The organism is Blastopirellula sp. SH421 (assembly GCF_057808535.1).
This window is the reverse complement of sequence record NZ_CM173712.1, coordinates 461,374-692,059: the sequence shown is the minus strand read 5'-3', so window position 1 is coordinate 692,059 and position 230,686 is coordinate 461,374. Positions and strand designations below refer to the sequence as shown.

The window sequence follows — 230,686 nt, the reverse complement described above, 5'->3', positions numbered from 1 at the left end:
GACGCACAAGCGTCCTCCGGCAAATCCAATCCTTGCTCTACGGCGCTGATAATTTTTGGGCCGCCGGGATGCACGGCCCAACCGCCGATCTGTTCCAACGCATAGTCAAATTGATGGAGCCAGGCCGACAGCCAATTTCGGACATGGGCTTGAATCAACCCAGGCACACGGCCGGTCAAACGCATTTCAAACCCATGGTCGCCGATCATCCACGACATTTCGTCGCGTGATTCTGGCAGCACGCAAGAGCCGGTTCCGCGGATTGTCCAATTGGCTCGCTCTTGCGCAGCGCCGCCAATCACCAGCGACGCAGAGCCATCCGCAAATAACGCATTCCCCTTGACCCCTTCGGCGTCCCAATTCAATCGATAGTGCAGACTGCATATCTCGACGGCGCAAAGCAAAACGACCGCATTGGGATCTGCGTCGGCAAACGCCTGAGCTACTCGCAGTCCATTAATCGCCGCATGGCACCCCATGTAACCAACATGCACGCGTTGAACCGTCGGACGCAGCGAGAGGGACTCAAACAAACTGAGGTCAACGCCCGGCGCCGAAAAACCAGTACATGACACCGTCACCAAATGCGTAATCCGCCGCGCATCGATCCCTGCATCCTGCAGTGCGTTGCGGGCTGACGCTTCTGCAAGTGGAGGAGCAAATTGGTGGTAGAGCGCCATTCGCTCGCCGGTACTGGGACCACCGTGGTCTTGATCCTGATGGGAGTCCTGCTTCCACTGATAGCCAACGCGCCAGGGCAAGACGGTATGACGCTGCTCGACTCCGCTGCTGCGAAATAGAACTTTCAGATAACGGGCCTGACTCTCATCGCGGCATACCAAGTCTGCGGTCATCTGCAGCGCCTCGGCTTGTTGCACAATTTCAGACGGCGCCGCGGTACCGACGCCCCAAATTCGATTGGTCATCCTGCAATCCTTCTATTGACCATGCCGGCGACTGCACGCCCCATAGCAGGAAATTGAGCGGTAACAGCGATCGCTGTTCGTACAAGTAGCGGCCGGCGCAAGAGCTGACTCAATCCGCGACAAATCCATTGTCGCTGCGTTACCAGGGCGTTTTGTTCATGATTCCAGCGTTCTCCTAACTCCGCTGTCCAACCTGTTAGGGCCGCTTGCTGGACGAAGGGAACAACCGCAATTCCGCTCCGGATCGCGGCCGCCATTCCTTCTCCGGTGAACGGTTCTACGTAACCGACTGCATCACCAACGACGAACAATCTTTCGGCAGTTGCACGTCGCGACCGCGTCAATGCAACCGTCCCTTGCCAATTGTGATTTGTCGCATGCTCCGGCCAGAGGAGATCGCAAGATTCTAAAATGCGCCGACAGACGTTGGCGGCGCCAGACTCGCGGAGACCGGACAGTTGGACCGCCGCAGCGATGTTCAAACGATCGCCTTCTAGTCGCGTGACGCCAACATATCCTTCGCGACCGACCGCCATGTAGATGGTGCCTGGCGCATATGCGGATGAGGTGTCGGAAAATGCGGTTTGTACGCCCACTTTTGAACCAGTTGCGATTTTAAAATCGCAGCCGAGATCACCCGACATCGGCTCACTGGCCAGCCCTGTAGCCACCACGACAATCGCCGCTTGAACGGTTTCTGTTCCCTGCGGATGACGACAGGTCAATCGTCGGATTGGGGTCGCCGCCTGTTGCGGTTCGATGCGCACGTCGACCCCGGGCAAGAAGCAAACCCCTGCCGAGATTGCCACTTGCAACAGAGAGTTGTCCAGCAAAGAGCGAGAAGTCGCTAGTCCGCCGGGCAAGTCGATCTCGGCATGTCCAGAGCCTGAGCATAGCCGCAAATTGCGCAGCGGTCTGGCGCCGATCGCCTCTAATTGAGTCTGCAGTCCCAACTGTTGCAAGTTGGCGACTGCTTCCGCGTTGAGACATCCGCCGCAGACTTTCTCGCGCGGAAAGTGCTTGCGTTCCAGCAGCAAAACTCGTACGCCGCGACGCGCCAATTCTAAAGAAGCCACAATTCCGGCCAAGCCGGCCCCGACCACAACAACCGGCCAGGTAACTTGGCTGGCGGCGGTCCCATCCATTGTTGCTTGACTCATGGCTTGCTCCATTGAAGCAAAAATCTCTGGGGCCATTGATACGAAATCTGGCTCCCCTCAAGTCCCGCTTGACGAGCCAGATTTTGGGCTTCGGCCGGCGTGAACGCGGCCGAGACCGAGAGCGGACCATCCACATGACAGATAGGAGATCGTGATAGCAGACGAATCCCTACCCACGCCAAAAGGTAGCCCAACCGATTGCGGCTCAAGTCACTGACCAAGACCATTCGGCGCGCTGATTCACGCATCGAACGTAATACGCTTATCGCCTGATCTTCACTCAGGTGATGTAGAAACAGGGAGCAACAAATCACGTCATAGTCATCCGGCAGCGCAGAATCGACGACATCCGCATTAAAAAAATCGACCTCGCACCCTGCCATTTTTGCTGCGGCTTGGGCGTGAGAGATTGCGGTGGGACTGCGATCGCAGCCTGCCATCTGGAGCGGAATCTTGGCATGAGCCGCTTTTCTCGCCAAAGCTATCGCCGTATCTCCTCCGCCACAAGCAAGATCTAACACACGCAGCGGTTGCGAGCGAACATTGGCGGCCAACGGTCGAATCCGATTCCACAATGTCGCCGCATTTCGACTAAGGAGATTAACGCGGGCTAACCCGCGCAAAGCCTGCGCATGAAGCTTTGGATCAAGTCCCGGTTGATCCATTAATTCTGGTTCGAGACGGCGTTGGGCGAGTGTCATGCGATCTATGTTAGTGCATTTTCGCCGCAGCCTGGTTTTCGGAGCACAAATAAACCAAAGGGGATGACCCCTGTGCGAGAGGCGTACAAAACCCGAAACAAAGGGACCGTCCAAACTCGATTGCTGGTCGATCGATTCAATAAAACTTGCACATATAGCGGGGTCGCGCACAAATCTTCGCGGCAAATCGGCGGTGCTTGCCCGCTACAAATAAGTCTGCCTTGGGTTGAATACTTTGGCCCCTCATTCCGGCCGCTTTCGCATTCACAAGCAAATGCCGATCCGGCTTTGTGTAAGCTATCTCACCAAGTTAGCGGAGAGAGCCATTAGAAACATTTGATATTAGGCAAATACTGAAGATTTAACGGGATCGCCAACCGCCGTCGCTTCCGGATCTTGCGATCGGCTGCGAAGGCAGACGTTTAACGATATCGCGGCCTGCTTTTGGCGCGATTAATTTCCTACAGGGTTTTCCAACACTTCATCGATTGGCAAAGTTTTATCTGCTGGCGGCGCCTCGATCTCTTCCGCATTAGAAGGTTCAGGAGGTGCTTCCTGCACGGCAGGCGGTCTCGTCAGATATGGCGACGGCCAGCCGCCCCCCAGCGATCGATAGATAGAGACCACGCCTTGGGCGACATTGCCTTTGGCGACGGCGGCGGCGACTTCCTGTTGCGTCTTGGTATTTTGCACGTTGAACACACGATTGAAGTCAATTTCCTCCCCTTCCTTAAACTGCATCGTGATTAGCTTATTGGTTCTGTCGGCGGCCTCGGCGGCTTCCAACTGCAAGCGAAGTTGCTCTTGGGCTTTAAGAAATTGAACAATCGCGTTCTCCGCTTCCAGATTGGCGGTGAGGACCGATTGCTGATAGATCGCCAACAACTCCTGAAACCGCGCGTCTTGGAAGCGGACGTTTCCAACAATGCGTCCGTAATTCAAAATATTCCATTGAAATGTCGGCCCTACCGATCCAAACCCCGATCCGGTGCGGAACAGATCCTTGAACTGATTCGCACTTCTACCAACCGTTCCGACCAGTGAAATGTGTGGATATAACTCGGATTCAGCCACTCCGATCACCGCGCTTTGTGACGCTAGATTTCGTTCTGCGCGGCGGACGTCAGGACGCTGCAACAAGGTTGCCGCCGGAATCCCCAGTGCGATCTCCGGTTCTACATTGGGGATTTTTCCGGGGCCCAACATATCTACGATCGCTTCAGGCGGCGCCCCCAACAATACGCACAATAGGTTCTGCGATTGCCGTAGTGAGATCTCCAATCCCGGCACTAGCGCTTCGGTTTGCACCAGACTTGATTTTGCCTGTTGCACGTCAACATCGCTCGATTCGCCGTTCAGCAAGCGAATCTCCGTCAGCTCATAGGTCTTCCGTTGATTCAAAACATTCAATTGGACAAGTTCCAACCGCGTTTGAAGCGTGCGGATGTCGATGTACGTCTGGGCGACATCGGCTACCAATGTGACCACCACGTCCCCATAGTCGTAGACCGAAGCCTCCAGGTCGGCGTCAGCAGATTCGATTGCGCGCCGATAACGGCCCCAAAAGTCAACTTCCCAGGCCAGCCCAAACGACCCTTGCCAACTACTGAAGTGTCGATCAAAGCCGGGGGCGCCTGGGCGAAGATTATGCGAGTACGATGCCGAAAGATCTTGCTGCTGTGGGAACAAGCTGCCCACGGCAATTTCGCGCAGCGCTCGTGCCTGCATGATTCGCGCCCCGGCCTGTTGCACCGTCAGATTTTGCGAGTAGGCCTCGGTAACCAGTTGATTCAAAACCGGATCATTGAAGGAGGTCGACCACCAAGCCACCGCATCAACAGGGTCCTCGACCACGCGTTTGTCGTCAGCGTCGATCCAGTCCTGCGACACCTCGACTGCCGGAGTACGATAGCTGGGGCCTACTTTAAAGCCGTTCGCCACCCAGTCGCGCGGACTGGTGCAGCCCAAGCCTACCAATCCAATCCAAGCCAACCACAGCACCATTCCCAGCCGGAATGGGTGAATTGCTCGGTTCGCAGCTGGATTCGACGAAAAACGCATCAAAAATCTCTAAAAATCCGCAAGACCAGAACAGACGCTCTCTACCCTACAATCGATGAATCCAGTGAGACCGGTACAGCCTTTTCTCTGTCGCCCGAAAAGGTTCACACAAACCCTTAATTGCCGGAGTCAAAGCCGTCCTGATCGCTATAATCGGTAAGCTTGCGAAGCTCTCGCATAAATCCAGCCGCACCGAATCCGAGCACGAGCGTCCCACCAACTGCTATCACTCCCCCTTACTCTGGGCAGTAAGCCTAAGCCAAGCAGCCCTCCTGTCCCGTTGCCGACTGGTTTTCGTCGCAACGATGCATGTCAACAATCAGCCGCTTCTTCCCTCACTCGATATTCCAACTATCGTTAGTAAACGTGGTTTCAACGCATGGCAAAGACTTCAATAACAACTTCGATTCTGGCGGGGCACTTGCTCAGGCTGGCGATCCCATGCGCGATTCTTGCCGCAGGCTGGTTCGGCTTTCAACGACTGGCCATTCAAATAGAGCGGCCTCCTCGACCAATCCCCAAAAAGGTCTTGTTGCGATCTCGCGTCGTCGACCTTGAAGTGGTCGACTACCCGGTCGTGGTGAAGACACACGCCGTCGTCCAGGCTCACAACCAAGTGACGCTGACCGCCCAGGTCTCTGGAGTAGTCCTAAAAATCAGTCCTGCCTTTGAAGTTGGCGCCTACTTCAAACAGGGTGAAATTCTCGTCGAGATCGATCCCAGCGACTACAAAACGGCGATCGCGATCGCTGAGTCAGAATTGGCCTCGACCAAGTCAGAACTCAAGCTCGCGAAACTGGTTGAAGAACGGAAGCTGAGACTGGTTGAATCAAATGCCGTTTCTCAAGGAGAGGTTGACGCAGCATCCGCGAGCCGCGAGCAGGCGGAAGCCAACGTTGCATTGGCCGAAACAAGAGTCGAGCAAGCGAACCTCGATCTTCGCCGCACCAAGATCGTCGCCCCGTTCGATGGCCGAGTCATGTCCAAGCTGATCGGCGAAGGACAATTGGCAGGAGCAAATTCTCCCCTGGGAGAAGTTTTCGCCATCGACTACGTCGAGGCGCGCCTGCCGATCTCGGGTGAGCTGCGAGAATTTTTGCAGTTGCCCGAGTTTGCTGACGATCCGCCAATCCCTGTAGAACTCCGCGATGGCATCCGAGCTTCCAACGAAACGGTCTGGCGCGGGAAGATTATTCGTACCGAAGGGGAACTAGACGAGAATTCTCGCGACCTGTTCGCTATCGCGAGAATTGACGATCCCTTCGGCGCCGAGTCAGGCGTTCCCCCGCTGCGAATCGGCCAGCCGGTCATCGCTTCGATCGAGGGGAAAGTACTGCGAGATGTCATCGCTTTGCCTCGCGGCGCTGTGCGCCAGCTCGATAAGATCGTCTTGGTCAACAGCTCAGACCAAACGCTGCTTCCCGTCTCGGTAAAGCCGCTGTGGTCCGACGCCGAAAAGGTGATCGTCGACTCCTCGACAATCCCCAAGGGGATGTGGTTGGCGACAACTCCGATGCCTTTTACGCCCAAGGGCGCCAAGATCGAAATCATCCCGCCTGCGGATACGGCGATCTCGATCGCAGATTCCGCATCGAAAGAGACCGAAAAAAACCCCACCAACTGACAATAGCCCATGATTCGCTGGTTTACTACAAACGGAATCGCTGCGAACTTCATGATGCTGGCGATCTTGGTCGGGGGAGTCTATACGGCCCTCTACAAAATCCCGCTTGAAGTCTCTCCAGAGCGCAGCTTTGAATCGATCTTCGTCAGCATGGATTACCGCGGAGGGACTGCAAAGGACGTCGAGCAAGCCATCCTGATCCCGATTGAAGAGTCGCTGGAAGGGGTTGAGGGTATTCGCGACATCATCTCTGAAGGTCGCCAAGGTCAGGCGAGAATCATGATCGACGCCGAGCCAGGCACCGATCTGCGGGCGCTGATGGACGATGTTTCGAGTCGCATCAACACGATCACAAGCTTTCCGGATGAAACGGAACTCCCGCAGATCGCCATCCCCGATTCTTCAAACTGGTGGGAAGTGCTCAGCATCGCTGTCACAGGCCATCTGAATCCACACGAGTTACGAGAGATTGCGCGCAAAGTCCAGGAAGACATTATTGCGCTGCCGGGGATCAGCCGAGCGCAAGTGCAAGGAGACCGAGAGTACGAAATCAGCGTCGAGGTCAACACGACAAAGCTGCTGGCTTACGGCTTAAGCTTGCAAGATCTGTCGCAAGCCATCCAACAATTTTCGGTCGACTTGCCGGCCGGAACCATCGAAAGCGCTAGCGGCACTTTCATTATTCGGACCCGGGGGCAAGCGTACTCAGAGCAAGAATTCGCCAAGACCCCGATCCTCGCCGCCAACGGCTCTTCCGTACTACTGGGCGAGGTCGCGACTATCAACGACGGCTTTGAAGAAGGGGAAAAGATCGTTGAATTCAACGGCAGTCCCTCGCTGTTTGTTGAAGTGATGCGCACCGGCAGAGAGAACGCGATCGATATCTCGGATAAGGTGCACCAATACGTCGAAAATTCACGCAGTCGATTTCCCGAAGGGATAGAGCTGTTCATCTGGGATGATGAATCGGTCGAGATTCGTGGCCGCATGACAACGCTCGTCACATCGCTACTGCAAGGCAGCCTGCTGGTCATGTTGCTCTTGGGGCTCTTCCTGCGTCCCGGGCTCGCGTTTTGGATCGTGGCCGGCATCCCGGTTGGTTTTGCCGGGGGAGTCATGATGATGCCGTTGTTTGGGGTCACGGCAAACGTAATGAGCCTATTCGGGTTCATCATCGTCGTCGGGATCGTCGTTGATGACGCCATCGTGACCGGTGAAAACGTCTATTTGAAAATGAAGGAAGGGATGTCTCCTCTGGAAGCAGCCATCGAAGGGACCCATGAAGTCGCGACGCCGGTCACATTTGGCGCGCTGACAACCATGGTGGCGTTTATACCGCTCCTCTTTTTTGAGGGGAGTTGGGGCGATTTTGCGTCGCAGGTGCCGCCGGTCGTTGCGCCAGTGCTTCTTTTTTCGCTGATCGAATCCAAGTTAATCCTGCCGGCTCACTTGAAGCATCTCCGGCCAGTCCCTCGTAATAACCCGTTTACGCGATTTCAAACATCGATCGCCAACGGTCTCGAATATTTCATTGAGCGGTTTTACCAGCCATCCCTTGAATTCGCGGTGCATCATCGCGCCTCGGTATTGGCCTGCTTCGCTACGGCAATCCTACTGATGGCCGGCTATTGCTTAAGTGGTCGCATGGAGTTCGTCGCCTACCCGACCATCGAACAACAACGGATCTCGGCCGAATTAGATATGCCGGATGATACTTCACTGGAGACGACCGCTCGGTATATGGCCAGGATCGAAGCTGGATTGCTCCAGCTTCAAAAGGAGTTCATCGATCCCGAGAGTGGTGAGTCGCTGGTCCGAAATATCTCGAAGCTGGTCGGGGCCGCTCGGATCCATCGAGACTTTGATAAGTCGCGCGGAGCGATTTCTTTCGAGGTCTTGGCCCCGTCGTTGCGTAGTTCGGACGGGCCCAAGAACAGCGACCTGGCTGCTCGCTGGAACGAGATCATCGGCCCCATCCCCGAAGCGACCGAATTCCGCATCCGTGCTGATTCCAGCATTAACCGTGACCGGGATGTTGATAATGAGAACCTGAATATCGAACTACGCGGACCGATGTCGCCCGAGAAGGCCGAAGTCGCGCGACAGATCAAAAGCTTGCTAGAAGAGTACAAAGTGTTCAGTTCGGCTTGGGCCAACATCAACTACGGCCAGGATGAATTGGAATTGCGACTTAAACCGCTTGCTGCTGAACTGGATGTGACGCAGCAGCTGCTGGCGCAGCAGATCCGCCAATCATTCTTTGGCGAAGAAGCCCAACGCGTCCAACGCGGGACCGATGATATTCGCGTCATGGTTCGCTTGCCTCGCGCGCAGCGAGAAGCTCTCCATACGCTCGACCGCATGCGAATTCGTACGCCGCGCGGTGTAAGCGTACCGCTCTCGACGGTTGCTGAAGTCTCCTTTACTCAAGCCCCCTCCTCCGTAGACCGAAAAAATGGCGCCGAGGTTCTGCGCTGCGGCGCTCAACCGGTGGACGAGACCGTTGATATCCTGGGAATTGCCGACGAACTCTCCCCCAAAATCGCAGAGCTGTGCCAGCCGCACAACTTAACCTTCCAGTATGTCGGCTATGTCGCAGAGGCGGCCGACGCACAGAAGAAAACGATTCTTGGAACGTGTCTCTTGGCTTTCGTCTTGTATGGATTGCTTGCGGTCGCCTTAAAGTCACTAGGCCAGCCCTTTTTCGTAATGCTGGCCATCCCGTTCGCGATTATCGGCGCGTTGCTAGGGCACATTGCAATGGACATTACTCCTTCCTACCTTTCCATATTCGGCATGCTGGCCCTCGCAGGCGTCGCCGTCAATGACACGCTTGTGATGGTTGACTACGTCAATCATCGCCGCGCCGCAGGAGCCACCCTGCAAGAGGCGGCGCTCCAGGCCGGCGCTAGACGTTTCCGCCCGATCATGCTGACTTCGGTCACCACGTTTGTCGGCCTCGTCCCGCTGCTTATGGACAAGTCGCTCCAAGCCCAATTCTTGATCCCAATGGCGGCGTCCCTTGCTTTTGGAGTGATGTTCGCCACGATTGTGACGTTGTTCTTGATACCCTGTGCGCTGCTCGCCTCCGAGGATGTCGGCAGATGGTTAACAGCGATCACGCAGTGGTACTTCCGCCCCTTCCGCGCTGACGATCACCACGCCGCCAACAACGATTCACCTTAACGCGCTGCGATCGCTGGTGACGCCGTCAGCAAGCGACTTATGAGCTCGGCCCCTGGTCGGCGGTGGATTCCCGTAGTACCCCGGTCAGGTCAGCTCAAGAATAACCAGACGTTCTCTCCAATTATCCTGACTGGGCGGCTCCCCGCGGGGCGACGACAATTCTTTTTGCCTGTGGAATTATTTAGGGAGCCAGCTGAAACATCGGATTTCCCCTGGGCTGCCGCATTTATCGCCAGCAAAGCCAAGAATCCCCCCCGAATCTTACTATTCTGTTTTCCAGGTTGACCTTGACCCAAGCCCCGCTTTTCGAGACATTCCGAGAAAATTCTCAAGCAAGGATGTTTCGAGCATGGGCTGGCCTCACAGGATGATTTTGACATACATGGTGGTGACCATCATGCATGTTCCATTTCCTGTGTTGGATGGCGACAATCTCCGCAGCGGAGAGGCTCGTCCCGCACTGGCCCTAGCGGCCAGCGACGCCTTTGACGTCGATTTCATCCTGCTCGGCTGTGATCCGCCCGATGACTCGGATGATGGCCCTGTTGATGATGACCCTGAAAATGGATCGAGCTCTAGCTTTGGACCGGCGTTTTCGTCTCCAAAATCCCCTAGTCAGCTTATTTTTCAATGCGTGTATCACCAGCATGAACTCGCTACAACCAGCGATCTGCTGCTCTGCCAGAAGCCGGCGGTTGATCTGCCTGCCGAAATTAGCTTTCGGGACATCTCATTCGGAAGACTGTGTCAAAGCGGATCCGCCCATCTGCGGCGCTGAGCAGGCGATTTAGTCCGCTTCGCTTGTCACATTCCTTCACTATGCACTTTTGGCAGCCTGAAAAATTAGCTGCTCTAGAATGAGAAATCCGATGGGAATTCATCCGACCGCTTACATTCACCCGGATGCGGAAGTTCATCCTTCGTGCGAAATTGGGCCGCATGTCATCATTGATGGTCCTGTAAAGATTGGTTCCAACTGTCATCTTGGGCCTTCGGCGATTGTCATGGGACGCACCGTGATCGGCGCTGACTGCTCGATTCATTCGCACGCCGTCATCGGCGATATTCCGCAAGATCATAAGTACGCAGGCGCCGCTAGTTACTGTCGGATTGGGGATGGCTGCGTTGTCCGAGAGGGCGTCACGATCCATCGTGCTTGCGTAGAAGAAGCAACCACCATTGTCGGCGATCGATGTTATCTCATGACCAATTCGCACGTCGCTCACGACTGCGTGCTGGCCGAGGAAGTGACCTTGGTCAGCGGAGCCTTGTTGGGCGGACATGTCCAGGTTGGCCGCCGAGTGATTATTTCTGGCAACACCGGCATCCATCAGTTTGTGCGGATCGGAGAACTTGCGATGGTCGGCGGCGTGGCCATGATCAGCCAAGATGTTCCCCCGTTCGTCATGACCAATCACGACGGCGAGATCGTGGGCCTCAACGCAATTGGCCTGATGCGTGCGGGCGTCTCTTTGGAAGAGCGGCAAGAAATAAAAGCGTTGTTTAAGCTTGTTTATCGGTCTGGAATGTCTCTGGATCAATCGACTGAATTGGCGTCTGAAATCGCTGTAACCAGCGCCGGTCGCCGATTCGCAGCCTTTTTTGATGTCGGATCACGCCGTGGAATTCGCAGATCCACCCTGACTCGCAGAGCTGCCGCCTAATGGCATGCAAGCGGGTGCGAGCGAGGTAAAGCTCGGACAACACAATCCATCTGGCAAGCTCAAAAATGTGGCTGTAAAGATGATTAAATCAGAGATGACTTGAAAACAAGCGGTGGCCATCTCTTGGCGACGCGGGAGATTCGCCGAGTTGTTTTATTGCGAATTTCCGCAACTCAACCACCGCGATCGTCGCGTTGCATAGGCTCAGCCAAGTCGCTCCCGACTTCGCGCCTGGATCAGCAAGTTCTGTTGCAGAGCGAAGCGCGTACGAGAAGCGACTACTCTTTCGCCTGCGGAAAACCTGCGGCAATTAGTTCTTTGTAGCCCGGTTGGACTGCCTGAACGGTGTAGCCATACTTCTCAAGCAGGCCTCCTGCGGTGACGGCTCGTTTGCCGACGACGCAATGCGTGTAAAGTGGTTTGTCTTTGGGCAATCGCTTCAGATCCGCTTCGGTCATGCCATTTTGAAGCTTGCTTAACGGCAGAAAGATCGCTCCCGCGACATGCCCTTGATCCCACTCTCGTTTCTCTCGAACGTCTACGAGAACTGCTTTCTCGTCGTCAATTTTTCGCTTAATTTTCGCGAGCGACTCCTCCGAGATTTCTGCCGCAGAGACAAGGCTAGAAAGCACACCAAGTATGATAATCGCAAAGAGAAAGTAGCGTTGGAGTTGCATGAGGAAGAGTCCTGTAAATTGAATGGACAAGCGAGAAGCCTGGCTTTTTGGAATTAGGCATTCTATCACGAGCCCAGTAATGCCTGAACCGGAAGTCATTTTTCGACCGACTCGGCATCGATCCCCTTGCTGCTGATTCGTTTGTCCAGCGACCAACTTCCGGCCCCAACGATTAACAGGTAAATCGATCCCAGGAGCATCGAGAAATCGGTGCGCGCGTCGTGCGCCATCTGCCAAAAACCTTTCTCCATCAAAATCGGAAACTTGGTACTGACGATGGCGACCAACATGATGGTGATCGTCGGCAGGACGGCCAGTCGCGTCAACAATCCGAGCACGATAAAGACGCCGCAGACGATCTCGAAGCTGGCGACAAAGTAGGCCAGAAACTCCGGTTCCGGCAGGCCGATCTTGATAAATCGCCCGACCCCATTCGCAGCGGGATACAAGACCTTCTGAATTCCTTCCGAGAGAAAAACGAGCCCCACCATCAGCCGAATCAGCACGATGGATGCAGATGCATGCGTCACAACAATTTTGCGTAACCAAGTCATTGAGATATTTCCTTTGTCGAGTCCGGGCTATCAAGAAGTCTGGTGAGAACATGCGGCGGAACGCCCATTGAAAAACCACTCCGCCAACAAAAAATCACCAATCCGATTCCCCCCATGTACGGCCCTGCCTAAAACGCCAATGATCCGCAGGCAATGAGTCCGAGCCAAGGACTGATTCTAGGGTACTCAATCTTGAACTGGTTGTTCAGATTACTACTGTTCTCGCGGCCAATCTGCGTCTGAAGAGAAATTGATGCAAGACACTGCGGATTGGGTAGGAATTTGTGGGCGGAGATAAGGCTTGCCGAAAGCCTTATGGCACGCGTCCCCTTCTTCCCGAACCCCTTCGATTCGACGCCTTGCTTCCTGAAGCGCGGATCCTGGCACGGCAGTGCCGAGAAGCACTCTGACGTAAGTGATGATCACGCGTCAACTCCTGACACCTAGTAACAAAAGAGGCGACGGATGACGCCGATGCCCAAAGTGGACGCGGTGGGCGGCAAAGACGGGCCAAAAATCGTCGTTGTAACGTGCGACTATCCAGACACTTACGAAGAGCGACATTTTCGTTGATTTGGCGGTGAACTGCCAAGGTAATTCAACGATTCCAGGCTCAGCTTTCGCATTGCAGGCGATATCCCACGCCCTGCTCCGTCAAAAAATACTCCGGGCGACTCGGGTTTCGCTCTAACTTCTTGCGCAGGTTGGCCATAAAGACACGGACATAGTGCGGCTCGTCCGCGGCGTGCGGGCCCCAGACTTCTTTCAGCAGGTAACGATGCGTGAGGACTTTGCCGCGATTACGGATCAGGAGCGAAAGCAGATCGAATTCCAGTTTGGTTAGCTTCACTTCCTCGTCCTCGACAAAGACTTGTCGTTGAGCCAGATCGCAGCGGATCGGGCCGAAGGTGACGATCGTCGATTCTTTCTCTCCGTCCGCTAGCGCCGAGGCATGTCGCAACGCGACACGTATCCGGGCCAGTAGCTCGCCAACTCCAAATGGTTTCGTAAGGTAGTCATCGGCCCCTGCATCCAGCGCCATAATCTTGCTCTTCTCTTCGCCGCGAGCAGACAGGACGATGATAGGAAGCGAAGACCATTCCCGCACATTCTGAATGAGTGTAATCCCATCCGCATCGGGTAATCCCAAGTCAAGCAAAATCAACGCAGGACGCTCTTGCGTGACCAGTCGGAGTCCTTCCTTGACCGTACCGGCCGCCGCGATTCTAAAACCTTCGGCGCCGAGAGAAGCCTGGAGAAATCGCTGAATCGGCATCTCGTCTTCGATGATCGCGATTAAGGGAGCGCTGGAGTAAGTCATTGAGTCTGCTCGTGAACGTCCAAAGTCATGCTCGGGGGAACTTCTTGCTGCGGAATGGTAAAGCGAACGACGGCGCCTCCACCTTCCCGATTGTGCGCCTCGATCTCCCCCTGATGAGCATGGACGATCGCACTGCAAATAGCCAATCCTAATCCTGTACCGCGTCGATCCGACTTAGCGTCCGATCCACGATAGAACTTCTCGAAAATCCTTTTTTCGTCTCCCAACAGCAGACCGCGACCACGGTCAGCCACTTCCACCGCGACTCCCTCATTAGTCTTCTGGCCACGTATTTCAATCGGCGACGCATCGGGAGAATATTTGATGGCGTTTTCGATCAGATTCACCAAGATCGTCTCCATCAAAACTTCGTCGACATGAGCCAACAGCATCTCATCCGCCAGGTCGACAATGACTTGACGGTCTCCTAGCTGACGTTCCAGTCGATTCAGCGCAGAGCCAATCACCTCTTCCAGCGGTTGCCACTGACGATTGATCATAACGCGACCGCTGGAAAGCCGCGTCATGTTGAGCAAGTTTTCAACTAACCGGGCCAAACGCTGCGACTCTTCCTGAATCGTACTCAATAGTTCTTGTTTGGTCGCGTCGTCTAACCGATCGGGCGTTTCGACAAGACTGCTGGCCGCTCCAGCGATCGCCGCCAGCGGCGTACGGAGGTCATGCGATACGGCGCTGAGCAGCGAACTCCGCAGTTTCTCCGCTTCAAATTCGAGTTCCGCTTTCTGCGAACGATCGGAAAGGCGGTTCCGCTCCAAAGCAAACGCAATCTGGGTCGCGTAAGTATCGAGCAATTGCCGTGCGTCGAGCGACAGTTGCTGCTTCGGTTCGTTGGGCTGCACCGCCATCACTCCCACAACACGGTCAGGCGTCGCCAGGGGAACGTAAAGCGCCTCGGCGCTAGGGAGAGTATTGGTGCCGGCGCCAGCCGCTTCGTTGTGATCAAGAACCCATTGAGCGGCCGCAAATTCGGTGGCGCTGGCGGCAAAGCTGGCCGTATGTCCGAGGATTGGCCGGATCTTCTCCTCCTCATCTGGCAGGAATAATACCGCATGTGCATCAAAGATTTCCGAGATGATCTTTTCCGTCTCTTGGATAAGGCTTCCGTTGTTCGCCGTCGCGGTAAGACGGCGGCTCAATCGGTAAAGAGCTTCTGCTCGCCGCTCATTTTTTCGAGCGACATCGGCCTGATATCGAACCCGAGCCGTTAACGAACTCGCCAGTAGGCCGACCAACAACATCACGGCGAAGGTCACCAAATATTCCGTATCTTTGACCGTGATCCAAAAATAGGGCTGTGTGTATAAAACGTCAAATATAAGAACGGCCAGAAACGAAGTTACAACGGATTGGACCACGCCGAACCGGGCCGCCACCGCGACAACCGCTAGCAGAAAGACCATCACCAGATTAGCTTCCGAAAAACCGAGGCTGGCCATTCCCAACGTGACGCCTGTCGACGCCGCCAGCGCAATCGCCGTCCCCAACCATGGCAGAAAACCAGCCTGTTTGCTGGGGGGCTCTGACATCAAGCTGCTGGATGCTGGCTCGTCAATTCCGCGCACGACGACCACGTCAATGTTGCCGCTGTCGCGCAGCATACGATCAACAAGGGACGTCGATCGATTCCACCAAGCGCGATTTGCGGTATCGGTCTTACCGACGATAATCTTGGTGACGTTACGGCTATCTGCATATCGCAGCAGTTCGCTGCTGACGTGTTCGCCTGAAACTTGCACTACTTCGGCCCCCAGGCTTTCGGCCAACTTCAAGTTTTGATGCAGACGTTGTCGACTCGCGTCATCCAGATGCGACGAGTCCGCGGTTTCGACATGCAGAGCGACCCAAGGAGCGTCAATGCGATCGGCCAATCGTTTCGCCGCGCGAACCACTTTCGCTGAAGTGGGGCTGGGGCCAACGCAGACCAGCAGCCGTTCATTCGTCGGCCAGGGACGCTTCGCGGCCGAACCGAGACGGGCGGTTTCGACTTCTTCGTGAACCCGATCGGCCGTTTGGCGGAGAGCGATCTCTCGCAGCGCGACCAGGTTGTTTTTGCGAAAGAATTGCTCCAATGCAAAAGCCGCTTGCCGCGGGATATAGATCTTTCCCTGACGCAAGCGTTCCAACAATTCATCCGGAGGCAGGTCGATCAGCGCGATCTCATCCGCTCGCTCGAAGACTTCATCAGGAACCGTCTCTCGAACCTGGACTCCGCTGATCTCCGTAACGATGTTGTTCAGCGACTCAACATGCTGCACATTGACCGTGGAGAAGACGTTAATTCCCGCCGCCAAGAGTTCTTCGACGTCTTGCCAACGCTTGGCGTGCCGCATACCGGGAGCATTCGTATGAGCGAGCTCATCGACGAGAATCGTGTCAGGCTGGCGAGCCAGCGCCGCGTCGAGATCAAATTCCGGCATCTTCGTTCCGCGGTAGGAAACTGCGAGCGGAGGAATTGAATCGAGCCCCTCGGTCAGGGCCTGGGTCTCGGGACGAGCATGAGGTTCGACATACCCGATGACAATTTCCTTCCCCTCTCGCTTGAGCGATTGAGCGGCTTGAAGCATTGCGTAGGTCTTCCCCACTCCGGCCGCGTAGCCGAAAAATAGTCTCAGCCTTCCACGCTTGGTCGCATGGTCGGCGGCATTTCCTTCCGCTTTGACGCGGGCCAACATCTGCTCTGGAGTGGGGCGTTCGTCCGTCATTTTTACTCTGTAGCGGTCAGAGGAAACTTGTCATCAAGCAGCAGATTGAATTCCAGGACATTGATCAGTCCAGGAGCAGCAAAGAAATCGCCCCCCGCCGAAGCGGACTCTTCAACAATCAATTGCTGAAGTTCATCCTCCGAAATCCCACGCGCATTGGCTACCCTGCCTGCTTGAAACGACGCCGCTGCTTGCGTGATATGCGGATCCAGGCCCGCCCCCGACGCCAAAACAAGCTCGGTCGGGACTTCTTGCCCTTCCTGTGGCGCGTATTTGGCGATGATTTTATCAGCTCGGGCTCTTATCGCGGGATTAGCCGGAGATAAGTTGCTGCCGCCTGCGCCAGCTGCATCGTAGTCGACCGCTGACGGACGAGGCCAGAGGTATTCGGGCCGCGTGAACGCCTGGGCGACTAGCCGTGAACCAATTATCTTGCCGGCATCATTGAGGATCAACGACGCCATTCGTTTTTCGGGCGATGTGATCGCCGCTATCACCAATATCAAGACCGCATATCCGACGACGCAGATGGCAATCGAGCCGATGGTCAAACGGACGGAATTCAAAAGCTCTTTTAACATCGCAAAATTCCTTCAACAGTTTGTAAGACTAAGAGTCTCTCCGGAAACTTGCTTTGCGGCTGGGATCAGCGATTTTTCGTGCTCGGCAAGGCGACCGAAGCAGGCGAATCCTCTAGATTCGTCGATGCAGGTCAACGCAGCCGCGTGCGGAAAATCGCTGATCCCAGTTCAAATTGAAGTTTCCAGATAGGCTCTAAGCCCAACCGAGCGACAACAGCAGCAAGTCGATCAACTTGATACCCACAAACGGCACGACCAGTCCCCCCAGGCCAAAAATCAACAGGTTACGAGCAAGCAGCGCATCTGCACCAATCGCCCGATACTTGACACCTTTGATCGCGATCGGAATCAACAGCGGAATAATGATCGCGTTAAAGATCACTGCGGACAGGATAGCGCTGCGGGGAGTCGCAAGTTCCATGATGTTGAGCGGCGCCAGCTGCGGCATTGCGGTCATAAACACAGCCGGGATAATCGCAAAGTATTTGGCGACGTCGTTGGAGATGCTGAACGTGGTCAACGCTCCGCGGGTCATCAGCATTTGTTTGCCGGTGGAAACGATGTCGATCAGTTTTGTGGGGTTGGAATCTAGGTCCACCATATTTCCAGCCTCCTTGGCGGCCTGAGTACCGGTGTTCATAGCGACCGCCACGTCGGCTTGAGCCAACGCTGGCGCGTCATTGGTTCCATCTCCGGTCATCGCCACCATGTGACCCTCTCTCTGATATTGTCGGATCAGTTCTAGCTTCGCTTCAGGCGTCGCTTCTGCGAGATAGTCATCCACGCCGGCCTCAGCTGCGATCGCCGCAGCAGTTAGCGGATTGTCGCCGGTGATCATCACCGTTTTGATCCCCATTCTCCGCAGTTCGGCGAAACGCTCTTTAATGCCTCCTTTGACGATGTCTTTCAAATAGACGACGCCCAGCACTTCGCGATCTTCGACAACAACAAGCGGCGTCCCCCCTTCCCGCGCGACGCGTTGAGCATCCTTTTTCACTTCTTTGGGCAGCGAACCTCCCAAAGCGCTGACGAAATTCTCGACGGCGTCCAAAGCGCCTTTACGAATTTGCCGCCCATCGACATTGAGTCCGCTCATCCTGGTGCGAGCGCTGAACGAAACGACTTCGGCTTGGATCTCTTCGAGCGACTGACCGCGCAGATTGAACTTGTTCTTGGCCAGCACCACAATACTCCGCCCTTCAGCCGTTTCATCCGCCAGCGAGGCCAACTGGGCGACCGTGGCGAGTCGCTTCTCGTCAACGCCGGGCGCTGGCAAAAATTGATCCGCTTGCCGATTTCCAAGCGTGATCGTACCAGTCTTATCCAGCAAGAGCACGTCAACATCGCCGGCCGCTTCAACAGCGCGTCCCGACATGGCCATCACATTTGCCTGGCTAAGTCGAGCGATACCTGCGATGCCGATCGCCGCCAACAGTGCGCCGATGGTGGTAGGAATCAGACAAACAAGCAATGCTACAAGCGTCGGTACGTCAATGGTAACGCCGAAGTAAGTTGCGATTGGATAGAGCGTCACGCAGACCATTAGGAAGACCATCGTAAAGCCAGCCAAGAGAATGGTCAGGGCGATCTCATTGGGCGTCTTGCTGCGATTGGCTCCTTCAACCATCGCAATCATCCGATCCAAAAAGCTTTCGCCCGGCTTGGCGGTGACGCGAATATAGAGATGATCGGAAACGACCTTCGTTCCGCCGGTGACGGCGCTGCGATCTCCGCCGCTTTCGCGGATTACCGGAGCGCTTTCACCGGTTACAGCGCTCTCATCCACCAAAGCAATCCCTTGCACGACGTCGCCATCGGCGGGGATGAACTCCTCAGGGCGAACAAACACCAGGTCGCCCACCTTTAACGTCGAGGCCTGAACCTCATCAAATTGCGTCGCACCCAGCTCGCTTACTTTGCGAGCAACAACGTCTTTACGCGCCGAACGCAAACTCGCGGCTTGTGCTCGACCACGGGCTTCGGCGACCGCTTCGGCGAAATTAGCAAAGACTACGGTCAACCATAAGATGACCGTCAGTCCCAGAAAATAGTTGCTGGCCTCGCTTCCGGTGAAATAGGCCTGAACCGTGATCAACGTCGTCAAACCCGCCCCAATCTCAGCGATAAACATCACCGGATTTTTCGCCATGCGGATTGGATTAAGCATCTCCAGCGCCCGCAGAAGCGACGGACCGAGCATGCTCCAGCTAAAGAGTTCTGGCCGCGGGCGATGCGGTTGAGGCCCGCGCTGCGAAGATGTCGAGTTTATCGTAGCAGTAGACATGTTAGTGCTCTATTGAAATGAACCAGGATTTTCGCTTAACGAACTACGCTCAGGTATTCCGCCATCGGCCCTAAGATCGCGAGCGGCAGAAACAACAACGCGCCGACAATGAGGATCGTTCCCAGCAGAATGACGCCAAACATCCAAGAGTCGGTTCGAAATGTCCCGGCTCCTTCAGGCGTAGCGCGTTTCGCCGCCAGTGAACCGGCGATCGCCAGCGGCGCGATGATGGGAATGAACCGACCTAGCAGCATCACCAGCGCCGTCGCGATATTCCAAGGCATCGTATTGTCACCCAATCCCTCAAACCCAGAGCCGTTGTTGGCTGCGGCAGAGCTGAACTCGTAGATAATCTCCGATAAACCATGACTTCCGGGGTTATTCAGCGTATCTCGTCCCCAGGCAGTCGCAGCGAATAGCGCGGTGCCTCCGAGGATGAACAGCGGATGAGCCAGAATGGTGAGCAACGCAAGCTTCATCTCTCTGGCTTCGATCTTTCGCCTCAAATACTCAGGCGTTCGACCGACCATCATGCCTGCGAGAAACACGGCGACGATCACAAACAAAAACATGTTGATCATCCCAACTCCCACACCCCCAAAGACGACGTTCAGCCACATGCCAGTCATCGGAGCGGCGCCCGTCAATGGATTCAGACTGTCATGCATCGCATTGACCGAACCATTGGAAGTCGCCGTCGTAGAGACCGCCCAGGTGGGTCCGGCTGACAGCCCAAAGCGCAGCTCTTTTCCCTCCAGATTTCCTTGCTCCGTCACCGGCAAGTCGGCCAATGCAGCGGCCGGCTGTTGCTCGTTGTAGCCTGCGTACCCGACTAGTCCAACGAACATAAGCAGCATCACCAGAAAGATCACCTTGGCGTGCGCCATCCTCTCGGTGATCCGCCCAAACATCCAGACCGAGGCCATCGGGATCAAAAGAATGGCGACATTGCTGATGACGTTGGTCCAAAACGTCGGATTCTCTAGCGGATGAGCGCTGTTCGGACCAAAAAATCCGCCGCCGTTTGTCCCCAGCTGTTTGATCGCCACGAACGCGGCGACCGGACCGCGCGCAATTGTCTGCGGCAGGCCCTCGAGAGTGATTGCTTCGGCCGCGCCGGCGAAGGTCATCGGACACCCGCTTACGGCCAGGAAAGTCGCGACGATGATCGCCAAGGGGAGCAACACGAGGAACGCGGCTCGGGCGACATCTTGATAAAAATTGCCCATCGACTCCTCGCCGGCCATTCCCCGGGCCAACGCGGTGAGTGCTGCAATCCCCGTCGCGGCCGAGACAAATTGCAACCACATCAGCGTCATCTGCGAGAGATAGCTGAGCGAAACCTCGCCTGAGTAGTGCTGAAGGTTCGTATTGGTCACGAACGAAATGGCCGTGTTCAGCGCCAGCGTCGGCTCTAAACCTTGCTTACCATCAGGATTGAGCGGCAGAAGGTTCTGAAACGAAAGTACGAGGAACACCAATACAAACATGCAAAAGTTAAACGCCAGCATCGATCGGCAATAACCGGCCCAAGTAACCAGTTCCTGATCGTCGCGTCCGACGATGCGATGGATGGCGATCTCCCACCAGCGAAATTCCAACGATTCGCGACGCGGATGCATCACGCAACGCATGTACCACCCCAGCGGCCAAGCCAAAGCGATCGTGACGCCCAAAATGAGTAACGGGAGAGTCCAGCTAAACATCGAAATACTCCTTCAAACCTAGAAGCGCTCCGGACAGAGCATCACATAGGTGAGATAGACAAAGGAAAGCCCAGTTACCAATACGACAATCACATTCACGAAGCACCTCCCTTGAAGTGGTCGATCAGTTCGACCAAACCCCACAACAGACCGAAGCCAATCGCGGCTATCAAAAACATAAATCCAGCAAGCATGGCGAACTCCTTTAATGTCATTAACGAAATGAATTATCGCAGGTTCCGCCTCAAACCAGCGTCAAGATAAGACCTGCCCATATCAAAGTTTTGTCAAGAATCGATCTGAAGTCAGAGAACCTCAAGCGGCTATTAAAATCGATCGCCATAACATCAAGAATTTATCAAGATCCAAGGTTTGCACGCCCTGTTTTGCTAAGTTACGCCAAGCGTGGGCAGCACAAAAACCGAATCGATTTAGCCTGATTATTTTTTTGAATTTCATCGAGAACGCGTGAATTTTCGACTCATTGCGAAATACTTGGGGATCGTCTGCTTCATGCTGTCGATCTCCTTTTTAGCGAGCGTTCCTTGGGCCATTCCCGGGATTGGAGATACGCCCGAAGTCGAATGGTCGTCGTTGACAGGTCTACTGGGGACCATGACCCTTTCGTCGGCAATCGGCGCAGCACTTTACTACTGGGGACACAACGCGCCTGCTCATCTCTATCGCCGCGAGAGTCTGGCGATCGTCGGACTGAGTTGGTGCCTAGCGAGCTTACTTGGGGCTTTGCCATTTTTGATTAGCGGAACGGCCCGAGGCGTAACGCATGACGTTGAAGGGCGACCCGTCGTCGTACTGATGACGATCGCCGACGCGGTCTTCGAGTCCGCATCGGGGTTTACCGGCTGTGGAGCGACCGTCATTGCCGATCTGGAAAACCCCGAACTCGTTCCCCGCGCGATTTTGTTCTGGAGATCAGAAACGCACTTTCTTGGCGGCCTTGGAATCATGGTCCTCTTCGTCGCAATCTTGGGCCAGGGGTCCACTGGCAAAGCGATCATGCGAGCCGAAGTGCCAGGCCCCCATGATCAACCTACCCATGCCCGCATGCAGCATGCGGCGTTCGCTTTTACCGGCGTTTACCTAGGCTTGAACGTCATTCTGACGGCCCTGCTAATGCTGGAGGGCATGAACCTGTATGACGCGATTTGTCATTCCTTTGGCACTATCGCCACCGGCGGCTATAGCACCTACAACACAAGCGTCGCCCATTTCCATAGTCTCGCTATCGAGATGACGATCGCGGTTTTCATGGCCATTGCCTGCATCAATTTTGCGTTGCTCTACTTCGCGTCTTTAGGGAACTTTCGCCGCCTATGGAAAGATTTGGAAGTTCGCACCTACCTTTCAATCTTGCTAGGTAGCACGGCGTTGATCGCGATTTTTGGATTAGGGCATCACGACTTTTCTTCCCCCCCCGAGGCGATCCGATACTCGATCTTCCAAGTCGCATCGATCCAGACCAACACCGGCTTTGCCACTCACGACTTTGATCAGTGGAACCAGTTCGGTCGTGGCCTTCTTTTTCTGCTGATGTTCGTCGGCGGTTGTGCCGGCAGTACGAGCTGCGCCATTAAGGTCATCCGCTTTGTTCTGCTCGGAAAAATTCTGAGCAGAGAGTTGCAAAGAGCGTACCGCCCCTCCGTCATCCGGCCCATTCGACTTGGCAATGATTGCCTTGACGATGGCATCGCAAGCCAAGTCTTGTTCTACTTCGGGATCGTGGCCGCGGCCTTCGTCTTCGGCTGGCTAGGCCTCGTCATCATCGAACCAGACGCCGCCTGGACCAACGCCGGCTTTACGATTCAAGAAAAACTAACCGACTGCGCCAGTGCCGTCGCAGCGACGCTCAACGGCGTGGGCCCCGGACTAGGAGTCGTCGGAGCCACAAAGAACTACGCCCACTTCCACTGGGCGAGCAAGTATCTTCTGACTTTGCTCATGCTGCTCGGACGATTGGAAATGATCCCGATCCTCGCCCTACTCCTCCCCGACTTCTGGCGGAAACGCTAGTCTGATTCGCGAACGGCGGAACTTCAAAGGCAGTTTTCCATGACATCCAAAGTCGAAAAAGACATGCACAATGACTTACAAGCGGTGTTTTGAGTCTGCCGCAGCACGGCTTGTTCAAGCATTTAGCTGCCCATCAAGCAACTCCCACAACTTGGGCTGCGCCATGTAGTGGACGATCCCTGCACGCGGATGATCGCCGCGAACATCGCGCAAGACGTTTGCATCTTGATAGCGTCGGCGTTCTTTCAAGCGACGATGATCCCAACCGTGTGGCGGATAGTTCCAGGTAGTTTCTTCCCGAATCTGTTCGGCTCGCCCTGTCTTATGCAGCGCCCACAGCAGGCAGCCTTGATCGTGCCAAGAGACGAGCTCTCGCACCTCCGGCCGGCTGGTCGCCTGCTGGACGGCATACTTCCACCAGTAAATTAAGTCACTGTCGCGTTCTTTGCGGAATCCCAGCACGCCAGAGTTTTGATGCTTCGTCGTTACTTGAGGAACCGGGAGAATTTCGTAAAGTCGTGGATCGTTGGGCGTCGCCGCAGGGCAGTTTGCGTCGCGGAACGAAACAATCCCTTCTTCAATCAGCGGGAACAGCTCGGACAGCGGTCGAGTGACCACGCAGTCCGCATCGATCCATAACGTATCGGTAAAAGGACTGGCGGAAACAAGCCATGGTTTGACCCACAGGTGATGGCTCTTTTTAACCCGGTCTGCGTATCTTGAGTTGTCCTTAAACGCATTCAGATCAACTTTCGGCAGTTCGATCAGTTGCAGCGCCGCTTGCCGGCACCACTGCCGTTGTTCTTCGGTCAAGCCGAGATCGACGCAGCGAAACGGGGTTGGTTCTGTCTCTTGAATTGAGCGGAACAGCAGCTTGACGCCTGCAAAATAGCCGGCGTCGGCCGCCGTCACAACACCGCGCGCAAGCGGATCCAGCCGGCCATAGCCTTCAGGATTCACCATCCCCTGGGCCGTATTGATTAAGTGCTGCATCTTTTTCTGGCTGATCAATTTGTCTTTCTCGGGATAGTGAGCGACGCGCAGGTCATTGTCGTGCTTGATGACCGACATCAGTTCTCCAGGATAGAAGATCGCTCTGCCTACGGCTTCGCTCCGCTGATAGATATCCACATCTTCCGAGCCCCAGCCATCCATGATTTCGCGATAGCCGCGAACTGCATGAAACGTTTCGGCACGCACCGCCCAGGTGCCGATCTTCGACCAGTTTTCCTGGCAGTACTTGACCCGCATCAGCATCACCTCGGGCTGGATGTTGAAGCCTTTGCAGATCGCCGGTAGAAAATCTTTATCCGGCGTGATGTCGGCGTCCATAAAGACCAGCACCTTTCCGGTCGCCGCCATCGCGCCGACGTTGCGGGCATGGCAAACATTGAAGTAGGGAGATCGCAGCGCCGCAGGGCGAACGACCGTCACGCGGTCGCCGAACTTCTCCTGAGCCCAGACGCCGCTGTGATCCGGATCTTCATAGTCGATCAGCAGGTACTCTCCTGCACCCATCTCCAACTGGGCCGCAATCGTCTGTTTCAGATGATCCAGTCGACCTTTGCAGGTGACGATCATCGAGCAATCGCCAGGCGAAACTTCATGACGCTGGCCTGGACCGGATGGGTTGGGCAGGGAGCGATTATGAATTTGGGGAACGATCTTCATGGAGTCTCTCTTTAAGAAGAATGCAAGGCGAGAAGGGCCTAACCAAGAGTGGTCGCCGACGGTGTTCTTGTATCTAGGTTTCTATGCGCAAAGAAGCTGGCGATTGGCGCTAGAAATACGCCGAATGCAAAAGAGGCGGAAAAGGAGAGAAATTGTTGAAGCAAACTCGCCCTAGGATTCTTAAACCGCGAACGCCAATCTTGCTGCAGGAAAGCACTTACGAAAATGCTAAATTCACCCGATCAGAGCGTTTGAGTACGCGACGTCCTTTCCAGCCATAGTTTACTACATCAAGAAGACTTTTCCTGAGTCTGTCCAGATGACTGTCAGAGATCGCCGCTCGGACCGCTTGCCATTCGTGGCTCCGTTCTGTGATTTCGATAAATCGGTTCACAACGGTCGTGCAAAGAATTGGATCTGGTTCGTTATAAAGACAGCCCGCCACTAAATCAGGAAGAATGACCAAGAAATCTTCGTTGCTCATCATGGGCAACGCACTGCCGTCAGCCCCAACGGACTCAATCGAAAAAGAACGCCTTTGCGAGGAGGTCTGCACTTCATTCAAAAATGCAAACACAGTTGGGAACTCTGAGAGCCGGAACCGTGATGGACCTGCATAGCCCAACGCTGCGCAGACCAACGAATGGTATTCATCCAAGACTTTTTCAGTGAAACAATCTTTAGGCTCCATTCAGTCCTCCGAATTTTTGCTGTTGATGTCCAGGCCTGGGCGCCATGGCCACGGCCTTGGTCGCATCGAGGAATTTCATCGTCAATGCTGCTTGAAAGGAAGGCGATGGTTGCACCTGAAATAGCTCGGGATGAATCAAAGCCCCACGCCCCCTTTGATTGCTCTCGGCCATTAGACTCTCATTGCACATGGACCAGTTTTTGGGGAGCACGCCAGTCATGAAGACACGATCGTGGCGCCAGTGCAAAAAGACCGCCTGCAGAGGATGCAGGCGGTCTAAAGGTTGCGACTGATTTGATGCAGTATCCAGGAGTTCTTTCTTGGTCGACCGCACGGAACTGCTTCAATATAGGGCGCATTCATGAGATTTTCTTGGATCTGGAAATCCTTACCGGCGCTGGTTGCCACCCAGCTGTTCGACTGCAAGAGGCGGATTTTTTTGCCAGAATTACGGAACTGCAAATTGATGAGCGGAAATCGTTTTTCCCGAATGCAGGCAATATATGATATTGCTGTCCGAGACGATTGAGTCTTCGATTCCAATGGATGCTTGAGCCCGAGAAACAATATCTCCACTTCGACAATCAATAGCAAGCAGTGATCCATCTTGACACTGAGCTACAAGAAACTGTGAATTCAGAAGGTGCATTTCAGCGTAAACTAAGTCCGTGACAGTGACTTCCCACCGAAGCTTGCCCGACTTAAAGTCGACGCAGCAAATTCGGTCCGGGGTTGCGAAGGCAAGGTTGCCTTTCCCGCAAAAAACTATCCCGGAGGTTATCTCGCGACTCCCCTCGAAGACTACTTTCAGATCTCCGCTGCCGATGTCGACCCGCGCTATGTCAGCGTGGTGCGGCGTAAGTATGACGTCATCTCGAATGAGCCATTCCCCGTACGAGAACATCGGTAGTTGACGATTCCATACAGTTTCTCCAGTTTCGAGGGAGATCATAAACATCTCCTCTTCTTCATTCCGACAGGCCAGCCGCTCTTCTTTCAGAAAGACGATCTCGGAAACTCGGCTCGAAATACAGCCAACCTTACGAAGATTTGTCGAGTCTGTTTCCAAGATATAGATGTTCCCGATTGCGTCTCCAATCGCGAGGCGTGAATCGGAGGATATCCGAAGAATAGTCGGCATAGCTTCGAGAGAGAATGTGGCGACGAGTGTTCCGTCACTACTTCGCACAAGGGCAAGGGATTGATCGCTGGTCCCTGCGGCGACAATGTCGCCATGCGCCACAAGATTAGTCAAGATTCCCGCTCCCTCGATATCCCAAATTGTGTGACCATCTTTATAGGAGATTAATTTGAGCGTTCCTCTTAGATGGTTTTCCTCCTCATGATGTTTCCTCGTAGAATTCCCATGTCGTATCTTGGTTCCTGCGACAACTCCGTGGAAATTCAATGCAAAAGAACTAACGATTGGAGACAACTCTATGCTCCATAAGTGTGAAAAGAACTTCAACATCATCTCACCTTAGAAAACACGGCGATGTAGTCCATCGGCAGTTAGAATCGAGCCAGCCACGCACATGGTTGCACCGATTAGAATCATGCCGCCAGTGGCAACACGGCGATTGCACCACAAATCACGTCCCCAGCAATACCTCCAGCAAGCAGGCTTCGTTCCGGCCAGCTTTTAGCCTGAGTGGGAGCGATTATTTTTAGTGGGCGAGGGACGTGTCGCTAGGGTTCATTGAAGTCATCCCTTGTCTGATTCTTATTGACAAAGTAGCTCCAGATCAGCACGGCGAACGTAAAGATCAGCGTGTTCAATCCGATCTGGACCAGAGAGAGCGGCTCTTGCAGAAGGTAGCATCCAAGTGCGTAAGCGGCGGATGCCGCTATTCCGCAGGTTAGTGATTTTATCATGGTTTAGTTCTTGTTGTGGGGGAAGGGTTTAGAGGCTTGGAGAACTCGCGTCGCATCCCCCCCCATGCACAATAGCTACAGTCGACGATCGAGGATCCAGTCGAAACGTTCATTGCATCTGTTTCGACATTTGATGTTCTTCAGCAGACTCAAGCAAATCATTCGTTCGCAATGCAGCTGCAATCGCCTTGCGAGGAATTGGTCCATTTGTCTCGTAGTAATTTCTCAGGATTTCTGCGTTCATCGCCAGCTATCGATCCTGTAATTCTTGGTTTGTCCACGAAGGCCAGAGCAGTTACTTAGGGGCACTGACAAATCTCATAGCGAAGCCGGATGGGCCGAAAAAGTAGCCCCTTTTTTTTGAAGTGCGGATTTAGAATAGGTCGCTCACGGGAACATGTCGAATCGATCCATCAGGCAGCAAGACGGTTGCGTCTTGGATGCCATTTTCCGAAAATAACCGCTGCATCGTTTTCGCCAGGCAAACCATCCACTCGCTCTCGGGCAATTGCCGATCACAGTCCCATGGCCTGGAGGCTACTTTTCTGCCTGGAAGGCCTGCGGGAACCATGACGACAAGGGGTAATGCTTGGCTGAGTTTCTCGCCTGCGATGAAACCTTCAGTAAGCACAAAGGGAGCAAATAACAGATCGTGATATTCGTCGCCATCGTGCCAGCGAACGGCGACGCGGTGCTTGGCCCGAAACGCCGCATCATTCAAATCCAATTGGGCCGCTGAAGGCCCGATCAAAAGGTCAGGCATCTCTGCCTTTGTTTTTAAGGAATCAAGCTCCGTGCGAATCACCTGCAACGAGTTCGCTAGTTGCTCACGAGCGCCCGAGTTATAAGCGACCTGTGGCTTGCCGACGAGCATTGCCATAAAAATCGAGAGTATCGCAAAAATGGCTGCTGCGCCTTTCAGGCTAAACGTCGGTCGCGAGTTCATTGCAACGGCATTTCTGAATAGCGTGTGTCGATCAAAGTCGTTGAATGGCGGATGCTTATTTTAGCAGTAAAAGCCCCGGTGGTTGCTGAAGCTTCAGTCGCCATGGGCAGGCCAGGGTTCAATCTATATCGAATCCGTTTCCGCGAATTGACACCCTATCCCAATCCAGGGATTTCATCTCATGGAGAAGGTCTAGCGATCGCTTCGTAATCTCCGTCCGCGAGAGGTCTAAGACTCGAAGGTGCTCGAGCTCGATAAGAAAGGCAACACCCTCATCGGTAACTGCAGTAGATCCCAAGTGAAGTTCTCTCAAAGTATCTCGCTGACTGAGCTGCCTTAGATCTTCGTCATTTATATTTGTATTGGAGAGATGCAGGGCTTCTAGATTAGGCAGACCAGCGATCGTTGCCGCCAAACCCTGTGGCAGCATGGCGCCATCTAGTCGCAAAAATCTTAATTGCTGGAGCCTCGAAATTCCCGCTAATGCATCCGAATCGATTTCACAGTAGGTTAGAGAGAGGGATTCTAGTTGCGTCGTCGCCCAGACATACTCCAGTTCTGATGTATCTAGTTTCGATTGCTGCAATGTCAGGATGCTTAAGTTTCTAAAATGACGCGAGCCTGACAGCTGCTTCAAAGGATGATCGCCAACCTTGACAAGCGCCAATTCTCGAAGGTATTGCAGCTGGAATAATTCTCTAAGAGAATCTCTTGGCATATTTGCATTCAGTATCTTGACCGATCTTATCTTCGGCATTTGAGAAAAAGATGGCCCTCGTACTTCAATAGTGCAGTCTTGAATACGCATGCCCCTGAGGCCCTCTAATTCACTCATTGCACTCCAAGTAGAATCATGAATTGTCTTCCCGCTGATAAAAATATCGCTGATTGGGAAATAGAGTCGCCCACGCCAAAGCTCGTCCCAGACGGGAAATGGATTGGGAGTAAATTCTTCCTCCCAGCCCCAGTTGGGATCTCCATGGAGACTGGCGTCGCACTCACGAATAAGAAGCTCTGCAGCCTCACTCTCTTGCATGTAGGAAGCCCTTTGCTGAAACAGCCAAGCACAAATGCAACTTAGTATGAAAATTAGTGCAAAGATGCTGCGGAGCGAATATCTTATAAATAGCTTCATTCTCTATTCCTTGCTTCCGCGCCCCATGGCGATCGCACCATAAATCACGTCCCCAGCAATACTTCCAGCAAGCAGGCGTCGCTCCGGCCAGCTTTTAGCCCGGGCGCCCGTGCCAGCTATGGCCCGCGCAACTCGATTACGCGGGGGTGCTCCATCAGAGGGTCAGTCAGGAGAACCGTTTTCCAGTTGAGGGTCGGTATCCTTTCCAGTTTCGCGATTGACTTCTCCGAAATCTCCGTCCCGTTCAAATTTAACCACTCCAGTTTCAAGCCGACGATCGCGTCAACCGCTGCATCGTCGATCGGGGTGTCGCAGATGGCGAGCCCCTTCAGGTTTTTCATGCCGGCGACGCACTGCATCATCTCGTTGGTGATCGACGCGTCGGCCAGTACCAGCGATTCTAAATGTGGCAGTGCCGCGATGCTTTGCATGGTTTCCGGCGTTACTTGCGTGTCATCGATGTAGAGCTTGCGAAGTTCCTTGAGTTGTCCGATGTTCTTCAACACCCCTGGACTCACCTCGCACTCGGTGATTCTGAGCGATCTTAGCTGGCCGCGCTTCGTCAGCTTCAGGAAATCCTCGCTGGGGATTGCCAGCTGATGAATGACCAGTTCGGTAACATGGTTCAGTCCGACTGACTCGCCCAAATTCTGAAACGGGCGCCCGCCTATCGTCGCCAGGTCCAGGGTTGTCAGGCGTGGGAGTGCAAAAATCTCTCGCAGCTGAGCGTCACGAAGCGGCACTTCATGAACCGAAAGCGCCAAGAGTTCTGGGAATCGCTGGAACGTTTTCTCTTCGCTCGTAATTTTGCAGTCGTATAGGCGGAGGCTCTTGACTGAGCGAAGACGCCGCAGCAACCGCCAGGCTTCTTCGTCAAGTTGGTCTTCCCAGGAGAAACTCACTTCATCCAGGGGGACAAACAGTTGACCTTGATAGAGATTTTCCGTTGTTGGAAACTCGGTCGAAGCTTGATCGAATTGTGGAAGAAGCAATTCTGATTCGTCGTCAGGATTGAACAAAGTGTTTTTGGCGTGCGGGCTCGAGATGTATCGCTGGTCCAGAATGTAACCCGTGTGTCGATCTTGGTAATACCAACTTCTTTCATAGACGAACCAAGATAGCGCTACGCAAGTAAGCGTGATCGCCGCAATGGCCGATTTTAGGGAAAATCTTATTCGCATGTGAAACTCGCTTGATGCGGAGGTGAAGTCGGTCTAGCCGTGAACAATTCCGCTATTTCGACTTTGGAGTTTCATCGAGCAGTTTAAATCGGCCAGTTTTTTTGTTGCAGTCATATTTCAAATTCAAGCTGCACAAGTTCTTCGTTTCTGCTTCCTCAGGATCAAACACGACGGTACCTTTTGGGCCGATTCCCTGAGCCAGGAGTTTTCGCATTGCGTCATCGCAAGTTACAGTCAGCCGTATGCTATCGCAACGCTGGAGTTTATCTCCGCAACGGTAACTCTCGTCGTTGCCATCGTCTTTGAATTGTTTTCGATTTCTGCATAGGCTTTTTGCGAGTTCTTTCGCTTGTGCAATGGCAATATCCAGATTTGGCCTGACTTGATCTGCAAAAAGCGCCTCTCCGTCTTTCCCGACTGGGAATCCCGGGATTTTCGCTTTATCTGGGAGAATGTCCTTATATTTTCCACTGAAGCAAGTGAGTGCGCCGACATAACGTCCGCATCCGTTGCCCGAAGTTATTGTAGGCGAACTGGACGTCGTCGACAGTTTGGGCTGCAATACAAAAAAAGCCCGCCTGCAGGAAACAGGCGGTCTGAAGATTGCGAATCTATTGATGCGGCATTCAAGTATCTTTTTTGGCCGTCAGTGCCTGCGGATTTGGTCGACCGGAATGAACTGATTAACCCAAGGCCGCATCAAGATGTATTTGTAAAAGACGAAATCATTGCCGGCATTGGGTGAATCCCTTGGCGACGCCCAGCCCTATCCGCTAATCGCACTCTGGCAAGCTTCCTCTCAATCGGTCTGTGTTGAGCTGGTCATCATGTTCTATCTTTAGCAGTTTGGCGGTCAGTTTGGCGAATTGAAGCAGTTGCTGCGATGGATCTGTGGGAGGAAACGTAACGGTGAGTAGAACGATATCGGACCGCAGGAAGCCGTCTCGGCGAATCACCACTTCGTAAAGAGGATTGTGCCGATGCTCTCCGTCGTGATCGCTCACTCTAACCTGGACGAGATCCTGATCTCGAATAAGTTGCCGGAACAAGGGGATGGGCAGGATCTTCAGCAGCACATATCCAGTTCGCACGGATCGCCTGCCGACGTCGATGACTGTACGAGGAAAGAAGCCAGCGACAAAACTTGCCATGATTGCTGTGCATGCCACGAGAGCCTTGCTCCACGGCGAACCGACGCCCCCGCTGGCAAGCGCATACACGGGGACGCCAATCATCAAGATGGCGATCGCAATTCTGAAAAAGATGTTTAACTGAGTCGTGTGATACTGAATAGAATAGAGATCTTCCCCTTCCGGCACGAGCATATGACACGGTAAAAGTTCAAACGAAACTTCCTGTGCAGAAAGCAGTATCATGTTCCGTACCGTTGCAGGTTTGGCTGTCGCCCAGGACAAGATCTTATATTTTACGAGACAGGCCTTTGAAGCCCCTGGTCAAGCCCAGCGCTTCGTGCCTGACTTGAAAATATCTGTTGCTGCAAAAAATATAGCCAGGGCATCACCGGGTGATCGGATCGAAAACAATCGTGACTGGGATTGGCATAACAATGAAATGCAGTTTGAGCCGCAATTGAGTCAGCTACTGGCAAAGTCTAGTTGCCGCAGAGTGCAATGACCAGCGGCTTTGAAAGCGAATAATCCCATTCAGTTCCTGGCGGCGATTGCGCGCCGTTACAGAGGAGTGACCGCGCACATTCGTCGTCATGAAGACACGATCGTGGCGCCCGTGCAAAAAGACCGCCTGCAGAGGATGCAGGCGGCCTGAATGACCGCATGGAGTTCCTTCGCCGCAGAACGCATCAAGGCCTGGGCGCCATGGCCACAGCCTTGGTCGCATCGAGGAATTTCATCGTCAATGCTGCTTGAAAGGAAGGCTGTGGTTACACCGGAAAGAACTCGGGATGAATCAAAGCCCCCCGCCCCCTTTGATGGCTCTCGGCCTTTTAGACTCTCACTGCACATGGACCAGGATATCGGGAGCACGCCACTTTGTCCGTTCACTCGGATTCTTCAATTCGACGGTTAAGATCTAGCGCCATTTTGTTTGGACTGAGGGTCAGGTTAGAGCACTCAAAGTAATAATGATTGTCCACCACTTTGGTCCAGACAGCGGAGTCTCGCTGCAAGTCGCTAGGGTCCTTAATGTCAAATATCAAATACGCAGGGACAGTATCGGGGTATGACCACGTGGAAACCTTTTCAATATTTTTATAGTCGATCGTGACATTTCGAGACGGCATTGCGATGTGAGTAAGTGTTACAGATCCCTGCTTCATGACAAGCACTGGTTTTTGGAGTGACATCACTATACATGAAGTCCAGACGCAACCAGCAATTAACGCCGCCAAGCACAGGCACGATAGCGCCGGTGCTTGTTCGAACCATCCGATTGTAACAAGTGAAAACCTGTCTAAAAGGAATGCAGCTAAAAAGACAGCAAAGCCAATAAGCAGTCCTACGAAAGCAATTGAATTGCGAAACACAGACGACTCTTGTATTAATGAGGTATTCATGCAGTTTCCTGTCCAGATATGCTTAAGCCAGAAGCTGTCCCGCGCAGGATGACGAAGTAAGTGTTTCCTTGAAGTAGCCGGATGCCTGCCACGGCGATTGCGCCATGATGGGCAACCTGCGATAATCCGGCAAGAGCGTCTCGGCGAATTTGCGATAGTTCAGTCGCGGCCAGACGTTTGCTTTGCAGCGGGTCTCTGGCATGTCGTCTTCTTCGGCCGCTTCGGTTGGATGCTCCTGCACCAGAGCTTCAATGCTTGCTTGGCACTTGCTCCATCTGTTTCTACGAGCATCATTTATTTCGTCAGGCGCATCGTTTATCCAGGGGGCTTCCAGGTCGGTGTTCGTCTCTTGCCATTCCTGCCATGCTCTTGCCTTTCCCCAGGGGGCATCTTCAAGGAAGCATTGCCGCAGTCGAACCGTCCACTTAAGAAGTTTTGCCTGTAGAGTTCTTCGCCATTGTGTTCGGCTGTGGTTCCGCTCTTGTTGAGGAGCACAATTTTCTGACCAATTGTAGAAAGGACATCGACCACTGGCTCAAATTCGATGCCTTTCGACGTCGGCAAGCAAGAGTTCAGCGACGCACCCATGACTTCAATACCCGTACTGCACTTTGGGGGAAGTGGACGTGTTCACGGCGCCGTCGTGTGCCTGGTAGTCTGCGATCCGTTACCCGAAGTTATTGTAGGTGAATTGGACGTCGTTGAGAGTTGGCCTGCATTGCGAAAAAAAGACCGCCTTCAGGAAACAGGTGGTCTGAGGATTGAGAATCTATTGATGCGGCGTCCAGGTAAACTCTCCTGATCATCGGTTCCTGCTGTTTTGTTTGACCGTATTGAACAGCCAGGCCGCCATCGCATCGAGACTTTTCTGCACTGCGAAAATCGTTACTAGCGTTCGGCGTCATCCCGCGGATCGTCCATCGCCTTCCAAAACTCCGCCAGAAGTGGACTGCATTGCCCTTTCAATCCCTCCGCGCCTTCCCAGGAAATGGTCCAACTATTCTGATGATGGAACTGAAACGTTAAGCGAACCTCGGTCTGATTCACCTGTACGAAAAACTTTGTCAGGTTGCTGTGAATTGGAAAGATTGAGTGATAGTGGTAGAGCACTGCTGAGAACACTTCGGGGGGCGGAGAGGGCCATGGGTGTCGAGTTCCATCCACCAATTCCGCGACCTCATGTTTGCCCTGGCGCTCTCGGAATTCAATTTCCGAGGCGCCATGATGAATCGCCGCTATGATTAGTTGCAGCGAAAAATTGGGAATCCGCTGCTCTGCCTTGATTTGCTCGGACGCTACCGCCGAGCAAAGTGGGCGAATCTCGATCATTGTTGCTATTCCGGAAGCTGGCCATAATTCGGCGGACGCACGGGAAGCTTCTCGCCGCCATTCGAGAGCCGTCGGCATTCGTTAATATAGTCATTGGCCATCTTGTCGATCGTCCTTGGCGCCTGCCAAATCGGCCAGGGTCCATTTCGTCTCGGGCTGTGTGCAGTCGGCGACGACGAAACCTTGGCCGAAAGGAGCGGCCACGGACTGCGCGGAACCCCCTTTGCCAATATACGAATAGTCGACCAGATGCGTTACGCCGTCATTGTCAACGATCGATGCGACCCGGCAAGCGGCGTCGTCCATTCCGCTGGCAGTACCGTAGGCATAAGCCAGCATGCGCCCGTTGGGATAGGTCATGCTGATCGGCCGAATCGTATTCGCCGAACCGTCCGCATAGCCATACTGCACTTTGGGTGTGGTGGACGTGCTCACGGCGCCGTCGTGTGCCCGGTAGTCTGCGATCAGTTGCCCGAAGTTATTGTAAGTGAACTGGATGTCGTTGCGAGCTTGACCTGCATTACGCAAGAAGACCGCCTGCAAAGGATGCAGGCGGTTTCGTTAGCGCTCGATTATTCGATGTTTGATGCGGCATCTAGCGATCCATTGTCGGAAGCCGTGGCCATGTCACCCGTGCTCACCCACTGTCCGAAAGTCGTGGACTATCGCACCTACTGCAAACAGTCAATGGTTTACTTGGCTCGGAATCACGATTAATCCAACAAAAATCAGTTCAACCAGAGCAAGTACAAGGCATAATGCAATAAAAATACACCGTCTATATGCAGTTGATAATGAGCTATTCCTTAAGTTGTGGATTCCTGTGACATAGAGGGCCACACCAGCTGCGCAACCCATCAATGCCGCGGGAAGCGGACTAGATGTGGCAACAGTCCCAACTAAGGAGGCAGCCAATAGCACGAATATTAACATCTCAAAGATCGTAAACTGCATTCGCTTGCCCCTACTTTGGAGTGTTTACGCCCTGTTCCCCAAGGCGATTGCACCATGAATCACATCCTCAGCAATACCTCCAGCAAGCAGGCTCCGTTCTGGCCAGCTTTTAGCCTGAGTGGGAGCGATTATTTTTGGTGGGCGAGGGACGCGTCGCTAGGGTTCATTGAAGCTATCCCTTGCCTGATTCTTATTGACAAAGTAGCTCCAGATCAGCACGGCGAACGTAAAGATCAGCGAGTTCAATCCGATCTGGACCAGAGATAGCGGCTCTTGTAGAAGGTAGCATCCAAGTGCGTAAGCGGCGGATGCCGCTATTCCGCAGGTTATTGATTTTATCATGGTTTAGTTTAGCTGGGGAAAGAAAAGGTGCCAGGACTGAATGACACCTTTTCTGCGACCATTTTCTTCAGTGGCTCCGCCGTTGATTTATTTGATAATCGGATTTTCCAGCGTCACCACAACTGAAGCACTTTCTTGACCAGTCCTGGGATAACCATCGCCTAAATTGCTCGCGACTGTGGGAGGCAACACCAAATAAGGCGTCTCCGAATGTGCATCGAGCGTTTCCAGTATTTTCTTGCAATGGGCATCGCCAACAGGAAGATCTATGAGCATCGCGCGAAAAATCGATCCACCCTCGCTTATGCTTGTCGGCTGCTGAATACCCGGCCTCCTATTCTTTATTGTGATCCCACTGTAGTAAATAACGCCGGGCGACTTTTCAATCACGATAAGCAACTCTAGTTCTCCTTTTTGCTTGCCGTAAAACAAGTAACCCGTCGCAACGATGTCAGGCTGGCCAGGGCAAATAACCTCTACGTCTGCTGGATGAGAAAGAGCTCGCCTGACCGAATCCTCGGGTTTTAAAGCTGCTTCCTTATCGGCTAGTAGCAAATACGGAAAGAAAGGCACAGTTACCAATGCCAAAAGAATCGAGATTATGGTATTGCGTTTGCAGGAGGTTTCTGGCCTGCCGTATCTTTTATACATGGTTTATCCTTCTGCATGCCCGGACGCTGAGAAATTTGAAAAGGAGTACCGAACTCAGAGATGAATGGCACCTTTTCTCCCACTAATGCAAAAGCCACGAAACGTCCTCCGGGCCGAAATCGCTAAAGGATGCACCTGAAGCGACTTACGTTTGACAGTGCCATTCGCCCCTGACCCCTTTGCCTTTGACACCCTGCCGTTCTGTCTCGTCTTGCCACGCCGGACGTTCTACTTGCGAAGAGAGATGATTCGCGGGTGCTTCATAAGCTCTTCCGGCAACAGGACTGTCGTCCAATTCAGCGACGGCATTTCTTCGAGGGAGTCAATTGATTTTTCCGTAACTTTGGTTCCGTGAAGATTCAGCCACTCAAGTTTCAATCCTTTGATATAGTTGATTCCTTCGTCATCAATGGGGGCGTTGCACAACGCTAGGCCTTTAAGGTTTCTTAAGCGAGCGACATGTCGTAAGGTGTCGTTGGTCGCGGAGGTGCCATCAAGACATAACGTCTCCAAATGTGAAAGTTTTGAGATCTGCTTCATGCTCTCGTCTCGTACAACGCATTCGCTCAACGATAGAAAGCGTAGGTTTTCCAGTCGAGCTATATCTTGCAGCGAAGCCGAAGGGAGGTCGCACGTGCGTATATCAAGTGAAGTTAACTCAGTACGCTGAAAAAGCTTTCGTAAATCCTCGGCTGGAATGGACATCGAATTCAGGCGGAGTTCCTTGAGACTAGCAAGTCCCTTAGATTCGCTCAGGCGATGAAGGGGGCGCTCGCCCACGTTGGATAGGCCAAGGACTTTCAGATGGGGCAATGCAAATATCTCTTGCATCCGCTCGTCCGACAGCGGCGTATCAGCTATCTCTAGTTCCTCAAGTTCAGGGAACCTTGCGAATGTTGGTCCATGTGCTTGGATGCCCAGTTCAACCAGCCTCAACGATCGGACGTGCCGAAGGTGTCGCAACATCTGCCAGCCTTCGTCGTCAAAACTTGACTCGAAAGAAACGCCAACTCTGTCCAGTGGAACGAATAGTTCACCGTTTCGCAACTTGGCGCTGGTTGGAAATTCCGTTAACTCTCGGTCACCGTCAGGTAGGAGCAATTGCTCCGCTTCGTCTGGTGAGTAGGACGTCAAATTAACGCCGCGATTTCCCAGGTGGATAATGTAGTGACGAGACAACCGATAGCCTGTGCGTCGGTCTTGGTAGTACCAGCTTCTTTCATGGACAAACCACGCCAAAACAATGCAAGTGAGCGTAATGGTCGCGATGATCGCACGAAGGGAATAGCGGAGTCGCATGGATTGCTGCCTCGAGTATCGAAATTGGATGCGTTGAGTGCGTCGCCAAGCGGTAAAACAGCAGAGAATTCTCATATTCATTCGCCCAGCACCTTCGCCGATCCATCTCCCATGCAAACAAATGTTTCGTCCAAGTCGCACTTGTATTTAGACTTTTTTCCCGGATTGAAGACTTTGGTGCCAAGAGGGCCAATTCCTTCTCCCATAAGTTTTTGCATGACGGCATCGCATTTCACGAATACACGAACGCTATCGCACCGCTGGAATTTGTTTCCACACTGGTAACTCGCGTCACTTCCCGTGTCTTGAAACTTTTTTCGGTTTCTGCAAAGTATGTGTGCAAGGCTCTTGGCAGCTTCTATTGCTGTTTTCATAGCCGCGACTGCGTCTTCGGCGGCCAAGAGGCATTTTCCCATGTCGGGAAATCCGGGAATTTTTTGATGGTCGGGGATTGTCCCCTGATAGTCTCCATTGAAGCACGTAACTGCACCGATATAGTTGCCCCCGCCGTTTACGATATCTGTGGGTTTCATTTGATCTTCTATGAATTGTGCAGCTTCTTTGCCGTAGTGACCAGCGAATATGCCAATAGAGCATTGCCCGGTTATATCTGCTAAGCCTGATGGGTCAACGAAATCGATCGGAGCACTATTGACAAATTGAAACAAGTTAACACTTTGCCCCAGGTAGCCAATTGGATCACGGCGAATCCAATTGCCAATTTCGTAGTGAAGATATCGCATTCGACTTATCTGGAGCCCAGTCGTCACGTCTAATTCGCGCCCAGTGAATCGAACCCTCCATGTAAGATTTGTCGCTGAATTAGTGACAAAGGCGGAATCTAACTCAAGGCTCTTTCCATACGGCTGATAAGCGAAGCGCTCCCAAATACTTCCTGACTCGTTGGTCAACGCCGTCACGTTCCAATTAGCGTCCTGCATCGCGTAAAGCCGTTCCTCCAGCGATCCATTTCCATCCGTATCGCGGTCTCGCAGGACGAGGTCGTCGACATACCGCAGCCCCCAGACATATTGCAATTGCGGGGTGCTCGATGAATCGACTCGCTCTTCAATCGCTTGCCACTTGGCTGGATTGGTGAAGTAGACGTGTCGGGTTTCATCAAGGCTGCCGGAGGCGTACGACTTGACGACTGCGCGCCTCTTCGCCGCGTCATAAACGTATTCCGCAACGGTGTTCGCCCCGTCAACCAGTTTCACCAACCGGTTCCAGGCGTCGTAGGTCGCCGCATACGAACTCGTCAAGTCATTCGGTTGCGGGATCGTCGTCATGTTGCCGGCGCGGTTGTAGGCCGGCGTCGCCCACGATGCTCCGGCGGTTTCCGAAATGTCCGAAATCTCGTTAACCAGATTCGCCATGCGGGCTTGATCCAGATCCCATGCTCCATCGCCGTTGTAATCTTCCAAGAATTTCTTCCAATTGCCGGTGTCGTCGAGCGACCAGCACTGGGCGAAGGAGTCGCTGGTGACCGCATCCTTGTTCCCATTAAGCGTCCCGCGCGACATGTCTTTGAGGCGATGGACGCCGTCGTAGCTATAGAGTTCGTCGAACGGTTCATTGAGTGCGTTGGCCACGACATTTTGCCGCCAAATGCGATTCGAGGCCCGATCGTAACCGTATTTGATTCGATCGGTATCGGCCGAGCTGCCGTAATCGTACCAGCGGTTGTCCTTCACCCGCCCGAAGCGATCAAGGCCCGAATAGATGTCGCCGTTGTCGGCGTCATTGGCGCCAGACAAATCGGCCAATGTCCATTTTGTCTCAGGCTGCATGTAGTCGGCGACGACGAAGCCTTGCCCGAAGGGAGCGTCTACGGACTGCGCGGATCCGCCCATTCCCAGATACGCGTAGTCGACCAGGTGCGTGACGCCGTCATCGTCGATGATCGACGCTATCCGACTGGCGACGTCGTCAATTTCGCTGGCGGTTCCATAGTCGTACATGATCACGCGTCCGTTGGGATACGTCAGGCTGATAGGTCGAACCGTATTCGCCGAGCCATCGGCGTACCCGTACTGCACCTTGGGAGTCGTGGATGTGCTGACGACGCCGTCGTGCGACTGATAGTCCTTCGTCAGCATTCCGAAGTTATTGTACGTGAACTGGACGTCTTTGACAGTTTGGGCTGCGTCACGAAAAAGACCACCTGCAAGGGATGCAGGCGGTCTGAGGATTGCGACTGCTTTAAAGCGGCACCGAAGAATCCTTTCATGGTCGTCGGTGCATACGGTTTTGGTCGACCTCATTCATTGCCACGCAAGGCCTTGACCGGGGGCTTCCTATAGGCGGCGCCCAGGCCTCTTTGTCATCGGAGTCTCCTCGGCCGAAATCGGCCTTTAGGCTCTCATTGCATGTGGGCCAGAATTTCGTGAGCACGCCACCTTGTCCGTTCACTCGGATTCTTCAATTCGACGGTTAAGATCTAGCGCCATTTTGTTTGGACTGAGGGTCAGGTTAGAGCACTCAAAGTAATAATGATTGTCCACCACTTTGGTCCAGACAGCGGAGTCTCGCTGCAAGTCGCTAGGGTCCTTAATGTCAAATATCAAATACGCAGGGACAGTATCGGGGTATGACCACGTGGAAACCTTTTCAATATTTTTATAGTCGATCGTGACATTTCGAGACGGCATTGCGATGTGAGTAAGTGTTACAGATCCCTGCTTCATGACAAGCACTGGTTTTTGGAGTGACATCACTATGCATGAAGTCCAGACGCAACCAGCAATTAACGCCGCCAAGCACAGGTACGATAGCGCCGGTGCTTGTTCGAACCATCCGATTGTGACAAGTGAAAACCTGTCTAAAAGGAATGCAGCTAAAAAGACAGCAATGCCAATAAGCAGTCCTACGAAAGCGATTGGATTGCGAAACACAGACGACTCTTGTATTAATGAGGTATTCATGTAGTTTCCTGTCCAGATATGCTTAAGCCAGAAGCTGTCCCGCGCAGGATGACGAAGTAAGTGTTTCCTTGAAGTAGCCGGATGAGAAAGAAAAGGTGTCAGGACTGAATGGCACGAGCTTAAAGCCTCCGCCCCAGCATGCGGCAACGGGCGAAAGTTGCTATCGCAAGATCTTGCGATAGCATGTCGTGGGCTTTGCAACTTAGCGAGCTAATTTGAAAAGACGGCGGAGCTTCGCTGAATTGGTGGTGTAACAATCGCCGCTTCAGGAGGCCCCGCCGTGTCCGATCAGTTTAACGCTTCGCCGCAGGAAGTACAAAGCAAGTTCCGTAACGTTTCGATCTTCGTCAGCGAGTTGCTGCTGCCCAGCGGCGTTGTCGCCGTGATCTGTCAAGAGATCGGCTTCTCGTTTCGACAGCGGATCTATTTGCCGATCGTCGTTGTGTGGATGTTCGTGATGCAGACGCTGTCAGCCGATCCTATGGCAAGCGGAGTTGCATATCCGAAGCTTGAAAACGCAAATGCAAATGGATCACCTCCGCTGCAAAAGTCCGGCGATGGTTCAGAAGGAACTCCACTGCCACATGATCGGCTACAATCTGGTGCGGGCCGCGATGCTGGCAACGGCGCTGAAATTTCGGCTTCCTCCTTGGCGACTCAGCTTTACCGGCGCGCTGCAAGCGATCGAAGAGTTCGCCGCCGCGCTCCGCTGGAACACGAAGCAACAAGAGTTCCAGTGGGAAAACGTTCTGCAAACGATCCGCCAACTGGAAGTCGGCGCCCGGCCCGACCGCAACGAACCGCGAGAAATCAAGCGAAGACCAAAAGCGTATAAACTAATGCAAACGCCCCGAAATCGTTACGCAACAGCGGCTTAGAGTTAAGCTCGTGCCATTCTCACATGACACCTTTTCTCACACTTTGGGTGTGGTGGACGTGTTCACGGCGCCGTCGTGTGCTTGGTTGGGCGCGGACTGCGTCTGCACATACCTCGGCATGTGACGTTTTCAGAATATGCAACCATCAGGCATGCCGCCCCGAATTAGCTGTCCGCAAAACGATGTGCCAGATACAATCGAGCGAAGTTTGCGATCGATAAAGACGAGGTGAGGAGGTCATGGCATGGTGAAGGGGTTCGTGTTCTTCGTGGCGTTGTCGTACGTCGGTGCGGTGGTGTCCCTGGTGCTTTGGCCTGTGGTTTTTACATGCCAGATTTGCCAAGCTTTCCTTATGGTTTTTACGCTGGTTGCTGCTGCATTGTTGACGAGTTCCGAGAGCAGGCTTCGCAGTGTGGTTTCTGTCTTCTTGGTGGTGTGTACCCTTCACTCCGCCGCAGCGGTTTTCATGTTCACGCAGCCCAATTTGGGAGGCGTTTTTCCCACGACGTGGCTATTTGAATTGTTGGTTGAACGTACGGGAGGGGGCTCAACTTCCTTTTACGCGAATCCGCGCGTGGATGATGGTCTGATTGCGTCTCTGTTGCAGCCGGCGGAAGATCGCGAATTCTTGTATCTCGTAGCGGCAGGCATTTTTTCCGTTTTGTTGGGGGCCCTGTCCGCATTTTTGTCGCTGTTGCGTAAGCGTCGCTGGCTTGACGGCGCCTGCGAGAACTTAGTGGGCGCTTCGAGTTTGGTGGCGTCAAGCACAGATTGTTCCGCTTGGTTGCCGAAGGTCGTCGCGGCGGAAGCGTCACTCTTCTTAATCATTCTTGTCATAAGCATGAGCGTTTCCGGCTACCGTCTTTTACTTTTTTGGCGGATGTCGCTAGTTGTTGCGCTGTTAACAGGGCTCGTTGCGGCTTGTATGAAGCGAAGGGAAATAGCGTACATTTGTCTCACGTTTGTTTCCGCTGCAGCTCTCTATGCGTTTAATTCCATATTTCTTGGAAACTACTCGCAGACGCCAGCGTTTCTGAGCGATTTTGTGCTGCTGCATTTCGCTCAGCATCTTCACTTTTCCGAAACGGCGATGACTATGGCGGACGTCAGTTTATCCAATAGCGTCGCCGCAGGAGAAAGCTTTGAGCTTGGTCAGTTGGTCACGGCGTTAGGGGTTGGCGCGGTCATGGCAACAATTGCATTCGCGTATCGACGAAACGTCGTCATGATTGATCGAGAGGGGTCAGATCTGCTCGAGAGAATCTACGAAGAGAGTCCACCTTCGGCAGCCAGTAGAGTCCAGTTTAGCTTAAAGATGTTAATGCTTTCGGTGGTCGCGGCTTCCGGAGTAATGGGAGTTGTCGTCAATCTTACGAGTATTCCCATCCTTGTGTGCATCTACTTATACGGAGCCATGGCGTTAGTAAGCTTGATCGCAGTTCACGTCGTCAGGCAAGATATTCGGTATGGACTTTTGGCGGCACTCTCTGTTGCAATTGTCTTGCCGTTTCTGGATATTTTTTTGTTCGATGACTTTTACCACCTTGAAGGAAGCCCTGTAACATTTTCCCTTGGTTGCGTCTTTCGATGGTTGCATTTGGAGCGAGGCGTAGGTTCGGATACCCCATTGATGGACGACGAGCCGAAGTATGCATTGTACTTCTCGAGGTTCGTCTCTTCCGGCACGATACTCTTTTACCTTGCTCTGTCTGCATCCAGCGGCGTATTTGTATTTCTATTCAGAGAGCGGGCCCTTGGGAACCGTTCCCAGGAAAGTGGGGACGCTTGTTCGCGTGTGGATCGACGCCAAATCGCAAAGCTCGCCGCAATGTCGTTTTGTTGCACCGCAGTATTTTTGCCGATCGCAGTTCTCATCTTTTTCTGGTCTGGGGAGGGGACGTGTTTGATAGTTCGCGCAATCTTCCTGGTGATGGTTGGGATTGCGCTGCCGCTTGGTTTCCTGTCAAATGAGGCGTATCAACGGGCGGCGATTGCGCTTGTCGCCGTTTCTTGCACGTATCTTTGGTTGACAATTGGCGTTTTTTCGGCGGGCAACATGCCAGAGTATACGCTTAGCTCGCTGTTTCTTCTGTACGCATGGTACTTCGTTAGCCGCTTTCCCGCCTGGCCAAAGTGGGAAGCTTCCGGCGATCTGGTCCAACTCTTCGGTGAAGAGATTGGCGGAGTTATAGGGACGGGCGAATGTCTGCTGGCAATTCTGTTTGGCTTGATTGCGATGAATTTGGTGGTACGGAACGCTATGAACAATGGCGATGCTGACGCTCCAAATCGTTGCGTATCGGAAGAGACGATTCGCTAAGGTCGATTTCCTCGAACTGGCGTCGATTTCAGTAGCGGCAAAGCTCTTTAGCGACGCGTTTGGCGTCCCAACCGCGTGTAGATAGATTTTTTTCCATTCGCTATAGCGTACGGCTGCTTATGAGGTTTGACGTTGTCAACCAGATGCGAGGTGAACTCCTGCGGGACGCTCCAATAAAGAAAAGTCGCCATGACGCTTCGCTTCTTTCGCGCCATGGCTCTTTTTTCGTCAATGTCCTATTTAGGAAGTGCGACCTTTTGGGCGTGATGTACACATCCTATTTCATCTGGGCTTCTCGAATCTTTTGACGAATAGCGTCGTAAACTGCCTGGCCTCCTCCGCAATGAGCAACGAAATTCATGCCGATCGTCGCAGGATCTGGCCGAAAGTTGGACTTTTCTGGTTCGTCGTGATTTTTCGTGCAATTGTGCCCCAATTCATGGACTAGCGTAGCGAGAAATTTTTGGGCATCCCTGATCCAAGCTACGGTATCGGTGGCGCCCAGCGGAGGCTTGGGAACGTCACTAGGTTTAAGTGTGATGTAGCTCTGCTCTAGCAGTTCCGCGCTGCAGGCGTTACAGCTGGCATCGCCGGGAATTTTTGACTTGTCACCCAGTTTATACTTCGTAAAGCTAGAGCCATTCGCTTTCGACCATGTGCATGGTCCGTTCGTCGCGGCATTGTGCCCTGCTTGCGGTGTGCCACACTTTATCGTGATATTTGATTTCATCGTGTCCTTATAACACTGGGTAAGTTCGTCTCTGCACTTCTGGCACTTTCGGTCTTCAGAGGGTTTGGGGGTTTTCTGAAAACATCGGTTTTCTTGCCCTTTAATCCGCTCTCCTATGAACGACATGAAAAAGTCAATCGCCTCTTTTTGTACGTCGCTGCACTTTGAGTCCTCGGTTGCAACTCTGTACCAGCCCGTAGCGTCTACGTTGTTTACTCCGGCGAATCCAGAATAGACGTTGGTGCCGTCACTGTAGTGCTGCTGATCTCTCGATATCCATGCACCAAGTTGCATGTGCAAGTACCGATTTCGACCAATCTGTAGTCCAGAATTCGGATCAAAATCTTGTCCGGCGAATCGAATGGTCCAGTCGAAGTCACCGCCAGAATAGATTGTGAAGTTGGAGGAAAGGCCTTTGCTTTCTCCGTATGGCAGGTAGACGAATCGTTCTTGAATTGTTCCACTTGCATTTGCCAACGCCGTCACGCACCAATTGGCGTCCTGAAGGGCGTATTGACGTTCACTAAGTGTGCCGTCTCCCGTTGCATCACGGTCGCGCAATACGAGGTCATCAACGTATCGCAGGCCCCACACGTATTGTCGTTCGGGACTGCTTAACGCATCGATACGCTTTTCCAAGACCTGCCATTTTGAGGGAATGCTGAAATATGAGTGCCGAGTCTCAGCAAGGATCCCGGTTGAAAACGATTTCGTGATGATCCTTCGATTGAAAGCATCGTATTGGTATTCGGCGATCAGGCTGGAGCCAACCGAAAGCGTCGCCAAGCGATTCCAGGCGTCGTATGTCGCGGCATATGTACTCGCGAGATCACTTGGCTGCGGGATCGCCGTCATGTTGCCCGCGCGATTGTAGGAGGGAGTTGCCCAGGATGTGCCAGTAGTTTCGGAAATGTCGGCGATTTCATTGACGCTATTTGCCGTACGAGATTGGTTTAGGTCCCAAACGCCATCTCCGTCTGTATCCGAAAGATACGCTTTCCAGTTTCCGCATTGGTCCAGCGACCAAACTTGGGCGAAACACTGATTGGACAGCGCGTCATGGCCGCTGTTCAGTACTCCGCGCGTCATGTTTTTTAGGCGGTAAACGCCGTCGTACTGGAACACTTCGTCAAACGGTTCGTTGAGTGAAGCGGCTACGACGTTCCTCCGCCATGTGCGCATTCCAACACGGTTATACCCATACTCAATACGATCGGCATCGACGGAATCGCCGTAGTCGTACCAGCGGCTGTCCTTGACGCGGCCAAAGCCGTCTAGTCCTGAATAGATATCGCCGGTGTCGGGATCATTCGCGTTCGAGGAATCGGCTAGCGTCCATCGCATTTCCGGCTGAGTCAAGTCGGCAACCACAAAGCCTTTTCCAAGCGGCGAATTGATTGATTGTGCCGAGCGTCCCTTGCCCAAATATGAATATTCTACTAGACGCGTAATGCCGTCATTGTCGACAATTGACGCCACACGTCCTACGGAGTCGTCAATTCCCCCAGTGATACCATAGTCGTACGTCAGAACGCGTCCGTTAGGATAGGTCATGCTCGTCAGACGCGTCGTGTTAGCTAAACCATCGGAATATCCGTATTGCACTTTAGGCGTGGTCGCGGCATTCACAGCACCGTCATGAGCTTGATAATCTCTTATCAGTTGCCCGATATCGTTGTAGGCGAACTCGACTTCGTTCACCACGTTTCCGCTGCTGACAGTTGAATTGTCGTAGGAAGTGAGCGAATGGCGCATGCCGTGCACTTCATAGGTGGTGGCGATTCGCCGAATGGAGCCATCGACGCCAGTGCCCAGAGTCGTGACCCGATCCTGAGTCACTCGGCCGAGTTGGTCGTAGTCGTAGACGTGAACCGTTCCATTTTGGTCGGTCACGCTCGTCGGCTGCTGTTGTCGGTTGTAGGTGAAAAAGATCGCGTCAGAGGTATCCACTGAATCGGGATAGATTTCCCTCCTTTTCAAGAGGCTGCTGGCAATGTCCGAATCGCTGAGGGTCGCGCCGTAGACATACTCGGTCACCTGATCGCCAGTCGTACTGTTCTCGGCGGTGATCGATGCGACATTGCCATCTGCGTTGTAAGTGGTCCGGACGGTAACGTTTATCTCATCCGAAGTCTCGTTGTACGAAGCTACATAGTTTTCGACAACCGTTGTCGGTCGACCCGCTGCGTTATATTCAGTTTTCGAAACTCTCGCCTCGGGATCCGTTACCGTTTCCAGATTTCCGGCGTCGTCGTAGCTGAGTGAGGTGATCAGTCTGACCTCGGATCGAGTGGGAATCGTAGCTGGACGCGCCAAATTCGATCCGCCATTCGTGCCGAAGTCAACATCGGCCTGTTCTCGCCCTAGGGGATCAGGGTAGGACGCGAAATAGGATACCCGGGCCTTTGGTGTTGTTGTCGGATCGTACAATTCACCCGTTTGCGATGCCACGGCATCGTGGTACCGCTGGCGCACCGTCACTTGGATAAGATTAAAAGCGGTGTCATATGCAGTTTCTGACTGGTTCAAAATAGTGTCGCCGCTCACGTTTGTCGCTTCGGCGTAGGTCGACTCATTGAGGTCGTAGCCTTGGAATTCTTTCACCCGGCGTCCCAGACCGTCGTAGATCGATTTGGTGAAGAGCTGCGAGCCGGCAGGGAACGACTTAATCACATTGCCGGCGGCGTCGTACCAACTGTTGCTGGTTAGCGCGTTGCCGACGGTCCCCGTGGTCGGATCGACGCCGTGTTGAATCGTCTGGTAGACCTGACCTCGGTCGTCGTACTTCGTTTCGCTGCGCGCGATCAGGTTCCCGGAGCTGGTCGTGTCGTAGCGTTCGACTTTGACGGCTTGGTTGAGATTGTTGTAGGTCGTCTTCTGGTAGAAGTCGATTTCCCCGTCGATGATCGTCTGGCGGTTCCGCCAATCGTAACCGAACTCGGTGACGCGAGTCGTGCTGCCATCGACATGCTGCGTCGACTGAGTGAGCAGGCCGTCTCCTCCGGCCAGGCCGGCGTCATATTTCTGTTCGCTGATCACAACCATGTTGTTGTCGAGGGACGATCCGCCGGTCGGATCGCTGTCGGTGGCGTCGGTATCGTCGGTACCGACAAATAGTTTCACTGCCTGACCACGGACATCGTAGACGGTGCGGGTGATCGTGCCACCAGGCGTGCGCGTCCGGTTTTGGCGCTCCATGCCATCGTAGCCGAAGGTGGTTTCGTCGTAGTTTGTCCCGGCTGCTCCTTCGCCGCTGGCGGGGATCGTGTGATAGACGCGTCGCGCCGTGAGCTTGCCGTCTCCTTCGTAGTGGTTGGTCGTCCAGCGGACATAGGTTGACTGTGGGAAGCTGTCGCTGGCGGAGAGCTTGCCGCTGGCGGTGGCCCGCGTCGCTTGGATTTGCTCGGTCGCTTTCCCCTCCTGGTCGAACTTCGAGATCGAAACCGGGTTGATCAGCGTGAACGTGTCGAAGCTGGCGCCGGTGGCGTAGCCTTGGGCGGTCCAGACTTCGCGAGTTGCGTCTTGGTAGACCGTCCAGGCGGCGGTGCGGATGGTGGTGGCGACACCCGCGATGTCGATTTCGTGCTCGGGGCCGAGCATTTGCACCATACGCCCGCGATCGTCGTTCGTGTAGTCGGTCACGATGTGCAAGCCGCCGTTGGCTGGCGTGTTCCAGCCTGCGGGAAGAGCCAACTCGGTGTCGTCGACATCTTCAATCCGCCGTGTGACGGCGCTGGTCACGGCGTCGAACTGCTGATGACGAATGAAGCCGCGGGGGCCTTGTTGCCAGATGAGATTGCCGTTGACGTCGAACCGCTCGATCTGCGTAGCGGCTGTGCCCGAGCCGTTTTGTGAAGTCGGAACGGCCGGCAGGGTGGTGGTTCGCTGCTGCACTTGGGCAGAGCCGGTGTGATAGACGTAGGCGAACGACGTTTCGATCGCGCCGGTTTCGTCCTCGTTGCGATAGGTGATGATCTTGGTCTGCGGGCGAACGACGTATTCGTTGGCTAGGCCAGCGTTGAGGGTGTGCGAGCCGTACTCGAACTTGCGGAGCGTCGCGACCTGGCCGCTGGCGCCTTGGCGGATTTTTTCGGCCGAGCGATAGCCGGCCGCGGCGGTCGCGGAGTCGGACGTGTAGTACTCGTACAGATGAACAACCCCTTCCGCCGTCTTTAGCGTGACGTCAAGATCGGCGGCGCTGTCGTTGTAGTTGGCGATGGCCGACGGTTGAGCATGCAGGATCAACTGACCATCTTCGTTGAACTGCTGCACTTCGACCCAGGTGTTGAGTTCGTAGCTAAATTCTTTGAGCAGCACCTGGCCGAGGTGGTTGGTGTAGACGACGTTGCGGCTGTTGTCGGGACGGACCTCGGTCGTCTTGGTTTGCCAGTGGTTGTAGCCGACGGCGTTTCCGCTGTGCTCGAAGCTGAACTCGAAGGTTCGCTCGCCCCCGTCCACTTTTTCGAGCGTGACGCGTTGCTGGCCGTCATACTCGAAGTAGTAGTCGGCGTAGGCTGCGACTTCGGCGTTGGTGGCGGTCAGCGGATCGGAGATTTCGGGATCGGCGGCCAGGCGGCGATAGCTTTCGGGCTGCAAGACGTATTTTAGGCCATGCACGAAGCCGGAGGACTCGCCCAGCTTGTAGTAGCGGTAGTAGTGCGTCCCTTGATCGGTCCAACCACCCAAGCCGTTGGGCAGTTGCGTCGTCGCGGTGCGGAGGTCGCCGGGTGAACCGAACAGGTCCATGCCGTCGTGATAGGTGTAGGTAGCGCGGATGATTTCGTTCCAGGGATCGGCGCCTTCGCGACGGCGGAGGGTCACCGTCTGCAGCATGCCGGCGTTGACTCCTTCTTCCAAGTATTCATAGACGAACGATTCGACCGTCGACGTGCCGCGCTGCACCTCGGTCACTTGGCTCCCTTCGTAGGAGACCACTTCGACCACTTCGCCGCTGCGAGGAACGAAGCGTTTGAGCTTGCCGGCGGGGTGTGCCCATTGTTCAAAGTCATAGAACTCCCAGATGCGTCCCTCGGGATCGGTTACCTGGTAGATGCCGCTTTGCTTGATCAGCTTGTGCTTTGATCCATAGCGGGCGACATAGCCGCCGCCGACCGCGTCAAACCACAGGACGTGGTTGTTGTCCCACACGACGGCGCAGGAGTCGCCCAGCATCCCTTCGACCATATAGGCCCATTGCCAAGTCATCCAGTTGTGGCCGTTGGCCTGGTAACCGTCGGCCGAGGTCCAGGGGCCAGAGCCGCCGACTTCGCCGTGATCAGAGTTACCGCGGAGGCGATTGTTGTATTGGCGGGTATGGCCCCAGTTTTCGCCAAATCCGCGAGCGGCGATGTCGGTGACTTTGAGCTGGAGCTCACCGTTTTGGTAACGGACTGGGTGGTCGCTAACGGCGCTGATTCCTTCGGAGCAAGTTTCGCAGCACTCGTCGCACGGATTGCAATCGCAGCCGGGACGGCAGTCGGGGGTTGGGCCTTCGGCGTCGCAATAGTACGGCTCGTACTCGACCTGCAATTCCATGTAGCCGTTGTAGCTGTAGTGGGATTGGAAGGTGAAGTTGCCAGGCGCGCCTCCTTGCAAGAGTTCGCCTTCGGCAGAGACCGAGCCGGACCAGTACTGCAATTGGTAGCCAGTCTCGATCAACCGCCAAGAGACGTTATGTCGCAGCGGATCGGCGACGCCGGTTTGTTGAAAGTATTGCGACAGGTCTTCGGTTTGATGGCCGCCGTTGGTGACAAAGCTGTGGATGGTTTCCCATTGAGACATGATAGATCGCTTTCTTGTATGGTTGGTTTGTTTTGAGCAATTAGTTAGAGAGATTGCGAATGAACTTCGAGCGATGTGGAGACCAGCGTGTAGGCGCCGTGCCACAACTCGCGGTTTTCAAATCCTGCGTGATTGATTTGGGGGAACACGATACGATCGCCGCACAAGCTGGGCTTGTAGACGGGCCGCGTGGCCCAGACTTCCTGGGTGGTTTCGGTCTTCAGGTGGAAGAGCAACGTACGCGGTTGCTCTTGATCGTCTTTTCCGGTGATCAAAAGACGGTCGATGTCGTCGGCCTGATAGCTGACGCGATACAACCGCTGAAAGGGAGTGACCAGTCGACGTCGCAAGCCGGTAAACCGGTCCTCGACGATCAGCTGGTCGCGCGGAGCGTGGCAGCGGTAGCGCGGGCCGATAAAGCCGACGCGCGTTGGCTCGTCCGAGATGCACTTGGCCGGCTCCATGTCGGCCAGACTGGCTCCAGAAGCGAGGTAAAGCCGCGACTCAAAATCGTGCTGACCTGGGACGACTCCGACAAAGCTGACATGCCACATGCCTCGCTCGCGAAAGATCGCCGGACTGCATTCAACGGCCGAAGCAGGCAAGCCGGTGGCGATCGGTTGCGGCTGGCGGTGAAGCCAATCGCAGTAGTGCAGTTTCCAGGGATAATACGAGACGTTGCGAACGGGACGACTTGGCAATCCCAGCCGCCGCCAGCCGGAGCCGCGGCAAGCGAACGGTTGCTCGTGCGGCGTGGAAGCGGTGCAGAACAGCAATGTCTCGCCGTTAGTGAACGGCATATGCGTTCGCGTTCTGAGCCCTGGAAAAACCGGCTGTAGCATGAGAACTCCTGATGCTGAGAGGATCGCCGCAAGAACAATTTTTGTTTCAAAATCTCTATGCCTGCTGGCGACGAACTTTTGCAGCAGAACAACGAAAAAAATAAAAGAGTGAGGCAAGCGAATGCATGCCTCGAATGCGCAGAGGCATCCCGCGATCAAGCTTGATCGCGGGATGCAACCGTGGCGCTATCACCGTCCAAGAGCGACCGTGAATCGCGGTCGAGACAGACCGCAAAGAAAGAATGAGCTTTCGTCATTCAGCCAAGGTATTAAGCACCAGTTGGATGCGTGTTTGCGCATCACGAAAACAAGTACCTTCCCAGGTATTGTCGTCTGCACGCGTCAGCTTGGCGGTGGGACGGCCATCCCCGCCACACAAGATCAGGGTTTCTCCTTCCAGCCACCAAAAAAATGTGGTCGGGCTGGATCCGAGCACTACATCGCCTTCTGCATTGAACTGCATCGGTCGGCGACTATGGCCGAGACGAAGGTACTGGAATGGAACGCCTGACAGTTGCTGCATGCTGCGCCAATCGTTAAGAGTTGCGGCTCGGGCGAGTTGCGTAATTGGGCGCCAATGCCAGCGGAGTTCTTCGACGAATTGAAAGCATGCTTCCTCATGGACAAAGCCGGGAATTTGGCGATTGCCGGACAGCGACCATTTGTCATGCACGCGATGTTGAAACAGTCGTCGTCCCGTGAAATCGTGTTGGCACAATGTGTGAGGAATTCGCTGAATGTCATAGGACGGCATCGCGAAACGGCTATCCAATCGATGCCAGGCGAAGCGAAACGTATCTTTGTCGCCGTGGATGTAGCGGTAGTAGAAGTCAGAACGCTCGTTGTAGGCGTTGCACAGATTTAGTTCTCGCCAGCAGCGACGTTTGTCGACTAAAACCTGGCCGCTTTCCTGTTCTGGTTCATCCCGATAATCAATGCCGAAGATCTGCCAACGCATGCTGGTTGGCTTGGTTTGCAGCAAGTCGGGCCAGAAGATCGCTCCGGTCTGACGGTACTCGTCTGCATCAAAGAGGTACGTCGGGTCAAGAACCGGAGCATTGTCCGCATCGAGCAGCAGCACTTCGGCGAACGAGCAGTGCAGCATCGCGAACGATTTTAGTTCCCAACCGCCGCGTGGCGTGACCGCGTTCGGGATTGTTTCCGCATCGATGCACTGGACGCTCCAAGGCTCTACCATGGAAGCCCACTGCGGGTCTTTTTCGGCGTCGCCGCAGCACCAAACTTGAATCGGTAACTGACACCCTAGGCGCCGCAGCAAGCGAATCGTTACCCACGCATTGGTGAGATATTTGACTCCGCCAGCACAGATCACAATTCCCCTCCCGGCGAAGTTGTCGGGATAGTCCGGAATGCTCTGCAGATAACGCTCCGCCCATTGATCGGCATTGTGCGGCGTCAGTCGCTGAACCTCTGCGCGATTTGCCTGAAGGGTTGTTGTCGCCGCTTCGCTTGACGGGGCGTCCGCAGGAATATTGAGTTGAGAGCAGCGCATCATTGGGGAACTCCGAGCAGAGCGTGAAGAATCGAACTAGCGATAAGCTCTATGCCCTGAGCGACGCTAGCTTTGCATGAATTCTGCTCGGAAAAATCTGGAGAATATGCGGTAATAGGAGCTTTGCAATTTTAAGGGGAGACGCCACACTGAAAGTAACAGCCGAATGGCTATACAGCCGTCGCGCAGAAAGTAGGAAAGCCGTGAGGATGGAGAAAACCATGCAGACCGAAGAGAGTCTCGCTCCGGACGTCGATCGACAACTCTTAGCGGCCCTGGTTCGCAAGGAACTATCAGAGGATCAGGCGCGCTCTGTGTATGAGCTGATCCACCGGTTTGCAAGTTGGAACCAGGCGCACAGTGAAATGATCGTCGAGGAGTTTTGTCGAACAAAAGGCCAGACTCGTCCGTGATCCGCAACTAGCGGTCGATCAATCTGCCGAGTTGCTCCAGACCTCGCCGATAAATACGCCGTGTTTTCCAATAGCTGTAACCGATCGACTTTGCGATCTCTTGCAGGCTCCAATTCTTCGTTGTCAGAACCATGATGGTCCGATGTGGTTCAGGCAGCCGATCAAGCATCAGGCTAAGATCGATCTTTTCATCCAGCGTCAATCCCATTGGTGGATTTGACTCACTCCCTTCAGGCTCACGCGACTCACGGTGTAGTCGTCGCATCCGCCGCAGCGCCTCGCGGCATTGGTGACGGATGATCGTTCCGAGCCAACCTGCGAAGTGCTCCTCAGCGCGTTGGCGGTCAATATGCAGGTCTGGGGCTCGTCGCAGTTTTCTGGCCAACAGCAGCATGGCGTCCTGCTTGATATCTTCCAGCCATTCGCTAGGAGCGCGGCCTCGACGCAACTCCTGCTGCGCGCACATTTCAAGTTGATCTTGATACCACGGGTGTTCGACCAGAAGTCGCCAGGTGTCGACCCAGTCGCTAACGTTATGCTTATCGATTTGGTGAAGAAACTGGCGTTTCAAAACTTCGTGGTCATTGGTCATAGGAGGCGTCTGCATGAGTCGTGATCCCTCGGCGAGTTGGGATATCCACCGAAATCCATCTCGTGTGGCTTGTGATTTGATTGTCATGCGCAGCATGAAATTGACGCGTTATTGGGATGATTCGCCCGGTGGGTTCAGCGGCGCGAATCATTCGTTTGGTAGCGGCGGTGTAAAGATGCCTAACTAGGCGATTTTGCCGCAGTCAAGTCACGCCCTTAGGAGGCGACCATCAGGCCCGGCGCGCAAGGGATGCTGAAAGAGCAAACGGATGGGATCACCTACTTTGCCGATTCGTGGGAGCGCCGCAAAATCTTGTTGCAACCGAATCATCTCTCACCTCCTCTAGGGCTCGAGAGGGTCCGAGGCAATGACCGCTGCCGCATCGGGGTTCCAGGACTTAGAAGTCCCTTAGGTGCACGAATAGTATAATCGAAATACTGTACAAATGTCAACGCCAAAATGCCCCGCTGCAGCGGCTGCCGCCGCCTCGTAATTCGCGGGACCAAGTCGCTTTTTGCTTGGTTTTCTCCGCTGGAATTCGCGTCTCTTTTCAAGAATTTCTTTTTGCTGTTTTTTGTGCAAATCGCTGTCGAGATCCGCCGTAGAAACTTGTGACGATTTCTAGTCTTTCATGATTTGACGAAGCGACATCGCTATCGACGTTGAAAGTTGAATTCCCATGCGCCATGAAATATTCAGCAAGGTCCTTAAAGCGAAATCACAGGGGCTAATCGAACTTCCCAGTAACTTCTCGCATCTGGAATCGAACGAGCAATTGGAGATGGCTAAAAGCGCACTCAATGATATGGTCCAGCGGCAGGATGAAGAGTCGCAGAAGTTTTGTCGCCGATATGGCATCACCCTACCTGACCTAATTCCCGACAAGATAAGCGCCGCCGTCCAGCCCCGCGCCGTGATTGTTGCTGAGGACATGGCCCGAGGAGGCGCTCAGCGAGTGACTCGCGACATCATCGACGGCTTAACGGATACTGGTTGGAACTGCTCGCTGGTCGTGGAGGAGCAGCCGCGTCTACGGAACTGGTTGCACGAAACGCGGGCTCAAGAAGTGTTGCGCATGCGCGACGGCGACGATCTGATCCGCATTTGCGAGGGCGCAGACGCTTTGCTGATTAATCTCTCGTCGGTTGCATATCAGGAGATTGTGCGGTTGGCCCATGAATGCCCGGATATGCAAAGAATCGCGATCGTACATGACGAGAACTCGATAAATCCCGCGTTCCTCAAAGCGTTTCCATACCTGCACAAAATCATCGCCGTCAGCAAGCGGCTCACCCAATTTTTGCTGGAGATGGGCGTTCCCAAGTCAAAAATTTCCTGTCAGCGCTGGGGTGTAAACATCGACCAGTTTTGTCCTAATCCGGAAGCACGGGAGCGAGAGCGGAATAACCTGGGAATCGCCGCCGAAGAACGGCTCGTGTTATGGGTAGCTCGCTTGGCTCAAGGGAAGCGACCATCCTTGGCGGTTGAGATCCTACGACATTTGCCCGCTTGCTTCAAACTCGCCTTTGTGGGGGAAGGGGGAGAATTGTTGGTGATTCAACAGCTGATCCTGCGGTATGGACTGCAGCGGAGGGCCATCGTTTTGGGAAGCGTCAGCGACGAGCGTCTACCGGGTCTCTACAACGCGGCCGACGTTTCGTTGCTGACCTCGGAAATGGAGGCTTGTCCGCTTGTGCTACAGGAGTCTATGGCGTGCGGAACGCCGGTTGTCGCCTCCGATATTGGTGCGATTGGAGAGCTGGTATCGCCAGAATGTGGTGAATTAGTAGCCTCCGCTGACCCTCAAGACTATGCCCGAGCATTGGAGCGAGTGATGAGCGAACTCCGCGCTGGTTGTCGCGAATCGCTGTTGCGAAAACTGAAATCTGAGTGCGCTTGCTATGAAGCAAGCTTTTGCCGGTGCGGCGTTTCCAGCATTGCGAAAGCATGTCGATCTCGCGTCGAAAGAGACTTTGACCTACGGAAAGTGAAGCGGGAAACGGCGGCTATATTCACAGTACCACCGCAGCCGGTCGCCGGCGTGGTAAGCGCCGCAAGTCGGGAACAGTTTCCCCATGTCAAGCTATTGATTGAGTCTCTGCAAGCAACCAATTCCGACTTGCCGATCTTGATCGTAGCGCATCGCCTGGACGAATCACAATGTAGAGAGTTGCGACGACTAGGGGTTAGCGTCTTGGAACGAAAGGAGCTGCGGGATCTGCCGATGGATGTCATGCAAAGATATCCCGATCCGGAACTCTGCATGTGGCTGAAGCCCTGGTGTTTGTCGTCTTCGCCGTTCGATCGCACCATCTGGCTTGATGCAGACACGGTCGCTCTGCGATCCTTGCAACCGTTGCTCAAAGCAGCCGACGATTCGTTGGTCCTGACGCCGGATGATCATGCGACGCGACATCCCGCATGGTATGGACCGGAGATCAATTCCGGGGTGTTGGTGATGGATCGCCAGCGTGAATCCTTCTTGCTACAAGCTTGGAAGACAACCATTCGCGAAGTCGCTGCATTACCCCGGCGTCCCCAAGGAATGGTTCATCACGACCAGGCCGCGCTTCGCTTGGTGATCAGCCACGGTGAAATTGCCTATCAGATCATCCAGGGGTGGAATGAACCTCCCAATGGCCTGATTGACCAAGCGATCAAGCATCGTCGGCGTTATCCGCACGAGGACTGGCTAACCCATATCCAAACGGATCATCCTCACGCCGGCGTCGTGCATTGGGCAAATCGTCCCAAACTGCCTGACTTGCTAAACGCCTAAAGCTCACGCAGGGCTGAGCTCGACTTCTCTCTCACCGCTCCCTTCGACCAAATCACCGGGGAATAAGTTTGTCAGATCACGACGTTTGCCTAAACCGGCAAGCTGCGTTTAGTGGATTCGACGGGCGGCAAAATTTGGCCGAAATACTTTGTTGCAAGGCGAGCTGAGGAAGACACTTACGAGAAGAGGCAATTTCGCAAATTTGGTTCAAAACAGCCAAGATCAGACACGACATCAGACATATCAGACACGGCCAAATTTCGTGGTACGCGATCTGCACGAGGACGAGATCGCTGATTGTCGTAAGTCATTAAAAGCTGTCCCCCGCGTTGCACGAGAATCGACTTCACCGCTTTGTCGCGCTGGCTCGTATTGTCCTCTTAGTCTGACGTGTCGTTCAGCTTTCGTCAGTAACGGTCATTTGCGGTTGTTCGATATCCTCGATGGGAATTGCCAAGACTTGCTTGCGGAATAACGCTACATAAGCTTCGAATCGATATCGCCGGTTTCGCTTTTGCCCAGTAATTTCGCGGACAATTCCCAAAGCTTCGAACTCTTCCATTAGTTTGGCCGCCGTTCTGTAGACACATCCCAAATGGGCTTCGGCCTGCTTGATAGACAATACCGGATATTCAAATAGACGATCCAGTAATTTAAAGCCATATCCGGCATTCACTGAACTACTGAGCTTCTGTTGAAGCGTTTCGCGGAGTATGACGATCTCTCTCGCGGTGTCGGCCGCAGCATTGCTAACCTCCAGCACTCCCTTCAAAAAGAATTTAAGCCAATTCTCCCAATCTCCTTCCGTGCGAATCGCAGTCAGGCGATCGTAATATTGTGAGCGGTGAGCCTTCAAGTAATAGCTGAGGTAGAGCAAAGGACGTCTGATTACCCCTCGTTCGACTAGAATCAGAGTGATTAGCAATCGGCCGATGCGACCGTTGCCGTCTAGAAACGGGTGAATCGTTTCAAACTGAGCGTGGGCCAATCCGCATTGGATCAACTTGGGGAGCTTCTCTTTCACATGAAGAAACTTTTGAAAGTCATCCAACGATTTGTTCATTTCGTACGGCGGAGGAGGAACGAAGTCGGCCGTGTTGAGGTCGCACCCGGCCGAGCCTATCCAATTTTGACTCGTGCGAAATTCTCCCGGATTCCTCTCTTGTCCGCGAACGCCCTTTAATAGTTCACCATGGATCTCGCGAATTAGCCGCAATGAGATCGGCAATTCGGAAAGACGCTGAAGCCCACACTTCATGGCATGGACATAATTGATGACCTCCTCTACGTCTTCCGGCTGATCGTCCGTTCTTCTACCTTCGGCTTCATATTCCAGGACGTCTTCGAGCGTGGCTTGAGTCCCCTCAATTTCGGAACTTAGAACCGCTTCGTGCTTCACATACATCCCCACGAAAAGATCGGGATTGGGAAGCACTGACGCTACGCCGTCGAGTCGACCGAGGGCCGTACCGGCATCTTCGATAAGCCGGTTCATTTCATCATCCATTACCAGGGGGGGATTCGGCGGAAGCGGTTGGGGGACGAAAGCCCGATACCCTTTGGCTTGCTTGATATAACGTCCTGCCCGGAACTTGTTTTCGCTCATTTTCGCCGTTTCTCTTGTTGTCTCATCGTAAAATAGCGGTTACCGGCCGCCGATCTTATTTTACAAAACAGCCAATTCGTACAATAGCCTTCGCCGATGCCTTGCCTTATTTCCCTGCAATGCAATAACCTGACTCGGCATCTTGCCCCCCGCCGAATAAAGCCCTGCGATCGCCAAAATTGACAGAATCAGACGAATTGTCCTTGCTAGCATGCGTACGAAACGAGGAATCAGATCGGAAATCAGACCTGGCAAATTTCTGGAAAAATGCCTGCCTGAGTGGCGTCTTGTCTTTAAGCGGTAAAGGCATCGTCTCTTGTCGGACGCACCGCGCCAGCAACCAAGTCGCCATTGGGGCATTGTCCCGACATGTCGCATAGTTGCTAGATTGGTACGCAGACGCATCAGCATCTATGTAATGCAAGCAGACGGCTTCGGAAGCGTCTATCAACAAGCGATCGCTCCCGCCACGGCGACAGTTCAATTCTCGAAAGCCCTGAGTCGCTCAATCACAGGATCGATCAACGATTTCGTGTTCGCCGCCAAAATCTATCTCACGGAGACCGATCTCACTCCGCTCGAAACGTCATTGATGCTAAACGAGACGCCGATGTCTGCGATTCAGTATGCGAACCCGAGAAAGTCAATGTCGGCGCTTGGAAGCAAGTCTCAAATAGCCTAGCGACAAAGACGCCAGGTCAGAAAACCAATTCGACGCGTTGACAGACCCAATAGTGCAAGGAGTCGGCGATGACGACTCGCCCCAGGTATTCAAAAAGTGCTTTTTAGAATCCTGCTCACCTCGAAAAAATCAGACACACGAGCACTACGTGCCAGATTCGACGTGCAGCACGCTTCTGCAACTCAAAAGAAAAGGCTCCTTACCGGTATCGGAAAGAGGTGTTTCATAGAGGCGGCGGGGGGCAAAATTTGGCCGAAAAACGTTGTTGCAAGGTGAGCTAAGGAGGACACTTACGAGAAGAGGCAGTCTTGAGACTTTCGCCCAAAACGGCCAAAGATCAGACAGCCCAGACACGCTGCCTATCCGCGTCCGCGAGATGCAATCAGCGACCGAGGCAATCGCCGGAAGTTCTTATTTGACTTGTTGAATTGCGAAAAGCGGCTTATCCTTTAAGTATCTGTACACCTCCGGTCTGGATTTGTCATGCGACGTTTGGTTTCCATCCTGCTGATCTTTTTGCTCTTAGGGCAGTCGCTTGCGGCGATGCCTCATCGGCATGGAGAGCAATCGGGATGTGACGCTCAGGAACATGCTGCTCGGCCCCATGTCCACCTGCACGGGGAGAGAGATCACCACCATGATCATGCTCCGCAGGCCCCACAGCCGGAACCAGCGGATCATGACAGTGACGCCATTTTTTGGGTGAGCGTCGATGCGGTAAATGACAGCGTCTCGACTGCGGTCCCCAAATTGACTCTATCTTGGCTGGCCATCTGCCCCGTTCCAGCCAGTGCTGACCAGGCCGTTTTCGAAACGCAAATCCGAGATTGCCTTGGTTCGGCCGGGCTCTTGCGCCCATGGTGCGCGCGCTACGAGCAGCTGCTCTCGATCCGCTGCTAGATCTTTCTTAGGCGTGTTTGATATCGGTCAGATCCGGTACGCACGTTTTCTCTAAACGCCGTTGCGTTGGCCGAATTTGCCGGCCTCCCCATCGCAGAGTGTCTTCTGCGTTCGCCTGGAGTTGGAATCGATGCATATCCCACAACATATTCGCTACTCGTTCGCTGCCTTGGTCGTGCTGGGCATAGCGATCGGCGCGTATTTCACCCAAGACCTTTGGACGCCGCTGCTTTCTCGCCAGGATGTCATCGATGAAAAAGCTGATGCCATCGCGCCCGTTGAAGAAGCGACAGTCCTGAAGCTTTCGTCGCAAGCTCGCAAGAACCTCAACTTGATCGTCAAGCCAGCACGGCCGCAAACTTACTGGCGAACGATTCAAATTCCCGGGATTCTCGCTGATCGACCTGGCGAAACGGATCGAGGCGTGACTTCGCCTGCCGTCGGCGTCATCGCCGAGATTCATGCCTATCCAGGACAGACGGTTCATCCTGGTGAGACTCTCTTCACGCTGAGGCTTTCCAGCGAGTACCTGCAAAACACGCAAAAAGAGCTCTATACAGCCAACAAAGAACAGCAAATTGTTCGCGAGCAACTTGATCGGCTGCGTCCTCTGGCCGAAAGCGGTGCGGTGCCTGGCGTTCGTATTATCGAGCTGGAAAGCCAGAGATTGCGGCAAGACGCGCTGATCCAAAGCCATCGCCAGGACTTACTCACGCGCGGTCTTACGCCGCAACAAGTCGACGAAGTCGCCGCTGGCGAATTCATCCATGAAATCACCATCACCGCTCCTCCGGTTCGATCGGCGAACGGTTCGAGAACCAGCGGCGTCGTTGACTCCAATGACCGCGACAAAGCCGCGTACGAAGTCCAGCAACTTCAAGTTTCGCTTGGGCAGCAAGTGCAAGCTGGCGACCTGTTAGCCACGCTTTCCAATCATCGCCGGCTGTATATCGAGGGACATGCATTTAAGCGGGAAGCTCCTTATTTGGAGGATGCAGCCCAGAACCGCTGGAAGATAACTGTCGAATTTGCAGAGGACTCGCCCGATCATTGGCCAGAACTGAAACAGGACTTCGAGATCGAATATTTGTCGAATGCAGTCGACGCCGAGAATCGCACATTCGATTTCTATATTCCCCTGAAGAATCAATCGCGTCTGTATGAGAAGAATCGCGAAACGTTCGTCGTGTGGCGATTTCGACCAGGGCAGCGTGTTCGGCTCCATGTACCAGTAGAAGAATTGCACGATGTGCTGGTGCTGCCCAGCGCCGGCGTTGTGCGGGATGGTCCTGACGCCTACGTGTTTCAACAAAACGGCGACTTGTTCAATCGTATTCCGGTCCAAGTGCTGCATGAGGATCGCTTGAATGTGATTTTGGCGGATGACGGAAGCATCACACCCGGGTTGTATCTCGCTCAGAACGCGGCAGCTTCACTCAATCGAGTGCTCAAAGCCCAGGCCGCCAGCGGCGTGCGTGCAGACGTGCACGTTCACGCGGATGGAACCGTACACGCCTCTCACTAATCGGATTTATTCATGCTCAACGCCATCATTCGATTCTCACTGCAATATCGCCTGCTGATCTTGTTGATCAGCGTGGCGATGCTGGTCTATGGTTCGTATCTCGCGACGCAGATGCCGATCGACGTCTTCCCCGATCTCGATCGGCCGCGGGTGATCATCCTTACCGAGTGCGGAGGCTTAGCGACCGAAGAGGTGGAAACGCTGGTAACGCACCCAATTGAGATCGCGCTGTTGGGAGCGAGCGGCGTGCAGGCCGTTCGTAGCCAATCGACGGCCGGGCTAGCCGTCATCTATATCGAATTCGATTGGAATACAGAAATCAAATCGGCTCGCCAAACCGTACAAGAGCGACTCGCCTCGCTGGAAGGCGTCCTGCCCAGTGGAGTCACCCCGATGATGACTCCTCCCTCATCGATCATGGGGCAAATCGTCGTCGCAGGCATCTATCGTCAGCAGGGACCGCGCGGCGGAGAATTGTATCCGATCGACAAGACGTCGTTGATGGCCGAGATCGCGAGAGATGATCAGGGGCAAGATTCCCTGCAAGTCTGGCGTCCAGTGATTCGAGATCAGGTTGACGGTTGGCGACCGGTCGACGCAGAGATCGTCCAATGGGATAAATCGCCAGCCGACAGCGCTTCCAGTATTCCGGGAACGCCGTCCGCTACGCTGAGAATCGACGGGAAGAGCTACGATGTCGAGTTTCCTTCGGAATTAACTCGTCAACTTGCCTTACGCACCATTTGCGATTGGGTAATTCGTCCCCGAATTCTGAAGGTAACCGGCGTGGCCGAAGTCTTCATTCTGGGTGGAGAACGCAAGCAGTACCAAGTTCGCATCGACCCTACGGCTCTTTTGGAATACGGCGTTACCTTACAAGAAGTCGAACAGGCGATTCAGGAAAGTAACATTAACACGAGCGGCGGTTTCGCCGTGAAGGGAGAAACGGAACGCCCCATCCGAATACTCGGCCGAGTCGGCCCCGGTTCCGAACGCACGCTTTACGACTTGTCGCAGGTACCGGTGAAACTGACCGGTGAACGTCCGGTCTTACTCCAACAAGTCGCCCGGATTGTCGAGGGAGCGGAGTTCAAACGAGGCGATGGAAGCGTCAACGGCCGGCCGGGCGTCGTCTTCACGATCGTCAAGCAACCCCATGTCGATACGCGCGGCTTGACCGATCGCCTGGAAGCGGCGTTTGCGGCGTCCGAAGAATCGCTGCCAGCCGATATCGTGATCAATCCCCAACTATTTCAACTTCGCAATTTCATTGACCGTGGGATCTTCAACGTTGGCGAGGCGCTGATCATTGGGGCGACGCTGGTCATTTTTATCTTGTTTCTGTTTTTGCTGAACTTCCGCACCACGTTCATCACATTAACGGCGATTCCTCTCTCTTTGGTGATCACCATCTTCATCTTTCGGTTGATTGGGCTGGTTACCGGATCGGAACTCTCGATCAACGTCATGACCTTAGGGGGCATCGCCGTCGCAATGGGAGAATTGGTCGACGACGCGATCGTTGACGTCGAGAACATCTTCCGCCGACTTAAAGAAAACAATGCGCTGGAGCATCCTCGACCCGCTGTTCAAGTGGTTTACGAAGCGAGCAAAGAAATTCGGAGTGCGATTGTGTTTGGTACCGCGGTGGTGATCCTAGTCTTCCTTCCACTGTTCGCATTGTCAGGGGTCGAAGGGCGCTTGTTCGCTCCGTTGGGTATGGCCTATATCGTTTCGATTCTCGCGTCGCTATTGGTTTCGCTGACGGTCACGCCGGTGCTGTCCTACTACTTGCTGCCTCAGTCCAGTGCAGCGCATGCAGAACACGACGGCTGGCTGCTTCGCTCGCTCAAATGGCTCGCCAGCTACCTGATTCGCTTTAGCATGAAAGCCCCTTTGCTGCTGCTGGCGGTTACTTGGATCGGAGTCGCTTTCGCCGGCTGGCAGTTGGCGAACTTGGGCAAAAACTTCCTGCCGGAGTTTGACGAAGGGAGCGTGCAGATCAATGTGACGTTGCCGCCGGGATCGTCGCTCGACGCCTCGAACACGATGTCGGCGCTGATTGACGGTAAACTTCGCGAAATGCAAAAGAACGCACGGAATCCTGACGGAGCCATTTTGTATTTCGTCCGCCGTACCGGCCGAGCCGAAATGGATGAGCACGCATCACCCGTCAATGCAGGCGAATATATCCTGAGCATGAACCCTGAGAGCCAACACGAGCGAGATGAGATCATCCAGCAACTCTTAGAGGAGCTAAGCGACGAAGTGCCTGGCGTCTCGATCGAAGTGGAGCAACCGCTCGCGCACTTGATTAGCCACATGGTCTCTGGCGTCTACGCAGAAATTGCGATCAAGATTTTTGGCGATGATATCGACAAATTGCGAGAGCTATCGGAAAAAGTCAAAGGAACCATTCAACAAATCGACGGGATCACGCCTCCGGTCATCGAGCCGATTCAACAGACCGAGGAACTCCACATCAACTTGCGAACCGATGATCTCGCCTTTTACGGGATGACGCGGGGGTACGTGGCCAATGTGCTGCAAACGGCGCTTCAGGGAAGCGTCGTTTCGGAAGTATTGGAGGGACAACGGCGATTTGACTTGCTGGTACGTCTGGAGGAAGAATACCGTACCGACTATGCCAACCTGGGGCGGCTACGAATTGACTTGCCAAATAATCAAGGCCAAATCGAACTCCGCGAGATCGCCGATGTCGGTCTAGGCGTTGGCCCCAATGCGGTGAATCGAGAGAACTCTCGACGGCGAATGGTCATTCGCTGCAACACGCAAGATCGCGACCTGGCCAGTGCGGTGGCCGCCATTCAAAGCAGTGTCGACCGCCATGTCAAATTGCCGGAAGGTTACTTCATTGAATATGGCGGGCAGTTCGAGAGCCAACAACGAGCGACGCGGACGATCGCAATTCTGGCGGCAGTTTCGGTCGTCGGCATGTTCGTCGTGCTGATGGTATTATTTCCTTCCGTTCGCGTCGTTCTCCAGATTCTCAACGCCTTGCCGACTGCGTTCATCGGCGGCGTGCTGGCGCTGGTGATCACGCAACAAACGCTCACGGTCGCCAGTCTCGTCGGCTTCATCTCTCTCGGCGGGATCGCGGTTCGCAACGGCATTCTCCTCGTGACCCACTACTTTCATTTGATGAAGGAAGAAGGAGAGGAATTCTCCCAGGCGATGATCCTCCGCGGCAGCCTCGAACGACTGGCTCCCGTGCTGATGACCGCGCTCACCGCAGGCATCGGCTTGTTGCCTTTGGTCATCGGCGGCCAAGAACCTGGACGCGAAATCCTGTACCCGGTGGCCACCGTCATCCTCGGTGGACTCGTTACTTCCACCTTTTGCGAATTCCTCATCCATCCTGGCATCTTTTGGAGGTTAAGCGGCAAGGATGCAGTTCGTCTGACCCGCACCGAACAGTCGGGTGAGGAAATCATTCCCTAAATTCAGAATTCAATTTCACCCCTTGCAAGGAACGATTTCGTGACACGCAACATTTACTATTCCATGTTATTTGCTGCCCTATTTGCAGCTACCAGCTTGCTAGGTTGCAAGAACGACAAGTCAGCGCCGGAGAATCCGGCCTCCGGCGCAAACGCCGAATCCGACCACGGCCATTCTCACGGGCCAGACGGTGAAAGCCATGATCATAGTGATGAGGGACACGGACATGCGCCGGGCCCACACGACGGTGTCTTGACGGACTGGGGCGGTGGAGCCTATCACGTCGAGTTCACTGTCGATCACGACAAGCAGCAGGCGACCGTCTACATCCTAGGGGGAGACGAAAAAACTGCGGAGCCAATCGTCGCCGAATCGGTCTTGCTGACCATCAAAGATCCGAAGCTGCAAGTCGACCTGACGCCGCAGCCACAGGACGGAGACCCCAAAGGCAAGTCATCCCGCTTTGTCGGCAAGCACGAAGGCCTCGCGACGGTCAAGGAGTACGAAGGCACGCTGAGCGCCGCCGTCGATGGAACTCCCTATGCCGGCAATTTCACTGAAGAAGCACATGGACATGAGCACGGCCATACCCACAGTGGAGACGATGCTCTGGTCTGGGAAGGGGAACCGAAAGAACATGCCGGAATGATCATCAAGCTGGGGCATCACGGTTCGCATCTGCATGCCGGCGAAGAAGTCGAGCCGGCTGTTTCGATCACCAAAGATGGCAAACCGGTCGACAACGTCAAGGTCTTCAATGCGCTGGTAAGCAAGGATGGCAGCAAGGTTTTAGCCAAAGAAGTCGCCACGGCTTACGAGCCGGAGTCTTCCGCCGAACCTGCTCACTATGCTCAGGGGGGCCTTAAGATCCCGGCTGACGCGAAGAACATCGCAATCCGCTTTCGGATCGTGCCGGGTGTCGGCGAGCCCGTAACCTACGACGTGCCGATTTCGGTTGAATAGTCGTCAAACGTTCCCGCTGGTCCGCAGCAACCTTTGCTGCGGGCCTGGAAAACAACTCGCAAAGGTTCCCCCTATGTTGTTCCGGGCCATCATCGCCGGCCTAGTCGTCGCCGCCGTCTCACAAATCGCCGACCGTTTTCCGCGGCTAGGCGCGCTGCTGCTGACTCTCCCCATCATTAGCGTCGTCGCGTTCGTAGCGGTCTGGTGGAAAGATCAAGACTTAACCACCATCTCAAAATTGGCGCGAGAAACGCTCATTCTCGTCCCGTTGGGGCTCCCCTTTTTTATTCCTCTCGCGTTCTCGGAACGGATCGGACTTGGATTCTGGGGAGCAATGCTGCTGGGCCTAGCCCTGGCCTCCGCAACCATCGGGCTCTGGTTCGCATTCGGGCCGAAGCTGGACGGCTAAACGCAAAACGTCGGGAGCAAGCCTTATCTTGGCCGATTCCGAGTCTTAATAAGTGATGCTTTGATCGCTTTAAAGGTGAATCAGATCAGACAACTTACACTTGGCGGCCAAAACCGCTGACACCTTGGAGCTGTAACCCCAATGAAAAACGCACCTTGCCGAAACCGGCAAAGTGCGTTTAGTGGAGGCGGCGGGATTTGAACCCGCGTCCCGCGACATTTTCATGTAAGCATCTACGTGTGTAGTCGACTATTTGATTTTCGCAGGCGACGTCTCCAATCGACGAGATGCGTCACCCACTATCAAAGAACTTTATTTAGTCTTCAGCGTGCTTTGCGTGACTGAAGACGAGTCGGAATTGGCGACCGGTTTTCAGATCTCTCCGACAAAGACCTTCAACCGGCAAGCTAACCTATTTAACTAGGCAGCAAGGACGAGAGTATTATTCTCGGCAATTATAGTTGTAGTCAGCTTTTTACGAGGCCCACTGACCAACCTCGACACGCCACTTACACTGCAGGCTATCCGGTCGATTCCAATTCGCCCCCTGAAGTGTAATGGTTGCTGCCGCACTTCTCGGGCGACAGCTTCCTCATTTTCGACATTCGGACCGGTTAACTTGAACCGGGCCGCCTGACGAACCTCTGCATTCTACGTCACTCAGCAGAAAAATGTTCCGACTTGGCGGCGTAAAGTGTTATGATAACTCGCTTTCGATCCGAAAGAAAGCGGCCCCACCGCCAAGACACTTCGCTTCCCATGCAAAAAACGTTGTTCGACCTTGACGCTAAACCGCGCGAAAACTTCTATTTTGACCGCGGGCTCTTCCTCTTGCCGGGGCATATGGGGGTCGATGTCCGTCGCCGGCAGCAGTTTGGCTTTATCTCCCATGCTCACATGGACCATGCCGCGCGGCACGAAACAATCTTTTGCACGCCAGAGACCGCCGCGCTGGTCCGGCGCCGGATCGGTGAAACCCAATATCGCATCATGCCGCTGGGCGAAACGCTTGAGTTTCGCGAGTCGCGGCTTACCCCCTTCTCGGCTGGGCACGTCCTCGGCTCGGCGATGCTACTGGCCGAAACCGACGAAGGCTCGATGCTTTACACCGGCGACTATCGCCTAGGCGAGTCGTACACCGCCGGCCAGGCCCAGCTGCCGCATGCCGATGTGCTGGTGATGGAATGCACTTTTGGCGAGCCGTTTTATCGACTGCCGCCGCGGGCCGAAACCATCGCCAAGTTTCTCGATCAAATCGAACAAGCTTTTCACCGCGGAGCGACGCCGATCGTGCATGCCTACGTCCTCGGCAAGTCGCAGGAAGTGACCAAAATTCTGACGCACCACGGCTTTCGCGTGCAGCAACAACAAGACGTCTTTGCGATCAGCCAAGTCTATGAAGCGTGCGGCTGCGATCTGGGCGAATACGAACTGTACGATGGTCGCCCCAAACAGCGACATGTCATCGTCTCACCTCCTCGCTCGCAGCGGGGCAGCGACGTGCATGGAGTTGTCCTGGCCGAACATTTCGCAATGACCGGCTGGGGATGGAATCCGGCATTCGCGGCCCGCTATCGCTGCGATCATGTCGTGCCGCTCTCCGACCACGCCGACTATACCGAACTACTAGAAACAATCGAACAAGTCGCGCCACAGCGCATCTACTGCACGCACGGCCCTAAACGATTTGTCGACGACCTTCGCAAACGCGGCCATGAAGCCTATTGGTTGGGATAGTCGCAATCGATCCTGCTAACGCACAATCTTCGACCGGACCGCCACGTTTTTTTCTTCGTAGCCCGCTGCGCGAACGAGGGAAATGCGGCATCTATTCAGTAAATGTCGAATGTCTAAATCCAAATGTCTAATCGCATGCCGAAGCTCGAATGCCAAAATTCTCGTTCGTGCTGCATTCCCCCATCTCCGGCTTACCACTCGCTATTAGACAAGTAGACAGGACAAAAACACGCGGAGGGAATCCACCCGACTACTCGTCTACTAGCTCCAAAAATGCTCCGCCACAGCGCGCACAACCGGGTGGTCCAACCAGTCTGTTCAAGATTGTTTGATTGCTTCAGCAACAAGAGGCCCGTACCATGCGGCCACAAACCCAGCTACATCGAAACTTCAAACTTAACCCGCAGTCGACCAAAATTCCCAGCGATTTAGCAAGAGACAAAATCCAGAGGCCGGGGCCAATGCCCTGCGGCTGATGGAAGATGACAGAAGCAACTACTTCACCGGCTCGATCTCAGTTGGTTGCCATTGTTTGGTGAAGAATGGCTCCAACGGGCTGTAGAGACGGAGAATGGTGAACCAGCCTTTGTTTGGCATGGTCTGGATCCAATTGCCGCGCTGCACGCCTTCAGGCTGCTGGGGGGCGAAGTAGATGGTGGTCGAACCATCGGCATTCGCGATCGCGGCCGGCGAAGGATAGCTCTGACTGCCGGCACGCGGATACTTTTGCGGCGTGGCGAGCATCGACCGTGACTGGTTGTCATACACGGTGAACGACCAGAACGCGGCGGCCGGAATGCCCTTGGGCAACGTGACCTTGTAGGTCTGTCCACCATCGAATGGCGTCCCCTGCGAATCCAAGAAGGCCATCAGATACTGCGAGCCAACGCCCGGCAGACGCATGATCATGCCGGGGGAGTCGAGGGTATAGCCGAAGTAAAACGCGGTGCGAGAATCGAGCGTCCGCGCGCCGGTCGGCGGGTTCGGCTTGAAGTAGCCCTCTTTGGTGATCATCGGCGGCGGCGTTTCAAAGTCGTAGCCCCCCTCCCAAAGCATGTTGCCCCAGTTGGAATCGTCGTAGTAGTTCCAGTCAGGGTGCATCGCCGCATAACGCCAGTTGAGCACGCGACCGGTGGCGTTGCCAAACTTGGCGGCATCAGTCAGGATCTGCTTGGTCTTTGCGTCTGGATTGAAAGGCTTGCCTTTGACGATGCCGATCGCGGCCAACTGGCCTGCAAGCTCGACGTCGTAACTGGTCGCCGGTTCGTTCTGGACGTTCTCGTTGATCATTTCAAAGAAACCGAAGTCGCTGGGCGGAACCGTATTGAATGCTTTACCGCTGACTTCGACAAATTTGGTAGCAGCAACCGGCGGATTCTTGCCGAGCCGAACGCCCCCTTCCAAAGCAGTTGCGATACTGGTGCCGTATCCGCCGGGGGTGAACGGATAGATCTTCATGTGCTGCTTGATCAGCTCAACCGCAGGCTTCGGGTCGTTGTCGACCAGATAGGCGCGAGACGCATAGAGAACTCGATTAGTTTTGGAATGAGCGACATGGAATCCGCTATCAGGAAGCGAACCGGTATAGCCGGGAGGAATGATCAGGTATTTGCCCCCTTCGCCGCGGTCGGGACCTGGAAAGCCGATGTCGATGATCCAGGAGAACCACATGTCATTGATCGTGCCAACACCTTTGGGCGGCTGCTCGATCACCATCGGCCCTTGGCTAAGGTCAACTACCGATAGATAGTAAACTGTGTCCGCGTTAGCCGTCAGAAAGATCGAGGCCGAGTCCATCAAGTCGGGAAAGATGATGACGTCATTGAACGCGGCTCCGATGCTGGCGAACCCCTTTTGAATGCCTAACGCAGAAGCTCCGCGGAAGCTGTTGTTGTAAACATTCAGACCGTTGGTAAAAGTCAAAACGTCAGCAACTGCCTGGGCGGTCTCGGCGGTCGGCGCGCCATCCTTGAAGGTAAGCTCTCCGAGATTGGTTTTGACTACGTCAGGAGTCAAGATTGACGCCGGAATCGCCGAGTCCTCTTGGCCATAGGCGTTGAGTGTCATCGCGATCATAGCGATTGCAGCGAGGGTGAGCGTACGCATTTGCATCTACTTGCTAGGCTGTTGGGGGAACTGGGCACCAGATTATAGGTTTTATTCCTCGTACTGAAAAACGAAATCTGGGGCGCGCCGCTTTCCGCCGACGGCCGGCGGCAAGCTGCGATTGGGGGGGGCCCGTCTTAGCAAGATCGACTTTGACGAGCAGGGCAAGCGTCAGCCCAAACGCTGCCGCCGCAGGCAAACACCAGTTGAAGACAAATAGCACGCAACCGAGTGCGTGCTATTTGGTGGATGCTTGGCTGTTCGCGCGAAAGCTTATAGCGGAATCGCCGCTTTGCCTTTGGAGGTGCTGGGCATTGCCGGCGTGTAGTCGGTTTGAATGTCGTAGTTAAAAACGTTGTTGCCGCCTGCTACGACTTCAAACTCTAGCTTGCTTTCTTTGTTGAACTCGGGAGGTACGACATCGACCGTCACTTCGTTTCCGAATTGAATTGTGTTGTCGGCAATTTTGCCTGTCGATTTGTCATAATCGACCGTTGCAAAAATTCGGACGATGTACTTGCCCGGCATGACTCCATCGTAACCGGTGAGCAGAAATCTTCCTTCTTTGATCTGACCTCGGCCCCCTGCCCCTTCGTTGTCGGCAGAACTGAAGGTGATCCCGGCCATTCCGCTGAGAGGACTTCCGTTCAGCGTAATTCTACCGCTTACATTCTGCCGGCCGTCGGGATTCGGCGGGGTTTCGCAACCGGCGAATAGGATTGCAAAACCAAGAGCGATGATCGGCGTCCAAAAAACTTGGCCAGCGCCTGAATGAATCTGATTGGGTGTCATATTTCGTACATCCCTCTAATTGACCGATGAAACGGAATGAATGATAGATCCGCGAAACTCACGGCAGATTGATTGGATTCAGGCTGCCGTGAGTGGATCGTGAAGATTGAAAGCTTGACTCGCCAAGCCGAGCAACATTTACCATGTGCAATCGCTTGGCTTGGGGACTAATTAAAATTATAGACTTCGGCGCCGCGGGAAGTGCCAAAAGCACGCCACACAGGTCTGGCGATGGTGTCGCTAAAAAACCCAACGCTGCCATCTCCGCGGGTGACGTTCACGCCGCCGGTGTGATAGCTTCGAGCTGAGATCCGGATTGCATAACCACCGGGGGCATTTTCAGCAATGCAAGGCGCTCCTTTGGTGACGTCTACGCCAGGCTTGTGACAGTAGGAGGCGACCATCATTTCGTCAGGGTTTCTGGAATTGGGCTCATAGTAGGTCGAAAAGAAAGCGTTCTCACCTCGGTAGGGAGCACCCCGAAAGTCACTATAGCTACTGCTATGCGACGTATCACTGGCAGTCTGAATGACTTCAGAAAACATCGCCGTATTGGAAAGTCCGTCCACACAAGAAGCCATGGTCTCTCCCTTGGCTTTCTGCATTTCGTCATTGCGTCCTGCAGCGGTGCTTGGCAGCGCAACTTTTAATCCGTTTCCAAATAGTGCGCCCGCTTCTAAGACAACGTCCGAAGAGTCGCCGCCGATTCGCTTGAGGCCGTAATAGTTAGAGATTCGCCAGTTGGTTCCTCCGGCGATCGATGTGCCTGTCCGAGTTTGGGCATCTCCAATTGCAGTTTGTCCGGCACAAGCGACGTAATTGATCTTGGGCCAGATGCGCGAACCGGTTGTACCGCCGGTATAGAAGTTCTCTTCGGAGCTGCTAGGACAACGATAGTTTGTCACGCCTCCCTGCCAGGCTCGTACATTTTGCAAGCGGTCATACCGCCCCCCTTCGGTAGAGTCGCTGGGATCATGGACCCAACCGCCGGTTCCTGTGGTAGCGCCGTTGGCTACGTACGAAACGCTCATCTGATCGTAGCGGTTCCCCTCTTCCATGAACGGAAGGATAAAGGTTACCCAGCTCATGAAGTTGTAATCGCGACACCCGGCCGGCAAATATCCGCCGCTGGTATCTGCGAAGTTGTGGACCGCCAATCCCATCTGCCGCATGTTGTTTGAACACTGCATTCGACGAGCCGCTTCACGGGCTTGCTGCACGGCAGGCAGTAGAAGCCCAATCAAAACGCCGATGATGGCGATCACCACAAGTAACTCGACCAACGTAAACGCGTGGGGAGCGCGAGATCGCGACATAGAATCCTCCAATGGTCAGATGAGTGCGTTACAGTGCGTCGCAAGGACCTGCCGTCAAGCGGGTCTCTCTCGCCAACGCTTATAGGCGTTATTGTAGAAGTGCGATGTCCACTTTACATCTGGAAATTTCCGCTAGTTTCGTGAAGTCTTTGCGTAATTCGAACGAAACTATTCTGTTTTGCGCAATAGAAACTCGCTATTGCGCAGCTCCCGATATGGGGCGCAAGAGATGACCTATTTCGGACTCTACGAGAGCGACCTCGGCATGGCTAGAACTGGAAAATCGCAGCAGCCGCCTCTCCCTGGTGAACAGCAGACGACGTCGCGTTTCAATTGCTGCAACGCAATCACGATGGGGAGTGCCCAGATTCTCAAAGAAGAGGCCCCGGCTGCTTGCTTGCCAGGCGCCGCGATTTGGCGCCTGGCGAAAGCTGCAGACCTGCAGCGGTTGGGGCAATAAGGTAAGCCCCAACGAACGGCTGGCAGGCGTTTCGATTCCTTCGCCTCTAGAGAATATCTGCGGCTACTTCTGCTTCTTCTTCTTCGCCGTTTTCGCTGCTAGCTCGATGGTCTCATTCAGCTGTTGAGTCCAGAGCTTCTCTAGCTCTTTTACCTTCTCCGGCTGTTGCTTCGCAAAGTTGTTCGCTTCGGCGCGATCGGTGCTCAGGTCGTACAGTTCCCATGGGTCGCCTTCAGCGGCGACCAGCTTCCAATTGCCGGCGCGGATCGCGCGGTTGCCTTCATGCAGCCACCAGAGAAAGTCGCGGTCGATCGTCACGTCCTGTGCGAAGGCCGGAACCAGGCTTTTGCCAGGCGCCGCGGGAAGTGGTTCGCCTTCCCACTGGGTTGGCTTTTCGACTCCAATCACATCCAGAATCGTGGGCACAATATCAACGACATGTCCTGGCGTTTGGCGCATTTCACCATGGGTTTTGATTCCGGCTGGCCAATGGACGATCAGCGGCGTGCTGATTCCCCCTTCGTGGACCCAGGTTTTGTGGCGGCGGAACGGCGTGTTGGCGGCGCTGGAGAAACCAGGGCCAAGACACAGATACGATGCGGCGCTGCCGGGCGCAGCATTCGGATCGTGTCCGCCGTGACGGACCATGATCTCGGCGCTGGCGCCGTTGTCCGAAGCGAAGAAGATCAGCGTGTTTTCATACTCGCCCATCGCTTTCAATTGCTCGATCAGCCGGCCAATCTCTTGATCCATGCGATCGACCATCGCGGCATGTATCGCCATCTTGGTCGCTTGAAAACGACGTTGTTCGTCAGTCAAATCCGTCCAAGGGAGCGGGCGATTGATTTCGCCGGGGCCCAGCTTTTTGATCGCCTCTGGAAAGTCATAGGGAGGACCAACTTCGGGTTCCAATGCCGAGAGCGTGGTCTCAAGCAAACCAAGCTGCTGCTGCCGGGCGAAGCGTTCTTCGCGTACTTTGTCCCAGCCTTTCAGATAATTGTCGCGATACTTGGCGATATCTTCCGGCAAAGCGTGCAGCGGAAAGTGAGGCGCGATGAACGCGACGTAGTGGAAGAATGGTTGATCGGCGTATTTGTCGGCATGCTCTTGCAGGCAATCGATCGCATGATCGACCACGGCGATTGTTGCGTAGTAACCAGACTCGTCGGCGGCCGGGACGACGGGTTTGTCATCTTCAAAGTTTCCCTTGGCCGAAAAGTAGTTCCCTTGGTTCCGCAGATCAAGCGAACGATCAAAGCCAGCCGCTAACACCTGACCGTCGATGTGCCATTTGCCGCTGTGATAGCTACGATAGCCATGCGGACGAAGATAGTCGGGCAACAGTCTCGCCCACTTCTGTCGCGATGCTTGACCGCCGCCTCCCAAGCCGGGCAATCCGTCGCGATGCACCTGTTGCGCGTAGTAGCCTGACAGCAACGCAGCACGAGTCGGCCAGCAGCGGGCCGTGTTGTAGAAGTTGGTAAACTTCAAACCGCCCGCTGCTAGATTGTCGAGACTCGGCGTTTCGATATCGCCGCCGTAGCAGCCGAGATCGGAGTAGCCCATGTCATCGGCGAGGATAAAAATAACGTTGGGCTGTTTGGCGTCGGCTGCTTCTACTGCGGTCGCAGCGAAGAGGATGTGCAGCGCAAAGGCTGCCAGCAGAAAAGAATAGCGTCGCATGATGGGTCCTTACGTTGGGCGGGATCCCTTCTATCTTAACCAAGACCCAGCAGGATTTCGACCAATGAAAGAATCGAGCGCAGCAAGGTTGCGGCTGAAGAACGAAAAGCCACGGCACAAGGTGACTTTGCACCCGCTTAGTGGGGGCGCATTACAGCCCCCACTGCGTCGTCGCTGCCCAAAGCGCGTGACGAGGCCAGAAACGTTACGCGAGGATCTCATGGACGACGCTACCGTGGACGTCCGTCAGGCGAAAATCTCGGCCACTATGTCGGAAGGTATGCCGCTCGTGATCGAGCCCCAGCAAGTGCAGGATTGTTGCGTGAAGGTCATGGACGTGAACGCCATCTTTGGCGACGCGGATTCCGTGCTCGTCGGTTTCTCCGTAGACAATGCCCGGCTTGACGCCTCCGCCGGCCAGCCAAGACGAGAAAGCCCAGTTGTGGTGTTCGCGTCCTGGGGCATCGGCCGAATTGTTAAACGGCGTGCGGCCAAACTCGGTGGTCCAGACGACAAGAGTATCCTCTAACAGACCACGACGTTTGAGGTCGGCCAGCAAGCCGGCGATGGGTTGATCAACATTCTTTGCCAACGGAGCATGCGTCAGCATGTCGCCGTGGGCGTCCCAATTGTTGGACGAGCCGACATCGATCAGCTCGACAAAACGGACGCCCCGTTCGATCAAGCGTCGCGCTACCAGGCATTGCCAACCGAATCCGGCGACCTGGCCAGGCTGCAGACCATACAGGTCGAGCGTCTCGGTCGTCTCTTGACTTAGGTCAAAGATCTCAGGCATCTCCATCTGCATGCCAAACGCAGTTTCAAAACTGCGCATGCGGGCCGCGAGCTCCTGATCGCCTCCTTGCGATTGCAAGTGCCGCTGATTGATGCTCGCTATCGCTTCTAGCTCTAACTCTTGGCGACGCTGCGTGGGAACACGGCGCGTTAGATTGGGGATCGCTTCAGCGCCGGGGACAATGCGCGTCCCCTGGTGAGCCGGGGGAAGAAAGTCGGCGCCCCATGCCTGAGTTCCGGCATACGGCGTCTTCGGGGCCAGAACCACGAACGAGGGCAAGTTACGGTTTTCACTTCCGAGTCCGTAACTAACCCACGATCCGATGCTGGGCCGCGAAACGGTAAACGAGCCGGTATGGATGCCAAGCGTCGCGTTGTAGTGATTGGAGTGGCCTGTATGCATCGAGCGAATAAGGGCCATGTCATCAACGCAGTTGGCCATGTGCGGAAACAACTCGCTGACCATCGCTCCAGACTGGCCTCGCGGCTTGAATTCCCATTGGGGACGCTTCAGATAGATGTTCTCGTAGCCGGGCCGGTTTTTGGTTTCGGGATGATCCAGCGTGACCTGCTTACCGTGATCCTGAAAAAGCCGCGGCTTGTAGTCGAAGCTGTCGACATGCGACACGCCGCCGCTCATGTAAAGAAAGATTACATTCTTGGCCCGCGCGGCGTGATGTGGCGGCTTGACGGCAAGCGGGTCGAGCGCAGCTCCGCCGCCCGTTGACTCTGCGACCAGGTCTTGCACGATGCTCGGCCAGAGCAACGATCCAGCCACAAGCGAACGCAGGCAATCACGACGAGTTCCAGCAGATTGTTGCGTCATGTTCGTTACTCTACGTAAAAGAATCGATTGGAGCTTAAGAGGACCCGAGCATAAGCTCGTTGCAGTTCGAGCTGCTGCTGATCCGGTGGAAGCTGTTGCAGTTGACCGGCGTAAGCCTCAAAAAAATGCTGGGCATCTTGATGATCGGCTGCGGTAGCCGGAGCGGCGTATAGCAAGCGACAGGCCAAGTCAGTCCGCTCGCGTTGATCATCCGAGTGACTCCGCAGTCGATCCGCTAACGCAGCGGCAGTCTCATGCAAAAGCTCTGAGTTTAAAAAGAACAGCGCCTGGGGCGGAACGGTCGCGTTGCTGCGACGAGGGGTCGATTGATTGGGATCGGCGCCGTTGAACAGATCCAAAAACGGATGCTGTTGGTTACGCTGCACCATCAGATAGACGCTGCGACGATTGGTCGGATAGTTGGCGGTAAACGGCCCGTGCTGCGAAAAGTTCCATTGCTCGATCGGCGGAAACGGATGACCTGCGGCTGGGGTCAAATCCAGCCGCCCACTGACTGCGAGGATCCCATCACGAATCTGCTCGGCGTCGAGTCGCTGACGCTCAAAATGCCATAAGAGCCGGTTCTCGGGATCGGTCTGACTTCCCTGGGGCGTATCTTCTGAACTGCGTTGATAAGCGGCCGATGTCATCATCACGCGGTGCATCTGTTTGACGCTCCAGCCAGAGCGAATGAACTCGGCGGCCAACCAATCGAGCAACTGCGGATGCGAAGGCTCGTCGCCGCGTAGTCCAAAATCATTCGGCGTGCGGACAAGTCCCTGCCCAAAGTGATATTGCCAAATGCGATTGACGGCGACGCGCGCGACCAGCGGGTTCTCAGGATCGGTCAACCATTGGGCGAGTTGACGACGGCCGCTGCCGGTTTCTTCGGCAGGCACCTGGGGACTGCCGAACAGAGCAAGAAACTTGCGGGGGACTTCGTCACCCAGCCGGGTTGGTTCGCCGCGGATCTGTATCCGCGCGTTTGCGGTTTCCCCTTCGCAGACGGCATAGGCCTGATCGATGTTGAGCGTGGGATTGGCGAGTTGCGCCACTTGGGCGTTGGCGATATCGAGGAGGCGTTTCGCTTGGCGCAGATCGTCTAGCCGCGCGGCGGGATCTTTGTAATGGTGAAGCGTCCAGCCAACTCCATCTCCGCCGGTTGCATCGGCGTCGGCCACGCGAATGCGGAGCGAGACTTGACCTGCGAGCGGACTGGTCCAGGTCGCGGCGACTCCCCCTTCGGGACCGGGATGCAACGTTAGCTGGCGCGGTGGAATCGTCACCGTAATGAAATGCATTTCCTGGTCGAGCGGGTTGATCGCCAGGCTGGGAAGATCGGCCGCGCCATGCCAGACGTGCAAGTCATGGGTCTGATGCGCATTCTCGATCAAAATGGTGAAGGGATCGGGACCATTGTGCAGTCCAAAGCTATTCCACGGCCCTGATCCAGAATTTTCGCGATAACCGGCGAGCATGTCGGCGGCAAAGCTCCACCGGCGGCGCTCGCCGTCAACTTCGGTGACTTCCCATTCAATGAGAGTCGAGTCAGCGCCGTGGTTGGCTTGCGGTAAGATTGTCAGCTGCAGGATGTCGCCGGGCTTGACGCTCCACGTCGCGGCGGGCTCGATCCATTGCTCGCCGCCGTTGGGGATCGCACCCTGCAGATCGGCAACAGTAGGAGCGGTGGCCAACTGCTGCAAGTGAGTGCGAAGCTGTTGGTATTCGGCCTCAAGCTGAGGGACTTGGGCCGCAGCCTGCTCTGCTTTCTCCTGCATCGCCACTTGTTGCCGCAGCAGTTCGGCGGGGGGGAGCAGCGAGACAAGATCACTGGGGCGGTTAACCTTTTCACAACCGGGGAAGGCGAACTTCGTGCTTTGGAAGATGCCGTAGAGACCGTAATAGTCGGCGGTCGGAATCGGATCGTATTTATGATCATGGCAACGCGCACAGGCAATTGTGAGCCCCAGCATCGATTTGCCAAACGTATCAATCGTATCTTCCAGCGTCAGATAGTGATCCGCGCGAGCATCAAATCCGAAGCGACGCGAGATGGCCAGATAGCCGGTCGCGGTGATCAGTTCAGCATATTTCTCGTTAGATATTTTGTCGGCGGCGTCCGCAGCCAGGATGTCGCCGGCCAGCTGCTCTTGCAGGAACTGATCGTACGGCTTGTCTTGGTTGAAGGAATCAATGACATAGTTGCGATAGCGCCAAGCGTGCGGCGTCGGGAAGTCGCCTGTTTCACCAGCCGTATCGGCATAGCGGACCACGTCTAACCAATGCCGGCCCCAGCGCTCGCCGTAATGAGGCGAAGCGAGCAAACGCTCAATCAGATCGACATAGGCGGTGGGAGCTTCGTCAGCAACGAACGCGGCAACTTCTTCCGGCGTCGGGGGGAGCCCCAGTAAATCCCAAGTCGCACGGCGAATCAAGACGCGACGATTAGCCGCATCTACCGGCGTCAGCCCTGCTTGTTGTAACTGCGGGCGCAGGAAGGCGTCGATCGGATGTTCTACTGCGTCACCAGAAGCCGCGGCAGGGGGTGTTGTCTTGGCTAATTCCTGGAAGGACCAATGATCTTGCGCAGACTGTTCGCGATTGCTCTCCGGCATTTCCGCCGTACGAGGATCGACCGCGCCGTCGGCGATCCAACGCTCGAAATCGGCGATGACAGCTGCGGGAAGCTGTTTCTCAGGCGGCATCTCCAAAGTCTCATGCCGAATCGCATCCAAGATCAAACTGGCCTGCGGCGAATCTAAATCGATCACCGATCCACGATCTCCCCCGCTGAGCAGGAACGAACGCGCGTCGAGCCGTAACCCGCCATGCTGCTTTTTCGCGCCATGGCACTCTACGCACTCCTGAAGCAAGATCGGCCGAATCTTACGCTCGAAGAATTCGAGCTTGTCGGCATGCCCGTTGGGATCCTGGGCTTGTGCGATCGTTCCTAGCAAGCCAAGTAAGACCAACGCGCTGCCGATCATGCGGCGAAATCGGTTTTGCGAAGTTGTCGTCAGTCGCGTCATGAGGATCGACTCGCGAGATTAAATTGCGGTGTTCTTACACTTCCTGCAGCGGTTCGGTCGCGTCGCCGAACGAATCGACCGGCAACCCGACTTTGTCGAGCATCGACATGTACAACCGGCACATCTGACGATTTGGCTGGTCTTGATAGTCCAGGACGCGACCCCCTTGGATTTTTCCGCCCCCTCCGCCGAGCAAGATGACCGGCAGCTTGGTTGCGTCGTGGTTGCCGTTGAGCATGCTGGAGCAAAACAGAATCATCGAGTTATCCAACAGCGTCCGATCGCCCTCTTGGATCGAATCGAGCTTCTGCGCGAAGTAGGCGACTTGCTGCAGGAAGAACTGATTCACCTTTAACCAATCGGCCGAGTCGGAATGCGACAGCAAGTGGTGGATCATGTAGTCGATGCCCAAGTTGGGAAAGCGGAGCGAACTATGATCGTTGTTCAATTTCAGCGTACCGACGCGTGTCGCATCGGTCTGAAAACCAATCGCCAAGATGTCGCACATCAGCCGCATATGTTCGGCCAGATCTTGGGGTATGCCGTCGGCAGGGCGTTGGATCGTCGGCTTGTCGAGCGTGGGGCGCCAACCTTGCATCTCGCCGCGATTGCCGGCATTTTCGATCCGCACTTCCAACTCACGTACGGAGTCAAGATACTCGTCCAGCTTGCGGCGATCGGACTCGCTGATTTCATGACGGAAGCTTTTGGCGTCTGCTAACACGGCGTCCAAGACGCTTTCGTCCCCTTTTTGCACCTCATTCTTGAACAGCCGATCAAAGGCCAACGCCGGATACAGCTCTAGCGGCGTTGGCGCGTGGGGCGAAGTCCAAGAGATATGCGAGCTATAGAGCATCGAGTAGTTTTTGTGAACCGAGGGGTTCGACTTTTCGCAGCCGAGCACCAGACTGGGCACCTTGGTCGAGCGGCCATGCCGCTGGGCGACATATTGATCGATGCTGGTGCCGGAAGAAATTTCGCCGCCGGATGCTAGGGGAGCGCCAGAGAGCAGATTGCCTGTTTGGGAACTATGGATATTTCCCTTGAGCGCCTCGGCGTTGTAGAGCCCTTTGATAAAGAGCATCTTCTCTTTGAGCGGCTCTACCGGTGCGAGGACGGCGCCCAGTTTCAGTTCGTCTCCCGCCTGCTTGGCCCACCACTCTTGACTGTGGAAACCATTGCCGGAGAACATCACCGCCATCCGCACCGGCGCGGCGCTGGCATCCCGGCGAGAAGCGGCTTCATCTCCCCAGACCGGCAGCGATTCCATCCACGGCAGCGCCATGGTGACGCCGATGCCGCGCAGAAAAGTACGACGAGCAAATCGGTACGTCTTCATCTTGAATCTCCCTGACATGAGGATGGGGAAGCGATGGATGGGGTTAGGGTGACGCTAGAGCGCCCTGGTCTCGGCCACGAATCTGCTGAAACTGGCGGCTCGCCAAGATCGACTCGATCGCAACTGAGAACCGATAGTCATGATCCGCAAGTTGCTGTTGCATCTGCGTTAGCAACGGTTCGTCTGAAATTTGAATGGACCGCCCTAGTGCGTAGCCCAGCAGCTTGCGGCAGAACTGGCGGAGAACGGCGTCACGTCGCTCTGTGAGCAAATATTGACGCAAGCCTTCGGCGCCGTCGAACTGGGAACCATCAACCAGCGAGGCCTGGGTATTGAATGGTTTGCCGGCAAGGTCGGTCTGCCGATAGCGGCCGATGGCGTCAAAATTTTCGAGGGCAAAGCCCAACGGATCGACGCGCCGGTGGCAATTGGCGCAGGCCGGATCCTTGGTGTGCAGTTCGGTGATTTCACGCACGCTCAGCCCCTGGGCCGCAGAACTATCGGTCGGCAACGGCGGCACGCCGGCTGGTGGATTCGGTAGTTTTTCACCCAACAAAGTTTCACTCACCCAGATGCCTCGCAAAATGGGGCTGCTGCGTGATGCGCCTGAGTGCTTGGCCAATGTTGCTCCCAGCCCTAGGATCCCGCCGCGACCTTGCGGGCGGACGTTTTCTACTCGGCGCCAAGTATCGGCAGCAGCATTGTCGTCGCTCGTGATTTCATAGAAGTTCGCTAAACGCTGGTTCACAAAGGCATGGTCCGCATCCAAAATTTCCAACACCGATGCGTCGCTTTGAAACAGGTCGGTGAAGAAGAGGATTGCTTCATGATGCATGTCCGCGCGTAACTCGAGGAACTCTGGAAACGCTTCGTTACTTTTTTCGTCGAGCGTATCGAACTGATAAATCTGCAGCCACTGGCACGCGAACTCTTGAGCCAAGCGTTCGATTTTCGGCGAAGCCATCATTCTCTTGGCTTGACCGGAGAGGACCTTGGGATCACTCAGATTTCCCCCAGCGGCCGCTCGGCGGAGTTCTTCGTCGGGCAACGAGGACCACAAAAAATAGCTCAGGCGCGTGGCCAGTTCCCAATCTGAGATTGGGGCCGCTTTCGTCCCGGCCGGAGCCGCTTCTAAGCGATACAAAAATGCGGGCGCAACAAAGATCCGAGCCAACAAAAACCGAAACGCTTCGTCATGGGTGAGACCATCCTGGAGTAACTTGCGGTACAGCGCCTGATATTGCTCGGTTTCGCCTGCATTTAACGGACGGCGATAGGCGCTGGCGGCAAATTGAAGCAAAGCGTCGATTTGAGGCGACTGTGCGGCGAGCAACTCTTGACGAAACTGAACAGCGCGATTGTTGATTGGCTCGCGGAGCGGATCAAAGACGCTGGGATCGCCATCTTGCGAAGCGTATTCTAGCAACTGCTCAAACGCGTCGACCAGCGTCAGCGCATCGTGACTGATAAAGTGCAGCTCGCGCCAGAGCCGATCAAGTTCCTGCTGCTGCGTCTCGTCCAGCATCAACCGCCGTAGAGGTTCATCTTCACGGTAATAAAGCGTCAGCGTGACCACTTCGTCGACCGGCACAATCTGCGTATAGCACAGCGCGGCGGGGAAGAGCTGACGGAAGTCATGAAACGCTTGTTTGAAGCGGGCTTTCGCAGGCCCTTTGGCTTCAACAATCACCGGAGTCGAGACCAGCGTGCGGTCTTGGCCCGAAGTCCAAGCGCCTGCCGTTTTCATGTCGGTGGCTGGCGGAGGGATCAGCCCGTTCGATGCTTCAGGCTTGCTGTTCGAGATTTGAAACTGCACGCTCCCCTCCCCTTGCGAAGAGGCATGCAGCAGACCGGTTGTGACAAACTCGGCGCCGGCAACCAGATCGGCCGGCAGACGCACTTCCAAAACCTGGGGAGCATGCACGCAGAGACTGTCTGGATCGAGCGGAGCGTCACTTGGATGCTGGCCAAATCGGAGGCTGCTCAAAGCGGACTCTTCGTCCGAAACCTCCGCCGCTAGTTCGTCTGCAGAGAACGAGAACGGGCCCCCTTCGTACGCGGTTAGCTGGCGATAAAGGATCGCGTCGGGATGACTGCGGTCGGCCGGCGGGCCTTCGCGCAGCAGCGCTGCAATCGCGTTGACCAATTGGCGTCGCTCGTCTGCGTGCGCGGTCGATTGCCAACGATCGATCAGTGAGCCCGGCGGAACATCGATTGAAGCTTGCAGATTGGGCTGGACTGGCTCTTGATAAAAGTGCCAGACCGCTTCATTCTTCCACGAATCGGCATGGGGATTGGTGCTGATCCGATCGTGCGATACATCTTCTGTCACGCTCCAACGCTGCGTCGCATCGCCTTGTTGCGTTAAGACGAACTCAATGTCAGTCAAATCACACGAATGATTCCCGTCACGCGGACTTACCACCAGCGAGATCAAATCGCCGGGACGAACCGCCACGTTTTCTAAAGGCTGCATCGGCACAGGCGCTGCCCCTTGAGCGAACCCGCTGGCCAATTGCTGCCGATTGGCGCCGCGTCGGCGCTGTAACGACCAAGCGACGCCGTTGCCGCATTCGGGATGTGCGTGGGTGATTTGAGCTTCGATACGAACCGAGCCAGTCAGCGGACTTCGCCAACCCACCGCGACGCTCAGCGCCGGCGCCGGATGCACTACCACGCCATGCGGTTTCATGTTTCCGGGAATGCGAACGTGTTGATCGGATGAGCTGGCATAGACGTTGGGCGTTTCCGCAGCGCCCCAGCCTTGTACAAAATCATAGTTGCCGGCGCTGGTCAGGCGGTTGGTGAGATAATCGAGCTGCGGCGACGAGGCGGGCTCGATCGCGAGATAGTCGAGCCAAGCGTTTAACAATTGCGGCTCGATCTCGTAGGACTTCGCCAGATCGGCGACGTTAACGGGTTGCTCTAACTTGCTTGTCGCAGCGGCCGCAGCGAACGCTTTTTCGAGCGAGCCAATTAACTGCTCTCGGCGGCGCTGTTGCGAAGCTTGAACTTTGGGAATGTCCTTCAGCAGCAGATCCGCTCGCCCAGCGGCGACGATGCGCGGTCGCTCCCAGATCGCAAAGTCATGCTCACTACCATCGCCGGCATCCCCGGCCACCAGATAGAGGACGATTTCTGCTGCGTCTGGCTTTTCAGGCAGCGCAATCCGCAGCTCTTGCCGCGTCGCGAGTGGAGTGATCGGCTCTTGCCAGGCCTGGGGGCCATTCTTTTTGCCGATATGCCCAACGCTGGAGAAGCGGAAGAGCGAGCGTTGCCAAAGCTCAATCTCTTGCGTTAAAGCGGTGACATCCTCTTCACTAGCAGTTCGCCAACGTTGTTGCAAATGCCGGAGCAACAGAGAAGGTTGCTGTTGATGCAGCGCATCCCAGACGATCCCCAAGTATTTGGCATTTACCTTACGATCGCGTGCAACTTCGGCGATGGTGCGTGTCCCGTTAGTCAGTGCTTCGCGCTGGGCGATCGTCGCCGCTAAATAGGGCTCGACCTGGAGCCAACCATCGGCATTGGTTTTGAACTGAATCCCTTGTAAGTTGACGCTGGTCCCCTGGCCGCCGACGGCGAATTGATGATAGAAGTCGCGAATCTCCGTGAGCGCCTCGTTGGACCAACTGGCGCGAGTCGCCGCCTCAGAAAAGCGGAACCCGGTTGGCAAGAGAACCGCATGACTGGCGATCTCTTTGCCAGCGTCCAAGTATTTGGCCAATAGCGGAGAGGACATCACCAGCGCGTTGCCTGTGTTGGTGAATCCTTCGCCGGCAGCGCCATCGGCCGGAAACTCGCGGGCCGGATTCAGCGCCACCTTGGTCAAGTCGCGAATGGTGTAGGTATACTCGGCATTGTTCAACCGGCGCAGCATCACGGGTCCGGGATCGCCGGCATTGGCTAGCGCTTCGGCATGCAGATAGGCTTGGATCCAAGTTTGCAGTTGCTGACGCTGGGCCTCGGTCGGTTGCTTGTCAGCATCCGACGGGGGCATCTCGCCGCTTTCGAGCGCTTCGGCAACTTTCACCCAAACGGCTGGATCATGGCGAACGCTCTGAAAGGTTGACCGCTTTTCTAGATCGAGCTCTCCCTGGTGGTCCTGTGTTGAATGGCAGGTCACGCAATACTGCTGAAGCAGCGGGCGCATCTGCACGGTGAATTGATTTTCCAGTGCTGGCAGATCTTGCAGAGCAGGCTCTGCTGCTTGTAAATGCAGCGTCCCCTGCCCGGTTAGGCCCCAGAGAATCAATGCGGCAAACAGAAATCGATTTCGGTTCTGGCCAGCAAGCATGCTGAACTCCGCGCGATAGGATAAGGAGGGAAGGAATGAAGGCGAGATGGAAAACAGGTTATCGGAACGAGGAAGTGCTCTATGGATTGACGTCTTTGGTCTTAGGCTTGGAGACTTCGGACCGTTCAATCCATTGCAGATGACTTTGAATATGAGCGCGGACTTCAGCATCTGCGGCGGCAATCTCGCCATCCCGCAGAGCGTCCAGGATCCGTTGGTGCGACTCGATGCCGGGGCCCCATTCGGCCTGGCGCACGCTCTTGCGAAAGCGGATAAAGAAGATGGTCAGGAAGTCAGAGAAGGCCAATAGCGGCGTGAGCCCGCTGGCTTCGATCAGCCCTCGATGCAGCGCAACATCCAACTCAATAAACCGCTCTAGATCTTTGGTTTGGCTCAGCTGTTGATTGATCTTGGTCAGACGTTCATAGATCGCCGGGTCTTGCTGCATCTGAGCGGCGACCGCCGGCAAGACTCCGGCCTCGATGATGGTTCGGGTGTCGATCAACACCTTGGGAGCGACATTATGCAGCGCCGTGTGAAACCCGAGATACTCGGTCACACGATCCATATCAAGCTGCCCAACGGTCAGCCCACGCCCCGGCTTGGCGTCAATGATCCCCAAAAATCCGAGCGATTTTGTCGCCTCACGTAGACTCAAGCGGCTGACGCCAAACATTTCGGCCAGTTCGGTCTCGGTCGGCAACTGATCGCCGGGCCGAAGATCCTCAGCGACGATATACCCCTTCACGCGATCGGCGATTACATCCCGTAGCTTTGGGCGTTTAATGTTTTGCTGCATTCGAGGATCGCTTGTGAGGGGGAGAAGGCTCATAATATCACCCTTGGCAAGCTGTATCGCCTGCCAGCCAATTGTTTATCAGATAATCTGACATGAGTCAATAATTCGCGATTTGCATCCGCTATTCCTGCTGTCTAACGACCTCGGCTATGCCCCTATCCCCCCTGATTTTTGCGAAAGAATGCTTCGCTCTCGATCCCGGAGGCGTTTTGAAATCTGTGAAAAATTTGCGCCACGCCCGTTAAACCGAGGCGAAAACCGGAAATGAAAGTGGAGCCGCACTGCATGCGAATGAGCGATACCGATCCAAATGCGAGATTCGTCCACGAATTCGCGCGTCATGAGACGGCGATCCGCGCTTACGTGCGCCGTCTGGTTCCCTCGCGCAGTGATGCGGACGACATTTTTCAGGAAGTAGCGATCGTGCTATGGAAGAGGTTTCACGAGTTTCGCCCAGACAGCGACTTTCGCGCCTGGGCTTTTGGCGTCGCCCGGTTCAAGGTGCTCGCTTGGCTGCGTGACAACGGACGACGAAGACTGGTGCTGGCGAGTGATGTGGTTGAACTGATCGCGGCAGAGGCGCTCGACGAAGAGCCCTACCTGGAACAGCAACGACTTGCCTTTGAAGCTTGTATGGAGCAACTTCCCAGCCACCACAAGTCGCTGCTGGTCGACGCCTATCGCCGGGATGTGAAGATGCAGGATGTGGCGACTGCAAGCGGGCGATCAACGGCTGGATTCTATCAATGGCTCTACCGGATGCGGCAGAGTTTGCTGACGTGCGCGCAGCGTAAACTCGCCCAAGAGGCAACCTCATGAACAATGATCATCACTTTCATAATCTGGTCCAAGCTTACATCGAAGGTCAAGCGACTGCCAAGCAAGTCGAGCAGCTGAATCAGATCCTCCGCGCTGATCCGATGGCACGTCAATTGTTCAGGGAATTGCTCAATATTGATTCGGCCTTGATGACCGCGTCCCGAAAGTCGCAGGCAGCAGCCGAAGCGTGCACAGCTCCTTCACTTACCGAAACCACGAGATTTGTACAAGTCGACGAACAGCATAAAGCGATCGTTCAATCAAGTCATCCACCGCGGCGTCACTGGCCAAGCGTCGTCCTGGTCAGCGCCGCCAGTCTGCTGCTTGTGCTCTGTTGCTGGATCGGTTGGAACGAACCGGCTGAGTTTGCCACGATCGAAGACGTCGCAGGCGTCGCTGGGCTCTCGGCGGGAATGAAGTTAGGCCCCGAAACCTATCGCATGGAAGCCGGCACTGCGGAGTTGGTGACACGCTACGGTGCGCGCATCGTGATTGAAGCTCCGGCGCTGTTTCACTTTGAATCGGCCCAGCGACTGCGGCTAGAGCATGGTCGCTTGGCGGCGGATGTTCCGCCTGAGGCGCATGGATTTACGGTGATTACGCCAACCGGTCAAGCGATTGACCTAGGCACGAAGTTCGGCGTCGACATGCCCAAACAGGGAGAGGCCGAAATCCACGTCTTTCAAGGCGAAGTCGTCGCCCAATCGACCAGCGGAGGCAAGCTCCGCAATCTTCGTGATGGAGAAGCGTTTCGTCTGCAGTCGGCGGCCGGAGCGCTGCGCAGCTTTCGTTCGGCCGCATTTATTCAGCCCGGCGAAGTGAATTTGCTGCACGCCGCGCTGCAAGCAGGTCAGCCAGCACGTGCTCGCCTAGTGACCGAGAAGCTACGCAGCGATCCCATGTTGATCGCGATGCTCGACTTTGAAGCTCCCCAGCCAGCGCCCGATGGGTATCGCATGGTGCAAGGGCGTTGGCCCGGCTCGCATGCAGCCGAGTTTGTGAATGTTGGCGATCACATGAAACTTGATGTTGGGGGAGAACGTTTGTGGCCGCAACTGACGATGGCCGCGTGGGTTCGGCTGGACCATCTGGGAGAACCATATCACTCGCTGCTGCATACCGATGGCTGGGAAAGCGAGAAGTCAGGGCAGGTTCACTGGATGGTGACGCAGCAGATGACCATGCGATTGGCGCTGCGAAACAATACGCTTGCTTCGGAAGAGCGCCCGGAAGCAGGCTTTCCTGATTCGCAGACCAGCGTCCAGCCTCAGCAAGGGCGGTGGGTTCATTTGGCGGCGGTCTATGATTCAGACAATAAGACGGTTCGCTTTTACTTCAATGGAAAGTTCGACAACGAAACCAAGTTGGATGTAGCGCATCCAGCTCGACTAGGGCCAGCTCAGATTGGGAACTGGAACACCAATGATCGAACGCTGAGCGGTCGCATTGACGAGCTGCTGATTCTGGGGCGGACCATGTCCGACGCAGAACTGGAAGCGTTATTTGCGGCCGGCAATCCTTATCACTAACAAAATAAGTCAATCTCACGCGTTAAAAACGTGGTAGAAAGGAAAACTTCTAGGGAAGCGACAACGATCCTGGGGAAGTTTTAGCGAGATCAAACCTATGCGATGGACTCTGTTCGCAATTTGCCTGACTTGGCTCTCCATGGCAGAGATTACTACCGGGATTGCAGCAGAGCCAAACAACACAGAGCCTGTCGATTTTGTCCGCGATGTGCGTCCACTGCTTCAGAAGTATTGCTACGAGTGTCATGCCGGCGAGGCCCACAAGAGCGGGCTGCGACTCGATATTCGTTCTGAGGCGCTGAAAGGGGGCGAAATCTATGGCCCAGCGATCATCGCCGGTCATGCCGAGGAAAGCCCGCTCTGGCAGTTTCTCGCCGACGATGCAGACCTGAAGATGCCGCCGGAAACAGCCGGGCCATCCGTTGCCGAAACGGCCCTGCTTCGTCATTGGATTAATGCCGGCGCCAATTGGCCTGCCGGCGTGGATACCGCCAAAATAGAAGATCCACGCGACCATTGGTCTTTCCAGCCGATCCACCGCCCTGCACTACCAAAAATCCTCAATGAAGCTTGGCCGAAGAACGCGATCGACCATTTCATCCTAGCTCGGCTTGAACAGAAGGGACTCTCGCCGTCGGAACCGGCAACGCGCGCCGATTGGATTCGCCGCGTTACTTTTGACCTGATTGGACTTCCTCCCACGCCTGAAGAAGTTCGCACGTTTGTCGAGGATCAGAACCAAGACGCTTACGAACGCGTCGTCGATCGCTTGCTCCGTTCACCCCGCTATGGTGAACGCTGGGCTCAACATTGGCTGGATGTCGTGCGCTATGCCGATACGCACGGCTTTGAAGTGAATACCGAACGCCCTCACGCGTGGCCCTATCGCGACTACGTGATCGAGGCGCTAAATCAAGATCTTCCCTACGATCAATTTATCCGCCAGCAAATCGCCGGCGATGCGCTGAACGCCGATGCCGCGACGGGTTTTCTTGTGACGGCGTCGGTGCTGTTGCCTGGGCAAATTGGCAAAGACGCCGCTTCGATTCGACTTGCGCGTCAGGATTCGCTGGATGAAATTGTCACCAACGTCGGTACCACGTTTCTGGGACTGACGGTCCATTGCGCGCGCTGCCACAACCATAAGTTCGATCCGATTTCGCAACGTGACTATTACGAAATGCAGGCCTTTGTCGCCGGAGTCGAATACCAAGATCGCGAGTTCGAGATTCCGCTAGGCGAAATGCAGCGCGATCAATTACAACACTGGACCCAGCAAAAACGCGAACTGGACCTGCAAGTCGCCCAGCTATCACCCCTGGCAAACTCTGCCGCGCAGCGCACGATGGTGAACTCGTTCGAGAACATCGATCGCTTTGCTCCGGTTCGCACGAAGCAGATCCGCTTCCACATCAAGCAAACCAACCTCTATGAGCCGTGCATTGATGAGCTGGAAGTCTTCAACGCCGACGGCGTCAACGTGGCGCTTGCCGAACAGGGGGCCAGCGTTACTTCCTCTGGCGATAACATTTCGCCCAATCGACATGAATTGCGATTAATCAACGATGGAAATTACGGCAACTCCAGCAGTTGGATGGCGAGCGAGGTCAGCGGCGGCTGGGTCGCGGTTGAGTTTGCCGAGCCCCAGCTGATTCAGCTCGTCGTTTGGGGGCGTGACCGACAAGGGAAGTTCTTTGATCGCTTGGCGATTGAATATTCGCTAGAAATCCTGGACGAAAAGGGCCAATGGATCTGCGTCGCCGATTCGCAAGATCGCGCAGCGTTTGATCCCAAACAAAACTCGCACACTCCACTCGACTTCAATGCAATTGAGAAACCGCAACAAGAGCTTGCGCAAAAATTGTTAGCACAGCAAAAATCAGTCGCCCAGCAGCTGACGCAGTTAGACAAGCCTCAGACAGTGTTTGCCGGCAAGTTTCGTCAGCCTGACGAGATCCGCGTCTTAAGTCGCGGCAGCCCTGAAATGCCAAAAGAGCTGGTCTCGCCTGCCGTACTGAACATTCTGGGTGAAGTCACTTTGCCGCAAGAGACCGGCGAGCAGCAGCGGCGACTAGCTTTGGCCGATTCGATTATCACCGCCGAGAATCCACTTACAGCGCGTGTGATGGCCAATCGAATTTGGCAAGGGCATTTTGGAACCGGATTGGTCGATACGGCGAACGACTTTGGCCATAATGGCAGCGTTGCTTCGCATCCCGAGCTGCTTGATTGGCTAAGCGCCAAGTTTGTGAGCGGCGGCTGGTCGATCAAGCGGATGCATCGCCTGATCGTCCTTTCGGCGACCTATCGTCAAAGCAGCACCTTTAATCCGGCAGCGGCGGAACTTGACGCGGACGATCGTCTACTTTGGAGATATCCTCGTCAGCGGCTGATGGGCGAAGTGATCCGCGATTCGATCTTGGCCATCAACGGAAATCTAAATCTAGAAATGGGAGGCCCCGGTTTTAGTCTGTTCGACAAACGGGGCGGGCTGACTGGCTTTTCACCCATCGAATCGTTCGACAAAAACGGACTTCGCCGCATGATCTATTCACACCGCGTACGACGAGAACGTGACGCCGTGTACGGAGCTTTCGATTGCCCCGACTATGGGCAGAGTACAGCGGGGCGGCGTGAATCGACCACTTCGATTCAAGCATTGAATCTGTTCAATAGTCGATTTGTCATCGATCAATCCCAAGCCCTCGCAGATCGTATCGCCGCCCAACATCCAGAGACCCAACCTCAAATCGAAGCCGCGTATCAACAAGTATTACTGCGCAAGCCGAGCACTGACGAGCAAGCCGAAGCTGCCCTGCTGGTCACTCAATACGGGCTCGACTCTCTCTGTCGCGTCTTGCTGAACAGCAACGAATTTTTGTATGTCCGTTGAAAGCCGATCGATGTCTCGACCTGACCAAGCTACGACTGCTCCACTCCACTGGCTTGATCGCCGTCGTTTTTTGACGGAAGCGGCAAGCGGATTGGGCGCGATTGCACTGACCAGTCTGCTGGGACAGGATGGCCTGCTGGCGGCGGAAACGGCGGCGATTGATCCTTCACGTCCCTACCAACCGCGACCCTCTCACTATCCCGGTCAAGCCAAGAATGTGATCGTGATCTTTTGCGCCGGAGGAGTGAGTCATCTCGATACGTGGGACTACAAGCCCGAGCTAGAAAAACGAGATGGCAAGCCGCTTGTGAATGGTCCGCCGGTCACGTTTCAAGGCCCTGCCGGAAATCTCGCGCGGCCGCAGTACACATTTCGCCCCCGCGGCGAGACCGGCAAAATGGTTTCGGACATGTTGCCCCATTTGGCGGAACTGACTGATGACCTAACGTTTATCCATTCGCTAACCAGCAAAAGCAATACGCACGGGCCTGCCGAAAATTTTCTTTCGACGGGATCGGTGCTGGATGGCTTTCCTAGCCTTGGGTCGTGGGTCACCTACGCGCTCGGCTGTGAAACGCAGGAACTGCCGGCTTATGTAGCGATCCCCGATCCGCGCGGCGTTCCGCAAAACGGGTCGAATAATTGGGGGCCCGGCTTTTTGCCAGCCGCCTACCAAGGAACGCCGTTTAGTGCGACGCGACCGATCCGGCATTTGCAGCCGTTTGAGATCTCGACTGAGAAAGATCTGGCGACGCGGCGTTTCCTTTCGCAGATGAATCAGCGTCACTTTGAGGAAAACCGAAATGACTCGAAATTAGCCGCTCGAATCGCGAGCTACGAACTGGCGGCCAGGATGCAATTGAGCATTCCGAATGTGATGAACCTGGAGAACGAGCCCCCGCATATCCTCAAACTGTACGGCGCCGATTCGCCTGATACGACAAAAGCAGCGTTCGCTCGAAACTGCATCTTGGCTCGCCGGCTTGTCGAAAGCGGCGTTCGCTTTGTCCAACTCTTCAACGGCGCCTACGCCAGCGGTGGAGATTTGAACTGGGATGGTCATAACGAACTGAAGAAGCAATACGACAAGCACGCTCACATTCTCGATCAGCCTGCAGCCGGTCTAATACGCGATCTCAAGCAACGCGGACTGCTAGAAGATACGCTGGTCGTCTGGTGTACCGAATTCGGTCGCATGCCGATGTTTCAAAAAGGCTCTCAGGGCCGCGATCACAACCCCGATGGTTTTACCTGCTGGCTAACCGGAGCAGGCGTCAAACCAGGCGTGAGTCACGGCAGCACCGATGAGTTTGGGATGCAAGCGGTCGAAAACGTCCATCCACTCTACGACTTCAACGCAACCATCTTGCATCTGCTAGGACTGAATCACGAGCAGCTAACCTTCCGCCATAATGGAATTGATCAACGCCTGACCAATGTCGAAGGGGACGTGATTACCGAAATCTTGGCCTAAGCTACGCCTTTGCAGAGTGCCGGCGATACTCGCCTGGGGTCTGTCCCGTCTCCTGGCGGAAGACGGTCGCCAAGTATTGAACAGAACCAAAGCCGGCTTGTTGGGCAATCACTCCTAGCGTGTCATCGGTGGTCGCCAGCAGATCTTTGATTCGCGCCAAGCGCACGCGCTCGATCTCGTCATGGACAGTCCGGCCAAGGATCTGCTTAAACCGATTGTCGAGCGTCGAACGGGACAAGTCGACCCTTTTCGCCACATCCTGCACCTGCACGCCGCTGCTGATTTCAGCGCGGATATATTCAACCGCTCTGGCGACCTCTGGATCGGCAATTGCAATTGTATTGGTCGATTCGCGGGTCACTACGCCGATCGGTTCAATCTTCAAAGCTCGCCGTCGCGACGCGATGCGTCTGCCGACCATTAGGTTATCTAGCAAGTGGGCCGCCGAGTAACCAATCTGATCGGTCCCCAAGGCAATGCTCGAGAGAGCCGGGTTCGCGAGATCACACATTAGCTCATCATTGTCTACGCCCAAGATCGCCACATCTTGGGGAATTCGCAGCCCGACGCGGCGACATCCTTCGAGGACGTGTCGCGCTCGCGCATCGTTACACGCGAAGATCGCGACCGGCAGCGGCAGCGGCTTCAGCCAGTTGCAAATCTCGGTTTGAACCGCTTCCCATTGCCGCGCACTGCTATGGCGTCCATAAAATTCAGAGCAAGCGAAACCTCGGTCATGAATCGCCTGGGTGAAGACTTTGCCCCGGATTTTCGACCATGGATTGAACAGCGTTTGTCGAATCCCACAATAGCCAAAACTACGAAACCCTTGATTCACCAAATGCTCGGCCGCTAGTCGCGCGACGGCAGGGTTGTCAGAAGTCACGTACGGAGCGTCGTTGCGCCACGCTGGGCTCAGCACGCCGCCCCCGATATTTACCAGCGGAATCTTAATACCATCCACTGCTTCTAGGACTTGCGGATCATCCATGTCGGCGATGATCCCTTGTCCTTTCCAGCGCCGCAAGTTGGGGATCTTCGCGAGCGGTTCATCTTCGACATAGAGCCGCCAACCGCCGTGAGTGCGCGTAAAGCGAGCGATCCCGGCGACCACTTTGCGGCCATACGGTTTGTTAATGTTCAGGATCAATGCGACTTCGCGTTTGGACATTTGCGGCTCTAACAGGGCAAGTGCGGCTTCGCAAGCCGGGATGCCAGGTTCCAATATATTGTAAACAGTTTCCAATATTCCAGAATAGAGAACGTGCCGGGTTCTGGTAGAGTGGAACTATTGTCGTGTGCGATGTTGCCCCCACAACTGCGATTTGCGCAGCTTACAATTTCCTGCCTATTGGAATCCCCATCATGCTCGCTCCCACGATCCGATCATTCCTTGTATTGTCATTGCTCTGCGCTGCTTCCAGCGCGCACGCCGCTGAGGGCGAGTGGACATCTCTTTTTAACGGCAAAGACCTCTCGGGCTGGACGCAGCGAAACGGTACAGCGACTTACCGTGTCGAAGGAGACTGCATTGTCGGCAAGACCAACGAGGGAAGTCCCAATTCGTTTCTTTGTACGGACAAACTGTATGGCGACTTTGAACTGCAGTTTGAAGTGAAGGTCGATCCGCAATTGAACTCTGGCGTGCAGATTCGTTCGCAATGCGAAGGAGGAACCGCCACGGGACGCGTCAACGGTCCGCAAGTCGAAATCTCCCTCGACAAAATGGCTGGCTATATCTATGGCGAATCGGCTGGCGGTTGGATGACGCCGGATGCTGACCGCAAGCCGCACGATCAGTTCATCGATGGCGAGTGGAATAAGTATCGCGTAGTCGCGGTGGGGGATCACATTCAAACTTGGATCAATGGCCACATGATCTCTGACCTAACGCATGTCGAGCGTTTCAAGTCGCACCCGTCAGGCTTCATCGGACTTCAAGTGCACGGCATAGGCGCTGGCCAGGGACCGTATGAAGTCCGTTGGCGTAATCTGAAACTTCGCGACTTATCGAAGTTCACTTCGCTTTTCAACGGCAAAGACCTTAGCGGTTGGAAGACGACCGGCAACTGGATTCCGCAGGAGGATGGATCCCTCCTGATTCAGCCGCGTGAAGGAGAAAAAGGGTGGACGCGTTACGACGCGTATCTATGGTCCGAGAAGAAGTACAAAGATTTTGTGATCGACTTTGAGTACGCCTATCCGGCCGGCGGCAACAGCGGGTTTTACTTCCGCGTCGCCGATATGAAGGATCCGGTTGGCAAAGGGGTTGAAGTGCAAATTTTGGATTCATCGAAGAAGGAAGGAGCGCTCAGCTCTCACGATCACGGCGGCATTGTCAGCACCAGCGCTGCGGCAAGCAAAAACATGTCGCGCCCGCCGGGCGAGTGGAATCGGATGGTGGTGACCAACATCGGCAATCAGTGCCAGGTCGAACTGAATGGCGAGCAGATCATCGATGTCGATTTGAGCCAGACGCCGGTCAAAGATCGTCCTTTGGAAGGCTACATCGGCTTTCAGGATCATGGTCAGCCAAACGATATCAAGTTCCGCAATATTCGGATCCGCGACCTGTCGGCCGAGTAGTTCGCAGCCTCACTGATCCGTTCTAGAAAGACCAATATGCGCCCGATTGTGCAAATCTCGCTCGACCTCACCAATATCGACGAAGCGCTCGAAACAGCGCACCTAGCTCTAGCGGCAGGCGTCGACTGGCTAGAAGCAGGCACTCCGTTAATTTTGGCAGAAGGATTGCACGGCGTCCGTGCACTTCGCGCGACGTTTCCCGACACCCCAATCGTGGCCGATCTGAAGACGATGGACGGCGGCTATTTAGAAGCCGAAATGATGGCCAAAGCAGGTGCAACGCACGTCGTCGTAATGGCTCGCGCCCATGCCGAGACCATCCGCTGCGTGGTTAAAGCCGGCGCCGACTTTGGCTGCCAAGTGATGGGAGACAACATGGTGTGTGAAGACATGGTCGCAGGCGCTAAATGGCTCGAAGATTTGGGCTGCGATTATGTCATTCATCACATTGGCTACGACGAGCGGCGCGGCATTGCGGCTCGCGGCAAGAGAATGCCGAGCCCGCTAGACCAACTGCGCGAAGTGGTCGGTGCGGTCAAAATTCCGGTGCAAGCTGTCGGCGGGCTCACGCTCGAACAGGCAATCGCGTGTCCTCAATATGGCGCTCCGCTGGTCGTGCTGGGTGCTCCGCTGACGATCGATGCAGATGCGTTTAAGACCGCGGACGGAGATCTGGCTGCATCACTGCGGTTGATCTGTGACGCGATTCATTCTCAGGAAGTCGGATAGGATCGACCACCATGCATTCAGCCGCTGTTGTTAACTTTGCTCCTGAAAAAGGGGCCGTCGAAATTCGCGAAATCGAAAAACCGGAAATCGGCGTGAACGATGTCTTGCTGGAGGTCGCCAACGTCGGCGTCTGCGGTAGTGACCTGCATCAATGGACGGCGGATCACTCTTGGCCGGTCAATTATCCGGTCGTGCTAGGACATGAATTTGGCGGGCATATCGTCGAAGTCGGTTCCGCAGTCGAAGGCTGGCAAGTCGGCGACCGCGTTGTCAGCGAAACCGCTGCGATCATCGACGAGCGAAATCCGATGTCGCGCTGCGGCAAGTATAATTTGGATCCGACTCGCAAGGGCTTTGGCTACGGCGTCAACGGCGCGATGACAAAATATGTTCGGGCGCCCTCCCGCATCTTGCATACGGTTCCGGATTCGCTGCCGTTTGAACACGCGTGTCTAACCGAACCTTGCTGCGTCGCTTTTAACGCCGTCGTGCGTAACGCGCGAATCGAACCTGGCGATCGCGTCGTGGTGCTAGGGCCCGGCACGATCGGCATTTTGTGCGCCGCGATGGCGCGATTATGCGGCGCCCAAGTTGCTTTGGTGGGGCTCGAAGCAGATCGGCAGCGTTTAAAAATCGCAGTCGATAACTACGGGTGCGAAAGCATCGTCGGCGACCCCCGTGATTGGGCGCGTCAGCGCGACGGCTTGGGCTGCGATGGAGTGATTGATGCCGCTGGAGCCAGTGCAACCCTCAAGATTGCGATCGACATTGTGCGGCCAGCCGGCTGGATTAGCAAAGTTGGTTGGGGCCCGCAACCGCTGGGCTTTAATCTGGATCCGCTTGTGCAAAAGAACATCACCCTGCAAGGGAGCTTTAGCCACAACTGGCCCATCTGGGAACGAGTGCTGGCGCTGCTTTCTAGCGGACAGTTGAATGTCCAACCGATCATTGGTGGAGTCTGGCCGCTTGACCAGTGGCATGAAGCCTTCGAGAAGATGCACCACGGCGAAGTGGTGAAGTCCGTGCTGAAACCGATATAAGGCAACAACATGCGTCTTCCCCGTAAAGTCATCCTCATCACTGGCGGTTGCACCGGGATCGGCAAAGCGATTGCGCTGCGCTGCGTAGAAGAAGGAGCAGCGGTCGTCCTAAGCGGCCTAGAACAAGACCAAGGTGAAGCACTGGTGACTCAGCTTGGCGACGCTCAAGCCACGCTGCATATCGAAGACCTTACCCAAGAGGGCTGCCCCCAGCGTTTGGTTGATCTGGCAGTTGCCAAGTTTGGCAAACTGGACGCGGTGGTCAACAACGCGGCGTTGATCGCGAGCGGCGACATTCATACGACCAGCGTTGACTTCTTCCGGCAGCTGCTCGAAGTCAATACGTTGGCGCCGTTTCGTCTGATCCAAGCCGCTTTGCCGCAACTTCGAAAGACGCACGGCTGCGTGCTTAACATCGGCAGCGTCAACGCTTACTGCGGCGAACCCAATCTGATGCCGTACAGTGTTTCTAAAGGAGCGCTAATGACTATGACGCGTAACCTGGGCGATACCCTAATGCGCGAAGAGGGAGTCCGCGTCAACCAAATCAATCCGGGTTGGACGTTGACCGAAGCCGAGCAGCAGCGAAAACTGGCTGCAGGCCTGAGCGAGGACTGGTACGCTCAGCTGCCTAGCGTGTATGCACCAGCCGGCAGAATTTTGTGGCCTGCCGAAATCGCGGCGGCCGCCATCTATTGGCTGGCCGACGAAAGCGGACCGATCAGCGGACAAGTACTCGACCTAGAGCAGCATCCGTTTATCGGTCGTAACCCGCCGAAAAACGCTGCGACCATCTCCACCTAAGCAGATGCACTTACTGCCGCTTCACTTTCACCCCGATCAAGCCCATGCCCCAGCTCGCCGCCTTTCCCAAAGCGTACATGCAGGCCCTTGTCAAAGATGGCACGATGACGCTGTCGGAGTGGTTTGCACTCGCGAAGACGCTCGACATTGACGGCCTAGAATTTTATGCCGGCTTTATCGAAGTCGCCAACGCCGAAAATTGGCCGGTGCTGCGGCGCCAGGTTGAAGAGCTAGGCATGACGATCCCGATGCTATGTTGCTCGCCCGACTTCACCCATCCCAGCGCCGCATTTCGAGCAACCGAAATCGCCAAGCAAAAGCGTTGGATTGATATGACTTATGCTCTGGGCGGCAGTTATTGCCGCGTCCTCAGCGGTCAACGGCGTCCAGAGCTGACGATGGACGAAGGAGTCAAGCTGGCGGCAGACAGCATTTATGCCTGCTTGCCGTATGCGGCGGAACGTAACATCACGTTGATCCTTGAGAATCATTACAAGGATGATTTCTGGGAGTATCCCGAGTTCGCCCAGTCGATGGAGGTCTTCTGCGATTTGGTCGCGGCAATCGATCACCCCAACTTCGGCGTCAACTACGATCCCAGCAACGCGTTTTTAGCCGGCGATGATCCAATAGAACTGCTGAAACGGGTTTCGCATCGCGTCGTTACGATGCACGCTAGCGATCGCTATTTGCTGCAAGGAACGCTGGAGGATCTACGGCGCGAAGAAGGAGGTTCGGTCGGTTACGCCAAGCGACTCGCGCACGGCGAGATCGGGAAAGGTCTGAATGATTACGACGCGATCTTCCGCGAACTGAAAAGCCAAGGCTTTGACAGCTGGATCAGCATCGAGGATGGAGTCGACGGCATCGACCAACTTCGCCGCAGCGCCGATTTCCTCCGCAAAAAGATCGCGGAACATTGGGCATAGCAACCAAGCACAGCATGATTTTTGGCGTAACTCACGCTGGACCTTGCGAGCGAATTGTTGGGGTTCGCTCCGCTGCACCCAACCTACAATATCTGAGGGTTGCATAAAAATAACGCCGCGAGATAACCCGCGGCGTTGCGTTTTGCACCAGGATGTCGCTAGCGACGGTTAGTCGGCGACTTCTTTAATCGCCGCGGGCAATTTTTCGTCAACCAGTCCTAACACGCCGCGGCCGCCGCTCAGGCGATCATTGACGTCCAACTGGAGAAACTCAGGGAGCGAGTCCCAGTATTTGACCATTTCGGCCTTTGGCAATTCGGTCAGCGGGCGAATCAAACGGAAGCCGACACAGGTCGCCGGGTACTCGGTAAACCACCACGGGCTCAGCGGAATGTTAGGATCTGAGGCTTTCCAATCGTCATCGTGAGAGCCCAACTTCGAGGTTACTTTGCAGTTCTCGGCGTCGTCATCCCAGGATCCACCTTTGGTGCACAGCGGGAACGGCTCGGTCGGCCACTGAATCGCTTCGGCGACGGTGACGGTCTTGCCGGCCAGCGCCTCAGGGGCCGTTTCGGTGTAGGCGTCCAACACCCATTCCCACACGTTGCCGTGCATGTCATGCAAGCCGTACGGGTTGGGCTTCTTCTCGCCCACCTTCTGTTGAGCTCCATCCGAGTTCTCGACATACCAAGCGTAGTCGTCGATCTTATCAACTTCGCCAAAGGAGTAGGGTCCTTTGACGCCGCCAGCGGCCGCATGTTCCCATTCGGCTTCGCTCGGCAAACGGTATTGATTGCCGGTGACGCCGCTCATCCATTTGCTGTACTGCATCGCCGAGTACTGCGTCATGGTGACCGCCGCTTGATTGGGGTCTTCGCCGTTCTCATAGGTGAAGCTCGGTTCGTATAGTGGAGTCGGAATCGTCACCGCGTCGACTTTGTTGTCGTCGGTCACTAAACGAACACCGTTGCCTTCGATCTTCTTGAAAATGTCATACAACTGCATGAACTCTTTGTAGTGAGCCCAGCTCGTTTCGGTCTTTGACATCCAGAACGGATCAATCTTGACCGTATAGGCGGCGGCCCCTTCACCCATGACGCGTGTCCCGCCAGGCACAGGAACCATCGACAACTTGACAGCCGTGCCGGGAACATCGATTTCGTAAGGAACCATAAAGCCGCCATCGATTTCGACAAACGGGCCCTCGGCTGGTTTTGTCTTAGAAATGCCAAGCTTTTCGGCAGCCGTCGCAGTCGAAACAGCCAACAGCAGGACAATCAAACAGGCAGACGCAATTCGCATGAATCTCAGTTCCGGTTGAGAGTAACAACTTGCAAACAGTGCATAGCGACGACCGTCAACAGTCGCCCAAGCACTCTATCTTACACTAGGTCCCGATCAGAGACGACTGACGCGTTGCCGCAAGAACGGCTGTTTTTTGCAACCTAGGCGGCTATTTCGCGCGATCTTGGCAAATTATTGCGCCCCCGCCCAAAAAGTCCCTGCAAGGACGCCGTAAGAACATCCCGCTCAGAGCAACGGACGATAGACAAGATCCACTAATCAGGATTGCTGGTTTCGAGATCGATTTCAATAACGTTGTGATTTGCGGCCACGATGCGCCAGTCCGTAACAATCACTCCCACGGACGGGAAAAACATGTCACAGGTAAGCCAGGTCGGAGCCGCAGCGATCTTGCCGCGAAAGACAAGTCCATCGCCGACATTGAGCTTGCGAACCAACGAAAACGGAATCTCGTGACCGATTCGCAGACCGACCGGCTGTACGAACCAATTTCGGCGATCCATCGGTTCATAAACCCGGGTCTCGTTGGTGCCGTACAGCGGTGGATAATCGTGCTTCATTGCGATTAAAGTGCGGCCAGCCCATGACACGTTGATCATCACCTCGTCGCAATCAAAGTTGCGTACGCCGGCGGTGAACTCCACTTCGCGGCCAACCAACGAATCAGCGATGGCCTGCAATTTGACTGCTTCGTCATCGTACAGATATGGATTGGGGCGATAGGTCGCTAACGTCGCGGCCAACTGTCCAAACTCATAAAGTTCGTCCATGTCGACAATTTCGACTTCATCCACGGGCGGAGCCGCCAATAGCGGAGCAGCGGCCAATCCCCAGACGATCAAAGCGGCAAGTAACGCAAAGCGGGACATGGTTTTATTTTCCGAGGTAGCTAAAACGCGCAAGTTCCCCGAGGTGGGTCCTCTATTTTAGGTTACGACTTGTTGTTGTGGCAAAAAATCACCGCTCCTCGCTTTGTCGAACAACCCGACAGAGGTGTCGATTCCGTCGACAACCAATACTCACAGCCGAAACCAAGGTACAAATAATAGGTAACCGTGCAGCGACCTCGCCACTTTATGACGATTATTCAGCCTGGCGCGGCAATTGCTATTTAGGCCAAAACTCACGCATCGCTCCCCTGCTCTGCATTCCCAATGGAGAATCGTATGTTGCTGAACCCCACTGTCGCTCGCAAGTATCTCAGCGGCGTGCTGCCGTTGTTGGCCATCACTTTAGCGCTGGGCGCCTTCGGCAGCGTCTCGGCTGCGGATGCCGACTATGACACGGTGGTCGCCCAAGGAGTGAAGTTCCTCAGCGCTAACCAGGCGGAAGATGGCTCGTATAGTTCCCAGGTTGGTATCGGTCCCACAGCGCTAGCGACGTTGGCTCTGTTAGAACATGGCCGCAGCGCCACCGATCCGCAAGTCGCCAAAAGCCTCGACTATCTTGAAAAAGCGGTTCGGGATGACGGCGGCATCTACGCGGCCAATGGGCGGCTAAAGAACTACGAAACTTGCATCGCGCTAATCTGCTTTAACAAAGCGAACGCTTCGGGCAAGTACGACACGATCGTCAAAAACGCCGAACAGTATGTCCGCGGAGTGCAGATCACTGACACCGACGGCGTGGGCGAAGAAGACGTCAACTACGGCGGCTCAGGCTACAGCGGCAAAACCCGGCCAGACCTGTCGAACACCGCCTTTCTGATGGATGCGCTGGTTTCGAGCGGCGCGGATAAAGATGACGAAGCGATTCAAAAGGCGCTGATCTTTGTTAGTCGCTGCCAAAATTTGGAGAGCGAGCATAACACCACCAAGTTTGCCGGCAAAGTCAACGACGGCGGTTTCTATTACACGCCTGCGGTTAGCGGCGATCAAGGAGATCGAGGTACGCCAGACGGCGGACTCCGCAGCTATGGATCCATGGGATACGCCGGGCTCAAAAGCATGATCTATGCAGGCGTCGACAAAGATGACCCGCGGGTCAAAGCAGTGCTGGCGTACGTCCAAAAAAACTTTGACGTCACCGCCAATCCCGGCATGGGTCAAGCCGGCGTTTACTATTACTACCAAACCTTCGCCAAGTCGCTCGACGCGCTGGGACAACCGACCATCACCGACGCTTCGGGCGTCGCTCATGATTGGCGCAAAGAACTAATCTCTGAAGTGGCGAAACGCCAAAAAGAAGATGGCTCGTGGGCCAATAGTAACACGCAATGGCTCGAAGGAGACGCGAACCTAGCGACCTCCTTCGCCTTGCTGGCCTTGGCCGAATGCCGAGAGAAAAAATAGGCTTTGCTGTGGGGACCAACGTTGGACAGGGATTCCAAAGCTCGCTTCGTAGCCTGCTGCGCAAGTTTTTAGGTGCGCGATTTCGAACCGCTTGAACAATTGTCCGCAGCGCCGGCGAGGGAATACGTTTGGAGATGCTAACCCGGCTTGAAGTGGTGAACCGTATTCCCTCGCTGGCGCTGCGGGCTAGTGTGGACGTTTTCGATTTAATTCCTGCCGCGATTTTCCGCTCTCCCTCCGTGGTTTAGCCGCATTCCATTCTTTTTCTTCGTGAATAACCCAACACCAATAATGGCGAATCGGGCTTAGAACAAAAAGGGTTGCATCAAGCCCTCGATGCAACCCTTCTCTAACAACGCTCATCGCAATGAGCGATAGTCCCTTGCTTGGTATTTCTTAATCGCCGCCAACCGGCGATTCGGCTTTCACAAACGGGCGTAAACCAAATGTTTCGATCACCACGGCATACAAGGCCGGAATGACAAATAACGTCAGCAGCGTCGCGACCATCAGGCCATAAATCATTAGCCAGGCCATCCCTTCCCACAGCGGACCGCCTGCCATCGCCAGCGGTAACAAACCGCCCACCGTGGTTGCGGTGGTCAAAAAGATCGGCATCAGACGCTGCCGGCCGGCCTCAACCAACGCATCATGAAACTGATTTTTGGACAATCCCAGGATCGGACCGCCGGTCGCTTTTTCAGCGCGCTCGCGAATCACAATGTCGGCGAACTCCATGAAAATAATCCCTGCGTTCAGCACAATGCCAAACAGCGACAGCACGCCAAGCTGCGGCATAAAGCCGAGCGGATTAGAGGTAAGCCACAAACCAAAGATCGACCCAATCATCGCAAGCGGCAAGGTGCCAACGATCACCAGCATCTTGGACAAGCTGTTGAACTGAATGATCAGCAGCAGCACGATAACGACAAACGACAGCCCAAAAGATTTAAGCATCTTCCCTTGGGCTTTCATCGATTCTTCCATGGCGCCGCCGATCTCAACCCGAAAGCCAGGCGGCAACTGCGATACCAATTTGGTCATCTCGGGCGAGTTCATCACGCGCATCGTGATGTCATTGCCAGAGGCGCCTGTCTCGACGCGAGAGCGAATTTCGATTGTCCGGTTCATGTCGCGACGTTCAATGATCGCCGGTTCCCACGAGGCCGAGACGCTGGCGACTGCCGAGAGCGGAATCTTGCCGGCGTCTCCTTCGACGTAGGCCGATTCTAAGTCGGCGATGGAACGTCGGCCTTCGGGACGCAATCGAAAGTAGACCGGAACCTGATGGTCCCCTTCGCGGAAGGTGGTCAGCAATCGTCCCGAGTAGTAGGCGTTTAGCGTCTCTGCGATTTGTGAGTTACCAACCCGCGACAAGCTGGCTTTATCAGGATCGACGTTGACCGCCAATTGATATCCTTCGACACCCCACGAGTCGTTCACATCCCAAGTTTCTGGCTGCGCTTCGACCATCGCTTTCACTTGGTCAGACGCTTGATGCAGGCGTTTCCTATCAGCAAAACCATCCCCCACCACACGCAATACGACGGGGTCGGCCGGCGGCCCCAAAAACAGCTCAATCGGCACCACACGAGCGCCCACAATTGGCTGCAAACCAAGCTGCTGATCTCCGCGCTGCGCGACGGCGCGCAGCCTCTCGGCAAACTCGTGCGTTAACTTTCCGCTGGTCGTGTGAATCAAGATCTCGGCATAGTTTGGCTTGGGCGGCTCTGGTTCCCACGAGAGATACCAGCGCGATCCGCCTCCCCCGACCAAAGTGCGCATCCCATCCAAGCGCTGCTGCTCTTTACCATCTGCGTCGACATACGGCGACAGCTTGCGAATCATCGTTTCGACTTCTTTCGCGACGGTGTCGGTCTGATCGATCGTAGCGATTTCTGGCAACCAGATCTCGACGACAAACTGATCACGCTCGGTCAGCGGAAAGAACTCGCTGCCCACCGGCAAACGCATCGCCAGGACCAGCATCAACACCGCCAGCCCGATCGTCACAAACTTGAACCGCATCGCAATCCGCCCGAGCAAGACATAGGTTTCGTAAACGATCCCCTGCCCTTCGCTGTGCGGATGTCCCTGTTTGCGAAATCGCTTGGCGCACCAAACCATCAGCCATGGAATCGGTGCGGATGGTTTCGATGGATCCTTAGGGGCGCGGATAAACGCCGCCGCCAAAATCACGCAGAAGGTCATCGCCAAGATCCAACTGATCGCCAGCATCACTGACAGCGTCACCGGCAAGCCATAGATAAACTCTCGATTGGCGCCATCCAACGCAATCAGCATCGGCACGAAAGCGGCGATCGTGGTCAACGTCCCGTTCAGCATCGATGCGCCTAACATCTGGGCGCCCGATACAGCTGCTGCGGTGGGCGACATGCCGGCGATTTGATTGGTGCGGGCCTGATCGCAAATTTGCACGGCATTGTCGACTAACAGCCCCAGCGCGATGATCATCGAGGCTAGCGACATCTGCTCTAACTGCACGTCAAACAACGTGATCACGCCGATCGAGGCCAGTACGACAAACGGAATGTTCGCCGCCATCACGGCGGCGGTGCGAAAACCGACCACCAGATAAACGAGCACGATGACGATCAAGATCGCTTCGATGATATTGATGATCACATCTCGGATGCGCCCTTTCACACTGTCCGATTGATCCGAAATGATCGTCACGCCCAAGTCCGGGGGCAAAACGCCAGAGACATTTTGCATGTGGTCGACTTTGGCTTTGGCCGAGTCACAAATCTCAATGATATTAGAGCCCGACTTCATCGTTACCGCGACAACTACCGCGGATTGCTCTAGCTCGCTATCGCCGTAACGACAGAGCAGCGGCGGCGGATCAAGATAAGCGCGGCGGACGCTAAGCCCCAGACTATCAAGATAGACATGGTTGGCGGCGCTAGCGGAGGGGGAAAGCGCGGCGATGATTGAATCAAGTTCCTGCACCGCGTCGAGTTCACCGCCAGGTTTCACGTAGAACCGCCCATCGTCGGCGTCGATGGTTCCACCGGGCGCCACAATATTGCGCGCCTCGACCAGTTGCTTCAATTGGGTGGAGGTCAGTTGCAGCTTGGACCAGGTCCCGGCGTCGGTTTCGATATAGATCGCTTCATTCAGCACCCCAAATCGATCGACTTTGGCGACACCTGGCAATAGCCGCAGTTCGTCTCGAATTTGCTCTGAGAACAGATCTAAATCACGCGGCGAGTAGGCGGACGCCGGATCAATCTTGTCAGCGCCGGCCAGCGGCTTTTGATGCACGGCGAATAAGATAATGTTGGTATCGGTGAACTCGTCATTGACGTACGGCGTGATGTTCGGCTCGGGCATCTGAACATTACGGACGCGGGCACGGACCTTGTCCCAGATGTCGTCGACTTTGTTTCCCGGCAGCGCATCTTCGAGCTCGACGAAAATCGTTGACAGTCCGTTGCTCGAAGTCGAACGGAGCAGCTTGACTTCTTCTAAGCCGTCGATCGCTTCTTCCAACGGATCGGTGATCAGCTCTTCGACCTTTTGAGCCGATGCGCCGGTCCACCGCGTGGCGACGACGCAAACCTTGATCGTAAAGTCGGGATCTTCACGCCGCGGCATCGTCATAAAGCTGACAATGCCCCAGACGACGGTCATCAGCACAATCGAAACGACCACCGTCGGCCGTTTGATGGCGAATTCAGGTAGAAATTTCACTCGGCGGCTCCCGGCTTTTTGATCAACACAATCTCATCTCCATCGACCAGATAGTGCGTTCCTTCTACAATCAGCTGAGCGCCGGAGACCAGCGCGCCCGGCTCGACCGGTTCGATCCGCTGGAGGGCGGCGTCTTGCCGCAGCGCCGCATCAGCAGTTGCGATATTGACCAACACTTCTCTGGCGACCGGGCGTTGGGGCGTCGAGCGATCAACCACAAAGACCGACGCCTGACCGCTGGCGTGCCGCAGCGCTTTCATCGGCACATACAACCCACTGCTGGCCGACTCTTGCGAAAGTTCGACACGCACCAAATCGCCGGGTCGCAGCAGCCAACCGCCGCGATCGTACAGCAACTTGTCGCCGTTCCAGTCATCCACGCTTTGACCTTCGACAATCATCTTGCCGGCGATCAGATCGCGCTGGGGATCAAAGTTTTGATCGCTTTGAATCGTGACCGGCACAAAGTTCCAGTTCCCCAAAAACGGCACGCTGACCGCCTGGGCGTCGACGCGAATCTTTTCCACGGTCAAGACGCGGTTTTTGTTCTCCGCAATTTCTCCCATGTGTCGATTGGTCGCCTTCCATACGAACGCGCCTTGCGAATCACGATGGATTGATTCTGCTTCGACAAACAGCCGCTCGTCGCCGCTGAGAATTGGACCGATGTTTAAAGGCCAAAGATCGACGGTCCGCGCTACTGGAGATCCCTCTAACTCGGTCGGCGGCGTCATTTGCACCTGATCGTTGCGAACCAGCAGTTTGACAGTAAAGGTTCGCGTTTGCGGATCGGCGACTGCGTCGGTCAGATAGACAAAGCCGCACAGCTCTTGGCGCGGACTGCTAGGATTAATCGTATAAATCCGCAAAGAGTCGCCATGCTGAAAATTGCGTGACGCCGCCGCCGATAGCTCAAACTCGATCGAGACAGGATCCATCAACTGCACCGTCACGACCGGATCGCCTGCTTTGACATAACTGCCAGGTAGCACAAGCGTCTCAGCAACTTGTCCGCGAAACGAACTATAGAGGACGACATCTTCCAGATCTCGCTTTGCGTCGGCCAACTGTTGCTCGGCTTGCAGCGCTTGCGCTTCGCTCGAACGGAGCTCGGCGCGCCGCGCCGAAAGCTCGGCTTTGGCCCGCGCCACATTCGCGTCGGCGGTCGCCATCGTGGTCTTGGCTTGATCCAGCGCCGCCTGGGTGCTGGCCGATTTTTCATACAATTTTTGCGTGCGGTCCAACTCAATTACCGCTAATTGCTTTTCGGCTTCGGCTGCCGCGATGCTGGCCGGGATACGTTCTTCAATATCGACTTGCACCGCTTCGATTTGTCGCCGAGCCACTTCGACGGCTGCTTGGGCGGATTGCACCGCAATACGGAATCGCTCGTCATCCAGGCGAGCCAGCGGCGTGCCAGCTGATAGAAGCTGTGATTTTCCGTTCTGAGCAATCAGGCGACCTTCGATCTGCTCATTGGGTTCGATCACCTGACGAACGCGTCCATCGACCTCAAACCCGATTTGCTCCGTCTTCCAAGAAACTACCGAGCCGGTTACCTCCGAATCGACTCCAGGACGCGTCGTAGTCAGGGTGATGGCCGAAACAGGTCGCGGCGGTTTGCGAATTTCGGCTTTTTTCTCTGGGGGTGAGCAACCGCCCAGCCCCCCTATCAAGAGACCAACCACCAAGACGTAAGCCGATAAATGCGTTAAAATACGGGTAAAGGCCATTTAACTGCCTTAGTTTGCAAGCGAATTTGCCAAAAAGTAAACCGTCGGGTATAGTTTAAGCGACGCCCCAAAAAAGTAAACCCCAAGGTGCAAGTTTGCCTGTCGAGCTCCCCGCTGAGACCCGTCTGACCGATCGAAAGCGCGCGGCGATCCTGGCCGCTGCGGTAAAAGAGTTTGAAGCCTGCGGCTTTGACAACACCAGCATGAACCGCATCGCCGAGACTGCCGCAGTGAGCAAACGTACGGTCTACAACCACTTTGAGAGCAAAGACGCGTTGTTTTTGGCGATCGTGCAAGAGCTGCTAGAAACAACCGAATCGCTTCCCGACTTCCCTTATGAGCAAGACCGCGATCTGGCCGACCAAATGGTGGCCAATGCTCGGCACGTGGTCGAGCTGTTCACTTCGGACAGCTTTCAGGGACTAGTCCGCGTCACCCTCTCTCGGTTCCTGATGTCCCCCCAACTGGCCCAGCAGACGATCGGTGATCAGAAGCGATTTCGTGTGCGGTTGGTGCGGTGGCTCGAACAGGCGACCGCGGCCGGCCGACTCAAAATCGGAGACGCCGAATATGCCGCCGCTCAATTTTGCGGACTGTTGCAAGCATTTGCCTTTTGGCCCCAAGCGATGGGGCTTGAACCAATGCCCGGAGCGGCGGAGAAGGAGCGAATTATTCAATCCTCGGTCGAGATGTTTTTAAGCCAATACGCCGTGTAGTCAGCAGGCCTAGGCAAGTGCTACGATGTCGACAGTATTACCAGGCTGTCGACTCCTCCAAGGATCTATCCGTTGTCTGAACCGAGCACTTACTTTTTGATGGTCGAGCTAAAACCGACTGCTGACAGCGCCTTTGATCCGGCCGAAGTCGCCGGTATTTTTACGCACTGCTTTGTCCCGACCGGCAACTTCTATGAAGCGGTTGGCCTGTTTGAAGCGTCGATCGCCGAGCAGAAGCTGGAACTGGTCAACATCGAATGGTGCATCTTGTTCGACACGTTCGACTGGACCCCCGAAGATATCGCCTTCCATGCGCCGCTGCGTGAAAAATCGCTGCAAACCAGCGAAGTCTGCTTCGGCGACATGATCACTTGGGGCGAAGACGAAGCAGAAGACTAATTGGAAAAATGACGAATGGCTAAATCCTAATGTCTAATGAAAAAACACCGTATTAGACATTGGGATTTAGCCATTCGTCATTCGTTTGCGTTAGCGGGGCAGTGCGTTATCCAATCTTGGTCCGAACAGCGTACCCTATGGGCTAACTGCTGACTCCTTTGGCGATTCGATCGCCGATCGTCTTGTCGATGTTGCGCCAGTATTGCAATACGCGCGACAGCACCGGCTCGGCGACTCCTTCTTTGATGTGCCCTACGACGTTGGAGACCAAGCGATCTCGCGCGGCGTCATCCATCACGTCACGCACCAAAGTGCCGGCTTGGCCCCAGTCGTCATCTTCTTTGTGCAGCGAATAAGCGGCATGCACAAACTCGCCATCTGCGCTCCAAACTTCGGTGGCCGGATATCGCTCGGGATCGGCAGCAGGGCCTCCTTTGGAGTTGGGCGCATAGACCGGGTCAGTGACGTTATCGACCCGCATCGCGCCATCTTTGCTGTAGCTATGCACCGGACACTGGGGACGATTGACCGGGACCTGCTTGTAGTTGACTCCCATCCGCGCACGATGTGCATCGGCATAGGCGAACATACGACCTAGCAACATTTTATCAGGACTGACGCCGATCCCCGGGACCAGATTATTGGGTTCAAACGCCGCTTGTTCGATCTCGGTATGAAAGTCGGTCGGGTTGCGATTGAGCGTCAGCTTGCCAACTTCCTGCAGCGGATAGTCGCCGTGCGGCCAAACTTTCGTCAAGTCAAAGGGATTAAAGCGATAGGTTTTCGCCTCTTCAAACGGCATGATCTGCATATGCAGCGTCCAACTGGGATGGTCCCCCCGCTTGATCGCGTCAAACAGATCGCGGCGATGGAAGTCCGCATCCTCGCCGGCGATGCGAACCGCTTCGTCCTGGGTCAAAAACTCAATGCCCTGATCGGTGTGGAAGTGGTACTTCACCCAAAATCGCTCGCCGGCCGCATTGACCCACATGTATGTATGACTCGAATAGCCGTTCATGTTGCGCCAAGTTTTGGGAATCCCGCGATCTCCCATCAGCCAGGTCACTTGGTGAGCCGACTCTGGAGACAGAGACCAGAAATCCCACTGCATGTCATGGTCACGCAGCCCGTTGTCGGCACGCCGTTTTTGCGAGCGGATGAAATGCTGGAATTTCATCGGATCGCGAATAAAGAAGACCGGCGTGTTATTCCCCACCATGTCGTAGTTGCCTTCGGTGGTATAGAACTTCAGCGCAAAACCGCGAGGGTCGCGCCATGTGTCGGGGCTTCCTCGCTCTCCGGCCACCGTCGAAAACCGAATCAGCGTATCGGTCTTCACGCCCGGCTGAAAGACGGCCGCTTTGGTATAAGCGCTGACATCCTGGGTCACTTCAAAGTGCCCGAACGCGCCAGAGCCTTTGGCGTGCGGCTGTCGCTCGACAATCCGCTCTCGATTGAAGTTCGCCATCTGTTCGATCAGATAGTGATCATGCAGCACAATCGGGCCATTTGGGCCCACGGTCAGCGAGTGCTCATCACTAGCAACCGGAATCCCAGCATCGGTGGTTGTCGGTTTCGGTTTCTCGTTGGTCATCTCTGGTACCTCGCTGACACCCGGTGGCTGGATGTGCATGGGATGGTGCTGAACAATGCATTTGTACGCACAAGAGATGCGCGTCAATCGCCCAGCCTAATAGGCGTTATTGTAGGACTTCGGCGAAGTGATTCCAACAGAGGAGTTGGACTGCTGAGAAACTGGCCCGGCGCGAAGGTATCGAAGTTGCGTCTCCGGCTGCTGTTTCGCTTCACGAATATTTTCTTATGGCCGCAATGCGTTAGGACGAGGCCTGACCTACACCATGCCCCATTTTTTTCGCAAATACCATTCGCCACCTAGTAAGCTGACGACCATAATCAAATTCAGCCAAGCGTCGCGGGCCGATTCGGGCCAGGTCCATTTGGTTTGAACTTCGACCTCGGTCTCTGGCGGCGACTTCTTCACCATTTCGATTAGTTCTGGCAATTGCTCCGCTGCCCACGCCTTGCCGCCGGCGCTGGCGGTGATCGCAGCTAGGCTGGCCATTTGCGATGGCTTGGCCGAAGGGTCAGCCAACTCCAAATCTTGATCGGCGACAAAGAATCGCCCATTGCCGACGCCGAGTGATTTTCCGTCGCGCAGCGCTGTAACCTCCAGCATGTAGTCCCCGGCCGTATCGCCAGTCTCGACTGTGCCGACCACTCCTTCATCGCCGGGCGCCAAACGGACGTTGGTTTTTGTTCCGTCGGGTGCGATGAGCGACGCCTGAAACGTTGCGTCGGCGATCACATCGCCAGCGGCGTCGCGTGCTCCGGCGTTGAAGGTAAATTGCGATTGCGGCGGAAAGCGGCGCTGCGGCAGTTCGACAAACACATCGCGGCGTTCGAGCTCTTCCTTCTTCGCCAACCACAAGATCGACTGCCGCCAAAATCGTTTGTGCAGATCCCCCTTGCCGAACAAGGCCCATCGCCAAGTATCATCGACCGCCAAGGCCAACACGCGGCCTAGTCCATACTCGCCGGCCACCAAGATCGGTTGGCTATTGGTCGATTCAACCAAGACTTGAGCCCGCGGTTTGATCCCTTCAAAATGGTTGGCGCCGCGCTGCGTTGGCAACGCTTGCCAGGCATTTTCGTTTTCGGTTAAGACGGCGATTATCGTTAAATAATGGGGCTTGGCGGGACGCAACGTCAGCGGACCAGCAACGTGCAGGTCTTCGCGAATTGGCGCATCAAAGTCTTGACCTTCAAAGCGGTTGATCGTGATCGGCAATACATCCGCAAGCGGCGTGTTCTGATAACGTCCAGCGCCAAACGTGTGAAAGCCGCCCTGCATCATCAGCCCCTTCCCCTCTTCGACTTGCTTCGCCAAGAGCGCTAGCGTCGCTTCGGACAGCGCCGAAGAATCAAGATCGCCGATCAGAAAGACGTCGTACTTGCCCTCTTCGATTTGTTTGGTCAGATCGATCGGCCATTCTTTGCGGCGGCGTTGATCAATCCACTGAAAATCGATCTGCATATCGGCCGAAGTCGCAACCGCGCGGCGCAGGAACTTTTGTTCTGGTCGCCCGATGACGCGGCCTTCGAGATACAGCACCTTCAAACCGCCTGACAGCACGTTCAAATAAGCGTCCAGGCGATTGTTTTTGCTGATCAATTCGCCTTCCTGCGGCTCGACCGCGACGGTTAGCTTAAATTGTCCCGGCGTTTGCGGCGTGTAGCGAAAACCAACGTCCAGCGTCTCTTGATCTTTGGTCGATTGAATTCGCTTGGTATCAATGACCGTCACTTCACCTTGGGCATTTTCTAGGATCAGCTGAACCGGTACTGGGCGATTCGCCATCCCCTGAACGTGGATCGCCGCCTGGACGGTCATTTCGTTTTTGACAAAGACGGTGAACTGGTCGGCCAACGTTTTGACCGCCACATCGCGTGCCTGCGAGGGATCGATCGCCTGACCAAAGGTCAGCGTATGCAGTGGGACATCCAACCGCGCCAAATCACGCGCCGCTCGCTGCAGCTCGACGCGTGGAGTAAAGACCCGCTGCGCGCCATCGGACAGCAGCACTACGCCGGCCAGTTTTTTACCGGCCATCTGCCGGACCACATCATCCAGGGACGAACCAATATCGGTAAAGCGACCGGCGGCATCGTCGGGAAACGCGATCTTGCCGTTCTCAAACTCGACCCGTTCGGCTTGCGAATCAAACGAGTAGACGGCGACCTCAATGTTCTCCCCTAGCGAAGCCAGATCGGACTGCACCCCTTGCAGTGCACTTTTCACTGCGTCATAGCGAGTTTCTCCGGCCGAAGAATCGGGGATCGACATACTTTGACTGACGTCGTACATCACCACCAAAGTCGCCGTTTGCGGCCGCGTGGTGGTGGTTAGCCAAGTAGGCCGCAACATTGTTAGCACCAACAGCGCAATCGCGCCAAATCGCAGCAGCGCAATCAGCCCTCGGCGGCGCTCGGTCGTCGAAGCAAACGAAGGAGCGATCACTAACAGCGCGACCAGCACCAGGGCCGTGATAAAGACGACGGCCAAGCTGTCAAACGTCGGTTGCAGGTACCAGCCAGACATGCGTGCGCTACGCCTCCTGCCGATAAAAACGTTGCGACAGGGCGAACTCCATCGCCAGCATCAGCGCGACCAATAGCAGCAACGGCGAGAAGAACTCGCGACCGACGCGGGCTTTGCCTTGTTCACGTTCGATCTCGCTCTGCTCTTTGGCGATCTGATAACGATCGGCGCCAAAGATGCCGTCTAATTCTTCCGCCGCTAGCGGACGAAGCTGCGTCGCATACGGGGGCAGGTTCACGCTGAAGCCGAGCGCGGGACCGCCGCCGAGCGGTCGCAGCCGATAAGAACCGATTTGATCGGTGAACGGGATGATGATCAAACCCCGATCGGGGATCACCTCTTGCGGATCGCCGCCGCGCGGGGTGAATAACAGATGCGTTTCCTCCGCTTGCTGCGGACCGGTCAGCAGCGACGCACGTTCGCCAACCACATAATTCAGCCGTTCTTCACCGCTGCGAACTAGATATTTCGCCAACTGATTGGTCAAGATAAAGAAGGGCCAAGAGTCGAACCCCGTAAAAAGCGTGTTCCATTGCGGCGCCTCGTCTGATGCAATCGAAGTGGCGAACGTCAGCACCAGGCCGTCGCCGATGCGCTGTTCGATCAGTGCAGGCATATTGTTTGGGCTGCTAAACGGAATGACAACATCTGCGTCCGGCGCCAATTCGTCAAACGACCAATGCCGCTCGATCGGAAAATTGCGCCATGGGACGTTGTCACCAATCTCGCGAAACGGAGCCAATAGTTGGTGCTGATAATCCTTGGGCTCTAAATACCAGATACGATCGCCGGCTCTCCATTGCCGCGACAGCTTGCCCGGCAATAGCTTTTGCGGCTCTTCCCCGTTCATTACTGCTAACGACGCGGATGGCCCCAAAAAGATCGCCAAGCCGCCGCCGCGCTGCACGTAGAGATCCAGCTTGCGCCACGCACTGTTGGAATAGGCGCCTGGATCAATCAACACGACGCCGCGATAGGCGTCTAGCTCTTGCCGCTCTAGTGCGTCCGGCGCGATCACATCCACCTGAAATGGCGCTCGGCCCGAGTCTTGAAACGCCGGCGGCGCGATGGCGTTGATTAAATCGCGACTTGCGCCGGGCGTCGTTTCAACAATCAACAACGGCCACGGCTCGCGAACCTCAAAAGTAAACCAACGCTTATCATCCGCGGCCAAACCGTCCGCAGCGGCCAGATTGACCCAGCCATGATGCACGCCGACCGGCAAGTCAGACAGGCGAAACTGGACCGCTTGCGATTCGCCGTCGGCCAGTTGCAAATTGCGACGATCGCGGCGATCGGCCTTCGGCAAAATCAGCTTTCCATCTTCGACAATCGGCAACGCGTTATCGAGCTGCTCCAGATAAAGCTCCAACGTTTGCGAGGTCTCGGGGCCATCCTGAGCGACTTCGACCTGTACCAGCACGTCACTATTCTTTGAGACGCTATCGGCCGAAAGCTGGAGATTGGCGACCGATGCGTTACGCACGTCGACAGCGCCTACATCGATCAAATACAACGGGTAATCCGGATGCTGGGCGAGCTTGCTTTTCAGATCGCTCAACTGCGCCCCCTCCCATGCAGGCTGACTGAGATCGGTAAAGACGTAGATTTCTTTCCGTTTCTTCTCGCTAGATTCGGCAAGATCGACCGCCTGAGAGACGATCCGATCCATGCTCTCGCCACCGGGCGAAACTTCGAGCCGCTGAATCGCTTGCCGCGCGGCGCCAATATCGGCGGCAAAGATCGCAGCGCCGGTGCGACGATCCGCGATCGCCACTTCGCTCTCCGGAGGCAACTGGCCGGTCAGCCAAATCGCGATCTCTTGCGCTTTTTCTAGGCGCGTTTGGTTTTCATGCTGATACAGCAATCGCGGCGAACTGTCGAACACAAAGACTGCAGCGACCGGGGCTTCTTGATCGCCCAGCGAACTTCCCCCGCCGGCCGATAAGGCCATCGGGGTCACGATGCCGACGCCGATCAATAGCGAGATCGCTAAGATGGTCATGCCGATCGCCAGCCCGCGACTTGCGCCAACTATCCAAGTGGCGCCTGCGATGATGCCGGCGATCGCCGCGCCAAACGCGAACAGCCCGACCAATACCCAACTGCTGACAGCGGCCGAACTGACGCTCGGTCGCGCCAGCGCCAACACCAGCAATAAAATCGCCGCACAGCGCAGAAATAGCAGAATCCAATGCTTCAGCTCTAGCCGACGCTGATTTTGCACGTTGCGCGCACGGACAAATCGCAAAGCGGGAAACAGAATCCGCTTTGGTTGCTGCCGCATCACCAAATGCAGCACGATCGGAACGCCGATTAACAGGCCGCCGATCAGCAGGCTGAGGTTGGCCAATTGCATGGCTTAAAACCTCGTACGGCGGTTAATCAAATACTCAGTCAATGCTTTGTCAAAGGGCATGCTGGTGTCTAGCTCGACGTAATCGACGCCGGCCTTCGAGCAGTCGCGGCGATACCGTTCGCGAAACGCTTCGACCTCTTTGCGATAGTCGGACCGATAGCTGCCGGCATCTAACTTGACAACCTCTTTTGACTCAGGGTCTTCTAGTTCGACCATTCCGTCAAACGGAAACGTCACTTCCGCTTCATCCAAAATATGAAACAAGATCACGTCATGCTGGCGATGCCGTAATTGATACAACGCTTTGAAAACCTCGTCTGGGTCTGACAGCAAATCACTGAAGATCATGACCACGCTGCGATGCTTGAGCATCGCCGCAAGTTGCGACAAGCTGTGGGCGATATCGGTCTCGCCGGTCGGCTGCAAATTGGTGAGCAGTGAGAGGACGTCCCCCAAATGTTTGCGCTTGGACTTGGGTGGCAGACTTTGGCGGATCTTGGTATCGAATGTGACCACTCCGACCGGATCTTGCTGATGAATCATCAAGTAGCAGAGCGCCGCGGCCAACGAAATCGCGTAATCAAACTTGGTCATCTCCTGCCGATAGGTGTAGCCCATCGACTTCGAGAGATCCATCGCGATATAGCCGGTGATGTTGGTTTCGGCTTCAAACTTTTTGATGTAATAGCGATCGGTCTTGGCGTAGACCAGCCAGTCGATGTCTTTGGGATCGTCCCCCTGTTCGTAACGTCGATGCTCACTAAATTCGACGGAAAAACCGTGATACGGACTCGCGTGCAAGCCTTGAAAGAACCCCCGCACGACAAACTGAGCGCGTAAGTCGAGCCGCGAGATCTGGCGGATCACTTCCGGCTTTAAGTAGCTCTCAACAGTCGACATAGGAGTTGTTTTCGTAGGACAGACCGTGGTCGATCGCGTGTTGTAGGGCAGGCAGTGCCTGCCGATCCGTAAACTTCACACTAGCCCGCAGCGCCAGCGAGGGAATGCGGCTGGCTTCTTCAATCCGGCTTGGCGTGGCCAAGCGGATTCCCTCGCTGGCGCTGCGGGCTAGTGTTTGGGTTGGATTCACAGGATGGTCGGCAGGCATGGCCTGCCCTATTTTTCGAACTTTTCGATTTCGGGTTCGGGGATTTCTTTGAGTAGTTTGCGAATAACGTCTTCGTTGGTCATCCCTTCGGCTTGGGCTTGGAAGTTGGTGCTGATGCGATGACGCAGCACCGGGATGGCGATCTTTTTGACATCTTCAATTGCGACGGAGAAGCGCCCTTCCATGGCGGCGATCGCTTTGCCGCCGTTGATCAGGTTTTGTCCGGCACGCGGACCAGCGCCCCAGTCGACCAGCTCTTTGATGAACTTGGGGGTCTCTGGATCTTTGGGTCGAGTCGCGCGGACGAGTCGCGCGACATACTTGATCACGTATTCGCTGACGGCGACCGATTGCACCAGCTTTTGGATGTTGAGGATCGCGCGGGCCGAAAAGATCTTGCGAACTTCGACCTTCTCTTGTCGCGTCGTGCTCGAAAGAATCTTCTCTTCTTCGCTGAGCGTGGGGTAACCGATGATGATGTTAAACATGAAACGGTCCAACTGCGCTTCGGGCAGCGGGTAGGTGCCTTCTTGCTCGATCGGGTTTTGCGTCGCTATCGTGAAAAAGGGATCGGGCAAGTCGTAGGTCTCACGCCCGACGGTTACTTCCCGTTCTTGCATTGCTTGCAGCAGGGACGCTTGCGTCTTGGGAGGCGTCCGGTTAATCTCGTCCGCCAACAGAATGTTGGTAAAGACCGGCCCTTCGACAAAGCGGAAGTTGCGCCGGCCATTCTCGTCTTCTTCCAGCACGTTGGTGCCGGTAATGTCAGACGGCATCAAGTCCGGCGTGAACTGGACGCGTTTGAACTGCATGTCCAACACGCGGGCCAAGGTGCTGACCATCAAAGTTTTGGCCAGTCCCGGCACTCCTTCTAACAAACAGTGCCCGCGAGTAAAGATCGCAGCGAACAATTGTTCGATGACTTCTTCTTGACCGACGATGACCTTCTGCAGCTCTTGCTGCATCACCAGCTTTTGCTGCTTGAACTCTTGTAGTACTTCGCCTAGGTTGCGGGTTTTTGCCACGTAGCGATCCTCAATGGGCTGAAATCGTTGGCCGGCTTGTGGTTGTTGGGAACAAACCGTTTCGTGTCTGGGCAAACCAAATTAACAATTTTATCGCCCAAAAGCGCCGAATGGCCCTAAAATAGGTGGAAGCGTTCAGACAGCGGTGATTTTAGAAGTCACAGCCGTCGACGGCAACGTGTACGGACACTTCTGCATCGGCGTTAACTATTGAAAAGTTAGATATTTATGTCGACCATCCATCGCTACGCAGCTACTCCGGTTACGGTTCCTAAGAAGCTTACGCAGCTTGCCTATGCAACCCTGGCGAGCTTAGCAATTGCAGCGAGTTTGTCGATTAATCCGGCGATCGCGATCGCCCAAAACCCTCAACGTGGCGGAAATCCCGTCACGCCGCAACTTGTCAACGAATCAATCGCGCGCGGCATCAACTTTTTACGCAAGCAGCAACAACCCGATGGCGGCTGGGCCGAATACCCCGGCCAGCCGGGCGGCGTGACCAGCCTAGTGATGCTGGCGTTAATTGAAAGCGGAGTCGACGAGGACGATCCGGTGCTGACCAAAGGGTTGCAATATCTAGAGACAAAAATTGGCCAGCCAGAGCACACCTATGCGCTCAGTCTGCAAATCATGGCCTATAGCATGACCGATCCGATCGGGCGCAAAGCCAGCATTGTCGCCAACACGCAAAAACTGTCCGACATGCAAATCCGCGGAGGTGAACGGAGCGGCATGTGGACTTACGCTGATCCGCGCGGCGGCGGCGGCGGTGATAACTCCAATACGCAATTCGCAATTCTAGCGCTGGACGAAGCGGTCCATACCGGCGCGAATGTTGACGACCCGATCTGGCAAATCTCACACGACTATTGGGAAAAAGCCCAAAACCCCAACGGATCGTGGGGCTATTTGCCAAACTCGCCGGGTCGCGGCAGCATGACCGCGGCCGGAATCTCATCGATGATTATCACCACCAAACGACTGGCCGAGGGTGACGCAACGGTCAACGGCGAAAGCATCGCCTGCTGCGGAAAGCAAACGCCCAACACGGCGATTGAAGATGGCTATGCCTGGCTTGGGCGCAACTTCACGGTCTATACCAACCCGGCTGACGGGGGCGATTCGCTGAACCTGCTTTACTATTTGTATGCGGTCGAACGAGTTGGACGCTTGGGCGGGCGGCGTTTTATCGGCGAGCATGATTGGTATCGCGAAGGCGCCGAGATGCTGGTCAACAACCAAGATGCACTGAACGGATCGTGGCGCGGCACCGGCAATGCCGAAGTGACGCATCCGGCGGTTTCCACTTCCCTGGCGCTGCTGTTTCTGGCCAAAGGTCGACGCCCGGTCTTGGTCGCGAAGTACAAACACGACGCGGCGACCGGCCCACGCAACGCCGTCAGTCATGACTGGAATCGCCATCGTAGCGACATCGCCAATCTGACCAACTTTATTGAACCGCGGTGGGGTAACCAGCGGATGACTTGGCAAGTGATCGACGCGGCGCATGCGACGACCGAAGACTTGCTGCAAACGCCGGTGCTGTGGATCAGCGGCAGAGACGCATTGAAGCTGACGCCGGAGCAGGAAAAAAGCCTGAAGCTATATATAGAGCAAGGCGGTTTTGTGTTTGCTGAAGCTGCGTGCGGGGGCGCCAAGTTTGACACAGACTTTCGGGCGTTGATGAAACGGATCTTCCCCGACGCGCCGCTGCGGCTTTTACCGCCGGATCATCCAATCTGGTTCGCCGAAGCTCCGATCGAAGCGCAATTTGCCAAACCGCTGCTGGGAATCGACGCTTGTTGCCGCACCAGCGTTGTCTATTGCCCCGAAGACCTTGGCTGCTTTTGGGAACTAAACCGTAGCGAAGCGGTCGCCAAGTATCCGCCGAAAGTGCGTGCCCAGATCGAAGCAGTCAATTTGATGGGCGCCAACGTGTTAGCCTATGCGACAGGTCGCAAGCTGAAAGACAAGTTAGAAGATATCGAGATCGACGAATCGCTGGGCGTCGACGATGGACAGTTGCGCAACACGCTGGTCGTCGGCAAGTTACAACATACCGGCGGCGCCGATGATGCGCCGGCGGCGCTAACCAATATGGTCAAAGTGGCGGGCCGGCAGCTTGATTTTCGCTTTGACGCTTCTCCTCGGTTGATTCCGGCCAGCTATGACAAGCTGTACGAGTACCCGATCCTCTTCATGCATGGCCGCCGTGACCTGCGTTTCTCTCCCCAAGAGCGAACCATCTTGGCCGAGCATCTGTCGCGCGGCGGATTTTTATTCGCCGATTCGATCTGCGCCAGCGGCCCGTTCACCACCGCGTTTCGACGCGAGATGAAGATGATGTTCCCCGACGCCGAGCTAAAAGAGATTCCGCTCGATCACCCTATTTTTTCCGACGCCTTCAACGGCTTTGACATTACCACCGTAACCGTCAATGATCCGCAAGAGCGGCAAGACGGCGAAGGGCTGCAAGCGACGCAATCACGTCAGGCGCCCAAACTAGAAGGGCTATGGCTCGACGAGCGGCTGGTGGTTGTCTTCTCGCCGTTGGATCTCAGCTGCGCGATGGAGAATGGTTCTTCACTGCAATGCAAAGGGTATGTGCGGGAAGACGCGGCGAGAATCGCGGCGAATATCTTGCTGTTTGCGATGCAGCAGTAGCTGAGGGTCTAGCTCCAATGAAGAGAATGCGTCATTGATTTCTCCGCCTACTGCGAAAGCCCAACTTTGGCTTCACCTCGCTACGTGCTAGATTACAGGGGAACCTAAGATCTAGCAGCTGGAGCGATATTAAGCATCATGTATCAAGAGTCGGAAAGCAGTCGCAAGACGATGGGGGATGTGGACGTCGTGTTTCACGATGGAGTCTATCACCTGTTTCACCTCGTCCTACCGAATCACGACTTTATCGCACATGCGGTCAGTGACGATGGCTTGGCCTGGCATCGGGTCGAGAATGCAATATTCATCGGGCATCCCGGCGCTTGGGACGATTCGATGCTGTGGACGATGCATGTCTCGCCCAATCCGTTTAAGCCCGGCTCGTGGCGCATGTTCTATACCGGGCTCGCGCAGCACGATAACGGACTGGTCCAGCGGCTCGGGATGGCGACCAGCGATGACTTATTTCAATGGGTCAAAACGCCGGTCCACTGGGTCAGCCAATGCAAACGTTGCCGCGTGACGAATGCGCCAGCGAGCAACATCAATGCCCATTATGACGAGACGAGTCATTTTCCGCTGGAGTCGCCGACGCCTTACTACGAGAGCAAATTATCCGAGGGGCGCAGCTGGATCAGCTGGCGCGATCCGTTCTACTATCGCGACGAAAATCAAGGCTGGCTCCTAGCGGCTGCCCGAGTTCCGGATGGTCCCGTATGCCGGCGCGGCTGCGTTGCGCTGCTGGAAGAAACGGCCGAAAACCAGTTTGAAGCCAATCCCTGTCTATTTCATCCCGGACTTTACGACGATATCGAGGTTCCTAATCTGATAAAGCTGCGCGGCGAACGTTATTTGGTCGGCAGCATTCGAGAAGACGCGAAAATTCGATACTGGCACGCCGCCGATCTCGAACAACCGTGGGCCAACTTTTTCGACAACGTGCTATTGCCGCGGGGCAACTACGCCGGGCGAATCTGTTTTGACGACCATGGCCCGATGATCTGGAACTTTTATTCACACGACATCAACCGGCGGACCGTAAAAAACTTGCTCCCCCCGCCTAAGCGACTTCGGCAACTGCCGGATGGTCAATTGCAAGTCGCGTCGTTTGAAGGTTTTGACAAACGGATCAAAGCGGATGTGACGAGCGAGGTTTTTAAGATCTCAAAAATGCTCGCTGACAAAGATGGCTCGGCCGAAGTCACTCAAGAAACCGGTTCAATTCGCTTGCAAAACAATGCCGGGTTTCAGGCATTTTTGCTTGGCTCGACGGTCAATTGTTTTCGCTTCCGCGCGCGCCTTGATATGCAAGGGAACGGTAAGTGCGGGCTCGTCTTTCGAATCAATCCCGAGACGCAAGATGGGTATTTTCTCTCTCTCGACATGTATCGCGGCGTCGCCCAATTGCGCGCGTGGGGTACCGATCACACGGCGACCGGCGAGCACATGATGCAATTTACGACGCTGCAAGCCGGCTACTGGAGAAGCCGTTTGGACCGCCCTTGCGAGATTCGCCTGGTCGCATACGGCAGCTACATTGAGTTTTCGATCGATGATCGGATCGTGATTTCGCTGGCCGACCAGACCTTTTCCGAGGGAAAATTGGGGATCTATATCGAAAGCGCTTGCCTGGATGTCGATCAGATTCACTTAGAGCAGATGCACCGTCCTGTGACGGCCGATGAGAATTTGGCGCAGTAATCGACTACGATCTGGCTGCCCCCACCTTTCGTGGTGATTTGACAAAGTTTCACGCAAACCCCGCTGATGGACCTGTCGCAACTAGACTAATCGATACGTAAGGGAGTAAACTGTCGCTAGCCGGGAATTACTCTTGAGGAGGGGGGGCGGAAGATCCGCTAGTCTCTAAACATACATGACGCAGATTCTTGTCGTAGACGATGACCGAGCCGTAGCTCGCCTTGTCCAGCGTTGCTTTGAAGGCAGCTCTGTAGAAGTGTTGACCACCCAGCGTGCCGCGGATGTCATTCCGCTAATTGAAAACCACGCAGTCGACGTGCTACTGCTGGATATTATGTTGCCGGAGATCAGCGGGCTTGATATTGCCCGCCAGATCCGGAAGATCGATTCTAAATTACCAATCATCTTTGTCACCGGTCGTGACGACAGCGAAACGACCATCGAAGCGATGAAGTTGGGCGCATATGACTATTTGGTCAAACCGCTCGACATCGGTATGGTGCAGGAATTAGTGGAGCGTGCGATCGAGAATCGCCGCTTGATGCACGAACCGGTCGTTTTGACGCCGCAGCAAGAGAACGAAAACGAGGCCGGCGACCTGCTTGTCGGTCGCAGCCCGCAAATGTTGGCGGTCTACAAAGAAGTGGGACGCGTCGCGGCTCAAAACGTCAACGTCCTGGTGCGCGGCGAAAGCGGCAGCGGCAAAGAGCTAATCGCCAGAGCGATCTACCAGCACAGTAACCGCAATGATCAGCCATTTTTGGCGGTCAACTGCGCTGCACTCAGCGAAACCTTGCTTGAGAGCGAACTGTTCGGCCATGAAAAAGGCGCCTTTACTGGCGCCGATTCGCGTCGCATTGGTAAGTTTGAACAATGCAACGGCGGCACGATTTTCCTGGATGAAGTGGGGGATATGTCCCTGACGATTCAGGCCAAAGTCCTCCGGCTCCTGCAAGATCAGCGTTTCGAGCGTCTCGGCGGCACCGAAACTATCTCCACCGATGTCCGTATCATCTCGGCCACCAATCGTGACTTGGAAGAGATGATCGCCGATGGCGACTTCCGCTTGGACCTGTATCATCGCTTGAAGTCGTTTGAAATTGGGATTCCGCCGCTCCGTGATCGTGACGGCGATCTCGAGCAACTTGTGCAATACTTCCTCAAGCAGTTCAACAAGCAACTCGGCAAAGAGATCACCGGACTTTCAGCCGAATCGTTATCGCGACTGAAATCCTACAATTGGCCCGGTAACATCCGCGAGTTGCAAGGCGTACTCCGCAAATCGATGTTAATGGCCACATCCACAGTCCTGGCGCCGGAATGGCTGCCGCCAGAACTATTTGGCGCGCCTGCTCCGTCAAGGAACGACTCAACCGGCAGCCAAGATGACGCGTTTGACGTCTTTTTGGGGCAGCTCGAAAAACGTGGCTCCGAAGATATGTACGCCGAATCCTTGGAGTGGATGGAGCATCGCCTGCTGTCCTTCGTGCTCGACAAAACAGGCGGCAATCAATCGAAAGCGGCCGCTCTCCTCGGTATCACCCGCGGCAGCCTGCGTCATAAAATGCGGGCACTTAGCATAACCGTCGAACAGGTCGTCAAAGGGGACGAGTAACCCTCGTCCTGCTTCCTCGCTCTTGCAAATCCGCCTTGCGCAATCACAGCCCAAGGCACCAGTCTTGAAATTGCGGTGATTTACAACTGCTCAAGATGGAACCCGGTTGCACGGAGAGATTGATCGCCCATGCAGAGTTTGTGTTCCTAAAATATCAATGGACTCACGCTGCATGATGGGGTCGACTCTCCTCCGTTAGATCCCAGCCTGACGCGATGAGATCTGGCGAATCGGTCGGTGCGGCGTAGTAACGTATCGCAACTGCATCGGCTGCACGCAGCGCGTGTTCGGCCTGCGCTAGTTGCTCGGGATCTCCTCGCACCACCACCCCTTGTCGATCTTTCAGCAGTGCAACGATCTCGGCTTCTTGACTGCGAGGAACTCCCCAACCAGACATCGCTCCCAGCAATGCGCCGACGATCGCGCCGGTAACTGCGATCCCCAGCGGTGCGCTAGTGGCCGACAGTTCTCCTGCCATCGCAAAGACAGCAAACACCGATCCCACTGCCCCCAAAAAGCCGCCGATTGCAGCCCCCCAAAGAAGTCGCGGCTTGGCTTGATCCGACTGCAACGCAATATGCGGCGCAAGCGCACGCACATCATGCTCATCGCGGAGCAGCTTGAAATTTTTCGGGGTCAGCCCCCGCAGTTCCATTTCGCGCTGGGCGGTCTCCCAATCTGCGGACGAATCAAACGTGCCGATTAGACAATCTTGGCTCATGACTATTCTCCTTGTCCAAAAAAAGAACGCGGCTGCAATTGCAGCCGCGTTCCCTCCCATCACCCAACTTCTTCCGATCGCCTGCCGGAAGGTCCGGTCGTTCTATTGCAGCTTTTGTTCGCAAAACTCGCGGATTTGATCGCGGCCTTGGTTCACTGCAACGAACTGTTCGTTCAAAACGGCATTTAAAGGGCTGCCGGCCGTCTTAGGTAATAACTTTTTATATTCATCGACCAAGTAATTCTCCATCCGTTGCATGTCAGCCAGAATAAATTCCAACTTGCCGCCTGAGACGGAAGAGCGGATCGCCATCCAAATCTTTTGCGCTTCTCCCGTTAACGTGCCGGAAGAAGGAGTTTTATGGTCGTTTAGTTGCAAGTATTGACGTAATTCATGTTCAAGCTGAGCACGTCGCGTCGCCAGTTCATAAAAGAGCCGCGCCGTTTGCGGACACTCTACCTTAGCGGCAGAGTCGGTCAGCGCTGTCTGGCTATCATGCAAAACTCGTGTTAACTCACTGAGTGCCGCAAGCGTCTCTTCGTCCAATTGGTAGATGGTGTTCATATGCGACATGACGGCCCCTGAATGAAAAGAACGGAATGACTCGAGAAATTCTTCTCCGCATGACGCTTGCCGTCGTTGATTAACCCGGGCCGGGCGACGTTACGCCCGGCGTTTTCAACGAGAGTCGGCGCCTAGGCGACAGGGCGACGAACCAGGCCACCCAACAGACTCACGACAAACAGGACCAAAAAGACAAAGAACAAAATCTTCGCGATACCGGCTGCGGCGCCAGCAACACCACCAAAACCAAGTCCGGCAGCAATCAACGCGATAATGAAAAACATCAGGGCCCATGACAACATGGCAGTCTCCTTTGTAAAGCTCAGGTTCGTTGGATGATCTCGCGTTCCAGGGATGGATGCGAGATGTTGTGTTCTTAATGATTCACTAATGCAGCTGGTATGCCAAACGCAACAAAAGCGGCAAAAAGAACCCACAACTGCAACCTGTGTAACGAGTTAGAATTCTCGCTACGTCTAGAAAGTCATTAGTTGACCAACGGCTGGTGACTTGAACGGCGTCGCTCTGGAAGTGCGGCGACCAGCAACAGGTCCTTTAACGGCGAAATGGTTCCAAGGCTTTCGCCAGCCGCTCAAATTCGCGCAGCATCGTAGCGACCATTCCCTGGGCTTGCTCAACTTTGCCGGTCCGAGCAGCTTCTTCTACTTCGCTGGCCGCTTTTGCCGCCGCTTCTCCACCGACGTTGCCGGCCAAGCCTTTGAGACTATGCGAAATCATTTCGATGCGCCGTGCATCGCCCGCATCGGCCGCTTCGACGAGCTCGCTCAACAGTTGTTGCGAATCTTCGTCGTAAAAAACAACAAAATCACGGTACAACTCAAGATCACCTCCCAGACGCTCCAGAGTCGCTTCTAGCTGCAAAGGCTCCCCTGGTGGGCGGATCTTGATCGGGTTTGATTCACTTTCGCCGTTCATGTTGCTGTTAAAATCGTTGGCCAGGCTTTCGAGGGTAGCAAGCAGATCGTCAATATCGATCGGCTTCGAGATATACGCATCCATTCCGGCGCCGAGGCATTTCTCGCGATCCCCGTGCATCGCATGAGCGGTCATCGCGATAATCGGCGTCGGCTCATAACCTTCTTCCCGTTCGATCTGACGGATCGCTGCGGTCGTTTGCAGACCGTCCATAATCGGCATCTGCACGTCCATTAAAATAACATCAAACTCGTCATCGCGAAACTTCTCGAGCGATTCTCGTCCGTTGTGCGCCTCGACGACGATGTGCCCTCGTTTTTTTAGCAGACTGGTGACCAACTTGCGATTGGCGGCCGTGTCTTCGACCAGCATCACGCGCAGCGCGTGATGGCTCGACAAAACTTCAACCGAGCGAGATCGTTGACTCTCGGGAGCGGCGAGCGACATCGCTTCGATAAGGGCATCATGCAAACTTGATGCGGTGATCGGTTTCGCCAACGTCGAGCGGATCGGCAAGTCTGCTTCTCGCTCACGAAAATGATGCCGGTCACTGGGCGCCGCCATCAAAATGATCGGCGGAGTCTTACCGGCGACCTCTTTCAGGCGTTTGCACAAGTCATAACCATCGATGCCCGGCATCAATGCGTCAATCAGAACCAAATCAAAGGGATCGCCCACTTTTTGTTTTTCGTGAAACAAACGAACCGCCTCTTCGGCGTCGGGCGTAGTGAACGCGTCCAGTTCCCAGGCTCGTAAGAGCTCTCGCAATATTTTTCGATTCGTCTCGTTGTCGTCCACGACCAAGACTTGCATTCCGGCAAATTCTGGCGGCAGGACCGCGGTTCGCAGGCGAGTTTCGGCGGAGCGCGTCAGAGGAAAGAGAAGCGCAAACGAAAACCGACTGCCGACCCCAGGCTCACTTTTCAGTTCAAGACGCCCCCCCATCAGCTCCAACAATTCGTGACAAATCGTCAGCCCTAAGCCGCTACCGCCAAAATTGCGTGTCGAAGAACTGTCGACTTGCGTAAACGGCTCAAAGATTCGATGTTGATCCGCATGCGTGATGCCGACCCCGGTATCACTAATGGTAAAGCGAATGCGCACTTCTCGCGGAAATCGTCGCAGCAGTTTGACCGACAGGAGAACCTCTCCGCTTTCAGTAAACTTCACCGCATTAGAAACCAGATTGGTGATGATTTGTCTCAGCCGAATCGCATCGCCGATCAACTCTTCAGGGATGCGCGAATCGTAATCAATCGCAACTTCCAAACCCTTCGAGAACGCTCGCTCCGAGAGCGTCCTCATCGTCTCATCAATCGTCTGCCGCAAATTGAATTCGGATCGATCAATGGTGAACTTGCCGGACTCGATTTTGGAAAAGTCGAGAATGTCATTCAACAAACTCAACAACGTATGAGCCGAGGAATTCGCCGTTTCCACATATTCCCGCACCGCATCCGGCAGATTTTCACCCAAAGTTAACTTGGTCATGCCGATAATCGCGTTCATCGGCGTACGAATCTCATGACTGACATTGGCTAGAAATTCGCTCCGCGCCCGATTGGCTCGTTCGGCGGAAGCCTGAGCTTTTCGCAGCTCTCGCTCGGCGAATTTCCGTTCTGAAATGTCGCGTTCAATCGTCGAGATCCCAACGATTCGCTCACCGGCGTCGCGCAGCGGAGAGACCGTGATCGAAACCGAAATGATGCGACCATCTCGGCGACGGCGCTCTGTTTCAAATTGCGTTAATCGGTTGCCATTCAACCGAGCAGCTTTGATTTCCGGCTCTTCCTCATGCTGGGTCGGGGGAAACAAAACCGACACAGGTTGCCCGATTGCTTCGGCGGCTTGGTAGCCATACACCGCTTCGGCGCCTGCGTTCCAACTGGTGATTACGTCATCCATGTTGGTGCTGATAATCGCGTCGTAAGACGAATCAACAATCTGCGCCAGACGCTGGTACGACTGATCGCGACACCAACACGCGGCCAATACAGACAACCCTCGCATGGCGTCAGCGAGCTTCGATTCGATCCGTTCTAGCTTCAGGTTCTCGGTCTCACCAAACAGCTCTATCGCTAAGACGGGCTTGTCTTCCAAGAAAATCGGCAGCACCAAAATCGATAAGGATTGATCCCCGCCGATCGTAGAGTCGAGCGGCTCGATCAACGCTTGTCGCTCTTGAAAGGCGCGCAAGACGACTTCACCTGCTTCGGCAGTCGCCGCCTCCGAATAACGCTGGCGCAGGCGTTTGGCTACCTCATCACACTCAATCAGATCTTCTGGATGCCAGAGCTGTGCGGCGAGAGTACGCGGGCTCACCGAATCGTCAGGAATGCTGACACATCCGAAACGGCAGTCAAACTCAGCAACTAACCAGGGAAAGATACGCCTTACAGAGTCCGGTAGCGAGTCGCCCACGGCGAACGCCTCCATCAGTCGGAGAAATAATTTCTTCGGCGGATCAGCGGCGTTCACTTATCCCACCCCCACAACAGCGCAAAGCTCTCGTCCTTAAACGAATTGCTTTAACAATCGACCGCACTCTGGCGCACCGATTGCCTTGCTGGATCGTTCGAAAAGACTTGCCCATTTCATCTGAGATAGCGATCGCCATGATTCTTTGATCGAATTTCTATTCTTGCTACTCGTTGCTGGTGTTCACGGATAGTTGACCTATCGCTGGCTACTCCCCAAGGGGGCGGTTGAGCTGAGTCGCATTTGGGTTTATCGGCGAGCTGTTGCGTGCACGGATATTGCGATTGATCAGGATCCGTGAATTTTTCGTGATCCATCGGTAAAGCCACACTGCCGATTGTCTGACCCGTGATTGACGGCGCGATCTTCGCTGCACTCCTGGCTCTAGTGAGTGGTAGAGCACGCTACGGCGAGTGACCATCAACCGTCCCGCAGTTTGTGAAAACTTTATCAAATGCGCTTAGTATGCAAATTGCCGACCGTTAAAGCTTAGGTCGCGATAATTTCTTGGAATCTGGTCCAAATCGGTCAAATCTGCGGCAACCACACACGCTTGCGCAAATTTAAACAACCTTATTCCTCTCAGAACTGCGTGCGTGGCGCAATCAGCCTGGTCGCTGGACAGCCAACATCAAGGAAGTCCGATGCCTGGGCCAGAACGCTGCAACCCTCGTCTATCAAACGAGTTAGAAACTTTCGCGATCAATTGGCCCATGAAATGCCTTAGAAGTGATTCGACGGAAGTCATCCCAACTTTCCTTCCCATCCACCTTAGGAGTACAAGCATGAACCATTTGAATGAACGTCGTGGAAATTCGATCGTCGGCGTATTAGCGACAATCGCATTAATAATCGTGATCGCGTGCGGAGTCATCTATGCGATGGGCTACGCCAAGGTCGAAAGCACCAACGATACGACCACGATCGAAGTCAACACGCAACAAATCAAAGATGACGCCGGTCAGGCAGTCGATTCTGGCAAAAAGATGCTAGATGACGCTGGCGAATCGATCGAAGAGGGAGCCGAAGAAGTTCAGGAGAACGTCAGCGGTGAGCCAGATTCCGACGTTGAAGTCGAAGTCGAACGAAACCCACAGCCTTTGAATCCCCCCGTTACCGAAAGCAATTAGGCCGCACCAGAGAGCTGGCCTGATTCCCCCTGCTCCAATGGCTCGCTTTGTTCACAAGACAGCGAGCCATTCTTTGTTTTCTCCATTCAACTCTCAGAGGAGTGCTGCTCATGTTTCGCCGCATCGATCCCTTTGATTTGTACCACTTCGGACTGGGTGCGATCTGCATCGCCGCGTTCACGCTCGGCTGTACGCCTCCGAATCAAACGCCGGATGATGCAGCTCCGCCGGCCACTATCGATTCGACAACCGATTCAGCAACATTGGAAACAGAGCGCAAGCCGAAAGTGGACATCGATATCGGCGGGGGGAATGGAGTTGATATCGACGTCGAAGGACGACGAGCTGAGAACCCTGTCGATTAATCACAGCGTAACAACCAAAGGATCAAAGATGGAAACGGCCTGCGCGCCGGAGAATTTGAGCGACGTCTTAGACCAGTTGGTGAACAATACCACCGGAGAGAGCGCTACGCTGGGTGACGTCTTAGAGGCCCTCAACAGTCGTAGCTTTGGCCCGGTGCTGTTAGTACCCGCTGTGCTTGCCGTCTCTCCGCTAGGCGCTGTGCCGGGCGCCTCAATCTTTACCGGCGTTTTAATTTTTATCATTGCAGCTCAGATGTTGATTGCGCGATCGCACATCTGGATGCCAAAGCGATTACTCTCGTTTTCATTTTCTCGCGACAAGCTGGTGAATGCGGTCGACAAGACGCGTCCATGGGCTCAATGGATCGAGCCGTGGGTTCATAACCGCTATGCAATGTTCATCGAAGCCCCGTTTCGTCCAGCGATCGCTTTGCTAGTGATGATCCTGGCGACCTTGTTTATCCCGCTCGCATTTCTTCCGTTTGCGGTCGCGGTTCCGGGGATCGCCATCTCGCTGATAGCCTTGGGGATGACCGCCAAAGATGGAGCGTTGGTCGTCGCTGGTTGCGTCGCGAGCCTGGCTGCGATCGGATTAGCCGTCGCTTTCTGGCCTTTTTGAGTAGCGGCGAGCAGCTAATAAAAATTTATTTGCTTCGACGCAATTGGCGACCTAGATTAAAAGTGTTCGGCTGATGGGCCCTTTCGGTCTATCTGGCTCCAGATGACCGCAGTCGAACAGGGACGCTACACGGAGCGTTAGGTAACTGACCCGTAGCGTGAACCCGACGCGCGTTGACACCTAGCAATCGCGCGCCGGGCTTTTTTATTTCTTGCTTGCGAACTCTCTCGCATCGCTCCTGCCTATTCTTGCAACAACATATTTGGGCGCATTCATCCGCGCGCACAGCAGCGCCCGCGAATGAAACGTCTCTTTCGCACATGTCTGGTTACGCAAGCTTGGCAATTGGAAGCTGATAGTTCAGGCTGGTCGCCGCGCCGGCGCCGCCCTGGTTGCGTTTTGGCAAAACCCTCGGGAAAACCACCTTTTGCTCAAGCGGCACGGACTTTGCTTCTCTATCTAGCAACAAAACAATCCCGCGTTTGCAAAAAACGCGAGGCGGACTGATGAACTTGACGAAGGAGACCACACGATGACAAAGACCACTTGGAGTTGGCTGGGCTTGTTGGGCATTTGCGCCTTAGCGTTGCCAGTTGCCGCTCAGGATGCAAATCTGACCGAAGCAATCGAAGGCCCGGCCAATGCCGGCGTCGATGTGGATGTAGACGTCCCCCAAGCAGATGCGCCCCCGGCTGTCACCCCGCCAAAAGTTCAACCCGACACGGCGTTGCCTGTGCCAGCTGCTCAAGGCGACGCAGCCGTTGATGTCGACGTCGAAGCAGATCGCTCCCCGCGACTCGATTCGCAATTGCAGGGCAAAGCGAACATGAAAGCCGATGTCGATGTCGACGTTGATCCAGCGGCGCCCGTCAATCCGAATCCCGGTGTGGATGTCGATGCGACCACCGACATTGATGCCCGCAATCGTGCCAACATGAATCGCGACCGCGACAACAATCGCGACCGTGACCAAGCGAACAACCAAGATCGCAACGCCAAATGGCGTTACAAGCAGCACAACGGCGAATGGTGGTATTGGACTCCTGCTGGTAATTGGATGTACCACCGCGGCGGCAACTGGGTGTCGTACGATCGCGCCACCTATAGCCGTCCGAACCACTATCGCCCGCAATCCAATTACGGATACGGCGGTAACTACGGTGGCCAAGCGTACTACAACAATGGTTACTACAACGGCCCTAACCGAACGTACTATCGTGGTGGCTATAACGGCTACAACAATGGGTACAACCGATATGACCGCGGATTCAACAACGGGTACGGCTACGGCCCCGGATATGGCAACGGCTACTACCGCGGCGATCGCGGCGCCCAACGAGGCGCTAACATCGGCGCCGGAATCGGCGGAGCGATCGGTGGTCAAGGTGGCGCCAACATTGGCGCCGGAATCGGAGCCGCCATCGGTAGCGACTAACTTGTCCAGTTAGAACCATTTACATAGCTGAAGCTCAGCAAAGGCGTCGTACCCACTTGGGTACGGCGTTTTTTTTGTTTTGTGCCAAGTCTGAACCTAGGTAAGCCGCTTCAGCAAACCCAAATCTCGTCTACAATTCACCCTAGATCTGGCAACCTTGGACTGAAAGGCGTTTTCGCATGAAATGGTCGTTAAGGATTGGTACGCTGTTTGGCATCGGCGTTTACGTCCACTTCACCTTCCTGATTATCTTGATCTGGTTCGCCGCGCTCCACTGGACGCGGGGAAACGATATCAGTGATGCGCTGCTGGGCCTAGCGATGGTTGTCGCCATCTTCACGATCGTCGTGCTGCACGAACTGGGACACGCGTTGGCGGCCCGGCGTTATGGGATTGGGACCAAGGATATCACGCTGCTGCCAATCGGCGGCGTCGCGCGATTAGAACGAATGCCCGACGATCCCAAACAAGAGCTGGTTGTCGCAATAGCCGGCCCCATGGTCAATGTGGTGCTGGCGGTCCTCTTTCTGGCGCTGACCGTCTTGCTTGGTAGTCTGGCGCCTGACCGCAGCATGGCCCTGGAGTATCTCAGTTCGGTCGTTTCCGAAAACGCTTCCATCTCCACGATGACCGATCATTCCGTCTGGGAGCAGGCGGCCTCGATCTGCTTCGTGCTGTTTGGCTTCAACGTCATCATGGTGCTGTTCAACATGCTGCCAGCCTTTCCGATGGACGGGGGACGCGTCCTACGGGCAATCTTGGCGATGAACATGGACTACGTCACAGCAACGCAAGTCGCCGCCGGCATCGGCCAGATGATGGCGTTTCTCTTCGGTTTTGTCGGGCTCTTCTACAATCCGTTTTTGGTTTTCATCGCCCTGTTTGTCTGGATGGGCGCCACCGCCGAAGCGGCGATGGTGACACGCCGATTTGCATTGACCGGCATTCCAATCCGCAGCGCGATGATCACTCATTTTCAGTCGGTCCAGCCCCACGAAACGCTCGGCGCCGCGGCTGCGCATGTGTTGGCCGGGTTTCAGCAAGACTTCCCCGTGGTGGAGGGTGGTCACGTTGTCGGAATGCTGACCAAGCATGACCTGCTAAAGGCGCTGGCCGAAAATGGCAATGCGGCGGCGGTTAGCACCGTGATGCGGACTGATTTTCAAGTTGCGACCCCCGGCGAGATGCTGCAAACCGCGTACGAGCGTCTCCAACAGGGAGCGTGTAACTCGATGCCGATCGTCGCCAATGGCCAGCTTGTCGGCGTGATCGATCTCGAAAATGTCGGTGAGTTTATCGCGATCCGGTCGGCGCTGCAGCAGAGCAGCCATTAGAATAGCCTGTTTGAAACTTTCGCCTCAGGAACGCTCCGTTGTTTGATCAGACCGCTAATCAAAATCTGGGTCGCGCTATTTACGCCGGCGATGCGGCGCTTGTCCAACAGATCCTCGCCGCCGATCCTTCACTCGTCCGCGATTTTGTCACCACCGAAGACCTGAAACGATCTTGGCTCAACTTAGCGGTCAAAGCGGGCGATGCATCGGTCGTCGCGGTGATGTTGGACGCTGGCTACAAAATCGACGTGCAATTAATTCCGACCGGCGAGACCCCGCTGCAGACAGCAATCCTGCACGAAAAGGATCAAGTGGTCGAACTGCTGATCGAGCGCGGCGCCAATCCCAATCTCGATCGCGCGCTGGTCTCGGCCCTCAATTGGAAACTCACGCCCGAGCGCCGCCTGCGTTATGTCACGCTGCTAGTCCAAGCCGGCGCCGACTTGAACCGGCTTTACGAACTGTACGGCGATCCCGGTTGCCAATTGGCGGCGCTCGACTGGACCAATGATCCGGCGGTGATCGATCTGTTGCGCAGCCATGGCGCAAAGACCGCGTATGAACTTCAGGCCGAATGCTGATTTCGACGCCAAGCTGCTCAAGTTGCATCGCTGCGCGGCGTCGACTATTCTCGCGGGTACCACCCATGCGCCCCTTCCAAAGGTTTCTACCGATGAAAACCATGCTTGCCGCCGTCTTGCTTACGCTCGCCGCTTCACCTGCTTTGGCCGACAACGTTGAGCTAACGCTGTGGCCTACCGGTCAGGTTCCTGGCCAAGCCCCCAGCGTCAAAGAAGAAATCGTCGAAGAGATCGACCAGCGAATCGGCAGTAAAGTGACCAAGGTCACCAAGCCGCGGATCACCGTCTATCAACCTGCCGCCGACAAAAACAATGGCGCCGCTGTCATCGTCTGCCCCGGCGGCGGTTACAACATTTTAGCGTATGACCTAGAAGGGACCGAAGTCGCCAAATGGTTGAATGACATCGGCGTCACCGCGGTGCTGCTCGCCTATCGCGTGCCGCGCGCCAAGGGAGATTTCCAAACCGGCCCGCTGCAAGATGCCCAGCGGGCGATTCGGCTTACCCGTCAGCATGCCGCCGAGTGGGGCATCGATCCCAATCGCATTGGGCTACTCGGCTTTTCGGCCGGCGGCAACCTAACCGCGATCACCGGCGTGGGCGCTGACCTAAAAACGTACGATCCTATCGACGAAGCGGACAAGCTTCGCTGCCGGCCTGACTTTTTGGTGTTGGTCTATCCCGCTTATCTGACGACCGAACCGGATAGCGTGGTCCTCAATGACCGAGCCGAAGTCAACGCCAATACGCCGCCGGCAATCATGATTCACGCTGCCAACGATCCGATTCCGTGCAACAACAGCATTGCGTTCTTCCTGGGCTTGAAGCGTCTCAAGATCCCGGCCGAATTGCACATTTACCCCACCGGCGGACATGGCTACGGCCTTCGCCCGACCGAGGACGAAGTCACGCACTGGCCCACGGTCGTCACCACCTTCCTGCAAAAGCAAGGTTTGCTAACCACAAAGAAGTAGTCGCACCGCTCGATCTTCAAGAAATAAAACAGGGGCCCATGCTGGCCCCTGCTTTATTGTAGGTTACTGCCGTTTGATTAGAAGGCATCCGAAGGAACCACCGCCCCATCGTTGCGATTCGCCAGGTTGCGATAGATCTGGATATCGATCGTTTCCACAATCAGATGGACCGAACCATCACAAAATGCGAAGTTAGTTCCGGCCGGGTGACGGCTGCGGAAATCTTCGGGATGGTTGTCATCGTCATTTGGCGGATGGGCGTCAACGATCCCCAAAATTCGCTCGATCGCGTACTCGGACTCGCTCACCGATCCTACCCAGGTCGACGGCGCTTCTTCGGTAAACGTTCGCTCACCACAGTAGAACGTGTTCGACGTACCATCGGTGATGTCGGCAAATCGGGTTCTGCTGTTGTGATGTAACACACCGTTGCCTCCGCACTTGGATCCAGCGGTGAAAGACTCACAATCTTCGATCGTCGTCGCTCCATTATCGGTCGAGCCAAATACGCCCACATAACTGGCCGAAGCCAGCTCAATATCATCAGCTCCGCCGCCACCGCCGCCGTGGCCATGATCTTCGCCATGCACTTCAAACGTAAACGGCGCTCGGTCCGAAGGACAGTGATATCCCTGTACATGATGCGTGCGAACCGCCTCATGGGCCGAGTCGCGAATCGATAGTCGGAAATCGATCAGGCTATCGACCACATTTTGCTGTTCCAACATCGGCAGCAACTGTGCTCCCCAGCCCCAACCGGGTTCACCATGCGCAAACGGCGTGCTGGTTCCTTCGACCGTCGCAATCCAGCCCGACGGAAACGACTTGAAAGTGTCGTGATAGTTATGGCTCGCCAGGGCGATTTGTTTCAGATTGTTGGTGCACGACATCCGCCGCGCCGCTTCGCGGGCTTGCTGCACCGCCGGCAACAACAGAGCGATCAAAATGCCAATGATCGCAATCACAACCAATAGCTCAACCAACGTAAATGCGTCGCGCTTAGGCACGTTTTGCTCTCCAGTAAAGATACATATCCTTGAGTCGCCTGACGATCGAAAGCATCCGACAGGCCGATCACAGCAGACAAACTGCGATCCCAAACAGGTCATAAGCAGCAGGGCAATCGCGCAGCAAAACTGCGCCTCGCCCTACACGACCGGCGGAGCTCGAGGAGAAGCTGGAGAGAAAATCGCCAGTTGCGGCGCAGCAGGCAAAGTTGGTTCGGGTGAACGAGCAACCTCTTGGGCGACATCCGTAGCGGTCGCCGCAGAGTAAGTTAGATTCTGTTGCAAAAAGTGGCAGATGGCGCAGTGATGCAGGTCGTGCGACTCGCTGCGCAGGACGATCTCGCCCACCACCGCATTCTGCCGCGCTGTTCGCGGCGTCTGCACCTCATGTGCGTGATGATGATGGTGGTGATCGTGGTCGCCATGCGTATGTACATGAGCGTGAACCACCGCTCCGTGCCCGTGCGCATGTCCGTGCGTACAACCTGACAGCCCGTGCAGTCCTTGAGCCAATGTCACCGAAGCGACATAAGCGAGGAACACAATTTTGGCCGTCAAATTCTGCATCGAGAGACTTTTTTTTCTGCAATCAGGACCAGACTTGCAATCGAATTGCACTCTTGCAATTCCAATCCTATCCACATTGCCCCTAAAATCAACCGCAATCGTCAATTCTTCTGGCGCCTTCTCCCCAAAAACCTGACCGCCGGGGGGTGCAAAAGCAGGAAAACCGTCAGAAAGTCAGTTAGATTAAGGGCTCCCCCAGATCATGCCTTTTCCGCTGGAGTCTTCTGATGCGCTGCCTGATTGCACTCGTTTCGCTCCCAATGCTGCTGTTGCTATCGACGCTGGCGATCGCCGATACGCCTCAAATACCGGCCATCTCGGCGGCAATGCAAAAATTCGCCGCCGAGGGAAAAATCTCCGGGGCGGTCACCTTGGTCGCCCAAAAGGGCCAAGTCATTCATCATGCGGCCGACGGCCAAGCCGATCTCGAACACGCGCGCCCGATGACGACCGACACGATGTTTGCGATCGCATCAATGACCAAACCAGTCACCGCAACCGCGGTGATGATGCTGGTCGACGAAGGCAAACTCTCGCTCGACCAGCCGATCTCAAAATACTTACCAGCCTTCGCTGACGTCCAACTGAAAACCGGCGAAGCTCTCGCGCGGCCGATCACGCTGCGCGATTGCCTAACCCACACCGCCGGCTTTCAAGGAAGCCAATCGTTTGAAACTTCGCTGGCCGACGCCGCCCAAGATATCTCGACCCGTTCGCTGCTGTTTCAGCCCGGCTCCAAATGGTCGTACAGCCCCGGCATCACCGTCGCTGGTCGCATCGTCGAAATCGTCAGCGAGATGCCGCTAGAGAAGTTTCTAGAAACGCGCCTATTCCAACCGCTCGGCATGCACGACACCACCTTCTTCCCTAGCGCCGCCCAACAGGCACGCACCGCCAAGATTTACTCCCCCGGCGATCAGCCCGGCACGCTCAAGTTCTCTGGCAATCCGTACTCGGACCCTAGCAAAGTCACCGGCCCCAATCCCAGCGCCGGTTTGGTGACAACGGCGACCGACTTGCTGAAGTTCTATCAAATGATGCTCAACGGCGGTGAAGCCAGCGGCACGCGTTACGTTTCGCAGTCGTCGGTCGCCGAGATGACCAAGCTGCAAACCGGCGACCTAGAAACCGGGTTCACCCCCGGCTGCGGCTGGGGACTTGGCTTCTACTTGGTCCGCGATCCGCAAGGGGTCACCGCGATGCTCAGCCCCGGAACGTTCGGCCACGGCGGCGCCTTCGGCACGCAAGGCTGGATCGATCCCGACAAGCAAATGATCTTCATCCTGATGATCCAGCGCAGCGGGTTCGGCAACGGCGATGACAGCGATGTTCGAAAAGCGTTTCAAACGTTGGCGGTCGATGCGGTGAAGCAGTAGACTAGATGCCCAAACCTCCCTTTCCGTCGCCGTAAGTACGGCGGAAAGGATTTTGACGCATCCAGGAGGCTCCGCCACGATGGAATCCGGCACCAACCACAGTTCGCTTCGCATCGCTTCTTTCCCTCTGGTAAAGCTGCTGCGATTGAACCTCGCGGTGTTTCTGCTGATCCTTCCCTTTTCGCTTACAGCTCTCCCTGTTCAGGGTCAAGAAATCGTCGGCGCAACGGATGAGATCGTCTTCCCGATCATCAACGTCACGAAAGATAAATTTGCCGAGATATTGGAAAGCGACTTGTGTTGGGTCGAAGGAGAACTGATCCACGCAACGCGGATGAAGTCCGGAGAGAATTCGGTCTATCAGTTTCAACTCCGGATCGATCGCCATCTCTTCGGGCGTTACCTCGAGCCGCGAACAATGGAGCTGAACGACGTGATGATTTCCAGTAAAGGTTATCGCGACGGTAATACCGCTCGCGAGCCAAAAGGAGGAGATCGCATCTTCGCCTTATTAGCGAAAGACTCGATCGGCATTTGGCGGTGCGGTATGGCTGGCGTCCCCAACGAAGCCGAACGAAAACGGATCGCTCGCATCCGCAGCCTGCTGACGCGTCTCGACCATCATGGCGCTGCGCAAGCGATGCTCGCTGGTTGTAGCGATGCCGACCCAATTTTCGCGATCTGGTGTATGAATGCGGTCACACCAGCAGACCTTTGGGAATCGCCTGCAGAACAAAAGTGCTATGGTCACCTACGAGCTCAGGTCTCGGCCCAAGACTACCAGTCGACACTCCTAGAAGTGCTGTCGAATCCCAAAACTCCCGCCATCAGTTACATCTCTGCACAGCATGGCCTATTCCCTTACAGCCGCTTGTCGCCAAAGCAACAAGCGGCTTTTTACCAAGCCCATCTCGAGCGACTGCAAAACTACTTCACGCGCGAGCGTTTCCCCTTTGAGCGTAATTTCAGCACTGAATTCGGCAACCTCCAAAGCATATGTAGGATGATGCCGGATTCCGCTCGACGCAAAATCCTGCTAATCCTGGCGAAATTTGCCGATCACGAGTCAGCCGAGCAACAGGCCGCCGCGTTCCAAATGGCCCCCGATCTCCGTTCTGAAGACGATGAATTCCTTAATGCTGACATCCTGCGTATCTACACTGACCATGTCCCGCTACCAACGCTTGAACGCGAACCAGAAACGACGTATTGGATCGGGCTTGCGGGCTTCATGAGGCACGAAACCACACGCAAAAAACGACTTTGCGACGCAGCGATTGACGCATTCGAAACGAGAATGCCGACATCCCAGCCGCAACATTTTTTGTGGCTATGCCGTCTCTTGGGCGATTACGCCGAAACGTGCAAAACAGAGCAAGTCGAATGGGATCGACTCACTGACCGCTTACGCGCCTTGTCGATTGTCGCAGTCACCCCAGAGCAACAAAAAATATACGACGCGTTGCTGAAGCGTCTCGCAATCGAACAGCCAGGACGCTCGAAAATATAGGCGCCGGGTTGGCACTGACGTTGGCATGATTGAATGGATCAACGACGACGTTGCGTTCTTGATCTACAGCGAAAAACATGGGACGTTCGCATATCGCATTGGTGACAGATGGCCGCCACAGTTTGCGAAGATTGACGAACGATGGGGCATCAAAGACAATGTACTGTCATTTATGGCTTACAAAGCCGACGTTGTTCAGCGACTGCGAATTCCGTCACTTGAGCCACTCACGGATATTCCGGTTTCGGAAGCGGAAGCAGATGGCAGCCTGCCACCCGATCCATATGCGTGCTAACCAAGCGGTGAACAGGAGCCGCCGATGACGCGAGTTTTGAAATCATAGTTTTTTGGCGGCGGCCCCGTTACCGCCGCCGTTATCTGAATCAGCAAGCTAAGTAAGAAACCATGTCAACCAGATTCCACATCTCGTCGTTGTCTGATATCGAACCTATGCGAAACTGTGTCGCATCCAAGGATACAGCTTTAGTCGACGCTCTCTCCAGGCTTAATTTCGAAATGCTTCGTGAAGAATACGGGGATGAAGACCCTGACGATGGCGACATTGAAGACTTCAACGAATTGACCGCAAGCATGATTCAATGTGATGAACCACCTGACAAAGAACCGGGTTCTTGGAACTCACTCTTCGAGATGCTTGTCAAGCACCTCCAACTCGAGGTCTATGATGATCTCCCTGTCAACGATGGCTGGAAGCACTATCATGTCTGGGAACAGTACCGGGCCTTGCTCGAACATCATTTGGATGACGGCGCTAATGCATCGTTGCTGCAACTCCAGAAAGGTCGTCCACTGAGAGGACGCGAGATCGAGCACGACGGCTGTGTCTTCTCCTGGCTAACACCTGCAGAGGTTCAGAATTTAAATTCCAACCTAGTGGAGATAGTGGAGAATCCGCTCATCGATGAGGAGATGAGAGAGTTTCACGAGGGATTTTCTGCGTCGATTGCAGAGATCGCAAAGAGAAACGACTACTTGCTTCTTGAGGCAAGCTGAAACGCAAAAAGAGTTTCAGATAACAATGCGGATGCACGGGAGCCGCGTTAAGCGTCGTTTCTGCACACTTACTATTTCTTCGCGGACCCGTGATCCGTAGCGTTCGGCTGGGCGGCACTGTCCAACGGTGTTTTTCTTCGCCGGGTTGGCACTGACGAACAGGCATCTTTTCGCGTAGCCCTGGCCCCTTTTCAGCCAGTGTCTTCACTCCGAGAGCGACGGGGGTCGTCGATAAATTGGAAGATAAATCAACCACGCGGAAGAGTCAAAGAACAGAAGCCTGAGCCGCTCTGTTGCTTCTGAGTTGTGCGGTGGTAGAAAGAGAGGACACTGGCTTTGGCCAGTGGCGCCCGAAAAAATGCCTGTTGGTCAGTGCCACCCCGCCGATGATTGAATGGATCATGGAAAACCTCGATAGTCCATGCTTCAAAATGCTTCCTGGCTCGGAAGTTGTGCTCAAGAACGCCAATCGCTACGGAGCGGGCTTTGTTCAAGTAATGAAACTAATTGAATGCATGTGGGAAAATCGTGAAGAGCACAAGACTCACATCACGAACTGGGTCATAAACCGCATTACAGGCGCCAAGAACTGCATCACTTATTACTGGAACAGTGCGAAATCTCAGGTTATTGGCCTTTCCAATAAACTTATCGCCAAATATGGCGGAACTAAGGTTATTCGCGACATAACCTCAAAGACACTTTGCATTTTCTTTGACACCATGCAAACAACTGTCTCGGACGTTCTAAGCAAGCCTTCAGAATGGTACCAAGCAGTGATGGAATGGATTCCCAGCATCATCAACCCAATTAATGAAATCGGGTCTAACTATGAAAGCATGAAAAAGCATGGTTACGACTCATTTCAGGCTTTTCTGAACGGCGATTTGCGGAAGGGCACGAAAGGCTTGGGCGGGGCGATGGAAGCAGGCGTGTCCATTATCGACAGCCTCGGCGGTTACATCCAACTTGCGATTGTCGCGTTGCCTACCGTAATCGGGACGCTTATTCCAGTTCCAGCAGCTGGAAATGCTGCGGGGGCAAGCCTAGGACAAACAATCAATTCGATCATTGGAAAAGTCCTCGACATCGTCAATATCGGGGCGGATCTTATTACGCAAGCGTTCCAAGCCGCAGACTTCTGGAACTTAGTCAACGACAAGGTCGACCAGGCAAAACTCGTTGCCCAAGAAGCTGGTGAAACATTTGAAGATCTGCAGAACGGAAACGCGCCAGACGAGATTCCGCACCTTGAATTTACGGATGAACAGGTGGAGACAATTGCGAGTTTCGTCGCTTCAACGATCGGGTTTTTCGTGTTCAATGGCATTACTGTGGTGATGTCTCTTGTTGGAACTGCGTTTCGAAGTCTCGGCCGCAAATTCAAAAGCAAGTATGGCAAAAAGCTGAAGAAAACCTCCGACGACAATGCCGACAAACGGTGCGGCAAATGCGATAAACAATCTCCCGGGAAAAGCAAGGGGCAGTGCTTTCCTGCAGGCACTTTAGTCCACACCGCTGGTGACAAGATGCAAATCGAAGACATTCAAGCAGGAGAGAGAGTCTGGGCATTCGATGTTGAATCAGGAGACTGGAATTTAAGAAGAGTTCTTGAGACTTATAGCATTGACTACACAGGCAACCTTGTGACGCTGCAACTGACCGGAGAAAAAATTACCGCCACCGAAGGACATCCCTTCTGGGTTGTTAATGGTGAAGAGCTTAATAGTCGCCCCATCGTCGAGGAACTGGGTGATAGTGTCGCGGACATCATATTGGCACATGCGAATATTGCGGGTCTTGCCACATCACAAATTACTGGGCAATGGGTATCCGCTCGTGATCTTCGAGCAGGCGATATGATTATGGGGAGGCATGGAGAAGAATTGAGTATCCTCTCTGTTGCGCACACCAATGTCTCATTAAAAACATATAATTTACAAGTCGAAATCGCGCATACCTATGCAGTTGGGTGGGTGGGAATCGTAGTTCACAACACCAGTCTATCGCTCCCCAAAGGATGCAAGCAACGAACGTGCGACAAAGGACCAATCGTAAAACTCATTAAACGATGCAAGAATATTCAAAATACATCGCAACTGGATCGATGCGACCCAGACCTTCGAGAGGAACTTCTTAAGAAATGCGCCGGAGCTATACTAAAACGCCGGGGAGACAAAACCCCCGGTTCAACAATAACGACCGCAGAAAATGAAGATTGCCCAGAAGATCCTGACTGCTGCAAGGACTATAAAAATAAGCCAGGCCCAGTGAAGGCGGGCATAGATTTTGATTGTCAGTATAAGTCGGGCGGCGGAAGAGTTACCCCTTGCACAGGTGACCTGCTTTGGACAAGCATCAGGGGGCGTCACCCCGATTATCGCCCGCATCATTTGATACCCTGTCATATCGCAAAGGTGTCAAAAATAGTCATTAGAGCGTCAAAGCTTGGATACGACATTAATGGCAAAAATAATGGACTTAGGTTGCCGTTTACAATAATGGAATCTCAGGAAACAGGCCTTCCTTTGCATTCTGGAGGCCATGTTGGAGACTATTATACGTGCGCGCAAGATTTGCTTGATGAACTTCGGGCTAAATATGACGCTGGATTGGTAAATGATTGTAACCTTTGTGCTAAGCTGGCGGCCATTGAGGATAAACTGCGAAGCGCCCTGATAGCCCATCAGATTTGGCTTCAAAGCACTGATCCCAATATTCCTGTTGGGACGATTCAGCGATGCCCTTGAGCATTAATCACTGGAGACATTAAGATGGCCCTGATTTTTCGGCAAGATCCAGAAGAAAAACATTTCACTATCGCGGATATTTTAAACCTGGATGACTTGTTAGATAACAAGGTCAGTTGTCTTGCCGGCAAACCCATGAGCGGTTTTTTTCCAGCAGTCACAATTGACATTGACTCAAAAGGACCTCCTGCTGACTTTTTCAGGGTAGGCGACATGCTATTTGTAGCGTCCCGCAAATTGTGCGATCTCTTGAAGGAGATTGGCGTCAAAGCCGAGTTTTTCGAATTGACGGTCTTGCAGAAGGGGAAGCCTTTCGAGGGCGTTCAGTATTTCCATGTCAACCCGCTAGAAGAGGTGGACTGCATCGACCGCGGGAAATCCGATTTTGAGATGGAAACTGCGGTCGGGTATACCGACATCATTTCGCGTATTGAGCGACTTGCGATCGATGAGACGAAGGCGGCTAACCATCACTTTTTCCTGGTTGCCAAGTGCTGGGCACGAATCGTTTGCATAAGCGATGCCTTGGCGGAGCGAATTGTCGAGCAAAAAATCACTGGCGTACAGTTGGTTCCACCATCGCAGTGGCGGCGATATTAGAGTTTTTTCCAAAACCGAAGCAGAATTGGGGTTTTCGCTTCGATTTTTTTGAGAGATTAATTGCCCCTTGGACATCCGGTCTTTTTCTGTGCGATGTCCTGAGAAAGGTAGAGGATTCGAGAGAGCTAGAACGGCGCCCTGACGACCTGGACTTACGATAATACCAATCAGCTCGTGCGTGAACAGCGCACCGATGGCGCCTAAAGGAGACCGCCGCCAATGGCTTCGTACGACCTGACTTACTCTTACGACGGCGCGGGCAATCGCCTGGCGATGGTCGATAATTTTACGTCCGCCGTCACCAGCTACGCCTACGATCCGGCGAACCAGTTGCTGGAGAGCGAAGATGACGATGGCGTCACCTCCTATCTGTACGATCCCGACGGCAACCGCACCCGCAAAGAAACCCCCGTCACGCTGACCGAGTACGAATATGACGCCGCCGGAAGGCTGGCGCTGGCCGAACCGGTTTCTGGCGCCGTCTCGTTCGTATACAACGGCCGCGGCCAACGGATGCGCAAAGAGACCCCGACTGAGTCAAAAAACTTTCTCTACGATTTCGAGCGGCTGCTCCACGAATACGATGGCAACGACGATTCGCTTGAGCACGAGTATACGTTTGGGCTAGAGAACTACGGCCAACTCGTCAGTGAGTACGACGAGTTCGACGATACCGACACCTATTACAACTACGACGCCCAGTGGTCGACCGATGCGCTGCTGGACGAGGACGAACTCGCCACCAACCGCTACCAATACCGGGCGTTCGGGCTGCAGCAAACCCATGTCGGCAGTTCCGAAAACCCGTTCACCTTCGTCGGCAAGCAAGGCTACTACCGCGATTCAGAGCTTGACTTCTATTTCCTCGGCATGGCGGGCAACTCCACGCGCCAAGGGGGCCGCTTCTACGATCCCGATGCCGGCCGCTTTGTTACGCAAGACCCGCTCGGCATAGCCGCTGGCGATATCAACTACTACCGTTATGTCAAAAATAATCCAATCAATGTGATTGATCCCAGCGGCTTGGCGCCAAGTGTCCAGGGGATACCAATTCTCAGCTCCGCTTTCCAAGAAAAATACCTGTTTGGCCGTTCGTGCTACCAGGAAGCGGCGCTCTCCGTCAAAGAAGTTGGCGAGAATTTTGGATACGTTTACTTCAATTACGAGTATAAGCGAGGTTTTCAAGCCACCACTAGCAAAAAGGGCTCCGCGCTACTTGGATATTTGCCTTGGAAAGGTGCCGACGACGCCACATTGGCGAACGCTGCCGAATTGGGCGTCACACGTGTCCTGCCAGGCAGCGAATCAAGCGGCAGCGGATGTTCTGGCGCGAATATCTCAACCACATTGCCCCTCTCTAAATTGGTGGATGAAGCGAAGAATCAGAAACACACGGTATTTGGGTTCGACTTAAATCAGGACTATCCTGATTCTGTTGTTCCGAGCGCTTCGTACTACCTGTTCGGCGCGGGACAAACCGGAATCCAGAAACGCGGAATGGCAATCGACACATGGTGGGCCAAAAAGAGTGGCAACGCAGATTGTTTCGGCTGGGAAAATGTCGAAGGCGCCGCTGGCGCTGCGTTTGCCCGGAGCATTCGAGAGAATAGCGACATTTTTTTGCAGCACTCTCAGAGTAGTGACAGGAAAAGAAGTTTGTCCAATATTTACGAAGCTTGCGACAAACTGTGGCGACTTAAGAAAGACGATCGGCAATGTTGCCGACTGGTATCCGACGCTCTATGCCAGGGGCTCGGAAGTCTTCAAGCTTTTCACCGATGGGATTGATAACGGCCTGGCAACGCTTAAAGATAAATCAAAACTACTGAGCGTTTTGCAAGATGCGATAGTGGACTATCTTGGCCTTGAAGGCGTTGATTTAACGAAGCTTTCCACTGCTCTCATCAACGGCGCATACGACTTCCTCGAGCGGAAATCCATTGACGATACGCTGTTTGGAAAAGTCGCTGATGCAATTGATCCGGTGTTAACGTTCTTTAAATCGACGCCCAGCAATATATTTGGCTGGATCACGGAAGTGCTTGGAGCCACGGTCCCAGAAGGCGTGCTCATGGCTGGCTATGGCGTCGTAAAATCGTTTGTAGACGGTGGATTCGACGGCGCTAAAAAGTATGCCGAGCAAACCTTCGCCGGACTTACAGACGACGTCACGACTTTCTTTAAGGATTTCAAAACAGGTATTGCCAAACAGCTTGAGGCGGTAGCCGGCGGAACGTTTGAGTTTTTGCAAAACACGGTCACCAACTACATCGAAAAAACAGTTCGTACTGCCTTGTCCGGCCCCATTGGGCCGCTTGTCGAATTTGTGCTGGTAGCGCTAGACACGCTTGGAACCGGCTGTGGAGAAATTGGCGCCTTCCTGGAACTTGTTATGGGGGCATTCAAATCGGCATTGAGCGATCCATCGAAAGCGGCGTCTAGTATCGGCTCAGCAATCGTCGCCGGCGTAACAAAAATTGCGAAAGTAGCGATCGCCGGTCTTGCGAAACTCCTGAATTTTGATCTTAAGGACAAGATACGTACGGTTCGTGAGTCCATTGAAACTAAAGCCAAGGAGTTAATTAAAGCGGCGGCGACCAAACTGTGGAATGCCATTAGCAAGTTCTTTGGGGCCTCTCCAAGCGATCCAACCTCCATACCAGCTACGCAGAAAGTCAAAGGATACGGATATAGCGGCGGCAAGCGAGTCGTTGTTTCCGCGTATGTTGATAATAATGGGAAGACGCACTTAAGCTGGAATCCGGATTGCGAGAAGGACAAGGTAAACGAGCGAAATTCACATGCCGCAATTGCGACCTGCAGCGGGACTGAATGTGCCGTTCCCTCAGGGAAAGCAGGTGGTGACGAGAACGCTCGTCTGACGAAGTACGAGACGACGATCGCCAGCCTAAAGAAGCTGGTTGCGGAAACAGATAACCCGAACTACAGACTATGTTGCCTTAGTTCTCCTGGAGGCAGTTGCTTTGTCGCTGGCACGCTAGTCCGGCAGACAACTGCAAATCATCCGATCGAACAGGTCCCGCTGGGAGCCTATGTCCACTCCCTCACCGCCGCCGAGCGATCCGAATTTGGCTTCGACGCCAGTTGGATGTCCGGGATCCAGGCCGACGATCATCGCACCATTCGTTTGCGGATGGAAAAACCGGGCGGCGGTTGCGTTCACGTTCAGTTGCTCCGCAGCGTCGACTGGGTGGAAACGCAAGCCTGCGTCGCTGGCGAGACGATCTTTCTCAGCATGCCGGAACTGGGCGCCGAAGGTATCGCCAATGTGCTGGCGATCGAGGCCTGCCCGCCGTTGGAGACGCTTCCGCCGGACTGCGATCCCAGCGAATACCGCCTGGTCACCGGCACGATTCAACACGAGTCAGGCGAAACGCTCGACCTCAAACTAACCAGCGAACCAGCCCCAATCGGGGTCACTCCGTCGCATCCCATCTGGTCCGTCGACCAACGAGACTGGATCTCCGCTGCCGATCTGAAGCCAGGCGAAACCGTCAAAACCTTGACGGGCACGGCCCAGGTCGAAACGATTCGGGAAAGGGAAACTGCGGAGCCGGTTTACAACATTGAGGTAGAAGTCGACCATGTTTACCGGGTCGGCGAGAGCGGAGTGTTGGTGCATAATGCGTCTTGTCCATGGTATCATGGGACCGACAGCGTGAGTGCCGAAAACATTATTACAAATGGACTGAATAAGATAGATTTTCTCTCCGCCAAGCCAGATGATCAACGAGGGGTCTTCGTAACGCCCATTTCAGATGATGCGGGAGATTACGCACGGTTGAGAACTTTCGACCGTAACAACGAAACGACCCCGACGGGTACACGCACGCCCGTTATCCTCGTAGCTGAAGACAAGGACATCGGGCAGTTCTTGCAGCCCGTTCCCTACGGGATCGCTGGAGAAATGATGATACCAGTTGCGGATTTCCCACGGGTTACTAAAAACGCATTCAAACTAAGTGGTATCACGCCGTAGCCACAGGTCAATAGTGACATTTGGAAAGGGAAGCGATGGCAGTTATCTATCTGCTGCTCGGCGATTCGGAGCGACTGGATGTACCGAGCGTAGTTGCTGGGCTTCAATCACAGTTTGTTGGGACAAACATTATGGCAAGCAATTCGTTTGATGCGGAACGGACACGAGCAAAAGCATCAATGGCTGAAATTGCTGCCGGATCAACTCCGATCCGAAACCCTCAACGGATTCTTCAGAGGATCACAAGCAAGGAAAAGGCAATGGGGCCGGGCGTGGATATTTCGATTCCTATTGGTGCTTCACGCTTATGCGGACACATTTGGGGTAAGAATATTATGCTATCATCGGACGCTCCGCTCTCTCCAGAAGAGGTCGGCTTAATAATGTCGTTTCTTGAATCGCTTGGCGTTGGTACAGTTGAAGTTGTGGGCTGAGAGCTTGCCAGGCTTTCGTAAACCCATCATCAGGAGGGCTTATGAGCGATTCCGTTCTTGTGGGCGTGAGGATCACGGATGAGTCAGGGCTTTCGTTCTTCGGTGTTGACGAAGTGAATGCAGCGTTGAATTCGGGAAAAAGGGTAACGGCTATTGAACCAAGTCGCGTAGGCTGGGTTAGCCGAAAGGCGTAACCCAGCTGTCATTTCGCATTGACAAACTCATCGCCGTATCGCTCATTGGCGCAGCCCCGATCGCTTGCGTATTCACCGAGTTTGACGTAGCGAGAAAAGGAAGATCAAGACCCTCTCAACGAGCTAATGCCAAGCACAGCATGGAAGTGGCCTGGCAACAGGACCATCGCTTCCCGAAGAACGATTACTCAGGACTCCGTCGCTAGCGCGACGAGCGCCCCGGGCTACTTTATGTCGACCCGCTGGGCCTTGGTGTAAAGATGCTCGGCCAGGCGTTACCGATTTGCGGCTTGAATCGACTGGCCGCTTTCCCAACGCTTCGATCCGCTTTCCCTCGGCTCGCGCCTTTTGAGGTTGCACTATTCGACCCCCAAAAAATGGAACGCGGTAAAGCCACGAAGAAAGAACGGAAAAACGCGGTCGGAACTAAGTCGAAAACGTTCACACTAGCCCGCAGCGCCAGCGAGGGAATCCGCTTGGCGATGCCAACTCGGTCTGAACTAGCGACCGGATTCCCTCGCTGGCGCTGGCGGGCTAGTGTCCTAGCGGTTCGAAATAGCGCAACCTCAAAACTCGCGCCCTCGGGCTAGGGGGGACAATCGTCCGCTCTTCGCCCTCTTGATTCCCGGCGAGAATCCAAATTCTTATCTTGATAAACACCAAGGATATTGATACAATCTAATCACACATTAAAGTGCGCCGTGCGGCCAAGGGATTTCAGTTTTGGCAGGGCGTCTCTGCAAAGACCCACAACTTCACGCGAGGTTGAGGGATTTGTTTGCTGCGCGGGATGTGGCTTTGGGGGGTCTGCTATTCAGTGGGAGAAAAAACCTTGCGGTCCACAGTCCACTTGGATTGCTCAGAAAAAAACGGTGACGAGTCCAGTCCACATTGTGAAACCAGTCACGAAGTTTGAAATCTGAATGGCGGATTGATTGGGAAGCGAAGTAGTCCAGTCATCAACTCAGAAAAAAAACAGGCCGAGGTCCAGTCCACTCTAAACACTCAGAAAAAAAGTTGTCCAGTCCACAGTCCGCTGTCCTGCTGGGGGAGGAATGCTCGGAGAGGAGCGATCCGTGGGGCGGCGTTTCGCGCGATGCGCCCATCCTTCCGCTTTACTCCAGTCTGAGCGTGCCACCCAATTTATGTCCTTTAGATGGGAGAGCCGACAAAAAAAACGTTGGCGAGTCCACTCCACCTGGGGAGTCCACTGTCGAATGCCCAAAGACGAGTGTCAAACTCAGGGGTAACCTCTAGCGGCGATGTGAGGTATTCAAGCTTTGTCATTTCTCTGGAACCGCAGTTCCCTGGCTCGCGCATTCGGGCTTCGAAGATTGGAGGCATGCAAAAAAAACGCTCCCCGGTCCGGTCCGCTTTCCGCTTTCATTCGCCATTGAAAAGCTAGGACCATGTTTCTGTGGCTTGCACCGCGACTTACGATTCTTTGTTGTTCGTGCTCTGTGACACACGGTGCAGCTGTTTTTGGGAAGCGATGGAAAGCATCGCACCGCTTAGGCCTTATTCTGGCTGAATATCCGCGATTCGTTGGCTGAGGCGCGATACTCGTGTACAGGCCGCCCTGTTTGCGCAACCCCAATTTTAATAACGGCTTACGGCATTGTTCGGCCCCCACGGCAGCGGGCCTTGTTCTTGCATCTGACGCAAAAACCAATATGCTGAATAGATTGACCTTGTTCCCCAACCTGACTTGGATGCCACCGCGATCGCTCGGCGGCGGTTCCGATATGCGCACCCGCAACCTGGCTCACGCCGAAAGTAACGATGCGTGAGATCCTGTTTCAGTACGAAAGCATCAATCCCTCGACGTGGGCTTATGTCGCGTCGCTGCTGGCGATCGGTCTGTACTTCAAGTTCAATCGGGTCTGGAGCGTTCGTAACCTCGACATCTTCCTGATTATCTTGATGGCGCCGGGGATGCTGATGGTCCACTTTGGGCAGCAGCAGATTTTAGAATCTTCTCAGTCGGCGATTGCAGCGATCAATCCTGACGCTTCGCCCGACGATCCCAACTCGCAGCTACCGCTTCCGCCGACGGCCGAGTTGTCAAACTCGTTTGATCTGGAACCCGGCGAAGAACCGGCGCTGGCCGAAGTAGTCCCGCTACCCGAGAATCCCTTGGAAGCGGATGATCAAGAAGCGGCCCGCACGGCGACGCGTGACATCGGCCGACAGCTTGAAAAGTATGGCTATATCTGGCTTTTCTGTCTGAGCGGATTGCTGGTCGTGCGGCTGTTTATCGATCCGACGATGGTTCGTCGTCCGATGCTGGAGCCGAATCTGACCGTGGGCGGCATGACGTTTATGAGCATCGCCCTGTTTATCTTTTTGATGGCCAATATCCTGGTCGGTCGTCCCAGCGACGCCGACGTGCGCGGCATTCGCGCCGCCGAGATGATGCTGGCCAGCGGCGACTCTGAAGAAGTCGAAAAGTCATTGCGGCACTTTGGGCCTGGCTATCGATTGCTGAGCTTCTTGCCGCGGATTCCGACTTCGCAGTTCGCCCAGTCCGAACCGACCACCAACGAAGATGCGCGCAGCCAGCGGATTATCGTCATCCTGACCAAGCTTGTCGCGATCTTGTCAAATCTGGCGATGCTGGTCGGCATGGTGCTGATCGGCTATCGACACTTCGAGAATCTCTCGATGGGAATCGGCGCCGCGCTGCTGTACCTGTTGGTTCCGTACACCGCGCTATACACCGGCCGCGTTGATCACGTGTTGCCGGGTGCGCTGCTGGTCTGGGCGATCCTTTGTTATCGCCGCCCAACCTGGGCTGGCATCTTCCTGGGCTTGGCGATCGGAACCGTCTATTACCCGCTGTTTTTGCTGCCGTTGTGGATCAGCTTCTATTGGCAACGAGGCGTCGTTCGGTTTGTGATCGGCGTGACCGCAATGCTGCTGTTGCTAACGCTGACGTTAGCGCTGGTCGCGCCCAACCTAACGACGTTCGTCAATCAGTTTAGCGCGATGTTTGGCTTGTGGAGCCCGCGTAGTGAAGGCTTTACCGGCTTTTGGAACTACTTCATTTACTCTAACGACTTCCGCATTCCGATCTTGGCGGCGTTCGTGATCTGTGCGTGCGGGCTGGCGTTTTGGCCGGCGCAAAAGAACCTGGGGACGATGCTTAGCTGCAGCGCCGCGATCATGCTGGCCGCCCAATTTTGGCACGCCAATGACGGGACGACCTATCTTGCGTGGTACATGCCGCTGTTGCTGCTGACCGTCTTCCGACCGAATCTAGAAGACCGCGTTGCGCTGCATGTGATCGGTGAAGGCTGGTTGCCGCGGCGCGTGTCGCTTAACAAAGAAGCCAAGAAAGCGGCGTAGCGGTTACTGATCGCCCAACTGCCGCGGCGACATACCGACGTCGACAATGCTGCAGGCGTGGATTGGATCAATGCCCAACTCGCGTGCGCGAGCGAGTAGCTCTTCACTTTCGGCGCCGGGATTGAAGAAGACTTGCTTGGCGTCGGCGGCGGCGATTTCCGGTAGCAACGTGATCCCGATCTGAGGATGCAGATAGACGCTGATTCGGTCCAGCTTGTCGATCGGCAAGTCGGCGAGTTTGGCGTAGGCCTGTAAGCCTTCGATCTCGCCGGCCTGAGGATTGATCGGGTAGACGTCGTACCCTTGCTGCAAATGAGCACGCACTGATTTGTTGCCAAACTTGGCTCGATTGCTGCTGGCGCCCAAGATAGCGACGGTTGGCTTGCTCATCGGTGTTGATCCTTACGAGGTTAATTTCCGCGCCGAGCTTGAATGATCGGAGTGGCCGAGACTTGCTGCTGCGTGTGCCAGGCTTTCCAACTATCGGCGATATATCCGAAATCTCTACCGCCGGTCAGCTTGCGGAGTGCGTTATAAACGCCGGGGTTTTCGACCCAGGCGATCACGTGCGTTGATTGCGAGGTCTCTACAATGTCATCCACGGTTCTCATCTGAAAAGTGGGTCTCGGCCCCGTGACATCAAAACGTTGAGTCGCCGGCAAACGCGAGTAGTGATAGACCGCATTTCGCTCGTAAGGCCTGCCCGCGAAATCCTTGCGAAACTCACGCACGATCAAACGTGTGCGCAACGCATTGGCCAACGGCAGCACCGCCGATGGATACTCCAGCGCCGCCAGGCAATCGGCGGCGCGATTGACCAGGTTGTTGTCATACACATCCAGAAACCGAGCATACCGCTCAATCATGGCCGGATGTCGATGCTTTAAGACTTCAAGCATGCACATCTCGCGATGATCGGGGTTGTTTTGATAGACCGAATGATTGAGCAAAAAGCCGAGCGCCACTTGCTGATCGAGGTTTCCCAAGGTTTCGATATAAAGTCGCTGCAGCTTGATGTTGTCTTCACGGCTTAGCAGACGAATCAAACCCTCCATCGCCATCGGATCACGCAACTGGGAAAAGTCAATCTGATTCTCACGTTCGTGCGGCGTGCCGAGCGAATCGCGCCAACGGAGCAACTTGACGCGCCAATCGACCTGCGCCGCTTTGATCAGTCGTCGTTCCTCTAGCAGCTGTACCTGCTGATGCATTCGCCAACGACCGTTGTAGCGGACAAAGCCGCGCGACTGCATATAGTCTTCGCGCTGGACCCACTCGCCGCTGCGCTGCTGGTAGCCGAGCAAAGTGCGGGCTTGCAGATGATCGGGGTCCAGCTTTAGCAGTTGCTCGCAATGGAGATTCGCTTCGTCATAGAGACTGTTTTGTCGGCACCACTGAACCAGATTCCATTGATCGATCAGGGTTGGCGCGGCACGCTTGGCTCGATCGCGATATTCGGCTAACTCTGGCGGCTCCTGCTCGATATCGGCAATCAGCTCGGGAGCCAGCTCGATCACCCCTTGCGGCAAAACGATCCTTCGCGGCGCATCGGCATCGTCGGACGACTCTTGCAAGTCGCCTAACAACTTTCCACCGCTCACCAAGATGACGGTGTCGGACCATGCCGTTTGTGCCGCCATGGCCCAGCATGCCGTTGCTAGCAACCAGGTAAACCGCATCGATTCTCCCACGCGTATGGATCTCGAACAGCCCTTCCAAGATAGAGCGAACCTCTAGCCGATACAACGAAAAGGAGTTTCTCGGCTCCAGAAATTGCCGACGAAATTCTCCAGAGTTTCCTGACCGGCGCCGATGCCGCAGACCTTGCCTAACCGGCGCATTATTCTGACCTGGAGCACATGGTGAACAAAGCGAGCGGACTAGCGTTGGCCGCGATCGCCTGCGGAGCGACCTGGTTCTTCTTTCAGAACTTTCGCGTCGAAGGGCTGGATGCCCTGAAAGTGGTTCCTCGTGACGCAACGGCATCCGCCGATGCGTCTGGTTCAAGCTCCAGCCAACTGGTCAGTACCCGCAAAGCGCCGATCAGCCGCGGCGGCGAGACAATCCGGATCGCGTCGTTCAATATTCAGGTCTTTGGCCGCAGCAAAGCTGACAAGCCGCATGTGATGGCTCGACTTGCGCAAATGGTTCGCCAGTATGATGTGGTTGCAATCCAAGAGATTCGTTCACTCGACCAATCGATCTTGCCTGAGTTTGTCGATCAAATCAACACGGCGGGACGTCACTACGACTACGTGATCGGACCACGGCTAGGTCGAACCGATAGCAAAGAACAATACGCGTTTCTCTATGACACGGCCAGCATCGAGATTGATCGGACGCAGCTTTACACCATTGACGATCCCGGCGATGCGCTCCATCGTGAACCGCTGGTCGCTTGGTTCCGCGTTCGCGGTCCCAATCCAGAGCAAGCGTTCACCTTCACGCTGGTCAACATTCATACCGACCCCGACGAGGTCGAATCCGAAATCAACGTCATGGACGACGTCCTGCGAGCCGTGCGCGGCGATGGTCGCGGCGAAGATGACGTCATCCTGGTAGGCGACTTTAACACCGACGAACGTAACCTCGGAGAACTCGGCAGCCTGAGCGGGCTCACATCGGCCGTCACCGGCATGATGACCAATACCCGGGGATCGGCCGCTTACGACAATCTCTATTTCACCTTGCCGGCAACCAGCGAGTTCACCGGCCGCGGCGGCGTGCATGACTTCGTCCGCGAGTTCAATCTGTCGATCGATGAAGCACTAGAGATCTCCGACCATATGCCGGTCTGGGGCGAGTTCAGCATCTACGAAGGAGGCATCCCCGGCAAGATTGCGGCGGCGCCGCGAGACGCGCGGTAGGACGAAAAGCACCACGTCGCTACCCATGCAGACCTATGGCGCTGACGCGACAAAGCGGGCAGCCTCAACGGGTCCGCCAACGCGAATACGACAGACCTCTGCGCAAAATAGAGAGTCGCCGTGCCGGGCTACTTGCTAGGATGGGAATAGCCCGCGAACTTCCCGTCATGCCAAGCCTCCCCTGGTCTCTCTTTCTTGGAAAGCTCGCCCATGTTGTCGGCTGTTCTGCGCATCGCTTTGGTCGCTGTCATGATTGTTGTCGCATCCCCTATTTGCTCGGCAGAAGATGTACTGCCGCAAGTGCAGCAGTTAGAACGCTCAGGCGACTACCAGCAAGCCGCAAAAACCATCGACGCCGCTCTGGCACAGCCGGACCTCACCGCATCAACGCGGCAGGCGTTGCTGTTCGAGCGCGATCGCCTCCGCCGCATTCGGCGCGACTTTTCGCTGACGCACAGCGACCTGCAACACAAAGTCTTGGAAGGGGTCAAAGAGGCGACGCCTGCCGAATTCAATCAGTGGATCGACCAGGGGCGTTTTGATTATCGCGACATCGACGGCGCCCGTTATTACATGCGATCGAGTGTTCGCAATCTCTTTTACCGCGATCCCATGCTAAACGATCGCCGCACTCCTCCGGCCGATGACCCTGTGGTCCAACGCAATCAGTTAGAACTTTGTCGTCAGATTCGCGCCGCAGCAAAAGCCCAGCAACGTCCTTATGTGCTGACGAAGCAATACGATGTTCACTTTACCGCAGCGGTCGACGCCGACGCAGCGCTAGGCGGAGCGACGATCAAAGCCTGGCTGCCGATCCCGCGTGACTTTCCGTTCCAGCGTGACTTTCACCTGATCTCCAGCTCGACTCCTCCACTTGAGATCGCGCCGGCCGACAGTCCGATTCGCTCCGCCTATTTTGAGCAAACCGCCGTGTCGGGCGAGCCAACTCGATTCAAGATGCACTTTACTTACGCACATGACTGTATCCGCTTTGAGCTGGATCCGGCCATCGTAACTCCTTTCAATGGGCAGGATGCTGAGGTCGCCAAGTTTGTGGAAGAAGGCCCTCATGTCGAATTTACCCCAGAGCTGATTGCGCTGTCCCAGCAGTTCGTCGGCGACGAGAAAAACCCGGCGATCATCGCACGTAAGATCTATGATTGGATCGGGCTAAACATTCGCTATAGCTTGTCGATCGAGTACTGCACGATTCGCAATCTCAGCGACTACTGCCGCGCGAAAGGTTACGGCGACTGTGGCCAGGAAGCGATGCTGTACATCGCGCTCTGCCGACTTAACGGTATCCCGGCCCGCTGGCAGTCAGGCTGGACGATCTTCCCCAATCGACTGAACATCCACGACTGGTCCGAGATCTATCTAGCGCCCTACGGCTGGGTTCCGGTCGACGTCTGCCGAGGTCTTACCGCCAAGCAAAACATGCCGCACCTAACCCCAAGCGAACAGCAAGAAGTCGCTGATTTCTACTTTGGCGGGCTCGATCCCTATCGCATGGCCTGTAACAGCGATCATTCGCAAACGCTTGCACCCGCCAAACTGGCGGCCCCCTCCGATAACATCGACTTCCAACGGGGCGAATTTGAGGCGGGCGAAACGAACCTCTACTACGATTGCTTCACGTATGATTTTGAGATTGAAGAAATCAGGCCTGCGACGCTCAAAACAACCGCCGCGGCGAATTAGACGCGACACCTTCCTGTCGAAGCAACGCAAACAAACGCCCACAAACGATCCATAAACGCCTAGATTAGCGACACGAGAGCTGCGACACTGGGAAGTCTGCCTAAGATATCTCGTGAAATCCCAAGATCCCGCCACGCCTCTTTCCGTTTAGGTCTCGCCATAATATGCCTGCGAATCGTCTTTGCGCCTTGCTTGTTTTGCTGATTGGTTTGCCGACTTCCCTAGCACAAGCGGAAAAGCCTTCGCCGCCGATGGCAAAGGCGATCACGCCGACCGAGACGATCTCACTGCTCGGCGATGGTGACCTGTCTAAGTACTTTTACACTTGGCTGACCGACGGCGGTTACGAAGATCCGCGTCACGTCTTTACGATGAGCAAAGATGGCGTCTTGCATATCTCCGGTGATGGCTTTGGAGGGCTCATCACGCACCAAGAATACGCTGACTACTACTTGGTGATCGAGTATCGCTGGGGGACTGAGACCTTACTCACCCGCAAAGATCGCGCTCGCGACGGCGGCGTGCTGCTGCATTGCCAAGGTCCCGATGGCGGTTTCGGCGGCACGCCAGAGAAACCAGGTCCGTGGATGACCTCGCTGGAATGTCAAATCATCGAAGGGGGCGTCGGCGACATCCTGGTCCTACCAGGCAAAGACGCCAACGGCCAACCGATGAAAGCAGAAGCAACCTGCACCATCGTTCGCGATCGCGACGGCGAAGCAGTCTGGTCACCCCAAGGCGAAGCGACCTACTTCAACAAAGGTCGCATCAACTGGTACGGCCGCGATCCCGATTGGAAAGACGTCGTCGACTACCACGGCCCGCGCGATGTCGAAAGCCCCGGCCAAGAGTGGACCAAGCTCGAATGCTTTTGCGTCGGCGACTCGCTGGTCTATCGCGTCAACGGAGTCGTCGTCAATCGCGCCAGCAAAGTCTTCCCACGACAAGGCAAACTGCTGCTACAAACCGAAGGCGCCGAAATGTTTGTCCGCAAAGCGGAGATTGGGCCGCTGCCGAAAGAGATTCCGTAGAAAAGGCAAATCAGCCGCTTTGATTGCATTTCTTACGTGAACTGTCGGAAAGTGATTGATATACTTGCGGTTCACAGGATTGAATTTCGCTCCCGAATTGAATTTCGCCAAAGATGGCCTCTCCTGATCCGCCTGAGGTTTTAGCACTTTTCGAGACGATTGCGAGCCTTCTTCCCAATGCGAAGGCATTCCACGGCGCGTTGCTCCGTTCAGCCGAAACAAGATACGCGAACCAGGCGGATTTCCTCTCCGGCTTGGGAGCTGCTCAACATGGAGGACGTTGGAACCGTCGCGGTATTCTCGCCGTATATGGTTCTTTAGATGTCTTGACCGCTACGCAGGAAGCGTATCAAACTTTCGCCGATTTTGGATTCACATCCTCCAGCATCCGCCCCCGCGTCATGGCCGGGATTCAGGCGAAACTTCAAGTCGTCCTTGACCTCACCTCTTCATCTACCCGTCGACGAATTCGATTTTCGCTCGCGGATCTACTCCAAGAGAACTGGTCTGCAATTCAATTGCAAGGAGAAGAGTCATGGACTCAGGCGATCGGCCGTGGCTGTCACCTTGCTGGGTTTGAAGCGCTGCAAGTTCCCTCGGCGCGTCAGAAAGGGGGCGTGAATCTTGTTATTTTTCCCGACCGCCTCCGAGATGGAAGCTCGCTCCAGTTGGTGATGCCAGAAGATTTACCCCCGCACCCCAAGTACTGGCCAAATTAGCATGCATTTTTGCATGCCAATTTGCTTGCACTATTACTCTAAACGGAGTAGAATCTTATCATCCAATGACTTGAGGTGCAAAAATGAAGAGCAGAGTTAAGCAGAAACAGCCGCCCCGCAAACCAACCGCGAAGAAAGTCAACAACGCCCCCAAGGTCGAAATCGTGCCGATCCAAGGCCTCAAAGGCGCCGGGCTGCTGCGCACTGGCGACGAATCGCGACTAGAACTTCGCGATCACTTGCAAATGCGCCGCGAGTTATTTGGCCGCGTCGTCAATGTTTCGGTGCGGACGCTCGCCAAGGTCGAGCTGGAAGGTCTGCAAGTCGAAAAACTACGCCGGCCCTACAACGAAGTCTATCGTCTCTACCTCGCACTGAGCGAAGTCGTCCAACCCGCTTCACTCGGCCCCTGGTTCGATACGCCCAACTCAGCGTTTGACGGCTTGAAGCCAATCGAAGTGATCGAGCGGGGCGAGATTGATCAACTTTGGGAAATGGCCTTCCGCTTACGCAGCGGGATGCCGGGATAGACCGCTCTTTGCCTGTCGAAAAAAAGCCGATCGAATCTACTCGCACTTCCAAGCCTTCTCATCCACCGCCTGCAACCGCCGCATCAGCTCTTTTATATTCCGCGGGTTCTGCCCCAGATCTCCCTTGCCTAATCGCGACTTGCTGTAGACCGAGATCCACCTTCCCTTGCCGGTGGGCTCTAGCGTGATTCGGATGTCATCTACAAATCCCCACAACGGCGTCTTGCGCGTGGCGTGGATGACCGTCTTTTCTCCTCCGTCGACGCTTTCTACACTCCAACGCGGAATGGTCGCGATCTGCGCTTGAACCACTTTGCTCGCACAGTCGGCGGTTCCTGTCACAAAGATTGTGCGAAGCAGCGGATCGCTGGCTTTGACCGAGGTAGTCGCTTCGTTGGTCGACAGATCCCGCGACCAGTCGTCGACCGTCATCACCATGGCCAACACGAACAACAACACGACGCTTCCTACCATGGCCAGGGCGATCCAGAGCATTTTGCGTAACTTCATTTTGGTCAGTGGGGGGCGAAAATTGCCATTGAATTGCGACGCCGCCCGGTTGCCCAGTCGGCGCCATACGATTCCAATAGTATGGCCGAAACCTTCTTCCCCATGGTCGCGCCAGTGTCCTCTTTATTCGAAAAAGCGGAAGCGAAAAACTTTGATCGCATCAAGCCGCTCGCCGCGCGGATGCGTCCCCGCACGCTGGAAGAGTTCGCCGGACAGCGCCATTTTCTGGGAGAAGGCAAGCTTCTCCGCCGTCTGATTCAGGCCGATCGCTTGAACTCAGTCCTCTTTTATGGTCCTCCAGGAACCGGCAAAACGACCCTGGCGCAACTGCTGGCCCGCGAATGTCGCAGCCGCTTTGAGCAATTGAACGCCGTCACCAGCGGCGTGAAAGAACTGCGCGAAGTACTGCAAAAAGCCAAAGACGAAATCGCCGTCGGCGGTCGTCGCACGCTGCTGTTCATTGACGAGATCCACCGCTTCAACAAATCGCAGCAAGACGCACTGCTGCCGGATGTCGAGAACGGCGTCATCATTTTAGTCGGTGCGACGACCAGCAATCCCTTTTTCGCCGTCAACAGCGCCCTGGTCAGCCGCAGCCAGGTCTTTCAGTTCCAGCCGTTGTCGCCGGACGACGTCAAACAACTGATCCATCGCGCCTTGGCCGACAAGTCGGTGGGGCTCGGCAATATCCCGGTCAACATTCACGACGACGCACTCGACTTTTTGGCCGAAGTCAGTGACGGCGATGCACGCCGAGCGCTGAACGCCTTAGAAATCGGCGTGCTGTCAAGCAAAGCACGCCCCATCGAGTTCACCCATGAGCTCGCGGCCGAATCGGTGCAACGCAAAGCAGTGCAGTACGATCGCGATGGAGACTCGCACTATGACGCCGCCAGCGCCCTGATCAAAAGCATCCGCGGCAGTGACCCAGATGCCGCGTTGTATTGGCTGGCCCGCATGCTGGAAGGGGGCGAGGACGTTCGTTTCCTGACGCGGCGGTTGGTGATCTTGGCCAGTGAAGATGTTGGCAATGCTGATCCACACGCATTGACGCTCGCCGTCTCGGCGATGCAGGCATGCGAGTTTATCGGACTGCCTGAGTGCCAACTGACGCTGTCTCAAACGGTCGCCTATTTGGCGCTCGCCCCCAAATCAAACGCCGCGACCCTCGCGATCGGCGAAGCGGTGCAGGATGTGCGTGAAGGTCGCTTGATTCCGGTTCCTGTGCATCTGCGCGACGCCCATTATCAAGGCGCAAAGACGTTGGGTCATGGCGCCGACTATCAATATGCTCACAATGCCGATGACGGCGTCGCCGCGCAAGACTACTTGGGCGTCGATCGCGAATATTACCGCCCGGTCCCGCGCGGCTTTGAAGCGGAACTGGCCGAGCGACTGAAATCGATCCGCGCGAAACTTCGCACGGCGAAAGCATCTCCCTCCTCCGCTGAGGAACCTGAAGCATGACCCTGTTTGAAATTCTGTTGTTTCTGATTGTCGCCGCGGTTTGCGGGGGTGTTGCGCGCAGCCTGGTCGGCGGCACCAACGGCGGTTGTTTTGTTTCGATCGCAGTGGCCTTCGTCGGCTCGATGCTCGGCGGCAAACTGGCCCAGTTTACCGGCATGCCAGAGCCGCTGCCGATCACGATCGGCGGAGTTCAACTGCCGATTGTCTGGTCAATCATCGGCGGCGCGTTGTTTGTCGCGGCGCTGCGTCTGATCAGCGGCGCCCGACGCGCGTAAGCACTTTACCCTACTGCACCCACTTCTTTCCTGTTTCACCCTACCTGACGAGTGTTATGAAATTCGGCATCTGCAACGAGACCTTCCAAGACTGGCCCCTGGCCCGCGGTTTTGAGTACGCCAAAAACGCTGGCTACACCGGTGTTGAGATCGCCCCCTTCACGATGGCCAATAGCGCCTACGACATCACGCCGCAACAGCGCGAAGAAACTCGCCGCGCCGCCGAAGATGCAGGCGTCACCGTGATCGGCCTGCATTGGCTATTGGCCAAGACCGAAGGTTACTACCTGACGACGCCGGATGACGAAGTCCGCGCTCGGACCAGCGACTACTTCGCCGAGCTGGCGCGACTCTGCCGCGATCTAGGCGGCACGATCATGGTGCTGGGTAGCCCGCAGCAGCGAAACTTGTTGCCCGGGGTGACCGAAGCCGAAGCGATGCGTTTAGCGGCCGATTGCCTGCGCCGCGCGATGCCCACGATCGAAGAATGCGGCATCACGCTGGCGCTGGAACCGCTGGGCCCGGCCGAAGGCGACTTTTTGTTAACGGCCGAGAAAGGGCTGGAACTGCGCGAGATGATCGGATCGCCCAACTGCCAACTGCATTTGGACGTCAAAGCGATGTCGAGCGAAGCCAAGCCGATCCCGCAAATCATCCGCGATAGTGTCCCGCACATCGCCCACTTCCACGCCAACGACGCCAACAAGCTGGGCCCCGGCATGGGCGAAATCGACTTCCACCCGATCTTCGCCGCGCTAAAAGAAGTCAACTACGACGGCTGGGTCTCGGTCGAAGTCTTTGACTATGAGCCGGGCCTGGAAAAGCTGGTCGATGGCAGCTTGAAGTACATGCAGAGTTGCATGGGATAAATGTCGAAGCCTGAATGACGAAAGAAGCACGAAGCTCGAATAAGCTCGACACCAGCCCGAGGCGCGAGCCCGAGGGAATGCGGCTCCAATCACCGAGCAACACACATGACACCAAAGTTACCACGTTGCAATTTGGTGGTGCTCCGCGCTGCAGACTTGGATTCCGCGGAAGCGTTTTATGGTGCGCTCGGCCTCGACTTTATCCGCCATGCACATGGCTCGGGACCGATTCACTTGGCCAGCGAAGTCGCCGGCCAAGTGTTTGAGATCTATCCGCTGGCAGAAGGAGACCTTCCGACCACCTCAACCCGGGTTGGTTTTATGGTCGCGTCGGTGGATTTAACCTACGCTCTGCTGCTCGCCACAGGCGTGCATTCAGTGTCGCCGCCTAAAGATTCTCCCTGGGGTCGTCGCGCGGTCGTCACGGATCCGGCTGGACATCGGGTCGAACTGACGCAATAGAAACGGAAACCCAGTAAAAGCCCTGGGATCGCACCGCTGGTGCGTGAAAACCCCGTTTAACGACGCCCTAAAGTTTGGCAATTCCGGACCGAGACGACCAACCGAGATTCTCACCTCCTCCGTATCGCCGACCGCGTTCATTGCCACGCAAGGCCGTGGCAATGGCACCCGGAAACATCCTATTGCCCGCAAATCCCCCATTTATTCAGGTATCTGTCTGACTTCGCTTCGACATTCTGATTTCGATATTCGTCATCCCCCACCACGGCTGTTTCTTACATTTTCAGGCGGAAATGGCCCAAAAGCTTCTTTCCCTTGGCTTCAGCCAGTTTGACCGGTATATTATGGTGGGAAGGGTGTTTCTTCACCCTTCTATTGAGGTCCTAGAGGAAAACTGAAGCAAGAGTTTATGGCTAAGAAAGAAGAAGCCCTCGAAGTCGATGGCACCGTTACCCAAGCTTTAGCGAATACCCGATTTCGGGTGCAGCTCGACGACGGGCCGACGGTTATGGCTCACGTTGCTGGCAAAATGCGGAAGCACTTTATTCGTATCGTTCCTGGAGATCGGGTTCGCGTCGAACTCTCCCCTTACGATCTGACCAAGGGTCGTATCGTTTTCCGCGAACGCTAAAATTTCTCGCCGGTCTTGGGCCACAGACCACCTCTGCTGGCGCCCTGATTCAGCCAGAGCTGACTTTTCCGGCGAAAATGAAAACCTGCGTTCTCTTTCGCAGGTAGTTTCTAAAAGCACGGCTTGCCTAGAAGTCGCGGTGCGCAACGACCCACGCGCATGCGGCTTTCGTATTAACCCAACAACCGTTAAATTGTTGGCATCTGGCGCATAGCCCCCCAAAACGGCAAGCGACTGCGATAGCCTGTGTCGCAGAAAAAAACATCCGAAGGAGACGAAAGTGAAGCTGCTATTGAAATCGACGTGGATTTGGCTCGCTGCATTGGCGCTGGCGACCTGCCCAACGCTGGTCCAAGCTCAAGACGAAGCAAAAGCGACCGAATTGAAAACGGTCGCGGTCGTTTCGATCGCTCCATTCAAAAAAGTACTTGGTGACTTCCAGTACCTGACCGAAATGGCGGACTTCGCCGATTACGGCCGGATGGCGGCGATGATGTCGGCGCCGTTCACCCAAGGAATTGATAAGACGCGCCCGATCGGCGTCGTTGTTCGTACCGATGGCCAACAGTTCAGCTATGTCGGTTTCATCCCGGTCTCCGACCTGGACTCGCTCCTTTTGATCCTGCAGGATCAAGTGGGTGAGCCGCAAGACATGGAAGACGGCGTCTTCATGCTCGAAGCGCCATTGCCGATCTATTACAAAGAAGTGGAAGGCTGGGCCTTTGTCGCACAAGACAAAGAATCGCTGGCCAACACGCCGGCCAAGCCTGTTGACTTGCTGGGATCGCTGGCGACCGACTATGACCTCGGCATCAAGCTCTATTTAGAAAACATTCCCCAGCTTTATCACGAAATGATCCTCGCCCAAATGCGCAGTGGGATCGAACTTTCGCTGGAGCAAGAGCCGGGTGAGTCGGACGCCGATTTCGCCGAACGCCAACAGATGGTCGAGCTGCAAGTTGCTCAACTTGAGCGTCTGTTCACCGAGATCACCGACCTGACGGTGGGCTGGAACGTCGACAAGTCGGTCGGCAAAACCTATCTCGACTTTAGCTACAATGTGGCGCCGGGATCGCAGCTTGCCGAGCAACTAGCGATGAACCAAGGAGTCACCAGCGACTTCACCGGATTCCTCAACAATCAAGCTGCCGGAACGCTGCACGTCGCCAGCAAAATCGCGAAAAAAGAGATCGAAACTACGGTCAAGCAGATGAATGCAGGCCGTCAAAAAGCGTTCGCCGAAATCGAGAAGAGCGATGACCTGGACGACAAGTCGCGCGAAGCGGCCAATCGCTTGGTTGACTTGTCGTTTGACGCACTGATCGAAACGATCAAAGCCGGCAAGATCGACATGGGCATGACCGTGGATCTAGCGCCGAGCAAAATGACCTTCCTCTTTGGCGGGTTCGTTTCGGACGGCAAGCGGGTCGAAGACAGCTTCAAAGAAATGATGAAGTTGGTCGAGGACCAGCCTGACTTCCCCGGCGTCAAATGGAACGCAGACTCACACCAAGGGGTCAGCTTCCACGTGATCGAAGGTCCGGTTCCGGCCAGCGAAGAAGAAGCTCGCGAGCTGTTTGGCGAGAAGCTGCCCATCGTGCTGGGAATCGGCGAGAAGGCCGCCTATCTATCGATCGGCACCGATGCGATCGCGAAGCTGAAGAAGGCGATCGATGATTCGCTCGCAGGGGCTGGTCAACCGATGACCAGTCCGGCGACCATCGTGGTCTCCTCGAAACCAATTTTGGAGTTCATCAAGAGCATTGATGACAACGCTCCGATCGAAGCAGCTTTGGCGGCGCTCGACGGCAAGGATGCGCAACTGTTGATCAATGGAAGCGTCACGGAGACCGGGACCACCAGCCGAGTGAGCCTGGACGTTGGCGTCATCAAAGCCGTCGCCGCCGCAGTCGCCGTGCAGCAAGCCGAGAAAGAAGCCGCAGAATCAGCGGCCGAAGCGGAAGCTGACGACGACAAATTCTAAATCGAAGCCTGAACTTCAACATTCAGTCAATCTCAGGAGGGAAGCGAAGAAATCTTCGCTTCCCTTTTTTTCTTTCACTTCCCTCCAACCCCACCCCTCCTAGAGACTGGACACAGGGACCAATAAATTGTTTTTTGCCAATTGCGCTGGCAAATGTAACCTTTGGCCCACATTTTGCTTCTAATCTTCATCCTCTCCTCGTCAAATGCTCCCTCGCATAGGGCAAACTTTCTCACAGCGGCCAAGCGAACAATTTCAGCTCGGACTGCGTCTAGAAAGATGACGAGACAGGATGTCTTAGAATTTCGTGTGGATACCACAAGTTATGATCGCAACCAACAAACAATTCGCCTCCTCTTCTCTGCCCCAGCCGAAGGTGCATTTCCTGCGTTTGGAAGTAATCGGCGGCGAGATGAATGCTCAAGAGATGTTGCTGCAACTGCCGGTGCGAATCGGTCGGAGCGCCGACGCAAGCTTGCAGCTTAGTCATCCCTTGGTCGCCGAGGAGCATTGCGAAATCCTCGTTCGCGGTGAGGAAGTCTTGGTCCGGGATCTTGGCTCTGAAAACGGCACCTTCGTCAATCGCGATCGGATCGATCTGGCCCAACTTGCCCCAGGTCAGTTGCTGACCATTGGCGACGTCACCTTCCGCTCGATCCTTGACTAAACTCGGGACGAGAATCTAATTCAATTGCAAGCACGCGGTCCAACTCGGACCGCGTGTTTTTTTATGTGCAGTCCAACAGCAGCTCGCAGCGACCGCTCGGGAATATTCGCTTCCCTCCCGCCGCTATGGTACGATCAGACCTCCCGCCTCATATCCTGCTCGCCGAGACGCTCTATGTCTGCTTCACTTCGCGTGCTCTTGCTACTGTCGCTCGCCTTGGTCGCGTGTCAGTCATCCGCAGAGGAGCCTGCCGCCCCCAAGCATCCGGCCAATCATTTGGCGGGGGAAACCAGTCCCTACCTGTTGGCGCATGCTCACAATCCGGTGAATTGGTATCCGTGGGGAGCGACCGCGCTGGAACTGGCGAAGCAAGAGAACAAGCCGATCTTTCTTTCGATTGGCTACTCGAGTTGTCACTGGTGTCATGTGATGGAGCACGAGAGCTTTACCGATGAAGAGATCGCCAAGTTTCTGAATGAACACTTCATCTGCATCAAAGTCGATCGAGAAGAACGCCCTGACATTGATCATGTTTATATGACGGCCGTCCAGATCATTCCCCGCGGCGGCGGTTGGCCGCTGTCGGTCTTTCTGACTCCAGACAGCAAACCGTTTTACGGCGGCACCTATTGGCCGGCTCGCGATGGGGATCGCAATGTGCAAGTCGGTTTTCTGACCGTCCTTGCCCGCGTTGCTTTGCTCTGGAAAGACAAAGAAGCAGACCTGCGCAAGAGCGGCGACGGATTGAGCACGATGATCCAAGAGGCGCTCAGGCCGCGTGTCACGCTCAAGCCTCTGGCGCTGGACGAGAAGCTGCTGACAACCGCAGACGCCGCGATCGCCGAAACCTTTGATCCCGAGCACGGCGGCTTTAATTTCTCGGCCGATGATCCCAATCAGCCGAAATTTCCAGAGCCTGCAACGCTGCAATATCTGCTGGCTCGCGCCCAGTCAGGCGACGCCGCCGCGCAGAAGATGCTGACCACGACGTTGGATGGCATCGCCGCTGGCGGGATTCGCGATCACATTGGCGGCGGGCTCCATCGCTATAGCGTCGATCGCTTTTGGCGAATTCCGCACTTTGAAAAAATGCTGTACGACAATGCGCAGCTCGCCTCGATCTACGCCGAAGCATTTCAGCTGACCGGCAATCCGCAGTATCGCCGCGTCGCGGAAGAAACGTGTGACTTTGTGCTGCGAGATCTGACCGGCCCTGCTGGGCAGTTTTACTCAGCCATCGACGCCGACAGTGAAGGAGAAGAAGGCAAGTCCTATCGCTGGTCGCAAGCCGAGTTATCTTCACTGCTTTCGCCGGAGCAATTGCAATTGGCCAAATTGGTCTACGGCCTCGGAGGCTCTCCCAACTTTGAAGAAGTTTACTTTGTCCCGCAACTTCAGGCGCCGATCGCCGAGCTGCCGCAGAACCTGAAGCTGGACGAAGCCGAACTGCAAACGCGTTTGCAAACGCTACGTGAAACGTTGCTTGCTGCACGTGCCAAGCGTATCCAGCCGGCGGTCGACACCAAAGCATTGACCGCGTGGAACGGATTAATGATCGCAGGACTGGCCGACGCGGGACGGATTTTGCAGCGGCAAGATTATCTCGACGCCGCGGCTCGCAATGCAGACTTCTTGCTGGCCAATGTCAGCTCAGCCGATGGTCGTTTGCTGCGGAGCTACCAAGCGGGTCAGGCCAAAATCGCCGCTTATGTAGATGACTATGCGATGCTTGTTGATGGGCTGATCGCACTGCATCAAGCGACCGACGAACCCAAGTGGCTCGACGCCGCGCAGCGTCTCACCGCGCAGCAGACCGAACTGTTTGGCGATGCGCGTCTCGGCGGCTTTTACTTTACCGCCGCCGACGCAGAAGAAATCATCGTCCGCGGCAAGATTTCGACTGACAATGCAATCCCAGCCGGCAATTCGGTTGCGGCCGGCAACTTGCTCTATCTGGCCGAGAAGCTAAATGACGACGCACTGCGTCAACAAGCGATCGACGCCATCCGCAGCGGACAAGCCTTATTAGAGCTAGCGCCAGCCGCAGCGCCACGTTTGTTGGTCGCGGTCGAGCAACTGGTCACCGCTGAAAAAAAGAGCAGTCCTTAAAGCTGCTACTGCTGTGTCGCCAGCGCGAAAACATCTACGGCGAAACAATCCTCCGGCTTAACCGGGCCTTGTTTGGCGACGTCGACGTCCACCATTTGATCCAGCAGCTCGGTCCAGCGGGCCAACGTCATGCGACCATACTGGTCATCTGTGGTAGGAAGCGAAAGCTTACGAATCTCGGCGGCTCCAAACTCCAGCGCGGCGACGTCTAGTTCAGGATTGAGGGTCGCGATCTGCTCGTTCGTCTCTTTTGAAGAATCGAGATAATGCTTCCAGCCGCGCAAGCTGGCGCGCGTCATCTTTACCGCCAGATCTTTTTCGGCCTGCAATAGATCATCACTGGTAATCAAAATGCTGGTGTAAGGATTAAAGCCCAATTCATGCACCATCAGAGTGCGCGTCTTCGCTCCTTTTTCTTGCGCCACATAGGGCTCACTAAAGACATACGCTTGCTGAGTGAAGTTGGGGTCACTTAAGAATTGAGCAAGATTGCCGTTGTAAGGCACAATCCGCACGTTTTTCAGTGGCAATACTTTTTGCAAATAGGTCGCAAACGTCCGACCTCCGTTCATCGCCAAAGTGCAGTTCGAGAGCTCGTCCCAGGTTTTGATCGGCGAATCGGCATGCAGCAGGATACAGCGAGGGCTCTTCTCGAGCGGCGACATCAGCGCCACGACGTTCGCCATTTGCGCGCGGCCGAGAATCACCTGATCGGCATTCGCAACGGCGAATTCTACATTTCCCTGCGCCACTTGCTGGATGATCGGAACGCCGGGTCCACCGGGAATGATCTCTACATCCAGCCCTTCGTCAGCGAAGAAGCCTTGCTGCTGGGCGGCGTAAAATCCGCCGTGCTCCGCTTCAGGAAACCAATTGAGGGCCAAGCGCACTTTGCGTAGCGCCGGGCCATCGTCGGCTTGCGGTGAGCCGGTTTCTTTTTGAGCAGTACATCCGACCCAGGTCAGCAGCAACAAGATGGCGACGATACGCGGCATAACGATTCCTCGAAGGCGAAGAGCGGGACGGACCTGCCGTTTCGATATCGTAGCTTTTCTGACCGATTTGGCGAGCTAAATCAGACCATTTTGTCGTCGCCGCGACAAACGATTACTCCGGCGGATTGGTTGATTCCGGCGCTGGCGCAGCGTCTGGCGGCGGCAACTGCGATTTTTCTTTGAGCCACCACTGATAAAACTGCTCCACCACTGGGCGACGATGCACGCTTCGCAGCGTTTGCGGGCGTTTGCTGATCAAAAAAAGCTGCGCCTCGGTCGGGGTCATATTTTTGGCTTTGATCAGCCAGCAGACCACAATGGTCGCGCTGCGAGCCCGGCCTGCTTTGCAATGGATGTAAACCTGCTTGCCGGCGGCGATCTGCTGATCGATAAATTCGACTCCCCGCTTGACGTCTTCCAGCGACGGCGGGACGAAGTCAATCGTCGGCAAATGGAGCTGCTCGACCCCTGATTTGGTGTAGGTCGCTAGCGGCCCGGCGAACTCTTGACAGGTATTGACCACCGCGGTGACGCCGGCGGCGATGATCTCGGTGGTAATTTTTTCGGTCGGCAGCGCCCCGATCAAAACATGCTCATCAATTCGATCCCACCACCGCCAACGGCGAAAAAGGCGAACCATTGACCAGTTAAAGAGCAGGGTTGGGTAGAAAGCGACCGCGGCGAACGAACGACTGAGGGGTCGATGCATGCGATGGGCCGGGGGCGGATCTGGCTTAGTTTCTCCTGTCATAGAGTTCGATTATGATATTTAGGGCTGCTTCGTCGCAACCCGTCCCCACCTTGCCTACCTAATCCCGCCCTTCGTTGAGGAAAAACTGCTAATGAAACGCTGTATTGCTCTGTTCGCATTGTTGCTCGCCGCACCGGCCGCTTGGGCCGCTGATGCCGGCGCAGACGTAAAGCCGCCAGAAGGCTTTCAAAAATTATTCAACGGAAAAGATCTCTCCGGCTGGAAAGGGCTGGTCGCCAGTCCGCCGAAGCGGGCCGAGATGAGCCCCGAAACGCTCGCCGCCGAGCAAGAAAAAGCGGATGCGTCGATGCGAGAGCATTGGTCGATCGAAGATGGCGTGCTGATCTACGATGGCAAAGGTCAAAGCCTCTGCACCTCCAAAGACTATGCAGACTTTGAGATGTATGTCGACTGGAAGATCAAAGAGGATGGCGATAGCGGAATCTACGTCCGCGGCAGCCCTCAAATTCAGATCTGGGATCCGAATCACTGGAAGGTCGGTTCCGGCGGTCTCTACAACAACAAAGAGAATCCCTCCGCGCCGACGATCATCGCCGACAATCCGATCGGCGAGTGGAATACGATGTATATCCGTATGATCGGCGATCGCGTCACGGTAAAGCTGAATGGCAAGCTGGTGACCGACAACGTGGTGTTGGAAAACTACTGGGAACGTGACAAGCCGATCTATCCGACCGGTCAGATCGAATTGCAACATCACGGCAACACGCTCTGGTTCCGCAACATCTTCATTCGCGAATTGGCCAAGCCCGATGAGCTGAAGAAGATTGAAGAAGCGGCGCCTGCCAAAGCGACTGCGGTTCCCAAAAAAGACCGCAATGTGTTGGTCTTCCTTCGTCACGCCGGCTATCGCCACAGCTCGATCCCTGTAGGGGGTCGAGCGGTGCAGATCTTGGGGGACAAGAGCGGCGCGTTCAAGTCAAAGATTACTGACGACTTGACCGAACTATGGCCAGGCAACATTGACCAGTACGACGGCGTCGTGATGGTCAACACGACCGGCGAATGGATCCAACCTCGGGCCGAGGACCTGACGCAAATCGCCGCCAAGTATGGCGAAACGCTCACCGCGGCTGAAGCGGAAGCAAAACTAAAGCAAAGCCTGCTCGACTTTGTGTCAAGCGGCAAAGGGCTGGTCGGCTTTCATGCCGCGAGCGACGCAAATTACAAATGGCCCGAATTCGGCGAGATGGTCGGCGGATACTTCAACGCCCATCCTTGGCACGAGAAAGTTGGCGTCAAAGTCGATAGCCCTAGCCATCCGTTGATGGTCGCCTTTGGCGGCAAAGATTTTTCGATCGTTGACGAGATCTATCAGTTCCGCGATCCCTACTCGCGCAAAGCGCTGCACGTGCTGCTGTCGCTGGACGTCGAGAAGACTGACATGACAAAAGATAGCATCAAGCGTGACGATGGCGACTTCGCCGTCTCGTGGGTTCGCGATTGGGGAAAAGGTCGCGTCTTCTACAGCTCGCTCGGACATCGCGAAGAAATCTACTGGAACCCGCAGATGTTGGCGTTCTATCTTGATGGCATTCAATTCGCATTGGGTGATCTCGACGCCGAAACGACTCCCAGCGCCCCCTAAGCGCCACTCCCCTGCCCCCATCCTTATTGCCCCCAAGGAGACGCAACCATGTCTCGATTTAACATCTACTCGCCCGCGTGGGCCGTTATCGCCGTGCTGGCGATCTGCACAACGACCTTCGCCGAAGACGCGCCCAAAAAGCTAAAAGGGCTGCTAATCACCGGCGGCTGCTGCCATGACTATCCGAACCAGGTGAAGATCATCACCGAAGGTCTTAGCCAGCGTGTCAACATCGACTGGGACGTCGCGATAACCGGCAGTGGTAAAGACATCAAAGTGCCGGTCTACGAGAACCATGACTGGATCAAACCGTATGACGTCGTCGTCCATAATGAATGCTACGGCGATGTGACCGATGTCAAATTTGTCGAGGGGATCGTCAAGGCGCATACCGAAACCGGCGTGCCGGCGATCGTTGTCCATTGCTCGATGCACAGCTATCGCAATGCCGACACCGATGAGTGGCGCAAGCTGCTTGGCGTCACCTCCCGCAGCCATGAGAGCCATCACCCGATCGACGTGGTCACCTTGGCCGCGGACAATCCGATCATGACCGGCTTTCCCAAAGTCTGGAAGCGCCCCGTGGCCGAGCTTTACAAGATCGAAAAGCAATGGCCGCAGATGAAGCCGCTCGCCCAAGCCTACGGCAAAGACACTGACAAAGACCATACCGTCATCTGGACCAACCAGTACGGCAAAGCCAAGGTCTTTGGCACCACGCTCGGTCATCACAACGAAACGATGAACACCGACGAATGGCTCGGCGTCGTCTCCCGCGGCATGCTCTGGACGCTCGACGCGCTCAACGAAGACGGCACGCCGAAAGCTGGCTACGCCGGAACAGGCGTCGCCGAGATCGATCTCTCGAAGCCCAATCCAGACGCCGGCAAATCGCCGAAACCGGCTGCCAAGTAGTCGTTTGATAATACAAGGAAAGCCGCCGTCGATAGACCGCGGCTTTTTTTCTGCGCCGCAGATGCAAACCTCAATTCATGTTCTCCATTGCCCGTTACGCAAGTTTTGAAGCCGCCTTATTTGAAGATGGACGAAAACATAGAACACGGATTTCACGGATAAATCACGGATTTACACGGTAAGAAAGGAGATCTGAAGGCGTACCACTCCCGTGTTCGCAAGTGGAGTCCATGATGCTTTACAGGTGGACGCCAACTCATTTTTCTGACCGTGTAAATCCGTGTTCTTGCCGTGGCATCCGTGTTCTATTTATTTTGGACTCTCAAGAACGCGTTGGCGGGCGACGAACAGAGATAGCGCCCCACGCTTTCCATTTGCGATACGCGACAACTTCGATTTCCAGGATTCATTCGCATGCCTTACTGTATTCGCCGATCCGCGGCTTCAGCTGCTCTGCTCTGTTGTTTCGCTGCGTCTGTTTTTGCGGAGCCAACCGTACGCGACTTCGGCGCCAAAGGGGACGGCGTCGCCGATGACACGGCCGCGATCCAAAAGATGGTCGACTCGGGCGCTCAGTCGATTCACTTCCCTGCCGGCGTCTATCGCTTGACCAAGACGATCACGATCAAACTTGACACGATTGGCCCAGTCGCAATCAGCGGCGACGGGACGGCGACCATCAAGATGGAAGGGTCTGGCCCGGCGCTGCGATTGATCGGTACGCACTCCGGCACAGCCGCTCCTCAGACGGTCAAGCCGAACGTTTGGGAAAAACAGCGGACTCCGCTGATCGACGGGCTCGAGATCGTCGGTGCGCATCCCGCAGCGGTCGGCATCGAAATCAACGGCGCCATGCAGCCGACGTTAACGCGACTCTCGATTCGCAAATGCTTGCACGGTGTTGTCTTGACCGGCCGCAATCGAAACGTGCTGGTTGGCGAATGTCACTTTTACGAGAACAGCGGCGTGGGGCTCTATCTGCTCGATCTCAATTTGCATCAGATCAACATCGCCAACAGTCACATCAGCTACAACGCCGCAGGTGGCGTTGTCGTACGCAACAGCGAGATTCGTAATCTACATATCGGCACGTGCGACATCGAAGCGAACATGTCCGTCGAACATCCCGAAGCGGCCAACGTACTGTTTGACGTCACCGCCGGATCCATGCGCGAAGCGTCGATTGTCGGCTGCACGATTCAGCATTCGTCGGTTCCCCAGTGCGCTAACGTGCGACTGCTGGGGCAAGCCGAGATGCCCTACAAAGTAGGCCACGTCACGATCGCCGACAATGTCATGTGCGATGTCGCCTACAACATCGACATGCAGCATGCTCGCAGCGTAACGATTGTTGGCAACACGCTGTTTCGCGCCAAAGAAGCGAGCATCCAAGCCGAGAACTGCTCGAATCTCGTGATCGGAGCCAATGTGCTGGATCGCATCCGTGATTACGGACCGGCCGATACTAACAACTCGGTGCGTCTGATCGACTGCCGTGATTGCACCATCCAAGGGCTGCAGATCAACGGCGACGCCGATCCAGTAGCCGCACTGACGCTGAAAAACTGCTCGCGAATTAACGTCCAGGGCTGTACGATCCTAGACGCCAAAAAGTACGCGTTGTGGATCGATGGCGGCGAGAAAATCAGGGTCGCCAATTGCCTGTTCGACGGGCAAAGCGAAAAACTGCCGACGCAGCTAACAGGCCAGCAAGTCGATGTACGGATCGATCAAGACTCGTTGAATTGATTTCCTGCGACGCATTCCCGTTGGACGAGAATGATCGACCGGTCTTTGCGCCGCGGCGAAAGCGCGTATCATCGAGGGCCCACTTTTGTTTCTTCCTGTAGTGCCGGATTGCTTGTGCCTCAGCAAACTCGTATCGTTTCGCCTGGTCCTGCCGCCAACACCGTCCGTACGGCAGATGGACAAGTTCTGACGCCGCCAGCCAATTGGTCGCTGCTGCCGCCGGGTGATGCAGGCCTAACGCGCCGGGTCAAAGCGGCAGGTCCCACCTGGACGGTACAAGAGAAAAAAGGACGCCGGATGTTCTCGCGCGGCGTGCTAGCGCCCACCGCAACGATCTCAGCGCAAAAGACGAAGCTCGACCAGGAACGCTCTACCGACGCCTACGCCAAACGTCAGGCATCGAGCGCCGCACGGCGTGAAAAAGAACAAGGCGTCTACGTTGAAGACTTTCGCGGCGCAGTGCTGCAATTCTTACGCTTCGACAGCGGACACCGCGCCATCGCCGATCGATTGGCCGACGCAGTGACCGAGCATGCGACGCCGGTTGGTAGCGGCACGGTGGCCCGCACCAAGCGCATCCCGATCGAGCAACGGGCCGAATCGGCCGTGATCGCTTGGCTGCGACATCAAACGACCGCCTACGATCACATGAAGATCGAACGAGTCAAAGGAAAACGTCGCGAAGTCCGCCGCATGCTGGCCGAAGAATCGCGGCGCCTGCTGACCAAATATCGTCGCGGCGAAGCGGTCAACCTGTCGGCTTGCCCGCTGGCTAGAGCGCTTACGAGCTCGGCGAAGGCGACTATTAAAGCCACCTCTTCTTTGTAGCCGAAGAAAATTGACGAACGCCAAAATCCTAATGTCTAGGGAAAGAGTAATTATGCAATGATCGTCTTGTTCGGTTCGCCGGCAATCTCTTCTACATAGCGCGGCACGGCGTAGCCAGGTAATCGGCTGCGAAGTTGGCGGATCAGCTCTAAGCCCCGCTCGCGCGGAACCTCAAAGTGGGCGGCGCCTTTGACGCGATCCAGCTGATGCAGATAGTACGGCGTGACTCGGTGATCGACTAGACGCTCTGAAAGTTCGGCCAGCACGTCGACGTCGTCGTTCACGCCGGCCAGCAGCACCGCTTGATTCAGCACCATGACGCCGGCCTGATTCAGGCGATCAATCGCCGCCAGGACCGGAAGATCCAGTTCTCGCGGGTGATTCGCATGGATGACAACAATCGGCGTCAGACGCGTCGCGACCAGCCAGGAGAGAAGCTGATCGTTGATCCGCTGGGGAATCATGATCGGCAGTCGCGTATGAACCCGCACCCTTCGCAGGTGGGGAATTGCGGCCAACTGCTGGGCCAATTGCGCCAAAGTTGCGTCGGCCAGCGTGAGCGGATCCCCCCCGGATAGCAAAACTTCGTGAATCGTAGGATCGCTGGCCAGAGCCTCAATCGCCTCTTTCCAAGCAGCAACACCGCTGGGGACCTCGGCATAGGGGAAGTGCCGTCGAAAACAGTAGCGACAATGGACAGCGCACGCGCCGGTCGTCACCAAGAGGGCTCGGCCGGCATATTTCTGTAGCAAGCCGGGGGTCAAAGTCGCCTGATCGTCTCCGACTGGATTTTCTGTAAACCCTTGCACAGAATCAAGTTCCCGCAATACCGGCAGAACTTGAAGCAGCAGCGGATCGCGTGGATCACCCAGCTTCATCTTGGCGGCGAACTCGCGCGGAACGAACAGCGGGAAGTCTCGCGCGGCGGCGATCGCGGCTTCGGCGAAGTCTGCGGGAAGCTGCAACAAGCGACAAAGTTCGACCGGATCGCGCAGCGCCGACTTCATCGCATTTTGCCAACGGACCGGATACGAAAAATCGTCGGCCGAAGCGCTGCGGACAGGATCGTCAGAGGGAGTTACAATACGCATTTTCGTATTCTATCAGCCTGCGATCTAAGTTGGGGCAAGGGATCCTACTACCTTGGCCGAAGATAGCCGGTTGCCCAAGAAGAGACGATCCCCGGCCCGGCAGCGGCTGGTTTAAAGGCGAGACGATCGTTCCCACATGTTGGCCGCCCCCCGGGTTCATCGCCCCCGGAGCGTTCCTAGTTTACAGCGAGAACCAAAAGTGCAGTACGGTACCAGCGACTTCCGCAAAGGCTTGAAAGTCCAAATTGACGGCGAACCTTACCTGATTACGGAATGCAATTTCGTCAAACCAGGAAAAGGAAACGCTCTTTACAAGTGCCGCCTGCGAAACTTGATTCGCGGTACTTCGCTTGACCGCACCTATCGCGGTGGTGAAACGCTGGAATCGGCCGACGTCGCCGAAACCGACTGCCAGTTTTTGTACGCTCAGAATGACAAGTACGTCTTCATGGAAAACTCGACGTTCGAGCAGTACGAAATGACCAAAGATCAAATCGACGACGCTTGGAAGTACCTGAAAGACGGCATGCAGTGCATGGCCACTTTGTACAATGATTTTCCGATCACGATCAATCCGCCGATCCATGTTGAGCTGGAAGTGACCTATTGCGAACCGGGCGTTCGCGGCGATACGGCGACCAACGTTTCCAAGCCGGCCACGGTCGAAACAGGCGCCGAAATCCTGGTCCCCTCGTTCGTCAATCTGGGCGATGTGATCCGAATTGACACGCGCACCGGCGAATATGTCGAACGCGTTAAGAAGTAAGCGAAGCACTTGATCAGCGGCTCGATCTCGGGCCCTTTACCGGCGTCCCGCTGTACTGAGAGCTGGACGCCGGGCGACCGTCCCTGAGCGGCCGTTTTCCTTCTTTTTAGGCTGCGAACGATGACGGACTTGATGGAAGCACGAATCGCCAAGATCGAACAAGCGTTGCAATCGCGGCGTGACGCGTTGTTGGAGCACCCGATTTATGAGCAGTTGACTGATGTCAACGCGCTCCGCAAGTTTATGGAACGGCATGTCTTTGCGGTGTGGGACTTCATGTCGCTGTTAAAAGCGTTGCAGCGTGAAGCGACCTGCGTCCACGTCCCCTGGACACCGCGTAAGGATGGCGCTAGTAGTCGCCTGATCAACGAGATCGTGCTGGGCGAAGAGTCTGACGACGATGGCCACGGCGGCTATTGCAGCCATTTTGAGCTTTACTTGGACTCGATGCGTGAAGTTGGCGCCAACGTCGAGCCGATCGAAATGTTTATCCATATGATCTCGGACGGCATCGATGTTGTGTCAGCCGGATTGCATGCAGGGCTGCCGCCATCGGTCGATCAGTTTCTTCTGCAAACGTTCGCGTTAATTGACTCGCGAAATCCAGCGGTCATCGCGGCGGGCTTCACTTTCGGCCGCGAGGACTTGCTCCCCAGCGTGTTCCAAAAACTGGTCGAGCGAATCAACGGCGATAGCCACGGTCAGGCCAATCGCTTTCTCTACTATCTGCACCGCCATATCGAACTAGACGCCGATCAACATGGCCCGTTGTCGCGACGGCTGTTGGCCCAGATTTGCGGGGAGGACGACGCCAAATGGAACGCCGCCCAACATGCGGCCGAAATGGCGCTCGACGCGCGGGTGGAACTTTGGAACGGCATGGTCTCGGGGCACTAGCCAAGCGTCGCTTTCCGAAGGTTGCGTGCCACAGCTCTGTGAGCGTGTCTTCATCGCATTCCAACATTGCACTTCGCACGGCTCACAGAGCCGTGGCACGCTTGTAAACGGCGCCCAGTCCGTTTCGCTAGCATCGCTCAAGAATCGCTCTGGCCGGTTTGGGCCGGTTCGACTAACATGGCCGACCTTAGCTAAATCGCGACGTTTTTTCGTCGTCGGCTAGCGACCAAAGATTAGTGATACAATCACCGCAATGATGCCCAGCAGCCCCAGAGCCACCCACCAGGCGCTCTGCTTGCTCCAAGGCGAATAGTGGTGGATCAGGTACTCGCCGCAGTGTGGGCAAACGTCGGCTTCGTCATAGATTTCGCCGCCGCACTGAGGACAGTGATCAAGATAGTCGTCTGGATCTTCGCTCGGCAAATCGTCGTCGGTCCAGACTTCATCGTCGACGAAGGATTCGTCGTCGTCATCAAAATCATTTTCGTCCCAACGGCTCACGATATTACCTCATTATCTTTGATCGGCGCCGAGGCTGAGCCCCGTTCAGTTTTTTCCCGAAAATAGAGTGCGATTTCGTCAAGGAGGACGAAAACGTGGAAACCATCAAAACCGCGTGCATGGTGATCGTGTTGATGGCAGTCGCTTACGGCGTCTACCATCATCTTAATCAACCGGAAGAGACCGCTCCCAAGTTGGAGATCGAAGGAATCGCGGGCGGCGACATTGCTCCCAGTTTCTCCGCTTCTCCTTCGCCGGGTGGAGCCAGCGCTATCGCTCCCTCGTTCTCGGCAGGGCCAGCGCCATCGACAAACAACTTAACTTCACATGACATGGCGCCGCCGCTGGGAACCCCCAGTAGCTCGAACGCCAATCGTTTTCAGGCCTCGTCAACATCGCTGGCATCAGGTCATGAGCATGCTGCCGCCCATCAGCGACAGCTGCCGCTGATCGAAGCCCAGCCGGTAAGTGAATCCAATCTCGGCGACTCGATTGCTCCGCAACAGCCGGCAGCCTCGTCGTCTTATGGAACCTCGTCCTACAACAACTCGCCGTATGACGCGGTGGTCTCGGACGAATCGGCCTACGATACAGGCCGAACCTCCAGCGCTGAATACGGCGGGATGGATGCGCGTCCGGCATCGGCCAACATGCGTCCCAATTTTGAAACCGACTGGAACATGGCCCAAATGCAGTTAGAGCAAAACCAATGGGCCGAATCGCTGCGTACCCTTACTCCGTGGCGGGGACGCGCTGAGTTGACCACCGAACAGAGCGAAAAACTGAATCTGCTGCTCAGCCAATTGGCTGGCAGCGTCGTCTATTCGACTGAACACCTACTCGCCGAACCGTATGCCGTGCAGCCAGGCGAAACGCTCAGCCAAATTGCGGCCAAGCATCAAGTCCCGGCGATTCTGTTGCAACGGATCAACGGCATTTCAAACCCCGATCTGCTCACCTCGCAGGATCGTTTGAAAGTGATGCAGGGGCCATTTGCCGCATCCATCAGCTTATCGAGCCGTGAACTGATCCTAACGATCGATGGCTGCTTCGCGGGCAAGTTCCCGGTGACAATCCTCGATTCAACAACCGTCCTACCAGGTGAACACCAAGTAGTCCGCAAAGAAGATCCAACCGACCGCTATGGCGCTCAACAAAACTCGTATGGGCAGACCGGCGGCGGTAGCCTGGGTGAACATGTCGTTTACTTGGATGGCGGAGTCATGCTGCATGGCGAACCTGTCGGATCGGGCGGTTCGATTCAACTAAGTCCTCGTGATGCAGAAGATATGTTTGGCATTCTATCGGTTGGATCGAAAATCACGATTCGCCGCTAACTTATTGAAATGGCGCGCGACTCATGGGCGACGCTCTCCACCAAGCTCCTCCCGAAACCTTGCGACACTGGTTGATACGGCATCGGCATGCCGTCACCTTGATCGCGTTGATATTATTAGTCGCAGGCGAAACGCTCCGCACCACATCGACAACCGAGAATTGGATCACCGATCTACTGCTCTCGATTGTGATTGTTGCGGTGACCTATGATCTGCTCATTCGTAATCGCAGATTCCTGCTGGTCGCGCTTAGCGCGGGGCCGATCCTGGTGCTGATTTGGGTCATCCGTGTTCTCGATGACCTGTACGACACGCAGTCGGCGATACACTGGCACTTGCTGCGAAACGCGTTGATGATCGCGTTTTTAAGTTATACCGTTTGGGCTATTGGACGAGACGTTTTTCGCGCCCAGCGCGTCACCACCGATCAAATCTTAGGAGGCGTCAGCGTTTACTTACTGCTCGGCCTGATTTGGGCGATCGCCTATATGAGCGTCGTTGCGTTTGATCCCAGAGCTATAGAATTCTCGAGCCCCGGCGATGGTTCAGAAGCTCATCGCATGTCGGCTTTGATTTACTACAGCTTTGTGACGCTCACGACTCTCGGCATGGGAGATATCCTACCGATGTCCAATATGGCGCGCACGCTGACTTGGACCGAAGCGGTGACGGGGCAACTTTATATCGCTGTCACTATGGCTAAATTGGTGGGTCTGCGGCTTGCACACATCACCCAAAACCCGCAATCGCAGTAGCTTGCGTTGGATTGATTTCATCTTGACTTGAAGAGCATCGTTCGCCTATTAATTACCGGTTCAACTTTGCGCTGGGGCTTTGAACTTTCACACGACCTTGCTCATGACAATTCCCGAAATTGCAGTTATCGTCTCCACGTATCAGCGTCCGCAGCATCTTCGCCGATCGCTGGAATCCCTCGCGATGCAGCGCTGCGGGTCCAACGTCTTTGAAGTAGTTGTCACCGACGACGGATCACAGGACGAGACGGAGCAGATGGTTGCGCAATTTGCGAGCCAAGTTGATTTCCGGGTCTCCTACACTTCGCATCCGCACGACGGATTTCAGCTCGCAAAATGTCGTAATGAAGGAGTTGCAGTCACCAAGGCTCCCTATCTTCTTTTTCTTGACGGCGATCTGCTAACATCGCCCGACTTCGTTGCACAGCACTTGAATCATCGCCAGCGCGGATTCGCAATGGTCGGTGATTCGATTTGGATGAATCAAGCCTTTTCAGAATCGATCGACCTCGAAGCGATTCGGTTTGGAGATTCCCGCAGATGGGCGACCGATGAAGAAGAACGTCGTTTGCGCTGGAAAGCCTTGCGCGCCGCGATCTACTGCCACCTTGGCTTGCCGGATCGCCCCCGGATGAAAGGAGGCAACATCGCGCTCTGGCGCGACGACTACGTTAAAATCAACGGGTACGACCAAGACTTTGTCGGCTGGGGGCTGGAAGATAGCGATCTCCAAAGACGACTTTATCAAGCTGGCGTCCGGTTTCGATCGAGCATGCGGTGGACACGAACCCATCACTTATGGCACCCGCGTGATCCAACCTATGTCGCCAAAGCAAGCGGCACCGAAAATGAAAAGCTGATGCAGACCCAACGTCCGTCGTATTGCGCTAACGGACTCGCCCAGCAGACGATCAGGACGTTGCGACAATTCAATCTTCCCCAGACCATGAAGCGGGCCGCCTAAGGGGAGAGTTTTTCTACTGAGATGCGGATGAACAGTCTACCGACGATACCATTTGACGATTTGCTAAAAGTCGATATCCGCGTGGGACAAATTGTCGCGGCCATACCCTTCCCTGAGGGAAAGCACTCGACCCATCTGCTGCAGATCGACTTGGGAGCAGCATTGGGGGTAAAAAAATCGCTGGCTCGTCTGGCCCCCAATTATGAATTTGACTCGTTGGTCGGACGGCAAGTGCTGGCCGTGGTCAATCTGGCGGCGCGTCAGATTGGAGGTCATCGCAGCGAAGTCTTGACGCTCGGCGTGAACGACGCGAATGAAAATGTCGTCTTGATTATCCCCGATGGCGTAGCGCCCAACGGCACACGGCTCTATTAGCGCGACCCTCTGTTAGTTCGCGGCCTTTTCCACGCGTTTGCGAAACTCGCCGCGCCAAGCTTCGGCCAAAAGGGGTGACTCGGCTAGGATCGCTGCGTCATCGATGTTTTGTCGATTGTGATAGAAAAGTTGATTTAAGCGATCGATCGTCCAATCCGCAGCCGGACGATCGATCAAATGCAGCCTAGCGCCAACCTGCAACGCTCCTCGCTCTAGCACGCGTACATACCACCCCATACGTCCGGTACGAACCGCCAGCGCCGTCAGTTCTTTCCAACGCCAGCGTCGGGCTAATTTCCAACAGGGCTGACGCGGCTGCGAAACTTGCAGCAGCGCTGTACCGACTCGATAAATGTCACCCAAGCAAACGTTTTCTTCCGTCTGTTCAGTCACGGTTAGATTCTCCCCAAATGCGCCGGCGCCAAATGCGTTGCGATCCACTTGATCCGCGAGCTCCTCGCGCCAAAGCGGATAATGGGACTCGGCGTAAATCAGCATCGCTTTGTCCCGGCCACCGTGGTTCACGCGATCGGCGACTCCATCACCTTCCAGCCCTTCCCAATCGAGCTGGATCACCTCGCTGGTCGGTTGCTTCCAGAAACCGGTGATCCACTCGCGGTCCATCACCTCGATGGCGTTGGCTACGCCATACGTTTGCGGCAAGCCAATCTGCAACTGCACGATGTTCGGGTCAGCGCTCATCTCAGAATCCTTAATCTTGTGAAGATGACGCTGGTCGCAACGTCAGAGGCTGGGCGAAGCTGTTCCAGATGCTTTCGGTCCTAGCTCGATCCAGCGGACCGTCATGCGGAATGAACAGATAGCGCGAACGATACGCCGACCCAGGCTCAATCGTAAACGTTGCTTCCACTTGAGGACTAAAGCAAAAATAAGGTTTGTCAGGATGGAGACGAACCGTTTGGGGAGATCTAAAATTATCCAGGCTCCCCATCACCATGATGCCGGCGCTTTCTAATTTTTCGGCTTGACCAAACATGTCAACCCAGAGCGGGCGCGAATGATTCCCTGCTCTACGGTTCTTCCCTTCGCTTGTCAAAAACCCCGCCCCCTCGGCCTGATACCACTCGCGACTGCCGCGCACCGCCATCCCGCCGTAATGATACTTGCGTATCACCAGCGGAAGCGAGCCAGCGGTTTGCTGCACCGACTCGATCTCGAAACGAAAGGGATCGGTCGCCGCGTACACGCGCACCGACCAAGTCTCAAGTAGCGCATCAATCCGTTTGCCGCTGGTCAGGTCAACATGCGCAAGCTGTACGTCGAAGCCGCCCACGACCGGCCCCGAGAACTGCCGCAATAGTTGACGATGTTCGACGAGCCCCTCTTGCTTATGGCTATTCCAAAAATCGACACGCCGCCCATCGAAAGTTGTATCGGTCCAAGCAAACATCACGCCATGTTGGTGCATGTGATCCGGCGGAAAATCATCGGTCACAATCGTTCCCATCGAAGTTCGCACCGGATGCATAAATCCGCTCCGACCAAACTCAGGCTGCTGCGGATCAGGCGACGGCAGCAGGCCAAGGTGATATCGCAACAATTCTTTCCCCTCGACCCGCACGACGAGCGTCTCTCCTTCTTTCACCACTTGCACAGCGGCAGGGGGCGATTCGTTTTGTTGGACCGTTTGGACATTCCACTTTTCGCCTGACGACATCACCGCCGGAAGCTGAAAGTAGTATCGTCCCCGGCGCGGAGAATCAACATTGGGTACGAACTGAGCCTGAAAGTTCCCCGCCGGGCCAGCGCAGTAAATCTGCGCATCGTCGGTCAGACGCTCGACTTCCGCCGAGGCGATGATGCCAGAAATCGGCGAGTTGCTCGTATTTTCCAGCAGGAAAGCTTCGCCTGCACGAGCGGAAGCGACCAGCAAAATCGCTCCCCAAAGTGAGGCCAGCATCGCTGTCTTGGACTGCCAAATAACCGCCGAAGAATGATGGCCGAAAGATTTGTGCAGAATATTGCCGAGCGAGCGAACCATTCCGATTTGTTCCTCGTAAGAATTCAGAGCTGAAGGATGACTACCAGCTGCGTGTGTTGACAGATGACAAAGAGTGGATTGCCAGTGCGCTTTGCCGATCCGCTCCGGATTGCTTGGTTTTCTCGATTGCCAATCAATTCGGAGCGGTTTCGGCATTTTTGAACTCTCTATTTTATAGCCTGTCCTACTTCTTAGCCTGGGAAGATCCCTTCGCCGGCGATCAAACCATCGCGCATATAGATCTGCCGCTTCGCTTGTTCGGCGATGTCAGGCTCATGGGTCACCATAATGATGGTGCGACCTTCGCGATTAAGCTTGCCTAAGATCTGCATGATCTCGGCGCCGGTTTTAGAATCCAAGTTGCCGGTTGGTTCGTCGGCCAAGATAATCTCGGGATCGTTGAGCAACGCCCTGGCGATCGCCACACGTTGCTGTTGACCGCCGGAGAGCTGATAGGGACGATGATCCAAGCGGTCCGAAAGTCCAACCTGTTCGGCCAGATCCAAACAACGGTTGGTGTCACGCGCCGAGATTGGCGGCCTGCCAGGCCGATACTGTAAGGGAACCTGAATATTCTCTAAGACGGTGTACTGGGCAATGAGATTGTACGATTGAAAAATGAACCCAATCAGTTGATTGCGGACCTGCGACAGCTGTCGATCGGTCAACGTCGAGACATCATAGCCCCCTAAGATATAGCGTCCATGCGTCGGACGATCGAGCGCTCCTAGTAGATTTAACAGCGTGCTCTTGCCGCTTCCGGATGACCCCATCAGCGCGACGAAGTCTCCTTCGGGAAAAGCTGCCGTCACGCCGCGCAGCGCCTTCACCACCACATCGCCCAGATGGTAGTGCTTTTCAAGATTCTCAAATTCAGCCGCCATCCGCATGGCTTGCGATGCTCCAAGTAAAAATCGCTATTCGTGACGCAGCGCTTCGATCGGGTCCATCTTCGCGGCGCGTTGAGCCGGATAAAGTCCAAACAACACGCCAACTCCCACCGAAATCAAAAACGAAGCGACGATCGACCACATCGCGATCCGCGGCTCTAGATCACGGATTGTCGCAGGCAACGTACTCCAGACCTCTGGCAACCAACGCTGCATGCCGTGCTGGGCCAAATAGGTGGCCGGAATACAGCCAAATCCAAAGATCACGCCGATCAAACCGCCGGCTGCCGACAACACGATGGTCTCGGCCAAAAACTGGATAATCACATCTTCTTGCGTAGCGCCGAGCGCACGCCGAATGCCGATCTCGCGCGTTCGCTCCGTAACCGTCGCCAACATGATGTTCATGATGCCGATTCCGCCCACCAACAGCGAGATGCCAGCGATCAAAATCAACAAGACGTTAAACATCATTCGCAGCATCTCGGCTTGCCGCAATAGTTCGCTGGGGACCACCACCGCGTAATCGCCCAAGGGATGGTATTTCTCTAGCAAGATCTCAATGATCGCCGCCGCTTCTTCAACTTCTTCAACTTCGCCAACCGTGACTGTAATCTGCGACAGTTGCACGATCTCTCCTTCACGACTGCCAGAGCGCGAGGTGATCACCTGGTCGCCAATCCGCAGCCGTAAGGTGGAGAGCGGAATGTAAACGTCAGTATTGAAATCGCGCCCGGCGAGACTGCCGCCGATCGCCGCCGAAGGTGTTCGATCGGCCGTCTGCCCGATTACTTTGTAAACGTCCGACTTGCCGTTGAACTGAATTTCGATCATGCGATCGACTGGATTTTCATGGGCGAACAAATTGGTCGCCGCCCCAGCCGCCAAGACGCAAACATTTTCGGCCCGGTCGACATCACGATCCGAGATAAATCGTCCGCGCTGGACCAGTAGATGGTTCATCTCACGATAGTCGGCCGTGACACCCAGCAGTTGGATTTCGCTCTCGCGCGATCCTGCCCGAGCGTCTCCTTTAATCTCGCGCATCGGCACTGCGCGAAGTATCGAAGGGACGCCATCCAGGATCCGTTGATAGTCGTCCCGAGTCAGACCATATTCAATGATAAAACTACTGCCGGTCGCCGAACCGGACGAAGGCTTCGTGCTTCGTACGATCACATTGGTCGCGCCCAGATCTTTGATTTGCTGTTGCGCCTGGTAGCTGACCCCTTCACCCATTGCGACCAGCCAGATCACGGCCGTCACGCCGATCATGATCCCGAGCATCGCCAGACCAGAGCGCAGTTTGTGCAGCATCAGGCTCTTAAAGCCGAGCCGGATTGTCGAGAGAAGTCGCTGAATCATGAACGAGGAGGGCCTCCAGCGGGACCGGCTGACGGTGGTCCTGTTGCTGCTGCTCCTTGCGATTTTTCTCGTTCAGCTCGTGAAGCGGCCATCTCGTCGCGCGTGATGAAACCATCTCCATCTTTGTCGATGCGGTCAAAGAAATTCTTCATCGGCGCCGGCGCTTCGTCACGACTGAGCTTGCCATCTTTGTCAGCATCATTCTGAAACGGATCTGGTCGAGCGCCTCCACCAGCGGGACTGGTGGGAGCAGCAGGTCCACCAGGTCCGCCTGCGGTTGGGCCGCCGCTGGGCCGTTTGTCGGATGGACTCGCTTGTCCAGCCGCCGACTCTTCGCCGCTCGCTTCGACTTCCTCTTCTTCTGGCGCGCCATCCAAGACGACTCGCGCGTCTGCGATGACAGCCCGGGGATTCCGCAGCACCAGATCTCCTTCTTTCACCCCATCCAGCACTTCAATCGACTTGTCATTGGTCTGGCCCAGCTTCAGCAGCCGACGATCGGCGCCAACCAGCGACTGCACCCAGCAGAAATATTGGCCACGCTGCTCAACAACCGCCGAAACCGGCACGGTCAGCGCGTCGCGAATATCAGCGACTTGGATCTCGACAAACGCAGTCAAACCAGGACGGAGACTCTCTTGCGACCCGTCGATCGAAACAATCGTGCCGTATTCTTTGACATTGGCCGAAAACCAGCCGGTCGGTTCTGGCTGATTGGCGATACTGGTCACACGCCCCCGGAAAGTTTTATCCTGAATCACAATCCGCGCCGGCATACCGGTCCGGATCCGATCGATTTTCGATTCGTGGATTGTCACTTTGACTTGCATCTTGGCCAAGTCCGGAATTCTTACGATCGTTTGCCCTTCACGCACCACGGTTCCTTCGGCGATTCCGGTTTCGGTTCCGCCGCCGCGACGATCGGTTTCGTTGGCGTAGACCACCATGCCGTTTTGGGGCGCTTTGATGACGCAATTGACCAGTTGTTTCTCCAGTCGATCAAGTCGCGCCTTTTCCAACTGAAACGCCGCTTCTTCAGATCGCATGCGGGCCTCGGCCGAATCACGCGCCGCTTCCAATTCTCGAATCGTTTTCTGTCTCGTGAAATCAGACAGCACCCGTTTGCTTGTCTCGGCCACTTCCAAGTCCAGCTTGGCCCGTTCCACAGCATAGGCGTCCGCTTCGCGCTGCAGCGCTGTCACATACCCTTTACGCGACATCCGCTTGCTATAGCCAAGCATGTCCTGCGCAGTGGTTAGATTTTGCTGCGCGATTTTGATCGTCGCTTCCATCTGCTGCAACGTTTGCAGGTAGGTTCCTTCCGCATATTCTTGCACCGCCAGCTTCGCTGCCGCAAAGGCCTCTTGGTTTTCGATCTTGGTCGCCAGCGCTTTTTCGTAAACGATCTTCTGCGCGTTCAACTGATCTTCGATCGCCGAAGTATCAATTCGAATAATCTCTTCCCCCGCGGTGACTCGCTTGCCATCTTCAACGATCCACAAGATGGTGCCGCCCCCTGCGATCTCGCACTTCACGTCGATATTGCTAGCGCTCTCGACATTGCCGTCATCGGTCACGCTGATCAGCAACCGTTCGCGCAGCACTTCGTAGGTGAGTGCGCCGCTGGTTTCGTTGGACGAGCCTAGCACGCCGGAACTGGGCAGATAATAGGCGCCAAAAGCAATGCCTGCCAGGATCAATACGAACAAAATCGGCCAGAACCAACTGCGCTGGGATGTTTCTAAGCGCAGGCGGGGGCGCGGTTCTGGCGAACTGTTATCGGCAGGAGAGGACATAACGCGGGTCCTTGGAAGGCGGGAAAGTCATCACCTAGACTTAACCCCTTCTATTATCGCAGGTTCCGTGCGAATTTCATCCGTTTCAGGTCGGATTATCGAATCTGGGGGGTCTGCCCCCTCTTTTCGGGCCCGCATTTGCTGCAGCATCTGCTGGATTTCTCCATTGGTGTACCGCCGCTCGCGACTGGTCTCCATTTCATAAGACTCGGGCAGCGGCGCCACTAGCGATTTGTCGGGAATACTTTCCTGGTGGTCGACCCTAGCGACTTGGCTGGAATAGGTCGAGCGCTCGGTCTTGGCCAACTCGTTTTCTTTGCCCTGCGGCAACAATCGCGAAATCCAGCGGTCCACGCGCCACAGCGGCGGCGATGCTGACTCAGACTGCGTTAATTCGGTCGATGCGTTCGCTTCTTCTATTCCTTCAGGCAGGTCAAAATACCCTTCTTGGAACCACTCGACCGGCACCGCCGGGGGAAGCTCGATTTCTTCCGAATTTTCTGCTGGATCGACCGGCCGCAAATCCAAAGGCGTATCGACCCAGATCCCGTCGCTGTCGATCTGCATGATCCCCAACTGACGATAGAGTCGCATCCGGTTCGCTTCGTAGTTGAGCCAAACGCTCATCAAGTTGTTTTGGGTGTTTCGCAAGTCCGACAACGCAAACAACAAATTTTGAGCCGAAGTCGGCCCCAGCGAGACAGCCAGTTGCCCCGGTTCGGATGGCGCTACCGGCTTGCTTAGCGCTTCACGCGTTTGGTCGACACGGCGAATCGCAATGACAACGGCGCGCCGCTGAATCTCCAGATTCAAACGCAATTGCTCCAGCGTGCGCAACGAAGCTCGCAAGTCGGCGAACACCGAGTCATCAAACTGAATCAGATCGCGACGATCCTGCTGGTACTCAATCAATTGCTGACGAAAGCTATTGCGTTCGACCAATCGCGTCAGCGGCGGATCAAACTGAGCCGTCGCGCGCAGCGAACCGGTTTGACTGCGGAACTGGACCGGATTCTCTCCCAAAGTTTGCAGATCGCCGCTCAAACCGATCGTCAAATTAGACCGTAGCGCATTGGCGTTGAACTCGATCAAACGCCAAGTATCGACTAGCGACGCGCGATTGTTCATCCAATCCAAGCGATTCGCACGGGCGATCTCCAGCGCTTGCTCAGGCGTTAGATAAATTCGCTCTACGTTGATCTGCTCGATCCGCGCACGAGCTTCAATCAATCCCAACTCACTGACCAAATTCTTCATTTCAACCAGCCGCGCGACCACTTGATCGGCAATCAGACTGGGCTCGGCTTGATCGATTTGAGTGGCGAGTTTTTCGACACTCTCCCGATTCGATTGGTTGCGACTCTCGACGTCGTTCACCTCAGCGCTCAGTTGAACCTTATCGCGTTCAAACAGGCCGCGCTCCGACTCTGTCATTTCTAAGGTGCGCGTCGGAGTAACCTCCGCCAGCTTTTGCAGATCCAGAGGAATCTCGCTCACGCGTAAGTCGACCTGATGCTGCAAAGCATCCACATCCTGCATCGACATTTGCAGATCTTCAAGTGTCGGGATGTGCGGTAAATCGCCAAATTGCAAAATGTAGTTTTCAATCGCAACTTGCGTTTGCGTCGTCTCGGGATCGGTCAACTTAAACTTTTCTATCAACCGATCATCCAGCGCGAGCGGCAGATTCGGAGGCAACCCCAGCGTCGAACGTTTGAACGTATCGAGCGCCGTCTCTAGGTTATTGCGGGCCTGCAGCAGGTTGGCCCTTTCGGTTTCGATGTTCTGCCGAAACTGATCGACCTGGGCGATGTCAATTAGTCCGGCGTCGAGATTTGACTCCAACAGACTGAGCGTTCGCTCTTGGGCCGCAAGGCTGTCTTCGGTGTTTCGAATTTGCTGCAACTGTTGCAGCAAACCAAAGAAACCGCCGACCGTGCCGGCGCCGCCGCCAGCAAAACCCGAGCCGCTCGAACCTGCGCCGCCGGCGCCGTTCACGTTGAATCCGCGCCCAAAACCTGTCGCGTCGCCGACGCCGCCGAAACCGCCGCTACCTTGACCGGTGAACCCTGTCAAACCGGTGCCGCCAAAGAAACCACCGCGGCGCTGTGGACCAGCGACTCCTAGATCGCCGATCGCGACCTGCGTATAAAAGCCTTGTCGGTACTGGGCGTAAGCGCGCAAGTTCGCCAGCAAGGTTCGTTCAGCGATGGTTACTTGTTCGAGTGCGATCACTCGTCCGCCGGCGCGCAACAGCGGCTGAACCAAACCAAAGTTCAAGATCGATGTCGTCGCTCCTTGGTTCGGACCGGCGAACTCCCAAACTGTCGAGTTCGCGAGCCCCACCAGAAATTGTCCAGCAGTCGCAAACTGGCGCTCCATCGCTAGCCCGTTATCGAGCCGCAGTTGGCTGCTTTCTCCCCCGGCGCGTTCTTGCCCTAGATGCTGAAACTGCACCGCCGTGTTGCCGAAGAACTGCACATCAAAGCGGAAGCGCTCGGTACTGACGTCGAGCGCTGAGAGATAGATCGTTTCTAACTGCTGTTGAAAATCGGGCGACTGCAAAATCGCGAGTCGAACCGAAGCGTCAAGATCAAGCATGATCTCGCCATCCTCGGTCACTACCGATCTTTGATACAGTTCCTCCAGCCAACGCGGGTTTTCTAGGATGGGCCGAACGCCGTAGCGATCCCAATGGCTCCACCCTTTTTTGCCATCCACCATGTGCATGAATTGATGCGAAGCAGGGTCATCCGGCGGCATCGGTGGTTCGACGGGATTGTAGTTGTCAAAGTAGCGGCTGCGCGGACTCAATTGGATGTTGAAGTTGTCGATCGCCCAGCGCGGATCATTCGACTTTTGCGCCACCAGCGCCTGCGCTTCGGCATCGGCATTCGCGACATAGCCGTAGCGGTTACAGCCGGTTGTGGCCAGTGAGAACAGGATAGACATAGCGGCGCATGTCGCTATCTTCCCGATCGTGGCTAAGGGCTTTGAGTTCATAGGGTCGCCTGAGCGTCCCGATCGCCGCGCACGAGGGGACTAGTGAAATAATCGCTACAGTCAGAAGAATCGTCACGATCGCGAGAGCAACTCCATTCGCGCCGTAACAATCGGCGCCGCCGCCGTAATCGCTAAACTCGCAAGCCTAGCGCTTGCTAGCAGGTGTCAACGCCGGCAAAGGGAGCGGGTCGACGGGATCACCGCTTGCTGCAGATGCCGGTAGATGGCGCTGCGTGTGCGGCGGCTCGAGCCAGCCGATTGCGACTGCTAGCAATGCGCCTAGCAGCAGTACGCTCGATAGTTTCCACTTGTCATGCGTGTGGAATTGGATCTCGGGCAGAATGTCCGAGAGCGAGATGCAAATGAAAACGCCAGCCGCAAATCCAAGCGAGGCGCCAATCGCGTAGTGACGCCAAGCAGCATCCAGACTGCCGATCGCGAAGTAAAACAGCACCACGCCGATCGGACACATCAGCGCATAGCCGAAGTTAATCAGATTCATGGAGGTCGCTGACCACCCCCCGGCCCGCATTACAAAGGTAATCGACAGCGCATCGAGCGGCTTGTGCAGCACGATCCCCAAAAAGACGCCGAGGGCGAGTCTCGCCAATAGGTCTTCGGCATGCGCTGCCGCAAAGACCGCGGCCGCCAAAGCGATGCCGTCAATTAGCGTGTGTAGTGACAACCCCAGAAAGATCCCCAGCCAGCGCCAGACCGATTTTGGCCCGGCGTCGCTTTGCTGATGATCGTGCTTGTGATCGCAATGCTCATGTGGGTCATGAGAATGCTCATGTGCGTGCTCGATCGCGGCGACTTCCGGATACTCATTATCGACCGGCGCATGATGATGCGAGTGAAAAACTCGCATCAGAAAAAACATCGCCAGAATGCCGAACAACATCCCTCCGACGGCGACATCAATCGATCCGCTTTCAGCGACCCCATGCGGCAATAAATGGAGGACGCCAACCCCTAGCATCAAGCCGCCTACGCCGCTCATCATCAATTGCATGCGCGTATGCGTAAGTCGCATTACCGTGGGTAGCGTCCCGCCCAGCATCGAGGCGGCGACAATCAACCCGCAATAGACGGTAAGTACGACGAATTGATCCATAGCCCTATCGGGGAGCAACGCAACGAAACGAATTTGTCCACGATAGACGCTTGGCGCGAAAACGCAAGTGGATTGCATAACGGGAAAAGCGATGCGCGTCAAACCCCGGAGAACATTTACAAGATTTCGATGCTTTTGACGCTATCGCCGCCGCTCCGCCGCGCGACTTCCATACACCGCGTTGCGGCGTCGGCTAATTCGCCGGAGGTGAAATTTTTGGGCGGCAACGCAATTGCCGCGGCGCCCACGCTGATTGTCAGCGGCGATGCGCTCCCCATTTCGGCCCGCGCTTGTGACCAACAGCGAATCCCAGCCACCAGGCGGCGAGCCGTTTCCACTGCTTGCATCCGATCGTGCTCTGGCAAGACGACCATCAAGACCGCGTCGGCCGAGTTGAAACAACTACCGGCATCTCCGATGATCGCAGCCACGGCTCTGCTCAGCAGTTGCCAAATGTGCACCAGTTCGTCCGGTCCGGCCTGTAATCGCAGTTCGTTATGCCGATCAATAGAAAGCTGCAAGACTGCAATTGGCTGACGCAATTGCCGACAGCGCTGCACGTCGACATCCAGCCGCGCCACCGAAGCGGTGTCCAGAACGATCCCCTGTGCGGACGCTTTCGCCGTTGAGATCGTCGCCACAACGGGTGACTGTGTCGGCATGCTACGTCGTGCGAGCAGAGCCGTATCCGCAGGGTGATCGTGAAATTTTTTCACCGCTGAGGTCAGCTCTTTCGCTTCGCTCCACGCTGCATACAGTTCTAGCTCTGCCGGGTCATGACGAGCTACCTCAAGCGACGCTTCACTACTTACGTCAGACAAACGCGAATACGCATTGAGCATGATCTCTGCATACGCAGCTTTGTCGTCAATGCGGACGCGCATGACGTTGGCCAATTGCTTGACCTTCTCCTCGACGCGCGCAGCAAGTTGTTCAAAATCTACCAAATCCGCTTGCCCAAACTTCTTGACTGCCATCACCCAAGCAGGCAAAGCGGCGAGACGGTTTCCGGCTAGAATCTCGGCCAATCGATCACCTAGGACCAACGAACTTGCGGTTTCGGAAAGCGAGTCCAGTTCTAGCGGCGCCGAAAATGGCAACGGTTTGATCGCCGCTACGGCATCGATGATCCCGGCCGGCAATTTCCAATGTGTCAACAGCCGAGTGCTTAGGACGATATGGTCAAAGCCCAGCGTGCTGACTTCCATCGCTAACAGCGAAACGGACTCTTCATCCGCTTTGCGGACGAAGTGTGCATAAGGCGCTCCCAGATCCTGCATCAGAACCAGCATTCCGATATCGGCAAGCAAACCGGCGATAAATGCTTCATCCGCGTTGCGATATCCGAGAAGCACCGCGATTTCGCGGGCGGCTACCGCTTTGGTCAGCGCAATGGTCCAGTATCGGCACAAGGATTCCGACTCGATCCCATCCTGCAATTCTCGCGGCAGACTGAAACCAAGCACTAACAGCTTCAGCGGTTTCATACCCAGCAACGCCAGCGCTTGATGTAGATCCGAGACCTGACGCGAAAGTCCGAATAGCGGACTGTTGACCGCGCGCAAGATCTTGATCGTTAACGCCGGATCGCGTTCGATACACTCTTTAACCTGTGCAGCGTCGATGGTAGGACGGTCTGTTAGGTTCAATACTTCCATCGCCACCGCGGGCAACGAATAGAGCGATCTAGCGCGTTCCACAAACTGCTGGATGTATCCAGTTTCGGCAGTGGAGGGAGAGGTCATGAGATGCGGCGTATCGGGGCGAGCAGGGTAGACGAACCTTTTGGGGCATTATCTAAAAATCTAGCTCACTCCGTGCATATTGCCTGCCCAAAAAAACGGCACGACCTCTTTAATCGCTACGAAGCTCGTGAATGAGGCTCCGCAGTAGCGACAGGCTGCTGCGTTGTCGGTATTCCAGCGACCAGGGTCATGCGGACCAGTTCGGCTAGACTCCGAGCCCCCATCTTGCGCATCACGTTCGCTCGGCGTAGCTCGGCTGTTCGCAAACCGATATCAAGCTCCTTCTTGATCACCTTGTTCGGCTTCCCGTCCAACACCCGCCACAAAACGTCCCGTTCGTCGGTCGAGAGCGAATTAATGCGAGAGCGATAGTCGTCTCTTTCCGCAAGCTCGTGATGGCGCGCTTCCTCACGCTCCATTGCCATACTGATTGCTTCAGCAATCTCGCCGGGACGTCCCACCTTTTCCAAAAAGGTGACTGCACCGGCCTGCATGGAACTCACTGCCAAACGAATATCGGCAAATCCGGTAACCACAACCACCGGCAGATTTAAATCCTGCTCTTGCAGGCGATGCACAAGATCGACGCCAGAGATTCCACCCATTCGCACGTCCGAGACGACACAGCCGCGGCGACTAGGATCAAACTGCTCAAGGAAGCTCTCCGCTGACGCAAATTCGATTGCCGGGTAGTCAAGCGATTCAACGACCGATGCCAGCGACGTCCGTGCTACCGTATCATCGTCCAACACATAGACGACTTTTTGTTGTCTCATATCTGCCCCTATCGATTAAATTTGGTTCGCCGACTCGGCGAACAAACTCTAGAAGTAAGATAGACAAAAGCTGATTTGATTCGGGTCCTGCAACGGGTCTCAAACACGCACTTGTCTGCGTCCTCACTATAGAGTTAGCAAATAATCTCGATAGTCACAAAATTGCATTTGGCGCATTCCCACATCCAATATGCGGGGAGGCGCAGGTCGCTTATGTCTTATTGCCCATCATTGATTGCCTGTTTCGCCAACTTAACGGAAACACCACCTACCAGCTCGACTTTACCCAGCATTAGGGGGAGCACGAATTGCAGCTTGCCGTGCTCCACTTTCTTATCGCGTTGCATCGCCGCGATTACCTGGTCAAGATCTACCGACGGTGGAACCGTGGGCAATCCTAAAGCGGAGAGGAGACCCAATTGACGCTCGGTAACTTCGGACTTAATTCGGCCCAGCGACTCGGCCAAGCGTGAAGCGCACAACATGCCGATCGAAACCGCTTCGCCATGCAATAGCTGGCCATAACCGCAAGTCGCTTCAAACGCATGGCAAAATGTATGGCCATAGTTCAAGATTGCCCGCAGTCCGGTCGTTTCGCGTTCATCGGCCTGGACGACGTCTGCTTTCAGCTGACAACAGCGAGCAATCACCCGCGTCATGACAGCACGGTCGCGCTGTTGGATCGAAGCCACGTTGGCTTCCAAGTAGGCGAAGAAGTCAGGGTCCATAATCACCCCATACTTCACCACCTCGGCCATACCGGCGCGGAATTCTCGCTCGGGGAGTGTCGACAAAACGTCGACATCGATCAGAACCCCTTGCGGCTGCCAGAATGCGCCGACCATGTTTTTGGCCGCAGGGAGATTGATCCCGACTTTTCCGCCGACGCTACTATCAACTTGCGCTAACAGCGTTGTCGGGACTTGAAAGAACGAGAGTCCCCGGGCAAACGTCGCGGCAATAAAACCGGCCAAATCGCCGATTACGCCGCCGCCGACTGCGATAACCACCGACTTGCGATCGGCGCCTTGAGCCAAACATTCATTCCACAACCGATCGGCCATCGCGATGGACTTGCTGGTCTCGCCTGCCGGTACAGATAACAGCGTCGTCCGCATTCCAGCCGTCGCACAAGCGGCGATAATAGGTTCTGCGTAGAGTGGTCGCACTTGGTCGTCGGTGATCAAGATCGCGTGTGAGATCTTGGTGCGGGCGGCAAAAAAGTTGGGCGCCGAATCGAGGATCCCTGCACCTATTTCAATATCGTAGCTTCGTTCGCTCAATTCAACCCGAACGATTTCATGTTCAGCCGTCAACGCTACTCACTTCACAAATAAGAGGGGATTCAAGCTTTGATCTAAGCAGATTAGGCGTGGGCGCCGACTCGCTCTAGATCTTCCGCAGTCACGCTGATCGTGCGGCAAAAACCGGTATAAATCCTGACATATTCTAATTGACTGCAACTTGCGGCATCGGCATGCAGCAACCGCTCAATTCGCCCTCGTTCGGCTTGCGGACATTTACTTTCTGTCGGCCAAATCGTACGCTCCTCCACAACCAACGCTTCACGATACGGATCAAACTTGTCAGGCATCATTTCCCCTCCCGGAGAATGGTCGAGCGGCAAACGGTCACTGATTGCGGAAAACCCAAGTATACTATGCGAGGGTCAAACGAAAAATTACCTCCAAGCCGCCAATATCGTTGCATGAAATCTCGCGGAACATGGCTGGTCGCTGCGATTCTTTTGCTCGCTGCAACCATCGCCGGACTGAACCTGATCTACCATTGGAACCGAACCAAGGCCGCAATCGACTATTTTGGCCCCACCGATGTCGTGCTTATCCGCAGCGCCAAGCAAGTCTATTTGGTCCGGCAGATCGATGGGCAAGAGGAACGCCGCGACATTTCGCAGGTCGCCGATCTGGACGATCTGCAAAAAGCGATGGTCGAAGATGCCAGCTATCGATTCCCAACGGCCGACTCAGACTGCAAGCCAACTTGGCCAATTGCACTAGAGTTTCGGCATGCCGGAGAGTCATGCACCCTTGCAATCGATCTCGACTGCGGATTGATCCAATCCGCCAACCGCGAGCATCCGCTCGATGCGGCGCCGATTCAGGCAGGGCTACGCGAGTTTGTTGACTACGCGCTCTCGCGTTCAACGCCGATCAAGAGCGACTCGGAATAAAGCCGGCGATCACTCCGGCGATCAGCCCGCAGGTATGCCCCCAGTTGGCGATATTGCCGACAATGCCCATCCAACACAGCCCGAACCAGAGCATCATCATCAATACGGACTGACTCGGTAGATAGATGCCAAACTGCGGCTCAAACGTTGACTTCGCCCAAACGAACCCAAACAGCCCAAATAACACGCCGGAGATGCCGATTGCATACAGTTCGTTGCCGTTGCCGTAAATGAACATCGAAGCCGCCGCCGCCGCGCTGTTGGTGAAGAGGGTCAATCCCAACACCATCAAAAAAAAGCGTCCCGATCCCAGGCGACGCTCCAAGATTCCGCCGATCGAATACCACATCCACATGTTAAACACGATGTGCATTAGGCCGCCGTGTGGAAAGATCGGCGTGATCAGACGCCAGATTTGCCCTGCTTCAATCGCCACAAATGGATCGCGCGTAAACCTAGCTTGATTGATCATCGAAGCAGGAGCGAACGTCAACCAATCGACCAACCAGTTCCTCGATAGTCCGGCCACAAAGTTAGGCGCGAACATGCTGACCGCCGTCACAGCGATGCAGATCCACATAATGGTCATCGTGACCGGAGCCATGCGGGCCATCATGCCGGGGCCACCCAGCTTGCCGCGCATGTCATGCACGTTTTTATTGCGCTGCTTGTTCTTGAGATGCTCTACCTTGCGAATCGAATTTGCCGCTTTCGAAGCGTCGGCGTAGCGTTGGTCGCTGGGATTCGACAAATAGGCCTGCAGTTCGCTGCGTGCCTGATCGACCTTTCCCTCATCATGGATCCAAACGATGTGCTCTCCGTTACGCGCATCGGACTTGGCCTCAATTCCTTGTGTGAGCAGGTAGTCGACAAAGCGGGAAGCTTCTTGATCGGTTGCGATAGCGCCAATTTGCCGCATTGCTCTCTTATCATCCCAGAAGGGGGACGCCTTTATTGCATCGCACTGCGGCGCCAGCGCACTGGTTAGCACACGCCGCACTACGTTTGGTTCCGTTTAATCCAAGTTAGTCACCCGACTATTGTAGGGCAGTCAGGCGAGAATGGGCGCCGCCCTTGCGGTTAATCGCGCCAACCATAGCGCAGAATGCACCAAATCGCTTGGATTGCGTCCCGCAGGCCGATCTTCTTGCCGCTTTTCCAGCTGCGTGCATTGTACGAAATCGGCCGCTCAACGATGCGAAACTTGCGACGGGCCAGCTTGGCCGTGATTTCGGGTTCAAAACCAAACCGGTTTTGCTCGATCGTCACCGATCGCAATGCCGAAGTCCGAATCGCCTTGTAGCAGGTTTCCATGTCGGTGATTTGCAGCCCGGTGGTGCAGTTCGACAACCAGGTCAAACAGCGATTACCGGCGCGATGCAGCCAAGACGAGTTCGCATGCCGCGCTTCGCAAAACCTAGAACCATAAGCGACATCCGCGTCCCCAGCCAATATCGGTTGAATCACCGTCAAAATATCGTGCGGCTCGTACTCGAGGTCGGCGTCTTGCACGATCACAATTTCGCCGGTAACCGCAGCGAAACCGGTTCGCAGCGCGGCGCCTTTGCCTTGGTTGTGAGCGTGGTATTTGATTTTCAGATCCACATAGTGGGCGATACGGGCCAACACGTCCCGCGTACCGTCGGTGCTGCAATCGTCAACCACGATGATCTCCGTATCAACCGGCAGTTGCTGAATGCGGCGGACAATCTTTTCGATCGTAGATTGCTCGTTATAGACGGGAATAACAACGCTCAACCGGAACCCCGGCGGATAGGAATAGTCGCTCGGTGCAAACTGATCTTCGTAGGGGTCTGCGTCCAGCGCATGCGAGAGTCGGTCGATCTCGTCTAAGCGACGATCGATCGCCGTCATGGTTTCTCCTTCCCAGTCAAACGCTTCGGCTCGCAAATTGGCTCGCGGCGCGATCATAGAGGCTGGCATTCTATTTCCCCTTTTCACTATGGGCTGGCATGATGGTTGGTGCAGCCGGCGCAAGTGCAATCGCCTGGCGGCGAAGCGGATGTGCAGGCCACGAAACGGCGCCAACTTGCGGGGCATCGCTGATTTGGCGTTGCTGCGGGGGAACATAATGCGACGCGGACGGCTCACCGTACTCGTCGCGACGTCCCCAGACTTGGGCTAAAGAATCTTGATAAAGCAGCGTCCACTCATCGGCATGCTGCTCCATCGCTTGGGTCGAATAAGGTTGACCCCGATCGATCAACACCAGATCGGGCTGACCATATTGCAAGACGCGTCCTGCATCGGGCGGACCCGATTGGGCGCTTCGATTTCGCATCGCAGGATCGGGACCCAAAATCAAATCGAAGTGCATATCCAACACTTCCTGCGGATAGCTGGTTCGGAAGCGTCCGTCAAATTGCAATTTTGTCTCGCCATCGGCCGCCAAGGCATGAATCGCATACTGGGCCCAGTTGTAAGTCGCCACTAAACGTCCTTGCAGATGATGGTCGGCCATGTACTGCATCGCCGAAACGGGATACTGACCCCGGGGTGTCGGCATCTGCGAAAGTCGCGGAGCCAACGCGGCGATCAACACCAGATAAACAACTGCCAGGCCACCGCCCATCGTCCAGGCTTGCCGTGTTGAGAGACTTTCGGTCGGCGAACTTTCGCCAAAGCAGCGCCGCCAGGCCGAGGCCAGATGCGGCGCGTACCACAATCCAAACAGGATCGCCAAAAACGGCGTATGGCGCTGGTGGGCCATCGCCTGCCAGACGACTACTAACGTGATCACTAACTGGGTAAAGTCGAGCGGCTTGCGGCTCCACAAAACCGCAAAGACCAGCGCCGCAAGCAACGCAAAAAATGCGAACGACGCCAAGTTTAGTTCGTACAACGGATGCCATTCGGTTATCTCAGGCCGCGCTGTTCCCAACGAGTTCAGCAGCCAAAGATGCAAGTTGGGGCCGTAAGGATTGACAAGCGTGGCCAGTCCACCGACCACCGCCATCAGCGTCAAACGACGCATCATGCCGGCGCCTTGCAAGCCGCGATCCAGCGCCAGCTCTAAGAAACGGCACAACAAATAGGCCAGAAAAACAGCATACCCGGCGACAAATCCACCATGAGCGTTGGCCCAGACGAAAAAGAGCGGCACGCAAAGCCAGAGCCCTTTGACCCGTGGATGCGAAGCGGCGAGGGGTTGGTAGTCTTTACGTCGAAACTGCGCCCCCAGCCATGGCAAACGCCAATCGTCGCGCCACCCGGCGAAACAGCGATCAAGCAACAAAATCAACAGCGTAAACAGGGCGAAACTCGCAAGCTGCGGCCGTGCATTCCAGTGGTTTGTAAAATTGATCGCGACCAGTAACACGACCACGCCGGAGATCATCAGCGGCAACCGCTGCGACTCGCTGCGCCACAACATGACGCCAACGATCGCTAGTCCCAGCAAACACTTTGCCCACAACAGCCCGACTGGGCCGATCGTTTCGGCGCCAATCGCCAGAGCGATTTCACTGAGATTTTCATGATTGATCCAGCGATATCCATCGGCCGTGTAGCTATAAGTCGTGGTCGCCGGCAAACCATCGCGCAGCAGATCGGCGCCATATTGAACATGGCCCCACAAATCGGGGTCGGCGACATTGGGGGTCACCGCCATCGCGGCCGCCAACAAAATAGCGCCCAGCATGCCCCAGTGAAGGGCGCCCCGCAGAGCGTCGTGCGATTGAGGGTCGACTGACATGACAGTAAGAACACCAGAGGGATCAAAATCTCGCAGAATAGAATGCAAAAGATTAGGTCATACAGTTCCATCGGCCGGAAATCGGTGGATTGCTGCGGGAATCTCACCGAAAAAGGAGTTCAAATCACGGAATAAAGGGACGCCGTAGAACCGCCACAGGCCTAACACGTTCTGATTTTGCGGACTATGATGGGGCGTTTGGCCCACTCCCGCCGCCGTGCGGGGGATTTCCTTGGAATCTTTGATTAGCCCAACCCATGAAGATCGTCGTCGCTTCGGACCACGCCGGCTTTCACTACAAGCAAGCGATTTTGGAGTATTTGCAAAAACTAGGGCACGAAGCTACCGATTACGGGACGTTTTCGCCCGAGTCCTGCGACTATCCCGATTTCATCATGCCGGCTGCACAAGCTGTCGCCGACGGCAAGTTTGAGCGCGGCATCGTCCTAGGGGGATCGGGCAACGGCGAAGCGATCGCGGCCAATCGAATCCGCGGAGTCCGCTGTGCTTATTGCTGGAGCGTAGAAACCGCCCAGCTGGGACGCCGACACAACAACGCCAACGTCATCGCAATGGGTGAAAGACTGATTGGACTGCCGCTGGCCTACGAAATTATCGACGCCTGGCTGGCCGGGGTATTTGAAGAAGGCCGGCATCGACGTCGGATTGAAAAACTTGATCTGTTTGAAGGTTAATTCTGCTCTTCGCTAGCAGCGATGGCGCCCAGCATCTGGCCGACAACAATCCGATCGTCTTCATCCACTAACTTTGCGGATAAGACTCCTGACTCGGGGGCGACAACATCAAACGTCACTTCGCCGGCAAAGACTTCGAGCAAACGATCACCGCGATAAACGGGCTTCCCTTTCGGCACGAGCCACATGCTGGCGCGGAGCGTCAAGTCTTCGAGACCGAGGTCGGGCAAAATCAAGGGAACTTGGCGAAATTCTGACATAGAGGGCAAGACCGCGCTATCGATGTTTTTGTGTTAACGTGCGGCGAAATAAATACCGGCCAGACGCGATCCAAACAAGGTCAAAACATTCAACGCCGCGCATAAAAAAAGCGACGTGCGCCTTGCCGCGCACGCCGCTTTCATCCCTCTTCTACCTGGCGAGAAACAGGTCTACAGCTTAGATCGCGTGATCGTCTTGCTCATCTTGCAGCGGTTGGTCCGGCGTCGGATCGCCCATCTGAGCTTTCATCTCTTCCAGCATTTTGCGGATCTGCTGCAATTGCTGCCGCATCATCCCATCCGCTGATCCCGGCGGCAGCAGCGACTGAATATCAATTTCGCCCTGCTGACCAAACTGCATGGTATGAAGCGACTGCTCGATGATCGGCCGAAGATCTTCTGGCAACTGATCAAGTTGATCAGCGGTGATATCATACGACTTGTCCCCTTTAACGATATGCAACATCGCCGGCTGGCCACCTCGGTGCTCGATCTGAATCGTGAGACTCTCTCCGCCCGACTGCAGGCCTGGCATTACGCCCGCTTGCGGCATCATTTGCCCAGGACCAAAAAATCGCATCCGCCGAGGATCCTCTCCCTGCTCACCACGCATGCCAAGTTGCGTCTCCGCTTCGCGAATCGCGGCGATATCTGCCGGCGTGATCGGGCGAGGCGTGAGCTCTATCGCCGACTCTTGGCCGTTGTGCAGCACCAGCAACTTGAGCGCTGTTCCTTCGCCGCCGCGAACCGCTTCGACCAGCTTGCGAGCGTCGACCAGCGGCTGACCGTTCAATTCAAGGACAACATCTTCTGCTTCTAGACCAGCTTGACCCGCGGGGCTCTCTGCAAATACTCCTTCGACAAACACTCCCTTGTCGGCCAGTTGCGGTAAGTGCCGCTTTAACAGCGATGGCATTTCGGCGGCCAGCTTGGCGCCAATCCAAAAATGCTGCTCAGCCGCTGGCGCCGCCGGTTTGACCGCATCAGCCGGTTTTGCTTCGATAGGTTTCGCTTCGACAACTTTGGCGTCCCCGTCATTCTCTTTCGCCAGCAAATCACCGCCGCCGATGGTCGCCGCAAGTGCAGCCAACATCAAACTCTTGCCATACCCATTTAGTTTCATCGCTTAAGACTCCGTAAATCGTTTCTGGTTTCTGGAGAAGGTGATCCGCTTACTTTGCTAGGTTAAGGAAAGTAGTGCTTGGGAGTCGGCTCAACGACAACTTCCTGCACAGGCACCACCGCTCGACGTCCATCTTTCAAAGTGACCGGCAACCACTGCTGCTTCTGCTGATACGTGCGACCGGCGTCACTCAACTTCTGTAGCTCGGCAGCGCTCATTCCAAACGATGTAGGAAAAGGCGCCGCCGGATCAAACGACTTGCTTTCATCGATCTCAATCGGCATCCGATCAACATGATCGCCCGAACGATAGTTGACGAAGACCTGATTGTCTTGCGGTGAATTTCCAGAATTGGGCGAAACTACCGCCGCTCCGCCAGCCAAACTTCCGCTGCCATCCGATGTTGCAGTCATCCAAGGGGCAGCCAATTGACCGGCGATAAATGCAATCATGACCGATGCGGCGAGCGCCGCCAGTTGACCAAAGCGACCATCCCAACCGCGGGCGCCGTGGAGGATCGGCGCCGCGGTGGGAGTTGTCGTTGCGGCGCGGGGAATCGCCGCAGGGGGGAAATCAACAGGCTTCGGTATCGCTCGCCGCCATACCTGGTTTTCGACGAACGTCAGTGCACAATCGCGCCATGCCTCTTGCTGCTCCAATCTCGTCAGTAAGTGGCGCTCTTGCTCGACTGACAGTTCGCCGTCAACCAGCAAATCTATTTGTCGTTGTAGTTCGATTCGTTCGTGTTCGTTCATTCTCACGTCGCTCCTGCGACATTCCTGGCTCGTAATTTGTCACGCAGTCGCCCGCGAGCTCGATGGAGTCGCGCCTCGACAGCACTGTGGCTCGCGCCAATCCGATCGGCGATCTGCTGATAACTCCAATCTTCTAAATACTTCAGCAACAAAATCTCAGCGTCACGCTGCGGCAGTTCGGCCAATGCGTCACGGACTTGCTGCTGCCGCTCATCAACCAGAAGCCAACCGAGCGGATCCCGCTCGGCCGGCGATCCGGCCTGCTGAGCAAATTGCTCGATCTTGCGTTGTTGTCGCCCCTGCTTTCGCCGGAATAACAATGCCTGACGAACCGCAATCTGGTACAGCCAAGGTCCGACGCGATCGAGATCACGCAGCTTGTCGCTGCCCGAGATCGCCGCGGCGAACGTCTCTTGAAACGCATCCTCTACATCATTCCTGTTTCGCAACCGGGCGTACAACACCGCACGCAGCCACTGCTCGTGTTCAGCGAGGATGGCTGGCCAGTCGGGCATCATGCGGTTGTCTGGGCTGCTGGACAAGGTTGCTGCTCTCTGTTCAGGGAGATAGTTACCGCTGACGACTTCGTCTTGCAAACATTCTGAGAAAAAAAGGGCCCAATTGAGATCTTTGCCGCTTCACTCTCTGCTACGGCGCCAATCTTGGCTTGGTTTTCTCCATTAGAGCCGGAAAACATAGACATTGCTCGGCCGGGCCGACATAATACGCCGACCAGATCATCCCAATCAATCCGCCCAAACATGCAACGTAGGGCTGCGAAAAAGCAGCCCAGGGGAGTCGAGAAATGAACCAAATTATGAGATGCTGTTGCGTCTTGTCGTTGGCCGCGAGCCTCTTGGGGACGCAGTTCGTCCTCGCCGCCGAGCCGACGCAATCTGCTAAGAGTAACGCCGCCATGTCGATTGCATCTCAACCCTTCGGCAAAACCGCCGATGGCCAAGAGGTCACCCTGTTCACGGTCAAGAACGGGGATCTGGAAATGGAGTTGATCAACTACGGAGCGACTATCGTTTCGCTGAAGTGCCCCGACAAAAACGGAGTGCTCGCCAACGTCACGGTCGGCCTGGATGACGTCGCCCTGTACGAAGGGGGGCATCCTTATTTTGGCGCGACGGTCGGTCGCTTCGCCAATCGGATCGCCCAAGGCAAGTTTTCGCTCGACGGCAAAGAATATAGCCTGGCCCTGAACAACGGCGCGAACACCCTGCACGGCGGAACCAAGGGTTTTAGCCGTTACCTATGGGACGCCCAAGAAGTGAAAGACGCCAACGGCATCGGCGTCCGCTTTACCCGCACTAGCCCCGATGGTGAAGAAGGCTATCCGGGCGCTTTGACGGTCACCGTCAGCTACCTGCTGACCGACGACAATCAGTTGGTGATGGATTACACGGCGACCACCGATGCTGCAACCGTGCTGAACCTGACCAACCATTGCTATTGGAATCTGGCCGGAGTCGGCAGCGGCAAAGTGTACGATCATCAGCTAAAGCTGGAATCAAGCGAGTACCTGCCGGTGACTGATGCGTTAATTCCGACCGGCAAAGCAGCGCCTGTCAAAGGAACGCCGATGGATTTCACTGCTTTCAAAGCAGTCGGCCAAGACCTTCAGGGCACCGGCGGCGATCCGGTCGGCTACGACCATTGCTTTGTACTGGGTAGCCAAACCGGAAAGTTGGCGCTCGCCGCGACGATGAAAGAGCCGAAGTCGGGCCGCGTGATGGAGGTCTATACCACCCAGCCCGGCATCCAGTTTTACACCGGCAACTTTTTAAGCGGTCTGCCGGCCGAAGCTCGAACGGGTCAGCACGAAGCGTTCTGCCTAGAAACGCAACACTATCCCGATACGCCGAACCAACCCAACTTTCCGACCAGCACGCTCAAGCCGGGAGAAAAGTTCCATGAAACGACGGTACACAAGTTCAGTGTAGAACAGTAATCCGGCGCAGCTTTCGCCTGCGATTAGAGCGCCGTCGACATTGTCGTCGACAGCGCTGTGTGTTCGCCGGTGTTGAAGATCGCTACGCATTCATTTAAATGCTGGGCCAACGAATCAAGTTGGTCTCCTTCATTCGACAGTTGATTGCCGCTTGTTTGATTTTGTTCACTGATGTGACGCAAACGCTCGAGCTCGGCCTCTAGTCCCTGCGCATGCTGGGACTGGTTTTGCGTGACGGTGATAATTTCGTTCATCTCTCCTTGCGACGCTTGCACGGCCACCGAGAGTTGGCGGAAGTAGGCGCCAGTCTTTTCTCCAGCGGCGACGCCATCTTGGACCCGGTTTTGCGATTCGGCGATCAACTGTGAGATTTCGTCGGCGCTGGCGTTGCTGCGCTGTGCAAGCAGTTTCACCTCGCCGGCGACCACGGCAAAACCTTTACCCGCGTCCCCAGCTCGGGCCGCTTCGATCGTCGCATTCAGCGCCAACAGATTGGTTTGGCTGGCCAGCTCCTGAATCACATGAATTGCAGACGCCATCGCAATCGAGCTTTTTTGGATGTCTTGCATCGAGCGTTCTGACTGTTGCAAAGCAAGCTCACCCTGCTGGGCGACTTGCGATGCTTCTCCTGCCGAGCGACCGACCTCTTCGCTGCGCTGACGAATGTCTTGAATTGCCTGGCTTAGCGCTTTTAGCGAACCTTCAATCGCGGCGAACGCAGTGGCTTGACCACGAATTCCGGACGCCAACTGATTAGAGCTTTCCTGAAGATTCGACGAGCTAGAAGTAACATCCCGCACCGTGTAGGAAACCTTTTGAATCACCTGCTTCCATGATTCAAGCGTTTGTTGGAAGTCCGCTCCCAATCGCTGCACCATTGGATCCGTGATCGTCGGCATTTGTGCACTGAGGTCGCCGTGGGCCGCTTTGTCTAACACCGGACGTAGTTGATCGATCGCGCTGCGAAGCGTTTCGTGCGAACGATCGACCGCAATCTGCTGCTTGACCGCTTCCGCCGTTTCCCGACGAGCCTGAGCAATGCCGATTAGCAACACGGCGTCCTCGATCACGACCCACATTGCATGCTCTAGCGCTTGCAGAACTGCTGGATCTGCGACTCCAAAAATCGACTGCGGCCAGAACCAAGCTCGGCCAAGGTGATCCAAAGCAACCACAACGGTCGCCAAGAGAATCGTCCCCGGGTCACGATAAAGCGTTAAAAACGCCAGCGATGCAAAAATGTGAAAGTGCATTTCCGAGCGCCCGCCGGCGATATGGATCAGCAAGCCGGAGAACCCAACCTGAGAGGCCGAAATCACATAACGGGTGATGGTATGTTGCGAATAAAACCACCCCATGTACGCCGGAAAGATTCCCAACAATCCCCCCAGCACAACGCTGCCCCAAATGTGCGAATGAATGCTGCTATCGGCGCCGCTCCAAGTCAGCGGCGTCAACCAAAAGGCCAACAATACCGATAGAACGCACTGCACGATCATTAACACCGCAAACAGTCGGTTCACGCGGCCATCTAGCTCGCGCTGACGTCGAGCCAACTCCGCTCGTTCAGCGTGGTCCAATTCCGGCAAGTTTAAATGCAAGGCGCGAATCATACGGCTCACTTAAAAGTCAGGCTGTCTCGCCGAAACGCCCTGTTGGCGCACGTGGATAGCGCAAGTCAGAAGGCATCTGCTTGACTGAGCGTAGCTTGCGTCTATGGCGTGAACCGAGGATAACCACAAGAATGTGGGATACTACGCATAAATCGGTAGCCCCAACGGATCGGTTTGCTACCGACTGAATCGAAAGTAACGACAAAACCTACTCGCCGGCGGGCAGGTTACTACGCGTTCAGGATGTGATACTGCTGGGATCTCTTGAATCCCGCCCAGCTACCCCCCCAAAAAACTATGATCCGGCGTGTCGAGGACGACTGCTCTCAAGTCATCCTGCAGCAGTTGCAGGAAGGTCTTTAGGTCGAGCGCCACCCAGACCGAACGGCCATCGGCGTCGTTGTATTTGCCGTCGACGATCTCCCCAGCAGGCAGCATCAGAATGTCTTGCTCTTGCTTGCGCATCACAAACAAGTGCCCATTTCCATCGCTGCCGATCAGCTGAATGGGGCCTTCGTTGGGACCGCCAACCAGCTCGGTCGGATCTCCTGCGCGGACATCCGCGATCCGTTCAATCGGCGAAACAAAGTAGCCGACATGCACGTCAGGCCAACTGATGCCGTCGCAATACGAATAGAATTCGGCCAATCGCGTCCCGTCTTGCAGACCAATCCTGTCGATGCACTTTTGCACCTCTTCGGTGGGTTGCGGAGCAGGCAGGACGTTTTCGCCCAAAGGAGTCCCAAAGTCAATTTCGTGCAGCTCTGCTAAAAGTCGTTTAACCGCAGAGCCCCATGATTGAATGTTCATGACTGGTAGAAAAATCGTCCTTCTAAGGGTGAATCAAAGATTACAGCGTGTCTTGTCCGACCGGCGGTTGCAAGATCGTTTTTAGGTAATCGAGGTACTTTGGGTCCTCGTCTTCAAATATATCGGCGCCAGCGGCCATGTACGCCATCGTAAACTCGTTGCCGGCCCGGGACTTATCGCCCAGCTCAAACTGTGCCTGACCCATCCGCAGGTGGATAAACGGGTTACCCAACCCCTCAGGACACATCGCGGCCCTCGTCAGTACCGCAGCGGCTTCCGCATATTGCTCTCTAGCGATATGGATGTCAGCCTTCGCGGCTAGCAGCCAAAGAGCCGCTTCCCAGCTGGTCTTGGGTTCCGGTAATAGCGCCCAGGCAGCGTCAAATTTCTCGTTCGCGCCGTCCAAATCGCCGGCGTCAAACAGCATGTTCCCCGCTTGGCTCTGCTCGGTGACCTGTTCATACAGTGCGTCATCAAGTTCAGACATATCAGAATCCGGCAGGGGCTAACGTCAAAGGGGGGTTCAAATCTGCCCGCAATTGTAACACGATACCGCCCACTTTGCCCACATCGCCGCGGTAGAAATCGCCCCTAGACGGCGGCGTTAATTCTGAATCGTAATCAAAACGCCGGTCACCCTGCCGTTGTTGACCAGTGCGTAGCCGCCGTAACCAGCCAGATCTCGCCAGGCGGTTTGCGGCGAACAGAAAGTCCAGCACTCGTGCGTCTCGGTAGCGCTGGCGAGAAACCCATCGAGCATGGTCATAAACTCGGGCGAAAAACTGGGCGAGTCAAACTCTTCTCGCAGATTCGCTAACTCAACGCGGTGCCCCAAGCATTCGGCCACGCGCTGATAAAACTTTTCCCGCCGCCGATCTTCGGGCCCCGGCGGAGCTTTGCCAAAAATGATCGTCGTCGGCGTACCAACAAGCGCCAAGATCTCATCATCCGTGAGTTTTGAATCGTTCATCGTTCACGCCAACACGAAATTAGGAAGTCACGGCAACTCGCGACCCCCAGTTCCCCGGGCCTCCGACTCGAGAATTTTATTTTAGCGAGCTACGGATGGAAATGCTAATTTGTCCTCTTGCTTAAATACGCAAGACCGTGCCGTGCCCGCGGTTCGATCGCGTCTAATTTGCAACGCGATCGAACTTGGCAAACGCATTCGGTAGCAGCAGGCTTTCCCTACTTCCCGCTTGTATTGGTCTTTACGCGGCACAGATACATATCCGCAGTGATATACAAATAGCCGTCGTCGCCAAAGGTGCAATTGGCCGTCGCTTCGCCGGTGTTAAGCAGACCGATCTGCTTGCCTTCCGGGGTAAAGACCAACACGCCGCCTGGCCCCGTCGCCCAAACGTTGCCGGCGACATCAACCTTTAAACCGTCGGGCAGGCCCGGCTGTTTGCCAACCAGCTCGGTCGCATCAAAGAAGATCTTCCCTTCGCCGATGCTACCATCGGCGTTGACCGGATACTGCGTAATGGTCGCCGCTTTCGGATCGCTCTGCGCAACATACAACGTCTTTTCATCTGGCGAAAACGCGATGCCGTTGGGACGCGTCTGCTTGCTAGTGAGCAGGTCGACTTGACCATCTGGTTTCAATCGATAAACGCCGCACCAAGGTTGCTCACGACCTGCGTCGTCAAAGTTCTTCGGCAGTCCATACGGCGGGTCGGTGAAATAGATGTCGCCGTTGCTGTGGATCACCAGATCATTCGGGCTATTGAAACGCTTGCCATCGTACTTGTCTGCCAAGACGACGCGTTTGCCATCCACGAATTGCACGATGTTGCGATCACCGTGACAGCACGCAGTCAGATTTCCCTTCGCGTCGAGCACCAGCCCGTTGGTGCCGGGCTCTTTGCCGGTGAACGGTGTCTTGCCGGTATAGCCGCTCGGCTCCATGAAGACGCTGGCTCCCTCGCCTGGCTTCCACTTGATGATGCGATTAGGTGGAATGTCGCTGAACAGCAAATACTTGCCTTGAGGAACCCAAACCGGTCCTTCGCTCCAATCAAAGCCATCGGCCAGCACCTCAATCACCGCGTCAGTCGGAATTAGTTTGTCGAGCGCCGGGTCAAGACGCTCAATCTTGCCGATCGACTTGGGAGTCTCCGCCGCAGCAGATGATACAAACAGAGCTAGCATTCCAAACAAGGCAACAGAAATGGAGTGAATCGACATCGGGCGAATCCCAGTTAGGGTGCAATATTTTTGGGGGGGGGAATCAACAAGCGATTTGCGGATTTATCGTAGCTACCGCAGAAGCGCGACGCAAACTTGGCAATCAGTGCGCTAGCGAGCTAAGCGAAACTAACCCCCACTATACCATGAGAAGGAAACGAAAAACTTCACAAAAGCTAGGTTTTTGTTGACCCAGGTCCGCGAATTGGGTAGATTCGACTTCGCTCTTCTCCAGAAGAGTCTCGCCTTCTGCTCGCCGCTCACACTCCTACCCAGGTGAATCGAAATGGCGCACCGTCGTTTCGCTGTCGTTTTGTTGGTAGCCATCATGGTATGGCCACTGCGAACGCAAGCCGCTGACGTGTTGGACGTTTCCAAATTGCCAGGCATCTTGCTTGACGATACGACGGCGCTCAAAGAAGGCCCCTGGCACGACTCAACTCACACCGCACCCTATGTCGGTGCTGGCTATGTCCATAGCGGCACCACCGCAATGCCTGATAACAACGCGCCCAAGTCGCTGACCTTTGCGACGGTCGTACCGGAAGCAGGCGAGTACGAAGTCTTTCTGGCCTACAACGGCGGAGCGAATCGAGCACTTCAGGCGCCGATTATTATCCAGCATCAAGACGGAGAATCGCGGCAACGATTGAATCAACGTCCCGGCCCCCAAGGCCCAGCGTCATTCCAATCTCTGGGCAAGTTTCGCTTTCCTTCAGACGAAAAAGCGGTCGTTAAAATCACCAACGACAATCCCGATGGCATCATCATCGCCGACGCGGTCTTGCTAGTCGCGATCAAAGATCTGCCCAAGTTGAAAAAGTTTCAAGCCAAGACGGTCGCACCCGGCGATAAGAAGGCGAAGCAGCAAGCGGAAGAATTAGCCGCGGCGCCGCCATTTGAACGGATCGAAATGTCCGGCCTGCATACGCTCACAACGCGTGAACTGGACCAGTTGATCGAATCCGTCGCAAACGTCGACAACCCAACCCCACTGATCGATGACGAGGCGTTCCTTCGCCGGGTCACGCTCGACGCAATCGGCCGCGTCCCGACCGAGCAAGAATGGGTAACTTTCCTTAAAGATCCATCGTTCGACAAACGCGCCAAGTTGATTGATCGCCTGTTGGCGTCGCCAGAGTTTGGCGTGAACTGGGCGAACTATTGGAGTGACGTTTTCAGTTATCGAACTCCGCAGCCAGAGCTGACCTTCCTGTCGTATGACGTTCCCAAACAATGGCTCGCCCAGCAACTGAACAACGGCGTTGGTTGGGATCAAGTCAGCTATCAAATGCTGACCGGCGTTGGCAAAGTCGCCGACAATCCCGCCGCCTTTTATGTCGGCTATCACCAGGCCGATATCTCGCGACTGGCCGGCGAATCAACACGGATCTTCTTGGGCGCCCAGATTCAATGCGCCGAATGTCACGACCATCCGTTTGTCGATATTCCGCAAGAGCGGTTCCATCAAATGGCCGCCTTTTTTGTTCGTACCAAGGCCGAATTGCCCTGGAACGACAGCACTCAGATTGTCGTCAAGAGCAAGCCAAGCGGCGAGCACAAAATGCCAGAGTCGAAACAGATCATGCTGCCGGCCGTGTTTGACGGTGAGCCATTAGCCAAGGATACGTCGGACCTAGAGCGTCGCGTCGAACTGGCTAAGTGGATTGTCTCTCCAGAGAACGAGCTGTTCGCCAAAGCCTTGGTCAATCGCATGTGGGACCGGCTCATGGATCGTCCCTTCTGCGATCCCATCGATGAGATCACTGACTTGGCCGGCTATCCGACACTGCCCGAAGTCCACAATGCCGTCGCCGAACATTTTGTCGCCCACCATTACGACACCAAAGAATTGCTGCGATTGATGCTCAACAGTCAGGCCTATCAACGCCAACTGCCGAAAGCAGATGAGCGCCCCGGCGTGCTAGAAGCATCGGCTCCCGAGAAGCTGCGCAGCGACGAGATCTTCGCTTCGTTGGCCGCGGCGATCGATTTGCCGAACCTGCAAGGCGAGCAACAGAAACCAACCGGTGACGAGCGTTTCCCCCCTCCTCCCAAAAGCACGCAAGATTTGGTTCGTGACGCGTTTGGCTACGATCCGTCGCTGGGGGATCAGTTTCGCCCGCAAACGATGCAGCAAGCGATGTTTATGATGAACAATCGCCAACTGCAAGCGCAGATCGCCGCCGACGAAGGAGCTCGCACCAAGCTGGCGCAGATCTTAGCTGACAACCCCGATGACGCCCAAGCGATCGAAAAACTATTCGTCAACGTGCTGGGACGTCGCCCGACTGATAAAGATATCCAGATCTCGCGCGACTACTTGCAGCAGGTCGACAATCGCCGCACGGCGTTCGAGGATTTGCTTTGGAGCCTGATTAACTCGGCCGAGTTCACCACTCGCCGCTAAGTGAGAACCTGCTCATGATTCAGCCGTTTTGGAATTTGCATGCCGGCCGAGACGGCGTTTCGCAGCGTCGCGGTTTCCTTAAGCAACTTTGCGCCGGCGCCGCAGGCACAGCGGTCGCCCTCTCGTGGCGCGACATGCTGATTGCTCAGGCCGACGAACTGCGTAAACGGGGCAAGTCGATGATCCTCCTCTGGATGGATGGCGGCCCCAGCCAGTTTGAAACGTTCAACCCCAAAATTGGCTCCAAAAACCAAGGCCCCTCGACCGACATCGCAACCAACTTGCCCGGCGTGCGGATCTCTGAGTATCTACCAGAGACCGCCAAGGTGATGGACAAGATCGCATTGATTCGCTCGATGCAAAGTCCTGAGCGCGATCACTTTCGCGCGATCAAGTTGGTCCGGACCGGCTATCCAATCAATCCTTCGATCGCCTATCCCACGTGGGGTTCGGTCGTTGCGCGGGATCGCTGGGACCCTGGATACGCATTGCCGGCCTTCGTCCGCATTGGCGCTCCGCGAATCAAAACCCGCGACGTCAACGCTGGCGTCCTTGGCCCACGGCATGACTCATTCAAAATCAACACCGCTGGCGAACTGCCCGAAGACGTGCTTCTCTCAGTCGACGCGCAACGTCTGCAGCGTCGCTTGGCGCTATCGTCCCAATTTGATCAGCAGTTTGCATCGACCGGCGGCGCCGATCGCGTACATGAGAAGCAAGAGATCTACCAGCGAACCAGCCGCTTTGTGCTGAGCCCCAAGCTCGACGTCTTTCGACTCGATAACGAGCCGGATAAATTACGTGATCAATACACACGCAGCAACTTCGGTCAAGGTTGCCTGCTGGCTCGCCGCTTGGTCGAGTCGGGCGCTAGTTTCATCGAGGTCTTCAGCACCGGCACGACCGGCGACCAAGGGTGGGACACGCACAAGAACGGCTGGAAAGAAAACCCGCAACTCGCCAGCGAAGTCGATCAGGCCTACGCTACCTTGCTGCGTGATCTAGAGCAGCGCGGCATGCTAGAAGACACGCTGGTCGTCTGGATGGGCGAGTTCGGTCGAACTCCGAAGTTCAAACCAGATGGCGGCCGTGAGCACTATTCGGACGGCTGGATTACGTGCCTCTCAGGCGGCGGCGTCAAAACCGGTCAGGTCATCGGCGCGACCGACAAAGATGGAGTCCACGTCAGCGATCGCCCGGTCGGCGTGCAAGACCTGTTTGTCACCTTCTGCCAAATCCTGGGCCTCGACCCGCACGAAGAATACATCACCGATCAGAACCAACCTCTGGCCCTAGTCAAAGGTGGCGAACTGATCACCGAGCTGTTCTAGCAGGGTTCTTCTAACCGTGCGAACCCAACGCTTGGTTCGCCTGAGCAGCGTTGGTCGGCTTTACGTGTAAAGTCCCGGCCTGACTTGGCAATGCCTCTCCTAAGAAATCTCTGGCGGTTTGTCGCCCCCCCAACTCATGGCTGCCGCCGCTCGAAGTTGGGACAAGTTCGGCAGTATTTCCCATCCATCAAGGCAAGCCGGGGAGAATCCCCGGAAGTGCTGACTCGCTCATCCAGACGACAGCCATGCGCGTCAGAAAAAAGGGAGCACTACTTTTAGGGGGAGCAGCGGCGATCAGATCGTCAAAAACCATCCACTACCCCCTCTCTAACGGCGCATAATCAGTGATAACAAAGCCAGCTGGTTGCCTTTTTAGTCATGCCGTCTAAAATCAATCATCAGAACCATTCTAAAGAGCATTGAATTTCAAATCATTTATTTCAACGCTTTTTTCCTGCATCTCCCCAAAAAGAGACTCATGAAATCAACTCGCACCGCATTTACACTCGTCGAACTACTAGTGGTAATCGCGATCATCGGAGTCTTGATCGCGCTCTTGCTGCCGGCTGTTCAGCAGGCGCGTGAAGCCGCTCGTCGCATGCAATGTTCCAACAATCTGAAGCAGCTGGGACTGGCACTACACAACTATCATGACACCTTCGGCAGCTTTGTCCCGCGAGCTTCGGGGACGACCAGCGGCGCAACTCAAAACAATGGACGCCTGAACGGGCTGATCGGCTTACTACCTTTTGTCGAGCAAAGCGCGATGTACGACCGTATTGCCTCAGGCGACGGAACTAAGCCGGCCTTTGGCGGCAATACGTGGGAGGCATGGGGCCCTTGGAATGTTAGCCCGGCGATGTTTCGATGTCCGTCGGATAACTACTCTGGCACGCTGACCAATCACTTCAACTATCGATTTAGTCTCGGGGATTCGATCGGCAGCACGCGTGATGCGTATAAGGTGCGCGGTTTGTTCGCGAAGCGTGATGGAACTTCGTTCCGTGACATCACCGACGGTAGCAGCAACACAATTGCGATGAGTGAACGCAATGTCAATCAATTCAACTTGGGGACGCGGGCTGGTCAGGTTCCGGTGCGCGAAGGCGTAGTCACCGGGGTCAGTGGACTAACCACCAGTCCGATTAACTGCCTGGCTGAATCGGATGGCCGGAATTATCTGGATGGGAGCGCAGTGAAAGGTCGCGGCGGCTGGTGGCTTGCCGATGGCCAAGCCGAACGTGCAGGGTTCATGACGGTCCTACCGCCCAACTCGCCCAGTTGCGTCGAAGGATCAGACGGCAGCGGGGATAGCGTCACGTCGCTAATCGCTCCGACCAGCAATCACCCCGGCGGTGTGCTGACGTTGCGAGCCGATGGTTCGACCCAATTTGCCACGGAAACAATCGATACCGGCAACTTGGGAGCAGCTGAAAACCCGAACGGTGAAAGCCCCTACGGCGTGTGGGGAGCTCTGGGCAGCAAGTCCGGCGGCGAAGCGAACACCGGTTCCTAATCAGACTATCAACCTCTCTGGCGTCCGTGCATTGGCGCCGGAGAGCCTTCGATCTATTCCGATACGAGTAATTTCTATGTGGGTTTTAGCTTTACGATCGACCAGCTTCCAACTCTCGCTTTTGGTAAGCAGCGTCGCGATGTTCGCAGGGTGTGGGTCAAGCGGACTTCCGGCTGACGCAGCCGCAGTCACCGGCGTCGTGACCTACCAAGGCAAGCAGGTAGATGGCGCAGTCATCGTGTTTCGATCCGAATCAGGATTTGCCGCGGTAGGCAAATCAAACGATGCAGGCGAGTACAAGCTGAGCTCGACCACCATCCCCGGTGGAACTCAACCTGGCTCCTACAAGATTACCGTCAGCAAACGCGAAACCGCGACCGAGAAGCCGTTGACGGAAGAAGATCCCAACTATCGCCCCAACCAAACCCGATCCACTCCCCCGCAAAAACATTTGCTGCCCGAAAAGTACAGCCGGCCGAGCACCACCGATCTGAAAGCCGATATAATCGCCGGCGAGAACACGATCAATCTAGAACTGACTCCATAAAACCTTGTCGCGGCATCGCCTTCTCTCTGCAATCCCGGCGCAGAACAAGCCATGCCAAAAAGTAAATCGACCGCGGACGAAGCGAAGAACCAAGTCGTCGTAGAAATCACCGAGCTTGTCGACGCATTCTGCCAACAGCACTTAATGCAGATTACGCGAAGCTCTGCCTTAAGCTTGCCGAGAAATTGAGCCGCAAGTCTCCTTCACTGCTGACCAGCGGCAAGTTCAACAGTTGGGCCTGCCGCATTGTGTGGACCATCGGCTGGGTTAACTTTCTTGACGACAATACCCAGTCGCCGCACCTAAAGTTAACAGCCTTCGACAAAGCGTTTGGCTTTGGCGAGAGCACTGGGCAAAGCAAGTCGAAGATGATCCGCAAGATGTTCAAGAGCGGCCCCCACTCGAAGGAATGGATGCTCCCCAGCCTAACCGGTCAGTAGAGGGCAAAGGCCAAAACGGCGTTCACCCCTCGGACGCCCCGTCTTTTCATTTCCGCGGCAACAAATGCCCCAATCCACCATCCACGCCGATCACTTGGCCCGTGATCCAATCGTTCTCTTCGTCCAACAACCACGCCGCCAACGATGCGATCTGCTGTGGCTCTCCCAAACGGCCTAGCGCGTGCAGCTTGGTCGATGCAGCGGCGGCGGCCTCATTCTCCCAGATCCGCCGCGTCATGTTCGAGCGAACCAAGCCGGGACTGATAACGTTCACTCGGATATTCGAACTGGCGTAAGTCGCGGCAGCCGAACGGCCAAGTCCGATGACGCCTGCTTTGGCGGCGGCAATCGCTTCATGATTGTGGATGCCGATCTCGGCGGCGGCCGAAGCGAACAAAATGATGGAGCCGCCTGACTGACGCAGCAGTTTTGCGCCGACCTTGACCGTACTGAACGCGGTAAAAAGATTCGCTTCGATCACATCACGAAATTCTTCGTCCGAAGTCGAATGGGCCGGCTTCAGTAAGATAGAGCCGATGCAATTAACCAGACCGCCGAGCGGGCCATGGGCCGCCGCGTCTTCGCTGACGACCTTTTCCAGCGATTGCGAATCCGTCGTCTCGACAACGCTCCACGCTTGGTCTAGCTCGCTGGCCAAAGCGGCCAGTTGTTGCTCATCCCGCCCAAGCAGCAACAGTCCTCTGCCCTGCTTGGTCAGGCGTTGGGCTAGCGCCGTTCCAACAGATCCAGTAGCCCCCAAAATCGCAATTCTTCCGCCGCTCATACTGTGGTTCCCCTTCTACCTCGGATAAAGCTATCCGGATCAGAACCGCAAAACTTAGGGGGGACTTAACTGGGGTGTAGCATCCTCTGTGGAATGCAGGCGGTTCGTCAAGTCAAAGGCTGATCTACCGGCGGAACATGATTCCTTTCGCCAAACATTCGGCCAGTTCGCCGTAGACGGTTTTCAAGTGCGAGAGATCTGGGCCTACTTTTTGCAAAATACGGCGTGCCAGCGGGCCTTCCCTCAAGATCACTTCAAGCGGACTTTCGGCTGCCGGCGTTTGCCCCAATTCGGCCAGGATATATTGCCACAGTTCAACCACGGTAGGGCGATGCTGATCGTTCCAACCAAACTGTCGCAACAGCTCTCCGTCCTTGATCGGCGTCGCATCAGCGGTGCGGATGGTTTCAAGCAAGAGCTGCGACAGCGGCATGGTTGCGACCAACTGCTGCTCAGCGAATGAAGTCCATTTTTCACTGACAAGCGCCTTCAAGACGGCGACGATTGCCTGCAAGATCGCCAGGTCGGCGGCAGGGGATTCTTGGATGTCGAGAACCCGAATTTCAATCGCGCCACGATCAAACCGCGCGATCGCGCCACGGGCATTCAAAAAAGGATACCGCAACATTTCTTCGGGATCGTGCGGCGCGATATCGGCGTACATCTTCTCGAAGATCTCACGTTGATAATCCCCTTCGGTATAGATCGGCTCAGGCACAATCGCCGCCGTCAGGGACGGAATTCGCTGCGAGTTGGTACGGTAAACTTCCATCCGCGTATCCAGGAAGCCGCTTGATTTGCCGTCGCAAATCGGCGAGCTGGAGGCCAGCGCCGGCAAGAGCGGCATGATCAACCGAATCGCAGCATGCAGGCGACCAAATTCTTCATCTCCGCAAAATGGAAGATTCAAATGGACGCTTTGCAGGTTCGCCCAGCCATGGCCGCGGCAATCGAAGATGCGGTTGTAGGCCTGATAGATGGGATTGTAATCGTGCGGCCACAATTGCACGGTGTGCGGATCCATCCAAGGATGCATCGCCGTCGGCAACAGTCGCGCGCCCAACGGCGCGAGATACTCATTGGCCTGCGAAACATGCTGCTGAAAGTAGTCGGCCAACGGATCAAGTGATGCGGCCGGGCCATTTGTCTTCAACTCGATGACATGCAGCGCCAACTCGTTCGACCAGGCGAGCTCTCCTAGCTCTACTTCCGAGATGATCTCACCTGCCGCTTTTTCGAGCAGCAAGTCCGAGATCGGGCGAACGTCGAGCGACTGCGCGTCGACAATCATGTATTCAAGCTCTACGCCAAAAGCGTCAAACAAATGCAGCGGCTGACTCATGGAACGAACCGAATAGGAATGGGAAGCGTCAAAAAAAGGAACCGCAAATTAAGACAAGCCGGCTTTGCGCTGCTCGATGCGCCGCAAAAAGACGCTCATGATTCGACGATACAACTCGTCTTTAAGAATCGCATCTTCGTAACCAGCGTCAAGGTTTGGGTTATCGTTCACTTCGATTACGCTAAAGTGGCCGTTCGACTCTTTTACGTCGACCCCATACAACCCATCGCCGATCAGATTAGCCGCTTTCAGCGCCACTTGCACCGCTTTGCGTGGTGCTAGTTCGATCGGAATCGTTTCTGACTTGCCATAACGCGTCTTTCCTTCTTTTTGCTGGATGATCTGCCAGTGACCGGTCGCCATAAAATATTTAGCGGCGTAGATCGGCTGACGATCGATAATACCGATGCGCCAGTCAAACGTCGTCGGCAGAAACTCTTGAGCGATGATCAAGTCTGAGTGCTCAAAAAACTCGGACAGCTTCGCTTCTAGCTCTTTCTCGTTCTTTACTTTGACAACCCCGCGAGAGAAAGCGCTGTCTGGCTCTTTCAGCACGCACGGAAAACCAAGCTGAGGCGCGATTTGCGAGGCCGTTTCGGCCTGCACGACTAACGTCTTCGGCGTTGCGACCTTGTGACGCGCCAAGATCTCAGCCAAAAAGACTTTATTTGTGCAGCGGACGATCGACTGGGGATCATCGATCACCACCAAACCTTCGCCGGCCGCGCGCCGCGAAAAGCGGTAGGTATGGTGATTGACCTGAGTGGTTTCGCGAATAAACAACGCATCAAACTCGCCGATGCTGCCGTAGTCATCGCGGGTAATCATTTCGGCATGAATCCCTTGCGCTTCGGCCGCTTTGACAAACTTGGCCAATGCTTTGTTGTTCGACGGCCGATCATCCGCGTCGGGATTGTCCAAAATCGCCAAGTCAAAGCGTGCTCGCGCTCGCTTGCGGACACTACCGCCGCGCCCGGCAAAGTGCTGCTGCGCCGCTTCTAGCACAAAGTCCCAATGCGCGTCAGGCACGTCGTTGGCCGAAATCGCGTTGATCGCTTTCAATTGCCAGCCGTTTTTGTCACGCGCAAAACTGGCTCGCAGCAGCGGCGTTTGAAACTGATTGAAAAGCTGCGTACACAAGCGATCGTAACGCTGGGCCATGTTCCGGCCAAAATAAACGCTCAGCTCAAACTTGTCCGACTTGATGGGAGAAAGCGATTTTTCAATCAACTTCTCCAGATCGGACGAAGCCAATCGAACAATTGCATGCGTCTTCAAGTCTTGCACGGCGGTGACGCTGGGCAATGGCTTGTGCCCGCGAGCTTCGGCCAGCAGCGAAACGTAGTACCCAATCGTCTGGTACTTGTACGATCGACAGAGGTTAAATACTTTGACGCCGCGTAGCTCGCTAAATTTTGTATCGGTCAAATAATCGTTGGCGGCGACGACCTGGACATTTTCGATTTGGGCGGGCCAGTCGTCCGGCGTATTGGTGACAATCAAAACAGACATCGCGAAAAAGCACTCCCTTGCCGCGATTTCGCCGCGGAGCGCGACAGCGCAAATCCGCGCTGCAAATGATGATGAAATATCGGAGATAACGGGGCGGCAGCTGTTAGACTTTGCCGGTGGGTTCGATCACCAGCAGATTGGCGTCATACGTCAGAACTCCAAGCATGATCGCGCATAACAATCGATCGATTTTCACATCGTAGTGATGTTCCTCTCCCAACGGATTGGGCAGATAGGGATCGGCCACGCTGACCGTTCCGGCCTGTTTATCATAGCCATGCAACACAACAAAGTGCCCAACGGCATAGCCCCGGACGTCATCCGGCCGGCAGTCTTCGCCAAATTCGCGGGGAGTGCCGTACAGGTAGGTAGCGCTCAGTCCGGTCAAAATTGGCAAATCAAGTTTCAAAAACCGACGTAGCAGCGAAGCCTTTAAATCCTCCATCGCGATCACCCCACCTAGCTCCAGAAACTGGACATAGGCGCGGCTGGCGGTAACCAGCTTGGGATCAGATTTGACCAACAACTGGGCATGCAGCCGCTCAATCAGCCGCCGCTTATGGAACGCAGCGACTTCCTCTGCGGACTTCAGCGGCTCGGTCGGGGGATAAAACCACGACGGATCAAACACCGTCAAGTTGTAGGTGTAAATTGTCGCTTTGTACCCTTTTCGCAACGCATGGCAACCGAGTAAAACTGCCAGCGTCCCCCCCTCATCAAGCTTCGGCGTTTCGCGGATGACCTGCGCCAGCGGCAGCTCGTCATCGAAATAGCGAAAGACCGCATGCAGACACGTTGGTCCGCATGTTGTTTCGTCGGGCTGAGGAAGAATGTCGAGATGGAGTGATTTTGCCATAAGCGCGAATTTTTACCGCGAAGCGCTCCGGCGGGAAGTCCACTTCCCCCCGCGACGGCAAAATTTTATTCGTAGGCAAGCTGCGCCGAGGCGGTCGTCGGGCCATCTGCGACCGTTCTCAGCCAATAAGCGTGCAGCGCGGTGGGGAACTCATGCGTTACCAACTTGCCCGGTTCGACAAAAAAAGTCTGATACTGCACCCAATCTCCGTCTCCCGTAATGTCGATTTCGACCCGAATATTGACCGGTTCGGCCCCTTGCTGCGACAGCGTGAGGGTCCGTTTGTCAAATCCGTTCATTAAATACGGGTCCGACGGCGCATCAGCGGCGACTTTTGTGTCGAGCCAGGGACCGCCGCGGCCAACCGCTTTCCCTATTTGCCACAGATCGTCGACCGCTCCCACCCAAATCGCTCCGTCTCCCTCACTACTGCGCACAATGTGGTCGCTCGCGGCGGCGTCAAGCGCCACTCCGGTCAAAACCAACAGCCCCCGATAGCTGCAATAATCATGGATTCGCAGGTCATGCGCAGCGATCGGGCGAATCTTGGCGAACCCGCCAGCATTATTGGCCGGCAGCTCGTAAAAGATGTTTGAGCAATGAAACAGATCCCGCTCGGTGCAAACTTCGCGGTCAATCCGAACCGGCCCGGCGGCGCTTTCGGCCACATCAATATGTCGCGGCAATCGCCAAGTCTTGCCGTCGTCGTCCACAAAAATCAGTGACGCCGCGTCCGACGACATCACGTCAGTCGGCGGAGTCGCGTGCTGCTTCAGCCAGGCCTGGGAGCTGGTGTCCGTCAGCGGCACAAGCTTCAGATCGGCGGAGGCTTCAAAATTTGCCTCCGCGACCAGCTTGCCCTCTTTGACAACGCTGGAGACCAACTGCAACGACCGTAGATTTTCTCCCCTGGCCCGCACCAAACCGGCCAAAAAATTGGTCGCATCATGCTTGGCCAGGCCAGCAAACTGGTCGCTGGCGCTGGTCGATCGCGGATCTGCGTTGGAAAAATGAAACGAAGCTGTCACATCTTGGCAGTCCTGATCGGTTTGAATCCGAATCCACGCCGCTTCTGGATCACGAGACAAATCAATCCAGGCGTATCCTGCCGGGGGCACTTCAACGGTACGCAGCTTCTTCCACTGGCCATTGCCTTGCGGATCGGTCTGCAACGTGAATGTGACCGCAGCATCCTCGGCATGGGTCAGATGAACCCCGCGATGCGCGAAACCGCCAGCCAACATCGGATCGGACGGGACGTCGGCTTGGGTCGGATCATGCAACCAAACGGCGCCGCGAGCAATCGGAGGGCCCAGCTGATCAATTTTTGCGGCGTTGACAAACCACAGGTTCGACTGCGATTGGCCAGGTCCGATCAGATCTCCTTTGGCTTTTCGCTTGTTCAAAAACTCGGCCTTGGCCGTATCGTCGCAGCCAAAGACAACATGGTCGTTCCATTGGCAGAAGTCGCCGATCACTTTCAAGTAGTTGCTGCGAGCCGCAATGCCGGCCGACGACTTGGGGGTGAAGTTCTTTGGAAATCGCCAAAACAAACCATGCATCGTCATCAGCAGATCTGTTTCTCCGATATCGCGAATCCGCGGCCACTCGGTGTTCCAGCCATGCGCGCCGTCATAGCAATGGCTACCCTTGGGCAGGCGATAGGTGTGCCACTTCCCTTGATACAACACTAGCAAAATCAGCGAGCGATTATCCCAGCCGACGCTCCAAATCGGATCGTTGGCCGGATCGCTGTTGCCGTAGATCCCGCCGGGGCCGGTTACTTCAGTAAACTGGTTGCGGCGAACCACTTGCCATTTCTCGCCGTCCCACTCAGCCAAACAGCCTGAGTCAACATCAGGGCGTTGGCGAGCCAAGGCGCTGTTCTCGCCGTTGTTGGCGTAAACCAAACGACCTTGTCCGCTGTAGAGTCCCTTGCCGTGGTAGCCCGGCAGCAAATCGCCCCCTTTGTTTTTTTGGCGATTGCCATCTTGATACAGTTCGGTGACAGCCAGTGATTTAACATCGACTTCATAAAACCCTTCTTCCATCGTCGCATAGTAGATCTTGCCGGTCGGGTCGGTCAGATGCCGCGCAGTACCGGTCAACCGGCCAAACATCACCTTGGGAGGAATCACGCGAACCTCACGCTCGGCGTCGATCGCATACGGCCCGATAAAAAGCTGATTCGACTCGCGATGAATCAGTCGATTGGCTGGCGTTCCTCCGACACTCTCAGGGCGAATGACCATGTTCAGATTGCTATCGATCTCGTACAGCTTGTCGCTGGATCCGTTGGGCAGATGCGGGCCATAGGTGATGACCCACAACCGATCGGCCCACGGCACTACCGCACCGGTCCCGCACTCCCCTTCGTTATTGAAGTAGGCCAAGTGCGGATAAATACCGGAATAGGATTTCGGAGCCTGAGCGACAGTAGACGAAACCAGCGTAACTGCCATTACCGCAGCAAGAGCAAATCGAGTCATGACTAACTGCACGCGAAAGAAGATTCGGGGGGCGAGGGAATCCTCTTATCTTACTTCATGCCACGCAGGATTTCGACTGATCCGCTGCACCGTCTCCTCTGAGAATGCAGCGGCTTTAGCCCCGTTTGGAGGCTCGTTTGCTGACGGTCGTCACAACATCGGCAATCTTGCCGGTATCTTCGATCGCGATATGGAACCGACGTTCCCCTTCGAGTCGGTGAAGCGTGACGTGATAGGCTTCACTGGTTTTCGCCAGATAAGGGCGTTCTTCCGGCCGCTTGGGCGCCCGCACTTTGCCCCACGAGCCATCCCCGAGATAGTGGACGCCATACGGATCGATGCGACCATCGGTCAACGGATGCGTGCGTTTGAAAGTGTGGTCGTGATGCTCCAGCACAACGTCAACCTTATGCTTTTCAAACAACGGACACCACAACTGCCGCTGCTCTTCGCCGATGCCCAGTTGCTCATCCTCTCCTGTGGGATTGCGGTAAGAAGGATAGCACGGGACATGGTTGATCCCAAACAAGTGTGGAATCTCGGCCCGCTCAGCCAACGTCTTTTCCAGCCATGCTGTCTGCTCTCCTTTGACTTCAGCGATGTGCCCAGTGTCGAGCAGCACCAAGCTCAAATAGTCGCCAAAGTCGAGCGCGCCAAAGGTTACGTCCGAATAGAAGACGTCAAAGACCGAGAGATAGCTCCCCGCCTGATCGCGCCGACCGCCATAGTGATCCTTGACTTCATGATTGCCAAGGCAACTGACCAGCGGAATCAGACGATCCTCTGAGTCGACCATGGTCTCGGCATAGTTTTGAAGGAACTTCAAAAAAGTCTTAGGAGAAGTTCCGTTGTCGTAGGCCAGGTCGCCTCCGATCATGACAAAATAAGGATCTTGGCTCGCAGCGACCTTGTTCGAGCTGACGGCATGCTTGCCGGTTCCGGCATCGCCGCCAGAGACAAAACAAAACTCGTTGGTAGCTTTGGACGGCATGGTTCGAAAGCGATAATGCCGCTTCGTATCGCCGACCGCAAACTTGTACTCGCTCCCCTGCTCTAGCCCGGTCAGTTCGCAGCGCAGCACCTGCAGATCAGTCCCCGGAAATGGTTTTGCCATCACCGTCGCAGTTCGCCAAATCCCCCCTTTCAGCAACGTGTAAGAAATCTGCTCCGCGGCGTCCGACTTGCCAACCCATTGGATGACCATCGTTGTGGTCGGATCTTGGCGCCAAGTGAGAAATAACGAATCATGCGGCTCGGCCGGAGCTCCGCCAACGTGCGGCGATTTGTCTTTCGCCAGCAGACAACTCCCCAGCGTGAGCGCGGACGCTCCTCCCAAAGTTGCTTGCAAAAAACGACGACGATCGACTACGGACATTCCAAAGATCCAAACAAGAGGGGAAATAGGAGGTGGGGCGCAACGGCGTGGGGGAAGAATTCCCTTTTAATCGAAAACATAGCTGAAAACCATGCGTTTCATCAGTTTTGCAGCGCACCTTTGGTTAAATGGGACGCCAAAAGAATGGGAGCAGAACCACATGCTGACTCTCGTGCGTCGCCGTTTTGATTTGTCGCTCCAGCGATTCTTCCCAATTTGTCGAGAACTGGATGGATTGCCAACCGAGCGAGATGCAATGCAGCACCAAGTCCACGCGACTTGCCAGACCCGGCAAGCGGGCTGTGTGGGTGACGATTGTCAATTGCAGTCCCCGATGCTGTCGTCGAATCGCATCGACGATGGGCGACGAAAAATGATCTTCAAACGCGGCCACGATCGAGACCTTCAAATAGGCGTTGGACTGATCCAGTTGGCGCCATCGTTGATAAAACTCAGTCGCCGAGCGATAGGTTAGAAGTTCCGTTGTGGCGATCCGGTTGGAACAGGGCAAAGGTGTCAGCATCGATTTGATTCACCGGAAAGTATACGCGTGATTCCTACGATGGATCTTATCGCGATACCGTTAAGGTGCGAGTGATGCGAACCTAAAGATTTCTTTAGATAAGCGCCCAAATGCTCTGCGGATCCACGAAACATGAAGCCGATTTTATGTTTCAATCTCGGTCTCTTCGGACGCGGCGAGGTAGAATGGAGCACCTACTTCTTCCAACCTGTAACATCCTTTCCTAGTCTCACGCGTATGAGCAGTCGAATCCTGATTATCGAAGATGAACCCCGCATCGTCGACTTTCTGCAACGTGGTCTGACCGAGGAAGGCTACCAAGTCGAATCGGCGGCAGACGGAGCCGCTGGCCGCATTTCGCTCGAAAACGGCTCATGGGACTTAGTGCTGCTCGACTGGTGGCTGCCAGGCGAAGACGGGGTCGATTTACTGCGGCGTTTCCGTCGACAAAATCAAACGACGCCGGTCCTCTTCCTGACGGCGCGCGACGCGGTCGAGCAACGTGTCGAAGGACTCGATGCAGGCGCCGACGACTATCTCTGCAAACCGTTTTCGTTTGAAGAGCTGTTGGCGCGCGTCCGAGCGCTGCTGCGCCGACCAGACCAAAAGTCAAATCTGAAGCTAGAAGGCTTTGGCATTCAAGCTGATTTATCAAGCCAACAAGCGACGCGAAACGGTTTGGCGTTGAACCTGACCGCCAAAGAGTTTTCGTTGTTATGCCTATTTCTCAAACATCCCGGCGCTGTGCTGACGCGGACGCGAATCTTTGAAGCGGTCTGGGGAGATCAATTCGACGGCTTGTCCAACACGATCGAAGTTCACGTCAAAGAGCTACGGCGAAAATTAGAAGCGATCGGACCACGCGTGATCCAAACGCGCCGCAACCGGGGGTACGTCTTGCAACCAGAACTAGAATCAGAAGCGGAAACATAGGATCGCATGCGTCTGGTCAATCGAATCTCGCTCTTCTTTCTCGCGGCGCTAGCGATCTGCTTGATCGGCTACTCGGCGACGATGTATGTGCTGATCCGCCAGCACTTGTATCACGCGTTCGACGATCATCTCCGTAATTCACTGCATGTCCTTTCCGCGGCAATCGAAGTAGAAAGCGACGCGGTGAAATGGCAACCCTCGGAACACACCATTCACCTGGGTGACGGAAACGATGAGGTTCGCTGGTTGATTATCGAAGAACCAAGCGGCGTGGTGGACGCCTCTGGGAATCTCGATCTACGACAACCGGCCGATCGCCAGTTGCTAGAAATCGGCTCGCAAATTCATTCTCAACAGGGCGAATTTTCTAGCTTCGGACATTGGAGAATCTTGCAATCCCGCCTTGTCGCGATCGAGCCCAAACCAGATCGCGACCGCGATCCAGACGAGTTTGCCCATGTGATCGTCACCGTGGCCCGCAACTCGCAACGTTTAAACGCCGATCTCTGGCGACTCGCGGCGCTTGCCTGCGGATTGCCGGTGATTCTTTGGATCTTGGCCGCAGTCGTCGGTCGTACTTACTGCCGCCGAGCGCTGCGACCAGTCTCCGACATGGCTCGCCAAGCTCGCTCCATTACCGGCTTCCAAACCAGCGCACGCTTGCCGGTCTCGCGTCGTCCGGATGAGCTCGCCTCGCTGGCCGCGGCCTTCAATGATCTGTTGGATCGATTACAAATTTCGTATCAGCAGCAGCAACGTTTCACCGGCGATGCGGCCCATCAACTGCGGACCCCCTTAACCGTCTTGCTAGGACAAATCGACGTCGCAATGCGCCGCCCTCGCAGCGAGGCCGAATATCGCGACTTGCTGCAGACCCTGCGCGACCAAACCGACGAACTGCAACAAATCGTGACCTCGCTGCTGTTCATCGCCAGAGCAGAAGGGCATGCCGAGTTGCCTGACCGCGAAACGATCCTCCTGTCAAACTGGCTACAAAACTATCGCCGCAAGTGGGAGCCACATTCACGCAGCACCGATATCACGTTTACCTTGCAAACCGATGCGCAGTTAAGCACTTCTCCTTCATTACTATCGCAAGCGATCGATAACCTGTTGCAAAACGCGGTCAAATATAGCGACGCAGGCACGCCGATCGAACTCTCCGTGCAAGCAAGCGCTCCCCACCAGCTAGAAATTGTTGTCCGCGATCGCGGCGCCGGCATCGCGGCGGACGATCTCGATTCGATCTTCGATCCCTTTTTCCGCAGCGAAGCGGCGCGCCGCAGCGGCGCCATCGGCACCGGTCTCGGTCTTACGATCGTGAGCCGGATTGCGGCGGTCTTGGGTGGAAACATCGATTGCGAAAGTCGCCTGCAACAGGGGAGCCGATTCGTCTTGCAACTCCCCTGCGAGTCTCTCTCTGCTTGCAACGTTCAGGTCTAATCTCCAGCGCTAAGCAGACGCCTGATCGAGGGCGCGCATGTCTTCACCGTCCAGTTTCAACGCAATCGCCGTCGTCATCGCATCCAGATGACTGGCTTTGGTTGCGCTAGCGATCGGCGCAGCGACCCAGGGCTTGGCCAAGATCCACGCCAGCGCGACGGCCGCCATGCTGACGTCATGCTTGGTCGCAACCTCTTCCAAGGCTTTTAAAACACCGGGGGCGTGAGGGTTATCGAGATACTTTTCGACGCGCCCGCCACGCAAGCTTTGGCTTAGGTCATCGCTGCTACGGTACTTGCCTGAGAGAAATCCGCTCGCCAATGAGAAGTACGTGATCGCGGCCAACTGCCATTTCTCGCACAGCGGCGCGTACTCGGATTCAAATTTCTCGCGCGCCAGCAAATGGTACTCAGGCTGGATCACATGGTAAGCGGCCCCATTGTGCTGGGCGCTGGCCGCAAGCGACGCTTCGATCCGCTCGGCCGAGAGATTGGATGCACCCAGCCAACGGACCTTGCCTTCTTGAACCAGCTTGTCAAACGCACCCATCGTCGCTTCGACCGGCGTTCGCAAGTCGTCAAAATGAGAGAAGTAAAGATCGATCCGATCGGTTTGCAAGCGGCGGAGCGAATCTTCGACTCCCTCGGCGATATGCGCGGGGCTCAGATCATGATGCCCCTGCCCCATGTCATGACCAACCTTGGTGATGAGCGTGATCTGATCACGGTTGCCGCGCGACTTCATCCAGTTGCCGAGGATCGTTTCGGACTCGCCTCCTTGATTGCCGGGAACCCAGCGAGAATAGGCGTTAGCCGTGTCGATCGCCGTCAAGCCGCGCTGCTGCAACTGATCAAGCATCGCGAACGACGCCGCTTCGTCTAATGTCCAACCAAAGACGTTGCCGCCAAAGACGATCGGCGGGATTTGTAGATCGGTTTTCCCTAATTGGCGCAACAACATCAGACATCTCCTTTGATTTTCGTTCAGCTTTCGCTCTCTCCACGAAAATCTAAGCCGTTGCGGCGCGAAGACAACCCCCTCTCAAATCACTGCGTGTGAGCCGTCTTACACAAGCCTAAATGGCGCCGCCGCGCAGATTTGCGTCACGGATCGCATCGAGCGCCGGCAGCACCGCAAAGTGCGAAAAATAGATCGTCAACGCAATCGGCGCCACAACCGTCAGCCCCAATGTCACCACCGTCACCAAGACCTTAGTCAGCACGCTCAACTTGGGACTAATCACAATCAGCGGCAAGGCCATCGGCCCCAACGTCAACAACAGCACCAGCAATAGCGCAGGACTACGCAGAGTAAAGTCAAACGCCTCTTTAAAACCACCGCCGGCTTGCGGCACAGCATACTGCGGCTGCGGCAACAGTTCTCCACTACGAGCGGATTTCGCCGCCGGTAGCGCCGTCGATGCCGGGACAAGATCGTCGGGGTAACTTGCGTGAACCATGAGAAGCCTGAGAGGAAACAAAAAAGGAACGGCATTCGCCGTTCCTTGTGCCGATAGCGACGCCGAGTCACTAGAACTCGGGCCGCCAAGGGAAGCTTACGTTATTTCCACCGGTCAGGGCGGATCTTTTTTTACTTTAAATCAATCGGCAATTCGTCGATTTTGGCCGCCAAGATGAAGTCATTTTCGCTCAAACCGCCGATCGCGTGCGTCCACAGCTCGATCCAGATATTGCGATATCCTTCGAGATGCAAATCAGGATGATGTCCGTCCGCTTCGGCGACTTCGGCAACTTGGTTGAAGAACTTCAGGCCAGCCATAAAGTTTTTTACCGTCCAGTTTTTGCGAATCCGCTGGCCATCTTGGGTCAACTGCCAACCGTTGAGGTAGGCAAGTTGCTTGTTGGCTTCGCTCAACGAGCAAGGCTCTACCCCTCCTTCGCACGGCTTGCACTTCTGCTGAACCAACTGGTTCGATTCTAAGATTTCCATCGCATGCCTCCTTCCGACATTTGCTTCGAGTTACGTCGTTACTCGCCCGCTTGCTTGTCGGCCTTTGGCTCGGCCGCTTCTTCCTGCTTTGCATCGGCCGGCTTTTCTTCTGCTGCTGTTTTCTTCTCCGCTGCCGGCTTCTCCTCTGCGGTACTCTTTTCTGGCGTTTCCTGCTTTTCGCGCCACGGCTTTTTCTGCTCGTAGCTCGCCAGCTCTTCTTTCAGGTGCCCGATGATATCTTCATCTGATCCTTTGTCGACCGCCTTCTGCGCCCACTTTTTCGCTTCTTCAAAATCGCCAACTTCCGCATTTGCGGCGGCCAGCGTGCTCAGGATATGGGGAGCATCGTACTTGGTCACTTCGCAGGCCTTCTTCGCGAGCTCTAACGAACGTTTTCCGTTGCGCAGATCATCTTGCGGAGAAGTCGCCAAGACCCAGGCCAAATTGTTCAAAATATGATCATCGTTCGGCTGCAATTTCAGCGCCTGCTCATAACCCTCGATCGCTTGCTTTTGCTCGCCGATCGAAAGCTGGGCATTGCTGCGACCGCTCAGCGCTTGCCAGCTATCTGGCGACTTCTTCAGCACGGTGTCGAAAATCTGAATCGCTTTTCGCGGCTGACCATCCGAATTGTAGATCATCCCGATTTGAATCAAGATCGATTCGTTTTTCGGATCGCGTTGCAACAGCGTTTCCAGGTCTTTGATCGCTTGCGCAAACTTGCCTTGCTGCGTTAGCACAACGCTGCGCAGGATGATCGCATCCGGCAGGTTCGCTTCGATTCCCAGAATCCGATCCAGATCTTGCTCGGCGTCCGCCGGTCGATCAAGGTCGATATACAGACGGGCTCTCATCATCAAAGCCGGAATCGAACGAGGTATGAACGCAAGGACCTGATCCAGGTCAGCAATCGCCCCTTCCGGATCTTCGGCCAGCACCTTCAACCGCGCTCGCAACAAATAGCCGACCGGCGAACCGGGATGCTCGGCGACCGTCTTGTCGAGCAGCGCGATCGCTTCATCAAACTTCTTCATCCCGGCCAGCGTATCGGCGTAGGCTTGCAATACCGCGACGTCGTTCGGGTTCTTTTCCATCACCTGCTTCAAGTCGGCCGAAGCTTTCTCAAAGTTTTCTTGCTGCAAATACAAGACGCCGCGCAGCTTCAGCGCGTCGACATTGTCGGGATCGGTGGCGACCGCTTTGGTCAGCTTTTCAATCTGTAACTTGGGATCTTCTTCCAAGGTCGCCGACATCATGATCGCTTTGGAGAGCTGTTGGTCATCTTCTGTCAGATTTTCGATTGCGGCTTCAAGCGCCTTTTTCGCTTCGTCCTTGTCACCGCCCGGCAGCACCAGCAGCCGTGATTTCAGCAGCTGCATCTCGCCCAGGTTCGGATCAACCTTCAGCGCCCGATTGGCGTCGGCCAGCGCTTTATCACGCAGCTCTTTCCACTGGGCGACCGGGGGATCACGTTCAAAAATTCCGGCGGCGATCGTCTGGGCGCGTTGATACAGCACCGACGTCAACAATTGCTTGGCGAACGCCTGGTCATCGGCCGTCAAGCCTTTTTCCAAAGCGGACTCACTGAGGGTGATGACTTTTTCCAAGTCGTCCACCGATTCGGCCGACAGCTTCAGATCAACTGCCTTGTCCAGATCGGCTTGACCTGCAGATTGGGCCCACAACGGCGCGGCCATCAATAGCAGCAGCAACGATGTGATCCAGCGAGTTTGCGAAAACATCAGCGGAACTCCTCTCCATACAGAATGTAGGCATACAAACGCTCTATCCTGCGCATTATGCCCGAGTTGGGCGATCAAAGCCACGCGGATTTCTTCACATTCCAATTCACGATACGATGACAGCGTCCCCCTACCGACTCAGAGTAACGCCCCATGAGACATTATTTTCTCTTTCTCGCGTTCATTTTACCGGTCACTTGGGCATGTTCGCCGCCGCAACCGGTCCAAGAGGTCCGTGTCCGCAGCCAAGTCGTAAGCCAGGCGCCACCGATCGCGGTTTCGGCCGCCGATTGGCCCTGGTGGCGCGGATTGAACCACAATAATCAGGCCACCGGACCTACTCCTCCGAACGAAATCAACGCTCAAATGATCCTGTGGCAGGCCGAAATCCCCGGTCTGGGACATTCCACACCGATCTTATTAGGTGAAAAACTGTATCTAACCACGGCCGACGATGCAGCGCAAACTCAATCGCTGCTCGCGTTTGACGCTGCGACCGGCGACAAGCTGTGGTCAACCCAGGTGCATGAAGGAAATTTCATGAATATGCACCCGAAAAACTCCCAAGCCTCGGCGACGCCGGCGACCGACGGGACCAATATCTATACCTTGTTCATGGTCAATGACGGCATCTGGGCGACAGCCATCTCGCCGGCAGGAAAAATCTTGTGGCAAAAAGAAGCCGGCCCCTTCCGCAGTCAGCATGGCTACGGCAGTTCGCCGTTGATCTTTGAATCGCTGTTGATCGTCCAGGCCGATTGCAACGGCTCTGGCTTTATCGCGGCGCTCGATCGCGGCAGCGGCGAGATCGTCTGGCGAACTTCGCGTCCCCACGGCAACAGCTACGGCTCGCCAACCATCGCCCAAATCGCTGGCCGTCCCCAATTGATCCTCAGCGGACAATATCGACTAGATAGTTATGACCCAAATACCGGCGAGCCGATTTGGAACTATTCAGGCCTAGCCGAAACAACCGCCAATACGCCGCAAGTCGTCGGCGACACGGTCTACGCGAGCGGCGGATACCCCGATCCATTTGTCATCGCTATCCGTGCAGGCGGGACGGGGCAACTCGATCCATCGCAGCAGATCTGGGAACAGCGCAAAAAGGTTTACGTCCCGTCGCTGCTGGTCGACGGCGATTTCGTCTATGCAATCGGGGATGACGGGGTCGCCGTTTGTTACGATGCGAAGACCGGCGAGGAACAATGGAAAGAACGGTTAGGCGGCGGTTTCAGCGCTTCGCCCACGTTGATCGGTGATCTGATCTATATTCCCAATGAAGCCGGCGAAATGTTTGTGTTGAAAGCAGGAGCCCAATTCAAGCAAGTCTCCTCGGGC

At 55.3% G+C, this 230,686-nt stretch carries 184 protein-coding genes and 1 other RNA gene (2 of these 185 running past the window's edge); 83 read left to right on the top strand and 102 right to left on the bottom strand.

Annotation, left to right across the window (positions count from 1 at the left end; genetic code table 11):
- From SH421x_RS02770 to SH421x_RS02755, 4 genes are all read right to left on the bottom strand, one after another.
- Nucleotides 1–926, bottom strand: the 5' portion of a protein-coding gene (locus SH421x_RS02770; RefSeq protein WP_488853816.1) for a type III polyketide synthase. Its footprint begins 160 nt before the window's first position; 926 of the gene's 1,086 nt are visible here — the first part of the coding sequence; it begins with the start codon at nucleotides 924–926; the stop codon falls past the left edge of the window.
- On the bottom strand, nucleotides 923–2,086 hold the full coding sequence (locus SH421x_RS02765) for an NAD(P)/FAD-dependent oxidoreductase (protein ID WP_488853814.1): 1,164 nt from the start codon (nucleotides 2,084–2,086) through the stop codon (nucleotides 923–925). Before SH421x_RS02765 ends, SH421x_RS02770 begins: the two co-directional genes overlap by 4 nt.
- Entirely contained in the window at nucleotides 2,083–2,787 is a 705-nt protein-coding gene (locus tag SH421x_RS02760) for a methyltransferase domain-containing protein (RefSeq protein ID WP_488853812.1), read from the bottom strand. The genes SH421x_RS02765 and SH421x_RS02760 overlap by 4 nt, the downstream gene beginning before the upstream one ends.
- A 453-nt stretch (nucleotides 2,788–3,240) precedes the next feature.
- Nucleotides 3,241–4,848 carry an efflux transporter outer membrane subunit gene (locus SH421x_RS02755; protein ID WP_488853810.1) on the bottom strand — a complete coding sequence of 536 codons (1,608 nt, stop codon included), beginning with the start codon at nucleotides 4,846–4,848 and terminating at the stop codon, nucleotides 3,241–3,243.
- A gap of 532 nt (nucleotides 4,849–5,380) precedes the next feature.
- Here SH421x_RS02755 and SH421x_RS02750 point away from each other — a divergent pair.
- The 4 genes from SH421x_RS02750 (at nucleotide 5,381) to lpxA (ending at nucleotide 11,322) form a co-directional block, all read left to right on the top strand.
- On the top strand, nucleotides 5,381–6,472 hold the full coding sequence (locus SH421x_RS02750) for an efflux RND transporter periplasmic adaptor subunit (RefSeq protein ID WP_488853808.1): 1,092 nt from the start codon (nucleotides 5,381–5,383) through the stop codon (nucleotides 6,470–6,472).
- A 9-nt stretch (nucleotides 6,473–6,481) separates the two neighbouring features.
- Nucleotides 6,482–9,658, top strand: a complete 3,177-nt coding sequence (locus SH421x_RS02745) for an efflux RND transporter permease subunit (RefSeq protein WP_488853806.1) — start codon at nucleotides 6,482–6,484, stop codon at nucleotides 9,656–9,658.
- Nucleotides 9,659–10,007: 349 nt separating this feature from the next.
- Nucleotides 10,008–10,436 carry a hypothetical protein gene (locus SH421x_RS02740; RefSeq protein WP_488853804.1) on the top strand — a complete coding sequence of 143 codons (429 nt, stop codon included), beginning with the start codon at nucleotides 10,008–10,010 and terminating at the stop codon, nucleotides 10,434–10,436.
- Nucleotides 10,437–10,527: 91 nt separating this feature from the next.
- The gene (gene lpxA / locus SH421x_RS02735) at nucleotides 10,528–11,322 is read left to right on the top strand and encodes an acyl-ACP--UDP-N-acetylglucosamine O-acyltransferase (protein ID WP_488853802.1); all 795 of its coding nucleotides are present in this window, start codon (nucleotides 10,528–10,530) and stop codon (nucleotides 11,320–11,322) included.
- A 278-nt stretch (nucleotides 11,323–11,600) separates the two neighbouring features.
- On the opposite strand, the gene SH421x_RS02730 is transcribed toward lpxA, so the two are convergent.
- The 7 genes from SH421x_RS02730 to kdpA all read right to left on the bottom strand — a co-directional run bounded on the left by SH421x_RS02730 (nucleotide 11,601) and on the right by kdpA (nucleotide 21,168).
- Nucleotides 11,601–11,999, bottom strand: a complete 399-nt coding sequence (locus tag SH421x_RS02730) for a rhodanese-like domain-containing protein (protein ID WP_488853800.1) — start codon at nucleotides 11,997–11,999, stop codon at nucleotides 11,601–11,603.
- Nucleotides 12,000–12,094: 95 nt separating this feature from the next.
- Nucleotides 12,095–12,553, bottom strand: coding sequence for a DoxX family protein (locus SH421x_RS02725; protein WP_488853798.1), 459 nt, complete (start codon nucleotides 12,551–12,553; stop codon nucleotides 12,095–12,097).
- Between the two features lie 613 nt (nucleotides 12,554–13,166).
- Complete coding sequence (locus tag SH421x_RS02720) at nucleotides 13,167–13,874, bottom strand: response regulator (protein ID WP_488853797.1); 708 nt, start codon at nucleotides 13,872–13,874, stop codon at nucleotides 13,167–13,169.
- A complete protein-coding gene (locus SH421x_RS02715; RefSeq protein ID WP_488853795.1) occupies nucleotides 13,871–16,597 on the bottom strand; it encodes an ATP-binding protein in 2,727 nt (908 codons plus the stop codon). The genes SH421x_RS02720 and SH421x_RS02715 overlap by 4 nt, the downstream gene beginning before the upstream one ends.
- 2 nt (nucleotides 16,598–16,599) lie before the next feature.
- On the bottom strand, nucleotides 16,600–17,178 hold the full coding sequence (locus SH421x_RS02710) for a potassium-transporting ATPase subunit C (protein ID WP_488853793.1): 579 nt from the start codon (nucleotides 17,176–17,178) through the stop codon (nucleotides 16,600–16,602).
- 193 nt (nucleotides 17,179–17,371) lie between these two features.
- Nucleotides 17,372–19,462: a potassium-transporting ATPase subunit KdpB gene (gene kdpB, locus SH421x_RS02705; RefSeq protein ID WP_488853791.1), complete on the bottom strand. Its 2,091-nt coding sequence runs from the start codon at nucleotides 19,460–19,462 to the stop codon at nucleotides 17,372–17,374.
- Between the two features lie 35 nt (nucleotides 19,463–19,497).
- Nucleotides 19,498–21,168, bottom strand: coding sequence for a potassium-transporting ATPase subunit KdpA (kdpA, locus tag SH421x_RS02700; RefSeq protein WP_488853789.1), 1,671 nt, complete (start codon nucleotides 21,166–21,168; stop codon nucleotides 19,498–19,500).
- A 468-nt stretch (nucleotides 21,169–21,636) separates the two neighbouring features.
- Between kdpA and SH421x_RS02695 the strand changes: the two genes are divergently transcribed.
- Entirely contained in the window at nucleotides 21,637–23,199 is a 1,563-nt protein-coding gene (locus tag SH421x_RS02695) for a TrkH family potassium uptake protein (RefSeq protein WP_488853787.1), read from the top strand.
- A 114-nt stretch (nucleotides 23,200–23,313) separates the two neighbouring features.
- On the opposite strand, the gene SH421x_RS02690 is transcribed toward SH421x_RS02695, so the two are convergent.
- The 9 genes from SH421x_RS02690 to SH421x_RS02650 form a co-directional block, all read right to left on the bottom strand.
- Nucleotides 23,314–24,870, bottom strand: a complete 1,557-nt coding sequence (locus tag SH421x_RS02690; RefSeq protein WP_488853785.1) for a glycosyltransferase family 2 protein — start codon at nucleotides 24,868–24,870, stop codon at nucleotides 23,314–23,316.
- 217 nt (nucleotides 24,871–25,087) lie between these two features.
- Nucleotides 25,088–25,561: a hypothetical protein gene (locus SH421x_RS02685; protein ID WP_488853783.1), complete on the bottom strand. Its 474-nt coding sequence runs from the start codon at nucleotides 25,559–25,561 to the stop codon at nucleotides 25,088–25,090.
- A gap of 448 nt (nucleotides 25,562–26,009) precedes the next feature.
- Nucleotides 26,010–26,996, bottom strand: a complete 987-nt coding sequence (locus tag SH421x_RS02680; RefSeq protein ID WP_488853781.1) for an outer membrane protein assembly factor BamB family protein — start codon at nucleotides 26,994–26,996, stop codon at nucleotides 26,010–26,012.
- Between the two features lie 254 nt (nucleotides 26,997–27,250).
- Entirely contained in the window at nucleotides 27,251–27,436 is a 186-nt protein-coding gene (locus SH421x_RS02675; RefSeq protein ID WP_488853779.1) for a hypothetical protein, read from the bottom strand.
- 373 nt (nucleotides 27,437–27,809) lie between these two features.
- Entirely contained in the window at nucleotides 27,810–28,382 is a 573-nt protein-coding gene (locus tag SH421x_RS02670; RefSeq protein WP_488853777.1) for a hypothetical protein, read from the bottom strand.
- Nucleotides 28,383–28,500: 118 nt separating this feature from the next.
- Complete coding sequence (locus SH421x_RS02665; protein WP_488853775.1) at nucleotides 28,501–29,418, bottom strand: leucine-rich repeat domain-containing protein; 918 nt, start codon at nucleotides 29,416–29,418, stop codon at nucleotides 28,501–28,503.
- A 215-nt stretch (nucleotides 29,419–29,633) separates the two neighbouring features.
- Nucleotides 29,634–30,281: a leucine-rich repeat domain-containing protein gene (locus tag SH421x_RS02660; RefSeq protein WP_488853773.1), complete on the bottom strand. Its 648-nt coding sequence runs from the start codon at nucleotides 30,279–30,281 to the stop codon at nucleotides 29,634–29,636.
- Between the two features lie 469 nt (nucleotides 30,282–30,750).
- On the bottom strand, nucleotides 30,751–31,260 hold the full coding sequence (locus tag SH421x_RS02655; RefSeq protein WP_488853771.1) for a hypothetical protein: 510 nt from the start codon (nucleotides 31,258–31,260) through the stop codon (nucleotides 30,751–30,753).
- 211 nt (nucleotides 31,261–31,471) lie between these two features.
- Entirely contained in the window at nucleotides 31,472–32,074 is a 603-nt protein-coding gene (locus SH421x_RS02650; RefSeq protein ID WP_488853770.1) for a hypothetical protein, read from the bottom strand.
- Here SH421x_RS02650 and SH421x_RS02645 point away from each other — a divergent pair.
- The gene (locus SH421x_RS02645; protein WP_488853769.1) at nucleotides 32,073–32,333 is read left to right on the top strand and encodes a hypothetical protein; all 261 of its coding nucleotides are present in this window, start codon (nucleotides 32,073–32,075) and stop codon (nucleotides 32,331–32,333) included. The genes SH421x_RS02650 and SH421x_RS02645 overlap by 2 nt on opposite strands.
- A 382-nt stretch (nucleotides 32,334–32,715) precedes the next feature.
- Here SH421x_RS02645 and SH421x_RS02640 read toward each other — a convergent pair whose 3' ends face one another.
- From SH421x_RS02640 to SH421x_RS02610, 7 genes are all read right to left on the bottom strand, one after another.
- On the bottom strand, nucleotides 32,716–33,231 hold the full coding sequence (locus tag SH421x_RS02640; RefSeq protein ID WP_488853768.1) for a hypothetical protein: 516 nt from the start codon (nucleotides 33,229–33,231) through the stop codon (nucleotides 32,716–32,718).
- Between the two features lie 888 nt (nucleotides 33,232–34,119).
- Complete coding sequence (locus SH421x_RS02635) at nucleotides 34,120–34,560, bottom strand: hypothetical protein (RefSeq protein WP_488853767.1); 441 nt, start codon at nucleotides 34,558–34,560, stop codon at nucleotides 34,120–34,122.
- Between the two features lie 90 nt (nucleotides 34,561–34,650).
- Nucleotides 34,651–35,088 carry a hypothetical protein gene (locus SH421x_RS02630; protein ID WP_488853766.1) on the bottom strand — a complete coding sequence of 146 codons (438 nt, stop codon included), beginning with the start codon at nucleotides 35,086–35,088 and terminating at the stop codon, nucleotides 34,651–34,653.
- A gap of 855 nt (nucleotides 35,089–35,943) precedes the next feature.
- The gene (locus SH421x_RS02625; RefSeq protein ID WP_488853765.1) at nucleotides 35,944–36,507 is read right to left on the bottom strand and encodes a hypothetical protein; all 564 of its coding nucleotides are present in this window, start codon (nucleotides 36,505–36,507) and stop codon (nucleotides 35,944–35,946) included.
- Nucleotides 36,508–36,735: 228 nt separating this feature from the next.
- Complete coding sequence (locus SH421x_RS02620; RefSeq protein WP_488853764.1) at nucleotides 36,736–37,806, bottom strand: leucine-rich repeat domain-containing protein; 1,071 nt, start codon at nucleotides 37,804–37,806, stop codon at nucleotides 36,736–36,738.
- A 77-nt stretch (nucleotides 37,807–37,883) separates the two neighbouring features.
- Nucleotides 37,884–39,905 (bottom strand): RHS repeat domain-containing protein, encoded by a 2,022-nt coding sequence (locus tag SH421x_RS02615; protein WP_488853763.1) that lies wholly within the window; start codon nucleotides 39,903–39,905, stop codon nucleotides 37,884–37,886.
- Between the two features lie 309 nt (nucleotides 39,906–40,214).
- Entirely contained in the window at nucleotides 40,215–40,730 is a 516-nt protein-coding gene (locus tag SH421x_RS02610) for a hypothetical protein (RefSeq protein ID WP_488853762.1), read from the bottom strand.
- Nucleotides 40,731–41,251: 521 nt separating this feature from the next.
- On the opposite strand from SH421x_RS02610, the gene SH421x_RS02605 reads away from it, so the two are divergent.
- Together SH421x_RS02605 and SH421x_RS02600 are read left to right on the top strand one after the other, a co-directional pair.
- The gene (locus tag SH421x_RS02605; RefSeq protein ID WP_488853761.1) at nucleotides 41,252–41,608 is read left to right on the top strand and encodes a hypothetical protein; all 357 of its coding nucleotides are present in this window, start codon (nucleotides 41,252–41,254) and stop codon (nucleotides 41,606–41,608) included.
- A 244-nt stretch (nucleotides 41,609–41,852) separates the two neighbouring features.
- Entirely contained in the window at nucleotides 41,853–43,928 is a 2,076-nt protein-coding gene (locus SH421x_RS02600) for a hypothetical protein (RefSeq protein ID WP_488853760.1), read from the top strand.
- 47 nt (nucleotides 43,929–43,975) lie between these two features.
- Here the strand turns inward: SH421x_RS02600 and SH421x_RS02595 are convergent, their stop codons facing one another.
- The 4 genes from SH421x_RS02595 to SH421x_RS02580 all read right to left on the bottom strand — a co-directional run bounded on the left by SH421x_RS02595 (nucleotide 43,976) and on the right by SH421x_RS02580 (nucleotide 52,797).
- Entirely contained in the window at nucleotides 43,976–44,119 is a 144-nt protein-coding gene (locus SH421x_RS02595) for a hypothetical protein (RefSeq protein ID WP_488853759.1), read from the bottom strand.
- Between the two features lie 86 nt (nucleotides 44,120–44,205).
- Nucleotides 44,206–50,439 carry an RHS repeat domain-containing protein gene (locus SH421x_RS02590; RefSeq protein WP_488853758.1) on the bottom strand — a complete coding sequence of 2,078 codons (6,234 nt, stop codon included), beginning with the start codon at nucleotides 50,437–50,439 and terminating at the stop codon, nucleotides 44,206–44,208.
- Nucleotides 50,440–50,483: 44 nt separating this feature from the next.
- Nucleotides 50,484–51,281, bottom strand: a complete 798-nt coding sequence (locus SH421x_RS02585) for a hypothetical protein (protein WP_488853757.1) — start codon at nucleotides 51,279–51,281, stop codon at nucleotides 50,484–50,486.
- A 253-nt stretch (nucleotides 51,282–51,534) separates the two neighbouring features.
- On the bottom strand, nucleotides 51,535–52,797 hold the full coding sequence (locus tag SH421x_RS02580) for an alpha-mannosyltransferase (RefSeq protein WP_488853756.1): 1,263 nt from the start codon (nucleotides 52,795–52,797) through the stop codon (nucleotides 51,535–51,537).
- Nucleotides 52,798–53,015: 218 nt separating this feature from the next.
- On the opposite strand from SH421x_RS02580, the gene SH421x_RS02575 reads away from it, so the two are divergent.
- The gene (locus SH421x_RS02575) at nucleotides 53,016–53,207 is read left to right on the top strand and encodes a hypothetical protein (protein ID WP_488853755.1); all 192 of its coding nucleotides are present in this window, start codon (nucleotides 53,016–53,018) and stop codon (nucleotides 53,205–53,207) included.
- Between the two features lie 7 nt (nucleotides 53,208–53,214).
- On the opposite strand, the gene SH421x_RS02570 is transcribed toward SH421x_RS02575, so the two are convergent.
- Nucleotides 53,215–53,814 carry a sigma-70 family RNA polymerase sigma factor gene (locus tag SH421x_RS02570; protein ID WP_488853754.1) on the bottom strand — a complete coding sequence of 200 codons (600 nt, stop codon included), beginning with the start codon at nucleotides 53,812–53,814 and terminating at the stop codon, nucleotides 53,215–53,217.
- Here SH421x_RS02570 and SH421x_RS02565 point away from each other — a divergent pair.
- Together SH421x_RS02565 and SH421x_RS02560 are read left to right on the top strand one after the other, a co-directional pair.
- Nucleotides 53,813–53,986, top strand: a complete 174-nt coding sequence (locus SH421x_RS02565; RefSeq protein WP_488853753.1) for a hypothetical protein — start codon at nucleotides 53,813–53,815, stop codon at nucleotides 53,984–53,986. The genes SH421x_RS02570 and SH421x_RS02565 overlap by 2 nt on opposite strands.
- A 594-nt stretch (nucleotides 53,987–54,580) precedes the next feature.
- Nucleotides 54,581–56,578, top strand: a complete 1,998-nt coding sequence (locus SH421x_RS02560) for a glycosyltransferase (protein WP_488853752.1) — start codon at nucleotides 54,581–54,583, stop codon at nucleotides 56,576–56,578.
- 397 nt (nucleotides 56,579–56,975) lie between these two features.
- Here the strand turns inward: SH421x_RS02560 and SH421x_RS02555 are convergent, their stop codons facing one another.
- Entirely contained in the window at nucleotides 56,976–58,184 is a 1,209-nt protein-coding gene (locus tag SH421x_RS02555; protein ID WP_488853751.1) for a Fic family protein, read from the bottom strand.
- 418 nt (nucleotides 58,185–58,602) lie between these two features.
- On the opposite strand from SH421x_RS02555, the gene SH421x_RS02550 reads away from it, so the two are divergent.
- On the top strand, nucleotides 58,603–58,866 hold the full coding sequence (locus SH421x_RS02550) for a DUF6933 domain-containing protein (protein ID WP_488853750.1): 264 nt from the start codon (nucleotides 58,603–58,605) through the stop codon (nucleotides 58,864–58,866).
- Between the two features lie 522 nt (nucleotides 58,867–59,388).
- Here SH421x_RS02550 and SH421x_RS02545 read toward each other — a convergent pair.
- Complete coding sequence (locus SH421x_RS02545) at nucleotides 59,389–59,547, bottom strand: hypothetical protein (RefSeq protein WP_488853749.1); 159 nt, start codon at nucleotides 59,545–59,547, stop codon at nucleotides 59,389–59,391.
- Between the two features lie 349 nt (nucleotides 59,548–59,896).
- Between SH421x_RS02545 and SH421x_RS02540 the strand changes: the two genes are divergently transcribed.
- The 4 genes from SH421x_RS02540 to SH421x_RS02525 all read left to right on the top strand — a co-directional run bounded on the left by SH421x_RS02540 (nucleotide 59,897) and on the right by SH421x_RS02525 (nucleotide 66,125).
- The gene (locus SH421x_RS02540) at nucleotides 59,897–61,291 is read left to right on the top strand and encodes an efflux RND transporter periplasmic adaptor subunit (protein ID WP_488853748.1); all 1,395 of its coding nucleotides are present in this window, start codon (nucleotides 59,897–59,899) and stop codon (nucleotides 61,289–61,291) included.
- 12 nt (nucleotides 61,292–61,303) lie between these two features.
- Nucleotides 61,304–64,753, top strand: coding sequence for an efflux RND transporter permease subunit (locus tag SH421x_RS02535; RefSeq protein WP_488853747.1), 3,450 nt, complete (start codon nucleotides 61,304–61,306; stop codon nucleotides 64,751–64,753).
- A gap of 39 nt (nucleotides 64,754–64,792) precedes the next feature.
- Entirely contained in the window at nucleotides 64,793–65,716 is a 924-nt protein-coding gene (locus tag SH421x_RS02530; RefSeq protein ID WP_488853746.1) for a hypothetical protein, read from the top strand.
- A gap of 73 nt (nucleotides 65,717–65,789) precedes the next feature.
- On the top strand, nucleotides 65,790–66,125 hold the full coding sequence (locus SH421x_RS02525) for a hypothetical protein (RefSeq protein WP_488853745.1): 336 nt from the start codon (nucleotides 65,790–65,792) through the stop codon (nucleotides 66,123–66,125).
- Nucleotides 66,126–66,304: 179 nt separating this feature from the next.
- Here the strand turns inward: SH421x_RS02525 and ssrA are convergent.
- Nucleotides 66,305–66,673: a transfer-messenger RNA gene (gene ssrA / locus SH421x_RS02520) on the bottom strand.
- Nucleotides 66,674–66,884: 211 nt separating this feature from the next.
- Between ssrA and SH421x_RS02515 the strand changes: the two genes are divergently transcribed.
- Nucleotides 66,885–67,862: an MBL fold metallo-hydrolase RNA specificity domain-containing protein gene (locus SH421x_RS02515; RefSeq protein WP_488853744.1), complete on the top strand. Its 978-nt coding sequence runs from the start codon at nucleotides 66,885–66,887 to the stop codon at nucleotides 67,860–67,862.
- 495 nt (nucleotides 67,863–68,357) lie between these two features.
- Here the strand turns inward: SH421x_RS02515 and SH421x_RS02510 are convergent, their stop codons facing one another.
- From SH421x_RS02510 to SH421x_RS02500, 3 genes are all read right to left on the bottom strand, one after another.
- A complete protein-coding gene (locus SH421x_RS02510; protein WP_488853743.1) occupies nucleotides 68,358–69,968 on the bottom strand; it encodes a DUF1254 domain-containing protein in 1,611 nt (536 codons plus the stop codon).
- A 273-nt stretch (nucleotides 69,969–70,241) separates the two neighbouring features.
- The gene (locus SH421x_RS02505; RefSeq protein ID WP_488853742.1) at nucleotides 70,242–70,760 is read right to left on the bottom strand and encodes a hypothetical protein; all 519 of its coding nucleotides are present in this window, start codon (nucleotides 70,758–70,760) and stop codon (nucleotides 70,242–70,244) included.
- A gap of 167 nt (nucleotides 70,761–70,927) precedes the next feature.
- Nucleotides 70,928–72,076, bottom strand: a complete 1,149-nt coding sequence (locus SH421x_RS02500) for a DUF1559 family PulG-like putative transporter (RefSeq protein ID WP_488853741.1) — start codon at nucleotides 72,074–72,076, stop codon at nucleotides 70,928–70,930.
- Nucleotides 72,077–72,275: 199 nt separating this feature from the next.
- Between SH421x_RS02500 and SH421x_RS02495 the strand changes: the two genes are divergently transcribed.
- A complete protein-coding gene (locus tag SH421x_RS02495; protein ID WP_488853740.1) occupies nucleotides 72,276–72,536 on the top strand; it encodes a hypothetical protein in 261 nt (86 codons plus the stop codon).
- Nucleotides 72,537–72,599: 63 nt separating this feature from the next.
- Here the strand turns inward: SH421x_RS02495 and SH421x_RS02490 are convergent, their stop codons facing one another.
- The 6 genes from SH421x_RS02490 to SH421x_RS02465 form a co-directional block, all read right to left on the bottom strand.
- Complete coding sequence (locus tag SH421x_RS02490; RefSeq protein WP_488853739.1) at nucleotides 72,600–74,219, bottom strand: arylsulfatase; 1,620 nt, start codon at nucleotides 74,217–74,219, stop codon at nucleotides 72,600–72,602.
- Between the two features lie 205 nt (nucleotides 74,220–74,424).
- Nucleotides 74,425–75,840, bottom strand: a complete 1,416-nt coding sequence (locus SH421x_RS02485; RefSeq protein ID WP_488853738.1) for a DUF1501 domain-containing protein — start codon at nucleotides 75,838–75,840, stop codon at nucleotides 74,425–74,427.
- Between the two features lie 5 nt (nucleotides 75,841–75,845).
- Nucleotides 75,846–78,869, bottom strand: coding sequence for a PSD1 and planctomycete cytochrome C domain-containing protein (locus tag SH421x_RS02480; RefSeq protein WP_488853737.1), 3,024 nt, complete (start codon nucleotides 78,867–78,869; stop codon nucleotides 75,846–75,848).
- A 34-nt stretch (nucleotides 78,870–78,903) separates the two neighbouring features.
- The gene (locus SH421x_RS02475; protein ID WP_488853736.1) at nucleotides 78,904–80,208 is read right to left on the bottom strand and encodes a DUF1552 domain-containing protein; all 1,305 of its coding nucleotides are present in this window, start codon (nucleotides 80,206–80,208) and stop codon (nucleotides 78,904–78,906) included.
- Nucleotides 80,209–80,251: 43 nt separating this feature from the next.
- Complete coding sequence (locus SH421x_RS02470) at nucleotides 80,252–84,505, bottom strand: DUF1592 domain-containing protein (RefSeq protein ID WP_488853735.1); 4,254 nt, start codon at nucleotides 84,503–84,505, stop codon at nucleotides 80,252–80,254.
- A 79-nt stretch (nucleotides 84,506–84,584) separates the two neighbouring features.
- Complete coding sequence (locus tag SH421x_RS02465; protein WP_488853734.1) at nucleotides 84,585–85,304, bottom strand: FadR/GntR family transcriptional regulator; 720 nt, start codon at nucleotides 85,302–85,304, stop codon at nucleotides 84,585–84,587.
- A 285-nt stretch (nucleotides 85,305–85,589) separates the two neighbouring features.
- On the opposite strand from SH421x_RS02465, the gene SH421x_RS02460 reads away from it, so the two are divergent.
- The 4 genes from SH421x_RS02460 (at nucleotide 85,590) to SH421x_RS02445 (ending at nucleotide 92,019) form a co-directional block, all read left to right on the top strand.
- Nucleotides 85,590–86,123: a sigma-70 family RNA polymerase sigma factor gene (locus SH421x_RS02460; RefSeq protein WP_488853733.1), complete on the top strand. Its 534-nt coding sequence runs from the start codon at nucleotides 85,590–85,592 to the stop codon at nucleotides 86,121–86,123.
- Complete coding sequence (locus tag SH421x_RS02455; RefSeq protein WP_488853732.1) at nucleotides 86,120–87,652, top strand: LamG-like jellyroll fold domain-containing protein; 1,533 nt, start codon at nucleotides 86,120–86,122, stop codon at nucleotides 87,650–87,652. Before SH421x_RS02460 ends, SH421x_RS02455 begins: the two co-directional genes overlap by 4 nt.
- A 97-nt stretch (nucleotides 87,653–87,749) precedes the next feature.
- A complete protein-coding gene (locus SH421x_RS02450) occupies nucleotides 87,750–90,545 on the top strand; it encodes a PSD1 and planctomycete cytochrome C domain-containing protein (RefSeq protein ID WP_488853731.1) in 2,796 nt (931 codons plus the stop codon).
- Nucleotides 90,546–90,555: 10 nt separating this feature from the next.
- Nucleotides 90,556–92,019 (top strand): DUF1501 domain-containing protein, encoded by a 1,464-nt coding sequence (locus SH421x_RS02445; protein ID WP_488853730.1) that lies wholly within the window; start codon nucleotides 90,556–90,558, stop codon nucleotides 92,017–92,019.
- Between the two features lies 1 nt (nucleotide 92,020).
- On the opposite strand, the gene SH421x_RS02440 is transcribed toward SH421x_RS02445, so the two are convergent.
- Nucleotides 92,021–93,190: a XylR family transcriptional regulator gene (locus tag SH421x_RS02440; protein ID WP_488853729.1), complete on the bottom strand. Its 1,170-nt coding sequence runs from the start codon at nucleotides 93,188–93,190 to the stop codon at nucleotides 92,021–92,023.
- A gap of 194 nt (nucleotides 93,191–93,384) precedes the next feature.
- Between SH421x_RS02440 and SH421x_RS02435 the strand changes: the two genes are divergently transcribed.
- Genes SH421x_RS02435 through SH421x_RS02415 form a run of 5 tightly spaced genes read left to right on the top strand, consistent with a single transcriptional unit; the run spans nucleotide 93,385 to nucleotide 98,107 of the window.
- Entirely contained in the window at nucleotides 93,385–94,605 is a 1,221-nt protein-coding gene (locus SH421x_RS02435; RefSeq protein ID WP_488853728.1) for a 3-keto-disaccharide hydrolase, read from the top strand.
- 36 nt (nucleotides 94,606–94,641) lie between these two features.
- Nucleotides 94,642–95,334: an orotidine 5'-phosphate decarboxylase / HUMPS family protein gene (locus SH421x_RS02430; protein ID WP_488853727.1), complete on the top strand. Its 693-nt coding sequence runs from the start codon at nucleotides 94,642–94,644 to the stop codon at nucleotides 95,332–95,334.
- A gap of 11 nt (nucleotides 95,335–95,345) precedes the next feature.
- Nucleotides 95,346–96,374, top strand: a complete 1,029-nt coding sequence (locus SH421x_RS02425) for a zinc-binding dehydrogenase (protein ID WP_488853726.1) — start codon at nucleotides 95,346–95,348, stop codon at nucleotides 96,372–96,374.
- 9 nt (nucleotides 96,375–96,383) lie between these two features.
- Entirely contained in the window at nucleotides 96,384–97,178 is a 795-nt protein-coding gene (locus tag SH421x_RS02420) for an SDR family oxidoreductase (protein ID WP_488853725.1), read from the top strand.
- Between the two features lie 44 nt (nucleotides 97,179–97,222).
- Nucleotides 97,223–98,107, top strand: a complete 885-nt coding sequence (locus SH421x_RS02415; RefSeq protein WP_488853724.1) for a sugar phosphate isomerase/epimerase family protein — start codon at nucleotides 97,223–97,225, stop codon at nucleotides 98,105–98,107.
- Between the two features lie 168 nt (nucleotides 98,108–98,275).
- On the opposite strand, the gene SH421x_RS02410 is transcribed toward SH421x_RS02415, so the two are convergent.
- Both SH421x_RS02410 and SH421x_RS02405 read right to left on the bottom strand, forming a co-directional pair.
- Nucleotides 98,276–99,409 (bottom strand): formylglycine-generating enzyme family protein, encoded by a 1,134-nt coding sequence (locus tag SH421x_RS02410; RefSeq protein ID WP_488853723.1) that lies wholly within the window; start codon nucleotides 99,407–99,409, stop codon nucleotides 98,276–98,278.
- 257 nt (nucleotides 99,410–99,666) lie between these two features.
- A complete protein-coding gene (locus tag SH421x_RS02405) occupies nucleotides 99,667–100,281 on the bottom strand; it encodes a hypothetical protein (protein WP_488853722.1) in 615 nt (204 codons plus the stop codon).
- 297 nt (nucleotides 100,282–100,578) lie between these two features.
- Between SH421x_RS02405 and SH421x_RS02400 the strand changes: the two genes are divergently transcribed.
- Nucleotides 100,579–101,703, top strand: a complete 1,125-nt coding sequence (locus SH421x_RS02400) for a prenyltransferase/squalene oxidase repeat-containing protein (RefSeq protein WP_488853721.1) — start codon at nucleotides 100,579–100,581, stop codon at nucleotides 101,701–101,703.
- 396 nt (nucleotides 101,704–102,099) lie between these two features.
- Here the strand turns inward: SH421x_RS02400 and SH421x_RS02395 are convergent, their stop codons facing one another.
- Nucleotides 102,100–105,420 (bottom strand): efflux RND transporter permease subunit, encoded by a 3,321-nt coding sequence (locus SH421x_RS02395; protein ID WP_488853720.1) that lies wholly within the window; start codon nucleotides 105,418–105,420, stop codon nucleotides 102,100–102,102.
- Nucleotides 105,417–107,153 carry an efflux RND transporter periplasmic adaptor subunit gene (locus SH421x_RS02390; RefSeq protein ID WP_488853719.1) on the bottom strand — a complete coding sequence of 579 codons (1,737 nt, stop codon included), beginning with the start codon at nucleotides 107,151–107,153 and terminating at the stop codon, nucleotides 105,417–105,419. The genes SH421x_RS02395 and SH421x_RS02390 overlap by 4 nt, the downstream gene beginning before the upstream one ends.
- A gap of 95 nt (nucleotides 107,154–107,248) precedes the next feature.
- Here SH421x_RS02390 and SH421x_RS02385 point away from each other — a divergent pair, with 95 nt between their 5' ends.
- On the top strand, nucleotides 107,249–107,869 hold the full coding sequence (locus SH421x_RS02385; RefSeq protein ID WP_488853718.1) for a TetR/AcrR family transcriptional regulator: 621 nt from the start codon (nucleotides 107,249–107,251) through the stop codon (nucleotides 107,867–107,869).
- A gap of 72 nt (nucleotides 107,870–107,941) precedes the next feature.
- On the top strand, nucleotides 107,942–108,268 hold the full coding sequence (locus tag SH421x_RS02380; protein WP_488853717.1) for a hypothetical protein: 327 nt from the start codon (nucleotides 107,942–107,944) through the stop codon (nucleotides 108,266–108,268).
- A 142-nt stretch (nucleotides 108,269–108,410) separates the two neighbouring features.
- On the opposite strand, the gene SH421x_RS02375 is transcribed toward SH421x_RS02380, so the two are convergent.
- The 6 genes from SH421x_RS02375 to SH421x_RS02350 form a co-directional block, all read right to left on the bottom strand.
- On the bottom strand, nucleotides 108,411–109,862 hold the full coding sequence (locus SH421x_RS02375; RefSeq protein ID WP_488853716.1) for a catalase: 1,452 nt from the start codon (nucleotides 109,860–109,862) through the stop codon (nucleotides 108,411–108,413).
- A gap of 258 nt (nucleotides 109,863–110,120) precedes the next feature.
- Nucleotides 110,121–112,388 carry a glutamine amidotransferase gene (locus SH421x_RS02370; protein WP_488853715.1) on the bottom strand — a complete coding sequence of 756 codons (2,268 nt, stop codon included), beginning with the start codon at nucleotides 112,386–112,388 and terminating at the stop codon, nucleotides 110,121–110,123.
- A 7-nt stretch (nucleotides 112,389–112,395) separates the two neighbouring features.
- On the bottom strand, nucleotides 112,396–114,747 hold the full coding sequence (locus SH421x_RS02365; protein ID WP_488853714.1) for a BatA domain-containing protein: 2,352 nt from the start codon (nucleotides 114,745–114,747) through the stop codon (nucleotides 112,396–112,398).
- A gap of 3 nt (nucleotides 114,748–114,750) precedes the next feature.
- Nucleotides 114,751–115,647 carry a DUF58 domain-containing protein gene (locus SH421x_RS02360; protein ID WP_488853713.1) on the bottom strand — a complete coding sequence of 299 codons (897 nt, stop codon included), beginning with the start codon at nucleotides 115,645–115,647 and terminating at the stop codon, nucleotides 114,751–114,753.
- Nucleotides 115,634–115,855: a hypothetical protein gene (locus SH421x_RS02355; protein WP_488853712.1), complete on the bottom strand. Its 222-nt coding sequence runs from the start codon at nucleotides 115,853–115,855 to the stop codon at nucleotides 115,634–115,636. Before SH421x_RS02355 ends, SH421x_RS02360 begins: the two co-directional genes overlap by 14 nt.
- Before the next feature lie 8 nt (nucleotides 115,856–115,863).
- Nucleotides 115,864–116,820 (bottom strand): AAA family ATPase, encoded by a 957-nt coding sequence (locus tag SH421x_RS02350; RefSeq protein WP_488856508.1) that lies wholly within the window; start codon nucleotides 116,818–116,820, stop codon nucleotides 115,864–115,866.
- Nucleotides 116,821–117,108: 288 nt separating this feature from the next.
- Here SH421x_RS02350 and SH421x_RS02345 point away from each other — a divergent pair, with 288 nt between their 5' ends.
- The 3 genes from SH421x_RS02345 to SH421x_RS02335 all read left to right on the top strand — a co-directional run bounded on the left by SH421x_RS02345 (nucleotide 117,109) and on the right by SH421x_RS02335 (nucleotide 122,860).
- Nucleotides 117,109–119,544, top strand: a complete 2,436-nt coding sequence (locus tag SH421x_RS02345; protein ID WP_488853711.1) for a DUF4159 domain-containing protein — start codon at nucleotides 117,109–117,111, stop codon at nucleotides 119,542–119,544.
- 138 nt (nucleotides 119,545–119,682) lie between these two features.
- A complete protein-coding gene (locus SH421x_RS02340) occupies nucleotides 119,683–121,245 on the top strand; it encodes a glycoside hydrolase family protein (RefSeq protein ID WP_488853710.1) in 1,563 nt (520 codons plus the stop codon).
- A 175-nt stretch (nucleotides 121,246–121,420) separates the two neighbouring features.
- Nucleotides 121,421–122,860: a sigma-54-dependent transcriptional regulator gene (locus SH421x_RS02335; protein WP_488853709.1), complete on the top strand. Its 1,440-nt coding sequence runs from the start codon at nucleotides 121,421–121,423 to the stop codon at nucleotides 122,858–122,860.
- Nucleotides 122,861–123,023: 163 nt separating this feature from the next.
- Here SH421x_RS02335 and SH421x_RS02330 read toward each other — a convergent pair whose 3' ends face one another.
- The 4 genes from SH421x_RS02330 to SH421x_RS02315 form a co-directional block, all read right to left on the bottom strand.
- Nucleotides 123,024–123,581 carry a hypothetical protein gene (locus SH421x_RS02330; RefSeq protein ID WP_488853708.1) on the bottom strand — a complete coding sequence of 186 codons (558 nt, stop codon included), beginning with the start codon at nucleotides 123,579–123,581 and terminating at the stop codon, nucleotides 123,024–123,026.
- 102 nt (nucleotides 123,582–123,683) lie between these two features.
- A complete protein-coding gene (locus tag SH421x_RS02325) occupies nucleotides 123,684–124,154 on the bottom strand; it encodes a PA2169 family four-helix-bundle protein (protein ID WP_488853707.1) in 471 nt (156 codons plus the stop codon).
- 122 nt (nucleotides 124,155–124,276) lie between these two features.
- Nucleotides 124,277–124,447 carry a DUF1328 family protein gene (locus SH421x_RS02320; protein WP_488853706.1) on the bottom strand — a complete coding sequence of 57 codons (171 nt, stop codon included), beginning with the start codon at nucleotides 124,445–124,447 and terminating at the stop codon, nucleotides 124,277–124,279.
- Nucleotides 124,448–124,700: 253 nt separating this feature from the next.
- A complete protein-coding gene (locus SH421x_RS02315; RefSeq protein ID WP_488853705.1) occupies nucleotides 124,701–127,403 on the bottom strand; it encodes a PAS domain-containing hybrid sensor histidine kinase/response regulator in 2,703 nt (900 codons plus the stop codon).
- A 941-nt stretch (nucleotides 127,404–128,344) separates the two neighbouring features.
- On the opposite strand from SH421x_RS02315, the gene SH421x_RS02310 reads away from it, so the two are divergent.
- The 7 genes from SH421x_RS02310 (at nucleotide 128,345) to SH421x_RS02280 (ending at nucleotide 133,997) form a co-directional block, all read left to right on the top strand.
- Nucleotides 128,345–128,689: a hypothetical protein gene (locus tag SH421x_RS02310; RefSeq protein ID WP_488853704.1), complete on the top strand. Its 345-nt coding sequence runs from the start codon at nucleotides 128,345–128,347 to the stop codon at nucleotides 128,687–128,689.
- Nucleotides 128,690–128,799: 110 nt separating this feature from the next.
- Nucleotides 128,800–129,054: a hypothetical protein gene (locus SH421x_RS02305; RefSeq protein WP_488853702.1), complete on the top strand. Its 255-nt coding sequence runs from the start codon at nucleotides 128,800–128,802 to the stop codon at nucleotides 129,052–129,054.
- A gap of 28 nt (nucleotides 129,055–129,082) precedes the next feature.
- Complete coding sequence (locus tag SH421x_RS02300; RefSeq protein ID WP_488853701.1) at nucleotides 129,083–129,673, top strand: exopolysaccharide biosynthesis protein; 591 nt, start codon at nucleotides 129,083–129,085, stop codon at nucleotides 129,671–129,673.
- A 532-nt stretch (nucleotides 129,674–130,205) separates the two neighbouring features.
- Nucleotides 130,206–131,108, top strand: coding sequence for a hypothetical protein (locus tag SH421x_RS02295; RefSeq protein ID WP_488853700.1), 903 nt, complete (start codon nucleotides 130,206–130,208; stop codon nucleotides 131,106–131,108).
- Between the two features lie 179 nt (nucleotides 131,109–131,287).
- Entirely contained in the window at nucleotides 131,288–132,442 is a 1,155-nt protein-coding gene (locus SH421x_RS02290; RefSeq protein ID WP_488853699.1) for a site-2 protease family protein, read from the top strand.
- 38 nt (nucleotides 132,443–132,480) lie between these two features.
- Complete coding sequence (locus SH421x_RS02285; protein WP_488853698.1) at nucleotides 132,481–133,023, top strand: ankyrin repeat domain-containing protein; 543 nt, start codon at nucleotides 132,481–132,483, stop codon at nucleotides 133,021–133,023.
- Nucleotides 133,024–133,115: 92 nt separating this feature from the next.
- On the top strand, nucleotides 133,116–133,997 hold the full coding sequence (locus SH421x_RS02280; protein WP_488853697.1) for an alpha/beta hydrolase: 882 nt from the start codon (nucleotides 133,116–133,118) through the stop codon (nucleotides 133,995–133,997).
- A gap of 77 nt (nucleotides 133,998–134,074) precedes the next feature.
- Here SH421x_RS02280 and SH421x_RS02275 read toward each other — a convergent pair whose 3' ends face one another.
- Both SH421x_RS02275 and SH421x_RS02270 read right to left on the bottom strand, forming a co-directional pair.
- Nucleotides 134,075–135,004, bottom strand: a complete 930-nt coding sequence (locus tag SH421x_RS02275) for a DUF1559 domain-containing protein (protein ID WP_488853696.1) — start codon at nucleotides 135,002–135,004, stop codon at nucleotides 134,075–134,077.
- A 141-nt stretch (nucleotides 135,005–135,145) separates the two neighbouring features.
- Nucleotides 135,146–135,571 (bottom strand): hypothetical protein, encoded by a 426-nt coding sequence (locus SH421x_RS02270; RefSeq protein WP_488853695.1) that lies wholly within the window; start codon nucleotides 135,569–135,571, stop codon nucleotides 135,146–135,148.
- Nucleotides 135,572–135,798: 227 nt separating this feature from the next.
- Here SH421x_RS02270 and SH421x_RS02265 point away from each other — a divergent pair, with 227 nt between their 5' ends.
- The 9 genes from SH421x_RS02265 to SH421x_RS02225 all read left to right on the top strand — a co-directional run bounded on the left by SH421x_RS02265 (nucleotide 135,799) and on the right by SH421x_RS02225 (nucleotide 150,797).
- Nucleotides 135,799–136,947 carry a serine hydrolase domain-containing protein gene (locus SH421x_RS02265; protein WP_488853694.1) on the top strand — a complete coding sequence of 383 codons (1,149 nt, stop codon included), beginning with the start codon at nucleotides 135,799–135,801 and terminating at the stop codon, nucleotides 136,945–136,947.
- Between the two features lie 79 nt (nucleotides 136,948–137,026).
- Complete coding sequence (locus SH421x_RS02260; protein ID WP_488853693.1) at nucleotides 137,027–138,457, top strand: hypothetical protein; 1,431 nt, start codon at nucleotides 137,027–137,029, stop codon at nucleotides 138,455–138,457.
- A 25-nt stretch (nucleotides 138,458–138,482) separates the two neighbouring features.
- Complete coding sequence (locus tag SH421x_RS02255) at nucleotides 138,483–138,752, top strand: hypothetical protein (RefSeq protein ID WP_488853692.1); 270 nt, start codon at nucleotides 138,483–138,485, stop codon at nucleotides 138,750–138,752.
- A 221-nt stretch (nucleotides 138,753–138,973) separates the two neighbouring features.
- Nucleotides 138,974–139,471, top strand: coding sequence for a hypothetical protein (locus SH421x_RS02250; protein ID WP_488853691.1), 498 nt, complete (start codon nucleotides 138,974–138,976; stop codon nucleotides 139,469–139,471).
- 401 nt (nucleotides 139,472–139,872) lie between these two features.
- Nucleotides 139,873–142,221 carry a polymorphic toxin-type HINT domain-containing protein gene (locus SH421x_RS02245; protein WP_488853690.1) on the top strand — a complete coding sequence of 783 codons (2,349 nt, stop codon included), beginning with the start codon at nucleotides 139,873–139,875 and terminating at the stop codon, nucleotides 142,219–142,221.
- 24 nt (nucleotides 142,222–142,245) lie between these two features.
- A complete protein-coding gene (locus tag SH421x_RS02240; protein WP_488853689.1) occupies nucleotides 142,246–142,821 on the top strand; it encodes an Imm43 family immunity protein in 576 nt (191 codons plus the stop codon).
- Nucleotides 142,822–143,040: 219 nt separating this feature from the next.
- Complete coding sequence (locus tag SH421x_RS02235; RefSeq protein WP_488853688.1) at nucleotides 143,041–144,609, top strand: RHS repeat domain-containing protein; 1,569 nt, start codon at nucleotides 143,041–143,043, stop codon at nucleotides 144,607–144,609.
- Nucleotides 144,610–146,856: 2,247 nt separating this feature from the next.
- Complete coding sequence (locus tag SH421x_RS02230) at nucleotides 146,857–147,255, top strand: hypothetical protein (RefSeq protein ID WP_488853687.1); 399 nt, start codon at nucleotides 146,857–146,859, stop codon at nucleotides 147,253–147,255.
- A gap of 1,976 nt (nucleotides 147,256–149,231) precedes the next feature.
- Nucleotides 149,232–150,797: a hypothetical protein gene (locus SH421x_RS02225; RefSeq protein ID WP_488853686.1), complete on the top strand. Its 1,566-nt coding sequence runs from the start codon at nucleotides 149,232–149,234 to the stop codon at nucleotides 150,795–150,797.
- Nucleotides 150,798–150,800: 3 nt separating this feature from the next.
- Here the strand turns inward: SH421x_RS02225 and SH421x_RS02220 are convergent, their stop codons facing one another.
- Together SH421x_RS02220 and SH421x_RS02215 are read right to left on the bottom strand one after the other, a co-directional pair.
- Nucleotides 150,801–151,187, bottom strand: a complete 387-nt coding sequence (locus SH421x_RS02220) for a CoA-binding protein (protein WP_488853684.1) — start codon at nucleotides 151,185–151,187, stop codon at nucleotides 150,801–150,803.
- A gap of 20 nt (nucleotides 151,188–151,207) precedes the next feature.
- The gene (locus SH421x_RS02215) at nucleotides 151,208–152,437 is read right to left on the bottom strand and encodes a hypothetical protein (protein ID WP_488853683.1); all 1,230 of its coding nucleotides are present in this window, start codon (nucleotides 152,435–152,437) and stop codon (nucleotides 151,208–151,210) included.
- Nucleotides 152,438–152,656: 219 nt separating this feature from the next.
- Between SH421x_RS02215 and SH421x_RS02210 the strand changes: the two genes are divergently transcribed.
- From SH421x_RS02210 to SH421x_RS02190, 5 genes are all read left to right on the top strand, one after another.
- A complete protein-coding gene (locus tag SH421x_RS02210; RefSeq protein ID WP_488853682.1) occupies nucleotides 152,657–153,664 on the top strand; it encodes an exonuclease/endonuclease/phosphatase family protein in 1,008 nt (335 codons plus the stop codon).
- A 210-nt stretch (nucleotides 153,665–153,874) separates the two neighbouring features.
- Nucleotides 153,875–155,365, top strand: coding sequence for a transglutaminase-like domain-containing protein (locus SH421x_RS02205; protein ID WP_488853681.1), 1,491 nt, complete (start codon nucleotides 153,875–153,877; stop codon nucleotides 155,363–155,365).
- A 164-nt stretch (nucleotides 155,366–155,529) separates the two neighbouring features.
- Nucleotides 155,530–156,396 carry a 3-keto-disaccharide hydrolase gene (locus tag SH421x_RS02200; RefSeq protein WP_488853680.1) on the top strand — a complete coding sequence of 289 codons (867 nt, stop codon included), beginning with the start codon at nucleotides 155,530–155,532 and terminating at the stop codon, nucleotides 156,394–156,396.
- A 113-nt stretch (nucleotides 156,397–156,509) separates the two neighbouring features.
- On the top strand, nucleotides 156,510–157,115 hold the full coding sequence (locus tag SH421x_RS02195) for an RES family NAD+ phosphorylase (RefSeq protein ID WP_488853679.1): 606 nt from the start codon (nucleotides 156,510–156,512) through the stop codon (nucleotides 157,113–157,115).
- A gap of 83 nt (nucleotides 157,116–157,198) precedes the next feature.
- Nucleotides 157,199–157,645 (top strand): hypothetical protein, encoded by a 447-nt coding sequence (locus SH421x_RS02190; protein WP_488853678.1) that lies wholly within the window; start codon nucleotides 157,199–157,201, stop codon nucleotides 157,643–157,645.
- Nucleotides 157,646–157,681: 36 nt separating this feature from the next.
- Here the strand turns inward: SH421x_RS02190 and SH421x_RS02185 are convergent, their stop codons facing one another.
- On the bottom strand, nucleotides 157,682–158,140 hold the full coding sequence (locus SH421x_RS02185; protein WP_488853677.1) for a DUF1499 domain-containing protein: 459 nt from the start codon (nucleotides 158,138–158,140) through the stop codon (nucleotides 157,682–157,684).
- A 129-nt stretch (nucleotides 158,141–158,269) separates the two neighbouring features.
- Between SH421x_RS02185 and SH421x_RS02180 the strand changes: the two genes are divergently transcribed.
- The 8 genes from SH421x_RS02180 to SH421x_RS02145 all read left to right on the top strand — a co-directional run bounded on the left by SH421x_RS02180 (nucleotide 158,270) and on the right by SH421x_RS02145 (nucleotide 166,619).
- Complete coding sequence (locus SH421x_RS02180) at nucleotides 158,270–159,622, top strand: replication-associated recombination protein A (protein ID WP_488853676.1); 1,353 nt, start codon at nucleotides 158,270–158,272, stop codon at nucleotides 159,620–159,622.
- Nucleotides 159,619–159,897, top strand: a complete 279-nt coding sequence (locus tag SH421x_RS02175) for a GlsB/YeaQ/YmgE family stress response membrane protein (protein ID WP_488853674.1) — start codon at nucleotides 159,619–159,621, stop codon at nucleotides 159,895–159,897. The genes SH421x_RS02180 and SH421x_RS02175 overlap by 4 nt, the downstream gene beginning before the upstream one ends.
- Before the next feature lie 56 nt (nucleotides 159,898–159,953).
- Nucleotides 159,954–160,766 carry a sugar phosphate isomerase/epimerase family protein gene (locus tag SH421x_RS02170; protein ID WP_488853673.1) on the top strand — a complete coding sequence of 271 codons (813 nt, stop codon included), beginning with the start codon at nucleotides 159,954–159,956 and terminating at the stop codon, nucleotides 160,764–160,766.
- Between the two features lie 105 nt (nucleotides 160,767–160,871).
- Nucleotides 160,872–161,228 carry a VOC family protein gene (locus SH421x_RS02165; RefSeq protein WP_488853672.1) on the top strand — a complete coding sequence of 119 codons (357 nt, stop codon included), beginning with the start codon at nucleotides 160,872–160,874 and terminating at the stop codon, nucleotides 161,226–161,228.
- A gap of 409 nt (nucleotides 161,229–161,637) precedes the next feature.
- The gene (gene infA / locus SH421x_RS02160) at nucleotides 161,638–161,859 is read left to right on the top strand and encodes a translation initiation factor IF-1 (RefSeq protein ID WP_488853671.1); all 222 of its coding nucleotides are present in this window, start codon (nucleotides 161,638–161,640) and stop codon (nucleotides 161,857–161,859) included.
- A gap of 280 nt (nucleotides 161,860–162,139) precedes the next feature.
- Complete coding sequence (locus tag SH421x_RS02155; protein WP_488853670.1) at nucleotides 162,140–163,843, top strand: hypothetical protein; 1,704 nt, start codon at nucleotides 162,140–162,142, stop codon at nucleotides 163,841–163,843.
- Between the two features lie 325 nt (nucleotides 163,844–164,168).
- Nucleotides 164,169–164,510: an FHA domain-containing protein gene (locus tag SH421x_RS02150; RefSeq protein ID WP_488853669.1), complete on the top strand. Its 342-nt coding sequence runs from the start codon at nucleotides 164,169–164,171 to the stop codon at nucleotides 164,508–164,510.
- Between the two features lie 174 nt (nucleotides 164,511–164,684).
- On the top strand, nucleotides 164,685–166,619 hold the full coding sequence (locus SH421x_RS02145) for a thioredoxin domain-containing protein (RefSeq protein ID WP_488853668.1): 1,935 nt from the start codon (nucleotides 164,685–164,687) through the stop codon (nucleotides 166,617–166,619).
- Nucleotides 166,620–166,624: 5 nt separating this feature from the next.
- Here the strand turns inward: SH421x_RS02145 and SH421x_RS02140 are convergent, their stop codons facing one another.
- Nucleotides 166,625–167,614: an ABC transporter substrate-binding protein gene (locus SH421x_RS02140; RefSeq protein ID WP_488853667.1), complete on the bottom strand. Its 990-nt coding sequence runs from the start codon at nucleotides 167,612–167,614 to the stop codon at nucleotides 166,625–166,627.
- A gap of 112 nt (nucleotides 167,615–167,726) precedes the next feature.
- The gene (locus tag SH421x_RS02135; protein ID WP_488853666.1) at nucleotides 167,727–168,323 is read right to left on the bottom strand and encodes a dual specificity protein phosphatase family protein; all 597 of its coding nucleotides are present in this window, start codon (nucleotides 168,321–168,323) and stop codon (nucleotides 167,727–167,729) included.
- 133 nt (nucleotides 168,324–168,456) lie between these two features.
- Between SH421x_RS02135 and SH421x_RS02130 the strand changes: the two genes are divergently transcribed.
- From SH421x_RS02130 to SH421x_RS02115, 4 genes are all read left to right on the top strand, one after another.
- The gene (locus tag SH421x_RS02130; RefSeq protein WP_488853665.1) at nucleotides 168,457–169,974 is read left to right on the top strand and encodes a 3-keto-alpha-glucoside-1,2-lyase-like domain-containing protein; all 1,518 of its coding nucleotides are present in this window, start codon (nucleotides 168,457–168,459) and stop codon (nucleotides 169,972–169,974) included.
- A 48-nt stretch (nucleotides 169,975–170,022) separates the two neighbouring features.
- The gene (locus SH421x_RS02125) at nucleotides 170,023–170,889 is read left to right on the top strand and encodes a ThuA domain-containing protein (RefSeq protein ID WP_488853664.1); all 867 of its coding nucleotides are present in this window, start codon (nucleotides 170,023–170,025) and stop codon (nucleotides 170,887–170,889) included.
- 414 nt (nucleotides 170,890–171,303) lie between these two features.
- A complete protein-coding gene (locus SH421x_RS02120) occupies nucleotides 171,304–172,638 on the top strand; it encodes a right-handed parallel beta-helix repeat-containing protein (protein ID WP_488853663.1) in 1,335 nt (444 codons plus the stop codon).
- Between the two features lie 114 nt (nucleotides 172,639–172,752).
- Nucleotides 172,753–173,466, top strand: coding sequence for a DUF2293 domain-containing protein (locus SH421x_RS02115; protein ID WP_488853662.1), 714 nt, complete (start codon nucleotides 172,753–172,755; stop codon nucleotides 173,464–173,466).
- A gap of 50 nt (nucleotides 173,467–173,516) precedes the next feature.
- Here SH421x_RS02115 and epmB read toward each other — a convergent pair whose 3' ends face one another.
- Nucleotides 173,517–174,557 (bottom strand): EF-P beta-lysylation protein EpmB, encoded by a 1,041-nt coding sequence (epmB, locus tag SH421x_RS02110; protein ID WP_488853661.1) that lies wholly within the window; start codon nucleotides 174,555–174,557, stop codon nucleotides 173,517–173,519.
- A gap of 199 nt (nucleotides 174,558–174,756) precedes the next feature.
- Between epmB and efp the strand changes: the two genes are divergently transcribed.
- On the top strand, nucleotides 174,757–175,323 hold the full coding sequence (efp, locus tag SH421x_RS02105) for an elongation factor P (protein WP_488853660.1): 567 nt from the start codon (nucleotides 174,757–174,759) through the stop codon (nucleotides 175,321–175,323).
- Nucleotides 175,324–175,443: 120 nt separating this feature from the next.
- Entirely contained in the window at nucleotides 175,444–176,220 is a 777-nt protein-coding gene (locus SH421x_RS02100) for a DUF3050 domain-containing protein (protein WP_488853659.1), read from the top strand.
- Nucleotides 176,221–176,439: 219 nt separating this feature from the next.
- On the opposite strand, the gene SH421x_RS02095 is transcribed toward SH421x_RS02100, so the two are convergent.
- Nucleotides 176,440–176,721 (bottom strand): hypothetical protein, encoded by a 282-nt coding sequence (locus tag SH421x_RS02095; RefSeq protein ID WP_488853658.1) that lies wholly within the window; start codon nucleotides 176,719–176,721, stop codon nucleotides 176,440–176,442.
- 95 nt (nucleotides 176,722–176,816) lie between these two features.
- On the opposite strand from SH421x_RS02095, the gene SH421x_RS02090 reads away from it, so the two are divergent.
- The 4 genes from SH421x_RS02090 (at nucleotide 176,817) to SH421x_RS02075 (ending at nucleotide 180,152) form a co-directional block, all read left to right on the top strand.
- Nucleotides 176,817–178,058, top strand: coding sequence for a LysM peptidoglycan-binding domain-containing protein (locus SH421x_RS02090; protein ID WP_488853657.1), 1,242 nt, complete (start codon nucleotides 176,817–176,819; stop codon nucleotides 178,056–178,058).
- A gap of 23 nt (nucleotides 178,059–178,081) precedes the next feature.
- Complete coding sequence (locus SH421x_RS02085) at nucleotides 178,082–178,813, top strand: ion channel (RefSeq protein WP_488853656.1); 732 nt, start codon at nucleotides 178,082–178,084, stop codon at nucleotides 178,811–178,813.
- Between the two features lie 103 nt (nucleotides 178,814–178,916).
- Entirely contained in the window at nucleotides 178,917–179,777 is an 861-nt protein-coding gene (locus SH421x_RS02080; protein ID WP_488853654.1) for a glycosyltransferase, read from the top strand.
- Between the two features lie 27 nt (nucleotides 179,778–179,804).
- Nucleotides 179,805–180,152 carry a tRNA-binding protein gene (locus tag SH421x_RS02075; RefSeq protein WP_488853653.1) on the top strand — a complete coding sequence of 116 codons (348 nt, stop codon included), beginning with the start codon at nucleotides 179,805–179,807 and terminating at the stop codon, nucleotides 180,150–180,152.
- 12 nt (nucleotides 180,153–180,164) lie between these two features.
- On the opposite strand, the gene SH421x_RS02070 is transcribed toward SH421x_RS02075, so the two are convergent.
- The 11 genes from SH421x_RS02070 to SH421x_RS02020 form a co-directional block, all read right to left on the bottom strand.
- The gene (locus SH421x_RS02070) at nucleotides 180,165–180,854 is read right to left on the bottom strand and encodes an MOSC domain-containing protein (RefSeq protein ID WP_488853652.1); all 690 of its coding nucleotides are present in this window, start codon (nucleotides 180,852–180,854) and stop codon (nucleotides 180,165–180,167) included.
- A gap of 10 nt (nucleotides 180,855–180,864) precedes the next feature.
- On the bottom strand, nucleotides 180,865–182,154 hold the full coding sequence (locus tag SH421x_RS02065) for a DUF6807 domain-containing protein (protein WP_488853651.1): 1,290 nt from the start codon (nucleotides 182,152–182,154) through the stop codon (nucleotides 180,865–180,867).
- A 191-nt stretch (nucleotides 182,155–182,345) separates the two neighbouring features.
- Nucleotides 182,346–183,038 (bottom strand): ABC transporter ATP-binding protein, encoded by a 693-nt coding sequence (locus SH421x_RS02060; RefSeq protein ID WP_488853650.1) that lies wholly within the window; start codon nucleotides 183,036–183,038, stop codon nucleotides 182,346–182,348.
- Between the two features lie 33 nt (nucleotides 183,039–183,071).
- Nucleotides 183,072–184,409: an ABC transporter permease gene (locus SH421x_RS02055; RefSeq protein WP_488853649.1), complete on the bottom strand. Its 1,338-nt coding sequence runs from the start codon at nucleotides 184,407–184,409 to the stop codon at nucleotides 183,072–183,074.
- Nucleotides 184,406–186,205 (bottom strand): efflux RND transporter periplasmic adaptor subunit, encoded by a 1,800-nt coding sequence (locus tag SH421x_RS02050; protein WP_488853648.1) that lies wholly within the window; start codon nucleotides 186,203–186,205, stop codon nucleotides 184,406–184,408. Before SH421x_RS02050 ends, SH421x_RS02055 begins: the two co-directional genes overlap by 4 nt.
- A 30-nt stretch (nucleotides 186,206–186,235) precedes the next feature.
- Nucleotides 186,236–189,157, bottom strand: coding sequence for a TolC family protein (locus SH421x_RS02045; RefSeq protein WP_488853647.1), 2,922 nt, complete (start codon nucleotides 189,155–189,157; stop codon nucleotides 186,236–186,238).
- A 196-nt stretch (nucleotides 189,158–189,353) separates the two neighbouring features.
- Complete coding sequence (locus SH421x_RS02040; RefSeq protein ID WP_488853646.1) at nucleotides 189,354–190,322, bottom strand: ZIP family metal transporter; 969 nt, start codon at nucleotides 190,320–190,322, stop codon at nucleotides 189,354–189,356.
- Between the two features lie 116 nt (nucleotides 190,323–190,438).
- Nucleotides 190,439–192,067 (bottom strand): HDOD domain-containing protein, encoded by a 1,629-nt coding sequence (locus SH421x_RS02035; protein WP_488853645.1) that lies wholly within the window; start codon nucleotides 192,065–192,067, stop codon nucleotides 190,439–190,441.
- A 116-nt stretch (nucleotides 192,068–192,183) separates the two neighbouring features.
- On the bottom strand, nucleotides 192,184–192,843 hold the full coding sequence (locus tag SH421x_RS02030; protein ID WP_488853644.1) for a response regulator transcription factor: 660 nt from the start codon (nucleotides 192,841–192,843) through the stop codon (nucleotides 192,184–192,186).
- A 218-nt stretch (nucleotides 192,844–193,061) separates the two neighbouring features.
- On the bottom strand, nucleotides 193,062–194,159 hold the full coding sequence (gene aroB / locus SH421x_RS02025) for a 3-dehydroquinate synthase (RefSeq protein ID WP_488853643.1): 1,098 nt from the start codon (nucleotides 194,157–194,159) through the stop codon (nucleotides 193,062–193,064).
- 50 nt (nucleotides 194,160–194,209) lie between these two features.
- Nucleotides 194,210–194,440, bottom strand: coding sequence for a hypothetical protein (locus SH421x_RS02020; protein WP_488853642.1), 231 nt, complete (start codon nucleotides 194,438–194,440; stop codon nucleotides 194,210–194,212).
- 111 nt (nucleotides 194,441–194,551) lie between these two features.
- Here SH421x_RS02020 and SH421x_RS02015 point away from each other — a divergent pair, with 111 nt between their 5' ends.
- The gene (locus tag SH421x_RS02015; RefSeq protein ID WP_488853641.1) at nucleotides 194,552–195,034 is read left to right on the top strand and encodes a hypothetical protein; all 483 of its coding nucleotides are present in this window, start codon (nucleotides 194,552–194,554) and stop codon (nucleotides 195,032–195,034) included.
- Here SH421x_RS02015 and SH421x_RS02010 read toward each other — a convergent pair.
- From SH421x_RS02010 to SH421x_RS02000, 3 genes are all read right to left on the bottom strand, one after another.
- Complete coding sequence (locus tag SH421x_RS02010; protein WP_488853639.1) at nucleotides 195,015–195,953, bottom strand: rhomboid family intramembrane serine protease; 939 nt, start codon at nucleotides 195,951–195,953, stop codon at nucleotides 195,015–195,017. The genes SH421x_RS02015 and SH421x_RS02010 overlap by 20 nt on opposite strands.
- Nucleotides 195,954–196,114: 161 nt before the next feature.
- Entirely contained in the window at nucleotides 196,115–196,978 is an 864-nt protein-coding gene (locus SH421x_RS02005) for a glycosyltransferase family 2 protein (RefSeq protein WP_488853638.1), read from the bottom strand.
- Between the two features lies 1 nt (nucleotide 196,979).
- The gene (locus SH421x_RS02000) at nucleotides 196,980–198,749 is read right to left on the bottom strand and encodes a hypothetical protein (RefSeq protein ID WP_488853637.1); all 1,770 of its coding nucleotides are present in this window, start codon (nucleotides 198,747–198,749) and stop codon (nucleotides 196,980–196,982) included.
- A 257-nt stretch (nucleotides 198,750–199,006) separates the two neighbouring features.
- Here SH421x_RS02000 and rpiB point away from each other — a divergent pair, with 257 nt between their 5' ends.
- The gene (gene rpiB / locus SH421x_RS01995; RefSeq protein ID WP_488853636.1) at nucleotides 199,007–199,444 is read left to right on the top strand and encodes a ribose 5-phosphate isomerase B; all 438 of its coding nucleotides are present in this window, start codon (nucleotides 199,007–199,009) and stop codon (nucleotides 199,442–199,444) included.
- Here the strand turns inward: rpiB and SH421x_RS01990 are convergent.
- The 4 genes from SH421x_RS01990 to SH421x_RS01975 all read right to left on the bottom strand — a co-directional run bounded on the left by SH421x_RS01990 (nucleotide 199,441) and on the right by SH421x_RS01975 (nucleotide 202,124).
- Nucleotides 199,441–199,704, bottom strand: coding sequence for a lipoyl domain-containing protein (locus tag SH421x_RS01990; protein ID WP_488853635.1), 264 nt, complete (start codon nucleotides 199,702–199,704; stop codon nucleotides 199,441–199,443). The two genes, rpiB and SH421x_RS01990, sit on opposite strands and share 4 nt — an antisense overlap.
- A 178-nt stretch (nucleotides 199,705–199,882) precedes the next feature.
- Nucleotides 199,883–200,827, bottom strand: coding sequence for a PDZ domain-containing protein (locus SH421x_RS01985; RefSeq protein ID WP_488853634.1), 945 nt, complete (start codon nucleotides 200,825–200,827; stop codon nucleotides 199,883–199,885).
- A 62-nt stretch (nucleotides 200,828–200,889) separates the two neighbouring features.
- Nucleotides 200,890–201,582, bottom strand: a complete 693-nt coding sequence (locus tag SH421x_RS01980; RefSeq protein WP_488853633.1) for a hypothetical protein — start codon at nucleotides 201,580–201,582, stop codon at nucleotides 200,890–200,892.
- Between the two features lie 2 nt (nucleotides 201,583–201,584).
- Entirely contained in the window at nucleotides 201,585–202,124 is a 540-nt protein-coding gene (locus tag SH421x_RS01975; RefSeq protein WP_488853632.1) for an RNA polymerase sigma factor, read from the bottom strand.
- Between the two features lie 374 nt (nucleotides 202,125–202,498).
- Here SH421x_RS01975 and SH421x_RS01970 point away from each other — a divergent pair, with 374 nt between their 5' ends.
- On the top strand, nucleotides 202,499–203,539 hold the full coding sequence (locus SH421x_RS01970; protein WP_488853631.1) for an aldose epimerase family protein: 1,041 nt from the start codon (nucleotides 202,499–202,501) through the stop codon (nucleotides 203,537–203,539).
- A gap of 23 nt (nucleotides 203,540–203,562) precedes the next feature.
- Here the strand turns inward: SH421x_RS01970 and SH421x_RS01965 are convergent, their stop codons facing one another.
- The 5 genes from SH421x_RS01965 to SH421x_RS01945 all read right to left on the bottom strand — a co-directional run bounded on the left by SH421x_RS01965 (nucleotide 203,563) and on the right by SH421x_RS01945 (nucleotide 208,152).
- Nucleotides 203,563–205,152, bottom strand: coding sequence for a methyl-accepting chemotaxis protein (locus SH421x_RS01965; RefSeq protein ID WP_488853630.1), 1,590 nt, complete (start codon nucleotides 205,150–205,152; stop codon nucleotides 203,563–203,565).
- 279 nt (nucleotides 205,153–205,431) lie between these two features.
- Nucleotides 205,432–205,962 carry a hypothetical protein gene (locus SH421x_RS01960; protein WP_488853629.1) on the bottom strand — a complete coding sequence of 177 codons (531 nt, stop codon included), beginning with the start codon at nucleotides 205,960–205,962 and terminating at the stop codon, nucleotides 205,432–205,434.
- A 40-nt stretch (nucleotides 205,963–206,002) separates the two neighbouring features.
- Complete coding sequence (locus SH421x_RS01955; RefSeq protein ID WP_488853628.1) at nucleotides 206,003–206,449, bottom strand: hypothetical protein; 447 nt, start codon at nucleotides 206,447–206,449, stop codon at nucleotides 206,003–206,005.
- 117 nt (nucleotides 206,450–206,566) lie between these two features.
- Nucleotides 206,567–206,932, bottom strand: a complete 366-nt coding sequence (locus SH421x_RS01950; protein ID WP_488853627.1) for a hypothetical protein — start codon at nucleotides 206,930–206,932, stop codon at nucleotides 206,567–206,569.
- Nucleotides 206,933–207,150: 218 nt separating this feature from the next.
- Complete coding sequence (locus tag SH421x_RS01945) at nucleotides 207,151–208,152, bottom strand: SMP-30/gluconolactonase/LRE family protein (protein ID WP_488853626.1); 1,002 nt, start codon at nucleotides 208,150–208,152, stop codon at nucleotides 207,151–207,153.
- Between the two features lie 328 nt (nucleotides 208,153–208,480).
- Here SH421x_RS01945 and SH421x_RS01940 point away from each other — a divergent pair, with 328 nt between their 5' ends.
- The 5 genes from SH421x_RS01940 (at nucleotide 208,481) to SH421x_RS01920 (ending at nucleotide 214,396) form a co-directional block, all read left to right on the top strand.
- Nucleotides 208,481–210,562, top strand: coding sequence for a DUF1549 domain-containing protein (locus tag SH421x_RS01940; RefSeq protein ID WP_488853625.1), 2,082 nt, complete (start codon nucleotides 208,481–208,483; stop codon nucleotides 210,560–210,562).
- A gap of 14 nt (nucleotides 210,563–210,576) precedes the next feature.
- The gene (locus SH421x_RS01935) at nucleotides 210,577–211,893 is read left to right on the top strand and encodes a DUF1501 domain-containing protein (RefSeq protein WP_488853624.1); all 1,317 of its coding nucleotides are present in this window, start codon (nucleotides 210,577–210,579) and stop codon (nucleotides 211,891–211,893) included.
- A gap of 478 nt (nucleotides 211,894–212,371) precedes the next feature.
- Nucleotides 212,372–213,409: a DUF1559 family PulG-like putative transporter gene (locus SH421x_RS01930; RefSeq protein ID WP_488853623.1), complete on the top strand. Its 1,038-nt coding sequence runs from the start codon at nucleotides 212,372–212,374 to the stop codon at nucleotides 213,407–213,409.
- A 76-nt stretch (nucleotides 213,410–213,485) separates the two neighbouring features.
- Nucleotides 213,486–213,956 (top strand): carboxypeptidase-like regulatory domain-containing protein, encoded by a 471-nt coding sequence (locus SH421x_RS01925; RefSeq protein ID WP_488853622.1) that lies wholly within the window; start codon nucleotides 213,486–213,488, stop codon nucleotides 213,954–213,956.
- 65 nt (nucleotides 213,957–214,021) lie between these two features.
- Complete coding sequence (locus SH421x_RS01920; protein ID WP_488856506.1) at nucleotides 214,022–214,396, top strand: DUF6398 domain-containing protein; 375 nt, start codon at nucleotides 214,022–214,024, stop codon at nucleotides 214,394–214,396.
- Nucleotides 214,397–214,442: 46 nt separating this feature from the next.
- Here the strand turns inward: SH421x_RS01920 and SH421x_RS01915 are convergent, their stop codons facing one another.
- The 7 genes from SH421x_RS01915 to SH421x_RS01885 form a co-directional block, all read right to left on the bottom strand.
- Nucleotides 214,443–215,180, bottom strand: coding sequence for an SDR family NAD(P)-dependent oxidoreductase (locus SH421x_RS01915; protein ID WP_488853621.1), 738 nt, complete (start codon nucleotides 215,178–215,180; stop codon nucleotides 214,443–214,445).
- A 124-nt stretch (nucleotides 215,181–215,304) separates the two neighbouring features.
- Complete coding sequence (locus SH421x_RS01910) at nucleotides 215,305–216,522, bottom strand: carboxylate-amine ligase (RefSeq protein WP_488853619.1); 1,218 nt, start codon at nucleotides 216,520–216,522, stop codon at nucleotides 215,305–215,307.
- Between the two features lie 48 nt (nucleotides 216,523–216,570).
- Nucleotides 216,571–218,034: a RimK family ATP-grasp domain-containing protein gene (locus SH421x_RS01905; RefSeq protein ID WP_488853618.1), complete on the bottom strand. Its 1,464-nt coding sequence runs from the start codon at nucleotides 218,032–218,034 to the stop codon at nucleotides 216,571–216,573.
- A 103-nt stretch (nucleotides 218,035–218,137) separates the two neighbouring features.
- On the bottom strand, nucleotides 218,138–218,890 hold the full coding sequence (locus tag SH421x_RS01900; RefSeq protein ID WP_488853617.1) for a C39 family peptidase: 753 nt from the start codon (nucleotides 218,888–218,890) through the stop codon (nucleotides 218,138–218,140).
- Nucleotides 218,891–218,955: 65 nt separating this feature from the next.
- The gene (locus tag SH421x_RS01895; protein ID WP_488853616.1) at nucleotides 218,956–221,379 is read right to left on the bottom strand and encodes a hypothetical protein; all 2,424 of its coding nucleotides are present in this window, start codon (nucleotides 221,377–221,379) and stop codon (nucleotides 218,956–218,958) included.
- Nucleotides 221,380–221,494: 115 nt separating this feature from the next.
- Nucleotides 221,495–222,754 (bottom strand): purple acid phosphatase family protein, encoded by a 1,260-nt coding sequence (locus SH421x_RS01890; RefSeq protein ID WP_488853615.1) that lies wholly within the window; start codon nucleotides 222,752–222,754, stop codon nucleotides 221,495–221,497.
- Nucleotides 222,755–222,878: 124 nt separating this feature from the next.
- Complete coding sequence (locus SH421x_RS01885) at nucleotides 222,879–223,277, bottom strand: hypothetical protein (protein ID WP_488853614.1); 399 nt, start codon at nucleotides 223,275–223,277, stop codon at nucleotides 222,879–222,881.
- A gap of 132 nt (nucleotides 223,278–223,409) precedes the next feature.
- Here SH421x_RS01885 and SH421x_RS01880 point away from each other — a divergent pair, with 132 nt between their 5' ends.
- The gene (locus tag SH421x_RS01880) at nucleotides 223,410–224,210 is read left to right on the top strand and encodes a response regulator transcription factor (RefSeq protein ID WP_488853613.1); all 801 of its coding nucleotides are present in this window, start codon (nucleotides 223,410–223,412) and stop codon (nucleotides 224,208–224,210) included.
- Nucleotides 224,211–224,216: 6 nt separating this feature from the next.
- The gene (locus SH421x_RS01875) at nucleotides 224,217–225,653 is read left to right on the top strand and encodes an ATP-binding protein (protein ID WP_488853612.1); all 1,437 of its coding nucleotides are present in this window, start codon (nucleotides 224,217–224,219) and stop codon (nucleotides 225,651–225,653) included.
- A gap of 9 nt (nucleotides 225,654–225,662) precedes the next feature.
- On the opposite strand, the gene SH421x_RS01870 is transcribed toward SH421x_RS01875, so the two are convergent.
- The 4 genes from SH421x_RS01870 to SH421x_RS01855 all read right to left on the bottom strand — a co-directional run bounded on the left by SH421x_RS01870 (nucleotide 225,663) and on the right by SH421x_RS01855 (nucleotide 229,345).
- Nucleotides 225,663–226,613, bottom strand: a complete 951-nt coding sequence (locus SH421x_RS01870; RefSeq protein ID WP_488853611.1) for an aldo/keto reductase — start codon at nucleotides 226,611–226,613, stop codon at nucleotides 225,663–225,665.
- Nucleotides 226,614–226,728: 115 nt separating this feature from the next.
- Complete coding sequence (locus SH421x_RS01865; RefSeq protein ID WP_488853610.1) at nucleotides 226,729–227,112, bottom strand: hypothetical protein; 384 nt, start codon at nucleotides 227,110–227,112, stop codon at nucleotides 226,729–226,731.
- A 131-nt stretch (nucleotides 227,113–227,243) separates the two neighbouring features.
- On the bottom strand, nucleotides 227,244–227,603 hold the full coding sequence (locus SH421x_RS01860; protein WP_488853609.1) for a 4a-hydroxytetrahydrobiopterin dehydratase: 360 nt from the start codon (nucleotides 227,601–227,603) through the stop codon (nucleotides 227,244–227,246).
- Nucleotides 227,604–227,641: 38 nt separating this feature from the next.
- On the bottom strand, nucleotides 227,642–229,345 hold the full coding sequence (locus SH421x_RS01855; RefSeq protein ID WP_488853608.1) for a tetratricopeptide repeat protein: 1,704 nt from the start codon (nucleotides 229,343–229,345) through the stop codon (nucleotides 227,642–227,644).
- Between the two features lie 153 nt (nucleotides 229,346–229,498).
- Here SH421x_RS01855 and SH421x_RS01850 point away from each other — a divergent pair, with 153 nt between their 5' ends.
- On the top strand, nucleotides 229,499–230,686 hold the 5' portion of the coding sequence (locus SH421x_RS01850) for an outer membrane protein assembly factor BamB family protein (protein ID WP_488853607.1). It continues 96 nt past the right edge of the window; 1,188 of the gene's 1,284 nt are visible here — the first part of the coding sequence; it begins with the start codon at nucleotides 229,499–229,501; the stop codon falls past the right edge of the window.

Bases quoted from the DNA above. Each gene is read 5' to 3' on its own strand.
- SH421x_RS02595 (WP_488853759.1), bottom strand. From the start codon at position 44,119: ATGGCGACTTTTCTTTATTGGAGCGTCCCGCAGGAGTTCACCTCGCAT.
- SH421x_RS02690 (WP_488853785.1), bottom strand. From the start codon at position 24,870: ATGAAGATCGTTCCCCAAATTCATAATCGCTCCCTGCCCAACCCATCC.
- SH421x_RS01950 (WP_488853627.1), bottom strand. From the start codon at position 206,932: ATGAACGATTCAAAACTCACGGATGATGAGATCTTGGCGCTTGTTGGT.
- SH421x_RS02755 (WP_488853810.1), bottom strand. From the start codon at position 4,848: ATGCGTTTTTCGTCGAATCCAGCTGCGAACCGAGCAATTCACCCATTC.
- SH421x_RS01895 (WP_488853616.1), bottom strand. From the start codon at position 221,379: ATGACTCGATTTGCTCTTGCTGCGGTAATGGCAGTTACGCTGGTTTCG.
- SH421x_RS02035 (WP_488853645.1), bottom strand. From the start codon at position 192,067: ATGACCTCTCCCTCCACTGCCGAAACTGGATACATCCAGCAGTTTGTG.
- SH421x_RS01990 (WP_488853635.1), bottom strand. From the start codon at position 199,704: ATGTCAGAATTTCGCCAAGTTCCCTTGATTTTGCCCGACCTCGGTCTC.
- SH421x_RS02455 (WP_488853732.1), top strand. From the start codon at position 86,120: ATGAACAATGATCATCACTTTCATAATCTGGTCCAAGCTTACATCGAA.
- kdpA (WP_488853789.1), bottom strand. From the start codon at position 21,168: ATGTTTAGCTGGACTCTCCCGTTACTCATTTTGGGCGTCACGATCGCT.
- SH421x_RS02720 (WP_488853797.1), bottom strand. From the start codon at position 13,874: ATGACTTACTCCAGCGCTCCCTTAATCGCGATCATCGAAGACGAGATG.
- SH421x_RS02050 (WP_488853648.1), bottom strand. From the start codon at position 186,205: ATGTCCTCTCCTGCCGATAACAGTTCGCCAGAACCGCGCCCCCGCCTG.
- SH421x_RS02375 (WP_488853716.1), bottom strand. From the start codon at position 109,862: ATGACCAACGAGAAACCGAAACCGACAACCACCGATGCTGGGATTCCG.
- SH421x_RS02190 (WP_488853678.1), top strand. From the start codon at position 157,199: ATGAAGAGCAGAGTTAAGCAGAAACAGCCGCCCCGCAAACCAACCGCG.
- epmB (WP_488853661.1), bottom strand. From the start codon at position 174,557: ATGCGTATTGTAACTCCCTCTGACGATCCTGTCCGCAGCGCTTCGGCC.
- SH421x_RS02210 (WP_488853682.1), top strand. From the start codon at position 152,657: ATGGTGAACAAAGCGAGCGGACTAGCGTTGGCCGCGATCGCCTGCGGA.
- SH421x_RS02150 (WP_488853669.1), top strand. From the start codon at position 164,169: ATGATCGCAACCAACAAACAATTCGCCTCCTCTTCTCTGCCCCAGCCG.
- SH421x_RS01880 (WP_488853613.1), top strand. From the start codon at position 223,410: ATGAAGCCGATTTTATGTTTCAATCTCGGTCTCTTCGGACGCGGCGAG.
- SH421x_RS02575 (WP_488853755.1), top strand. From the start codon at position 53,016: ATGCAGACCGAAGAGAGTCTCGCTCCGGACGTCGATCGACAACTCTTA.
- SH421x_RS02015 (WP_488853641.1), top strand. From the start codon at position 194,552: ATGAAATCTCGCGGAACATGGCTGGTCGCTGCGATTCTTTTGCTCGCT.
- SH421x_RS02335 (WP_488853709.1), top strand. From the start codon at position 121,421: ATGACGCAGATTCTTGTCGTAGACGATGACCGAGCCGTAGCTCGCCTT.
- SH421x_RS02560 (WP_488853752.1), top strand. From the start codon at position 54,581: ATGGCTAAAAGCGCACTCAATGATATGGTCCAGCGGCAGGATGAAGAG.
- SH421x_RS02170 (WP_488853673.1), top strand. From the start codon at position 159,954: ATGAAATTCGGCATCTGCAACGAGACCTTCCAAGACTGGCCCCTGGCC.
- SH421x_RS02615 (WP_488853763.1), bottom strand. From the start codon at position 39,905: ATGCTGACGAAGGACTATCAGTCGCACGACGGCGTCGTCAGCACATCC.
- SH421x_RS02740 (WP_488853804.1), top strand. From the start codon at position 10,008: ATGGGCTGGCCTCACAGGATGATTTTGACATACATGGTGGTGACCATC.
- SH421x_RS02240 (WP_488853689.1), top strand. From the start codon at position 142,246: ATGGCCCTGATTTTTCGGCAAGATCCAGAAGAAAAACATTTCACTATC.
- SH421x_RS02645 (WP_488853769.1), top strand. From the start codon at position 32,073: ATGTTCCGTACCGTTGCAGGTTTGGCTGTCGCCCAGGACAAGATCTTA.
- SH421x_RS01985 (WP_488853634.1), bottom strand. From the start codon at position 200,827: ATGAAACTAAATGGGTATGGCAAGAGTTTGATGTTGGCTGCACTTGCG.
- SH421x_RS02430 (WP_488853727.1), top strand. From the start codon at position 94,642: ATGCGCCCGATTGTGCAAATCTCGCTCGACCTCACCAATATCGACGAA.
- SH421x_RS02490 (WP_488853739.1), bottom strand. From the start codon at position 74,219: ATGCGACGCTATTCTTTTCTGCTGGCAGCCTTTGCGCTGCACATCCTC.
- SH421x_RS02535 (WP_488853747.1), top strand. From the start codon at position 61,304: ATGCTCAACGCCATCATTCGATTCTCACTGCAATATCGCCTGCTGATC.
- SH421x_RS02670 (WP_488853777.1), bottom strand. From the start codon at position 28,382: ATGAACTCGCGACCGACGTTTAGCCTGAAAGGCGCAGCAGCCATTTTT.
- SH421x_RS02470 (WP_488853735.1), bottom strand. From the start codon at position 84,505: ATGCTTGCTGGCCAGAACCGAAATCGATTTCTGTTTGCCGCATTGATT.
- SH421x_RS02135 (WP_488853666.1), bottom strand. From the start codon at position 168,323: ATGCATCGACCCCTCAGTCGTTCGTTCGCCGCGGTCGCTTTCTACCCA.
- SH421x_RS01885 (WP_488853614.1), bottom strand. From the start codon at position 223,277: ATGCTGACACCTTTGCCCTGTTCCAACCGGATCGCCACAACGGAACTT.
- SH421x_RS02450 (WP_488853731.1), top strand. From the start codon at position 87,750: ATGCGATGGACTCTGTTCGCAATTTGCCTGACTTGGCTCTCCATGGCA.
- SH421x_RS01870 (WP_488853611.1), bottom strand. From the start codon at position 226,613: ATGTTGTTGCGCCAATTAGGGAAAACCGATCTACAAATCCCGCCGATC.
- SH421x_RS02685 (WP_488853783.1), bottom strand. From the start codon at position 25,561: ATGGAGCCTAAAGATTGTTTCACTGAAAAAGTCTTGGATGAATACCAT.
- SH421x_RS02350 (WP_488856508.1), bottom strand. From the start codon at position 116,820: ATGCAGCAAGAGCTGCAGAAGGTCATCGTCGGTCAAGAAGAAGTCATC.
- SH421x_RS02370 (WP_488853715.1), bottom strand. From the start codon at position 112,388: ATGTCTGGCTGGTACCTGCAACCGACGTTTGACAGCTTGGCCGTCGTC.
- SH421x_RS02030 (WP_488853644.1), bottom strand. From the start codon at position 192,843: ATGAGACAACAAAAAGTCGTCTATGTGTTGGACGATGATACGGTAGCA.
- SH421x_RS02435 (WP_488853728.1), top strand. From the start codon at position 93,385: ATGCTCGCTCCCACGATCCGATCATTCCTTGTATTGTCATTGCTCTGC.
- SH421x_RS02065 (WP_488853651.1), bottom strand. From the start codon at position 182,154: ATGGTTCGCTCGCTCGGCAATATTCTGCACAAATCTTTCGGCCATCAT.
- SH421x_RS02420 (WP_488853725.1), top strand. From the start codon at position 96,384: ATGCGTCTTCCCCGTAAAGTCATCCTCATCACTGGCGGTTGCACCGGG.
- SH421x_RS01855 (WP_488853608.1), bottom strand. From the start codon at position 229,345: ATGTTTTCGCAAACTCGCTGGATCACATCGTTGCTGCTGCTATTGATG.
- SH421x_RS02390 (WP_488853719.1), bottom strand. From the start codon at position 107,153: ATGGCCTTTACCCGTATTTTAACGCATTTATCGGCTTACGTCTTGGTG.
- SH421x_RS02265 (WP_488853694.1), top strand. From the start codon at position 135,799: ATGCGCTGCCTGATTGCACTCGTTTCGCTCCCAATGCTGCTGTTGCTA.
- SH421x_RS02165 (WP_488853672.1), top strand. From the start codon at position 160,872: ATGACACCAAAGTTACCACGTTGCAATTTGGTGGTGCTCCGCGCTGCA.
- SH421x_RS02310 (WP_488853704.1), top strand. From the start codon at position 128,345: ATGAACCATTTGAATGAACGTCGTGGAAATTCGATCGTCGGCGTATTA.
- SH421x_RS02330 (WP_488853708.1), bottom strand. From the start codon at position 123,581: ATGAGCCAAGATTGTCTAATCGGCACGTTTGATTCGTCCGCAGATTGG.
- SH421x_RS02730 (WP_488853800.1), bottom strand. From the start codon at position 11,999: ATGCAACTCCAACGCTACTTTCTCTTTGCGATTATCATACTTGGTGTG.
- SH421x_RS02765 (WP_488853814.1), bottom strand. From the start codon at position 2,086: ATGAGTCAAGCAACAATGGATGGGACCGCCGCCAGCCAAGTTACCTGG.
- SH421x_RS02555 (WP_488853751.1), bottom strand. From the start codon at position 58,184: ATGAGCGAAAACAAGTTCCGGGCAGGACGTTATATCAAGCAAGCCAAA.
- SH421x_RS02295 (WP_488853700.1), top strand. From the start codon at position 130,206: ATGACAAAGACCACTTGGAGTTGGCTGGGCTTGTTGGGCATTTGCGCC.
- SH421x_RS02235 (WP_488853688.1), top strand. From the start codon at position 143,041: ATGGCTTCGTACGACCTGACTTACTCTTACGACGGCGCGGGCAATCGC.
- SH421x_RS02200 (WP_488853680.1), top strand. From the start codon at position 155,530: ATGCCTGCGAATCGTCTTTGCGCCTTGCTTGTTTTGCTGATTGGTTTG.
- SH421x_RS02020 (WP_488853642.1), bottom strand. From the start codon at position 194,440: ATGATGCCTGACAAGTTTGATCCGTATCGTGAAGCGTTGGTTGTGGAG.
- SH421x_RS02130 (WP_488853665.1), top strand. From the start codon at position 168,457: ATGAAACGCTGTATTGCTCTGTTCGCATTGTTGCTCGCCGCACCGGCC.
- SH421x_RS02305 (WP_488853702.1), top strand. From the start codon at position 128,800: ATGTTTCGCCGCATCGATCCCTTTGATTTGTACCACTTCGGACTGGGT.
- SH421x_RS02405 (WP_488853722.1), bottom strand. From the start codon at position 100,281: ATGTCCCGCTTTGCGTTACTTGCCGCTTTGATCGTCTGGGGATTGGCC.
- SH421x_RS02225 (WP_488853686.1), top strand. From the start codon at position 149,232: ATGCGTGAGATCCTGTTTCAGTACGAAAGCATCAATCCCTCGACGTGG.
- SH421x_RS01960 (WP_488853629.1), bottom strand. From the start codon at position 205,962: ATGAACATTCAATCATGGGGCTCTGCGGTTAAACGACTTTTAGCAGAG.
- SH421x_RS01915 (WP_488853621.1), bottom strand. From the start codon at position 215,180: ATGAGCGGCGGAAGAATTGCGATTTTGGGGGCTACTGGATCTGTTGGA.
- SH421x_RS02140 (WP_488853667.1), bottom strand. From the start codon at position 167,614: ATGCCGCGTATCGTCGCCATCTTGTTGCTGCTGACCTGGGTCGGATGT.
- SH421x_RS01900 (WP_488853617.1), bottom strand. From the start codon at position 218,890: ATGGCAAAATCACTCCATCTCGACATTCTTCCTCAGCCCGACGAAACA.
- SH421x_RS02040 (WP_488853646.1), bottom strand. From the start codon at position 190,322: ATGGATCAATTCGTCGTACTTACCGTCTATTGCGGGTTGATTGTCGCC.
- SH421x_RS02045 (WP_488853647.1), bottom strand. From the start codon at position 189,157: ATGTCTATCCTGTTCTCACTGGCCACAACCGGCTGTAACCGCTACGGC.
- SH421x_RS02725 (WP_488853798.1), bottom strand. From the start codon at position 12,553: ATGACTTGGTTACGCAAAATTGTTGTGACGCATGCATCTGCATCCATC.
- SH421x_RS02280 (WP_488853697.1), top strand. From the start codon at position 133,116: ATGAAAACCATGCTTGCCGCCGTCTTGCTTACGCTCGCCGCTTCACCT.
- SH421x_RS02005 (WP_488853638.1), bottom strand. From the start codon at position 196,978: ATGCCAGCCTCTATGATCGCGCCGCGAGCCAATTTGCGAGCCGAAGCG.
- SH421x_RS02605 (WP_488853761.1), top strand. From the start codon at position 41,252: ATGCAAATGGATCACCTCCGCTGCAAAAGTCCGGCGATGGTTCAGAAG.
- SH421x_RS01905 (WP_488853618.1), bottom strand. From the start codon at position 218,034: ATGTCTGTTTTGATTGTCACCAATACGCCGGACGACTGGCCCGCCCAA.
- SH421x_RS02340 (WP_488853710.1), top strand. From the start codon at position 119,683: ATGTATCAAGAGTCGGAAAGCAGTCGCAAGACGATGGGGGATGTGGAC.
- SH421x_RS02075 (WP_488853653.1), top strand. From the start codon at position 179,805: ATGAACAGTCTACCGACGATACCATTTGACGATTTGCTAAAAGTCGAT.
- lpxA (WP_488853802.1), top strand. From the start codon at position 10,528: ATGGGAATTCATCCGACCGCTTACATTCACCCGGATGCGGAAGTTCAT.
- kdpB (WP_488853791.1), bottom strand. From the start codon at position 19,462: ATGTCTACTGCTACGATAAACTCGACATCTTCGCAGCGCGGGCCTCAA.
- SH421x_RS02185 (WP_488853677.1), bottom strand. From the start codon at position 158,140: ATGCTCTGGATCGCCCTGGCCATGGTAGGAAGCGTCGTGTTGTTGTTC.
- SH421x_RS02255 (WP_488853692.1), top strand. From the start codon at position 138,483: ATGATTGAATGGATCAACGACGACGTTGCGTTCTTGATCTACAGCGAA.
- SH421x_RS02715 (WP_488853795.1), bottom strand. From the start codon at position 16,597: ATGACGGACGAACGCCCCACTCCAGAGCAGATGTTGGCCCGCGTCAAA.
- SH421x_RS02080 (WP_488853654.1), top strand. From the start codon at position 178,917: ATGACAATTCCCGAAATTGCAGTTATCGTCTCCACGTATCAGCGTCCG.
- SH421x_RS02465 (WP_488853734.1), bottom strand. From the start codon at position 85,304: ATGCAGCAAAACATTAAACGCCCAAAGCTACGGGATGTAATCGCCGAT.
- SH421x_RS02610 (WP_488853762.1), bottom strand. From the start codon at position 40,730: ATGAATACCTCATTAATACAAGAGTCGTCTGTGTTTCGCAATCCAATC.
- SH421x_RS02060 (WP_488853650.1), bottom strand. From the start codon at position 183,038: ATGGCGGCTGAATTTGAGAATCTTGAAAAGCACTACCATCTGGGCGAT.
- SH421x_RS01910 (WP_488853619.1), bottom strand. From the start codon at position 216,522: ATGAGTCAGCCGCTGCATTTGTTTGACGCTTTTGGCGTAGAGCTTGAA.
- SH421x_RS02000 (WP_488853637.1), bottom strand. From the start codon at position 198,749: ATGTCAGTCGACCCTCAATCGCACGACGCTCTGCGGGGCGCCCTTCAC.
- infA (WP_488853671.1), top strand. From the start codon at position 161,638: ATGGCTAAGAAAGAAGAAGCCCTCGAAGTCGATGGCACCGTTACCCAA.
- SH421x_RS02125 (WP_488853664.1), top strand. From the start codon at position 170,023: ATGTCTCGATTTAACATCTACTCGCCCGCGTGGGCCGTTATCGCCGTG.
- SH421x_RS02220 (WP_488853684.1), bottom strand. From the start codon at position 151,187: ATGAGCAAGCCAACCGTCGCTATCTTGGGCGCCAGCAGCAATCGAGCC.
- SH421x_RS02215 (WP_488853683.1), bottom strand. From the start codon at position 152,437: ATGGCGGCACAAACGGCATGGTCCGACACCGTCATCTTGGTGAGCGGT.
- SH421x_RS02440 (WP_488853729.1), bottom strand. From the start codon at position 93,190: ATGTCCAAACGCGAAGTCGCATTGATCCTGAACATTAACAAACCGTAT.
- SH421x_RS02620 (WP_488853764.1), bottom strand. From the start codon at position 37,806: ATGCGACTCCGCTATTCCCTTCGTGCGATCATCGCGACCATTACGCTC.
- SH421x_RS02640 (WP_488853768.1), bottom strand. From the start codon at position 33,231: ATGAATACCTCATTAATACAAGAGTCGTCTGTGTTTCGCAATTCAATT.
- SH421x_RS02460 (WP_488853733.1), top strand. From the start codon at position 85,590: ATGCGAATGAGCGATACCGATCCAAATGCGAGATTCGTCCACGAATTC.
- SH421x_RS02365 (WP_488853714.1), bottom strand. From the start codon at position 114,747: ATGCAATTGGCCAACCTCAGCCTGCTGATCGGCGGCCTGTTAATCGGC.
- SH421x_RS01945 (WP_488853626.1), bottom strand. From the start codon at position 208,152: ATGTCGATTCACTCCATTTCTGTTGCCTTGTTTGGAATGCTAGCTCTG.
- SH421x_RS01935 (WP_488853624.1), top strand. From the start codon at position 210,577: ATGATTCAGCCGTTTTGGAATTTGCATGCCGGCCGAGACGGCGTTTCG.
- SH421x_RS02070 (WP_488853652.1), bottom strand. From the start codon at position 180,854: ATGAGCGCTGACCCGAACATCGTGCAGTTGCAGATTGGCTTGCCGCAA.
- SH421x_RS02585 (WP_488853757.1), bottom strand. From the start codon at position 51,281: ATGCTACAGCCGGTTTTTCCAGGGCTCAGAACGCGAACGCATATGCCG.
- SH421x_RS02195 (WP_488853679.1), top strand. From the start codon at position 156,510: ATGGCCTCTCCTGATCCGCCTGAGGTTTTAGCACTTTTCGAGACGATT.
- SH421x_RS02480 (WP_488853737.1), bottom strand. From the start codon at position 78,869: ATGACGCGACTGACGACAACTTCGCAAAACCGATTTCGCCGCATGATC.
- SH421x_RS02625 (WP_488853765.1), bottom strand. From the start codon at position 36,507: ATGTATAAAAGATACGGCAGGCCAGAAACCTCCTGCAAACGCAATACC.
- SH421x_RS02545 (WP_488853749.1), bottom strand. From the start codon at position 59,547: ATGATCCGCTGGTTCCGGCTGTGGGGCCTGCGGAGCATGATCATGGTG.
- SH421x_RS02120 (WP_488853663.1), top strand. From the start codon at position 171,304: ATGCCTTACTGTATTCGCCGATCCGCGGCTTCAGCTGCTCTGCTCTGT.
- SH421x_RS02300 (WP_488853701.1), top strand. From the start codon at position 129,083: ATGGAAACGGCCTGCGCGCCGGAGAATTTGAGCGACGTCTTAGACCAG.
- SH421x_RS02360 (WP_488853713.1), bottom strand. From the start codon at position 115,647: ATGTCGACTGTTGAGAGCTACTTAAAGCCGGAAGTGATCCGCCAGATC.
- SH421x_RS01865 (WP_488853610.1), bottom strand. From the start codon at position 227,112: ATGGTTCACGCAAGTTACCCCGACGATCTTGTCCCGGCATCGACGGCG.
- SH421x_RS02290 (WP_488853699.1), top strand. From the start codon at position 131,288: ATGAAATGGTCGTTAAGGATTGGTACGCTGTTTGGCATCGGCGTTTAC.
- SH421x_RS02565 (WP_488853753.1), top strand. From the start codon at position 53,813: ATGAGTCGTGATCCCTCGGCGAGTTGGGATATCCACCGAAATCCATCT.
- SH421x_RS02230 (WP_488853687.1), top strand. From the start codon at position 146,857: ATGGCAGTTATCTATCTGCTGCTCGGCGATTCGGAGCGACTGGATGTA.
- SH421x_RS02445 (WP_488853730.1), top strand. From the start codon at position 90,556: ATGTCTCGACCTGACCAAGCTACGACTGCTCCACTCCACTGGCTTGAT.
- SH421x_RS02500 (WP_488853741.1), bottom strand. From the start codon at position 72,076: ATGTCGCGATCTCGCGCTCCCCACGCGTTTACGTTGGTCGAGTTACTT.
- SH421x_RS02675 (WP_488853779.1), bottom strand. From the start codon at position 27,436: ATGATAAAATCACTAACCTGCGGAATAGCGGCATCCGCCGCTTACGCA.
- SH421x_RS01940 (WP_488853625.1), top strand. From the start codon at position 208,481: ATGGTATGGCCACTGCGAACGCAAGCCGCTGACGTGTTGGACGTTTCC.
- SH421x_RS02505 (WP_488853742.1), bottom strand. From the start codon at position 70,760: ATGACACCCAATCAGATTCATTCAGGCGCTGGCCAAGTTTTTTGGACG.
- SH421x_RS01890 (WP_488853615.1), bottom strand. From the start codon at position 222,754: ATGTCCGTAGTCGATCGTCGTCGTTTTTTGCAAGCAACTTTGGGAGGA.
- SH421x_RS02650 (WP_488853770.1), bottom strand. From the start codon at position 32,074: ATGATACTGCTTTCTGCACAGGAAGTTTCGTTTGAACTTTTACCGTGT.
- SH421x_RS01860 (WP_488853609.1), bottom strand. From the start codon at position 227,603: ATGGAAATCTTAGAATCGAACCAGTTGGTTCAGCAGAAGTGCAAGCCG.
- SH421x_RS02425 (WP_488853726.1), top strand. From the start codon at position 95,346: ATGCATTCAGCCGCTGTTGTTAACTTTGCTCCTGAAAAAGGGGCCGTC.
- SH421x_RS02485 (WP_488853738.1), bottom strand. From the start codon at position 75,840: ATGACGCAACAATCTGCTGGAACTCGTCGTGATTGCCTGCGTTCGCTT.
- SH421x_RS02635 (WP_488853767.1), bottom strand. From the start codon at position 34,560: ATGATCGAGATTCGCCCACTTTGCTCGGCGGTAGCGTCCGAGCAAATC.
- SH421x_RS02550 (WP_488853750.1), top strand. From the start codon at position 58,603: ATGCAAGCAGACGGCTTCGGAAGCGTCTATCAACAAGCGATCGCTCCC.
- SH421x_RS02250 (WP_488853691.1), top strand. From the start codon at position 138,974: ATGCTTCGTGAAGAATACGGGGATGAAGACCCTGACGATGGCGACATT.
- SH421x_RS02665 (WP_488853775.1), bottom strand. From the start codon at position 29,418: ATGCAAGAGAGTGAGGCTGCAGAGCTTCTTATTCGTGAGTGCGACGCC.
- SH421x_RS02320 (WP_488853706.1), bottom strand. From the start codon at position 124,447: ATGTTGTCATGGGCCCTGATGTTTTTCATTATCGCGTTGATTGCTGCC.
- SH421x_RS02515 (WP_488853744.1), top strand. From the start codon at position 66,885: ATGCAAAAAACGTTGTTCGACCTTGACGCTAAACCGCGCGAAAACTTC.
- SH421x_RS02205 (WP_488853681.1), top strand. From the start codon at position 153,875: ATGTTGTCGGCTGTTCTGCGCATCGCTTTGGTCGCTGTCATGATTGTT.
- SH421x_RS02570 (WP_488853754.1), bottom strand. From the start codon at position 53,814: ATGCAGACGCCTCCTATGACCAATGACCACGAAGTTTTGAAACGCCAG.
- SH421x_RS02345 (WP_488853711.1), top strand. From the start codon at position 117,109: ATGTCGACCATCCATCGCTACGCAGCTACTCCGGTTACGGTTCCTAAG.
- rpiB (WP_488853636.1), top strand. From the start codon at position 199,007: ATGAAGATCGTCGTCGCTTCGGACCACGCCGGCTTTCACTACAAGCAA.
- SH421x_RS01970 (WP_488853631.1), top strand. From the start codon at position 202,499: ATGTCGATTGCATCTCAACCCTTCGGCAAAACCGCCGATGGCCAAGAG.
- SH421x_RS01980 (WP_488853633.1), bottom strand. From the start codon at position 201,582: ATGAACGAACACGAACGAATCGAACTACAACGACAAATAGATTTGCTG.
- SH421x_RS02010 (WP_488853639.1), bottom strand. From the start codon at position 195,953: ATGCGGCAAATTGGCGCTATCGCAACCGATCAAGAAGCTTCCCGCTTT.
- SH421x_RS02600 (WP_488853760.1), top strand. From the start codon at position 41,853: ATGGTGAAGGGGTTCGTGTTCTTCGTGGCGTTGTCGTACGTCGGTGCG.
- SH421x_RS02745 (WP_488853806.1), top strand. From the start codon at position 6,482: ATGATTCGCTGGTTTACTACAAACGGAATCGCTGCGAACTTCATGATG.
- SH421x_RS01965 (WP_488853630.1), bottom strand. From the start codon at position 205,152: ATGATTCGCGCCTTGCATTTAAACTTGCCGGAATTGGACCACGCTGAA.
- SH421x_RS02245 (WP_488853690.1), top strand. From the start codon at position 139,873: ATGGAAAACCTCGATAGTCCATGCTTCAAAATGCTTCCTGGCTCGGAA.
- SH421x_RS01930 (WP_488853623.1), top strand. From the start codon at position 212,372: ATGAAATCAACTCGCACCGCATTTACACTCGTCGAACTACTAGTGGTA.
- SH421x_RS02415 (WP_488853724.1), top strand. From the start codon at position 97,223: ATGCCCCAGCTCGCCGCCTTTCCCAAAGCGTACATGCAGGCCCTTGTC.
- SH421x_RS02325 (WP_488853707.1), bottom strand. From the start codon at position 124,154: ATGTCGCATATGAACACCATCTACCAATTGGACGAAGAGACGCTTGCG.
- SH421x_RS02055 (WP_488853649.1), bottom strand. From the start codon at position 184,409: ATGATTCAGCGACTTCTCTCGACAATCCGGCTCGGCTTTAAGAGCCTG.
- SH421x_RS02270 (WP_488853695.1), bottom strand. From the start codon at position 135,571: ATGCAGAATTTGACGGCCAAAATTGTGTTCCTCGCTTATGTCGCTTCG.
- SH421x_RS02100 (WP_488853659.1), top strand. From the start codon at position 175,444: ATGACGGACTTGATGGAAGCACGAATCGCCAAGATCGAACAAGCGTTG.
- SH421x_RS02710 (WP_488853793.1), bottom strand. From the start codon at position 17,178: ATGTTAAAAGAGCTTTTGAATTCCGTCCGTTTGACCATCGGCTCGATT.
- SH421x_RS02260 (WP_488853693.1), top strand. From the start codon at position 137,027: ATGGAATCCGGCACCAACCACAGTTCGCTTCGCATCGCTTCTTTCCCT.
- SH421x_RS02540 (WP_488853748.1), top strand. From the start codon at position 59,897: ATGCATATCCCACAACATATTCGCTACTCGTTCGCTGCCTTGGTCGTG.
- SH421x_RS02475 (WP_488853736.1), bottom strand. From the start codon at position 80,208: ATGAAGACGTACCGATTTGCTCGTCGTACTTTTCTGCGCGGCATCGGC.
- SH421x_RS01875 (WP_488853612.1), top strand. From the start codon at position 224,217: ATGCGTCTGGTCAATCGAATCTCGCTCTTCTTTCTCGCGGCGCTAGCG.
- SH421x_RS02175 (WP_488853674.1), top strand. From the start codon at position 159,619: ATGACCCTGTTTGAAATTCTGTTGTTTCTGATTGTCGCCGCGGTTTGC.
- SH421x_RS02085 (WP_488853656.1), top strand. From the start codon at position 178,082: ATGGGCGACGCTCTCCACCAAGCTCCTCCCGAAACCTTGCGACACTGG.
- SH421x_RS02145 (WP_488853668.1), top strand. From the start codon at position 164,685: ATGTCTGCTTCACTTCGCGTGCTCTTGCTACTGTCGCTCGCCTTGGTC.
- SH421x_RS02590 (WP_488853758.1), bottom strand. From the start codon at position 50,439: ATGTCTCAATGGGAAACCATCCACAGCTTTGTCACCAACGGCGGCCAT.
- SH421x_RS02410 (WP_488853723.1), bottom strand. From the start codon at position 99,409: ATGCGAATTGCGTCTGCCTGTTTGATTGTCCTGCTGTTGGCTGTTTCG.
- SH421x_RS02510 (WP_488853743.1), bottom strand. From the start codon at position 69,968: ATGCGTACGCTCACCCTCGCTGCAATCGCTATGATCGCGATGACACTC.
- SH421x_RS02525 (WP_488853745.1), top strand. From the start codon at position 65,790: ATGTTGTTCCGGGCCATCATCGCCGGCCTAGTCGTCGCCGCCGTCTCA.
- SH421x_RS02580 (WP_488853756.1), bottom strand. From the start codon at position 52,797: ATGATGCGCTGCTCTCAACTCAATATTCCTGCGGACGCCCCGTCAAGC.
- SH421x_RS02355 (WP_488853712.1), bottom strand. From the start codon at position 115,855: ATGCCTGCCGACCATCCTGTGAATCCAACCCAAACACTAGCCCGCAGC.
- SH421x_RS02400 (WP_488853721.1), top strand. From the start codon at position 100,579: ATGTTGCTGAACCCCACTGTCGCTCGCAAGTATCTCAGCGGCGTGCTG.
- SH421x_RS01925 (WP_488853622.1), top strand. From the start codon at position 213,486: ATGTGGGTTTTAGCTTTACGATCGACCAGCTTCCAACTCTCGCTTTTG.
- SH421x_RS02760 (WP_488853812.1), bottom strand. From the start codon at position 2,787: ATGACACTCGCCCAACGCCGTCTCGAACCAGAATTAATGGATCAACCG.
- SH421x_RS01955 (WP_488853628.1), bottom strand. From the start codon at position 206,449: ATGTCTGAACTTGATGACGCACTGTATGAACAGGTCACCGAGCAGAGC.